The 224,927-nt window shown below is 69.3% G+C and carries 201 protein-coding genes, 1 pseudogene and 2 riboswitches (2 of these 204 running past the window's edge); of the genes and pseudogenes, 73 read left to right on the top strand and 129 right to left on the bottom strand.

The genetic code is table 11. From position 1 onward, the window contains the following. From AC07OX_RS25595 to AC07OX_RS25560, 8 genes are all read right to left on the bottom strand, one after another. On the bottom strand, window positions 1–132 hold the beginning of the coding sequence (locus tag AC07OX_RS25595) for a phospholipase D-like domain-containing protein (RefSeq protein ID WP_159277368.1). It extends 567 nt beyond the left edge of the window; the window shows 132 of its 699 coding nt (coding positions 1–132); the start codon lies at window positions 130–132; the stop codon falls past the left edge of the window. After that, the gene (locus AC07OX_RS25590; protein ID WP_495262163.1) at window positions 132–5,399 is read right to left on the bottom strand and encodes a DNA repair ATPase; all 5,268 of its coding nucleotides are present in this window, start codon (window positions 5,397–5,399) and stop codon (window positions 132–134) included. Before AC07OX_RS25590 ends, AC07OX_RS25595 begins: the two co-directional genes overlap by 1 nt. Window positions 5,400–5,411: 12 nt before the next feature. Next, complete coding sequence (locus tag AC07OX_RS25585) at window positions 5,412–5,957, bottom strand: TFIIB-type zinc ribbon-containing protein (RefSeq protein ID WP_062476404.1); 546 nt, start codon at window positions 5,955–5,957, stop codon at window positions 5,412–5,414. A gap of 14 nt (window positions 5,958–5,971) precedes the next feature. Continuing rightward, window positions 5,972–8,140: a flotillin family protein gene (locus AC07OX_RS25580; protein WP_062476401.1), complete on the bottom strand. Its 2,169-nt coding sequence runs from the start codon at window positions 8,138–8,140 to the stop codon at window positions 5,972–5,974. 121 nt (window positions 8,141–8,261) lie between these two features. Next, on the bottom strand, window positions 8,262–8,906 hold the full coding sequence (locus AC07OX_RS25575; protein ID WP_095744901.1) for an OB-fold-containig protein: 645 nt from the start codon (window positions 8,904–8,906) through the stop codon (window positions 8,262–8,264). A 42-nt stretch (window positions 8,907–8,948) separates the two neighbouring features. Beyond that, window positions 8,949–9,308, bottom strand: coding sequence for a hypothetical protein (locus AC07OX_RS25570; protein ID WP_495262164.1), 360 nt, complete (start codon window positions 9,306–9,308; stop codon window positions 8,949–8,951). A 2-nt stretch (window positions 9,309–9,310) separates the two neighbouring features. Continuing rightward, window positions 9,311–10,024, bottom strand: coding sequence for a PspA/IM30 family protein (locus AC07OX_RS25565; protein WP_495262165.1), 714 nt, complete (start codon window positions 10,022–10,024; stop codon window positions 9,311–9,313). Window positions 10,025–10,036: 12 nt separating this feature from the next. Continuing rightward, window positions 10,037–10,453: a YjfI family protein gene (locus AC07OX_RS25560; protein ID WP_062476391.1), complete on the bottom strand. Its 417-nt coding sequence runs from the start codon at window positions 10,451–10,453 to the stop codon at window positions 10,037–10,039. Between the two features lie 141 nt (window positions 10,454–10,594). Here AC07OX_RS25560 and AC07OX_RS25555 point away from each other — a divergent pair, with 141 nt between their 5' ends. Then, complete coding sequence (locus AC07OX_RS25555; protein ID WP_062476388.1) at window positions 10,595–11,512, top strand: LysR family transcriptional regulator; 918 nt, start codon at window positions 10,595–10,597, stop codon at window positions 11,510–11,512. A 15-nt stretch (window positions 11,513–11,527) separates the two neighbouring features. Here AC07OX_RS25555 and AC07OX_RS25550 read toward each other — a convergent pair whose 3' ends face one another. Both AC07OX_RS25550 and adh read right to left on the bottom strand, forming a co-directional pair. After that, on the bottom strand, window positions 11,528–11,905 hold the full coding sequence (locus AC07OX_RS25550) for a DUF779 domain-containing protein (protein WP_095947459.1): 378 nt from the start codon (window positions 11,903–11,905) through the stop codon (window positions 11,528–11,530). After that, a complete protein-coding gene (gene adh / locus AC07OX_RS25545; RefSeq protein WP_495262166.1) occupies window positions 11,905–13,425 on the bottom strand; it encodes an aldehyde dehydrogenase in 1,521 nt (506 codons plus the stop codon). The genes AC07OX_RS25550 and adh overlap by 1 nt, the downstream gene beginning before the upstream one ends. 234 nt (window positions 13,426–13,659) lie before the next feature. Here adh and AC07OX_RS25540 point away from each other — a divergent pair, with 234 nt between their 5' ends. Both AC07OX_RS25540 and AC07OX_RS25535 read left to right on the top strand, forming a co-directional pair. Next, a complete protein-coding gene (locus AC07OX_RS25540; RefSeq protein WP_495262167.1) occupies window positions 13,660–15,555 on the top strand; it encodes a sigma-54-dependent Fis family transcriptional regulator in 1,896 nt (631 codons plus the stop codon). Between the two features lie 56 nt (window positions 15,556–15,611). Then, a complete protein-coding gene (locus AC07OX_RS25535; RefSeq protein WP_354347734.1) occupies window positions 15,612–16,442 on the top strand; it encodes a class I SAM-dependent methyltransferase in 831 nt (276 codons plus the stop codon). A gap of 7 nt (window positions 16,443–16,449) precedes the next feature. On the opposite strand, the gene AC07OX_RS25530 is transcribed toward AC07OX_RS25535, so the two are convergent. Both AC07OX_RS25530 and AC07OX_RS25525 read right to left on the bottom strand, forming a co-directional pair. Further along, on the bottom strand, window positions 16,450–17,250 hold the full coding sequence (locus AC07OX_RS25530) for a DUF1266 domain-containing protein (protein WP_495262168.1): 801 nt from the start codon (window positions 17,248–17,250) through the stop codon (window positions 16,450–16,452). A gap of 40 nt (window positions 17,251–17,290) precedes the next feature. Continuing rightward, window positions 17,291–18,292 (bottom strand): hypothetical protein, encoded by a 1,002-nt coding sequence (locus AC07OX_RS25525; protein ID WP_495262169.1) that lies wholly within the window; start codon window positions 18,290–18,292, stop codon window positions 17,291–17,293. 330 nt (window positions 18,293–18,622) lie between these two features. Between AC07OX_RS25525 and AC07OX_RS25520 the strand changes: the two genes are divergently transcribed. The 3 genes from AC07OX_RS25520 to AC07OX_RS25510 all read left to right on the top strand — a co-directional run bounded on the left by AC07OX_RS25520 (window position 18,623) and on the right by AC07OX_RS25510 (window position 23,600). After that, on the top strand, window positions 18,623–19,009 hold the full coding sequence (locus tag AC07OX_RS25520) for a DUF4259 domain-containing protein (protein WP_495262170.1): 387 nt from the start codon (window positions 18,623–18,625) through the stop codon (window positions 19,007–19,009). A 220-nt stretch (window positions 19,010–19,229) separates the two neighbouring features. Beyond that, window positions 19,230–22,400, top strand: coding sequence for a hypothetical protein (locus AC07OX_RS25515; RefSeq protein WP_495262171.1), 3,171 nt, complete (start codon window positions 19,230–19,232; stop codon window positions 22,398–22,400). Between the two features lie 156 nt (window positions 22,401–22,556). Further along, entirely contained in the window at window positions 22,557–23,600 is a 1,044-nt protein-coding gene (locus tag AC07OX_RS25510) for an RNA methyltransferase (protein ID WP_495262172.1), read from the top strand. On the opposite strand, the gene AC07OX_RS25505 is transcribed toward AC07OX_RS25510, so the two are convergent. Continuing rightward, window positions 23,593–24,345, bottom strand: a complete 753-nt coding sequence (locus tag AC07OX_RS25505) for an alpha/beta fold hydrolase (protein WP_495262173.1) — start codon at window positions 24,343–24,345, stop codon at window positions 23,593–23,595. The genes AC07OX_RS25510 and AC07OX_RS25505 overlap by 8 nt on opposite strands. Before the next feature lie 239 nt (window positions 24,346–24,584). On the opposite strand from AC07OX_RS25505, the gene AC07OX_RS25500 reads away from it, so the two are divergent. Beyond that, a complete protein-coding gene (locus tag AC07OX_RS25500) occupies window positions 24,585–26,183 on the top strand; it encodes an OpgD/OpgG family glucan biosynthesis protein (RefSeq protein WP_062474459.1) in 1,599 nt (532 codons plus the stop codon). A gap of 397 nt (window positions 26,184–26,580) precedes the next feature. Here the strand turns inward: AC07OX_RS25500 and AC07OX_RS25495 are convergent, their stop codons facing one another. The 3 genes from AC07OX_RS25495 to AC07OX_RS25485 all read right to left on the bottom strand — a co-directional run bounded on the left by AC07OX_RS25495 (window position 26,581) and on the right by AC07OX_RS25485 (window position 28,023). Further along, window positions 26,581–26,820 (bottom strand): hypothetical protein, encoded by a 240-nt coding sequence (locus AC07OX_RS25495; RefSeq protein ID WP_495262174.1) that lies wholly within the window; start codon window positions 26,818–26,820, stop codon window positions 26,581–26,583. A gap of 9 nt (window positions 26,821–26,829) precedes the next feature. Further along, the gene (locus tag AC07OX_RS25490) at window positions 26,830–27,324 is read right to left on the bottom strand and encodes a pentapeptide repeat-containing protein (protein ID WP_495262175.1); all 495 of its coding nucleotides are present in this window, start codon (window positions 27,322–27,324) and stop codon (window positions 26,830–26,832) included. Between the two features lie 285 nt (window positions 27,325–27,609). Beyond that, on the bottom strand, window positions 27,610–28,023 hold the full coding sequence (locus AC07OX_RS25485; RefSeq protein WP_492735921.1) for an FKBP-type peptidyl-prolyl cis-trans isomerase: 414 nt from the start codon (window positions 28,021–28,023) through the stop codon (window positions 27,610–27,612). 136 nt (window positions 28,024–28,159) lie between these two features. On the opposite strand from AC07OX_RS25485, the gene eat reads away from it, so the two are divergent. From eat to AC07OX_RS25465, 4 genes are read left to right on the top strand one after another with little or no spacing between them, the layout of a single operon-like run. After that, a complete protein-coding gene (gene eat, locus AC07OX_RS25480; protein ID WP_307636965.1) occupies window positions 28,160–29,566 on the top strand; it encodes an ethanolamine permease in 1,407 nt (468 codons plus the stop codon). Between the two features lie 9 nt (window positions 29,567–29,575). Beyond that, window positions 29,576–30,970 carry an ethanolamine ammonia-lyase subunit EutB gene (locus AC07OX_RS25475; RefSeq protein WP_495262176.1) on the top strand — a complete coding sequence of 465 codons (1,395 nt, stop codon included), beginning with the start codon at window positions 29,576–29,578 and terminating at the stop codon, window positions 30,968–30,970. Beyond that, window positions 30,967–31,782: an ethanolamine ammonia-lyase subunit EutC gene (eutC, locus tag AC07OX_RS25470; protein WP_495262177.1), complete on the top strand. Its 816-nt coding sequence runs from the start codon at window positions 30,967–30,969 to the stop codon at window positions 31,780–31,782. Before AC07OX_RS25475 ends, eutC begins: the two co-directional genes overlap by 4 nt. Further along, a complete protein-coding gene (locus tag AC07OX_RS25465) occupies window positions 31,779–32,360 on the top strand; it encodes a peroxidase-related enzyme (RefSeq protein ID WP_062474448.1) in 582 nt (193 codons plus the stop codon). Before eutC ends, AC07OX_RS25465 begins: the two co-directional genes overlap by 4 nt. Before the next feature lie 22 nt (window positions 32,361–32,382). Here the strand turns inward: AC07OX_RS25465 and AC07OX_RS25460 are convergent, their stop codons facing one another. From AC07OX_RS25460 to AC07OX_RS25450, 3 genes are read right to left on the bottom strand one after another with little or no spacing between them, the layout of a single operon-like run. Then, window positions 32,383–34,146, bottom strand: a complete 1,764-nt coding sequence (locus AC07OX_RS25460; protein ID WP_495262178.1) for a phosphoethanolamine transferase — start codon at window positions 34,144–34,146, stop codon at window positions 32,383–32,385. A gap of 57 nt (window positions 34,147–34,203) precedes the next feature. Further along, entirely contained in the window at window positions 34,204–34,779 is a 576-nt protein-coding gene (locus tag AC07OX_RS25455) for a phosphatase PAP2 family protein (RefSeq protein WP_070059370.1), read from the bottom strand. Then, window positions 34,766–35,476 carry a phosphatase PAP2 family protein gene (locus AC07OX_RS25450; protein ID WP_495262179.1) on the bottom strand — a complete coding sequence of 237 codons (711 nt, stop codon included), beginning with the start codon at window positions 35,474–35,476 and terminating at the stop codon, window positions 34,766–34,768. Before AC07OX_RS25450 ends, AC07OX_RS25455 begins: the two co-directional genes overlap by 14 nt. Window positions 35,477–35,614: 138 nt before the next feature. Between AC07OX_RS25450 and AC07OX_RS25445 the strand changes: the two genes are divergently transcribed. Beyond that, entirely contained in the window at window positions 35,615–36,289 is a 675-nt protein-coding gene (locus tag AC07OX_RS25445) for a response regulator (protein ID WP_062474437.1), read from the top strand. Then, complete coding sequence (locus AC07OX_RS25440) at window positions 36,286–37,644, top strand: sensor histidine kinase (protein WP_495262180.1); 1,359 nt, start codon at window positions 36,286–36,288, stop codon at window positions 37,642–37,644. The genes AC07OX_RS25445 and AC07OX_RS25440 overlap by 4 nt, the downstream gene beginning before the upstream one ends. A gap of 30 nt (window positions 37,645–37,674) precedes the next feature. Here the strand turns inward: AC07OX_RS25440 and AC07OX_RS25435 are convergent, their stop codons facing one another. The 3 genes from AC07OX_RS25435 to AC07OX_RS25425 all read right to left on the bottom strand — a co-directional run bounded on the left by AC07OX_RS25435 (window position 37,675) and on the right by AC07OX_RS25425 (window position 39,787). Next, a complete protein-coding gene (locus AC07OX_RS25435) occupies window positions 37,675–38,097 on the bottom strand; it encodes an acyl-CoA thioesterase (protein ID WP_070059373.1) in 423 nt (140 codons plus the stop codon). Next, complete coding sequence (locus tag AC07OX_RS25430) at window positions 38,094–38,927, bottom strand: DMT family transporter (RefSeq protein WP_235926640.1); 834 nt, start codon at window positions 38,925–38,927, stop codon at window positions 38,094–38,096. Before AC07OX_RS25430 ends, AC07OX_RS25435 begins: the two co-directional genes overlap by 4 nt. 77 nt (window positions 38,928–39,004) lie before the next feature. After that, window positions 39,005–39,787, bottom strand: a complete 783-nt coding sequence (locus AC07OX_RS25425) for an SDR family oxidoreductase (protein ID WP_495262181.1) — start codon at window positions 39,785–39,787, stop codon at window positions 39,005–39,007. Window positions 39,788–39,927: 140 nt separating this feature from the next. Between AC07OX_RS25425 and AC07OX_RS25420 the strand changes: the two genes are divergently transcribed. Beyond that, window positions 39,928–41,631 (top strand): electron transfer flavoprotein-ubiquinone oxidoreductase, encoded by a 1,704-nt coding sequence (locus AC07OX_RS25420; protein WP_062474428.1) that lies wholly within the window; start codon window positions 39,928–39,930, stop codon window positions 41,629–41,631. 55 nt (window positions 41,632–41,686) lie between these two features. Here the strand turns inward: AC07OX_RS25420 and AC07OX_RS25415 are convergent, their stop codons facing one another. Next, window positions 41,687–42,748: a hypothetical protein gene (locus tag AC07OX_RS25415; protein WP_495262182.1), complete on the bottom strand. Its 1,062-nt coding sequence runs from the start codon at window positions 42,746–42,748 to the stop codon at window positions 41,687–41,689. Window positions 42,749–42,813: 65 nt separating this feature from the next. On the opposite strand from AC07OX_RS25415, the gene denD reads away from it, so the two are divergent. From denD to AC07OX_RS25395, 4 genes are all read left to right on the top strand, one after another. Continuing rightward, a complete protein-coding gene (denD, locus tag AC07OX_RS25410) occupies window positions 42,814–43,830 on the top strand; it encodes a D-erythronate dehydrogenase (RefSeq protein ID WP_070059377.1) in 1,017 nt (338 codons plus the stop codon). Window positions 43,831–43,885: 55 nt separating this feature from the next. Continuing rightward, entirely contained in the window at window positions 43,886–44,860 is a 975-nt protein-coding gene (locus tag AC07OX_RS25405; RefSeq protein WP_095744873.1) for a TRAP transporter substrate-binding protein, read from the top strand. 80 nt (window positions 44,861–44,940) lie between these two features. Then, entirely contained in the window at window positions 44,941–45,453 is a 513-nt protein-coding gene (locus AC07OX_RS25400) for a TRAP transporter small permease (protein WP_062474469.1), read from the top strand. A gap of 10 nt (window positions 45,454–45,463) precedes the next feature. Continuing rightward, window positions 45,464–46,756 carry a TRAP transporter large permease gene (locus AC07OX_RS25395; protein WP_062474420.1) on the top strand — a complete coding sequence of 431 codons (1,293 nt, stop codon included), beginning with the start codon at window positions 45,464–45,466 and terminating at the stop codon, window positions 46,754–46,756. A 36-nt stretch (window positions 46,757–46,792) separates the two neighbouring features. Here AC07OX_RS25395 and AC07OX_RS25390 read toward each other — a convergent pair whose 3' ends face one another. Further along, window positions 46,793–47,572, bottom strand: coding sequence for an AraC family transcriptional regulator (locus AC07OX_RS25390; RefSeq protein WP_495262183.1), 780 nt, complete (start codon window positions 47,570–47,572; stop codon window positions 46,793–46,795). 108 nt (window positions 47,573–47,680) lie between these two features. Here AC07OX_RS25390 and AC07OX_RS25385 point away from each other — a divergent pair, with 108 nt between their 5' ends. The 6 genes from AC07OX_RS25385 (at window position 47,681) to gcvP (ending at window position 55,119) form a co-directional block, all read left to right on the top strand. Next, window positions 47,681–48,871: an MFS transporter gene (locus tag AC07OX_RS25385; RefSeq protein WP_495262184.1), complete on the top strand. Its 1,191-nt coding sequence runs from the start codon at window positions 47,681–47,683 to the stop codon at window positions 48,869–48,871. Window positions 48,872–49,131: 260 nt separating this feature from the next. Continuing rightward, window positions 49,132–49,614: a L,D-transpeptidase Cds6 family protein gene (locus AC07OX_RS25380; protein WP_495262185.1), complete on the top strand. Its 483-nt coding sequence runs from the start codon at window positions 49,132–49,134 to the stop codon at window positions 49,612–49,614. A gap of 96 nt (window positions 49,615–49,710) precedes the next feature. Next, complete coding sequence (locus AC07OX_RS25375; protein WP_447743401.1) at window positions 49,711–50,247, top strand: hypothetical protein; 537 nt, start codon at window positions 49,711–49,713, stop codon at window positions 50,245–50,247. A gap of 31 nt (window positions 50,248–50,278) precedes the next feature. Continuing rightward, window positions 50,279–50,369, top strand: a riboswitch (glycine riboswitch). A 12-nt stretch (window positions 50,370–50,381) separates the two neighbouring features. Beyond that, window positions 50,382–50,486, top strand: a riboswitch (glycine riboswitch). Window positions 50,487–50,533: 47 nt separating this feature from the next. Beyond that, window positions 50,534–51,706, top strand: a complete 1,173-nt coding sequence (gcvT, locus tag AC07OX_RS25370; protein WP_070059552.1) for a glycine cleavage system aminomethyltransferase GcvT — start codon at window positions 50,534–50,536, stop codon at window positions 51,704–51,706. 71 nt (window positions 51,707–51,777) lie between these two features. After that, window positions 51,778–52,149, top strand: coding sequence for a glycine cleavage system protein GcvH (gene gcvH / locus AC07OX_RS25365; protein ID WP_062474411.1), 372 nt, complete (start codon window positions 51,778–51,780; stop codon window positions 52,147–52,149). A 60-nt stretch (window positions 52,150–52,209) separates the two neighbouring features. Beyond that, window positions 52,210–55,119, top strand: coding sequence for an aminomethyl-transferring glycine dehydrogenase (gene gcvP, locus AC07OX_RS25360; RefSeq protein ID WP_495262186.1), 2,910 nt, complete (start codon window positions 52,210–52,212; stop codon window positions 55,117–55,119). A gap of 31 nt (window positions 55,120–55,150) precedes the next feature. Here the strand turns inward: gcvP and AC07OX_RS25355 are convergent, their stop codons facing one another. The 3 genes from AC07OX_RS25355 to AC07OX_RS25345 form a co-directional block, all read right to left on the bottom strand. Next, window positions 55,151–55,399: a hypothetical protein gene (locus AC07OX_RS25355; RefSeq protein WP_062474407.1), complete on the bottom strand. Its 249-nt coding sequence runs from the start codon at window positions 55,397–55,399 to the stop codon at window positions 55,151–55,153. A 108-nt stretch (window positions 55,400–55,507) separates the two neighbouring features. Then, a complete protein-coding gene (locus AC07OX_RS25350) occupies window positions 55,508–56,419 on the bottom strand; it encodes a DUF3014 domain-containing protein (protein ID WP_495262187.1) in 912 nt (303 codons plus the stop codon). Window positions 56,420–56,561: 142 nt separating this feature from the next. After that, complete coding sequence (locus AC07OX_RS25345; protein WP_495262188.1) at window positions 56,562–57,680, bottom strand: DUF2855 family protein; 1,119 nt, start codon at window positions 57,678–57,680, stop codon at window positions 56,562–56,564. Between the two features lie 50 nt (window positions 57,681–57,730). On the opposite strand from AC07OX_RS25345, the gene AC07OX_RS25340 reads away from it, so the two are divergent. Next, complete coding sequence (locus tag AC07OX_RS25340) at window positions 57,731–58,351, top strand: TetR/AcrR family transcriptional regulator (RefSeq protein WP_495262189.1); 621 nt, start codon at window positions 57,731–57,733, stop codon at window positions 58,349–58,351. Here the strand turns inward: AC07OX_RS25340 and AC07OX_RS25335 are convergent. From AC07OX_RS25335 to AC07OX_RS25320, 4 genes are all read right to left on the bottom strand, one after another. Further along, entirely contained in the window at window positions 58,326–59,003 is a 678-nt protein-coding gene (locus AC07OX_RS25335; RefSeq protein ID WP_070059384.1) for an alpha/beta hydrolase, read from the bottom strand. The two genes, AC07OX_RS25340 and AC07OX_RS25335, sit on opposite strands and share 26 nt — an antisense overlap. 39 nt (window positions 59,004–59,042) lie before the next feature. Continuing rightward, window positions 59,043–60,083: an NAD(P)H-dependent flavin oxidoreductase gene (locus AC07OX_RS25330; RefSeq protein ID WP_495262190.1), complete on the bottom strand. Its 1,041-nt coding sequence runs from the start codon at window positions 60,081–60,083 to the stop codon at window positions 59,043–59,045. Window positions 60,084–60,205: 122 nt separating this feature from the next. Further along, on the bottom strand, window positions 60,206–61,507 hold the full coding sequence (locus AC07OX_RS25325) for a UDP-N-acetylglucosamine 1-carboxyvinyltransferase (RefSeq protein WP_307636945.1): 1,302 nt from the start codon (window positions 61,505–61,507) through the stop codon (window positions 60,206–60,208). Between the two features lie 155 nt (window positions 61,508–61,662). Continuing rightward, entirely contained in the window at window positions 61,663–62,580 is a 918-nt protein-coding gene (locus AC07OX_RS25320) for a protein NO VEIN domain-containing protein (RefSeq protein WP_489057223.1), read from the bottom strand. A 111-nt stretch (window positions 62,581–62,691) separates the two neighbouring features. Between AC07OX_RS25320 and AC07OX_RS25315 the strand changes: the two genes are divergently transcribed. After that, window positions 62,692–63,411 carry a hypothetical protein gene (locus AC07OX_RS25315; RefSeq protein ID WP_495262191.1) on the top strand — a complete coding sequence of 240 codons (720 nt, stop codon included), beginning with the start codon at window positions 62,692–62,694 and terminating at the stop codon, window positions 63,409–63,411. Between the two features lie 11 nt (window positions 63,412–63,422). On the opposite strand, the gene AC07OX_RS25310 is transcribed toward AC07OX_RS25315, so the two are convergent. Further along, window positions 63,423–63,740 (bottom strand): hemagglutinin, encoded by a 318-nt coding sequence (locus AC07OX_RS25310; RefSeq protein WP_495262192.1) that lies wholly within the window; start codon window positions 63,738–63,740, stop codon window positions 63,423–63,425. 109 nt (window positions 63,741–63,849) lie between these two features. Between AC07OX_RS25310 and AC07OX_RS25305 the strand changes: the two genes are divergently transcribed. After that, complete coding sequence (locus AC07OX_RS25305) at window positions 63,850–64,071, top strand: DUF7661 family protein (protein WP_139703893.1); 222 nt, start codon at window positions 63,850–63,852, stop codon at window positions 64,069–64,071. Window positions 64,072–64,082: 11 nt separating this feature from the next. Here AC07OX_RS25305 and AC07OX_RS25300 read toward each other — a convergent pair whose 3' ends face one another. Beyond that, on the bottom strand, window positions 64,083–64,352 hold the full coding sequence (locus AC07OX_RS25300; protein ID WP_495262193.1) for a hypothetical protein: 270 nt from the start codon (window positions 64,350–64,352) through the stop codon (window positions 64,083–64,085). Between the two features lie 107 nt (window positions 64,353–64,459). Between AC07OX_RS25300 and AC07OX_RS25295 the strand changes: the two genes are divergently transcribed. The 3 genes from AC07OX_RS25295 to AC07OX_RS25285 all read left to right on the top strand — a co-directional run bounded on the left by AC07OX_RS25295 (window position 64,460) and on the right by AC07OX_RS25285 (window position 68,596). Then, entirely contained in the window at window positions 64,460–66,559 is a 2,100-nt protein-coding gene (locus AC07OX_RS25295) for a S8 family serine peptidase (protein WP_495262194.1), read from the top strand. Window positions 66,560–66,648: 89 nt separating this feature from the next. Continuing rightward, window positions 66,649–66,900: a cell division protein FtsQ/DivIB gene (locus AC07OX_RS25290; RefSeq protein WP_307694038.1), complete on the top strand. Its 252-nt coding sequence runs from the start codon at window positions 66,649–66,651 to the stop codon at window positions 66,898–66,900. 91 nt (window positions 66,901–66,991) lie between these two features. Then, window positions 66,992–68,596 (top strand): phospholipase D-like domain-containing protein, encoded by a 1,605-nt coding sequence (locus AC07OX_RS25285; protein WP_495262195.1) that lies wholly within the window; start codon window positions 66,992–66,994, stop codon window positions 68,594–68,596. Here AC07OX_RS25285 and AC07OX_RS25280 read toward each other — a convergent pair. Beyond that, complete coding sequence (locus tag AC07OX_RS25280) at window positions 68,587–69,573, bottom strand: LysR family transcriptional regulator (protein ID WP_495262196.1); 987 nt, start codon at window positions 69,571–69,573, stop codon at window positions 68,587–68,589. The genes AC07OX_RS25285 and AC07OX_RS25280 overlap by 10 nt on opposite strands. A 128-nt stretch (window positions 69,574–69,701) precedes the next feature. Here AC07OX_RS25280 and AC07OX_RS25275 point away from each other — a divergent pair, with 128 nt between their 5' ends. Next, window positions 69,702–70,922 carry a M20 aminoacylase family protein gene (locus AC07OX_RS25275; RefSeq protein ID WP_495262197.1) on the top strand — a complete coding sequence of 407 codons (1,221 nt, stop codon included), beginning with the start codon at window positions 69,702–69,704 and terminating at the stop codon, window positions 70,920–70,922. A gap of 41 nt (window positions 70,923–70,963) precedes the next feature. Then, the gene (locus AC07OX_RS25270) at window positions 70,964–71,959 is read left to right on the top strand and encodes a Bug family tripartite tricarboxylate transporter substrate binding protein (protein ID WP_495262198.1); all 996 of its coding nucleotides are present in this window, start codon (window positions 70,964–70,966) and stop codon (window positions 71,957–71,959) included. Between the two features lie 15 nt (window positions 71,960–71,974). Here AC07OX_RS25270 and AC07OX_RS25265 read toward each other — a convergent pair whose 3' ends face one another. Beyond that, window positions 71,975–72,175 carry a hypothetical protein gene (locus AC07OX_RS25265; protein WP_062474379.1) on the bottom strand — a complete coding sequence of 67 codons (201 nt, stop codon included), beginning with the start codon at window positions 72,173–72,175 and terminating at the stop codon, window positions 71,975–71,977. Between the two features lie 155 nt (window positions 72,176–72,330). Here AC07OX_RS25265 and AC07OX_RS25260 point away from each other — a divergent pair, with 155 nt between their 5' ends. Further along, window positions 72,331–72,621, top strand: a complete 291-nt coding sequence (locus AC07OX_RS25260; RefSeq protein WP_062474377.1) for a hypothetical protein — start codon at window positions 72,331–72,333, stop codon at window positions 72,619–72,621. Window positions 72,622–72,735: 114 nt separating this feature from the next. Continuing rightward, window positions 72,736–73,623 (top strand): amidohydrolase family protein, encoded by an 888-nt coding sequence (locus AC07OX_RS25255; RefSeq protein WP_495262199.1) that lies wholly within the window; start codon window positions 72,736–72,738, stop codon window positions 73,621–73,623. 11 nt (window positions 73,624–73,634) lie between these two features. Here AC07OX_RS25255 and AC07OX_RS25250 read toward each other — a convergent pair whose 3' ends face one another. The 13 genes from AC07OX_RS25250 to AC07OX_RS25190 form a co-directional block, all read right to left on the bottom strand. After that, window positions 73,635–74,390, bottom strand: coding sequence for a tRNA-uridine aminocarboxypropyltransferase (locus AC07OX_RS25250; RefSeq protein WP_495262200.1), 756 nt, complete (start codon window positions 74,388–74,390; stop codon window positions 73,635–73,637). A 73-nt stretch (window positions 74,391–74,463) separates the two neighbouring features. Continuing rightward, window positions 74,464–75,867 carry an NHL repeat-containing protein gene (locus AC07OX_RS25245; protein ID WP_495263253.1) on the bottom strand — a complete coding sequence of 468 codons (1,404 nt, stop codon included), beginning with the start codon at window positions 75,865–75,867 and terminating at the stop codon, window positions 74,464–74,466. Window positions 75,868–76,075: 208 nt separating this feature from the next. Then, entirely contained in the window at window positions 76,076–77,299 is a 1,224-nt protein-coding gene (locus AC07OX_RS25240; RefSeq protein WP_495262202.1) for a DUF1501 domain-containing protein, read from the bottom strand. 14 nt (window positions 77,300–77,313) lie between these two features. After that, window positions 77,314–78,909: a DUF1800 domain-containing protein gene (locus AC07OX_RS25235; RefSeq protein WP_495262203.1), complete on the bottom strand. Its 1,596-nt coding sequence runs from the start codon at window positions 78,907–78,909 to the stop codon at window positions 77,314–77,316. Between the two features lie 115 nt (window positions 78,910–79,024). Next, window positions 79,025–79,699, bottom strand: a complete 675-nt coding sequence (locus tag AC07OX_RS25230) for a DsbA family oxidoreductase (RefSeq protein WP_495262204.1) — start codon at window positions 79,697–79,699, stop codon at window positions 79,025–79,027. 47 nt (window positions 79,700–79,746) lie between these two features. After that, window positions 79,747–81,168 carry an MFS transporter gene (locus tag AC07OX_RS25225; protein WP_095744853.1) on the bottom strand — a complete coding sequence of 474 codons (1,422 nt, stop codon included), beginning with the start codon at window positions 81,166–81,168 and terminating at the stop codon, window positions 79,747–79,749. A gap of 49 nt (window positions 81,169–81,217) precedes the next feature. After that, window positions 81,218–83,119, bottom strand: coding sequence for a bifunctional sugar phosphate isomerase/epimerase/4-hydroxyphenylpyruvate dioxygenase family protein (locus AC07OX_RS25220; RefSeq protein WP_495262205.1), 1,902 nt, complete (start codon window positions 83,117–83,119; stop codon window positions 81,218–81,220). Between the two features lie 142 nt (window positions 83,120–83,261). Further along, window positions 83,262–84,038, bottom strand: a complete 777-nt coding sequence (locus AC07OX_RS25215; RefSeq protein ID WP_495262206.1) for an alpha/beta fold hydrolase — start codon at window positions 84,036–84,038, stop codon at window positions 83,262–83,264. Beyond that, complete coding sequence (locus AC07OX_RS25210) at window positions 84,035–85,276, bottom strand: multidrug effflux MFS transporter (protein ID WP_495262207.1); 1,242 nt, start codon at window positions 85,274–85,276, stop codon at window positions 84,035–84,037. The genes AC07OX_RS25215 and AC07OX_RS25210 overlap by 4 nt, the downstream gene beginning before the upstream one ends. Continuing rightward, the gene (locus AC07OX_RS25205) at window positions 85,273–85,713 is read right to left on the bottom strand and encodes a carboxymuconolactone decarboxylase family protein (protein ID WP_159272283.1); all 441 of its coding nucleotides are present in this window, start codon (window positions 85,711–85,713) and stop codon (window positions 85,273–85,275) included. Before AC07OX_RS25205 ends, AC07OX_RS25210 begins: the two co-directional genes overlap by 4 nt. Further along, a complete protein-coding gene (pcaB, locus tag AC07OX_RS25200) occupies window positions 85,710–86,924 on the bottom strand; it encodes a 3-carboxy-cis,cis-muconate cycloisomerase (RefSeq protein WP_095744850.1) in 1,215 nt (404 codons plus the stop codon). The genes AC07OX_RS25205 and pcaB overlap by 4 nt, the downstream gene beginning before the upstream one ends. Before the next feature lie 16 nt (window positions 86,925–86,940). Next, on the bottom strand, window positions 86,941–87,774 hold the full coding sequence (locus AC07OX_RS25195) for a shikimate dehydrogenase family protein (RefSeq protein ID WP_495262208.1): 834 nt from the start codon (window positions 87,772–87,774) through the stop codon (window positions 86,941–86,943). A 33-nt stretch (window positions 87,775–87,807) separates the two neighbouring features. Continuing rightward, window positions 87,808–88,731, bottom strand: coding sequence for a shikimate dehydrogenase family protein (locus AC07OX_RS25190; RefSeq protein WP_489057245.1), 924 nt, complete (start codon window positions 88,729–88,731; stop codon window positions 87,808–87,810). A 199-nt stretch (window positions 88,732–88,930) separates the two neighbouring features. Between AC07OX_RS25190 and AC07OX_RS25185 the strand changes: the two genes are divergently transcribed. The 8 genes from AC07OX_RS25185 (at window position 88,931) to map (ending at window position 95,496) form a co-directional block, all read left to right on the top strand. Next, the gene (locus AC07OX_RS25185; protein ID WP_056573982.1) at window positions 88,931–89,725 is read left to right on the top strand and encodes an IclR family transcriptional regulator domain-containing protein; all 795 of its coding nucleotides are present in this window, start codon (window positions 88,931–88,933) and stop codon (window positions 89,723–89,725) included. 74 nt (window positions 89,726–89,799) lie between these two features. After that, window positions 89,800–90,807, top strand: coding sequence for a Bug family tripartite tricarboxylate transporter substrate binding protein (locus AC07OX_RS25180; RefSeq protein ID WP_492685306.1), 1,008 nt, complete (start codon window positions 89,800–89,802; stop codon window positions 90,805–90,807). 26 nt (window positions 90,808–90,833) lie between these two features. After that, the gene (locus AC07OX_RS25175; RefSeq protein WP_062482520.1) at window positions 90,834–91,499 is read left to right on the top strand and encodes a response regulator; all 666 of its coding nucleotides are present in this window, start codon (window positions 90,834–90,836) and stop codon (window positions 91,497–91,499) included. Further along, the gene (locus tag AC07OX_RS25170; protein WP_495262209.1) at window positions 91,500–92,915 is read left to right on the top strand and encodes a sensor histidine kinase; all 1,416 of its coding nucleotides are present in this window, start codon (window positions 91,500–91,502) and stop codon (window positions 92,913–92,915) included. It abuts the gene before it with no gap. A 22-nt stretch (window positions 92,916–92,937) separates the two neighbouring features. After that, window positions 92,938–93,957: a Bug family tripartite tricarboxylate transporter substrate binding protein gene (locus tag AC07OX_RS25165; protein ID WP_495262210.1), complete on the top strand. Its 1,020-nt coding sequence runs from the start codon at window positions 92,938–92,940 to the stop codon at window positions 93,955–93,957. A 16-nt stretch (window positions 93,958–93,973) separates the two neighbouring features. After that, window positions 93,974–94,378: a DUF6194 family protein gene (locus tag AC07OX_RS25160; RefSeq protein WP_495262211.1), complete on the top strand. Its 405-nt coding sequence runs from the start codon at window positions 93,974–93,976 to the stop codon at window positions 94,376–94,378. A 66-nt stretch (window positions 94,379–94,444) separates the two neighbouring features. Continuing rightward, window positions 94,445–94,702, top strand: coding sequence for a ParD-like family protein (locus tag AC07OX_RS25155; RefSeq protein WP_492695508.1), 258 nt, complete (start codon window positions 94,445–94,447; stop codon window positions 94,700–94,702). Between the two features lie 2 nt (window positions 94,703–94,704). Continuing rightward, window positions 94,705–95,496 (top strand): type I methionyl aminopeptidase, encoded by a 792-nt coding sequence (gene map, locus AC07OX_RS25150; protein WP_307694061.1) that lies wholly within the window; start codon window positions 94,705–94,707, stop codon window positions 95,494–95,496. Between the two features lie 31 nt (window positions 95,497–95,527). Here map and AC07OX_RS25145 read toward each other — a convergent pair whose 3' ends face one another. The 6 genes from AC07OX_RS25145 to AC07OX_RS25120 form a co-directional block, all read right to left on the bottom strand. Beyond that, window positions 95,528–96,502, bottom strand: coding sequence for a Csu type fimbrial protein (locus AC07OX_RS25145; RefSeq protein ID WP_495262212.1), 975 nt, complete (start codon window positions 96,500–96,502; stop codon window positions 95,528–95,530). After that, window positions 96,490–98,814: a fimbria/pilus outer membrane usher protein gene (locus AC07OX_RS25140; protein ID WP_495262213.1), complete on the bottom strand. Its 2,325-nt coding sequence runs from the start codon at window positions 98,812–98,814 to the stop codon at window positions 96,490–96,492. Before AC07OX_RS25140 ends, AC07OX_RS25145 begins: the two co-directional genes overlap by 13 nt. Window positions 98,815–98,839: 25 nt before the next feature. Continuing rightward, window positions 98,840–99,589, bottom strand: coding sequence for a fimbrial biogenesis chaperone (locus tag AC07OX_RS25135; RefSeq protein ID WP_495262214.1), 750 nt, complete (start codon window positions 99,587–99,589; stop codon window positions 98,840–98,842). 33 nt (window positions 99,590–99,622) lie between these two features. Beyond that, a complete protein-coding gene (locus AC07OX_RS25130; RefSeq protein WP_495262215.1) occupies window positions 99,623–100,147 on the bottom strand; it encodes a Csu type fimbrial protein in 525 nt (174 codons plus the stop codon). A gap of 401 nt (window positions 100,148–100,548) precedes the next feature. Further along, on the bottom strand, window positions 100,549–101,673 hold the full coding sequence (locus tag AC07OX_RS25125; protein WP_495262216.1) for a 3-deoxy-7-phosphoheptulonate synthase: 1,125 nt from the start codon (window positions 101,671–101,673) through the stop codon (window positions 100,549–100,551). A 147-nt stretch (window positions 101,674–101,820) separates the two neighbouring features. Then, window positions 101,821–102,585, bottom strand: a complete 765-nt coding sequence (locus AC07OX_RS25120) for a hypothetical protein (RefSeq protein ID WP_495262217.1) — start codon at window positions 102,583–102,585, stop codon at window positions 101,821–101,823. Between the two features lie 76 nt (window positions 102,586–102,661). Here AC07OX_RS25120 and AC07OX_RS25115 point away from each other — a divergent pair, with 76 nt between their 5' ends. Continuing rightward, entirely contained in the window at window positions 102,662–102,919 is a 258-nt protein-coding gene (locus AC07OX_RS25115) for a hypothetical protein (protein ID WP_095744831.1), read from the top strand. Window positions 102,920–102,993: 74 nt separating this feature from the next. After that, window positions 102,994–103,350: a hypothetical protein gene (locus AC07OX_RS25110; protein WP_495262218.1), complete on the top strand. Its 357-nt coding sequence runs from the start codon at window positions 102,994–102,996 to the stop codon at window positions 103,348–103,350. 13 nt (window positions 103,351–103,363) lie between these two features. On the opposite strand, the gene AC07OX_RS25105 is transcribed toward AC07OX_RS25110, so the two are convergent. Genes AC07OX_RS25105 through AC07OX_RS25090 form a run of 4 tightly spaced genes read right to left on the bottom strand, consistent with a single transcriptional unit; the run spans window position 103,364 to window position 107,379 of the window. Further along, on the bottom strand, window positions 103,364–104,587 hold the full coding sequence (locus tag AC07OX_RS25105) for an ROK family transcriptional regulator (RefSeq protein ID WP_495262219.1): 1,224 nt from the start codon (window positions 104,585–104,587) through the stop codon (window positions 103,364–103,366). Then, a complete protein-coding gene (locus AC07OX_RS25100) occupies window positions 104,580–105,377 on the bottom strand; it encodes an ATP-binding cassette domain-containing protein (RefSeq protein WP_095744828.1) in 798 nt (265 codons plus the stop codon). The genes AC07OX_RS25105 and AC07OX_RS25100 overlap by 8 nt, the downstream gene beginning before the upstream one ends. Continuing rightward, entirely contained in the window at window positions 105,377–106,336 is a 960-nt protein-coding gene (locus AC07OX_RS25095) for an ABC transporter permease (RefSeq protein WP_062475719.1), read from the bottom strand. The genes AC07OX_RS25100 and AC07OX_RS25095 overlap by 1 nt, the downstream gene beginning before the upstream one ends. 29 nt (window positions 106,337–106,365) lie before the next feature. Further along, window positions 106,366–107,379, bottom strand: coding sequence for a sugar ABC transporter substrate-binding protein (locus AC07OX_RS25090; RefSeq protein ID WP_070059427.1), 1,014 nt, complete (start codon window positions 107,377–107,379; stop codon window positions 106,366–106,368). A 466-nt stretch (window positions 107,380–107,845) separates the two neighbouring features. Here AC07OX_RS25090 and aspT (AC07OX_RS25085) point away from each other — a divergent pair, with 466 nt between their 5' ends. The 3 genes from aspT (AC07OX_RS25085) to AC07OX_RS25075 all read left to right on the top strand — a co-directional run bounded on the left by aspT (AC07OX_RS25085) (window position 107,846) and on the right by AC07OX_RS25075 (window position 113,010). Then, the gene (gene aspT / locus AC07OX_RS25085) at window positions 107,846–109,534 is read left to right on the top strand and encodes an aspartate-alanine antiporter (RefSeq protein ID WP_495262220.1); all 1,689 of its coding nucleotides are present in this window, start codon (window positions 107,846–107,848) and stop codon (window positions 109,532–109,534) included. Window positions 109,535–109,607: 73 nt separating this feature from the next. Further along, window positions 109,608–111,296: an aspartate-alanine antiporter gene (gene aspT, locus AC07OX_RS25080; protein WP_495262221.1), complete on the top strand. Its 1,689-nt coding sequence runs from the start codon at window positions 109,608–109,610 to the stop codon at window positions 111,294–111,296. 55 nt (window positions 111,297–111,351) lie between these two features. Then, window positions 111,352–113,010 carry a bifunctional aspartate transaminase/aspartate 4-decarboxylase gene (locus tag AC07OX_RS25075; protein WP_495262222.1) on the top strand — a complete coding sequence of 553 codons (1,659 nt, stop codon included), beginning with the start codon at window positions 111,352–111,354 and terminating at the stop codon, window positions 113,008–113,010. A gap of 25 nt (window positions 113,011–113,035) precedes the next feature. Here the strand turns inward: AC07OX_RS25075 and AC07OX_RS25070 are convergent, their stop codons facing one another. The 10 genes and pseudogenes from AC07OX_RS25070 to AC07OX_RS25025 all read right to left on the bottom strand — a co-directional run. Continuing rightward, window positions 113,036–115,195: a LamG-like jellyroll fold domain-containing protein gene (locus AC07OX_RS25070; RefSeq protein WP_495262223.1), complete on the bottom strand. Its 2,160-nt coding sequence runs from the start codon at window positions 115,193–115,195 to the stop codon at window positions 113,036–113,038. A gap of 105 nt (window positions 115,196–115,300) precedes the next feature. After that, entirely contained in the window at window positions 115,301–116,494 is a 1,194-nt protein-coding gene (locus AC07OX_RS25065) for an MFS transporter (RefSeq protein ID WP_495262224.1), read from the bottom strand. Then, entirely contained in the window at window positions 116,494–117,606 is a 1,113-nt protein-coding gene (gene aroC, locus AC07OX_RS25060; protein WP_495262225.1) for a chorismate synthase, read from the bottom strand. Before aroC ends, AC07OX_RS25065 begins: the two co-directional genes overlap by 1 nt. A gap of 33 nt (window positions 117,607–117,639) precedes the next feature. Beyond that, window positions 117,640–117,825 carry a hypothetical protein gene (locus AC07OX_RS25055; protein ID WP_062475744.1) on the bottom strand — a complete coding sequence of 62 codons (186 nt, stop codon included), beginning with the start codon at window positions 117,823–117,825 and terminating at the stop codon, window positions 117,640–117,642. A gap of 54 nt (window positions 117,826–117,879) precedes the next feature. Next, window positions 117,880–119,463, bottom strand: coding sequence for an MFS transporter (locus tag AC07OX_RS25050; RefSeq protein WP_495262226.1), 1,584 nt, complete (start codon window positions 119,461–119,463; stop codon window positions 117,880–117,882). Further along, window positions 119,460–119,828, bottom strand: a complete 369-nt coding sequence (locus AC07OX_RS25045) for a YciI family protein (protein ID WP_095744823.1) — start codon at window positions 119,826–119,828, stop codon at window positions 119,460–119,462. The genes AC07OX_RS25050 and AC07OX_RS25045 overlap by 4 nt, the downstream gene beginning before the upstream one ends. Next, a complete protein-coding gene (locus AC07OX_RS25040) occupies window positions 119,825–120,205 on the bottom strand; it encodes a YciI family protein (protein ID WP_159272311.1) in 381 nt (126 codons plus the stop codon). Before AC07OX_RS25040 ends, AC07OX_RS25045 begins: the two co-directional genes overlap by 4 nt. 72 nt (window positions 120,206–120,277) lie before the next feature. Beyond that, complete coding sequence (locus tag AC07OX_RS25035; RefSeq protein ID WP_495262227.1) at window positions 120,278–121,552, bottom strand: RNA polymerase sigma factor; 1,275 nt, start codon at window positions 121,550–121,552, stop codon at window positions 120,278–120,280. Then, window positions 121,549–122,031 carry an SRPBCC family protein gene (locus AC07OX_RS25030; protein ID WP_495262228.1) on the bottom strand — a complete coding sequence of 161 codons (483 nt, stop codon included), beginning with the start codon at window positions 122,029–122,031 and terminating at the stop codon, window positions 121,549–121,551. Before AC07OX_RS25030 ends, AC07OX_RS25035 begins: the two co-directional genes overlap by 4 nt. A gap of 149 nt (window positions 122,032–122,180) precedes the next feature. After that, window positions 122,181–122,360: pseudogene (locus tag AC07OX_RS25025) on the bottom strand (ArsR/SmtB family transcription factor); the annotation flags it as partial. A gap of 106 nt (window positions 122,361–122,466) precedes the next feature. Between AC07OX_RS25025 and AC07OX_RS25020 the strand changes: the two are divergent. Together AC07OX_RS25020 and AC07OX_RS25015 are read left to right on the top strand one after the other, a co-directional pair. Then, window positions 122,467–122,889: a cupin domain-containing protein gene (locus AC07OX_RS25020; RefSeq protein ID WP_495262229.1), complete on the top strand. Its 423-nt coding sequence runs from the start codon at window positions 122,467–122,469 to the stop codon at window positions 122,887–122,889. Window positions 122,890–122,969: 80 nt separating this feature from the next. Continuing rightward, the gene (locus AC07OX_RS25015; protein WP_495262230.1) at window positions 122,970–123,887 is read left to right on the top strand and encodes a DUF2167 domain-containing protein; all 918 of its coding nucleotides are present in this window, start codon (window positions 122,970–122,972) and stop codon (window positions 123,885–123,887) included. A 21-nt stretch (window positions 123,888–123,908) separates the two neighbouring features. Here AC07OX_RS25015 and AC07OX_RS25010 read toward each other — a convergent pair whose 3' ends face one another. The 6 genes from AC07OX_RS25010 to AC07OX_RS24985 are packed head-to-tail and all read right to left on the bottom strand — an operon-like array spanning window position 123,909 to window position 129,247. After that, window positions 123,909–124,697: an enoyl-CoA hydratase/isomerase family protein gene (locus AC07OX_RS25010; protein ID WP_495262231.1), complete on the bottom strand. Its 789-nt coding sequence runs from the start codon at window positions 124,695–124,697 to the stop codon at window positions 123,909–123,911. A 1-nt stretch (window position 124,698) separates the two neighbouring features. Next, entirely contained in the window at window positions 124,699–125,529 is an 831-nt protein-coding gene (locus tag AC07OX_RS25005; RefSeq protein ID WP_495262232.1) for an SDR family NAD(P)-dependent oxidoreductase, read from the bottom strand. 37 nt (window positions 125,530–125,566) lie between these two features. Next, window positions 125,567–125,983 carry a MaoC family dehydratase gene (locus AC07OX_RS25000; RefSeq protein ID WP_307636904.1) on the bottom strand — a complete coding sequence of 139 codons (417 nt, stop codon included), beginning with the start codon at window positions 125,981–125,983 and terminating at the stop codon, window positions 125,567–125,569. 14 nt (window positions 125,984–125,997) lie between these two features. Next, window positions 125,998–126,438, bottom strand: coding sequence for a MaoC family dehydratase N-terminal domain-containing protein (locus AC07OX_RS24995; RefSeq protein ID WP_495262233.1), 441 nt, complete (start codon window positions 126,436–126,438; stop codon window positions 125,998–126,000). Window positions 126,439–126,452: 14 nt separating this feature from the next. Next, on the bottom strand, window positions 126,453–127,637 hold the full coding sequence (locus AC07OX_RS24990) for a lipid-transfer protein (protein ID WP_495262234.1): 1,185 nt from the start codon (window positions 127,635–127,637) through the stop codon (window positions 126,453–126,455). A gap of 50 nt (window positions 127,638–127,687) precedes the next feature. Continuing rightward, entirely contained in the window at window positions 127,688–129,247 is a 1,560-nt protein-coding gene (locus AC07OX_RS24985; RefSeq protein ID WP_495262235.1) for a long-chain-fatty-acid--CoA ligase, read from the bottom strand. 139 nt (window positions 129,248–129,386) lie between these two features. On the opposite strand from AC07OX_RS24985, the gene AC07OX_RS24980 reads away from it, so the two are divergent. Continuing rightward, window positions 129,387–130,421 (top strand): AraC family transcriptional regulator, encoded by a 1,035-nt coding sequence (locus AC07OX_RS24980; RefSeq protein WP_489057282.1) that lies wholly within the window; start codon window positions 129,387–129,389, stop codon window positions 130,419–130,421. Window positions 130,422–130,431: 10 nt separating this feature from the next. Here AC07OX_RS24980 and AC07OX_RS24975 read toward each other — a convergent pair whose 3' ends face one another. Further along, window positions 130,432–136,812 (bottom strand): autotransporter-associated beta strand repeat-containing protein, encoded by a 6,381-nt coding sequence (locus AC07OX_RS24975; protein WP_495262236.1) that lies wholly within the window; start codon window positions 136,810–136,812, stop codon window positions 130,432–130,434. Between the two features lie 187 nt (window positions 136,813–136,999). On the opposite strand from AC07OX_RS24975, the gene AC07OX_RS24970 reads away from it, so the two are divergent. Then, window positions 137,000–137,590 carry a GbsR/MarR family transcriptional regulator gene (locus tag AC07OX_RS24970; protein ID WP_139703802.1) on the top strand — a complete coding sequence of 197 codons (591 nt, stop codon included), beginning with the start codon at window positions 137,000–137,002 and terminating at the stop codon, window positions 137,588–137,590. Between the two features lie 42 nt (window positions 137,591–137,632). Here AC07OX_RS24970 and cydX read toward each other — a convergent pair whose 3' ends face one another. The 12 genes from cydX to AC07OX_RS24910 form a co-directional block, all read right to left on the bottom strand. Continuing rightward, complete coding sequence (cydX, locus tag AC07OX_RS24965) at window positions 137,633–137,782, bottom strand: cytochrome bd-I oxidase subunit CydX (RefSeq protein WP_062475789.1); 150 nt, start codon at window positions 137,780–137,782, stop codon at window positions 137,633–137,635. Window positions 137,783–137,800: 18 nt separating this feature from the next. Further along, the gene (gene cydB, locus AC07OX_RS24960) at window positions 137,801–138,955 is read right to left on the bottom strand and encodes a cytochrome d ubiquinol oxidase subunit II (protein WP_159277448.1); all 1,155 of its coding nucleotides are present in this window, start codon (window positions 138,953–138,955) and stop codon (window positions 137,801–137,803) included. Continuing rightward, window positions 138,952–140,571, bottom strand: a complete 1,620-nt coding sequence (locus AC07OX_RS24955; protein WP_095947372.1) for a cytochrome ubiquinol oxidase subunit I — start codon at window positions 140,569–140,571, stop codon at window positions 138,952–138,954. The genes cydB and AC07OX_RS24955 overlap by 4 nt, the downstream gene beginning before the upstream one ends. Before the next feature lie 53 nt (window positions 140,572–140,624). Beyond that, window positions 140,625–142,337: a thiol reductant ABC exporter subunit CydC gene (gene cydC, locus AC07OX_RS24950; RefSeq protein WP_495262237.1), complete on the bottom strand. Its 1,713-nt coding sequence runs from the start codon at window positions 142,335–142,337 to the stop codon at window positions 140,625–140,627. Continuing rightward, a complete protein-coding gene (gene cydD / locus AC07OX_RS24945; protein ID WP_495262238.1) occupies window positions 142,334–144,031 on the bottom strand; it encodes a thiol reductant ABC exporter subunit CydD in 1,698 nt (565 codons plus the stop codon). The genes cydC and cydD overlap by 4 nt, the downstream gene beginning before the upstream one ends. Window positions 144,032–144,187: 156 nt before the next feature. Further along, entirely contained in the window at window positions 144,188–145,282 is a 1,095-nt protein-coding gene (locus AC07OX_RS24940; protein WP_095947369.1) for an acyltransferase family protein, read from the bottom strand. Between the two features lie 74 nt (window positions 145,283–145,356). Beyond that, entirely contained in the window at window positions 145,357–146,319 is a 963-nt protein-coding gene (locus AC07OX_RS24935; RefSeq protein ID WP_062482679.1) for an NAD(P)H-dependent flavin oxidoreductase, read from the bottom strand. 80 nt (window positions 146,320–146,399) lie between these two features. After that, the gene (locus AC07OX_RS24930; protein WP_070059450.1) at window positions 146,400–148,190 is read right to left on the bottom strand and encodes an acyl-CoA dehydrogenase; all 1,791 of its coding nucleotides are present in this window, start codon (window positions 148,188–148,190) and stop codon (window positions 146,400–146,402) included. Between the two features lie 86 nt (window positions 148,191–148,276). After that, a complete protein-coding gene (locus tag AC07OX_RS24925) occupies window positions 148,277–149,209 on the bottom strand; it encodes an electron transfer flavoprotein subunit alpha/FixB family protein (RefSeq protein WP_369647558.1) in 933 nt (310 codons plus the stop codon). A gap of 13 nt (window positions 149,210–149,222) precedes the next feature. Then, window positions 149,223–149,972 (bottom strand): electron transfer flavoprotein subunit beta/FixA family protein, encoded by a 750-nt coding sequence (locus AC07OX_RS24920; protein WP_495262239.1) that lies wholly within the window; start codon window positions 149,970–149,972, stop codon window positions 149,223–149,225. Window positions 149,973–150,109: 137 nt separating this feature from the next. Continuing rightward, complete coding sequence (locus tag AC07OX_RS24915; RefSeq protein ID WP_159272338.1) at window positions 150,110–151,399, bottom strand: mechanosensitive ion channel family protein; 1,290 nt, start codon at window positions 151,397–151,399, stop codon at window positions 150,110–150,112. A gap of 39 nt (window positions 151,400–151,438) precedes the next feature. Then, window positions 151,439–152,392, bottom strand: coding sequence for a histone deacetylase family protein (locus AC07OX_RS24910; protein WP_354346362.1), 954 nt, complete (start codon window positions 152,390–152,392; stop codon window positions 151,439–151,441). Between the two features lie 89 nt (window positions 152,393–152,481). Here AC07OX_RS24910 and AC07OX_RS24905 point away from each other — a divergent pair, with 89 nt between their 5' ends. The 5 genes from AC07OX_RS24905 to AC07OX_RS24885 all read left to right on the top strand — a co-directional run bounded on the left by AC07OX_RS24905 (window position 152,482) and on the right by AC07OX_RS24885 (window position 158,218). Then, complete coding sequence (locus AC07OX_RS24905; protein ID WP_062482262.1) at window positions 152,482–153,402, top strand: AAA family ATPase; 921 nt, start codon at window positions 152,482–152,484, stop codon at window positions 153,400–153,402. Next, window positions 153,399–154,379 carry a DUF58 domain-containing protein gene (locus AC07OX_RS24900; protein ID WP_159277455.1) on the top strand — a complete coding sequence of 327 codons (981 nt, stop codon included), beginning with the start codon at window positions 153,399–153,401 and terminating at the stop codon, window positions 154,377–154,379. Before AC07OX_RS24905 ends, AC07OX_RS24900 begins: the two co-directional genes overlap by 4 nt. Window positions 154,380–154,392: 13 nt before the next feature. After that, the gene (locus tag AC07OX_RS24895) at window positions 154,393–156,423 is read left to right on the top strand and encodes a transglutaminase TgpA family protein (protein WP_495262240.1); all 2,031 of its coding nucleotides are present in this window, start codon (window positions 154,393–154,395) and stop codon (window positions 156,421–156,423) included. A 65-nt stretch (window positions 156,424–156,488) separates the two neighbouring features. Continuing rightward, window positions 156,489–157,592, top strand: coding sequence for a lytic murein transglycosylase B (mltB, locus tag AC07OX_RS24890; RefSeq protein ID WP_159277457.1), 1,104 nt, complete (start codon window positions 156,489–156,491; stop codon window positions 157,590–157,592). Window positions 157,593–157,597: 5 nt separating this feature from the next. Further along, the gene (locus AC07OX_RS24885; protein WP_495262241.1) at window positions 157,598–158,218 is read left to right on the top strand and encodes an HD domain-containing protein; all 621 of its coding nucleotides are present in this window, start codon (window positions 157,598–157,600) and stop codon (window positions 158,216–158,218) included. Here the strand turns inward: AC07OX_RS24885 and AC07OX_RS24880 are convergent. The 16 genes from AC07OX_RS24880 to glpD all read right to left on the bottom strand — a co-directional run bounded on the left by AC07OX_RS24880 (window position 158,197) and on the right by glpD (window position 173,478). Beyond that, window positions 158,197–158,718 (bottom strand): hypothetical protein, encoded by a 522-nt coding sequence (locus AC07OX_RS24880; RefSeq protein ID WP_495262242.1) that lies wholly within the window; start codon window positions 158,716–158,718, stop codon window positions 158,197–158,199. The genes AC07OX_RS24885 and AC07OX_RS24880 overlap by 22 nt on opposite strands. Continuing rightward, on the bottom strand, window positions 158,715–159,797 hold the full coding sequence (locus AC07OX_RS24875) for a beta-ketoacyl synthase N-terminal-like domain-containing protein (protein ID WP_495262243.1): 1,083 nt from the start codon (window positions 159,795–159,797) through the stop codon (window positions 158,715–158,717). The genes AC07OX_RS24880 and AC07OX_RS24875 overlap by 4 nt, the downstream gene beginning before the upstream one ends. After that, complete coding sequence (locus AC07OX_RS24870) at window positions 159,794–160,072, bottom strand: acyl carrier protein (protein ID WP_062476711.1); 279 nt, start codon at window positions 160,070–160,072, stop codon at window positions 159,794–159,796. The genes AC07OX_RS24875 and AC07OX_RS24870 overlap by 4 nt, the downstream gene beginning before the upstream one ends. Continuing rightward, window positions 160,069–161,226: an ABC transporter permease gene (locus AC07OX_RS24865; RefSeq protein ID WP_095947359.1), complete on the bottom strand. Its 1,158-nt coding sequence runs from the start codon at window positions 161,224–161,226 to the stop codon at window positions 160,069–160,071. The genes AC07OX_RS24870 and AC07OX_RS24865 overlap by 4 nt, the downstream gene beginning before the upstream one ends. Before the next feature lie 12 nt (window positions 161,227–161,238). Then, window positions 161,239–162,147: an ABC transporter ATP-binding protein gene (locus AC07OX_RS24860; protein ID WP_495262244.1), complete on the bottom strand. Its 909-nt coding sequence runs from the start codon at window positions 162,145–162,147 to the stop codon at window positions 161,239–161,241. After that, window positions 162,147–163,127, bottom strand: a complete 981-nt coding sequence (darH, locus tag AC07OX_RS24855; protein ID WP_070059462.1) for a BtrH-related acyltransferase DarH — start codon at window positions 163,125–163,127, stop codon at window positions 162,147–162,149. Before darH ends, AC07OX_RS24860 begins: the two co-directional genes overlap by 1 nt. Beyond that, window positions 163,124–163,519 (bottom strand): DarG family dialkylresorcinol biosynthesis protein, encoded by a 396-nt coding sequence (locus AC07OX_RS24850; RefSeq protein ID WP_062476723.1) that lies wholly within the window; start codon window positions 163,517–163,519, stop codon window positions 163,124–163,126. The genes darH and AC07OX_RS24850 overlap by 4 nt, the downstream gene beginning before the upstream one ends. A 2-nt stretch (window positions 163,520–163,521) precedes the next feature. After that, on the bottom strand, window positions 163,522–164,658 hold the full coding sequence (locus AC07OX_RS24845) for a beta-ketoacyl-ACP synthase III (RefSeq protein ID WP_495262245.1): 1,137 nt from the start codon (window positions 164,656–164,658) through the stop codon (window positions 163,522–163,524). Then, window positions 164,648–165,652, bottom strand: a complete 1,005-nt coding sequence (locus tag AC07OX_RS24840; protein WP_495262246.1) for a dialkylresorcinol condensing enzyme — start codon at window positions 165,650–165,652, stop codon at window positions 164,648–164,650. The genes AC07OX_RS24845 and AC07OX_RS24840 overlap by 11 nt, the downstream gene beginning before the upstream one ends. A gap of 168 nt (window positions 165,653–165,820) precedes the next feature. Then, the gene (locus AC07OX_RS24835; RefSeq protein ID WP_070059465.1) at window positions 165,821–167,551 is read right to left on the bottom strand and encodes an ABC transporter substrate-binding protein; all 1,731 of its coding nucleotides are present in this window, start codon (window positions 167,549–167,551) and stop codon (window positions 165,821–165,823) included. Window positions 167,552–167,639: 88 nt separating this feature from the next. Beyond that, entirely contained in the window at window positions 167,640–167,948 is a 309-nt protein-coding gene (locus AC07OX_RS24830) for a DUF2160 domain-containing protein (RefSeq protein ID WP_062476731.1), read from the bottom strand. 12 nt (window positions 167,949–167,960) lie between these two features. Then, window positions 167,961–168,773, bottom strand: coding sequence for a carbohydrate ABC transporter permease (locus AC07OX_RS24825; RefSeq protein WP_062476734.1), 813 nt, complete (start codon window positions 168,771–168,773; stop codon window positions 167,961–167,963). Next, window positions 168,770–169,660: a carbohydrate ABC transporter permease gene (locus AC07OX_RS24820; protein WP_062476737.1), complete on the bottom strand. Its 891-nt coding sequence runs from the start codon at window positions 169,658–169,660 to the stop codon at window positions 168,770–168,772. The genes AC07OX_RS24825 and AC07OX_RS24820 overlap by 4 nt, the downstream gene beginning before the upstream one ends. Then, window positions 169,657–170,727, bottom strand: coding sequence for an ABC transporter ATP-binding protein (locus AC07OX_RS24815; protein ID WP_062476739.1), 1,071 nt, complete (start codon window positions 170,725–170,727; stop codon window positions 169,657–169,659). Before AC07OX_RS24815 ends, AC07OX_RS24820 begins: the two co-directional genes overlap by 4 nt. A 1-nt stretch (window position 170,728) precedes the next feature. Further along, window positions 170,729–171,802, bottom strand: coding sequence for an ABC transporter ATP-binding protein (locus AC07OX_RS24810; protein WP_495262247.1), 1,074 nt, complete (start codon window positions 171,800–171,802; stop codon window positions 170,729–170,731). Beyond that, window positions 171,802–173,478, bottom strand: coding sequence for a glycerol-3-phosphate dehydrogenase (gene glpD / locus AC07OX_RS24805; RefSeq protein WP_495262248.1), 1,677 nt, complete (start codon window positions 173,476–173,478; stop codon window positions 171,802–171,804). Before glpD ends, AC07OX_RS24810 begins: the two co-directional genes overlap by 1 nt. 122 nt (window positions 173,479–173,600) lie before the next feature. Between glpD and AC07OX_RS24800 the strand changes: the two genes are divergently transcribed. After that, on the top strand, window positions 173,601–174,371 hold the full coding sequence (locus AC07OX_RS24800; RefSeq protein ID WP_062476748.1) for a DeoR/GlpR family DNA-binding transcription regulator: 771 nt from the start codon (window positions 173,601–173,603) through the stop codon (window positions 174,369–174,371). Between the two features lie 19 nt (window positions 174,372–174,390). Further along, a complete protein-coding gene (gene glpK / locus AC07OX_RS24795) occupies window positions 174,391–175,887 on the top strand; it encodes a glycerol kinase GlpK (protein WP_159272363.1) in 1,497 nt (498 codons plus the stop codon). Between the two features lie 12 nt (window positions 175,888–175,899). On the opposite strand, the gene AC07OX_RS24790 is transcribed toward glpK, so the two are convergent. Next, a complete protein-coding gene (locus AC07OX_RS24790) occupies window positions 175,900–176,364 on the bottom strand; it encodes an SH3 domain-containing protein (protein WP_095947351.1) in 465 nt (154 codons plus the stop codon). Between the two features lie 200 nt (window positions 176,365–176,564). On the opposite strand from AC07OX_RS24790, the gene AC07OX_RS24785 reads away from it, so the two are divergent. After that, window positions 176,565–178,226: a sulfatase-like hydrolase/transferase gene (locus AC07OX_RS24785; protein WP_495262249.1), complete on the top strand. Its 1,662-nt coding sequence runs from the start codon at window positions 176,565–176,567 to the stop codon at window positions 178,224–178,226. A 7-nt stretch (window positions 178,227–178,233) separates the two neighbouring features. On the opposite strand, the gene AC07OX_RS24780 is transcribed toward AC07OX_RS24785, so the two are convergent. The 4 genes from AC07OX_RS24780 to AC07OX_RS24765 all read right to left on the bottom strand — a co-directional run bounded on the left by AC07OX_RS24780 (window position 178,234) and on the right by AC07OX_RS24765 (window position 183,980). Next, the gene (locus tag AC07OX_RS24780; protein ID WP_495262250.1) at window positions 178,234–178,824 is read right to left on the bottom strand and encodes an Lcl C-terminal domain-containing protein; all 591 of its coding nucleotides are present in this window, start codon (window positions 178,822–178,824) and stop codon (window positions 178,234–178,236) included. A 124-nt stretch (window positions 178,825–178,948) separates the two neighbouring features. Continuing rightward, a complete protein-coding gene (locus AC07OX_RS24775) occupies window positions 178,949–179,905 on the bottom strand; it encodes an alpha-E domain-containing protein (protein WP_062476763.1) in 957 nt (318 codons plus the stop codon). A gap of 11 nt (window positions 179,906–179,916) precedes the next feature. After that, window positions 179,917–181,413: a circularly permuted type 2 ATP-grasp protein gene (locus AC07OX_RS24770; RefSeq protein WP_307694106.1), complete on the bottom strand. Its 1,497-nt coding sequence runs from the start codon at window positions 181,411–181,413 to the stop codon at window positions 179,917–179,919. Window positions 181,414–181,511: 98 nt separating this feature from the next. Further along, a complete protein-coding gene (locus tag AC07OX_RS24765; RefSeq protein WP_495262251.1) occupies window positions 181,512–183,980 on the bottom strand; it encodes a DNA internalization-related competence protein ComEC/Rec2 in 2,469 nt (822 codons plus the stop codon). Window positions 183,981–184,101: 121 nt separating this feature from the next. Here AC07OX_RS24765 and AC07OX_RS24760 point away from each other — a divergent pair, with 121 nt between their 5' ends. From AC07OX_RS24760 to AC07OX_RS24740, 5 genes are all read left to right on the top strand, one after another. Then, a complete protein-coding gene (locus AC07OX_RS24760; protein ID WP_495262252.1) occupies window positions 184,102–187,596 on the top strand; it encodes a transglutaminase family protein in 3,495 nt (1,164 codons plus the stop codon). A 216-nt stretch (window positions 187,597–187,812) separates the two neighbouring features. After that, window positions 187,813–190,569 carry a circularly permuted type 2 ATP-grasp protein gene (locus AC07OX_RS24755; RefSeq protein ID WP_495262253.1) on the top strand — a complete coding sequence of 919 codons (2,757 nt, stop codon included), beginning with the start codon at window positions 187,813–187,815 and terminating at the stop codon, window positions 190,567–190,569. A 40-nt stretch (window positions 190,570–190,609) separates the two neighbouring features. Then, on the top strand, window positions 190,610–191,431 hold the full coding sequence (locus tag AC07OX_RS24750; RefSeq protein WP_062476778.1) for a basic amino acid ABC transporter substrate-binding protein: 822 nt from the start codon (window positions 190,610–190,612) through the stop codon (window positions 191,429–191,431). Between the two features lie 15 nt (window positions 191,432–191,446). Continuing rightward, on the top strand, window positions 191,447–192,439 hold the full coding sequence (locus AC07OX_RS24745; protein ID WP_495262254.1) for a transglutaminase family protein: 993 nt from the start codon (window positions 191,447–191,449) through the stop codon (window positions 192,437–192,439). Further along, the gene (locus tag AC07OX_RS24740; RefSeq protein ID WP_062476784.1) at window positions 192,436–192,894 is read left to right on the top strand and encodes a RidA family protein; all 459 of its coding nucleotides are present in this window, start codon (window positions 192,436–192,438) and stop codon (window positions 192,892–192,894) included. The genes AC07OX_RS24745 and AC07OX_RS24740 overlap by 4 nt, the downstream gene beginning before the upstream one ends. Window positions 192,895–192,916: 22 nt before the next feature. Here AC07OX_RS24740 and AC07OX_RS24735 read toward each other — a convergent pair whose 3' ends face one another. After that, on the bottom strand, window positions 192,917–194,110 hold the full coding sequence (locus AC07OX_RS24735; protein WP_495263255.1) for an ABC transporter substrate-binding protein: 1,194 nt from the start codon (window positions 194,108–194,110) through the stop codon (window positions 192,917–192,919). 125 nt (window positions 194,111–194,235) lie between these two features. Here AC07OX_RS24735 and AC07OX_RS24730 point away from each other — a divergent pair, with 125 nt between their 5' ends. Both AC07OX_RS24730 and AC07OX_RS24725 read left to right on the top strand, forming a co-directional pair. Then, a complete protein-coding gene (locus AC07OX_RS24730; RefSeq protein WP_495262256.1) occupies window positions 194,236–195,297 on the top strand; it encodes a sensor histidine kinase in 1,062 nt (353 codons plus the stop codon). Then, window positions 195,294–195,926 (top strand): response regulator, encoded by a 633-nt coding sequence (locus AC07OX_RS24725; protein ID WP_095744783.1) that lies wholly within the window; start codon window positions 195,294–195,296, stop codon window positions 195,924–195,926. The genes AC07OX_RS24730 and AC07OX_RS24725 overlap by 4 nt, the downstream gene beginning before the upstream one ends. An 18-nt stretch (window positions 195,927–195,944) precedes the next feature. On the opposite strand, the gene AC07OX_RS24720 is transcribed toward AC07OX_RS24725, so the two are convergent. The 6 genes from AC07OX_RS24720 to AC07OX_RS24695 form a co-directional block, all read right to left on the bottom strand. Then, a complete protein-coding gene (locus AC07OX_RS24720) occupies window positions 195,945–197,699 on the bottom strand; it encodes a carboxylesterase/lipase family protein (RefSeq protein WP_495262257.1) in 1,755 nt (584 codons plus the stop codon). Between the two features lie 166 nt (window positions 197,700–197,865). Continuing rightward, complete coding sequence (locus tag AC07OX_RS24715; protein WP_495262258.1) at window positions 197,866–198,870, bottom strand: hypothetical protein; 1,005 nt, start codon at window positions 198,868–198,870, stop codon at window positions 197,866–197,868. Then, window positions 198,867–199,619, bottom strand: coding sequence for a hypothetical protein (locus AC07OX_RS24710; RefSeq protein ID WP_495262259.1), 753 nt, complete (start codon window positions 199,617–199,619; stop codon window positions 198,867–198,869). Before AC07OX_RS24710 ends, AC07OX_RS24715 begins: the two co-directional genes overlap by 4 nt. A 269-nt stretch (window positions 199,620–199,888) precedes the next feature. Next, on the bottom strand, window positions 199,889–200,548 hold the full coding sequence (locus tag AC07OX_RS24705) for an aspartate/glutamate racemase family protein (RefSeq protein ID WP_495262260.1): 660 nt from the start codon (window positions 200,546–200,548) through the stop codon (window positions 199,889–199,891). A gap of 40 nt (window positions 200,549–200,588) precedes the next feature. Further along, window positions 200,589–202,043, bottom strand: a complete 1,455-nt coding sequence (locus tag AC07OX_RS24700; protein ID WP_493192791.1) for an MFS transporter — start codon at window positions 202,041–202,043, stop codon at window positions 200,589–200,591. A gap of 276 nt (window positions 202,044–202,319) precedes the next feature. Then, window positions 202,320–202,856 carry a peroxiredoxin-like family protein gene (locus AC07OX_RS24695; RefSeq protein ID WP_495262261.1) on the bottom strand — a complete coding sequence of 179 codons (537 nt, stop codon included), beginning with the start codon at window positions 202,854–202,856 and terminating at the stop codon, window positions 202,320–202,322. A 119-nt stretch (window positions 202,857–202,975) separates the two neighbouring features. Here AC07OX_RS24695 and AC07OX_RS24690 point away from each other — a divergent pair, with 119 nt between their 5' ends. Beyond that, window positions 202,976–203,629, top strand: coding sequence for a TetR/AcrR family transcriptional regulator (locus tag AC07OX_RS24690; protein ID WP_495262262.1), 654 nt, complete (start codon window positions 202,976–202,978; stop codon window positions 203,627–203,629). Between the two features lie 6 nt (window positions 203,630–203,635). Here the strand turns inward: AC07OX_RS24690 and AC07OX_RS24685 are convergent, their stop codons facing one another. Genes AC07OX_RS24685 through AC07OX_RS24665 form a run of 5 tightly spaced genes read right to left on the bottom strand, consistent with a single transcriptional unit; the run spans window position 203,636 to window position 209,818 of the window. Beyond that, complete coding sequence (locus AC07OX_RS24685; RefSeq protein WP_495262263.1) at window positions 203,636–204,667, bottom strand: acyl-CoA dehydrogenase family protein; 1,032 nt, start codon at window positions 204,665–204,667, stop codon at window positions 203,636–203,638. Between the two features lie 21 nt (window positions 204,668–204,688). Further along, the gene (locus AC07OX_RS24680; protein WP_495262264.1) at window positions 204,689–205,879 is read right to left on the bottom strand and encodes an acyl-CoA dehydrogenase family protein; all 1,191 of its coding nucleotides are present in this window, start codon (window positions 205,877–205,879) and stop codon (window positions 204,689–204,691) included. 40 nt (window positions 205,880–205,919) lie between these two features. Next, entirely contained in the window at window positions 205,920–206,888 is a 969-nt protein-coding gene (locus tag AC07OX_RS24675) for a tripartite tricarboxylate transporter substrate binding protein (RefSeq protein WP_495262265.1), read from the bottom strand. 38 nt (window positions 206,889–206,926) lie between these two features. Continuing rightward, the gene (locus AC07OX_RS24670; protein WP_495262266.1) at window positions 206,927–209,014 is read right to left on the bottom strand and encodes an acetate--CoA ligase family protein; all 2,088 of its coding nucleotides are present in this window, start codon (window positions 209,012–209,014) and stop codon (window positions 206,927–206,929) included. A gap of 6 nt (window positions 209,015–209,020) precedes the next feature. Next, the gene (locus tag AC07OX_RS24665) at window positions 209,021–209,818 is read right to left on the bottom strand and encodes an enoyl-CoA hydratase (protein WP_070059491.1); all 798 of its coding nucleotides are present in this window, start codon (window positions 209,816–209,818) and stop codon (window positions 209,021–209,023) included. Window positions 209,819–209,908: 90 nt separating this feature from the next. Between AC07OX_RS24665 and AC07OX_RS24660 the strand changes: the two genes are divergently transcribed. Then, window positions 209,909–210,670 (top strand): IclR family transcriptional regulator, encoded by a 762-nt coding sequence (locus tag AC07OX_RS24660; RefSeq protein ID WP_495262267.1) that lies wholly within the window; start codon window positions 209,909–209,911, stop codon window positions 210,668–210,670. 23 nt (window positions 210,671–210,693) lie between these two features. Here AC07OX_RS24660 and AC07OX_RS24655 read toward each other — a convergent pair whose 3' ends face one another. After that, on the bottom strand, window positions 210,694–211,530 hold the full coding sequence (locus tag AC07OX_RS24655) for a MurR/RpiR family transcriptional regulator (protein ID WP_062480494.1): 837 nt from the start codon (window positions 211,528–211,530) through the stop codon (window positions 210,694–210,696). 161 nt (window positions 211,531–211,691) lie between these two features. Between AC07OX_RS24655 and AC07OX_RS24650 the strand changes: the two genes are divergently transcribed. Continuing rightward, window positions 211,692–213,437 carry an ATP-binding response regulator gene (locus AC07OX_RS24650; protein WP_495262268.1) on the top strand — a complete coding sequence of 582 codons (1,746 nt, stop codon included), beginning with the start codon at window positions 211,692–211,694 and terminating at the stop codon, window positions 213,435–213,437. Here AC07OX_RS24650 and AC07OX_RS24645 read toward each other — a convergent pair. Then, window positions 213,434–214,501 carry an agmatine deiminase family protein gene (locus tag AC07OX_RS24645; protein ID WP_495262269.1) on the bottom strand — a complete coding sequence of 356 codons (1,068 nt, stop codon included), beginning with the start codon at window positions 214,499–214,501 and terminating at the stop codon, window positions 213,434–213,436. The two genes, AC07OX_RS24650 and AC07OX_RS24645, sit on opposite strands and share 4 nt — an antisense overlap. A 98-nt stretch (window positions 214,502–214,599) precedes the next feature. Here AC07OX_RS24645 and AC07OX_RS24640 point away from each other — a divergent pair, with 98 nt between their 5' ends. From AC07OX_RS24640 to AC07OX_RS24630, 3 genes are read left to right on the top strand one after another with little or no spacing between them, the layout of a single operon-like run. Continuing rightward, window positions 214,600–215,511: a LysR family transcriptional regulator gene (locus AC07OX_RS24640; RefSeq protein WP_495262270.1), complete on the top strand. Its 912-nt coding sequence runs from the start codon at window positions 214,600–214,602 to the stop codon at window positions 215,509–215,511. A 59-nt stretch (window positions 215,512–215,570) separates the two neighbouring features. Continuing rightward, the gene (locus AC07OX_RS24635) at window positions 215,571–216,734 is read left to right on the top strand and encodes an agmatine deiminase family protein (protein WP_495262271.1); all 1,164 of its coding nucleotides are present in this window, start codon (window positions 215,571–215,573) and stop codon (window positions 216,732–216,734) included. A gap of 34 nt (window positions 216,735–216,768) precedes the next feature. Then, window positions 216,769–217,869 (top strand): agmatine deiminase family protein, encoded by a 1,101-nt coding sequence (locus AC07OX_RS24630; protein WP_495262272.1) that lies wholly within the window; start codon window positions 216,769–216,771, stop codon window positions 217,867–217,869. Between the two features lie 16 nt (window positions 217,870–217,885). Here the strand turns inward: AC07OX_RS24630 and AC07OX_RS24625 are convergent, their stop codons facing one another. Both AC07OX_RS24625 and AC07OX_RS24620 read right to left on the bottom strand, forming a co-directional pair. Next, a complete protein-coding gene (locus AC07OX_RS24625) occupies window positions 217,886–218,533 on the bottom strand; it encodes a response regulator (protein ID WP_495262273.1) in 648 nt (215 codons plus the stop codon). 78 nt (window positions 218,534–218,611) lie between these two features. Beyond that, window positions 218,612–219,112, bottom strand: a complete 501-nt coding sequence (locus AC07OX_RS24620) for a hypothetical protein (protein ID WP_495262274.1) — start codon at window positions 219,110–219,112, stop codon at window positions 218,612–218,614. 229 nt (window positions 219,113–219,341) lie between these two features. Between AC07OX_RS24620 and AC07OX_RS24615 the strand changes: the two genes are divergently transcribed. Then, entirely contained in the window at window positions 219,342–221,003 is a 1,662-nt protein-coding gene (locus AC07OX_RS24615; protein WP_495262275.1) for a GMC family oxidoreductase, read from the top strand. Here the strand turns inward: AC07OX_RS24615 and AC07OX_RS24610 are convergent. The 5 genes in view from AC07OX_RS24610 to AC07OX_RS24590 are tightly spaced (at most 10 nt apart) and all read right to left on the bottom strand, a layout consistent with a single transcriptional unit that may run on beyond the window. After that, window positions 220,969–221,997 carry a LacI family DNA-binding transcriptional regulator gene (locus tag AC07OX_RS24610; protein WP_062474737.1) on the bottom strand — a complete coding sequence of 343 codons (1,029 nt, stop codon included), beginning with the start codon at window positions 221,995–221,997 and terminating at the stop codon, window positions 220,969–220,971. The two genes, AC07OX_RS24615 and AC07OX_RS24610, sit on opposite strands and share 35 nt — an antisense overlap. A gap of 1 nt (window position 221,998) precedes the next feature. Continuing rightward, the gene (locus AC07OX_RS24605) at window positions 221,999–222,979 is read right to left on the bottom strand and encodes a 2-hydroxyacid dehydrogenase (protein ID WP_495262276.1); all 981 of its coding nucleotides are present in this window, start codon (window positions 222,977–222,979) and stop codon (window positions 221,999–222,001) included. Beyond that, window positions 222,979–223,932, bottom strand: a complete 954-nt coding sequence (locus AC07OX_RS24600) for a sugar kinase (protein WP_095744765.1) — start codon at window positions 223,930–223,932, stop codon at window positions 222,979–222,981. Before AC07OX_RS24600 ends, AC07OX_RS24605 begins: the two co-directional genes overlap by 1 nt. 10 nt (window positions 223,933–223,942) lie before the next feature. Beyond that, window positions 223,943–224,686: a sugar phosphate isomerase/epimerase family protein gene (locus AC07OX_RS24595; protein WP_495262277.1), complete on the bottom strand. Its 744-nt coding sequence runs from the start codon at window positions 224,684–224,686 to the stop codon at window positions 223,943–223,945. Next, window positions 224,686–224,927, bottom strand: the 3' end of a protein-coding gene (locus tag AC07OX_RS24590; protein WP_056583293.1) for an amino acid ABC transporter ATP-binding protein. 514 nt of this gene lie beyond the right edge of the window; the window shows 242 of its 756 coding nt (coding positions 515–756); its start codon lies off the right edge, out of view — the gene reads right to left on this strand; it ends in the stop codon at window positions 224,686–224,688. The genes AC07OX_RS24595 and AC07OX_RS24590 overlap by 1 nt, the downstream gene beginning before the upstream one ends.

Genomic DNA, 224,927 nt, shown 5'->3' with positions numbered 1-224,927 from the left:
CTGGCGCAGGCCGTCTTCGGGCGGCGAGGCCTCGCGCAGGGTGTGGACCAGCACGCGGCGCTCGTCGTCGCTCAGGCGCGCGTCGGCCAGGGTGGCGTCGAGTTGGGCCAGCAGTTCGGGCAATGCGGACATCAGTGATCCTTGTCAGCTTTGGGCGGAGATGGTGGCTGTGGCACGCGCTTGGGTGCGGCCCGCGTGGCCTGCACCTCGGCGGCGAGGCGCTCCATGTCCTGCTTGATCGAACGGTCGAGTTCGAGCCGGCGCTCGGTGGCGGTCACCAGCGGCAGGATCAGCTCGCGGTAGGTCACGGCGATCTGCAGCATGGCGTCGGCCAGGCGCTGGCTCTCGTTCGGCCCCTCTGCGGCAGGCTTGGGCTCGGGCTTGAGCGCATCGACCGCGCGCGCCACGTCGAGCATGCTGCTCGCGATGCGCTGGCTGCCGTCCACGTCGGCGCCTCCGAGCTTTCGCTGGCGCACGAACTCGTCGCAGATGGCGGTCCAGCGGGTGCTTTCCTCCGGCGTCGGACTGCCGAGCAGTTGCGCGAGGCGCAGCAGGTTTTCCTCGGCGCCGGTGGTCAGCGTCTGGGCCTCGCCGCGGTAGTGGTCGCGCAGCAGCGCATCGAGCTCCTCATCGCGCATCAGCGGCGTGATCTTGCCAGCGAGCTTGGTCATGTTGCGGTAGCTGCCCTGCAGCTTGAACGGCGGCGCGGTGCGGTAGCTCTCCTGCTGCGCAGCCGAGGCGATGTAGGCCAGGTTGACCTTCAGCAGCAGGTCTCGCGCGCGGAACAGGCGCTGCAGCAGCGCCTTGATCTCTTCCAGCTCGACCGAACTGTAGGCGTGCGAGAGCGCGCTGCTCGGCACGTCGTGGCCCTGCGCCATCTTCACCAGCAGCTGCACGTCCTTCGGATCGCGCGAGGCCAGCGGCATCAGCGTGGGGTTGGAGGTCAGGCTGTTCTCGATGTACGAGAGCGCGAACGCCGCCTCGCGGCCCGACAGCACATCGCCCAGGTTGTAGATGTCGGCGCGGTTGGCCAGCATGTCCGGGATCTTGAACACGTCGCCCGACTCGGTGTAGGGGTTGCCCGCCATCACGATCGCGAAGCGCTTGCCGCGCATGTCGTAGCTGCGCGGCTCGCCGTTCCACACACCCTCGATGCGGCGCGTGCCGTCGGCCAGCGCGATGAACTTCTGCAGGAACTCGGGGCTGGTGTGCTGGATGTCGTCCAGGTACAGCATCACGTTGCTGCCCATGGCCAGGCCCAGGTTGAGCTTTTCCAGCTCCTGCCGTGCGGCGCTGTTGGGCGCGTTCGCCGGGTCGATGGCCGTCACGCCATGGCCCAGCGCCGGGCAGTTGATGCGCACGAAGATCAGGCCGAGGCGGTCGGCCACGTACTCCATGAGCGTGGTCTTGCCGTAGCCGGGCGGCGAGATCAGCAGCAGCAGGCCCATGCGGTCGGTGCGGCTGCCCTCGCCCGCCGAGCCGATCTGCTTGGCCAGGTTGTCGCCGATGATGGGCAGGTACAGCTCGTCGATCAGCTGGTTGCGCACGAAGGTCGACAGCGGCTTGGCCTGGAACTGGCTCAGTTTGAGCCGCGCCTTCTCGCGCTCGAGCAGCTCGTGGCGCAGGCTGTGCAGCGCCTCGTAGCCCGGCACCGCGTGCATCGTGTGGAACAGGAAGCGGCGCCAGAAGTCGTTGAGGTTCAGCGTGAGGCGCCCTTCGGCGACGCGCGGGTGCTCGCCACGCAGACCCTCGACGGTGCGGTCGAGCGCCGCGTTGACGCGGGTGCGCTGCAGCGGCATGGCCAGCACGCTGGCCGCGTCGTCGGTCCAGTCGACCGATTGCGGCGCCTGGTGCGTCGCGTAGGCGCGCACCCAGTCGCGCGCCAGGCGCCAGCGCTCGGCCGGCGGTGCAGCGTCGAGGTCGTGCTGCCATGCATCGCGCCGGCCGCCGCGCTCCAGCTCGCGCAGCAACGCCGCCGCGAGGTCCTCGCCCGCGCCGGACACGGCCCAGGTCTCGCCGCCATGCGGGCTGGCGAGCTCGCGCACGAGGTACGCTGCGGCCTGGTCGCACAGGGTGGTCACACGGCCGTCGTGCGCGTCACGTGTTTCGTCGTTTGCGGTGTCGGCCACAGGCAGCAGGTCGGGCACCACGTCGCGGGCGAAGTGGTTCAGTGCACGCGCGATGTCGGCTTCGAGCTGCTCCAACGCATCGCGCCGGCCGAACAGCGCCAGCATCTGCATCGCGGCCCGTGCGCGGCGCAGCATCGACTCGCGGTGTGCGATCAGGTGGCCGTGCTGCCAGTAGAGCAAGGCCAGCGCGCGTTCGGTCGGACCCCAGGCGAGCAGGCCTGCCTGGTCCTGCATGCCGACGAGCGCGCCCAGCAGGCGCATCGCGTCGTCGTCATGGATACCCTTCTGGTGGCCCTCCTGGTAGCGCGCCGCAGCGAAGCGGCGAACCATATCGAGCAGCTGCGGATGCAGCGGGTCTTCGGCCAGCAGCGTGAGCACTTCGGCCCACGTGCGCTCGGCCTTGCCGTCGAGCAGCGCCTCCAGCAGCCGGCCCGCGAGGTATTCGGCACGCGACAGCTCGGGGGTCTCGGACACCAGCGACTGGTTCCAGTAGCGCTGCAGCGGCAGCAGCCGGGGTTCGTCGACCGGGCTCTGGTAGTCGGTGCCCGTCACCTGGTAGGCCATGCCTTCGTCGCGGGCCACGAGCGTCAGGTCGACCGGCTGGCGGTGCACGGTGAAGGCGTGGCGGCCCAGGCGCAGCGTGTCGCCGCCCTCGCTCACCAGCTCGCGCTTGTCGCGGATGGAACGCAGCGCCTGGTCGCGCGCGGTCTTCAGGCGCGTGTCGAGCTCGTCGGCCGGCACCGCGGCGCCCAGCGTGCGCAGGTCGGCGATCAGCGTGTGCAGCTTGCCGATCATCGGGTCGGCCGCGAAGTAGCTGTGCACCTGCGTCAGATCGCCGAACTGCGCGATGCGGCGCGGAATGCCGTCGAGGATGCGCCCTGCGGCGTCGACCACGCCCTGCGCGCGGCGCTGGCGGGCGTCGACCAGGCTCTGGCGCCGCGCGGACAGCGCCTCGTACACGGTCTCGCGCTTTTCGGCGATGTCGGCCAGGAAGTCTTCCTGTTCGGCGAAGCGGCCTTCGATCTCTTCGAGCTGGGCCAAGAGGCGCGTGAGCGCGTCGTCGCACTTCTCGGGCGTGTCGGCGAACTCCAGCGCGTTCTCGACCGCCTGGCTGAAGAGCTTGAACTGCGCGCCGAACTCGGCACGCGCCTCGGTCGCGCCCAGCGACTTGCGCCGCGCGCGCGCATCGGCGCGCATGCGATTGATATCAGCGTAGATCAGCGAGATGCGGTCGAGGATCGACGTGCGGATCACCGCATCGCCGCCCGGCAGGCTGCCCAGCTGCTCGGTCAGCAGGTCGAGGCCGGCCGCCTGCTCGTCGAGTGTGGCGAGCATCTGCCCGAGCGCAGGCGACGTGGCCAGGTTGGGCAGTTCGAGCGCGAGCTTGTCCAGCGCCTGGCGCTGGCCGTGGAAGGCCGTGTCGGCCGCCAGGAACTGCATGGCGCGCTCGCCGATGCGCTGCTGCTCGACCTCGAGCGCGGCGTCCATCGCGGCGATGCGCGGCAGGTCGGCATAGCGCAGCTCCTTGAGCATCTGCAGCGCGCCGCGCCGCTCGCGCAGCCGGCCCAGCGCCTTCACGAAATCGTCGGGCGCACGCCAGAGGGTGCTGGCAATGTCGACCAGCAGCGCGTGCTGCTCGTCTTCCGCGCGGGCCAGCGCGCGCGCGGTTTCCCGGCGGATGGTGTCGACCTTTTCGAACTCGGCCAGCGTGCTGCGCGCCACCTCGGCGATGCTGCGCAGCTCGCCCATGAGGCCGGTGGCCTCGGGCGCGTCGAGCCAGAAGTAGGCGTCGCTCACGCGGGTGCACTGGCGGATCAGGTCTTCGTAGGCAGCGCGCGTGGGCGCCTGCTCGCGCACCGCGCGGGCGATGCCCATGAGGTCGCTCACGCCACGCACCAGCTCGGCATTGCCGATCTTGCCGAAGAAGCCGGTGGCGGGCGGCTGCGCGCTCACGTGCTCTTCGCTGGCGAAAGGCGTCTGCCACAGCTGCATCGGGTGCACGCGCGTGGGCTCAACGTCGTCGCCGTTGAACACCAGCATGCGGCCGTCGGCAAAGCGCGCGTAGCCGTTGGCGATGATCGGCGTGGCGAGCTTCTTGTCGATCAGGTTGTAGTTGAAGAGCGCATAGCGCCCGGGCTTCGGGTCGTAGAACACATAGGCCACGTCTTCGCCGTTGGGCGAGCGCAGCATGCGCTTGAAGCGCAGGTTTTCCACCACCTCGGCCGGCAGGTCGAAGCGCTTGTACTCGCCCGACTGCAGGTAGTAGCCGCCCGGAAAGATGATGCCGTGGTCTTCGGGCAGCTGCACGCAGGAGCCGCCGATGGCGTCGATGCGCTCGACCTGCTGCGTGCGGATGTTGAACACCAGGTAGCGCGTGACCTGCTCGCGGTAGGGCTTCACGCGCAGCAATATCAGCATGCCCAGCTTGGCCCAGGCGATCTCGGCGTCGGTGAGCGACTGGCTCTTGTCCTCCACCGGCTCGCTGTAGATGCCCAGCCCGGTCTCGGTGTTGTTCTCGATCTTGACCGTGAGGTCGCCGCCCAGCGTCTCGACGAACACGGTGTCGAGCACGTTCACGTGCGGATGCTTGCCGCCCACATGGTCTTCGCGCGTGGCGACGGTCCACTCGAAATCGTGGCTCGCGGGCAAGGCGATGTCGCGCTCGCCGCGGTTGTCGATGTAGTGGATGCCGCCATCGCGCTCGATGGCCCAGCGGAACACGCGCACGTCGTGCAGCTGCTGGCCGATCTGGAACGAGGCGAGCAGCTTGTCCTGCGTCACGCGCAACTGCAGCAGCGTGGCCTGCTTGTAGTAGGCGTAGAGCTCGCGGAAGTCAGAGGTGAAGCGCGCGTCTTCGAGGAAGCTGCCCGCCAGCGGCACGGGCTGCAGCTCGTCGTTCTCTGTGGCGGCTTCGCCCGGCGTCGCGAGCCGGTAGAGGCCGAACACATCGCCCACGGCCGTCTCCTTGCGCAGGCCGATGAAGACGTTGTAGCCAAACAGGAGCAGGTCGCCGATGCGCACGATGTCGCGCGCCACGGCGTTGTTCTCGGTGCGCGCGCGGGTGCGCAGGATCAAGGTCTGGTCGGAGCGGCCGAACTCGGCCAGGCGCTGCTCGTTGAGCGCCTGCGTCTTCTTCAGCAGGCCCTCGCCCTGGGTTTCGAGCCGCTTCTTCAGCAGGTCGTAGCTGCCGCTGCCGGAGACCAGCGCTTCGGTGGGGTCGATGGGGGCCTGGGCGCCGGGCGGCGCTGCGGTGTCGTCGGTGGGTTGCATGGATCGGCGCGGTCAGTCCGCGCGCAGCAGTGCGAGCAATTCGTCGCGGTGAGGCTGGGTGTCGAGCCAGGCGCGGATGCGGTCCAGCTCGTCGATGCAGTCGTCGCCGTAGCGGCGGCGCAGCGCGGCCAGGCGCGCCTCGCGCACCTCCTCGGTCTGCAGCCGGCGCTGCCAGCCGTCGGACAGCAGCTCGTCGAGCCGGCCGGCCAGGCCGCGGCTCACGAGGGCGCGCCATTCGCCCTGGTCGAACCAGAGGTTCTGGCAGGCCACGCAGCGGTCGATGCGGAAGTCGGGCCCGGCGCTCACGCGCAGGCGCTGCATCAGCCGCTCGCACTCGGGGCAGTGGCGCACGGCGGCGACGTCGAACACCTCGATCACCTCGTCGTCGACCTCATGCGGCACGCGCTTCGGGTCGGCGGCCTTCCAGCTGCGCCAGTCGTCCATGTCCATCACCATGCCGTGGCAGTCGCCGCACTGCACGCCGAGCAGGGCTTCGGCGAGTGCGACGGGCTGCATCGCGGCATGGGCGGCGCAACTGCACTTCAGGTTCGGGTTCATCGCGCGCCCCCGGCTCAGTTGCGGAAGGAGGAGATCAGGTTCTGCAGCGCCGACTTCTGGCTTTCGGTGCCGTCGTTGGCGATCTTGCTCATCAGCGAGGCGACGCTGAGATTTTGGATTTCGCCCGACGAATTGCCCAGCGCGCCGACGATGTCGCGCAGGTCCTTCACCACGTCGCGTTCGCCCGAGAGCTGCTCCTTGAAAGCGACCTGCACCGCCTGGCTCTTGGAGATGACACCGTCGATGCCCTTGCCCACGGAGAGCGAGCGCACGAAGCTGTCGAAGTAGTCGCCCGAGCCGCCCACGATGTCGATCTTGGCATTGGCGAGCGCGGTGCCCAGCACGTCGGCCTGTTCCTTGGCGATGGAGGTCTGCGCATCGATGCCCTTCATGGTTTCGATGTGCGACTTTTCCAGGCGCATGCGGAACTCTTCGTGGTCGCGGGTCTCGGGGCTCATGGACTTCATGGCCTCGAACTTCTCGTGCAGGCCCTTGGCCTCGGCGTTGAAGCGCGCTTCGATGACCTGCGCATCGGCCTGGCCCGACTTGAGCGTGGCCTCGGCGTCGGCCGTGCGCACGTTGACTTCGGCGAGGCCCAGCTTTTCCTTGCCCGAGGCCTCGGCCTCGAACTTGGCCCGCATGCCGGCGGCTTCGGCTTGCGAGCGGGCCTCGATGACCTGCGCATCGGCCTGGCCGGCCTTGAGGATCGCGTCGGCATCGGCCTGGCGCACATGCACATCGGCCAGGCCCAGCTTTTCCTTGCCCGAAGCCTCGGCTTCGAAGCTTGCCAGCTTGGCCTGGGCCGTGGCGATTTCGACCTTGGCGGCGGCCAGGCCCGGTGCGGCGGAAATGGCTTCCACGCCTTCGGCTTCGCGCTTCTTCGATTCGGCGTCGCGCTCGGCCACCTTGAGCTTGGCATCGGCCAGCGTGAGTTCTTCGGCGGCCTTGTGGCGGGCGCGCTTTTCTTGCGTTTCGGCGGCCTTCACGTCGAGCACCATCTTCTCTTCGGCCTGGCCCTCGGCCATGATCACGACCGACTTCTTGGTGCGCTCGGCCTCGGCGACCACGCGCAGTTCCTTGATGGCTTCTTCCTGCTCGGCCACGGTGCGCTCGACCACGATGCGCTCGCGAATCACATCGGCGATGGCCTTCTTCTGCACTTCGACGGCCTTGTCTTTTTCAATGCGCTGCAGGGTCACTTCCTTCTCGCGATCGACGATTTCGAGGTCGCGGGCACGCGTGACCTTTTCTTCCTCGATGGCCACCGCGCGCTTGCGGTTGTTCTCGGCCACTTCCTTCTCGCGCTGCACGTTCTCCTGCTGCACCGAGACGGATTGCTCGGCCATGAGGCGCGCGGTTTCGGACTTGGTGCGCTCTTCGGACTGGATCTTGGAGGTTTCGGCTTCTTCGCGAGCGCGCACGCTGGCAATTTCGCGCTGCTGGCGCGCGGTGGCGTCGGCCTGCTGGCGCTCGAGTTCGAGCAACGCTTCTTGCGTCTCGACGTTCTTCTTCTTGATCTGCATTTCCTCGTTGCGGCGCAGTTCGTTGGTGCGCACATGCTCGACCGCCGTCAGCTCGGTGATCTTCTTGATGCCCTGCGCATCGAGGATGTTGTTGGCATCGAGCTCCGACAGCGGCGTCTGCTCGAGGTAGTCGATGGCGGCGTCTTCGAGCACGTAGCCCGAGAGGTCGTTGCCGATCTGGCTGATGATCTCGTCGCGGAAGCCGTCACGCGCCTGGTACAGGTCGACGAAGTCCATCGACTTGCCCACCGTCTTGAGCGCTTCGGAGAACTTGGCCGAGAACAGCTCTTCGAGCGTCTCGTGGTTCGATGCCCGCGCACAGCCGATACCCTGCGCCACCTTCAGAACGTCGTCGGCGGTCTTGTTGACGCGCACGAAGAACTTCACCTTGATGTCCGCGCGGATGTTGTCGCGGCAGATGAGGCCTTCGTTGCCCGAGCGGTCGATCTCGATGGTCTTGACCGAGATGTCCATCAGCTCGGCCTTGTGGATGATCGGGTAGACCATGCGGCCGGTGAAGGTCACCTCGGGCTCGGCGCGCAGCGTGTTCACGATGAGTGCGTGGCCCTGTTCGATCTTGCGATAGAACTTGGCGAACATCGCGAACAGGCCGAGGATGACGACGGCCAGTATGACCACGGCGAAGATGATGGGCTCCATTTTTTCTCCAGATGCTTTAAGAGCGAGCGAACGAACTTGGGTGAGGGATGCGCGCAGTCAGACGGTGTGAACGAATCCGGCGTGGCCGATGAGCGGACATGGCGGGGTCGTTCACGCCTTCTCAGACGATGTCTTCGTGCGCCGCGATGAGGTAGCGCGCGGCCACCTCGTCGTATTCGAGGATGAGCGCGTGCGAGCCGCGCTTGAGGGCGTTGGGCGTGGGCGCCCAGACGCGGATGTTGAGGCTGGCGCCGCGGCGCGCCACTTCGGCGCGGCCGTCCTTCTCGTTCACCACGCCGGTGACGACGCGGCAGACCTGGCCCACCAGCGCCGCGTTGCTCACGGCCGTGTGGCTCACGAAGAGGCCCTTGAGCGGGCGGATGGCCACCGCCGTCACCGGGATGGCAAGGGCTGCACTGGCCACCAGCAGCACCGTGCCGGCCACCAGCTTGAGCACCATCGTCGGCACCAGCGGCAGCAGCCACTCGCCGCCCAGGCACGAGAGCGTCCAGGCCACGAGCACCAGCAGGCTCACGGCCACCGAGAACGGCACGCCGTTCAGGCCGAAGGCGACCACGTAGCTCGCGATCTGGCCCATGTCGCTGGTGTCGCCGTCGGCATGCGTCTGCAGGTCGACGTCGATCCCGCTGCTCTCGAAGTCGACCATGCCGACCACCGCGAGCACCCAATAGATCACCACGACACCGAGCAGCACCGTGTAGATCGCGGTGGGGTACCCCGTCACCGCTCCCATGAAATCGCCCATTGATCCTCCCGCGTGCGGGTTGGTTGTTGTTCTCTTTTCTTCTTACCTGCCGCCCGGCTTCTTCGTGCCGGCGTTCTTCTTGTTCGCCTTGCCTGCAAAGGCAATCAGTTCGCGCGTGGCCCTCTCCTTGATGGCCAGGCGGTCGTCGGGTGACAGACCATACCGCGCCGCCAGGAATTCGTAGTCGGCCGCGTTCAACGACACCGTGAGACGCGGCCGCTTCGGCTTCGAGGTGGTCGCCAGCCCCAGCACCTGCCGGATCTGGTCGGGCGTGGACACATGCTGCTCGAACGCCGCGGTGCGCACGGCCTCGAGCACGGCTTCTTCCACGTCGAAGGCCACCTGGACCGCGCGGATCGCCTCGTCCGAGCCTTGCCAGCGTACCGGCTTGACCCGCACCATCGTCACTCCGGAGCCGGTTCGGACGGCTTGGCCTGCCGGGCGCGGATGCGCTCCATCACCTTGCCAGTGCGGTCGGCATCGTTGCCGATGCCCGCCGCGGCCAGCTTCTTCTCGAGCGCGCTGTGGCCGAGCTCGTCTTCGAGCTGCTGGCCTGCCGCCATGCGATCAGACAGATCCTCGTGGCGCGAGCGGATGCGTTCCAGCGACTCGCGCGCACTGGCCAAACGCGAGCCGCCGCTGCCGATGTTCTCGGAGATCGACTGCGTGGCGCGGTAGACGCTCTCGGTGGTCTTGGCGATGCCGATCTCGCGCTCGTGCTCGCGGATGCGCGCCTCGGCCGACTTGATCAGGTCCTTGAGCCGCGACACCTGCAACGCATACGAGGCGTGGGCCTTGGCCTGCTCCTCGAGCTCCTGTTCAAGCGTGCCGACCTTGGCCGCCACGTCGAGCGCCAGGCCTTCCTGGGTCTTGTTGAGGGCTTCGAGCGCCAGGCCTTCGTAGCGCGCGACCTCGCCCTTCAGGCGTTCGATTTCGCGGGCCGACTGCATCTCCTTGGCCATGACGCCCGTGAGGTCGCCCTTGGCCTTTTCGATGCTGTGCTTGGCGTCGATGATTTCCTGCTCGTAGATGCGCGTGGCGTTGCTGTCGATCACGCTCTCGCCGATTTCGCGGGCGCTGCCGCGCAGCAAGGTGACCAGCTTCTTGATGACTGTCATGATGATCTCCGCTTAATTCAGGAATTCGGACAAGGCGTCGAGCGCATCGAGCGCGTTGTCGCTGAGCACGGCCACTTCGCGTGCGATGTCTTCCACGCTCGCGTTGCGCCCCAGCGCCCCCGTGAGCACGTAGCGCCCGCCCACACGCCCGAAGGACGACAGCGGCACGGACGGATTGAGGTCGAGCAGCGATTCGAGCAGCTCGGTGCGCCGCGCGGGCTTCACGTCTTCCTCGGTCCAGAGGTAGCAGATGCAGATGATCTGCATGTCGGAACTGGTGACGAAGATCGGCAGCTCATCGCGCCCCTCGATGCTCACCTGGACCACCGGCGTGCTGCCCGGAATCGGCTGCAGCTGAACAGACAGCCCACCCATCGCGGCACCGGCCAGCACGTCGAGGCCTTCGAGTTGATCCAGCAGTGATTGCATACCTCTCCTTTGGGTTGTCTACCGTGGGAAGCGCGCGATGCTTCGATGGATTCACTATAGGTGTAGCGACATAACATGTCAAAAATTCTTTTAACCCACGCGCATGACTTTCGGCACTGGCGCGCTCTCTAGAATCCGCCAATGGCCAGCACCATCAACCCCGCGCGTGTCGATTTCGTGACGCTGCGCCTGTTCTGCGCCGTGGCCCAGTCGGGCAGCATCACCAAGGGCGCGGAGGCGTGTCACCTCGCGCTCTCGGCGGCGAGCCGGCGCCTGTCCGACTTCGAAGCGGCCACAGGTTCCAAGCTGCTCGAACGCAGCGCCCAGGGCATCGCGCTCACACCCGCCGGGCACGTGGCGATGCAGCATGCGATGCGCCTCTTCCAGGGCTTCGAGCAGTTCAGCAACGAGCTGGGCGACTACGCCAGCGGCGTGCGCGGCCATGTGCGGCTGTGGGCCAACATGTCGGCGCTGACGGAGTTCCTGCCGACCACGCTGGCGGCGTTCCTCGGGCAGCATCCCGATATCCGCGTCGAGGTCGAGGAACAGCTCAGCGGCGACATCGTGCGCGCACTGGTCGACGGCCTCGCCGACGTCGGCGTGTTCGCCGAGAACACGCCCGCCTACGGCCTCGACGTCGCGCCCTTCCAGACCGACGAGCTCGTGGTGCTCTGCGCCAGGCCGCACCCGCTGGCACGCCTGCGTGCGAAACAGGTCGACTTCAAGACCTGCCTCGCGCACGAGTTCGTGGGGCTGAACCGCAGCAGCTCGCTGCTCGAGCTGACCTCGCGCGCCGCCGAGCAGGCCGGCATTCCGATGCGCCTGCGCGTGCAGGTGCGCAGCTTCGATGCGATGTGCCACATGATCGCGGCCAACCTCGGCATCGGCGTGGTGCCGCTGGCCGCCTGCAAGGCGCAGGTGGCCGCGCTCGACCTGAAGGTGGTGCACCTGAAGGACACGTGGGCCACGCGGCGCCTGCTGATGGCGACGAAGACGGGCGCGGCGCTGACGCCGGCGACGCAGTTGCTAGTGCGGCAGCTGCTCGCTTCGTCGAACTGACGACCGGCCCGGGCCCTACTCCGCCCCCTCGGCCTCGAGCACCGCCCACTCCGCCTCCGTGAACAGCCGCGAGCGCGTCAGAAAGCGCACGCCCAGCGGCCCTTCGAGCGAGAACATCCCGCCGCGCCCCGGCACCACGTCGATGATCAGCTGCGTGTGCTGCCAGTATTCGAACTGCGGCCCGCTGATGTAGAACGGCATGCCGCCGATGCGCCCCAGCAGCCGGTCGTAGTCACCCACGATGAACTCGCCCTGGGCGTAGCACATGGGCGCGCTGCCGTCGCAGCAGCCGCCCGACTGATGGAACATCAGCGGGCCGTGCCTGGCGGCGAGGTCGTCGATGAGCGCGAGCGCCGCGTCGGTCGCGGTGACGCGCAGGACCTCGCCGGTCATCAGAAGAAGCCCAGCTTGTTCTCGCTGTAGCTCACGAGCAGGTTCTTGGTCTGCTGGTAGTGGTCGAGCATCATCTTGTGGTTCTCGCGCCCGATGCCCGACTGCTTGTAGCCGCCGAAGGCCGCATGCGCCGGGTACTGGTGGTAGCAGTTGGTCCACACGCGCCCCGCCTGGATGCCGCGGCCCATGCGGAAGGCACGGTTCATGTCGCGGCTCCACACGCCGGCGCCCAGGCCGTAGAGCGTGTCGTTGGCAATCGCCAGCGCTTCTTCCTCGTCCTTGAAGGTGGTGACCGACACGACCGGGCCGAAGATTTCCTCCTGGAAGATGCGCATCTTGTTGTGGCCGCGGAAGACGGTCGGCTTCACGTAGTAGCCGTCGGCCAGATCGCCTTCGAGCTGCTGGCGCTCGCCGCCGATGAGCACCTGCGCGCCCTCCTGCCGGCCGATGTCCAGGTAAGACAGGATTTTTTCCAGCTGCTCGCTCGAGGCCTGCGCGCCGATCATGGTGGCCGCGTCGAGCGGGCTGCCCTGCTTGATGGCGGCCACGCGCTTCAGTGCGCGCTCCATGAAGCGGTCGTAGATCGACTCTTGAATGAGCGCGCGGCTCGGGCAGGTGCAGACCTCGCCCTGGTTCAGCGCGAACATCGTGAAGCCTTCGAGCGCCTTGTCGAAGAAGGCGTCGTCGCGCTCCATCACGTCGGCAAAGAAGATGTTGGGCGACTTGCCGCCCAGCTCCAGCGTCACAGGAATGAGGTTCTGGCTCGCGTACTGCGAGATCAGCCGGCCCGTGGTGGTCTCGCCGGTGAAAGCGATCTTGCCGATGCGGTTGCTCGACGCCAGTGGCTTGCCCGCCTCCACGCCGAAGCCGTTGACGATGTTCAGCACGCCCGGCGGCAGCAGGTCGCCGATGACCTCCATCAGCACCAGGATCGACACCGGCGTCTGCTCGGCGGGCTTGAGCACCACGCAGTTGCCGGCCGCCAGCGCGGGCGCGAGCTTCCACACGGCCATGAGGATCGGGAAGTTCCACGGAATGATCTGGCCGACCACGCCGATGGGTTCATGAAAGTGGTACGCGAAAGTTTCGTGGTCGATCTCGCTGATGCCGCCTTCCTGCGAGCGGATGCACGAGGCGAAGTAGCGGAAGTGGTCGATGGCCAGCGGCAGGTCGGCAGCCATGGTCTCTCGGATCGGCTTGCCGTTGTCCCAGGTCTCGGCGGCGGCCAGCATGGCCAGGTTTTCCTGCATGCGGTCGGCGATGCGGTTCAGGATGTTGGCGCGCTCAGTGGTCGATGTGCGACCCCAGGCGCCCTTGGCCTTGTGGGCGGCGTCGAGTGCGCGCTCGATGTCGGCGGCGCTGGAGCGCGGCACTTCGCAGAAGACCTTGCCGGTGACGGGCGTGATGTTGCCGAAATACTGGTTCTCCACCGGCGCGACCCATTCGCCGCCGATGTAGTTGCCGTAGCGCTTCTTGAAAGGCACCGCGGTACCGAATTTGCCCGGTTCGAGCATGTCCATGGGTTGTCTCCGTTGGGTAAGGTGTGAACGGGCGCCGCGACATGCGGCGGCCCGCACAGGCACCGCAAGCGGCATACCCGCGCGGATCGGGACAATCCCCAAGCCTCGCGCCACAGGGGCGCGGCCCGCGCAGAGGGTTTCCATTCGCAATCTGCGACAGATGGGCGCGACGGCGGCGACTACGATGTCGCACAAGGCGAATCGCCGGCAATCCCGCCCACGGAGTTCCGCAAGATGAGTGAAGCTTCCGCACCCTCGGTCAGCGTCGCGCAGGCCCGCGAGCTGTTCTTCGCCCAGGGCCGCGACCCGGCGCCATGGATCGCGCCGCACATCTCGCGCTCGTGGCAGCGCAGCCGGCCGGTCGATCCGCACTGCATCGACCCGACGCCCATGGCGCCTTCGCTGCTCAACGAGCGGCGCGAGCAGGCGATGCGCCTGCTCAGCTGCGCGCAACCCGAGCTCGACGGGCTCGCCGAGCACGCGGTGGGCAACGGCTGCATCGTCGCGCTGTCGGACGCGAGCGGCCTCATCCTCGAAGAAATCGGCAGCCCCGACTTTCTGCCCAAGGCCCAGCGCGTGGCGCTGCAGCCCGGCGTGGAATGGTCGGAGAGCCATCGCGGCACCAACGCCATCGGCACCGCGCTGGCCGAGCGCGTGGCGCTGATGGTGCTGGGCGGCGAGCATTACCTGGCACAGAACGGCCGGCTGGGCTGCGCGGCGGCGCCCATCTTCAGCGGGCGCGGCGAGTTGGCCGGCGCGCTCGACATCTCGGGCGAGACCGCGCGCGTGAACCACCATGCCCTCGGCCTGGTGCGCATGGCGGCGCAGCAGGTCGAACACCGCATGCTGCTGGCCGAGGCCTCGGGCCATGTGCTGCGCTTCCATGCGCGGCCGGCGCTGATCGGCACCGCACGCGAAGGGCTGATGGTGATCGAGGGCGGGCGCATCGTGGCCGCCAACCGCGTGGCGCTCGACCTCTTCGGGCGCACGTGGGAAGGCCTGCTCGACCTCGACGCCGAAGAATTCCTGGGCGCGCAGTGGCCGCGCATGGAGCACCGGCGCAGCCTGCTCACGCTGCCGGGCGGACGGCAGATCGCGACCGTCATGGAGCGCACGGGCACGGCGAACAGCGGCACGGGCCGCTCCGGTGGTGCGCGGCAGGTAATGGCCGCGAACACAGCGCCCGTCGACAACGACGACGTGGTGCGCCCATTGCTGGCGCGCGCCGTGCGCGTGCTCAACGAAGGCGTGCCGGTGCTCGTGAACGGCGAAACCGGCAGCGGCAAGGAGGTGTTCTCTCGCCGCCTGCACGCCGCCAGCCGCCGCAGCGCGGGCCCGTTCGTGGCCGTCGATTGCGCCTCGCTGCCCGAGACGCTCATCGAGGCCGAGCTGTTCGGCTACGAAGAAGGCGCCTTCACCGGCGCGCGCCGCAAGGGCATGCCGGGGCGCATCCGCGAGGCGCACGGCGGCGTGCTCTTTCTCGACGAGATCGCCGAGATCCCGCTCGCGCTGCAGACGCGCCTGCTGCGCGTGCTCGAAGGCCGCGTGGTCACGCCGCTGGGCGGTGGCCAGGGCGTGGCGGTCGATTTCGATTTGATTTGCGCCACGCACGCCGGCCTGCCCGCGCTGGTCGAGGCCGGGCGCTTTCGCGCCGACCTGATGTACCGCGTGGCCGGCTTCACCGTCGCTCTGCCCGCGCTGCACGAGCGTGCCGACCGGCGCGCGCTGATCGCGCGGCTGTTTCTCGAATCGGGCGGCGCCGCCAAGCACCTGTGCCTGGAGAACGACGCGCTCGAGCGCCTGGCCGCCTACCGCTGGCCCGGCAACGTGCGCGAGTTGCGCAGCGTGCTGCGTGCGCTCGTCGCGCTGGCCGACCCGGGCGATGCGGTGACGGCCGATGCGCTGCCCGCGCACCTGCACGACGCCGCGCCCCTTGCCGACTTCAGCGAAGCCACCCTGTCGCAACCCAACGCGCCCCTGCAGACCATCACGCGCCACGCCATCGACGAAGCCCTGCGCGCCTGCGACCACGACGTGGCACGCGCGGCCCGCCGGCTCGGCGTTCACCGCAGCACCGTGTACCGCCACCTCGCGCGTCAGCGCCCGCCCGCGGGCAACACCAAAGACTGACTTGCCCGCACGCGCGGGAGCGGCCAGACTTTGCGCATGGCCCTGCCCCCGCATTCATGACCACCGGCAAATCCGCGCGCAAGCTCTCGGCCGTGCCGTCCACCTTGCGGATTCCGCTGGCCGCGCGGGCTTCGGGCGATGCGCTGTTTCCGCAGATGGCCGTGCGCGACGCCTACGCCGCCGGCATCCTCGAGCAGATCCGCGACGACGACCACGCCCTGCCGGACGACCGCACGACCATCTACGGCATCCTCGCGCGCACGCGGCGCTTTCGCAGCCTGGCGCAGGACTTCCTCAAGCTGCACCCAGGCGCGCGCGTCGTGAACCTGGGCTGCGGCCTGAGCCACTACTTCCAATGGCTGGACGACGGCAAGTCGCGCATGACCGATGCCGACCTGCCCGAGGTGCTGGCCCTGCGCCGCGAACTGCTGCCTGAAACGCATCCGCGCCACGACCTGCGCGAACTCGACCTCTCGGCGCCCGGCTGGTGGGAGCAGCTCGGCCTGCCGCGCAAGCGCCAGGCGCAGCCGGTCTTCCTGTTCACCGAGGGCGTGCTGATGTACCTCACGCCCGAGCAGGTGAACGCCGTATTCACCACCTTCGGCGAACGCGCGCCTGCGGGTTCGGTGCTGGCCTTCGACGCGATGTGCTGGCTGGCCGTGGGCCGCGCGCGCCAGCATCCTTCGGTGCGCGCGACCGGCGCGGAGTTCCAGTGGGGCCTGCGCCGGTACGAAGACCTCACGCAGCCCCATCCGCGCCTGCACCTGGACGGCACCTACCGCGTGATGGAAGGCATCGGCTGGCCCTACACGCTGTTCGCGCCGATGGTGCTGTTCTTTCTCGGCGTGCCGATCTATGCGGTGTACGCGCTGAGGGCGAAGGACTAGAACCTCTTCAGGCGAACGGCACGCTGCGCCACGGGCTGCGCGTGTCGCTCAGCAGCAGGCGGTTGGTGCGCAGCAGATGCTCTTCACGCGCATCGGAGTACTGCCAGATCAGGCCCGCCGCGATGTACGCGGCGCTCACCTGCGACCAGTTGGCATAGGCCGCGCGCACCTGCGATGCCAGACCGCCCGCAAAGTCCGCGAACTCCGCGCGGTCGATGAAACCCAGCTGCACGGCCCAGCGCGACAGGTTGGCCAGGCGCACCGCGTCCCAGGCCACCAGGTTCGTCAGCTGGTCCGGCGCCACGCCGAAGTGCTTGCGCAGGGCCTGGACCCAGCTCTGGCTGCCGGTCATCAGCTGGCTCAGCTCGGCGCTCGAGTGCCCGGTCTGCGCGGACAGCGCCCGCATGTCCAGGTGCTCGCGCGCCTTGATCTGGAAGAACGCGGGAAACCACGCGTCCATGACCAGGCGCAGCACGCCCGGCGTGGACTGCACCGCCGCATCGATCGCGCCGATGGCCTTCCAGGCCGGCAGGTACTTCGCGCGCTGCCCTTCCTCGGTCAGCCAGCGCGCGGTCTGCTCGAAGCTCGCGCGATCACTCACGTTCCACACCTGCGCGATGCCTTCGCGCAGGGTGTCGTTGTCCTTGCCGGTGAGCACCGCGTTCACGCAGTCGCCGTTGAAGGCCGACAGCGGCGTGCTCAGCGTGACCAGCCATTGCTCCTGCGCGGAAAGCGCGGGCGCGGCGGCGTCGAACTTGAGCTTGTCGTTGTCGAGCATCGCGTGCGCGAGCGTGTCCTTGAACCCCATGAAAACTCCTCCGAATCTTGTTGAATGGCGCGCGGGCGGATCAGGCCTTCGATTGCAGGCGCACAACCTCCTGCTGCAGAAACGCGAGGAAGGGTGCGCGCAGCGATTCCTTCATGTGCGCCGGCAGCGCCATCGGCGGGGTCGAGCCCGTCAGCAGCTGGTCGCCCTTCTCTCCGATCTGCAGCGCACGCACCTCCACCCGCTCCAGCGCGATGCGCAGCGGCGACTCCATCAGGTCCTTGCCGTACAGCGCCTGCGCGGTGAGCGCCACGCCGTAGGGGCCGCCGAAGAGCGGAAAGTCGGCCAGCGCGAACTGCAGCGTCTCGCCCGCGGGAATCTGGAACTTGTCCGTCACCTTGCCCAGCTTCTTGGCGAGCTTCGGGTTGGTGGGATCAAGCAAGGTGTCGATTGCGCCGTGGTCGGCCACCAGTTCGGCCAGCGTCCAGACGCGCTGCTGCGCCTGTCGCTGGCTGCCGTTTTCCGCGTGGTACGCGAGCACCGCCGCGACCGTCGGCGCCAGCAACTCGCCGCAGCGTTTGAGCAGCACCGGCTCGGGCGCGTCGGCCACGCCGGACCAGTCTTTCCACGCCTTGAAGCGCGCGAGCAGCGTCGAGACGAACGAAGGTGCATCGTCCGCACGCGCGGGCAAGGCATGGCCTTGCGCCGGCGGCGGTGCGGCCGACAGCACGGTGAAGTCGTCCTGCACGTACACCGCCTGGTCGGTCAGCAGCAGCCCTTGCGAGGTGCGCTTGCCGCTGAGCCGGTTCATCGCGTGGTAGCCGAGGAAGAACAGCGGGATCTCGTCGCCCAGCCACGGCCTGGGCAGGTACATCTGCTCGACCGCCTGCGCGAACACCTGCGGCGCATCTTCGTGGTCGGGGTGGTCCGCCTGGTCGGGCAGGAAGGCAAAGGCCGACAGGTCGGCATGCAACGGTGCCTGCACCTGTTGCTGCACGCGCGCACGCAAGGCATCGCCGTGGCGCGCGCGTTCGGGCGGCAACGCGCCCAGGTGATCGGTGAACGACGAAAAAACGAATGACATGCTGAATCTCTCCCTGAAACCGTGGTTGTGAATGGGTAAGCGGCCCGGCATCTGCTTCCGTGGGCCATGCACGGCAGATCGGCCGTGACCGCGGCGTGTCCTGGAAGGACACCGCCGCAACGCCGGCCCAAGGGAAGTGTTCCCCGGCGGCTCACGGACTGGATGATCACGCGCCCCCATGTCAGGAGCGCGGCCATGCTACTGGGAAGCGTCGTCTGGCATTCTGACGAATTCTGCGAGGGCGCGCGATCACGAAATTCGCGCCGCTAGCATCAGCGCATCTTCAAACCGTGGCCACTCTGTGATGCGCCACACACGGGAGTCAAACGAATGGGTACATGGTCGACAGCAGGCTTCGGCAACGACGAGGCACTCGATTGGCTGGCTGAACTACAGGAAGCCGATGACGCGCTCGCCTTCATCCGCGAGACGCTGGATTCAGGCTCCACCGAAGGCACCGTCGCCGCGGCCGAAGTGCTGGCGCTGCTCGCCGGCCAGGGCAGCGCCGACGTGCACCCGGACGCCGTCGACTGGTGCGCCGGCAAGGCCGCGCCGCCGGCCGACCTGCGCCATGCCGCCGCCGACGCGCTGCAGGCCATCCTCGACGACCCCGATGCGGACGGGCACGACACCTGGGCCGAGCTGGGCGAGGACGACGAGGACTACCTTGCGTGGCTCGCCAACCTGAAGAGCCTGCAGGTCCGGCTGCGCGGTTGAACCGCGCTGAACGCGCCCGGCGTTCCGGCCAAAGCGTGCGCCGTGTTACGTAACGAGTGGCGACAGCTGCCCGTTTTGCACCACGGGCCTGACAGGGCCATTCGCACAAAATTCTTTTCGAATCAACGAGATACGGCGTTTTCGGCCCATCACTGACGGATGAAGTCGAAGGCGGCACGCATGTTGCCCTCTGTAGTCATTTATTTGACGAGGAGGCCGCATGACCACCACCGTATCGCCGATCGCTTCGATCCCCGCCGCCGCCGAAAGCGGCGCCCCCGTGGTGCTTGCACAGGCCAGCGTCACCCCCCTGGGCCCTGTCGCCTCGAGCGCCCCCATGGCCGCGCCCGCCGGGCCGACCAGCCTGGGCACCCTGTCCAACGCCACGCCCGGCACGGTCGTCATGCGCGACGGATTTCGCATGCCGGTGGACGGCAACCAGACCCTCATTGCAGGCGACCGCGTGATCGTGCCCGACGGCGGCCAGGCCAACGTGCTCTTCCCCGGCTCGGCCACCAACAAGGCGCCGCTGGCCGGTGTGTTCGCGGGTGGCACCGACGCCACCATCACCTCGACCAAGCTGTCCAGCGGCCTGGAGCAGGTGAACGTCGACGTGGCCGCCGGCAACCTCGATGTCACCTCGCCCGACAGCGACGCGGAAGCCGCGGCACTCGCCGTGAGCAAGAAGACCGCGGCCGGCAGCGGCATCGGCCTGGGCGAATTCGCACTCGGCGCACTGGGCGCCATCGGCCTGGGCGCCGCGCTGAGCGGCGGTGGCGGCGGCGACGGCGGCGGCTTTCCCCTGTTCGTCTCGGGCATCGGCGACAGCGACGCGGATGCCGATTCGGATGCCGATGCTGACGCCGACGCCGACTCGGATGCAGACGCCGATGCCGATGCCGATTCGGACGCCGACGCGGATTCGGATGCAGACGCCGACGCTGATGCGGACGCCGATTCGGATGCGGATGCCGATGCCGACGCAGACCACCTGCTCGATCCGGGCGACGGCCTCGCCGGGCACCTGCTGGGCGCCCTCGACAACGCGCTCGGCCTGGGCGGCGGTGCGACCAACGTGCGCAGCGCCTCCGGCTCGTCGGGCACGCTGGCCTCGCTGATGCCCGTGGCCGACGGCCTCACCGACCTGGTCGACGACCTGCTCTCGCCGGTCACCGGCGAGGAGTTCAAGGCCAACGATCCCAACGAGTTCGAACCGGTGGACAACGCGGTCGAAAACATTGCCGTTCACGTGGGCGGCGTGCTGACCCCCGTGGTCGACGGCCTGCTCGGCGAAGGCCTGACCGATGCCCTCGTCGGCTCGCTGATCGGCCAGGTCGACTACCTGACCGACGCACTGGGCAATGCGCTGGAGAACGTGCTGGGCAGCGAAGGCCTGCTCGGCGGCATCACCACCCCGCTGGGCCTGGACGGCCTCGTGGACGACCTGCTCGGCACGGACGGCGTCGTCGGCCAAGTGCTCGAGGGGCTGCTGGGTGACGGCAGCCTGCTGGGCAGCGTGCTCGGCGAAGACGGGTTGATCGGGCAGTTGCTGGGGGATGACGGGCTGCTCGGTGGCGTGCTGGGCGATGGCGGTTTGCTGGGTGGCGTCCTCGGCGGCGAAGGCGGCTTGTTGGGCGGTGTGCTGGGTGACGACGGCCTGTTGGGCGGTTTGCTCGGTGGCGACGGGGGCCTGCTCGGCGGTGTGCTGGGCGATGACGGCCTGCTGGGTGGTGTCCTCGGCGGCGAAGGCGGCTTGCTTGGCGGCGTGCTGGGTGACAACGGCCTGTTGGGCGGCTTGCTCGGTGGCGATGGGGGTCTGCTCGGCGGCGTGCTGGGCGACGACGGCTTGCTGGGCGGTGTCCTCGGTGGCGAAGGCGGCTTGCTCGGGGGCGTCCTGGGTGACGATGGCCTGCTGGGTGGCCTCCTCGGCGGCGAGGGCGGCCTGCTTGGCGGCGTGCTGGGCGACGACGGCCTGGTCAACGGCCTCCTCGGTGACGAAGGCATCCTTGGCGGCGTGCTCGGCGGCGACGGCGCCCTGTCCGGCCTGCTCGGCAGCGAAGGCCTCACCGGCGGACTGCTTGGTGGCGACGGACTCGTGGACAGCCTGCTCGGTCCCGACGGCGCGGTCGGCTCCCTGCTGAACGCGACCCCGCTGGCCGGCCTGCTCGGCGGCGAAGACGGCTTGCTCAGCGGCCTGCTGGGCGATGACGGACTCCTGGGTGGCGTCCTCGGTGACGACGGCCTGCTGGGCGGCGTGCTGGGCGACGACGGCATCCTCGGTGCCGAAGGCCCGGTCGGCGGCCTGTTGAATGGCGTCCTTGGTGGCGACGGCGGCGGCCTGCTCGGCGGTGTGCTGGGTGACGATGGTTTGCTGGGCGGTTTGCTCGGTGGTGACGGCGGCCTGCTCGGTGGTGTGCTGGGTGACGACGGCCTGCTGGGCGGCGTCCTCGGTGGCGACGGTGGCCTGCTCGGCGGCGTGCTCGGTGACGACGGCCTGCTGGGTGGTGTCCTCGGTGGTGAGGGAGGCCTGCTCGGCGGCTTGCTGGGTGACGAAGGCCTGCTGGGCAGCCTGCTCGGCGGCGGCGACGGCGGATTGCTTGGCGGCGTGCTGGGTGACGACGGCTTGCTGGGCGGTGTCCTTGGCGGTGACGGCGGTTTGCTCGGCGGCGTGCTCGGCGACGACGGTCTCCTGGGCGGCGTCCTCGGCGGTGACGGCGGTTTGCTCGGCGGCGTGTTGGGTGACGACGGCCTCCTGGGTGGCGTTCTCGGCGGCGACGGTGGTCTGCTTGGCGGCGTGCTCGGTGACGATGGTCTGCTGGGCGGTGTCCTCGGCGGCGACGGCGGTCTGCTCGGTGGCGTGTTGGGCGACGACGGCCTGCTGGGTGGCGTCCTCGGCGGCGATGAAGGTGGTCTGCTCGGCGGCGTGCTCGGTGACGACGGCCTGCTCGGCGGCGTGCTCGGTGACGACGGCCTGCTGGGCGGCGTCCTCGGTGGCGGCGAAGGCGGCGAAGGCGGCTTGCTCGGCGGCATCGTCGGCGAAGACGGCCTCGTGGGCAGCCTGCTCGGCGGCCTGCTGGGAGGCAAGAGCCCCGTCGCAGACATCCTGGAGCCGGTGTCGTCGGTGCTCGGCCATGCAAGCGATGCCGTGGCACCGGTCGTGGCCGAGGCCACGCAAGCCGCATCCGGCACCGCGGTGCCCGCGGCCGACATCCTGGCCGGCGCCAGCTCGGCAGTTGCCCCGGTGGTCGCCGAGGTGGTGAACACCGTCGAGCACGCGGTCACGCCGCTGGTGTGTGAGGTCGTGGCCCCGATCACCAGCCTGCTCGACCACAGCGGCACGGGCTCCGCGCTGGCGCCCGTGACGAACATCCTGCACGGCCTGCTGGGCTGACCGAAGGGAGGGAGAGGCCGGCAACGGCCCTCCCCTTTGTTCCAATTCGCGCACACGAAGGCGCAGCGCACCGTTTCTGGCGCGCTGCGCCTTCGCACGCCTGCCGTGCACAATCGGCGCTCCCGAGACCAGAGCCCCCCTTGCCCCACGCCGCGCATGCGAATCCACGAACTGAAACGACGACTCCGCGAGGCCGGGGCCGGTCCCAGCCACGAGCAGCGCATCCTGCGGCTGTGGTCGCACGCGCTGCCACGCAACAGCGGCAGACGCCTGCCGGCCACCTTCTTCCCGTCGTCGCTGATGGAGGCCCTGCCGGCCATCGAGGCCGAACTGGCGGGCCTGGCGCGGATCCATGCGGTTCACCCCGGCGCGGACGGCTCCGAGCGGCTGCTCGTTGCGCTGGCCGACGGCCAGACGGTCGAAAGCGTGCTGCTGCCACGCGATGGGCTGTGCGTCTCGTCGCAGGTCGGCTGCGCCGTCGGGTGCCAGTTCTGCATGACGGGCCGCGACGGCCTGCTGCGCCAGGTCGAGAGCGCCGAGATCATTGCGCAGGTCGCCCTCGCGCGCCTGCGCCGGCCGGTGCGCAAGGTGGTGTTCATGGGCATGGGCGAACCGGCGCACAACCTGGACAACGTGATCGAGGCCATCGAGTTGCTCGGCACGGTCGGCAACATCGGCCACAAGAACCTGGTGTTCTCCACCGTCGGCGATCCCCGCGTGTTCGAGCGGCTGCTGCAGGCGCGCGTGCGGCCCGCGCTGGCGCTCTCGCTGCACACGACCAATGCGGAGCTGCGCCGCAAGCTCCTGCCGCGCGCGCCGAACCTGACGCCCGAAGCCCTCATCGACGCAGGCGAGCGCTATGCCCGCGCGACCGGCTACCCCATCCAGTACCAGTGGACGCTGCTCGAAGGCGTGAACGACGGGCCCGAGGAAGTCGAGGGCATCGTGCGTCTGCTGTCGGGCAAGTACGGCGTGCTGAACATGATCCCGTTCAACACGGTGGACGGCGTGGCTTTCGGCCGCCCGTCGCGCGCGCGCTGCGAGCAGATGGCCCGCACGCTGCACGAACGCGGCATCCTCACGAAGCTGCGCTATTCGGCCGGCCAGGACGTCGACGGCGGCTGCGGCCAGCTGCGGGCACGCGCGGCCGAAGTGCGGGTGACGGTGCCGATCCGCCGCGCCGACGACCGGCTCAGCTGAGCGAGGCCATCCAGTCCCACACCGCGCCGGGCGCCTCGGCCATCACGTTGTGGCCGTGCGGGCCCAGGTCACGGGCGTCAGGGTCGAGGGAACGGGTCTGTTCGATCGTCACCAGCGCGTCGTGGCGGCCCTGGCCCAGGTGAATCGGACAGCGCGCCAGCCCGACCAGTTCGGACAGCGGCGGCTTGCCCACGGCATTGGCGCGCGGGTCCATGGCGAGGCGCCATCCCTCGTCCTCTTGCGTCACGCCGCGCGCCACGACGGGCGCCGCCGCGTCGGCGATCGCGGCCAGGCCGGAGACCTTCAGGTAGCGGTCCCGTGCCTCTTCTTCCGTTGCAAAACGCTTGGCCGGCTGCGTCGCCAGCGTCTCCATGCGGCGGACCTCTTCATCGCTCCATGCGACCTTGATGCCCGCCGCGAAGACCGCGTGCGGCACGACGCCAAACCATCCCGTCGCGAGAGCCAGGCCGATCACGCCGCCCAGCGAATGGCCGAGCACCACGAGGCGGCCTTCGGGCTGCAGATGCGGCAGCACCGCACGCGCCACGGTGGCGGCGTGCTGGCCGATGGCGTAGGAAGCCTGCCGGTCCGATGCGCCGTGCCCGGGCAGGTCGAGCGCAAGCCAGCGGCCGCGCCATCGCGCACCGGCCTGCGCGCACAGCGGCGCCCACACCGCGCCTGTCGCGCCCATGCCATGCAGCAGCACCAGCAGGTCCGCGCCTTCGCCGCCTTGTTCCGTGTACATGTCCGTTGTCTCCTGACACTTTCGATGGCGCGAGAATACCCGGCGACGCCCCGAAAAGGGCCCGATCGGCACCCGCTGCCGCAAGACAGCGCGGGGCCTTGTCCGGCCCCGTTTGCGCGGAATGGCTGACGCGCCGTACCCTGTGGTCCGGGGCATGCTTGCCGTTGTTTTTCCCCCGTCTCCCCGACGCTTCTCTTTTCCCTTCTCCTCCAAAGGCTTTCGCCGCCCCTCAAGAACCCATGCTTGATCGCCGATCCTTCCTCGCCGCCGGCAGTGCCGCCGCCGCACTCGCCGCCCTGGGACTGCCCGAAGAGGCGCTGGCCGCCAACGGCCTGCAACTGAGCCAGCCGGCGCCCTTCTCCTTCGATGCGCTCGTCGCGCAGGCCAAGCGCCTCGCAGCCCGCCCCTACACCGCCGCCGCGCCGCTGGCGCCGCAGGTGCTGGAGCGCATCGACTACGACGCGCACGGCAAGATCCGCTTCGACCCCGCCAATGCCCTCTTCCGCGACGGGCCCGGCGCGTTTCCCGTCACGTTCTTCCATCTCGGCCGCTTCTTCCAGACACCGGTGCGCATGCACGTGCTGGAGACCGCCGGCGGCGACAGCTTTGCGCGCGAGGTGCTCTACAGCCCGTCGTACTTCTCGATGCCCCCTGACAGCCCCGCGCGCGCACTGCCCGAAGGCGCCGGCTTCGCGGGCTTTCGCCTGCAGGAAAGCCGTCTGGGCGACCAGGGCAAGCTCGACTGGCAGAAGAACGACTGGGTCGCCTTTCTCGGCGCCTCGTACTTCCGCGCCATCGGCGAGCTCTACCAGTACGGCTTGTCAGCGCGCGGCATCGCGCTCGACGTCGCGGTGCCCGACAAGCCCGAGGAGTTCCCGAACTTCACGCGCTTCTATTTCGAGACGCCCGCCGCGGGCAACACCACCTCGATGACCGTCTACGCGCTGCTCGAGGGGCCGAGCGTCACCGGCGTGTTCAAGTTCGTCATGCAGCGCGGCAAGGCCGTCATCATGGACATCGACGCGCGCGTGTTTCTGCGCCGCGACGTGTCGCGCCTGGGCCTGGTGCCGCTCACGTCGATGTACTGGTACTCGGAAACCATCAAGCCCACCGCCATCGACTGGCGCCCCGAGGTGCACGACTCCGACGGCCTCGCGATCTGGAACGGCGCGGGCGAGCGCATCTGGCGCCCGCTCAACAACCCCACGCAGACCCGCGCCTCCGCGTTCGCCGACACCAAGCCGCGCGGCTTCGGCCTGCTGCAGCGCGACCGCAACTTCGACCACTACCAGGACGGCGTCAACTACGAGAAACGCCCCAGCCTGTGGATCGAACCGCTGGGCGACTGGGGCGAAGGCTCGGTGCAGCTCATCGAGATCCCGACCGACGACGAGATTCACGACAACACCGTCGCCTTCTGGGTGCCGAAGGCCGATGCAAAAGCCGGGGCAAGCTACAGCCTGCAATACCGGCTGCACTGGACCGACCAGGAGCCCTTTCCGTCACCGCTCGCACGCTGCGTCGCCACCCGCATCGGCCGCGGCGGCCAACCGGGCCAGCCGCGCCCGCAGGGTGTGCGCAAGTTCATGGTGGAGTTCATCGGACAGCCGCTCACCACGGTGCCCTTCGGCGTGAAGCCCGAACTGGTGCTCACCGCGCCGCGCGGCAAGTTCTCGTATGTCTTCGCCGAAGCCGTGCCCAACGGCGTGCCGGGCCACTGGCGCGCGCAGTTCGACTTCACGCCCGAGGGCACGGAGCCTGTCGACATGCGGCTGTATCTGAAGAACGGGGATCAGACGTTGACGGAGACCTGGCTGTATCAGTACCAGCCGGGGTGAGTGGGAGCCCCAGACGGCAAGGCAGGCTGCGGGGCATCCGCAGCCGTCAAATTTCGAGATCTGACAAGGGTCGATGCTGTGGGCAGTGACCTGCCTCAGCCTCGGAAGCGAAGCCAGAGTTCGTTGATTCGCAGTGCTACGGATGCCCAATGGCGAGATCAGACACGCTTACATCCTCGGGCGATCCGATGCCCCGTCCAGACACTTCCACCGGATGTCTGCAACGACTACGCCAGCCAACATGGTCGACGGATGAGGAAATCGGTCTCCCTTGAGCACCCTGGCGGTTCGATTCCAAGTGTTGAATGCGTCGGCCAGCGCATGGCTGTCGTCCACCCGCGCAACCCAAAGACCCGAATACGGACACGGTGAGCCTCCGTCAAACCACTTGTCGGCGCTATCGATAGCTGATTGGCTCTCGACGGAAGACAGATGGGCCTTCTTGGGCCGTGCCGAAAAAAATGAGGCCACCGATGCATCCAACAATCAGGCCGACGAGCGCGCCGACAGCCATATAGAAAATACCGAGAACGGCACCAATCGCGTCGCCCGCGCTGTGCGCACAATCTCCGCATATGGTGAGACCAACACATCCGCCAATGAACGCGCCGATGATCGAAAAAGGAAGCCACAACATATTGCAGCCTCAGTTGATTCGCGCGTTGGTCAGTTGCATGTCTTCGAACTGACTGCCCGTGAAGTCGACCTGCTCGCCCTGCAGGTTGGTCGCACTCACCTGCGTGCCTCGGCATTCGAGCAACTTCAAGCGCGACCACTGGCTCGCATCGAAATTGAGTGCGGTCCAGTTGCAACGGGTGAAGGTGCAATCGCGGAGCGTGCTGGCCTTGAGCTGCGACGCGCTGAAAGTGCAATCGACGAAGGTGCATCCACTGATCGCGATCCGCTGCATGTCGCACTGACCGAAGGAACAGCCGCTGAACTGGCACATGCTCCAGACAGCGTCTTGAAAAGTGGTCGATGTGAAGCTGCTGCCGCTGAAAGCGCTCGACGAGAAAGTGACCAGATTCAGGTCGAGGCCAGCGTAGGCATTGCCGTCGCTCTGACCGGAAAGACCCGCCGGCGCACCGCCTGCGCCCTTTCGCCATTTGTCGTGGTCCTCGATGATTTGTTTAGCGCTCATGGTGCACCTCGAAAAATCCGACTGCACATGAGGGCACCACGCGGCCCAGAAACATCAGAGTGGCGGTGCCATTGCTATGAAGCGTGCGCGTTGGCGCAGCACGGAATGCGGACATGTGTTCCTCCCAGAAGCCGCTCCTGTGGATCAGGAGTCAGGCGGCGGATTGTGGGAGGCCCATGTGCGCAAAAACAGGGGGAAAGAATCGGGCAACTATTGCGTGGCGAGCAGCGTGATGGACTGCACGCACCGCCCATTGCCCAAGCCGGTCCTGACCGGCCTCGGCCGTTATCGCTTCGTGACCGACACCAGCTCGACTTCGAAATTCAGCGTCGCATTCGGCGGAATCAGGCCGTTGCCCGCACCGCGCGCACCGTAAGCAATCGACGCCGGGCAGGTCAGCTTCGCCTTGCCGCCCGGCTTCATCTTCTGCACGCCTTCGGTCCAGCACGGGATCACGCCGTTGAGCGGGAACTCGGTGGGTTCGCCGCGCTTGTACGAGCTGTCGAACTCCTTGCCGCTGTCAGGGAAGGTGCCGCGGTAGTGCACCTTGACCACGTCGGTGGCGGCGGGCGATGCGCCGGTGCCTTCCTTGAGCGACTGGTAGATCAGGCCGCTGGGCGTGGTCACGGCGGCGGATTGCGCAAAGGCTGCGGGGATAGCAAAGACGGACACGAGCGCGGCACAGACAAATGACTTCACGAAACACCTCGGTGGTTGAAAAGCTGCCGATTATGGACAGCCCCCGTGAAGCCGCCTGTACGCCGATGTATCCGATGGAACGGCCCTTGCTTTGGGAGGGGTGCACTGTCACCATCCGCCCAGAGAGGAAGCCCCCATGCGCTCCAACGACGCTCCGCCGGCCCCCGTCGCCGGCACCGGTCATCTCAAGAAAGTCCTCGGTCCCGTCCAGTTGTGGGGCATCGCGGTCGGCCTCGTCATCTCGGGTGAGTACTTTGGTTGGAGCTACGGCTGGAACACGGCGGGCACCCTCGGCTTCCTGGTCGCCACGGTGCTGGTGGCGACGATGTACACGACCTTCATCTTCAGCTTCACCGAGCTCTCGACCGCCATCCCGCACGCGGGCGGCCCCTTCGCCTATGCGCGGCGGGCCTTCGGGCCGCGCGGCGGTTTCGTGGCGGGCTTCGCGACGCTGATCGAGTTCGTCTTCGCGCCGCCGGCCATCGCGCTGGCGATCGGCGCGTACCTCAACGTGCAGTTCCCGGGCATCAACCCGAAGTGGTTCGCGGTCGGGGCCTACGTGGTCTTCATCGGACTCAACTGGATCGGCATCGGCATCGCGGCGGCGTTCGAGTTGTTCGTCACGGTGCTCGCGATCTTCGAGTTGCTGGTGTTCATGGGCGTGGTCGCACCAGGCTGGTCGATGGCGAACTTCGTGGCCCACGGATGGGCCGGCGGCAACGTGCTGAACGGCGCGGCGGTGTCGGGCATCTTCGCGTCGATTCCGTTCGCGATCTGGTTCTTCCTGGCCATCGAGGGCGCGGCCATGGCGGCCGAAGAGGCGCGCGATCCGCACCGCACGATTCCGCTGGCCTACACCACCGGCATCGTCACGCTGGTGCTGCTGGCCTTCGGCGTGATGATCTTCGCGGGCGGCGTGGGCGACTGGCGCCAGCTCGCGAACATCAACGACCCGCTGCCGCAGGCCATGAAAGCGGTGGTGGGCGCCAACAGCGGCTGGCTGCACATGCTGGTGTGGATCGGCCTGTTCGGCCTGGTCGCCTCGTTCCACGGCATCCTCATGGGCTATTCGCGCCAGATCTTCGCGCTCGCGCGCGCCGGCTACCTGCCCGCCTACTTCGCCGGCCTGAGCCCGCGCTTCGACACGCCGCACCGCGCGCTGCTGGCCGGCGGCGTGGTCGGCATCGCCGCCATCTTCAGCGACGAATGGGTGCAGTTCGGCGGGCAGACGCTCACGGCCAACATCGTCACCATGGCCGTGCTCGGCGCGATCGTGATGTACCTGATCTCGATGGCCGCCCTGTTCAAGTTGCGGCGCACCGAGCCCGACCTGCTGCGCACCTACCGCGCGCCCTTCTACCCCGTGTTCCCCGCCGTCGCGCTCGGGCTCGGGCTGGTGTGCCTGGGCGCGATGGTCTGGTTCAACCCGATGCTCACGGTGCTGTTCCTCGTTCTGATGGCGGCCGCCTACGGCTACTTCCTGCTCACCTCGGCGCAGCGCGACGCCGCCGCGCCGGACGCGATGCTGTCTTCCACGCCCTGACAAACAGACATGCGCTACCGCACCACCATTGCCGGCCAGGGCTTCGCCTTCGACGATCTGCGACAGGTGCTCGCCTGCGCCAGCCCCGCGCGCTCGGGCGACTACCTGGCGGGCCTCGGTGCAGCCACCGCGCAGCAGCGCATGGCGGCGCGCCACGTGCTGGCCGACACGCCGCTCAAACAGTTCCTCACCGAGGCGCTGATTCCCTACGAGCAGGACAACATCACACGGCTCATCATCGACACGCACGACGCGCAGGCCTTCGCGCCGGTCGCGCACCTCACGGTCGGCGACTTCCGCAACTGGCTGCTGTCGGAGCAAGCCACCACAGAGGCACTCGCCGCGCTGGCACCGGGGCTCACGCCCGAGATGGTGGCGGCCGTGTCCAAGCTCATGCGCAACCAGGACCTGGTCGCGGTCGCGAAGAAGTGCCACGTGGTCACGCGCTTTCGCGACACCATCGGCCTGCCCGGCCACCTATCCGTGCGCCTGCAACCCAACCACCCCACCGACGACCTGCGCGGGGTGGCCGCCTCCACGCTCGACGGCCTGCTCTACGGCGCGGGCGACGCAGTGATCGGCATCAACCCCGTGTCCGACAGCCTGCCGGTGCTCGGGCGCCTGCTGCACATGCTCGACGAGGTGATCCAGCGCTTCGAGATCCCCACGCAAAGCTGCGTGCTCACGCACGTGACCAACACGCTGAAGCTCGCCGAGGCCGGCGCGCCGGTCGACCTCGTGTTCCAGTCGATCGCGGGCACCGAAAAAGCGAACCTCTCGTTCGGCGTGACGCCCGCGCTGCTCGACGAAGCCCAAGCTGCGGCTCAGTCGCTTGCGCGGGGTACCGTCGGCAACAACCTCATGTACTTCGAGACCGGCCAGGGCAGCGCGCTCTCGGCCAACGCCCATTTCGGCGTCGACCAGCAGACCTGCGAGGTGCGCGCCTATGCGCTGGCGCGGCGCTACCAGCCGCTGCTCATCAACACCGTGGTCGGCTTCATCGGCCCCGAGTACCTGTACGACGGCAAGCAGATCATCCGCGCCGGCCTCGAAGACCACTTCAGCGGCAAGCTGATGGGCCTGCCGATCGGCTGCGACATCTGCTACACCAACCACGCCGAAGCCGACCAGGACGACATGGACACGCTGCTCGTGCTGCTGGGCACGGCGGGCATCAACTTCATCATGGGCATCCCGGGCGCCGACGACGTGATGCTCAACTACCAGAGCACCTCGTTCCACGACGCGCTGTTCCTGCGCGAAACGCTGGGCCTGAAGCGCGCGCCCGAGTTCGAGGCCTGGCTGCAGCGCATGCAGATCACCGACACCACCGGGCGGCTCGCACCGCCCTCCGCCAACCGGCTGCTGAGCGACATGGGCGGGCTGTCCGCGCTGGCGCCATGAGCGATTCGCCCGTCACCCCGAACCCCTGGGCGCAATGGCGCGCCGCCACGCCCGCGCGGCTCGCGCTGGGCCGCGCCGGTGCGGGCATGCCCACCGACGAAACACTGCGCTTCGGCTGGGCCCACGCGATGGCACGCGACGCGATCCATGCGGCGCTCGATGTCGACGCGCTCGATGCCGCATTGCGCGCCGACCGGTGGCCAGTGAGCCGCGTGCGCAGCCGCGCCCCCGACCGCACCACCTACCTGCGCCGCCCCGACCTCGGCCGCCAGCTCGACGCGGAAGATGCCGCGCACCTGCGCGACGATCGGCCTGCAGGCGGCTGCGACATCTGCCTCGTGATCGGCGACGGCCTCTCCTCCCTCGCCGTCGCCCGCCACGCCGTGTCGCTGCTTGCGGCGCTGCGCCCGCAGCTGCCGCCCGGCACGCGCCTGTCGCCCGTCTTCATCGCCACGCAAGCACGCGTGGCGCTGGCCGACGAACTGGGCGAAGCGGTGGGCGCGGCGCTGTCGGTCATGCTCATCGGCGAACGCCCGGGCCTGAGCTCCCCCGACAGCCTCGGCATCTACCTGACCCATTCGCCACGCCGCGGCCGGCACGATGCCGAACGCAACTGCATCTCGAACGTGCGACCCGAGGGGCTGTCGTACGCGCAGGCCGCCTTCAAGCTCGCGTGGCTGGTGCGCGAGTCGCTGCGCCGGGGGTTGAGCGGTGTGGGGCTCAAGGATGAGAGCGACCTGGCGGTGCTGGCTGCAGGCCCGGACGCCGTTGCCTATGATCCCGGGACCGATCCCCAGGAGACAAGCAGATGAACGCCCCCCGCTACCCCCTCGCCGAACTGAAAGACCTGCCCGACGACATCCGCACCGCGATTCTTGCCGTGCAGGAAAAGGCCGGCTTCGTGCCCAACGTGTTCCTCGGCCTTGCGCGCCGCCCCGCCGAGTGGCGGGCCTTCTTCGCGTACCACGACGCGCTGATGCTCAAGGAGGAAGGCTCGCTCACCAAGGGCGACCGCGAGATGATCGTCACCGCCACCAGCGCGGTCAACCAATGCCTGTACTGCGTGGTGGCGCACGGCGCACTGCTGCGCATCTACGAGAAGAAGCCGCTGGTGGCCGACCAGGTGGCGGTGAACTACCGCAAGGCCGACATCACGCAGCGCCAGCGCGCGATGCTCGACTTTGCGATGAAGGTCTGCGAACGCTCGCACGAGATCGACGACCGCGACTTCGGGCCGCTGCACGCGCACGGCTTCGACGACGAGGACATCTGGGACATCGCGGCCATCACCGCCTTCTTCGGCCTGAGCAACCGCCTGGCCAGCTTCAGCGGCATGCAGCCGAACCCGGAGTTCTTCCTGATGGGCCGGCTGCCGCGCGAAAAGAAGTAAGAAGCCGAAGCTGCGGGCGGGCTCAGCTCTTGCCGCGGCAGGAGGCCAGCGCATCGAGCGCGGGCTTGTAGGTGGGCGTGGTCACGTCCATGAGGCCCAGCACCGTGTGATAGAGGTTGTCGTGCGTGAGCGGCGCGTCCAGGCCCGCCTCCATGCACGAACGCGAGAGCTTGCGGCGCTCGCTCATGCCGTCGCCGAACCAGGTGACCATGGGCACGTGCTTTTGCGCATCGGGCGCGAAGCTGTAGGGCACGCCGTGCAGGAACAGGCCGTACTCGCCCAGCGACTCGCCGTGGTCGCTCATGTACAGCAGCGCCGTGTCGTACTGCTTGGATTGGGTCTGGAGCCAGTCGATGGTCTGGCCGAGGAAGTGGTCGGTCTGGGCGATCGAGTTGTCGTAGACGTTCATCAGTTCGGCATGCGCGCATTCGGCCAGCGCGTTGGTCTTGCACTCTGGCGTGAAGCGCTTCAGTTCGGGCGCCGAGCGCTTGTAGTAGGCCGGGCCGTGACTTCCCATCTGGTGCATCACGAGCACGACACCCTTGGCACGCCGCTCGGCGGGCAGCGCGGCGATGCGTTCATCGAGCCCCTTGAGCATCACGTTGTCGAGGCACTCCTCGCCGTCGCACAGGGCCTTCTTGGTGGCGGCGTCGAGCCCGTCGAAGGCCGAGGCGTTCGGGATGCGCGCGCACACGCCCTTGCAGCCGGCCTGGTTGTCGAGCCAGAACACGGCCAGGCCCGAGGCCTGCAGCACGTCCATGAGGTTCTCGTACTCGTCCTTGCGCGACTCGTAGCCGCTCTTGCCCAGGGGCGAAAACATGCAAGGCACCGAGGCCAGCGTGTTGGTGCCGCACGAGCGCACCTCGCGGTAGCTCAGCACGTTGCGCTTGGCGAGCTCGGGCGTGGTGTCGCGGGCGTAGCCGTTCAAGCCGAAGTGGTCGGACCGCGCGGTCTCGCCCACCACCACCACGAACAGCGGCGGCCGTTTCTGCGCCGCATAGCTCGCGCCCAGCGCCGTGCCTGCAGTGATCGGGATCAGCTTGCTGCTGCGCTTGAACATCGGCTTGAGCACCACGGCGCCGGCCGAGTACAGGCTGGCGATCGGGTTCATCATGTAGCGCAGGTGCACGTTGTTGCGCATCAGCGGCGCGAGCTGCCGGTTCATGGCCACGGCGGTGACCACCGCCACGACGGCGGCCAGCACCAGCAGCAGCGCGTTGCGCCAGACGTGCGACAGCAGCCCCATCGGCACGATGCGCACGCGCCAGATCGCCCAGGCCGCGGGCAGCACGACCACGAGCACGTTGAAGGCCATGCGCCCGCTCAGCAGGTCGCGCGCTTCGTTGGGGTCGGTCTGGAACGCGTTCGCGATCATGCTCGGGTCCATCACCACGCGGTACTGGAGCATGTAGTGCTGCGCCACCGCGGCGATCACGACCACGAGCAGCCACAACGGCTTCATCCAGCGCGACCAGGCCGTGAGCGACAGCATCGCCACGGTGCCGCAGAAGGTGAGCATGCCCAGCGCGGCGATGGTCGGCATGTAGGTGCTGGGCGCGCCGCCCAGGCGGGCCAGGTCGTTCAGCAGCGGCCAGTTGGCGGTGAGGCCGAGGTACAGGCTGAGCCAGACGATCACCTGCCGCGTCGAGCGGGGCTGCGAGATCCAGCGGTCGATGCGTTGCCAGAAAGGGCCGGCGGCGCCCGCATCCGACAGCGGCGCGGGGCGGGATTCAGATCGGCTGGGAGCACGCGCCAGCAGCGCGGAGTCGAAACGCGAAACAGACATGCCGCCAATGTAGGCAGCGTGCCTGAAGAGAGCCTGAACAGTTCATTCAGAGCGCATTCAGGCTCGGCCGATGCGCGCACGGCGCAGCAGCCGCAGGCGCGGGCTGCGCGACACCGCGCGGCCGGCGGGGCGGCTGATGCCGCGCTCCACCACGATCGAGACCAGCGCCGCCAGGATCGCGGCGGCCGTCACGTCGGTCGGAAAATGCAGGCCCAGGTACAGCCGGCTCCAGGCCACCACCACCGCCGCCACCAGCGCCAGCCGCATGGGCGTGCGCCATGGCAGGCACCACAGCGAGAAGGCGGCGGCGAAGGTGCCGGCCGCATGCAGGCTGGGGAAGCCCGGGCGCGCACCCTGCGGCACCCACTGGATGCCCAGGCCGTAGAACGCGGGCCGCGGGAACGGCAGCACCGAGCGGAACACGTTCACCACCAGCCACACGACGAGCACGCTGACCAGTGCGGTGAAGAAGGCGTGGCGCCAGCGGCGGTCGAAGGCCGCGGCGGCCGCGATGGACAGCGCCAGCAGGGTCGGCAGCACGTCGGACGCGAACATCGCGAAGCGCAGGCTCCACGCCGGCGCGGAGGCCGAGGCGTTGATCCAGCTGAACAGGGCGAAATCAAGGGCTTGCATGCAGGGGCGCGGTGCGCTCGATGGGAGGAGACGTGCGGCGGCGCGTCGCCACCAGCTCGATGAGGAAGCCGACCGTCCAGCAGACCCAGGCGGTCCACAGCGTGTGGCTCATGTAGTGCGCGCCGCGCATCTGCTGCGCCACGCCGAGCACGAGGCCGGCGACCAGCGCCACGCACAGCCACACGACGGCCCCGCGCGGTGCCACGCGCCGCAGCACGAAATACCCGCCGAGGTAGGCAAAGGCGGCCGACGCATGGCCGGCCGGGAAGCAGCCGCCCGGCCCGCCGTCGTCCTGGCCCCAGGCCCAGTGCGACACGTAGCGCGCCACGCCGCCGAACTCCTTCAGGTCCCAGGGGCAGCTGGTGTCGCTCAGGTGTTTGATCAGGCTCACGGCCAGCACCGAGGCCAGCACCGTCAGCGCCAGCTGCACGCGGGCGCCCGTGTCCAGGCGCCGCAGCACGCCCACGGGCCAGCGAATGGCGGCGAACAGGCCGATCACCAGCAGCCAGCTGAGGTTTCTCGCGCCCTCGTGCATCACGTGGACCAGGAAGGGGTTCTCGCGCCAGGGAAAACCCATCGGCGTGCCGGCCAGGCGGGCCAGCGGCAGGTCGCCGCCAAGGGCGTCCCAGATCATCAGCAGGGCCAGGGCAAGCAAGGTCAGGGCTCCGAGACGGAGATGCGGGGTACGACGGGTCATGAAGAAAAACAGGCCTCGGAACAGACTGGCGCGAGCCTACGCACGCGGGATGAACCCAGTCTGAAGCGACCTGAACGATTCCTGACGCGATCGCCAGAGGGGCGGCGCTAGACTTCGAGTTTTTGTAAGGGCCACCGCGTGCGAATCTTGCTGGTCGAAGATGACAGTTCGTTGGCAGACGCGGTCTGCAGCTACCTCGTCGCCAAGGCGTTCGTCGTCGACGTGGCCCCCAGCCTGGCCGAGGCGCGCGGCGCCCTGCTCTCGGTGCAGTACGCGGCGGTGCTGCTCGACCTGCACCTGGGCGACGGCGACGGCCTCTCTTTGCTGCCGCAGGTGCGCGCGCTGCGCGAGCCGCCCATCGTCATCGTGCTCACGGCGCGCGACCAGGTCACCGACCGCATCCGCGGGCTCGACGCGGGCGCCGACGACTACCTCATCAAGCCCTACGACCCGGCCGAGCTGCTCGCGCGGCTGCGCGCCGTGGAACGCCGGCGCAGCGCCAACACCTCGCCGGTGCTGCAGCTGGGCACGCTGGAGATCGACCTGGCCCACGACCGCGTGCGCAAGGACGGCGTGCCCGTCGTGCTCACGCAGAAGGAATGGGCCCTGCTGCGCGTGATGGCCACGCGGCCCGAGCGCATCCACACGCGCGACAACCTGGCCGACGCGCTGTACGGCTTCGGCGACGAGGCCGACAGCAACACGCTCGAGGTGTTCATCAGCCGGCTGCGGCGCAAGCTCGGGCGCAGCCACATCCAGACGCTGCGCGGCCTGGGCTACCGGCTGTCGTTCTCGGCGGACGACGAGGAATGACCAGCGCCCTGCTGCGCGACCGCCGCGATTCGCTGGCCGGGCGCCTCACGCGCACGCTGATCCTGTGGGTCGGCGGCGTGTGGCTGCTGTGCGTGCTCGCCGTGGTCTGGTACGTGGACCGCGAGATCAACCACAACTTCGACAACGAGCTGGTGGAGGTGTCGCACCGCATGTTCGACATGGCGGTGCAGGAACTCGAGAAGCTGCGCCTGCGCCATGAAAGCGGCAAGCAGGACACGCCGCTGATCGCGCCCAAGCAGCTGTTCTCCGAAGACGCCGTGATGTACCAGGTGGTCGATGTGCACGAGCATGTGCTGCTGCGCTCGGCCGAAGCCCCCGACGATGCCTTCGACGTGCCGCTGGCCGCCGGCTTCGCCAACAACCAGACCTGGCGCATCTACACCGTGCGCCACCCCACGCTGGGCCTGTACTTCCAGGTGGCCGACCCGCTGGACGAACGCCGCCGCGCGCTGAACCGCACGCTGTTCGGCCTGATCATTCCGCTCGGCGCGGTGCTGCCGCTGCTGGCGCTGGTGCTGCGCCGCGTGGCGCGCACCGAGCTGCGCGTGCTGCAGCAGCTGGCCGCCGAGATCGAGAAGCGCAACGGCGCGGATCTGCGCCCGATCACCCTGCCCGGCCTGCCGCAGGAGCTGCGCGCGGTGGGCGACCATGTCAACCGGCTGCTGCAGCGGCTGTCGCAGTCACTCGACGTGGAGCGCGCGCTGGCCGCCAATGCCGCGCACGAGCTGCGCACGCCGCTGGCCGCCGCACGCCTGCGGTTGCAGACCGCGCTCGACCACGACCTGAAGCGCACCGACGTCGAAGGCGCGCTGCAGGCGCTGCAGATGCTGAGCCACCGCGCCGAAAAACTGCTGCAGCTGTCGCGCGCCGAATCGGGCGCCTCGCTCGCGCGGGCGCGGGTCGACCTGGTGCAGCTGGCGGGCACGGTGGCGCAGGAGTTCTGGCAAGACCCGCAGATCAACGAGCGCCTGAAGCTCAAGGTGCCCGACAGCGCGGCGCCCGTGGCCTTCGGCGACGTCGACGCGCTGGCGATCGCGCTGCGCAACCTGGTGGAGAACGCGCTGCGCTACAGCGGCGACGGCCGCGTGACGATCGAGGTCGCGGCGCCCTGCGTGCTGGTGGTGCGCGATGCCGGCCCGGGTGTCAGCCCCGAACAGCTGCAGTCGCTGCACCAGCGCCATGTGCGCCACGGCTCGGACCGCGCCGGCTACGGCCTGGGCATGTCGATCGTGGGCACCATCGTCGAGAAGCACAACGCGACGCTGGAGCTGGCCTCGCCGCCGTCCGGCATGGCGCGCGGCTTCGAGGCGCGCATCGTGCTGCGGCCGGCCTGAGCCTTTTTTCGTAGACGCGTCAGCGCGCCTTCAGTCGCTGACGATCTCGCGCAGCCAGTCGGGCAGCGCCAGCGCCTTCTGCTTCGGAAAATCGACCCAGATGGTGGTGGCGCCGCCGGCCGCGCAGAGCACGTCGGGCGCGTCCTCGCGGACCATGGTGGCCCAGCTCTCGAAGGTGGTGCGCCCCGGGTCGCTCACGTACATCTTGATCCGCACGTTGCCCGGGTACTCGATCTGGCGGTAGAAGTTGCAGAAGGCGTTGACGATCACCATGCCTTCGCCGCCCGGCGTGGGCTCCACGCCGAGCGAGCGGATCCAGTCGATGCGCGCCGTCTCGAGGTAGCGAAAGTAGGTGCCGTTGTTCAGGTGACCCATGGCGTCCATGTCGCCCCAGCGGATGGGGATCGACATCTCGTACACGAGCTTCTTCTTTTCGGGGATTTCGATTCTCATCGGTGGGCCTTGATGGATGCGAGGATGCCCAGGACGAACAGCGCCGCCGCCACCCATTCGGTGGCCTGCGGCCAGCGGCCGTCCCAGAGGAAGGAATAGAGCAAGGCGAACAGCGTCTCGCTCACGATGAGCTGGCCGCACAGGCTGGCCGAGAGGCGCTGGCTTGCGACGTTCCAGAGAATGGTCGCGAGCCACGACGAGCCGAAACCGCTCGCCAGCGCGATCCAGATGAACAGCATGCCGTCGGGCTGCGACTGCAGCGTGGCGACATCGCTGCCCGCCACCGCCCACAGCAGCAAGGCCCCGAGGCCGGTGGCGATGCCCAGCCAGTTGGCCCAATCGGCCGCGTGCACCTCGCGGTGCCGTTGCAGCCAGGCGGCGTTGAGCAGGCCGTAGACCGTCCAGCTCACCATCGAACACAGCGCCAGCGCGATGCCCCAGCCGAAGCGCGCGCCGCCACCACCACCCGCGCCGTGCTGCGCCGACCACGCGCCCCAGATCATCAGCGCGATGCCCGCGCCCGTGAGCAGCAGGCCGGGCAGCAAGGCCCGCATGTGCAGGCCCGCGGGCCGGCCCAGCAGCATCATCCAGACGGGAATGGTGCCGATGATGAGGCTGGGCACCTCGGTGCCCGCCGCCGCGATGCCGAAGGCCAGCAGCAGGTAGTAGCCGCTGAAGCCCAGCACGCTGAGGCCGAGCGCCGCCAGCGCCTGCCGGCCCGTGGGCCAGCGCACGGCCGCGGGCCGTGCGAACACCGCCAGCGCCGACACCGCGCCGAACACCGCGAAGCGCGCCGCCGTGATGTCGACCATGCCGAAGTGGCCGACCATGCGCGGCGCCACGAACACCAGGCCCCAGAGCGCGCCCGCGCCCAGGCCGGCGGCAATGCCGATCCAGGCTCGGGAATTCAGAGGACGAACCCGTCGTCAGCCGCGATGACGGCGCCGTTCACGAAATGGCTCTCGCCACTGGCCAGCAGCACGATCAGGCCGTCGAGGTCTTCGGGCTTGCCCACGCGCTTGCGCGGCAGCATGCTGACCAGCTTGGCACCACCTTCGGTGCTCCAGTGCTCCTCGTTGAGCTCGGTCGTGATGTAGCCCGGGCACAGCGCGTTCACGTTGATGCCGAAGCGGCCCCATTCGAGCGCCATGGCCTTGGTCATCTGCACCACGGTGGCCTTGCTCATGCAGTAGGTGCCGATCTGCGGCATGACCTTCAGCGCCGCTGACGACGCGATGTTGATGATGCGTCCGCCGATGTAGGTGCCCGGCGCCTTGCCCTGGGCGCGCGCCAGCATGCGCTTGCCGACCTCCTGCGCGACGAAGAAGGAGCCCTTCACGTTGGTGTCGAAGATGTAGTCGTAGTCCTCGGGCGTGACGTCCTGCAGGCGCTGCGTCGCGCTCACGCCCGAGTTGTTGACCAGGATGTCGATGGGCCCCACCTCGGTCTCGGCGCGCGCCACGGCGGCCTTGATGCTGCCGATGTCGGTCACGTCGAGCTCGACCACGTGGGCGTCATGGCCCTCGCCTTCGATGCGCGCGCGCAGCTCCTTGAGCTTCTCGACGCGGCGGCTGGCCAGCACCACGGCGGCGCCGGCACGGGCCAATGTTTTCGCGAACTGGGCGCCCAGTCCGCTGGAGGCGCCGGTGACGAAAGCCACGCGGCCGGAGAGATCGATGCTGTAAGCCATGAGCTGAATCCTGTGGAGTCGCGCAGGTGACGCAAGGCGCCTCGCCTGCGGGCGACAAGGCCCCCGCCGGACGCCGCATAAAATGCCCGGCGAACCGGGACGCCCCCGCGCCTCTAAAAATCATTATCGACCCAACCCACATGACGCACGACGAAATCCTCGCCCAGTTCGGCCCTCGCGAAGCCATGGAATACGACGTGGTCGTGGTCGGCGGCGGCCCCGCCGGCCTCTCGACCGCGATCCGCCTCAAGCAGCTCGCCGCCCAGCAGGAGAAGGAAATCTCCGTCGTGGTGCTCGAGAAGGGTTCCGAGCCCGGCGCGCACATCCTGTCGGGCGCCATCATGGACCCGCGCGCGCTCAACGAGCTGCTGCCCGACTGGGAGGAACTCGGCGCCCCGCTGAACCAGCCCGTGACCGACGACGCCATGGTGTTCCTGAGCGAAAAGTCGGGCCTGCGCACGCCCAACGCCTTCCTGCCGGCCTGCTTCCAGAACCACGGCAACTACATCATCAGCCTGGGCGCCTTCACCAAGTGGCTGGCGCAGCAGGCCGAGAACCTGGGCGTGGAAATCTTCCCGGGCTTCCCGGCCGCCGAAGTGCTCTACAACGAGAACGGCTCGGTGCGCGGCGTGGCCACCGGCAACATGGGCGTCGGCAAGGACGGCGAACCCACCGAGAACTTCCAGCTCGGCATGGAACTTCTGGGCAAGTACACGGTGTTCGCCGAAGGCGCGCGCGGCCACCTGGGCCGCCAGCTCATCGCCAAGTTCAAGCTCGACGAAGGCCGCGACCCGCAGACCTACGGCCTGGGCGTCAAGGAAGTCTGGGAAATCGATCCCAAGCGCCACCAGCCCGGCTTCGTGCTGCACACGGCCGGCTGGCCGATGGATAACAACACCTACGGCGGCGCCTTCCTCTATCACATGGAGGACAACAAGGTCACGATGGGCTTCATCACGGGCCTGGACTACAGCAACCCGTACCTGAGCCCGTTCGAGGAAATGCAGCGCTGGAAGCTGCACCCCAACATCCGCTGGTACCTCGAGGGCGACGAAGCCAAGGGCATCAAGCCCGCCAAGCGCATCGGCTACGGCGCGCGCGCCATCACGGCCGGCGGCCTGATGTCGCTGCCCAAGACGGTGTTCCCAGGCGGCGCGCTGGTCGGCTGCGAGGCCGGCTACCTGAACGTGAGCCGCATCAAGGGCAGCCACGCCGCCATCAAGACCGGCATGCTGTGCGCCGAGGCCGCGTTCGACGCGGTCATGGCCGGCCGCCAGCACGACGAGCTCACGGCCTACCCCGCCGCGTTCGAGAAGAGCTGGCTCTACACCGAGCTGAACAAGGCGCGCAACTTCAAGGCCTGGTTCAAGAAAGGCCTGGGCATCGCCACGGTCATGAACGGCGTCGAGCAATGGCTGCTCAAGGGCCACATCCCATGGACCCTGCGCCGCAACAAGCCCGACCACCAGTACCTGAAGCCGGCCGCCGAGTGCAAGCCCATCGTCTATCCGAAGCCGGACGGCAAGCTCACCTTCGACCGCCTCTCCAGCGTGTTCATCAGCAACACGAACCATGAAGAGCAGCAACCCGCCCACCTGACGCTGAAGGATGCGTCGGTGCCGGTCAACGTCAACCTCGCCAAGTTCGCCGGCCCCGAAAGCCGCTACTGCCCGGCCGGCGTGTACGAGTTCGTGCCCGACGAAGCCAGCGCCGGCAAGGAACGCCTGCAGATCAACGCGCAGAACTGCGTGCACTGCAAGACCTGCGACATCAAGGACCCGACGCAGAACATCGTCTGGGTCACGCCCGAAGGCGGTGGCGGCCCGAACTACGTGGGCATGTAAGCCCCGCCGCGTCGATGCATGAAAGCCCTCTTCGGAGGGCTTTCTTCATGGTGCTTCAGGCGAGGTACGCGTCGACCTCGTCGGGCGTGAGGAAGTGCACCAGCGACACCTGCGGGTGCTGCTCGGCGTGCAGCACGTGGGTGAACCCGTTCCAGCTGCGCCCGGGCTTGTCGTCCGTCTCCAGCGCGACGAGCACCAGCCGCCCCTGCCGGCGCGCGTTCTCGCGCAGCGTGCCCTCCCCCCAGGACCACGCCATGCGGTCCACCAGCTCGCCCTTGGCGAAGGCCGTCGCCTGCAGCCAGAGGAAGGCGGCAGCATCGCTGTCCGCGTCGCGGCGTGTGCGCGGCGGCTGCCGGATGCCCAGCGTCTGGGCGTGCGTTTCCATCAGGTCCTGCAGCAGCGAGAAGGCGTGGAAGTTGTTGTTGATGCCCTGGGCGCGAACGACCATGCCCGCGCGCGACGCCGGCAGCAGGACCACTAGCTCGTCCTCGTACGACAGCTGGGCCGCGGCGCGCAGGAAGTGCAAGGCCTCGAAGGGCAGCGAGTCGTTGGCGTACATCGCCTCGATGTGCGCGAGCAGGCCTGCGTCCGCCATCAGCGACTGGTGATTGCGCACATCGCGCACCACCATGGTCATGAGCGGCAGCACCAGCAGGTCGACCGCGCGCTGCAGCGCATCGATCTCGAAACGCGCCTGCGGCGACAGCGCCGCGAGCGCCGCTTCGGCGGCCTGCCAGGCGGCGAGTTCTGCCTCGTCCTGCGGTTCTTCGTCGTCCTCATCGGGTTCGTACGGCTGCGCCGCGCAGAAAGGCGCCAGCGACGCCAGCAGGCGCCCCGCCAGCTGCCGCACGGCGTCGAACATGAGCTGCGGATCGGCGCCGTTCTCGACCAGCGCGCCGCAGAACACCGCCAGCAACGCGGCCCGGTGCGGATGCAGCTCGCCGAGCCGCGCGACGGCGGCCCGCAGCACCTCGTCCTTCGCCGAGCCTTCCACCACCTCGAAGTAGAGCGCACGGACCTCCGGCCGCTTGAAGAAGGAAGCCTGGGTGTCGAGGTCGGCGTCCTGCAGCACAGGCAGTCGCAGGGTGGCGAGGAGATCGGGAGGCAACATGGGCATGCGCAAATTGTGCGATACCACCGACGCTATCCTCGCGACACAAGGACACAAGGAGACAGGACCTCATGCACATCGTCATCACCGGCGGCGCCGGCTTTCTCGGCGCGCGCCTGGCGCGCACCCTCCTGGCCCTGGGCCAGCTGTCGCTCGCCGGCGCCCCCGCCCGCGACATCGCACGCATCACGCTGGTCGACCGCGCGCCGCCGCCGCCCGACCTCGCGGCCAACCCGCGCATCGCGGCCGCCACCGGCGACCTGAACGCCCAGCTGGCCGACGACGGCGCCACCTTCTGGCGCGAGGCCGACGCGGTGTTCCACCTGGCGGCCGCCGTCAGCGGCGAATGCGAGGCCGACTTCGACCTGGGCATGCGCAGCAACTTCGCCGCCACGCACGGCCTGCTCGAGAAGCTGCGCGCGCTCGGCACGCGGCCGGTGCTGGTGTTCTCCAGCTCGCTCGCCGTGTTCGGCGATTCGCCCGAACAGCCGCTGCCCGCGCTCATCGACGACCACACGCTGCCCACGCCGCAGACCAGCTACGGCATCCAGAAATTCATCGGCGAGCAATTGGTGGCCGACTACACGCGCAAGGGCTTCGTGCAGGGGCGCAGCGTGCGCCTCATGACGGTGAGCGTGCGCCCCGGCCTGCCCAACGGCGCGGCCTCGGGCTTCTTCAGCGGCATGATCCGCGAGCCGCTCGCCGGCCTGCGCGCGGCCTGCCCGGTGCCCGACGAGACGCCCGTGGCCATCGCCTCGCCGGCCCGGACCATCGAAGGCATCGTGCGCGCCGCCGAAGCCAGCGACGCCGACTGGGGCCCGCGCACCGCGCTCAACCTGCCTTCGCTGGCCACCACGGTGGGCGAAATGGCCGCCGCGCTCGAACGCGTGGCCGGCCGCGCCGCCACCGACCTGCTCGACCGCACGCCCGACGCCGCCATCCGCCGCATCGTGAAAACCTGGCCCGGACGCTTCGACACGCCGCGCGCGCGGGCCCTCGGGCTCACGGCCGACGAGAGCTTCGACGCGGTGATCCGCGCCTACGTCCGTGAAAGTCCCGACGCGGTCAAACTGGTTATTGGTGCATAGTCATTTCCTGACCTGCGCCTGACGCGCTTTCGACCCCCAACTCCCCGGAGACACCATGAAATTCGGCCACATCGCCGCCGCCTGCCTTTCGCTCGCCCTGGGCACCGCCGCCCTCGCGCAGCAACCCACCGTTCTCAAGATCGGCTATGCGACGTCCAAGGAATCGCATTACGGCGTGGGCTCCACCGTGTTCTGCGAAGAGGTCGAGAAGAACACCCAGAACCGCTTCAAGTGCCAGCACTTCGCCAACTCGGCGCTGGGCGGCGAGCGCGAGCAGATCGAAGCGATCCAGCTCGGTACGCAAGACCTGCTGAACACCTCGACCGGCCCCGTGGGCAACTTCGTGCCCGAGGTCAAGATCGTCGACATCCCCTTCCTGTTCCGCGACTACGACCACGCCCGCAAGGTCATGGACGGCCCCATCGGCCAGGACATCCTGACCAAATTCCCGAGCAAGGGCATCATCGCGCTGGCCTGGACGGAAAACGGCTTTCGCCACATGACGAACAGCAAGCGCGACATCGTCAAGCCCACCGACGCGGCCGGCCTGAAGATGCGCACCATGGAAAACAAGGTGCACATGGACGGCTACCGCACCTTCGGCATCCTGCCCACGCCGATGGCCTTCCCGGAACTGTTCGGCGCGCTGCAGCAAGGCACGGTCGACGGCCAGGAAAACCCGATTCCCGTGATCCTGTCCTCGAAGTTCTCGCAGGTGCAAAAGCACCTGTCGCTCACCGGCCACGTCTACTCGCCGGCGCTGCTGCTGCTGTCGCCCAAGGTGTGGAACAAGCTCTCGGACGCCGACAAGAAGGTGTTCACCGAAGCGGCGAAGAAGGCCTCGATCGCACAGCGCAAGAAGGTCAACGACGACGAGAACAACGGCATCGCCCAGCTTGAGAAAGACGGCATGAAGGTCACGCGCACCGTCGACGGCGCGGCCTTCCGTGAAGCCCTGAAGCCGGCCTACGTGGGCTACGCCAAGGAATTCGGCGCCGACAACATCAAGAAGATCACGGACGTCAAGTAAGACCGCTCCGCCCCGACCGCGCCCGGCCCGCCTCAGTGTGCCGGGCGCTTCGCATTTCCGACACCACAGAGAACCACAACGTGCAAGCCTTCGAGCGCTACTTTCTCGCCGCCAACCGGTGGGCGCTGATCCTCCTGCTGGCGGCCATGTCCGTCATCATCTTCACCAACGTCGTGCTGCGCTACACCACGAACCAGTCGATCGAATGGGCCGAAGAGGTGTCGCGCCACATGATGATCTGGCTCACCTTCCTGGGCGCCGGGCCCGTGCTGCGCTACGGCGGCCACATCGCCGTCGAGAACCTGCAGGACGCCCTGCCCCGGCCGGCGGCCGTGGCGGTGCGCATCGTGGTGGCCGGGCTGCTGTTCGCCTTCTTCGGCTTCATGGTCTGGTACGGCTGGCTCTACATGGAACGCACGATGTTCCAGCTCACCGCCGTGACGCAGATTCCGTTCGCCTACATCTACAGCGCGATGCTGATCGGCGGCGTGCTGCTGATCGTGCACTGGCTGCTGGTGGTGCGCGGCTACGTGCTGAACCGCGAGTTCGCGTCCGACGCGCATTTCGACGCCAACGCGTCGGCCTCGCTGTAAGGAGAAGACCATGGATGCCAGCATTGTCCTGATCGTCTCCGCCTGCGTGTTCCTGGCCATCGGCGTGCCCGTGGCCTTCGCGCTCGGCCTGGCCACGGCCGCCACCCTGATCCTCGCGGAAAGCTACCCGCTGATGGTGCTGTTGAAGGAAACCTTCACCGGCATCGACAGCTTTCCGCTGATGGCCGTGCCCTTCTTCATCCTGGCCGCCGAGCTCATGAGCGGCGGCTCGCTCACCGAGGTGCTGCTGCGCTTCGCGGGCCAGTTCGTCGGCCACCGGCGCGGCGGGCTGGGCTACACCAACGTGGTGTCGCTGACCTTCTTCTCGGGCATCTCGGGCTCGGCGCTGGCCGACGCGGCCGGCCCCGGCTCGATGCTCATCAAGATGATGGACAAGGCCGGCTACGACCGCTCGTACGCGGCGGCGCTGACGGCCTCCACGGCCATCGTGGGGCCGATCATTCCGCCCTCGATCATCATGATCATCTACGCGCTGCAGGACGAGACCGTGTCGGTCGGCCAGCTGTTCGTGGCCGGCATCGTGCCGGGCATCCTGATCGCGGTGGCGATGTGCGTCGTGAACTTCTACGTGTCGAAGAAGCGCAACTACAAGGGCGACGGCCAGACGCCGCCGCTGCGCGAGATCCTCATCACGACCTGGAAGGCGATTCCCGCCATCCTGCTGCCGGTGGTGATCCTGGGCGGCATGCGCGCCGGCTGGTTCACGCCCACCGAAGCCTCGGTGGTGGCGGTGTTCTACGCGCTGGTGTGCGGCAAGTTCATCTACCGCACGCTCGAGTGGAAGATGCTGCCCGACATCCTGTCGCGCTCGGCCCTGCTGTCGGCGTCGGTGCTGATCATCATCGGGCTGTCGGCCTCGTTCGCCTGGGTGCTGACCATCGAGGGCATTCCGCAGCAGATGGCCGAATGGCTCATCAGCATGAACCTCTCGCCGTGGATGTTCCTGATCATCGTCAACGTGTTCCTGCTCCTGTTCGGCATCTTCATCGAGCCGCTGCCGGGCGTGATGGTGCTGGCGCCGATCCTTGCGCCGGTGGCGATCAAGCTGGGCGTCGACCCGGTGCACTTCGCGATGATCGTGATCTTCAACCTCACGCTGGGCATGATCACGCCGCCGGTGGGCGGGCTGCTGTTCGTGACCTGCAACGTGTCGAAGGTGCCGATGTCGGCGCTGGTGAAGGAACTGGTGCCCTTCCTGTGGGCGCACGGCGCGGTGCTGATGCTGCTGACCTTCGTGCCGATGCTCAGCACCTGGCTGCCGCGCGCGCTCGGATTCAAGTAGCGGCGCAGGCCGCTCCCGCCCACGCCTTCACCCGCCTCAGGCCGGCGGGTGCAGGTACTGGCTCGGCGGCACGCCGAGCGTGCGGCGGAACATCGCGGTGAAGGCGCTCGGGCTCTCGTAGCCATGCGCCAGCGCCACCTCCAGGATCGACGCGCCCGCGGCCAGCCGCGGCAGGCTCAGCAGCAGCCGCGCCTGGCGGCACCATGCACCGAAGGTCATGCCGGTCTCGCGTTCGAACAACCGCGCCAGCGTGCGCGCGTTCATGTGCAGCCGCGCGGCCCAGCCGTCGAGCGTGGCGGGCTGCGCGGGGTCGCGGATCAGCGCCTCGCACAGCGAGGCCAAGCGTGCGTGGCGCGGCATCGGCACATGCAGCGACAGCGCGGGCGCGGCCTCGATCTCGTCGAGGATCAGCTCCATCACGCGCTCGTCGCGCCCGCCCGGCGGGTAGGCCAGCGGCAGCGACACGGCCGCCACGATCAGCTCGCGCAGCAACGCACCCACATGGATCACGCGGCACTCGGCGCCCAGGTCGGCGCGCGTGCCGGGCTCGACGAAGACGGTGCGCATCTTCACCTCGCCCGCCATGCGGATCTGGTGCGTCATGCCCGGCGGCACCCAGACGCCGCGCCCCGGCGGCACCACCCAGCTGCCGGCCGCCGCGCCGACCATCATCACGCCCGAGATCGCGTGGATGAGCTGGCCGCGCCGGTGCGCATGCGGTGGAATGAAGGCGTCGCCCGCCGGATCGGTGGCCAGCACGGCCACCGCGCGCGGGGTCGATTCGCCCTCGTCGGGGCGCAGATTCAGTTTGTCCATTTCACGACGATGTTTGCACATTCGTAGCAAGAACATCTTTCCGTGTCTTCCTACGATCGCTTTTCCTCCCTTTTTCTCAAACCGGACATCGAAGAAAGAAGCCATCGCATGAACACGCGCCGACTCGGGCTGCTCACCGGCACCCATGCCGTCAACGACCTCTACCAGGGCCTCGTGCCCGCGCTGCTGCCCTTCATGGTGCTGGAGCGCGGCTACAGCTACACGGCCGTGAGCGGCCTGATGCTGGCGGCCACCGGGCTGTCGAGCGTGGTGCAGCCGCTGTTCGGCCTGTACGCCGACCGCCACCCGCGCGCCTGGCTGGTGCCCGTGGGCTTCCTGGTGGCGGCGCTGGGCGTGGTGCTGGCGGGCCTGAGCCAGAGCTACCTGCTGACCTGGATCGCGGTCGCGCTGTGCGGGCTGGGCATCGCGGCCTACCACCCGCCCGCCACCGTGGCCGCGCGCGCGGCCGGCGGCGCCTCGCAGAAGGCGATGAGCGTGTTCTCGGTGGGCGGCACCATCGGCGCCTCGTTCGCGCCTGTGCTGGCGGCCACGGTGGTCGGCGGCGGCAGCCTGTCGCGCAGCTATCTGCTGGGCATTCCCGCGGTGGCGATGGGCGTGGTGTGGGTCGCGGCGAATGCACGGCGCGGCGCGGCCGCCCACCAAGCGGCCACGGCGGCGCGCGCCGCGCAGGCCCGCGCCCAGGTGCTGAAACCGCACAACGACTGGCGCGCCTTCAGCCTGCTGGTCGCGACCATCGTGGGCTGGTCGATCCCCTACGTCACGGTGCTGTCGATGCTCTCGCTGCGCATCACGCGCGACCTGCACGGCACCACCTTCCAGGGCGCCGCGGCACTCACCGCCTTCACCGCCGCAGGGGCCGTGGGCACGCTGGCCGGCGGCTGGCTCGGCGACCGCATCGGGCGCATGGGCACGATCCGCTGCGGCTACCTGCTCGCGCTGCCGGCCATGGCGGGCCTCGTGCTCGCCTCCACGCCCGGCGCGGCGCTGGCCTGCACCGCGTGGCTCGGCATGAGCATGTTCCTGCCCTTCGCCGCGCAGGTGACGCTCGCGCAGGACTACCTGCCGCGCAACCCGGCCACCGCCAGCGGCATCACGCTCGGCCTCGCGCTCTCGGTCGGCGGGCTGGTGTCGCCGCTGTTCGGCCTGCTGTCGGATGCGCGCGGGCTCGGCGTGACGCTCACGGTGGTGTTGTGCGTGCTGTGCGTCGCGACCGTGCTGGCCTTGCGGCTGCGCAACCGGACGGTGCAGGTGATGGCGGGCGAGGCCGCCGCGGCCTGAGTTGAGTTCCGTTCCCGCGCAACGGCAGCGCCCACCGTGCACAGGGCACTGGGTGCTTCCCGCAGCGAAATCAAGGAGGAGCCGAAGGCGGGGGACATTCGCGGAGGGAAGTACCCGGTGTCCTGTGCACGCGCCCTGAACCACGGACCACCGAAATCCGTGGGCGATTCAACGCCGCACGCGCTCTCTTTCACTGCCAGAATCGACGCAAGCTTCGACGTCGAGCCTGACAGACAAGAAGAAGGAAAGAGAAGGACGCCATGCACCGAATCGTCGCCCAGGGCAGCAGCCTTGTCGCTGCCGGCTTGCTGGCCACCGCCGGTATCGCGGCCACGCCGGCCGCCCCGCCCGTTGCAGCCGTTGCGCCAGCAGCCGCCCCCGCCAACCCCACCAATCCCGTCACCCACCTGGCCGAAGTGGAAAGCGCCGTGCGCGCCTGGGCCGCCGCCTGGTCCGCGCGCGACGTGGAGCGCTACCTCGCCGCCTACGCGAGCGACTTCACCCCCGCGCGCGGCCAGACCCGCGAGCGCTGGGAGGCCGACCGGCGCGCCCGCATCACGGGCAAGTCGCGCATCAGCGTGGGCATCGAGGGGCTGGTGATCAGCGTCCAGGGCACGTCAGCCAGCGCGCAGTTCCGGCAGGTCTACAGCGCCGACGCGCTCACCGAGACCGACCGCAAGACGCTCGAGCTGCAGCGCGTGGGCCCGCGCTGGCTGATCCGCAAGGAGAGCGCGGGCAACTGACGCGCGCCGCCTTGTCCCTGTAAGGCAAATGGTTCACGAAGATGTCACCACTTGCAACGATGCTGCAGCCTTCGACCTCCGAAAGCAGTGGCCGCCATGTTCCCCACCAAGACCGAGAAGGCACGCGACGAACTCCAGACCGGGCAGCGCACGCTCAGCCAGCGTGAGCGCGCCCTGCTGCTCATGGCCGACGGCCGGCGCTCGCTGACCGACTTCAGCCCGCTGTTCCCCAGCCGCGTCGAGGCCGAGCAGGCGATCCAGGGGCTGATGCAGCGCGGCTACCTGCAGGTCGCGCGCCCGGTCGCGCCGCCTCCCGCACCGGCCCCCACGCCCGTCCCCGCCGCCGAGCCGATCCAGGTCGCCACCTCGGCCGACAGCTTCGACGGCAAGCGCTCGCTGGCCACCACGCGCATGTTCCTGTTCGACATCTGCGAACGCATGTTCGTGCGCCGCGACCCGCGCTTCGCCAACCAGATGCGCGACGCCCTGCGCGAGGCGCGCGACCGCGAGGCCATGCTGACCATCGCCGCGCTGATGCTCTCCGAGATCGAGAAAGCCGCCGGCCCCGAGCGCGCCGACTCGCTGCGCGAGCGCATCGACAAGCTGCTGCCGCCGGCGGAAACCGTGCACTGAGCCGCCAGCCCCGGCCCCGCGATCCACTACACTCGCCGGGTCAGGAGAGAGCCCCGCGCGACGGGGCCGCCGAAGGCGCAGGGGTTCCCCGAACGCTCAGGCAAAAGGACTGACAAGACGCCGGCAACCACCGGCGTTTCCTTGCTGGAGAGAGGCCGTGGCATTGCACACGGCCCACCGAAGGAGCAAACCCCGATCGTGGGGCGAATCTCTCAGGTAAAGCGGACAGCAGGGGTGGCCCGTGGCGTTGCAGCCATGGATTTCGACTGCCCCTTTGGAGTGCCCCGTGGCCGCTTCCTCCGCTTCTGACGCCCAACTTCTCAAGACCCCGCTGTACGACCTGCACGTGGAGCTCGGCGCCCGCATGGTGCCCTTCGCCGGCTATTCCATGCCCGTGCAGTACCCCGCCGGCCTCATGGCCGAGCACAAGCACACGCGCGATGCGGCCGGCCTGTTCGACATCTCGCACATGGGCCAGCTGCGCCTGGTCGGCCCCGATGCCGCCGCCGCGTTCGAAACCCTGATGCCCGTCGACGTGGTCGATCTGCCCGCCGGCAAGCAGCGCTACGGCCTGCTGCTGAACGACGAGGGCGGCATCCTCGACGACCTGATGTTCTTCAACGAAGGCAATGGCTCGCTCTTCGTGATCGTGAACGGCGCCTGCAAGGTGGCCGACATCGCCCACATCCAGGCCAGGATCGGCGCGCGCTGCCAGGTGCAGCCCCTGCCCGACCACGCCCTGCTCGCACTGCAAGGCCCGCAGGCCGCGGCCACGCTGGCGCGCCTGTCGCCCGGCATCGAGCGCTTCGTGTTCATGACCGGCGGCGCGGTGCAGATCGGCGGCATCGCGGCCTTCGTCACCCGCAGCGGCTACACCGGCGAAGACGGCTTCGAGATCTCGGTGGCCGCCAAGGATGCCGACGCCCTCGCCCGCCTGCTGCTCGCGCAGCCCGAGGTGAAGCCCGTCGGCCTGGGCGCGCGCAACTCGCTGCGGCTCGAAGCCGGCCTGTGCCTGTACGGCAACGACATCGACACCACCACCACCCCGGTCGAAGCCTCGCTCAACTGGGCGATCCAGAAGGTGCGCCGCGCCGGCGGTGCGCGCGAAGGCGGTTTTCCGGGCGCGGCCAAGGTGCTGGCCCAGCTGGCCGCCGTCGCCTCGGGCGCGGCCGGCCACACCGACCACAAGACGCTCACGCGCAAGCGCGTCGGCCTCGTGGCACTCGAACGCATTCCGGTGCGCGACGGCACGCTGCTGCAGTCGCTCGAAGGGCACGACATCGGCGCCGTCACCAGCGGCCTGCTCGGCCCCACCGCCGACCGCTGCGTGGCCATGGGCTACGTGGCCGCCGCCTTCGCCGAGCCCGGCACGCGCGTGCAGGCCATCGTGCGCGGCAAGCCGGTGCCGATGGAAGTCTCGACCATGCCCTTCGTGCCGACGCGCTACTACCGCGGCTGACCGACACTGAACCCCGCAGACCCGGCTAGGCTCTGCATCCCGATTCCATTTTTTCCACGAGGAGTTTTTTCATGAGCATCAAATACACCAAGGACCACGAATGGGTGGCGGCCGAAGGCGGCGCCGCCACCGTCGGCATCACCGTGCATGCGCAGGACGCGCTGGGCGACGTGGTGTTCGTCGACCTGCCTGAAGTGGGCAAGACCTTCGCGCAGGGCGAGGTCGCCGGTGTGGTCGAGTCGGTGAAGGCCGCCGCCGATGTGTTCATGCCCGTGTCGGGCGAGATCACCGAAGTGAACGAAGCGCTGCGCGCCGACCCGTCGCTGGCCAACAGCGACCCGCTGGCCGCCGGCTGGTTCTTCAAGGTCAAGCTGAGCGAGCCCGCGCAGCTCGACGCCCTGCTCGACGCCGCCAGCTACGACAAGTTCGCCGCCGAATCCTGATCCGCTGAACCGCAGCCGTTTCCTCGCACCTTCGTTCATTCTCCCCGAGCCTTCACCGCCATGCCGATTCCCGCCCTTCCCTCTTTGCAAGCCCTAGAGAACGCCGAAGAATTCCTCGCCCGCCACATCGGCATCGATGCAGCGGACGAGGCGCGCATGCTGCCGGTGATCGGCTCGGAAACGCGCGCGGAGCTCATCGACGGCATCGTGCCGGCGGCCATCCGCCGCGCCCGGCCGATGCGCCTGCCCGCGCCCGTCACCGAGGCCGACGCGCTGGCCGAGCTGAAGGCGCTGGCGTCGAAGAACAAGGTGTTCAAGAGCTTCATCGGCCAGGGCTACTACGGCACGCACACGCCGGGCGTGATCCTGCGCAACATCCTGGAGAACCCCGCCTGGTACACCGCCTACACGCCCTACCAGGCCGAGATCTCGCAGGGCCGCATGGAAGCCCTGCTCAACTTCCAGACGATGGTGTGCGACCTCACGGGCATGGCCATCGCCAATGCCTCGATGCTCGACGAGGCCACGGCCGCCGCCGAGGCCATGACGCTCGCCAAGCGCAGCGTGAAGAGCAAGAGCAACGTGTTCCTGGTCTCTGGCGACTGCCACCCGCAGACCATCGAAGTCATCAAGACGCGCGCCGCGCCGCTGGGCATCGAGGTCAAGGTGAGCACCGTGTCGGAAACGCTGCCGCACCTGATGGTGAGCGGCGAGTTCTTCGGCGTGCTCGCGCAGTACCCGGCCACCACCGGCCACGTGCACGACCTGCGCCCGCTCGCGGGCCACGCGCACCAGTGCGACGCCGCCTTCATCGTCGCGGCCGACCTGCTGGCGCTGACACTGCTGGTCGCCCCCGGCGAGTTCGATGCCGACATCGTCTGCGGCACCACGCAGCGCTTCGGCATGCCGCTGTGCAACGGCGGCCCGCACGCCGCCTACCTGGCCTGCCGCGATTCGTTCAAGCGCTCGCTGCCCGGCCGCCTCGTCGGCGTGAGCGTCGACACGCACGGCCAGCCCGCCTACCGCCTCGCGCTGCAGACGCGCGAGCAACACATCCGCCGCGAGAAGGCCACCTCGAACATCTGCACCGCGCAGGTGCTGCCGGCCGTGGTCGCCAGCATGTACGCCGTGTACCACGGCCCCGACGGCCTCACGCGCATCGCACAGCGCGTGGCCGTGCTGACCGCCATCCTCGCCAAGGGCCTGTCGCAGATGGGCCGCGAGCCGGTGAACACCACCGCCTTCGATTCGCTGACGATCCGCACCGGCGACGACACGGCCGCGATCATCGAACGCGCGCAGGCCGGCGGCGTCAACCTGCGCCAGCGCCTGCAGCAGCACCTGGGCATCTCGCTGGACGAAACCACCACGCGCGCCGACATCGAAACCCTGTGGGCCCTGTTCGTGCCCGCCGGCACCGCGATGCCGCGCTTCGACGAGCTGGCCGCCAGCACCACGCCGCTGATTCCCGAGGACCTGCGCCGCACCAGCGCCTTCCTCACGCACCCGGTGTTCAACACCCACAAGAGCGAAACGGCGATGCTGCGCTACATCCGCAGCCTCTCGGACAAGGACCTCGCGCTCGACCGCAGCATGATCCCGCTGGGCAGCTGCACCATGAAGCTCAACGCGACCAGCGAGATGATCCCCATCACCTGGCCCGAGTTCGCCAACATCCACCCCTTCGCGCCCGCCGACCAGCTGCAGGGCTACGCCCAGCTCGACGCGCAGCTGCGCGCCTGGCTGTGCGAAGCGACCGGCTACGCGGGCATCAGCCTGCAGCCCAACGCGGGCTCGCAAGGCGAGTACGCGGGCCTGCTGGCCATCAAGTCCTTCCATGAAGCCAAGGGCCAGGGCCACCGCAACATCTGCCTGATTCCCTCGTCCGCGCACGGCACCAACCCGGCCAGCGCCCAGATGGTGGGCCTGCAGGTGGTGGTGACGGCCTGCGACGCGCAGGGCAACGTCGACATGGACGACCTGAAGCGCGCCTGCGAAAAACACAGCGCCCACCTGGCCGCCGTGATGATCACCTACCCCAGCACGCACGGCGTGTTCGAAACCCGCGTGAAGGAACTGTGCGAGCTCGTGCATGAGCACGGCGGCCGCGTGTACGTCGACGGCGCCAACATGAACGCGCTGGTCGGCGTGGCCGCGCCGGGCGAGTTCGGCGGCGACGTGAGCCACCTGAACCTGCACAAGACCTTCTGCATCCCGCACGGCGGCGGCGGCCCGGGCGTCGGCCCGGTCTGCGTGGTCGAAGACCTCGTGCCCTACCTGCCGGGCCATGCCACGGCCGGCGTGCCCTCGAACGGCGTGGGCGCCGTCTCGGCCGCGCCGCTCGGCAATGCGGCCGTGCTGCCGATCAGCTGGATGTACTGCCGCATGATGGGCGCCAAGGGCCTGCAGGCCGCGACCGAAACGGCCATCCTCAGCGCCAACTACATCAGCGCCCGCCTGAAGGACCACTACCCCACGCTGTACGCGAGCCCCAACGGCCACGTCGCGCACGAGTGCATCCTGGACCTGCGCCCGCTCAAGGACACCAGCGGCGTCACCGCGGAAGACGTGGCCAAGCGCCTCATCGACTACGGTTTCCACGCGCCCACGCTGAGCTTCCCCGTGCCCGGCACGCTGATGGTGGAGCCCACCGAAAGCGAACCGCTGGCCGAGCTCGACCGTTTCGTCGACGCGATGATCGCCATCCGCGGCGAGATCCGCCGCGTGGAAGAAGGCGTCTGGTCGAAGGACGACAACCCGCTCAAGCACGCGCCGCACACCGCAGCCAGCCTGCTCGGCACGGAGTGGAGCCACCCCTACTCGCGCGAACTCGGCGCGTTCCCGCTGGCCGAACTCAAGCAGGCCAAGTACTGGCCGCCGATCGGGCGCGTCGACAACGTCTACGGCGACCGCAACCTGTTCTGCAGCTGCGTGCCGGTGAGCGAGTACCAAGAAACCGAAGAGGCCTGACGAAGGCGCGGCGGCGCAGGCCGCCCGCCGTTCAGCCTTCGCGGCGGTACATCGCCCACTTCACGGTGAGCAGGTCCGCGGCGATCTTCGCTGCGTTCACGCCCGCGTAGGTTTCGGACGGATCGAACGCGAAGGCCGCCTGGTAGCGCTTGATGTGCGCGTAGTCCCGATCGAAGGTCATCGGGCCCATGAGTTCGGTCGGGTCGGTGCCGGCGGGAAGCGCCAGGAATTTCCCGGGGTCGGTGGTGCTCTGGTAAAGATCGACGCTCATCAGGTTCATGGCTTGCCCTCGAAGTCGTAAGCGCAAATCATCTCGACCCTTCGCGCCGCATGCAATCGGCCCGCGCCTACAGGGCGTGCAGGCGGGGCGCTGTCAGTGCATCGCGCCTCAGGGCTGCTTCTTCTTCGCGATCTCGCCGGTGGCGATCTGCGCGCGCAGCCCGCGCAGGCTGGCCTTCATCTTGCGCTCGTTCTCGGGCCCCATGCGCACCAGGATCTTCTGGCCGGCCGAGAGCGATTCGAGCTTCGGGTCGGCGTATTCGTAGCGCACCCAGGGCCGCTGCGAGGGGATGTCGCCCTTCACCTCGACCAGCTTCACCTGCACCGGGCCGATGGGCTCGGGCGCCTGCAGCAGGTGGTCGATCACGGCGATGAAGCGGTCATTGAAATAGCGGCCCGGATAGCCCAGCTCTTCGTACGCCTGCTGGAACAGCGGGTACAGCCGCGCATACACCGCCGCTGCCTTGGCCGGATCGACCGACCCGGCCAGCATCACGATGCCGTTGTAGCGCGCGGCGTTGTTCGCCGCGACGGTCTGCACGCCGCCCTGCTGCGGCCCCTCGGTGATGAAGCGCTGCGGCGCGGGCTGCACGGGCCACTTGCTGGCGGGCGCCTGCTCGCGCGGCAGGTTGTCGACCGTGGCGACGAAGCGCCGCACCACGCCGTCGGACTGCAGGTAGGCCGCGACGGCCTTGCCGCCCAGCAGCTCGGTGAGCGCCTTCATCACGCGCGCATCGGAACTGGCCAGCGCGGGCAACGCGGCATCGGGCGGGGCCAGCGCCTCGACCGGGTTCTGCGGGCCCTTCGGCTCTTCGGCCTTGGGCGGCTCGGGGGGCGCGTCGGTCGGGGCGACGGCCACGGGCGCGGTCGGCAGCGGCGCCAGTTGCTGCTGCTGGTACCAGCGCCAGCCGAAATAAGCCGCCACCAGCACGACCAGCGCCAGGCCGACGATGGTGCCCATCGGCGCTTCCTTGCGGGGTCGGAATTCAGGGGTGTCGCGGGGGGAGTCGGCATCGGACATGGGCGGTTTCCTTTTGCGGGATGGCAGTGGGGAGACGAAAGGCAATGGTGCACCAGGATGGCCTGCACGGCCCGCACGATCGCCACGTTCTCGTAACCCCCTGTGACGCCCCACCCGCGCCGAAGTTCAGTCGCTCAGCCCGTCACGCGCCGCCGATGCGCACCACATGCGCCTCGCGCGGATCGACGCGGCCCGCGTGCAGGTCGGCGATCACGGCCTGCGCATGCGCGAAGCCACGGCCCTGCGCCAGCGTCATCCAGCGGTTGCCCGGGCGGCTCAGCTCGGCGATGAAGCGGCCCTGCGCGTCGTTGAAGCGGCGATTGACCTCCTGCGGCCCCCAGTCGGCATTGCGCTTGCGGATCTGCACGGGCGCGAAGTAGAGCTTGGGCGTGGGGCCGGGCAGCGCGCTGGTGTCGCCCAGGAATTCGGTCTTCTGCGCCGAGCCCGCATAGCAGTCGTAAACCAGCGACTCGCCGAAATGGTGGTGCACCGTGGCGCGCAGGTCGTCGTGGCCCGCGAAGTCGACGTACAGCGTGGGCACGTCGGCCGCCAGCGACGCGATCTCGCCGTAGGCCACCGTGCGGTCGTAACAGCCCAGCGCCTCGACGAAGGCGCGGTTGCCTTCCGACGTGGCCGCGATCAGCTGCAGGCCCTCGCGGCGGCCGAGGCAGAAGGCCGTGCCGAACGCGGTCTTGCTCGACGCGCTCGACACCACCACCTGTCTCGCGCCGAAGAAGGCGTTGTCTTCGAGGAAGTCGGCCAGCATGAACGAGGTGATGAACAGCGGACGCACCAGCATCTGGTAGTCCTCCAGCGCGGCGACGTAGCCCGCGTCGTGGCTGCAGCGCATGTACTGGTTGTAGGCCGACACCAGTTCGCTGCGGTGCGCCGCGCCGTCGTAGAAGCCGCGCGGCGTCACGCGCACCGGCTGCATGCGCAGGTGGCTCGCAATGGGAAAGTAGCCGTAGAAGCGCTCGCCCACCGCCACGCCTTCGACATTCGACGCCACCACGTCGGCAAAGCCCCAGGCCGGCATGTGGCCCCAGTCGGCGTCGCCGGTGGGAAAGAACTGCCAGTACTTCATCACCGCATCGCCGAAGGCCGCGTAGGTGATGTTGTTGGTGGTGAGCGAGAAGCGCTCGATCTGCATCAGCACCTCGCCCGGCTGCAGAGTGCCGGCGTCTTCCGAGGTGACGATGCGGGTGGTTCCGAGTGCGTTCTTGCGCGTTTCGAGGCGGGTTAAAGTGAATGCGTTGTTCATTCGCAAACTGTAGGACGGCCCGCTTCGCCGCGGGTTCGGAAACCCGGTCCATGCCCGCCGCACCCCGCTCCAAGCCCCTGAAACGCCCCACGCAGGCGCGCAGCAAGTTCACCGTGCAGGCCATCTACGACGCCTTTGTTCGGATTTGGCGCGCGCAGGGCTGGGAGGGCGTGACCACGCGCGCCGTGGCGCTCGAAACCGGCATCGCCGTCGGCACCTTCTACGACTACTTTCCCGACAAGGACGCCCTGCTCTCGGGCTATGTGCGCCACTGCGTCGAGGCGCTGCTGGCGCGGCTCGACGAAGACGTGATCGCGCCTTCAGACATCGACTGGCGCGAACGCACGCAGCGCCTCGTGCGCCTCACCTGCGACACGCGCATCGACGGCTTGCCCGCCTTCGACCACGAGATGCTGATGCTCGAACACCGCGTGGCGGAGCCCAAGCACCACCGGCGCGTGTACGACGAGCTGCTCGCGCGCTGGACGCAGGCCTTCGCCGCCTGCCACGACCTGCAGCCGCCACCCTCGCCCGCCACCGTGCAGGCGCTGCTGACCGCGGCCTGGGGCGGGCGCCGCTACCGGCTGCTGGTGCAGCCCGACAACGCGGCGGGGGATGCCTGGATCGACGAGATGGAAGCGATGGTCAGGGCGCGGCTGTTGGCGCGCTGAGCGCCTGCAGCCACGCCAGCGTGCCCTGCAGCTCGGCCGGGCGGATCTCGTGCGCGCCCGGAAAGTCCGAGCCCGACAGCGCCAGCGGCAGCCCGCGCGCCAGCTCGCGCGTGGCCTGTGCGGCGCTCGGCGGAATCACGTTGTCGGCGCTGCCGTGGCTCACCCACAGCGCCTTGCCCGCGAAGGCTTCGGGGGGCGCGATGTGCGGCACCACCTCGGGCAGCAGCCGGCTGTGCCACACCAGCGCAGCGCGCAGCTTCTCGGGCTGCGTGAGCAGCAGCGACAGCGACATGATCCCGCCCTGGCTGAAGCCGCCGACCACCACGCGCTCGGGCGGAATGCCCAGCTGCTGCGACGCCGACGTGACCATCTCGCCGATGAGGAAGCGGCTTTCGCGCTCCTGTTCTTCGTCGATGCGGCGCCCGCCGTCGGCCAGCACCTGGAACTCGAACCACGCGTAGGAACCGGGCGACAGCACGTACGGCGCGCGCAGGCTCAGCACGTGGAACTGCGGCGGCATCATGCGCGCCAGGCCGAACAGGTCCTGCTCGTTGCTGCCCACGCCGTGCATGAGCACGAGCAGCCAGGGTTCAGGGCCGCCCGAGGGTGCGGGATGGTGCAGGAACTGCAGGGGCAGATGGAGCGATGTCATGGGTCGGAAGGGCTCGAAAAAAATGACGGACGGCGCGGCTCAGCGAAAGCCCTTGGCCAGCGCCCGCGTGACCTCGGCCGAGGACACCTCGCGGCAGCCGGTGGCGTTCTGCCCCGACCACAGCGGAGAAAAATCGCCGCTGCCCTGCGCTTCGGCCTTGGCGCGCAGCGGCGCGATGCCCGAGGTGGCGAGCGGAAATTCCGGCGCCGGGCCGATGGGGCCCAGCTCGCGCATCACGCGGTTGACGATGCCGCGCGCCGGTCGGCCGGTGAACAGGTTGGTGAGCGCCGTGTGGCGCGCGGCCTCGCTCTTCAGCGCCGCGCGGTGCAGCGCGCTGGTCATGGCCTCGGGCGTCAGCAGGTAGGCCGTGCCGACCTGCACGCCGGCCGCGCCCAGCGCCATGGCCGCGGCCACGCCGTCGGCATCTGCGATGCCGCCGGCTGCGATCACCGGCACTTTCAATGCGCGCACCAGCTGCGGCAGCAACGCGAAGGTGCCAAGCTGTTTCGTGAGGTCGTGCGACAGGAAATGGCCGCGGTGCCCGCCGGCCTCCAGCCCCTGCGCGATGACCGCGTCGACGCCCTTCGCCTCGAGCCACAGCGCCTCGTCGACGGTGGTGGCCGAAACCAGCACCTTCGCGCCCCAGCCGCGCACCTTGGCCAGCAGCGGCTCGGGCGGCAGCCCGAAATGGAAGCTCACCACCGGCGGCTTGAACTCGGCCAGCAGGTCGGCCACCTCGGCGCTGAAGGGGTTGCGCCCGGGGCCGGTCGGGATGCCCGCGGGATCGATGCCGAACTCGGCGTAGTACGGCCCCAGCGCGGCGCGCCAGGCGGCCTCGCGTGCCTCGTCCGGCGTGGGCGGGGTGTGGGCGAAGAAATTGACGTTGAAGGGCTTGTCGGTGCCCGCGCGGATCGCCGCGAGTTCGCTGCGCATCGCGTCGGGGCCGAGCATCGCGCAGGGCAGCGACCCCAGGCCGCCTTCGTTGCACACCGCGATCGCCATCGCGCTGGCCTGCGCGCCGGCCATCGGCGCCTGGATCAAGGGAAGTTCGGTGCCGAGGATCTGTTGCAACGTCGTCATTCGGGGTGCGCTCCTGTGTCCGTGTGTCGAATGCACGGCATTGTCCGGCCAAGCCGTTGAGCGCGGCGCCCGCGGGGTCATCGGGACAGGTCAGCAGCAGCAGCGCGCTGCCTGCCGCAGGCTCACTCCTCGCTGGTCCACTCCACCTGCACGCCCAGGCTGCGCAGGTTTTCCACGAAGCGCGGATGCGCGCGCCGGATCGGCGTGGCGTTGCGGATCTCGGACTTGCCTTCGATGCTCGCGGCCACCATGAACAGCGCGATCGCCACGCGGATGATGTAGGGGCTCTCGACCACCGCCGGCGTGAGTGCGTGGCCGCCGAAGGTGATGAGCCGGTGCGGGTCGGACGAGAACACGTGCGCGCCGAACTTCGACAGCTCGCCGGTCCAGCCCAGCGCGCCGTCGTACACCTTGTTCCAGAACATCGCGTTGCCCTGCGCGCGCACGCCCAGCGCAATGAAGATCGGCAGCAGGTCGACCGGGAAGTACGGCCATGGCGCGGCCTCCACCTTGGTGAGCACGTTGCTGGTGAACGGCGTCTGCACCTTCAGCGGGCCGCTGCGGATGGCGCGCGACCAGCCGTCGGCATGCTCGATCTGCACGCCGAACTTGGCAAAGGTGCGGTCGATGAGCGGAAAGTTGCCCGGCGCGCTGTTGCGCACCACGACGTCGCCGCCGGTGATCGCGCCCAGCGCCAGGAAGGTGGTGATCTCGTGGAAGTCTTCGTCGAAGCGGAACTCGCCGCCGCCCAGCGTGCCGCCGCCATGCACCGTGAGCCGCGAGGTGCCCATGCCCTCGATGCGCACGCCGATCATGGCCATGAAGCGGCAGAACTCCTGCACGTGCGGCTCCGAGGCCGCGTTGGTGAGCGTCGAGGTGCCGTCCGCGGCGGCCGCGCACAGCACGAAGTTCTCGGTGGTCGTCACCGAGGCGTAGTCGAGCCAGTGGTCGGTGGGCGTGAGCCGGCCGGGCGCATACACCAGCAGCGAGCCCTCGGTGCGCTCCACCTGGCCGCCGAAGCGCTGGAACACCTCGACGTGCGGATCGATCTCGCGCACGCCCAGCGTGCAGCCCTTGACGTTGTCTTCCAGCCGCGCCACGCCGAAGCGCGCCAGCAGCGGCGGCACCAGCATGATCGACGAGCGCATTTCCTCGGGCAGGCGGTGGAGCGCCGCATCGAAGGTGGTGGCGCGGTGGTGCAGCTCGAGCGTGCCGCTCTCGTGGTCCATGCGGACCTCGCTGCCCAGCGTGCGGAAGATGTCGAGGATCTTGCGCACGTCGGTGATGTCGGGCACCCCGTGCAGCCGCAGCGGCTCGCCGGTGAGCAAGGTGGCGCACAGCACCGGCAGCACCGCGTTCTTGTTGGCGGAGGGAATGATGCGGCCGCGAAGGGGCGTACCGCCGTGCACGATGAGGTTGGACATGAAGGGGGCGAACAGAGGGGGCGAAGGCACGAACTGTTCGCGCCGGACGGCGGAACTTTACCGTTGGAAACGACGGGTTTCCGGGGGCTCAGTTGTAAGAATTTGGAAACGCCCGCGGCGCGCCGGTGCGGCCGCGGCGTTGCCCGGGAGGCCCGTCAGGCCTTGCGCTGGAAGCCCGGTGCCTGGTCCACTTCGGTCGGCTTGTAGATCTTGTGCGCCGCCGTCGCGCTGCCCGCGTCGGCCACCACCAGCAGGCGCCACAGCGGCTCGCGCACGGCGCACAGGCTTTCCTCGGGCGTGAGCGCGAAGGTCGGCAGCGCCGGGGCGGTGCCCTTCACGACCACCTTGAGCAGCATCGCGCCCTTGGCGTTCGACACCTCGATGTCGTAGCCCAGCGCCTTGCTGGTCACGTCTTCCGCGTTGTAGCCGTAGCCCTTGAAGTGGCCCATGACATAGGCCATGGCGGCGGCCTGCACGGCGTCGGTCGTGGTCGGACCGGCCGGGGCCGCGTCGGCGTCGTCATCCGCCGCGACGCCGCCACGGGCCTTCGCGGCCGTGATGTCGGCCTCGGTCGGCACCCAGCCGCGCGCACCGCGCACCAGCACCGCGAGCTGCTGCTCGGGTTCCCAGCTCGCAACGTGCCATTCGGCGTCGTCGCGCACGCGGGTCGATACCTTGGCGCTCTTGTTGCTTTCGAGCTCGGCAATGGCCACGCGGTTGGTCTGCAGCACGGCGCGGAAGCCCTGGCCGGCGTCGAAGGTGCGCTTGAGCAGGGCCAGGCGGTCCTTGGCACGCTGCGCCTGCTGGGCGCTGCGCACGCCGCCACCGGGGCGGCGCTGGGCGTCGAGCGATTCCAGGTAGAACCAGCGGCCACCGGCCGCCACGCTCACGTACTCGCCCCAGATGGTGGCGATGACGTTGTCGCCGGTGGCGAGCCAGGCGTGCTCGAACGGCTTGTCGCGTGCGTCGAACACCCCCATCTTGGCGACGATTTCGACCGGCGTGAGGCGCGGTCCGGAGAGCCGCATCTCATCGATGGCGGCGAGCACGGAGGGGTCGACTTCCTTGTCCATTCAGCGGAATTCTGGCGAGTTGGGAGGGGGTGGGAGTATGCCGCATCGGCCGTCGCTCCCCGGTGCCCGGCGCCGCGCCGCGTGTACCCTCCGTGCCTTGAAAGCCCCCGCATGCACGACCTGCTGACCTCCTATTTCTGGCACGGCGACACGCTGCGCAGCCGCAGCGTGAGCGGCATCGTGCACGCTGCCCTGCTCGACGTGCCCGAGCCCCCGGCCCGCCTCGTGGCCGACTGGCAACGGGAGATCGCCACCCACGTGCCGCTCGAACCCGGCGATGTCGAACCGATGCCGCTGGCGCGTGCGCGCACGCGCTGGCCCGACTATGCGCAGTGCGTGCAGGCGATGTCCGGCTGGCTCGGCACGCTAGGCCTGCCCGCGTCGCTGCTGCCCGCCAGCGACGTCGCCCTGATGGCCTGCCGCGGCGCCCGCTACCACCACGACGGTGCGCAGTACGGCGGCGCGGCCTTCTGCAACCTGTTCCTCAGCGAAGACAAGGGCCTGGACGTGCATTTCCCCGTCACCGGCCACCGCATCGCGCTCACGCGGGGCACGGCCCTGCTGTTCGACACGGGCCAGCCCCACGCCGTGGTGCCGCGCGGCAGCGACCACGGCTTCGATGCGGCCGACTTCCCGTCTTCGCTCGATCGCACGCAGCTGTTCCTGACCTGGGAGCTGTCGATCGAAGACGCGCAGGTGGCGCGCCTGCTGGGCGTCGACTTCGATGTCGATCCGCTCACCGGGTCGCAGCTCGATGAAGAACAGGTGCGGGTGAACGGCGAACAGGCCGAGGTCTGCGCGAACTCCGGGCGCTGGCGCAGCGGCACGTAGCGAACGAACGATCAATCGCCCTGGCGGTAGTGAGTCCCCGGCCGCGCCGCCGAATCGATGATGTCCCGCCACGACTTGCCCGCGCTTCGCAGTTGCTCGATCGACGGGCCCAGCGTGTTGCCGTAGCGGCTGTGCGACCTGGCTTCGAGGGCCTGCAGCTCGTGCGAGGGCGTCAGCGCGCGGTAGTGCAGCTTCAGATCGTCCCGCTGCGCGAAGATCCAGTGCGCCACCTGTTCTTCACTCACACCGTCGGCCAGCATCCGAGCAGCGGCAGGCCCCAGCTCGGCCACGGCCGCTTCGTAGGTCTTGCGTACGTTGAGGTCTGCCATGCGGACTCTGGAGTGGATGTGACGGGCGATTCAGCCCATTGTGCATACGACGAGGGCGCTACAGTGGCTGTCCCCTCATCTCTTTTCGTGCATGCCCGGAGCCCAAACGATGCGCCACCTCTTCAACGTGTTCGGCCGCACCCTGCGCGTCGAAATGACCGATGCCCGCTGGCGCAGCCACTGGGTCGGCGCCGACGGAAAACTGGGCCTCGCCCAGCTCGCGATTCCGCCGGACGTGGCGCCGGCCGACCTGGCGCAGTACCTCTACGACATCTACCACGAGAACGCGACGCCGACGAACGGCGATGTCTTCGAGATCGGGACGAAGTGAGCCCGGCGTTGCTATCGCTGCGCGGCCTTCGATGACGTGCGCAACATCAGCCAGGCCACGCTGCCGAACGCCAGCACGAACACCAACAGCGGCAACACCTCCCTGGCCCTGAAGCCCTGGCTCGCGAGGTTGCCAAGCAGGGTCCACGGCACCAGCGGAAACGCAAGCAGCACCACCACCGCAGGCACATGCGCGTGCAGCGGAAACAGAACCAGCGCAAGGCCGGTCGACAGCAGGCTCGCCACCAGGTACGCGAACAGAAGCTTGAACATCACTTTCATGCGGCGATTCTGACCGCCTCCTTGCCCAAGCCGGGGTGACAGATGACACGGCAATCTGCTACACCTCGCGGTACCCACCCGTCCCCCTGCGCAAGGAGATCCGACCGATGGCCCCAGCCAAGAAGCGCGTCGCCGCGAAGAAGCTCTCGCCCGCTGATACGAAAGTCCCCAGGATGCCGCACGGGGTGCTGACGCCGGCGCTGTCGTCCGGCAGCGTGCGGCTCCACGTAACCGGCCAGATCAAGCTCCTCAACAGCTGGGTCGACCTTCCGCCGGAGATGGCCGCCGCGATGGTGGCGCAGTCGGCACAACAGGCCGATGCGCCCGCCGCGGGCCACCTGCCGGGCGAGGCCTCCCCCGCCCTCACCGCCGCGCTCGCCGGCACGGCCGACGCGCTGTGCACGCGGCTCTCGCCGGTGTCGACCTTCGGGCTCGCGCAACTCCAGCGCCTGCCGATGGACGTCGAGACCTCGATGGACCCGCGCCTGCAGCTGGCGGTGATGAACCGCCGCGCGGGCAAGCAGAGCATGCCCATCTCGTCCGCCGACGGCGACTCGGTGCCGGTGGTGGCACGCGTCACCAGCCATGCCGAGTGGGCGGACATTCCCGACGTCGATGCGGGCTCCGACATCGGCACCGCCGACGACGGCACGGTGCTCGTCACGGGCCGCATTCCGCTGGGCAAGGCCGAGGCCATCCGCCAGCATCCGGCCGTGCTCAGCATGAAGGCCTCGCAGCCCGTGCTGCCGGCGCTGAACAACACCATCGCGTCGATGGGCGTGCAGGCCGACAACCCCGCGCTCGCCGGCACGGCCGGTGGCGCCGGCGTGGTGATCGGCGTGGTCGATTCGGGCGGCGACTTCGCGCACCAGAACTTCCTGAAAGCCAACGGCAAGACGCGCCTGCTGGCCCTGTGGCAGCAAGGCGCGCCGGCCAAGGCCAACAGCCCCTACGGCTACGGCCGGCTCTTCGAGGCGGCGGACATCGACAAGGCGCTGAAGAAGTCCGACCCGTACAAGGCGCTGGGCTACGACCCCGGCGCGGGCATGCCGGGCAGCCCGGGCTCGCACGGCACGCACGTGATGGACATCGCCGGCGGCAACGGCCGGGGCTCGCTGCAACCCGGCGTGGCGCCCAAGGCCGACCTGATCTTCGTCGAGATGTCGGCCCGCGACATCGCATGGACCGGCCACAACGCCGTGTTCAGCTCCTTCGGCGATTCGGTGCAGATGCTCGAAGCAGTGAAGTTCATCTTCGACCGCGCCGGCGACAGGCCCTGCGTCGTCAACCTGAGCCTGGGCACCAACGGCGGCCCGCACGACGGCACCTCGCTGGTCGAGCAGGGCTTCGACGCGCTCGTGTCGCAAAAGCCCAACCGCGCGATCGTGCTGGCGGCCGGCAATTCGCAGGAAGACAACACGCACACGGCGGGCACCGTACCCGGCAACGGGCACCTCGATGTGTCGTGGACCCTGGTCAACGGCAAGGGCGGCGAGTTCGAGCTCTGGTACGGCGGCAGCCAGCGCCTGCGCGCCGAGCTGCTGGGCCCCGACGGCGAGGTGCTCGCGAGCGTGGCGCCGGGCGAAAACTTTCCGCTCGGTGCAGGCAACGGCGAGATCGCCGCATTCCTCAGCAGCCGCATCACCGACCCGAACAACAAGGACAACGTGATCGGCATCTGGCTGGCGCCCAACTGGCCCGACGGCGAATTCAAGGTGCGGCTGCACGCCCTGGCCGCCGACGACGTGCCGTTCCACGCCTGGCTCGAGCGCCTGGACAGCGGCCAGTCGTACTTCGGCCAGCCGGTGAAGTCGCACCTGCTGGGCTCGCTGTCGACAGGAAAACTGTCGATCGTGGTCGGCGCCTACGACGCGCGCAAGACGGGCGAGCCCGCTGCCAGCTTCTCGAGCGCGGGCCCGACGCGCGACGGCCGGCCCAAGCCCGAGGTCAGCGCCCCCGGCGTGCAGGTGAAGGCCGCGCAGTCGCGCACGAAGGACGGCATGGTGAAGAAGTCGGGCACCAGCATGGCGGCACCGGCGGTGACGGGGCTGGTCGCGCTGATGCTGGCCAAGGCCCACAAAACGGGCAAGAAGCTGACCATCGCCGACATCCGCGCCAGGCTGAAGGCGGGCGTCAAGCCCGGCGGCGGGCCGGCCGGCTGGGACCCGCAGCGCGGCGACGGCCGCGCCAGCAGCGGCGCGATCTGACGATCCAGCCATGACCCCCACGCCCGGTGCGGTTGTGCCGAACCCGAGCGGGGGGTGTAATCTGTGTTCTGGCCCCCATCTGCCCTCTCATGCCCATCGATTTGCGCTCGCTCAAGAAGCTCGACTTTTCGGCCGCCCCCGCGCCGGTGTCGGGCGAGCGCGTCGTCGTGCTGGTCAAGCTGTGCGAGGGCGCCGAGCGCCCGGACTACATCGCCGCGCGCGCCGACATTTCGCCGGGCCTGTTCTCGGCCGAGATTCCGATCGACAAGCTCCAGCAGCTCGAAGCCGACCCGGCCGTCGAGTCGGTCGAGCTGTCGCGCCGGCTGCCCAACATCTCCTGACACGCGACCCACCCGGGTCGCTGCCTTCGCGCATGCCATGCCGGCAGGCGCCCGCACACGCGTGCCCCACCACCCAGCCCAAGGAGCTTCCATGAAAGTGCTCGACGATGCCGCGCGCGCGGCGGTCCGGTCGGTGATCGCCACCCACCAGGTGCAGCTGGCCGCCCTGCCCGGCTACGTGGCGGCGGAGCCGGGCTTTCCGCTGGTCGACGGCCGCTTCCTGCGCGAGCCCGCCGTGATCGTGCTGGTCGACCGCAAGCGGCCCTTGTCGGAGGTGCCCGTGGCCGAGCGCGCGCCCCGGCAGCTCGGGCCGTACCGCGTCTGCGTGATGCAGGCCGACCCCGCGCGGCAGCTGGCCGCCAGCACGGACTTCGAGGACACGGTGAACGCGCTCGCCGAAGCCGCCGTCAACCTCGTCTACAAGCCGCCGGCAGGCCAGCCCATCGACAAGGTCTACAACGTGAAGCAGCCCTTCCTGTGCCACGTCGGCCCCGATGCGGGGTGGCCGGTGCTGCGGCCCTTTCTCGAGGGCACCACGCGCTCGCTGTCGGTGGCGATGTACGACTTCAACGCCGACCACGTCGCCCAGGTCTTCATCGACCTCGTGCGCGACGGCGGCATCGCGGCGGCGCTGAGCTGGGACGACGGCATGACGCAAGAAGAGCAGGTCATCCGCAAGAAGCTGCGCAAGCTGCAGCAGGAGGCCGACTTCACCGGCTGGCTCGTGCAGTGCGGCAAGGGCCGCCGCTTCGCCAGCGCGTACCACGAGAAAGTGGCGGTGCGCGACCACAAGGCCTTCTGGCTCTCGAGCGGCAACTGGAGCAAGCGCAGCCAGCCCGACATCGACCCCGTGGCCACGCCCGCGCAGGCCAAGGGCATGTTCAGCAAGGGCAACCGCGAATGGCACGTGATCTGCAGCGACGCCGCGCTCTCGAAGGTGTTCGAGAAGTACATCCTGCACGACCTCAAGGCCTCCGAGAAGGAAGAAGCCGACGGCGCGGCCGACGCGGCGCTGGACGTGGCGCCCAAGCTCACGTTGCCCGACGTGTTCGTGCCGCTGGACCACCTGCTGGAGCAGGCCGTGGCCTTCGCGGGGCCGGTCGTGCCGGTCGAACCCGCGCGACTGCCGGCGGTGAAGACCACGGTGAAAGTCCAGCCCGTGCTCACGCCGGACAACTACCTGCCGCACATCAACGCGCTCATCGACAGCGCACAGACCTCGCTGTACCTGCAGTTCGCCTACATCACCTGGAGCGATGCCGACAAGGACGCCGACTTTCGCGCGCTGCTGCGCAAGCTTGCAGAGCGCAGCACCGAGCCGGACCTCGACCTGCGCATCATCCTGGGCAGCACCAGCGCGGCCGACAACATCCGCAAGCTGGTCGAGGCGGGCTGCAACCAGGACGTGTTCCGCGTCCAGGGCAGCATCCACAACAAGGGCATCATCGTGGACGGCCAGGCGGTGCTGGTGAGCAGCACCAACTGGTCGGGCGACGGCGTGCTGCGCAACCGCGACGCCGGGCTGATCATCCACAACGACGAAGTGGCGCAGTACTACCAGCAGGTCTTTCTCGACGACTGGGATTCGCGCGCCAAAAGCCGCGTGGACGACGATCCGCCGGTGACGCTGGCCTCAGCCGGCACGCCCACGCCACCGGGCATGGTGCGCATGTCGTGGAGCGACTATCACGGGTGAGGCAACGGGCCGTCCGGTGCCGCCTCGATGAAATCCACCGAGTGCAGCACCCGCCGCAGCTCCGGATCGTCCGAGGCCTGCCACGCCGGCAGCTGCGCCAGGAAGTGCGCGATGAAGCGCGCCGCCGCATGCGACGGCGCCTCCTGCGCGCGGCGCACGATGCCCACGACGTTGCTGTGGAAGCGCTCGCGCAGCTGCAAGGTCACCAGCGCATGGCGCAGGCTCTCGGTTTCCACCAGCGGCCAGGGACAGAAGGTGAGCATGTCGGTCTTGCGCACGAGGCCCAGCATCATCGACGGCGAATGGGCCAGCTGGATGCGCTGCACGGGCGCGGCCAGGCCGTGCTGGCGGAACAGGTTGTCGAGAAAGCTCGCGCCCTCGCCCGGCGTGAAGTTGAGCACCCAGTCGTCCTGCAGCAGCTCGGCCATCGACTGCGCGCCAGCCCGCGGATGGCCGCGGCGCGCCACCACCGTCATGTCGTAGCGGAACAGCGGCTGCGACTGCAGCCCCTGCATCGCCTCGTCGGGGCCGATGCGGCCGATCAGCAGGTCGAGGCTGCCTTCGCGCAGCCGCGGGTAGCTGAGCGCCGACAGGCCGTCGAACATCTCGAGCTGCACGTGCGGCAGCTCTTCGCGGAACAGCGACACCACGCGCGGCAGCAGGGTCTGCGTGATCCAGGGCGTGATGGCCACGGTCAGGCGCTGCTGCGCGCCGGTGTCGCGGTGGCGTGAGAGCGTGTCTTCGGCCTGGCGCAGCTGGGCCAGCACGCGCTGCGCATGCTCCAGCAGTTCCAGGCCGGCCGGCGTGAAGGCGATGCCGCCGCCGTGGCGCGTGAACAGCGCCACCTGCGCATGCGCCTCGAGTTCGCGCAGGCCCTGCGTGACCGTGGCCTGGGTGACGCCCAGCGCCCGCGCGGCGGCGCGGATGCTGCCTTCGGAGGCGACGGCGGCGAGATAGCGGAGCTGGTGCAGCTTCATGGCGGCCGATTATCCGCAGCCATCGGTGGCGACAGGCGCCGCCCACCTCCGCATGGCGGCGCCTGTCTGCCCCGGCGGGCAGCGAATTCCTAGACTCGCCGCAAGACAGCAAGGAGACAGATTCCCCCATGACGACCTACACCGTCGACAACGCCGCCGCCCTCGAGAGCGTGCTGCCCGCCGTGCGCGAGGTCGCGCCCGAGATGGTCGGCCTGCGCCACCGCATCCACGCCCACCCCGAGCTGGCCTACGAAGAGCACGTCACCAGCGAACTGGTGGCCACCCGCCTGGCCGACTGGGGCTACGAGGTGCACCGCGGCCTGGCCGGCACCGGCGTGGTCGCCACGCTGCAATGCGGCACGGGCACGCGGCGCCTGGGCCTGCGCGCCGACATGGACGCACTGCCGATCCAGGAAGCCACCGGCCTGCCCTATGCCAGTCAGGTGCCCGGCAAGATGCACGCCTGCGGTCACGACGGCCACACCAGCATCCTGCTGGCCGCCGCGCGCGTCATCGCGCAGGAGCGCAACTTCGACGGCACGCTGCACCTGATCTTCCAGCCGGCCGAGGAAGGCCTGGGCGGCGGGCGCCGCATGGTGGAAGAAGGCCTGTTCGAGCGCTTTCCCTGCGACGCCATCTTCGCGCTGCACAACATGCCCGGCTTTCCGGCGGGCAAGTTCGGCTTCAAGGAAGGCTCGTTCATGGCCTCGTCCGATTCGGTCACGATCACGGTGACGGGGCGCGGCGGACACGGCTCGGCGCCACACCTGTCGGCCGACCCGGTGGTGGCGGCGGCGCACATCGTCGTGGCGCTGCAGACCATCGTGTCGCGCAACGTCGACCCGCGCGAGATGGCGGTGGTGTCGGTGGGCGCGATCCACGGCGGCGACGCGCCCAACGTGATTGCCGACAGCGTGCAGATGCGCCTCACGGTGCGCGCCTACCGCCCCGAGATCCGCGCCATGCTGCGCGAGCGCATCACCGAGCTGGCGCAGGCACAGGCGGCCACGCTCGGCGTGAAGGCCGAGGTGGACTACCACTGGCGCTACCCCGCGCTGGTGAACGACGAGGAGTCCACGCGCTTCGCACGGCAGGTCGCGCGCGACTGGCTGGGCGACGACGGCCTGCTGCCGCCGCTGGCGCCGCTCACGGGCAGCGAGGACTTCTCCTTCATGCTGGAGCGCTGCCCCGGCAGCTACCTGATCGTGGGCAACGGCGAAGGCGAGCACCACCGCACCGGCGGCTGCATGGTCCACAACCCCGGCTACGACTTCAACGACGCGATCCTGCCGATCGCGGCCAGCTACTGGGTGCAGCTGGTACGCCGCTTCCTCGCCGCGCAGGCCTGAGCGGGCCTTCTCCTTTCCCACTCTTTCGTACTGGAACCGCGATGACCCGTCTTGCTTCTTCTTCCGTTTCGCGCCGCGTGGTCTTGAGCGCGCTCAGCGCCGCCGCCTTCTGTGCCGCAGCCCCCACGTTCGCGCAGGGTACCTACCCCGCCAAGCCCATCAAGCTGCTGGTCGGCTACGCGCCGGGCGGCTCGGTCGACATGGCCGCGCGCGTGGCGGCGGACATCCTGTCGGCCAAGCTCGGCGCGACGGTGGTGGTCGAGAACGTGACCGGCGCCGCGGGCGTGGTCGCGGCGCAGCGCGCGGTGAGCAGCCCGGCCGACGGCTACACGCTGCTGGCCGGCTCCAGCAACGAGATGGCGGCCACGGTGCTGGTGAACCCCGCACAGCGCTACGACCCGGTGAAAGACCTGGCCCCGGTCAGCTTGCTCGCCTTCGCGCCCGTGCTGCTGGTGGCGAGTCCGAAGGTGGGCGTGAAGAACCTCGACGAATTCATCGCGCTGGCCAAGCGCAACCCCGGCAAGTACAGCTACGGCAGCTCGGGCGTGGGCTCGACGCTGCACTTCGTGGGCGAGCAGATCAAGCAGCGCGCGGGCCTGTTCCTCACGCACATTCCCTACCGCGGCACCGCGCCGCTCACGAGCGACCTGGTCGGCGGCACGCTCGACTTCGCGATCGTGTCGCCCACCGCCGCGGCGCCGTTCCTGCAGGGCGGGCGGATCGTGCCGCTGGGTGTCTCGTCGGCCAAGCGCTTTCCCGGCCTGCCGCAGGTGCCGGCGCTCGGCGAGCATCCGCAGCTCAAAGGCTATGAGCTGAGCGGCTGGTTCGCGCTCGCGGGCCCGAAGGACCTGCCCGCGCCCATCGTGCAGAGCCTGCGCGCGGCGCTGCAGGCCGGCCTGGCCGACCCGGCGATCCGCCGACGGCTGGAAGAAGGCGGCTCCATTCCCGCCACGGGCAAGGAAGACCTCGGGCAGATCATGCGCGAGGACACGGCCAAGTACGCGACGCTGGTGAAGTTCGCGAACATGCGCGACTGAGGCCTGCCGGCCGTTTCAGCGCGGGGCGTCGCCGCCCTGCCGCTCCTCCACCCACCACTTCGCCTGCGCGGCATTCATCGCGCGCGCGTTGACAATCATTTCCTCGATCTGCGCACGCGTGGCCGGTGAATCGACCATCCACGCGGTCTGCACGGCATGCGCGGGCCCGCCTTCGGCGAGCCGGTACTCCAGACAAAAACGAACCTCATTGCTCATCGGTGATCGAACCCTCTCTCTGCCACCGATTCTGTCTGACTCAAGTGAAACAGAACGCTTCTTCGATGCGTCGCAGCCACAGGAAGCGATGGCGTTTTGAGGCCATTCGTTCACAATGATTGCACCGTTGTTGCAGCGGAAAGGAGTGTGAAACCATGTTCGACTTCTTGTTTCGGCCCACCCACACGGCCTATTTGAAACGTGCCTCGGCACTGCTCGAAGAGGCGCAGATGGCACGCATCGAACACCAGGCTGCCGCAGAGCATCACAGCGCCCTCGCCCGCATGTACGCGGAACGTGCCCGGCGGCTCGAGAACGAGCTGTACCGGCAACCGCGCGCCGCGGAGCACGGCACCGAGGCAGTGGCGGTCGCGGTGGAAGACCGCCCGCAGCTGTACTCGCTGGATGGCAGCCGCAAGGCGACGACGCACCCGGCCGGCAGCTGACGCCGGCCCGCGCGATCGCCTCGAGGTCGCGCCCGGCGACAAGGGCGCGGCTGTGCCGATGCGGTGATCCGGGGTGATGTAATCCGGCTCCCCGGCCCCCACCGCGAGAACCCCATGCGCTTCATTGCCCGCTTCGCCGCCTGCGCGGCCCTGGCCCTGTCCCAAGCCCACGGGCAAACCGCCGCGCCTTACGACGGCCCGCTGTTCGACACCCACCTGCACTACAACCAGGAAGCCTGGGACGGCACCGCCGGCCCCTTCCCGCCCACCGAGGCGCTCGCGCGCATGCAGCGCAACCAGGTGAAGGCCATCATCGCGAACTCGCGGCCCAATGCCGGCACGCAGACCCTGGCCGCCGCACGCGAGACCCGCGCCGCCGGCGTCACCGTGGTGCCCTTCGTGCGCCTGTACCGCAACCGCGACGACTACAACAACTGGTTCCGCGACGAAAGCATCCACGAGATGGTGCTGGCCGAACTGGCGCGCGGCACCGCCAGCGGCCCCTACCGCGGGCTCGGCGAATTCCACCTGTACGAAAGCGCCAACGCCAACGGCCCCGTGGCGAAGAAATTGATCGCGCTGGCCGAGGAGAAAAAACTCGCCGTACTCGCGCACGTGGACGACGTGGCCGTCGACCTGCTGATGGCCAACGCACCGTCGAAGGGCCGCGCGCTGCGCCTCATCTGGGCCCACACCGGCATCGGCGGCACGCCGGTCGAGCGCGTGCAGGCGATGCTGGAGCGCTACCCGCTGCTGATGGGCGAACTCTCGTACCGCCCGGGCCTGACCTGCGAAGGCGGTCGCCTGTGCCCCGAATGGCGCGCGCTGATCCTCAAGCACCCCGATCGCTTCATGGTCGGCTCCGACACCTGGGTCAACCAGCGCTGGAGCGCCTACGACGAGATCATGCGCGGCTACCGCACCTGGCTGGGCGACCTGCCGCCCGCCGTGGCGCAGCGCATCGCCTGGGGCAACGCGGCGGCGCTGTTCGACCTGCGCTGAGACGGACCATCTCAGGCGGCCTGATCGCGCCGCGCGGCCACCTCGCGCAGCCGCTGGTGCGCGGCGCCGTCCCACGCGACCGGCTGCTGGTTTTTCGCGCACAGGTAGTGGTGCGTGAACACGCCCAGGTAGGCGTCCAGCGTCTGCTGCGCGGCCTGCTCGCCGGCCAGGTCCATGCACATCGCCGCCACCTCGCTGGTGCAGAAGTGGTCGCCGCGGCCAGAGTTGCGCAGCTTGTACTGCGTGATCTGCTCGGGCTGCAGGCTCAGCACCGGCAGCCGGTCGAGGTAAGGGCTGCGGCGAAACATCTTGCGCGCCTCGGCCCAGGTCGCATCGAACAGGATGAAGAGCGGACGCTTCGCGACACCGCCACCGGCCGCATCAGGCGACGAAGGAACGCCCAGCACCACGCGCTCGGGCGCCGCGTACTGCCCCGGGAACACCACGTAGGGCTGCCATTGCGGGTCGTCCAGCAGCGCCAGCAGCGCGGGATCGGTCTCGGTGCGGGCCCAGCCGAAGGCGAAGGTGTCGGCCACCACATCGGCCACCAGCCACCCCGTGTTGGTGGGCTTGAGCGGCTCGATGTCGGCCATGAGCAGGCACACCCCCGCGCGCGTGGCCACCGGAGGGCGCACGGCGCACATGCAGTGGCTGGGCACCAGGCGGCAGCCCGCACAGCGCTCGCGCTTGAAACCGCCACGGGCAAGAAAGGGCTTGGCGCTGCGCGCCAGGCGCGCGGCGCGAAGGAGGGAGACGGCGTGAGGCATGCCCCGATTCTCGGTGGCGTGGCCGTCGCGTGGCGGCCCCTGCCCTCACCGACACTGACGCGATGCCTCGGGATCAGGGCGTGCGAACCGGCGTGACCTTGCGGATCAGGTTGTTGAAGGTGTCGGCCACGTACAGATTGCCAGCAGCATCCACCGTCACCCCATAAGGCTGCTTGAACGTGGCTGCCGTGCCGATGCCGTTCTGCGCGCCCAGCACACCAGGCTGGCCGGCGATCGTGGAGACCACGCCCGCCGGCGTGATCTTGCGCAGCAGGCTGTTGCCCGTGTCGGCCACGTAGATGATGCCGTCGCTGTCCACCGTCAGGCCGCTCGGCTGGTGGAAAGATGCCGAGTTGCCGGCCCCGTCGGCCGCCCCGGCCTGGCCCGAACCCGCCAGCGTCGTGACCGCGCCACCGGGCGTGATCTTGCGGATGCGGTTGTTGCCGCCATCGGCAACGTAGACGGTCCCGCCCGCGTCGACCGCGATGCCGTAGGCCATATTGAAAGACGCCGCGCTCCCGGTGCCGTCGGCGAAACCCAGCGCACCCGAACCGGCCAGCGTGGTGACGTCGCCAGCAGGCGTGATCTTGCGAATGACGGCGCCGAAGAGTTCGGTCACGTAGAGGTTGCCGGCGGCATCTGTAGCGACCGACGCAGGTGCATTGAACGTGGCGGAAGTGCCATGACCATCGAGCGAACTGCTGTTGCCGTTCCCGGCGAACGTGGTCACGTCAGCTGCCGGCGTGATCTTGCGGATGCGGTTGCCGTTGAATTCCGTTGCATAGGCATTGCCCGCAGCATCCAGCACAAGACCGGCCAGCCCCGCGAACGATGCGGCCGTGCCGTTGCCATCCCCCGAGCCACCACCGGCACCGCCGCCCGCAAAGATCGAGACATCGCCGGCAGGCGAGATCTTTCGCACGAGATTGGTTCCTACGTCGGACACGAGCAGGCCGCCGCTCTTGCCGACGACCACGCTGTACGGGAGGTAGAACGATGCGGCGGTCCCGTTGCCATCGACCGAGCCGGTGGTACCCGATCCGGCGAACGTGGACACTTGCGCCTGCACCGCCGAGCACGCGACCGCCACGTCGCCGACGTCGGCCGCCGCCTTGCCGCTGCCCTTGCTGACGGTGCAGAACTGCCACAGCGGCTGGGTGCGTACGCTGACCTCGTAGGCCGCACCTTCGACGAGCGCGGTGGTAAAGGTGAACTTGCCATCGGCCGTGAGCTTCAGGTCGTCGCCCGCATTGTTCTGGAGCACCAGGCTGCCGGTGAGGCCAGTGACGGTGCCGCCGACCGTGTGGGTCACGACCACGGGAGGCGCCGGCTCGGGCTGCGGCTGTGCCGGCGCGACGATCGGCAGGAAACCCGCGCCACCGCCGCTTCCCCCACCACCGCCGCAGGCCGCCAGCAGGACGATCACACCGGCCATGGCGCTGCAGCGCCCGTAAGAACTCACTCGCTTGGAAAGCATCCGACGCCTTTTTGGAGAAACCCGCTCTCCGGCTGGAGCGCCCAATTGTTTCTGAATGTCTATTTTTGTAATTAACCTGCGCCAAAGCCATCCCCGAAATTGGGTAAACGCAGCGGCGCATGCCTGTGCGGCCTCAAGGCGAAGGGGCGGACACAAGGTCCAAAAGGAGATCGTGAAAGAGACGGTGCGGCCCGCCCCCGTGGGGCCATCAGACCAGCCGCAGGTCCTTCACCGCCGCACCGCCGAACACCCGCGCCACCTGCGCCGGCGACAGCCCGTACATCCGCTGGAACAACCCGCCCAGCACCGCCCGGTATTCGTTGAGCACCGCGTGGTCGCGGTTCTGGAACAGCGTGGCCTGCGTCAGCGGCTGCTGCTCGCCCACGACGCGCCCGCCCGCCTGCGCGGCCAGGCCGCCGCCGAGCACCCAGTACACGGTGCCGTGCCCGTGGTCGGTGCCACGGTTGCCGTTCTCGCGGAAGGTGCGGCCGAACTCGCTGACGACGACCACCACGGTCTGGCGCCAGGCAGGCTCGCCCATCTCCTGCGCGAAGCCCGCCACGCCGCGGCCCAGTTCTTCGAAACGGTTGGCCAGGTAGCCCTTGGCCGCGCCCTGCCCCACGTGGGTGTCCCAGCCGCCGACGTCGACAAAGCCGATGTCGTAGCGCTCGCGCATCAACAGCGCCATGCGCCGCGCGACCTGCTCGAAGCCCTTGGGGCTCATGGCGTTGCGGCTCGCGGCGTCCATCTCGGCCTGCATGGCGCGCACCACCTCGTCGCGCACCTGGAAGCCCTCGGCCACGGGCTGCGCGAGCGCGGTGTTGCGGTACATGGACGCAATGATCTGGCTCTGCCGCGCATCGAGGGCCTGCCGCGCCACGCCCGCGAGCGCCATGTTGGCGGCCTTGGCGTCGTCGCCGCGCAGCACGATGGGCAGCTGGTCGGTGAAGGCGATGGGCGACACGTCGGCCAGCGGCCCGGCGCCGAGCACGCCGGCCAGCCGGTTGAGAAAGCCCGAGCGGTAGTCGCGCCGTGCGTTGTCGGGCGCCACGCCGAGCTCGATGGCGTCCTGCGTCTCGAAGTGGCTGCGCGTGAGGTCGTCGGTGCCGGCGAAGGCGATGAAGGCCGCCTGCTTGCGCTGGTACAGCGGCAGCACGCTCTGCGCGAGCGCGGGGTGCAGGCCCCAGTCGCCGCCCTCGAGCGGCAACGCGCCGTCGGGCGTGCCGGGCCGGGGGATGGCGATGTTGGGCCGCGAGGCGTAATAGAAGTCGCTGTTCGCGGTGGGCACCAGCAGGCTGGTGCTGTCGTAGGCGCCGCGCAGGAACACGACGAGCAGCTTGGTGCCCTCGGCAGCGGGCGCGGCGACCACGCGCGCGGCGGCGCCGGCCAGCGGCGTGGCGGCGATGAGTTGCAGCAGGTGTCGGCGTTGCATGGCGATCCCTCTTTTCAACGCCGCATCAGCTCGGGCGATGCGAGCAGGAAGGTGTTCCACTCCGGCGGGTTCTTCGCCTGTGCGAGCGCCTGCTGCGTGTCGGCGCTCAGGCCGGGTTGCAGCGCATGCACGGCGCGTGACTCGGCCAGCGGCGGAAACGGCGGCTTCTCGAGCGGCGCCTTGTCGTCGGTGCGGAACAGCACGGCGCCGCCCGTGCCGATGGCGCGCGCGATTTCGAAGCGGGTGTTCATCTGCCCCGCACTGGCCCAGGCGGCTTCGTTGAGCGGGTAGCCGTCGGGCGTCTCGTGGGCGTACAGGGTCTCGCCCATGCGGTTGATCCAGCCGATCATCGGCGTGGTGTTGAGCACCACGCGCTCGTCGTAGGCCAGCCGCACGCCCGCCAGCACGTAGTGCACGGGGTCACGGAACTTGCGGCCCAGCGAGGCCGCGAACTCGCGCGATTCGAACAGCGTCTGCAAGGTGGCGGCGATGTCGCCGTCGCTGCGCGTGAAGGTGGCGGCCATGCGCTCGACCAGCGCGGGCGGCGGCTCGTCGGCCACGAAGTACACGGCGAGCTTGCGCGAGATGAAGCGCGCGGTGGCCGGCGCGCGCGCCAGGCGGTCGAGCGCCTCGTCGGTCTCGGCCAGGCCGCGCGCCTGGATGGGCTGGCCCAGGAAGGTCTTCGGGCCGTAGTCGTGCCGGTTCGGGTGGAACTCGAACAGGCCCTGGCGCACGTAGTCGGCGCGCACGGCCGGGCGCACCGCGGGCGGCGCCGCGTCGGGCGGCTGCACGCTGACGCCCACGCCGGTCAGCACGCGCGCCAGCTCCTGCACGTCGGCCTGCGTGTAGCCGCCGCCCACGCCCAGCGTGTGCAGCTCCATGAGCTCGCGCGCGTAGTTCTCGTTGATGCGGTTGGCGGCGTTCTGTGCGTTGTCGAGGTAGCGCAGCATGGCCGGGTGCCGCGCGGTGGCGCCCAGCAGGTCGCGGAACTTGCCGAGCGCGTGCGGGCGGATGGCGTTCTCTTCGTAGTCGCCGACCATCGCACGCACCAGGTCCTTGCGGATGCTGACGCTGAAGTGGTTCATCCAGAACCAGGTCATCTGCTCCTGCAGCTGGTTGGGCGCGTACAGCGCGCGCAGCAGGAAGCGCTGCTGCGCCTCGCGCGCGAGGGTGTTGAGTTCCTGCTGGTAGGCCGTGCGTGCGGCCTTCTTCGCTTCTTCGTCGGGCAAGGCGTCGGCGGCCTTGCGCCGGGCATCGAGCGCGAAGACGAGCTGGTCGAGCGGCGTGCGCGAGATGGCCATGGCGTCGATCTGTGCCTGCGCCGCCGCGGGCAGCGGACGCGGCGCGGGACGCAGCTGGCGGCCCATCCAGCGCGGCAGGCCGTCGCGCGCCAGCTCGGCCTGGCTGCCGGCGTTGGCGCCCCAGCTCACGCGGTCCAGCCAGCGCAATTGCGCAGCGGGCGTGTCGGCGGCATGGCCCAGCGCCGTGAGCGGCGGGCCCTCGGGACGCAGCAGGCCGGTGGAGCAGGCGGTGAGCGCCAGCACGGCGACCAGCGTCACGGCGATCGCGCGCGAACGGTGCAGCTTCGGAAACGGCATGCGGTCGATCATGCGCCCTTCAACCGCTTCGCGATGTAGGCGGTTGACCGACCTCGGCCCGCGCTCAGGTAAAGCTGAAGGTCAGCTTCGTTTCAGGACGAAACGGCAGGGCTGCTGCCTCGTGCCTTCAGGCCGTGGCGGTACGGCTGGGCTCCGCACCCGCAATTTGCCGCAGCGCACGCTCGAACACCTCGACCGGCTGGCCGCCGGAGATCAGGTGCTGGTCGTTGATGATGATCGCGGGCACCGAATGGATGCCGGCGTCGGTGTACAGGCGCTCGCGCTCGCGGGTTTCCTGCGCGAACTCGTCGCCGGCCAGGATCTCGCGGGCCCGCGCCGCGTCGAGCCCCGCCTCGGTCGCCGCGCGCACCAGCACCTCGATGTCCGAAGGGTTCTGGCTGTCGGTGAAGTAGGCCTTCAGCAGCAGCTTCTTCAGCGCCACCTGCTTGGACGGGTCTTCCAGTTCGGCCCAGTGCAGCAGGCGGTGGGCATTGAAGGTGTTGTACACGCGGGGCCGGCCCCCGGCGCTGAACTCGAAGCCGACGGCCGCGCCGCGCTGGCGGATCGCCTCGCGGGCCTGGGCCTGCTGCTCGCGCGAGGAGCCGTACTTCTGGTTCAGGTGCTCGAAGGTGTCCTGGCCTTCGGGCGGCATCTGCGGGTTCAGCTCGAAGGGCTGGAAATGCAGCTCGGCCGTGACCTCCGGCGCCACCCGTTTCAGGGCGGCCTCGAGCGAGCCGAGGCCCACGGCGCACCAGGGGCAGGACACATCGGAAACGAAATCGATCTTGAGATGGGCGGTCATGGCGCCATTCTTCATGGCGCCACAACCCCTTTGTGCGCGCGGGGTCTTCAGGCCATGGCCTTGCGGCGCTCGCGCTCCGTGCGGGCGCTGGCCAGCGTTTCTTCGCGCAGCCGGTCGTACTCGGCCTTGTCGACCGGCACCGCGTTCGGGTTGCCCAGGTCGTGCATGTGGACGCGATAGGTCTCGCGGGCGCTCATGGCGGCCAGCGCGGCCAGCACGGTCACGGCGAAGGTGATGGCACCCACGGTGAACCAGATGTTCGTCGAGCCCGGAGGCGCCACGGCGGCGAACAGCGCGGGCAGCAGCGCGGTGAAGGTGGTGCCGATGTTCTGCGAGATGGCCATGGCCGACACGCGGTTGCGGGTGCGGAACAGCTCCGGGTAGAAGCTCGGGAAGGTCGCGTTGTAGCCCTGGTACACGATGCCCCACATCAAGAGCGACATGCAGATGGCCAGCGGCACGTTCTTGATGCTGATGGCGTACAGGTACACGAACGACAGCAGGCCCGAGGCGAGTGCGCCCACGATGATCGGCGGCTTGCGGCCGATGCGGTCCGACAGGTTGCCCACGAACGGGATCACCAGCACGGCCAGGATGTTGCCCAGCACGGGAATCCACAGGTACACGTCTTTCTGGAAGCCGATGCCGTAGGCGGCCTGCACTGCGTAGGCCGCGCCGAACACGGTGGCGACCACGGGAATCACGTTCATCAGCGCCATGCAGATCACGCGCAGCATGTCGCCCCAGCTGTCGGTCAGCGCCTGGACGATCGGCGCCTTGGCCACTTCGCCCTTCTGGTCGACTTCGGCGAAGGCCGGCGTCTCGTCGACCTCGCGGCGGATGATGTAGCCGGCCACGATCACGATGAAGCTCAGCAGGAACGGAATGCGCCAGCCCCACGAGTTGAAGGACTCTTCAGGCATGTAGTGCGCCAGCGGCAGGAACACGGCGGCCGCCAGGATCTGGCCTGCCTGCACGCCCTGCAAGGTGAAGCTCGCGAAGAAGCCGCGGCGCCCGAACGGCGCGTGCTCCAAAATCATCGAGCTCGCGCCCGAAATTTCACCAGCCACCGCGAAGCCCTGCACCAGGCGCAGGAACACCAGCAGCGCCGGGGCCAGCAGGCCGACCTGATCGTAGGTCGGCAGCAGGCCCACGGCCACGGTCGAGAAGCCCATCAGGAACATGCACAGCACCAGCACCTGCTTGCGCCCGTGCGTGTCGCCCCAGTGGCCGAGCACGAAGGCGCCGATGGGGCGCGCGACATAGCCCACGCCGTAGGTCGCGAGCGACGCGATGATGGCCGTGGTCGGGTCGCCCTTGGGAAAGAAGATCTGCGGAAAGATCAGCGCCGCGGCGGTGGCGTAGATGAAGAAGTCGTAGTACTCCAGCGCCGAGCCGATCCAGCCGCTGGCGGCGGCTTTCCTCGACTGGTGCTTGCCTTGCGGCTCTTTGGCGGATGGGTGGGCCATGGGTTGTCTCCAGTGGTGTGACGAAGGTGTCGGATGCGAGGGGAAAAAATCAGTCTTGTTGTTGGGGCTGCTGCGCCTGCGACGCCATGCGCGCGGGTGCGTTGAGCGCGCCGTAGGCGTCGTAGCCGCCCACGCGCTGCGCGACCTCGAAGAAGAGGCCGCCGTCGAAACTCTCGGTGTAGATGTGCAGGTAGTCGCCGGCCGCCGAGCGGTCGAACAGCACGCCGGCTTCGCGCATGCGCGCCAGCAGTTCGGGCGCCACGTCGATGCGCGTGGCCAGGTCGTCGTAGTAGTTGTCCGAGATCGGCACGAAGCGCGTGCCGTTGGCGCGCAGCCGGGCCACGGTGTCGAAGATGTCGTCGCAATCGAGCGCGATGTGGTGCACCGCGCCGCCGCCGGTCACGCTCAGGGTGCGCGCGGTGCGCGTGCGCTGGCTCAGCGACACGTTCAGCACCAGGCGCAGGCTGCGGTCGGCATTGGCCACGCCGCGGCTGCGGATCAGCCCGAAGGGGTCGGCCAGCTCCAGGCTCTCGCCGGGCTCCAGGCCGAGCACGGCGCGCGTGAACAGCACCCAGGTGTCGAGCTGGTCGAGCGCCAGGCCCAGCGCGACGTGGTCGATGCGCGTGAGGCCGGCATCGTGCGCGTCGGGCCCCGCGTCTTCGAGGATGAAGTCGGTCTCGTACAGCCCGTTGGCGCCCAGCGCCTCGGGCACGAAATGGATCAGGTTGCCGCCCGGCGCCACGATGGCCGGCACGCGCAGCTCGTTCGGCCCCACCGGGCTGTCGTGGCGCTGCGAACGCATGGCGCTGGCGCGGCCCACGGCCGCGAGCGGGTCGGCGCAGCGCACGCCCAGCGCGCAGACCGAGGTGCCGTGCGCCTCGAAACGGCGGCGCGCAAACGAGTCCGGCTGCGCGTTGACGATGAAGTGGATGCCGCCCTGGCGGTACAGCGTGACGGCCTTGGAGCGATGGCGCCCCACGCGGCGAAAGCCCAGCTGCCCCAGCAGCGCGCCGAGCGTGACGGCCGAGGCCTCGTCGGCCGCGAACTCGATGAAGGACAGGCCCGAGAGCGCCGGCGCGGGCGGCGGGTTGAACAGCTCCACGCGCTGCGGCTGCACGGGTGCATTCCCGTTGGCGAGCCGCTCGCGCGTTTCGCTTTCGAGGTACAGCAGCGAGCGCATCGCATCGACGGCGGTGCGGCGGTTCGGCGTCTCGCGGAAGATGTCGTTGAAGATTTCCAGCGACAGCGGCCCGGTATAGCCCGCGCGCAGCACCTGTTCGAAGAAGCCGACCACGTCGAAATCGCCCTGCCCCGGGAACGAACGGTGGTGGCGCGCCCACTGCAGCACGTCCATCGACAACAGCGGCGCATCGGCCATCTGCACGAAGAAGATCTTCTCGCCCGGAATCGCGGCGATGCCCGCCGGATCGTCCTTCAGCGACAGCGTGTGGAAGCTGTCGAGGATCAGCCCGAGGTGCGGGTGGTCGGCGCGCTGCACGATGTCCCAAGCCTGGGCGTAGCGCGAGGTGTTGCGGCCCCAGGCCAGCGCCTCGAAGCCCACGCGCAGGTTGCGGCGCGCGGCGCGTTCGGCCAACTCGTGCAGCTGGGCGGCGGCGCACGCCGGGTCGTTCACCGACAGCGGCGAGGTGTTGGAGCAGCACAGCACCAGCGGCGCGCCCATGGCTTCCATGAGGTCGAACTTGCGTTCGGCGCGCTCCAGGCTGCGGTGGAACTGCGCTTCGGGCATGCCTTCGAAGTCGCGGAAGGGCTGGTACAGGTCGATAGCCAGGCCCAGGTCGGACGCGATGCGGCGCAGCTCAGCGGCGGTGCCGCGGAAGTTGACGAAATCGGCTTCGAACAGCTCGATGCCGTCGAAGCCCGCGGCCGCAATGGCTTCGAGCTTCTGGCGGAGGGTGCCGCTGAGCGAGACGGTGGCAATGGCGCGGTGCATGGGGATGGACTGTAGAAAGAGCCCGGGCGCGCCACAACGCAAATCAGCCCCCTCTGATCGATGATCGCACGCTACCGATCATCATTCGCACGAAATAGGGGTTACACCTAGCCCGCGCGGGGGCGCAGGCCGGGGCGTTTTTTCAGAGGCTGCGCCAGTAATCGATCAGCATCTGCGCGAACTCGACCGGGCGCTCCACCGCGCTCAGGTGCGCGGCATCGATGGTCGCCAGCCGCGCGCCCGGGATCTGCGCCACCATGGCCTCGGACATGGCCATCGGCGTGGCCTCGTCCTGCAGCCCGCCGATCACCAACGTGGGCGTGGCGATGCGGCGGTTGCTGTCGCGAAAGTCGATGGCGGCCACGGCGTTGCAGCTCTCGATGTAGCCCTGCGCGTCGGTGCGCACCAGCGTGTCGTGCAAGGTGCGCGCGGCCACCGCGCCCTCGGGCGTGGCGGCGTAGGCCGGCGTGAGCCAGCGCGCGACGGCGCCCGGCGCGATGGTGGCCACGCCCTTGGCGGCCACGGTTTCCGCGCGCAGGCGCCACGGGGCCTGGTCGGGGTAGTGCGCGGCCGAATTGGCGATCACCACGGTCTTGAGCTGCGCGGCGTGCCGCACCGCCAGCGCCTGCGCGGTCATGCCGCCCATCGACAGGCCCACGAAGTGCACGGGCTCGCCGCCCGTCTCGCGCGCGATCAGCTCGGACGCGTCCTGCGCCAGCGTTTCCACGCGCAGCACGCCGGGCACCACCTCGGAACCGCCGTGGTTGCGGTGGTCGTAGCGGATCACCGTGTGGGCGCGCGCGAGCTGCGCGGCCACGCCGTCCCACATGTGCAGGTCGCAGCCGAGCGCATGGCTGAGCACGACGAAGGGGCCGTCGCCTTCGCGCACGACGTTCAGGCGGGGGGTGGAAGTGGTCATGGTGTGGAGTCCTTCTGGGAAGCGGATGACGAAGCAGGTTGCGCAAGGCGCGGCAGCCACAGGAACGCGATGGCCAGCAGCACGGTGCCGGCCATCAGCATCGGCACGACCATCGGCCAGGCGCCGTACGAAAAACTCGTGTCGACGAACAGCGCGGCGACCTGCCCCACGCAGAACGCGACCATCATCATGCCGAAACCGGACCACGACACGGCCCGCCCCGCCAGGTGCGGCAGGTCGCCCACGGCACCGGCCTGCCCGCAGGGCTGGTGGATGCCGTGGCCGAGGCAGTACACGGCGTGGCCCACCAGCAGCGGCACGGCACTGTGCGGCATCAACCAGCAGCCCAGCGCCTGGATCACGGCGCCGGTGATGCTCAGCACCGCGCCCAGGCGCACCGTGCGCATCGGCCCGAAGCGGCGCAGCAGGCTGCGGCACATCGTGGTGCTGAAGATGTAGACCAGCGAGCCGCCGGCCGGAATCCAGCCGTACCACGCGGGCGACCAGCCGAGGTAGCCGATGTAGACCATCGGCGAGAGCAGCAGGAAGCAGAACAGCCCGCCATAAGTGGCCGCGGCCACCGAGGCCCAGGCGCGGAAGGCGCGGCTGGCGAACACGGCGCGCGTGCTGCCGCGCGGCGCGGACGATTCGCCTCCGGCCAGCGGCTTGCGCGTTTCGCCGAACGAGCGCCAGCACAGCGCGAACAGCGCCAGCGAATAGACCGCCATCGCGACCATCACCCAGCGCCAACCTGCGCCCTGCACCAGCCAGGCACCCAACAGCGGCGCCACCAACCCGACCATGCCCAGGCCCGTGAGGCCCCGCGCCATGACGTGCGGGCCCTCGTGCGCCGGATACAGGTCGCGCACCGCGGCGCGTGAGCACACGAGAATCGCCGCCATCGAAAAACCCTGCAGCGTGCGCCAGCCCGCGAGCACCGCCACGCTGCCCGCAAAGGCACCGCCAAAAGCCGCGACCACATAACAGGCCAGCCCCGCCAGCAGCACCGGCCGTCGGCCGAAGCGGTCGGCCAGCGGGCCGCACAGCAGCTGCGCAAAGCCGAAGGCCAGCACGAACAGCGTGAGGCTGGTGCTGGCCGAGCCCAGCTCCTTCGCGATGGCGGGGAGCGCCGGCAGATAGCTGTCGGTGGCCACCGGTTGCGCGGCCAGCAGCAGCGGCAGCAGCAAGGTGAAACTGACGTCGAACCGGCCCTTCTTCGGGGCGACCGGCGCGTTCACTGCGCCGCGGACGGAGCAGCGGGTGCTGCGGGCAGCAGGCCCTTCTCGCGCAGGATGTTCGTCGCGATGCCGAAGGCGTGGTTGGCCACCGGCACGCCGCAGTAGATCGCGGCCATCATGATCACTTCCTTGATCTCGTCGGGCGTGAGGCGCGACTCGGGCGGACCGTCGAGCGCGGCACGCACGTGCATGGCGAACTCTTCGTAGGCATGGATGCCCAGCATCATCGACAGCACCATGAAGCGGCGCGTCTTGTCGCCCAGCGCGGGGCGACCCCAGATGTCGTTCCACGCGTGGCGCGTGATGAGCTCCTGGAACTCGGCGTTGAAGCCGTTGCGGTTGGCGAGCGACTTGTCGACCCAGGCGTCGCCGAGCACTCGGCGGCGGTTGACGAGGCCGTCTTCGTACGGATTGCTCGGGGTGTCGGGGGCGGTCATGGCGAGAGCTCCTTGTCGGATGAGAGTTGGGCTTGCAGGGCTTTCACCTGCGCCAGTGCGGTCTGGCCGGCGTTCACGGCCAGCGCAGGGTCGAACCATTCGTCCGCTGCGTCGCGCGGCAGTTCGGCACGCAGCCGGTCGATGTTGGCGCGCATGCGCGCGGCATCGACCTGCAGGCCGGGCAAGGCGCCGGCCATGGCGCGCACGCTGCCGTGCGCCGACATCAACAGCTGCGGCCATTCGGCCAGCTCGGCCTGCCAGGCGCCGAGCGCGCGTTCGTGCTGCTGCGGCATGGCGCCGAGCAAGGCGGCCACGCGCTGCGGCGCGCGGTGCGCGGCGGCGATGGCGACCATCGAGGCCACGGGGTTGCGCTTGTGCGGCATCGCCGACGAGCCGCCGCGCCCGGGTTCGCTGGGCTCGGCGACCTCGGCCACTTCGTACTGGCCGAGCAGCGAGATGTCGACCGCGACCTTGCCCAGGCTGCCCGTGAGCAGGCCGAGTTCGCAGCCGAGCGCGACCCATTCGTCGCGCTGCGTGTGCCATGTGGCGCCGGGGTCGCCCAGGCCGAGTTCCTTGGCCATGCGCTGGCGCACCGCGGCGCCCTGCCCCTTCATCTGCGCCAGCGTGCCGACGGCGCCGCCGAGCTGCAGCTGCAGCGCGTGCTTCGCGGCGGCGCGCAGGCGGGTGCGGCTGCGCACCAGCGGCGCGGCCCAGCCGGCACACTTGAAACCGAAGCTGGTGACCGAGGCCGGCTGCATCAGCGTGCGCGCGAGCATCGGCGTGTCGGCGTGCTGCACCGCCAGGCGCAGGAGTGCGTCGGCCGCCTTGGCCAGGTCGGCCTCGACCAGCGCGACGGCTTCGCGCGTGACCAGCGCCATCGCGCTGTCGATCACGTCCTGGCTGGTGCTGCCGAAGTGCACGAAGGGCACGGCCTCGGCATTGAACAGGCCCACGGCCTCGCGCAGTGCCTTCACCAGCGGGATGGCGACGCTGCCGGCGCGCCCGCTCTCGCGCACGATCTTGGCCACGTCGAACAGCTCGACCTTGCAGCTGCCGACGATCGAATGCGCGGCGCTCTCGGGAATCAGCCCCTCGGCCGCCTGTGCGCGCGCGAGCGCGGCCTCGAAGCGCAGCATGGCGTCGACGAAGGCGCGGTCGCTGAAGGCGCCCAGCGTTTCGGAGGTGGAAAGGAAGCCTTCAAAAATGCTCATGCGTGTTCCGGTGTTTTCAGTATTTCAATTGCGCGACGGCGCGCAGCTCTTCGGGCGAGGCGGTGCCGAAGCCGAAGAACTCGAGGTAGGCCGGGATCATCTCGAACAGCATGTCGGTGCCCACCTGCACCTGGCAGCCCTTGGCCTTGGCGGCCTGCAGCAGCGGCGTGTATTCGGTCTTCATGACGACCTCGCCGACGAAGGTCTCGGGGGCGATGCGGTCCACGTCGAAGGGCAGCGGGTCGCTGTCCTTCATGCCCAGCGGCGTGGCGTTGACGACGATGTCGAAGCCCGCCGGGTCCTTCGAGCCGGTGGTGACCTTCATCTGCGGATAGTGTTCGCGCAGCCGCGCGGCCAGCGCCTGCGCGGAGACATCGCTCATGTCGAACAGCATCAGCTCGGCCGCGCCGGCCGCGGCGATCGACGCTGCGATGGCCGACCCGACGCCGCCCGTGCCCGACACCAGCACCCGCGTGCCCTTGAACAGCCGCCCCTTGCGCTCCACGCCGCGCACGAAGCCCGCGCCGTCGAACTGGTCGCCCAGCAGGCTGCCGTCGGGCCGCTTGAGCACGGCGTTGCAGGCGCCCGCGACGCGCGCGGTGGGCGTGACCTCGTCGACCAGCGACATCGTCGTGACCTTGTGCGGCATCGTGACCAACGCGCCGCGCAGGTTCGAGAACTTGAAGATCTGCGCGAGCGACACCGCATAGTCCTCGGGCTTCACGCCCATGGGCACGACGACCGCGTCGATGCCTTGCTTGTCGAACCAGGGGTTGTAGATCATCGGCGCCTTGAAGGCCTCGGTGGGGTAGCCGATGTGGGCGATGAGCGTGGTCTTGCCGGAGATCATGGGCGTCGTTTCGTTCAGGAAGAAGGTGCGGGCTCAGGCCACGCTCGGAGACTGGTAGCGCAGCGGGTTCGCGATCTCGGCGTGCATCGCCGGCGGATAGATGAGCTCGCGCAAAAAGTCGGCGTCGGCCTGCATCGCATCGGCCGCGTCGATGTGGCCGAAGTAGCGGAAGTAGTGCGGCATCTGCTGCACGAGCATCTCGAAGCCGGCCTGCGCATTCAGGCCGCGCGCCCGCGCCGCACGCACCAGCGGCGTGGGCTGGTTGCGCAGCAGGATGTCGAACAGCGCCGCATGCGGTTCCATGCGCGCCACGTCCAGCGGCAGCGCGTCGTCCTCGGCCAGGCCCAGCGGCGTGGCGTTGATCACGAGGTCGTAGCCCTCGGGCGCGTTGCTGTCGACCGCGACCACGGTCGCATCGAAGAAAGCGTCGAGCTTGGCGGCCACGCCCGCGGCCTTGCCGGAGGCGGTGTCGAAGAAAGCGATGTGCTCGGCGCCATTCACCGTGCCGCCCTCGGCCAGCGCCACGCCGATGGCCGCGGCGCTCACGCCCGCGCCGAGGATCAGCACGCGCTTGCCGCGGAACGGCACGTTGCAGCGATCGAGCGCGCCGATCAGGCCTTCGCCGTCGAACAGGTCGCCCTCGAGCTGGTCGCCCTCGGTGCGGCGCACCACGTTGACCGAACCGGCCACGCGGCCGAACAGGCCGCAGCCGTCGAGCAGGTCGACCACGCGCGGCTTGTGCGGCGGCGCGATCACCATGCCGCGCACGTTGCGCGCCAGGAAGGCCGACTTCATGAACACCGCGAAGTCGCGCACCGGCACCTGCATGGGCACCAGCACCGCGTCGATGCCGTAGCGCGCGAAGGCCGCGTTGAACATGCGCGGCAGCCGCACGTTGCGGACCGGGTCGCCGGGGATGAGGTAGGCCTGGGTGCTGCCGGTGATGAAGGGGCTCATGGGCGTGCTTCCGTTCGTCAATCGCTCGTTTCGGGGCGGAACAGCGGGCTTTATAGTCCCTTCGCGCGCGGTCTGCTGGCATACCAGGCATCAAACGTTCGATGATCGATCTTTCAAGTTCGTCAATCGATCAAATTGAGGGTTTTTACTTAGCCATTCGGGCCTCGCCACCGCGCCGGACGCGGGCACACTTCCGCCCATGAACAGCACCAGCCCCGACGACTCGACGCCGCCCGCCGGCCTGGACAAGCGCGACTGGATCGCCGGGCTGGAGCGCGGCGTGAGCATCATCGAGGCCTTCGACGACGCCAACCCGCGCCTCACGGCCAGCCAGGCCGGCCAGCGCACGAACATGACGCGCACCGCCGCGCGGCGCTACCTGCTCACCCTGCAGCACATGGGCTACGTGGCCAGCGACGGCAAGCTCTTCTGGCTCACGCCGCGCGTGCTGCGGCTGGGGCAGTCGTACCTCGAATCGGCCCGGCTGCCGCGCGTGGTGCAGCCTTTTCTGCAACGCGTGGCGGCCGGCACCAACGAGATCGCCTACCTCAGCGTGATGGACGGCGACGAGGTGGTCTACATCGCGCGCAACGGCCCCAACCGCAGCATGAGCACCGGCTACGTGCTCGGTGCGCGCGTGCCGGCGCAGGTGACGGCTTCGGGCATGCTGATGCTGGCGCTGCGCAGCGACGCCGAGCTGAACGACTGGCTGGCCACGCGCCAGCTCACGGTGTTCACCTCGCACACCATCGCGAGCATGGAGCGCATGAAGCTCGAGCTGGCGCGCATCCGCGCCCAGGGCTGGGCGCTGTCGGAACAGCAGCTCGACCTGAACTCGCGCGGCATCGCCGTGCCGCTGCGCGACCGCCACGGCACGCTGGTGGGCGCGCTCAACATCACGATGCCGATGGGGCACGAGAGTTCGGAAGACGCGGTAGCCCGCGTGCTGCCGGTGCTGCGCGAGACGGCGCAGGCGATGCGCAACCTGATCTGAGGCACTGACAGCATTCCGACAGCATCCGCCCGGCAGGATGCGGGCTTCCATCCAAAAAACACTGGAGACAAGCCATGTCCGACCGCTTCCCCACCGACGTTCCCCTGAGCCGCCGCCACTGGCTGCAAGCCGGCGGCGCCCTCACCCTCGGCGGCCTGCTGCCTTCGATGGCCTGCGCGCAGGACGCTTGGCCCAGCAAGTCGATCCGCTTCGTCGTGCCCTTCGCGCCGGGCGGCAGCTCGGAGATCGTGGCGCGTTCCACCGCCGCCGAACTGTCGCGCACGCTGGGGCAGAGCGTGTTCGTCGACAACAAGCCCGGCGCGGCCGGCAACATCGCCATGAGCGAAGTCGCGCGCGCCACCGACCAGCACACGCTGATCCTCGGCCACATCGGCACGCTGGCCGTGAACCCCTACATCTTCGCCAAGCTGCCCTACGACGCGAACAAGGACTTCAAGCCCGTGAGCCTGCTGGCCAAGGTGCCCAGCCTGTACGTGGTGCACCCCGACGTGCCGGCGAAGAACCTCAAGGAGTTCATCGCCTACGCCAAGAGCAAGCCCGGCAAGCTGAGCTACGGCTCGGCCGGCAACGGCAGCGCCGGCCACCTGGCCTTCGAGTACCTGAAGATGACGGCCGAGGTCTTCATGCTGCACGTGCCCTACCGCGGCACCGGCCCGATGGTGACCGACCTGCTCTCGGGCCGGCTCGACGCCTCGGCCATCGGTGCGGCGGCGATCATTCCGTTCATCAAGGCCGGCAAGGTGCGCTGCATCGCGACCGGCTCGGCCAAGCGCCTGGCGCAACTGCCCGACGTGCCGACCGTGGCCGAGCAAGGTTTCCCCGGCTTCGAGATGACGCAGTGGTACGGCATGCTCGCGCCGGCCAGCATCACGCCCGCGCAGATGGCCAAGCTCTCGGCCGAGACCATGAAGGCCGTGAAGTCGCCCGACTCGATGCAGCGCCTCACGGCCGATGCGGCCGAGGCCGTGGGCGGCACGCCGGAGCAGTTCGCGCAGTTCATCACCGCAGAACAGAACCGCTGGCAAAAGGTCATCGCCCGGGCAAACATCAAGCCTGATTGACCGGTACAGGCCCTAGCATCGGCGCCATGCGCATCCTGCTGGCCGAAGACGAACACACCCTGGGCACCTGGCTCTGCAAGGCGCTGGAGCATGCGGGCATCCAGGTCGAATGGGTGGACGACGGCCGGCTGGCCGACCGGGCGCTGCAGCAGCGCGACCACGACGCGCTGGTGCTCGACCTGGGCCTGCCCGGCATGGACGGCCACACGGTGCTGCAGCGGCTGCGCGAACGCGACCAGCGGCTGCCGGCGCTGATCCTCACGGCGCGCGATTCGCTGGACGAGCGCGTCGCCTCCCTCAACGCGGGCGCCGACGACTTCCTCGCCAAGCCCTTCGCGCTGGCCGAGCTGGAAGCGCGGCTGCACGCGCTGGTGCGCCGTGCGCGCGGCGTGGAGCATCCGCGCCTGGCCTGCGGGCCGCTGGTGTACGACGGCGCGCGCCGGCAGTTCACGCTGGGCGGCGAAGCGCTCGCCCTGTCGCCGCGCGAACAGGCGGTGCTGCGCGCGCTGGTGCAGCGCAGCGGCGAGCCGCTGTCGAAGCAGCAGATCCTCGACCGCGTGTTCTCCGACGACGACGAGGTGCACCTCGAAGCCATCGAGGTGCTGGTGTACCGGCTGCGCAAGCGGCTCGACGGCAGCGGCGTGCGCATCGTCACGCTGCGCGGCCTGGGCTACGTGCTGGAAGCGGACTGAGTGAGCGCGCTGCGCCGCTTCACCGACCGCCTGCGCCGCACCAGCCTGTGGCAGCGGCTCGCGCTGCTGCTGTTCCCCGCCTTGCTGCTGGTGACGGGCATCGAGCTGTGGATGACGCGGCACGACGCACTGGCCGCCGCCAATGCGGCCTACGACCGTTCGCTGCTCGGCGCGCTCAAGTCGATCGACGCGAACATCTCCACGGCCTCGGGCGGGCTGTCGGTCGAGCTGCCGTACACGATGTTCGAGTTCTTCGAGCTCACGGCCAGCGGGCAGGTGTTCTTTCGCGTCGCGACCTCCGACGGGCTGGTGGAGCTGGGCAGCGCCGACCTGCCCGCGCCGCCCGTCGAGCCGGCGATGGGCGTGCCGGCCTTCTACGACGCCACCTACTTCGGCGAGGCCGTGCGGCTCGCGGCCTACCGGCGCGACCTGGACCGCGCACCGGCCGGCAGCACCGGGCGCAGCGTGCTGATCCAGGTCGGCGAGAGCACGCGCTCGCGCCAGGATTTCACAAGCCGCTTCGTGCGCAGCGCCGCGCTGCGCGACGGGCTGATCCTCGCGATGCTGTTGTGCGGCACCGCGCTGGCACTGGCGGCGGCGCTGCGCCCGCTGTCGCGGCTGGCGCGCGAGGTGCAGGCACGCACGCCCGACGACCTCACGCGCATCGCTGAGACCGACCTGCCCGCCGAGGTGCGCCCGCTGGTGGCCGCCGTGAACCAGCAGATGGCGCGCACGCAGGAACTGGTCGCACAACAACGGCAGTTTCTGGACGACGCCTCGCACCAGCTGCGCACGCACCTGACCACGCTGCAGATGCAGGCCGACTACGCGCGCCGCGAGGACGACCCGGCGCAGGTGCGCGCCGCGCTCGACGCGCTGGGCGCCGAGATCGGCCGCGCCACGCGCAGTGCGCAGCAGCTGCTGGCGCTAGGCCGCAGTGACACCGTGGCCGTGGCACCGGCCGACTTCGACACCGCCGAGCTGCTGCGCGAAGTGGCGGTCGACCTGCTGCCGCTGGCACGCGCCAAGCGCATCGACCTGGGCATCCATGCGCCCTCGCCCGAGCTGCACGCGGTGGGCGACCGCGGCCTGCTGCGCGAGGCGCTGAGCAACCTCGTGGCCAACGCCATCGCCTACACGCCGGCGGCCGGCACCATCACGCTGTTTGCTGCCGGCGACGCCGCGGGCTGGAGCCTCAACGTGGAGGACGACGGCCCCGGCCTGAGCGAGGACGAGCGCGCCACGCTGGGCCAGCGCTTCCGTCGCGGCGCGCGCGCGGACCAGGGCGGCTTCGGGCTCGGCCTGGCGATCGTGCGTTCCATCGCGCAGCGGCACCGTGGCGACTTGCGGCTGGAGGCACGCGGCGCGGGGCCGGGCCTGCATGCCATCATCTGGTGGCCCCGGCCTGCGGGGTGAACCGCCGCCCTCCTTCCCTTCAATGCCACGCCCCTTCGCTCTCACCCGTCGCCATGCGCTGCGCGCGCTGTCCGCGTGGCTCGCGCCTGTCGCGCTGCAGGCGACGGCGGCCGCGGGCGATGTGTCCGAGGGCCCGGCGGAATGCGTGATTCCCGCCAAGGCCGGCGGCGGCTTCGCGCTGACCTGCGCGTTGGCGCGCGATGCGCTGCAGGCCGTGCGCCCCGCGCGCACGCCGCTCGCGCAGCGCTACCTGCCGGGCGGCATCGGCGCGGTGGCCTTCGACCGCATCGCGAGCGGACAGCTCGGCGGGCCGGGCACGCTGGTCGCGTTCTCCAGCGGCTCGCTGCTCAACCTCGCGCAGGGCCGCTTCGGACCGCACCCGCCGTCGGCCGTGCGCTGGATCGCCACGCTGGGCACCGACTACGGCGTGGTCGCCGTGCACCGCGATTCGCCCTACCGCCGTTTGCAGGACCTGATCGCCGCGCTGCGCCAGGACCCGTCGCGCGTGGTCTTCGGCGCGGGCGGCACGGTCGGCAGCCAGGACTGGGTGAAGGCCGCGCTGCTGGTGCGCGCAGCCGGCGGCGCACCGAAGGCGATGCGCTTCGTCTCCTTCGAAGGCGGCGGCGATGCGCTGGGCGCGCTGCAGGGCAAGCACGTCGACGCGTTCCCGGGCGACGCCGCCGAGGCGCTGCAGGCCATCGCCGGCGGCGCGCCGCTGCGCCTGCTCGCGGTGCTGTCCGAAGCGCGGCTGGGCGGTGCGCTCACGGGCGTGCCCACCGCGCGCGAGCAAGGCGCGGACATCGTCTGGCCGACCGTGCGCGGCGTCTACCTGAGCGCCAACGTGCCCGACGCCGCCGTGCGCGCCTGGACCGCCGCCTTCGCCGAGGCCACGGCCGCGCCGGGCTATGCGGCGCTGCGCGAACGGCACGGCCTTTATCCTTTCGCGCTCACCGGCGCCGCGCTCGACGACTACGTGCAGGCGCGCATCAAGGCCTACCAGGCACTGGCCGACGAGCTCGGCCTGCGACGCTGGAAGCCCTGACCACACCCGCAAATCCATGACCGAAGACGACATCACCCAACACCTCATCGACATGCTCGGCGGCGGCCATTTCGAAGTGGCCGACGACAACACCTTCTTCTTCCACGGCGCGGACAACAAGTTCCCCTTTGCCACGATCGTGACGAAGGACAACGAGTTCGACAGCGCCTCGAAGCTGAACCGGCCCGGCGTGTTCCGCCTGAACGTCGGCGTGGGCAAAGAAAGCTTTCGCGCGCTGTTCGGCGAGCAGCCACCAGTCGACATCGACTACACCGCGCTCGACCGGCTCATGCCGCACCCGGTGTACGCAAAGATGTACTGGGTGAGCGTGATCAACCCGAGCGCCGCGACCTTCGAGACCGTGAAGCCGCTCTTGACGGAAGCGCGCAACCTGCTGATCGCGCGGGACAAGAGCGCGTAGTCCACCCAAAACACCGGGCCATATGAAACGCATACAATCCATATACGTTTCATACAGAGGTGGTCCATGGGCATCGTCAAGATTTCAGACCTGATGCACGAGAACCTGCGCGTGGCGGGCAACGCCCTCAGCCGGTCGATCAATGCGCAGGCAGAGCACTGGATGCGGGTCGGCATGCTGACCGAGATGCATCCCGACCTCGACTACCGGGAGGTCTGCCAGCTGCTGATCCAGGCCGAGCTTTCGGGCGGGCTGGACATTGCCGCGACAGTCACTGCGGCGCCACCGGGCAAGCCCCGCGCCCCCGCGAACGGCAAGCACTGACGATGGCACACGACGTTCCACTCAAGTCCGCCGAAGAGCTGGTGATGGCGCGGCGCGCCGCACAGCTGGCCGCCGAGGTCCTGGCCATGATCGAGCCCCACGTCGTGCCCGGCGTGAGCACCGAAGCGCTCGACCGCCTCTGCCACGCACACATCGTGAAGGTGCAAGGCGCCATTCCCGCCAACGTGGGCTACCTGGGCTATCCGAAGACCATCCTCACCTCGGTGAACCAGGTGGTGTGCCACGGCATCCCCTCGGCCGACAAGATCTTGAAGGCGGGCGACATCGTCAACATCGACGTCGCCGTCAACAAGGACGGCTGGTTCGGCGACACCAGCCGCATGTTCTTCGTCGGTGCGCCCAGCGTGCTGGCGCGCCGGCTGGTGGAGACGACCTACGAAGCCCTGTGCGCCGGCATCCGCCAGGTGAAGCCCGGCGCGACGCTGGGCGACGTGGGCCACGCGATCCAGTCGGTCGCGCAGCGCGAGCACTTCAGCGTGGTGCGCGAATACTGCGGACACGGCATCGGCCGCATCTACCACGACGAACCGCAGGTGCTGCACTTCGGGCGGCGCGGGGCGGGCCTCGTGCTCGAGCCGGGTATGGTCTTCACCATCGAGCCGATGCTCAACGCGGGCCGCGCCGAAACGAAGCAACTGGCCGACGGCTGGACCGTCGTGACCAAGGACCGCTCGCTGTCCGCGCAGTGGGAGCACATGGTGGCGGTCACGGCAGACGGGTACGAGGTGCTGACGGCCTGGCCGGGCGGCACGGGCGCGTACGCGCCGATCTGATGCGCAGCCCCGGCCCTGGGGTGATGACGACTCAGTAAGTCACGGTGACCGTGATCGTGTCGCTGTAGCTGCCCGGCGCCACATTGGTCTGCGCCGGCACCCGCCCGTAGACCGGGATGGCGCTGCCGGGGTTGCCGCTGCCGTCGACCGTGTCCGTGCCTGCGGCATTGCCCCAGCGCAGCGAGCGCGCGGCATCGCGGTACAACTCATAGCGGATGTAGTCGCCGGTGCCGCCCGCCATGCGCCGCTGCGTCCCCGTCACGTTCACGCCATTGCTCAGCCCCACCTTCCAGGCGGTGCTGGGCGGGCAGGCCATGGTGATGGCGGCCGCGCCGTCGACCGCGGACGCCAGCGAGCTGGCACTGCCGAAGTCCAGGTCGGTGGCCGTCACGCTGACGGCACAGGCGCTTGAGTAGGTGGCCGTGACCTGCGTGTAGAAATTCGTCACCCCGGTGTACTTGGCCGAGCTCGCGTTGCAACTGCCGGGGGCGTTGCCGCTCTTCATGCCCCAGACGACCTGGGAGTTGTAGATGTTGGCCTGGTAGCTGCCCGCAGCCAGCGACTGCCCCGACGGCACGCGGCCGTACAGCGGGATGTTCAGCGCGACGTTGCCGCCGCTCGCCGGCAGCACGAACACGCCCGCCGCACTGCTGTAGGTGCCGCCGCCCGGCGGTGGGCCGACGATGCTGCTGCGGCCCGCATCGGAATAGATGTTGTAGGCCATCTGCGAGCCGTTCCAGTTGGTCATGTAGCGCGGCGCGTAGCCGGCGATCTCGTTGCCCTGGTAGACGTACATGCAGTAGTTCATGTACATCGTCTGGCCGGTGTCGTTCTGGCAGGCGAAGCCGACCGTGGCGGTGGTGTCCGTCGCCGCCGACGCCGTGACGGTGCCGAAGGCGAAGCTGGGCTGGCTGGCGACCCAGCAGCTCGGGTCGGCATGCGCCGCGCCCATGCCCAGCAGGCACGAGAGTGCCAGCGCCAGTTTCACGAATCTCAACGTCCACATGTCAACCGCTCTTTCTGCAAACCACCGCCCTCGGGACGCCGCCAGTCGAACTGCGCCCGGCACACCGCGCCGTCGGGCGTGCGCACGGCCAGCGTGTTGCGCACGTCGAGCGTGTCCAGGTACACCCAGCCGTCGTAGCCCACCACTGCACCGCTACCGCCGTGGCCGTTCACCTGCACACGGCTTCCCAGCGGCAAGGGCTGGCCCTGTGCGTCCATCAATGCCACGTGGGCGGCCCGCACGGGCGTGATGCCGAAATGCGCCCGTGCGCCCGACCGGCCGGCCGGGGTGATGAGACTCTCGGCGCGCTCGATGCGCACGTCGGCGGGCAGGTCCATCGGGTCGATCGCCAGCTTGTTGTTCTGGTAGGCGTTCACCGGCACGACCAGCAGCAGCCCGCGCGAGTTGGTCTGCCCCACCGGTCGATTCTCGAGCTTCACGGGCACGCCGGCCACGCCGTCGGTGTCCACCACCGCAAAGGCGTCGTCGATGCGCCGCGCGGCCAGCACCCCGCCGCCCATCAACACCAGCGCACCGCTGGCGCCCGCATAGGCGTAGCGGCTGGCACGGCCACCGCCCATCTCGCTCACGCCGGCCTGCACGCGGCCGTAGGGACCCAGGTAGTTGATTTCGGCCTGCCCGCCGGTCGTACCGCCGCCCGTGCGCGCGGTGGCGCGCCAGCCCCAGCCGCCGTCGCCGAGGGGGGAGTGCTGCGCGCTGACGGTGCCCACCGTGCCCTGGTCGCCGCTGCGCTGCACGCCGGCGCTCACGCTGGTCTGCGCGTCCCACGACCAGCTCAGGCCGACGAAGATGCCGCGGTCGCTGCGCTTGTCCAGGTTTTGGTTCATGCCCACCGAGACCGAGGTCGTGCGCCCGATCGAACGGAACCAGTTCACGCTGGCGTAGCGCGACGCGTTCTGCCCCACCGGGCGCAGGTAGAGGTAGCTGACGCTGACGTTGCCCAGGCCGCCCATGTCGTAGCCCACGCTCGCGCTGGCGCTGCCCTTGGCCGGGGCCGCGCCGTAGGCCGTGGCCACGTCGCGGTAGTCGCCCTGGGTGCGCGTGCCGTTCAGGCCCACCGACAGGCGCTCCTGCCGCCACAGGTAGCCCAGGCTGGTCTGCGTGCCGCTGCGGCTGCCGCCCGGGGCGTCGGCGTCGTGCCGGCTGCCCGCCAGCGCCGCCGACAGCGTGCCCGCCGCGCCCAGTTGCCACACACCCCCGGCGCCGGCCAGCGCCAGGCCGCGCGTCACTTCGCCATGCGCTTCCACCGTGAAGCTGTCGCTGAGGCCCCGGCGCCAGGTGCCGGTCAGCACCGGCTGCTTGCCGTAGTCGAAGGAGCGCAGGCCGTAGTTGCGGCGCACCACGCCCAGGTCCACCGTCCAGTCGCTCAGGCCGGGCGCCAGCAGGCGGCTGCTGTCGAAGAGCGAAAAGCTCAGCGTGGCGGCGCGCCCCAGCGCGTCGGTCACCACCACCTGCGCCGTGCCCGTGCTGTTGATGCGCGGCAGCGCGTTGAGCTGGAAGGGCCCCGCCGGCACCTGGCCGCTGTACTGGCGGATGCCGTCGATGAACAGTTCCACGTCCGAAGGCATCGTGGCCGAACCGATGAAGCTGGGCAGCGGCGCGGTCTGCCGGTAAGGCTGCAGGCCGAAGTCGCGCGACAGCTGGATGCCGCCGATGCGCGTGGCGCGCGACCAGGGCACGGCGCCGGTGAGCGTGTCGCCCACGCGCAGGGTGAGCATCCTGTCGGGGAAGGCCATGCTCCAGGTGCTGTCCATGCGCACGGACTGGTCCTTCCAGCCCTGGGTGTCGTGCGTGCGCTGCATCAGCCAGGTGGTGCTGAGCACGCTGGCGCCGTGGAAGGCGCGCAGCTCGCCGAAGGCGCTCAGGCTGGCACTGCCACCCCTGCCCTGGGTGCCGTAGAGGTCGTAGTTCAGCAGCAGGCCGGTGGACGTGCTCAGGGGCTGCGCGGTGACTGCCGCCTGCCCCACGGTGGCCGTGGGCAGCTGCAGCATCGCCAGCGGCGCGGTCAGGCTCAGTTGCTGGCGCGCGGCGTCGTAGTCGGCCACGAGCCCGGGCAGGTCGCGCAGGGGCAGCCATTCGCCGCCGTGGTCAGGCAGGGAAAAACTCAGCTCACGCAGCACCGCGCGGGAGGCCGACAAGGCCCCGGCCTGCAGGCGAAACGGGTGCAGCCCGCGCGCCATGCCGTTGAGGCTGACCTCCAGGTACAGCGTCATGGCCCCCGGCACGGACTGCGCGGCGGGCGCTGCGTGGGCGGGGAGCGTGGTCAGGGCCAGCGCAAACGGAGCCAGCAAGGCCCTCGCAGCGAACCCGGCCCGCTCAGCGCGCCAGCGGCGCGAGGTTGGCGTCCGTCGTTCTGCCATCGATCATGACCTGCCAGCGACCTGCGCCGGCCAGGGCGGCGGGCGACGTCTTCAGCGGCCAGCGCATGGTGGCGCCGGGCAGCACGTAGCCCAGCAAGCCGGTGTAGGCGGCGACGGCGCGGCCGTCCGCGCCGGTGAACACGAGGTCTGCCAGCTGGGCATGCACCCCGCCGCTGTTGCTGACTTCCAGCACGGCCTTGCCGTCTTCGCGCCGCAGGCTCCAGCGCAACTGCGCGGGGGCCGGCTCCGCGCCCGCCGGGGACACGAAGATGGGCAGCGAGTGCCGCATCACGAAGTTCAGGTTGCTCTTCTTGCCATCCGCCGCCGCGCCCGCCGCCTGGGGCACGGGCAGCTCATCCACCAGCACGCGGTAGGCCTCTTCCGCCGGGCCCGCGGGCGGCGGGCCGTTGCGGATCACGCGCACCAGTTGCCGCCCGTCGGTGGGCAGCTGCAGCATGGGCGGGCTGATGACCAGCCCGTCCGCCGGCTCCATGCGGTCCTGTCCGTCCACCTGCGTCCAGCGGAAGACGCGGATCTGCGCGTCCAGCGGCGCCGTTCCCGTGTTGCTCAGCCAGAGCCCGTCGCCCTGCCGTGTCGGCGCCAGCGTCAGGGTGACGGGCGAGACCTGCAGGCCGGCCGCCTGGACCGCACCGCCGCCAAGCAGGCATGCGCCCCACAGTCCGAGGATGGCAAGTGCACGTCTCACGATTCAGCTCTGGCTCGGGGATTCAGCTCTGGCTCAGTACGTGACCGTCACCGTGACGGTGTCGGCGTAGCTGTCCGGCGTGAAGTTGGCGTTGGTGTTCTTGGCGTAGACCGTGTGCGTGATCGCCGCACCGGTGCCCGTGCCGCCGACCACATTGGCGCCGGTGCCGGTGGTGTTGCCCCACACGGTGCTGTTGCCCGCGTTGGAGTACAGCGCGTAGGGCACCTTGTCGGTGTTGGTGGCCGAGTTGGCGACGGACGACATGGCACCCGTGCCGTCGGTGGTGCCGCCGTTGGTGGACGAAGGCAGCAGGCCGACGGTGTAGGGCGTGGTCTTGGAGCAGGTGACCGAGATGGTGTTGTTGCCCGTCTGGTTGGTGGCGGTGGGCTGCACGGTGGTGCCCAGGCTGATGTCGGAGGCGCCGCCGGCAGTCACCGAGCAGCTGCGGACGATGGTCATCTTGACCTGGAAGCTGGCACCGGCGGTGTCAGCCAGGGCCGAACCGGATGCGAAAACGAGGGTGGCGGTGGCCGCCGCGGCGACTGCGAGCTTGAGCATGAAAGCACTCCAAATGTAATCAATAAGACCTGACAGGTCGGTATTTTGTAATCATTTTGCATACGTTTTGACTACAAAGTGGCGCAAGGATGCCCCACAACCGGCCCGTTTGCCCTCGGATTCACGGCGCCTCGGCTCAAATTTCGTGATCTAGTTCTCGTAACAATTGGAAAACTGTTTGCATTGTTTACATTTCCACCACAGTCAAGACGCCCCGTGGCTCGGCGAAATGGAGGCCTTGGTGCGGTCGATAGCGGGTGGGGAAGTGGTCGCAACAAGCGCAGGGCTTGGTGGCGCCCGAGGCTGGGCAGCCTCAGGAAGTCGATGCGGGCCGGCTCAAAGCGTTGCCCGGACCCGCCCGGGCGCAGGCGGCAGGGAGTCGCCCTGCCCCCTCGTCAGCCTCAGGCCCTGGCCAACCGGCGCCGCGCCTTCACCGCCGACGCCAGCCCCTCGAGCACCGGCACCGTCTGCGCAAAGCCGATGCAGGCATCGGTGATCGACACGCCGTGCTTCAGCGGCACACCGGGCTTCAGGTCCTGCCGGCCTTCCTCGAGGTGGCTCTCGATCATGATCCCGGTGATGCGCCGCTCGCCGGCCGCGATCTGCGTGGCCACGTCCTCGGCCACCACGATCTGGCGCTGGTGCTGCTTGCTGCTGTTGCCGTGCGAGACGTCGATCATCACCTGGGGGCGCAGGCCGTTGGCCAGCAGCGCCTCGCAGCTCGAAGCGACATCCGCCGCCGAATAGTTGGGCGCCTTGCCGCCGCGCAGGATCACGTGGCAGTCGTCGTTGCCGCGCGTCTCGAAGATCGCCGCCATGCCCATCTTGGTCATGCCCATGAAGGCATGCGGCGCACGCGCCGCGAGGATGGCGTCGGCCGCCACCTTCACGCTGCCGTCGGTGCCGTTCTTGAAACCGACCGGGCAGCTCAGGCCCGAGGCCAGCTGGCGGTGGCTCTGGCTCTCGGTGGTGCGCGCGCCGATGGCGCCCCAGGCGATCAGGTCGGCGATGAACTGCGGGCTCAAGAGGTCGAGGAACTCGGTGCCGGTCGGCAGGCCCAGCGTGGTCAGCTCCAGCAGCAGGCGCCGCGCGCGCTCCAGGCCTTCGTTGATGGCGAAGCTGCCGTCCAGGTGCGGGTCGTTGATGTAGCCCTTCCAGCCGACGGTGGTGCGCGGCTTCTCGAAGTAGGCGCGCATCACGATGAGCAGGTCGTCCTGCAGCGAATCGGCCACCTTCTTCAGGCGCTGCGCGTATTCGATGGCCTGGTCGTGGTCGTGGATGGAGCACGGGCCGACCACGACGACCAGCCGGTCGTCGCGGCCGTGCAGCACGTCGGCGATGGCCGCGCGGCTGCCTTCGACCAGCGCGAGCGTGTTGTCGCGCACGGGCACGCGCTCCTGCAGCAGCGCGGGGGTCATGAGGGGACGCACGGCACCGATGCGCACGTCGTCGATGCGGGTGGTGTCGAGGGTGCTGTCGCGGGAGCCGACTTCGGCGTCGTGGCGGGGGTCGTCGAGGCGGGACATGGTGGTGGGATGCTGTGATGTCGAGGGGGTTGCTTCGATTGTCCCCCAGCGCGCCCTCCTCCCCCGGCTCAGGCCGCCTTCAGAAACTCATCGGGGTCCGACGCGGCCTGCATCCGCAGCTGGCCTCACGGGACCCAAGCCAGGCAATCACGCCGACGAACGCGACAGCGTCGCCAACTTCTTCCTCGCACTCTGCAGGAGGCCGACCTTCTCGACGGGCAGCGGCGCCTTCGTATCTCCGAGCTTGATGATCTCGAGCGCCGCGGGTTTCGGCATGAGCGCATCGCGCGGCGTGAGGCCGTTGAACTTCGCGTTCGAGATGACGTGCACCTTCAGGTGACGGTGGATGTTCCTCGAGAGCTTCCGGCAGGCGGCCGCCAGGGTGGCTTCGTCGGGCATCGACTGGCCGTGCACGACGAGCAGCTCCAGGGTGCCGTCTTCGTCCTCCGCGAGCACGAAGGCGCGCACGACCGAGGCCTTGAACTTGCCGCGCAACATCGCGCGAACCGGCTCCGCCGCGGCGAACGACTTGAGCGCGATGTTGCGCAGTTCGTCGTGGAAGATGAACGCGCGGTCGATCGAGAAGGTCTCGGCCTCCTCGGCCTTCGGCTTTTGCTTCTTCAGGATGCCGCTGCTGACGAGATGCGCCAAGGTGCGTTCCACATCGGCCGTGTCGAGCTTCGAGCGATGGGCCAGCTCGCTGGAAGACAAGGGTTGGTGGGGCGCGGCGTAGGCGACCATCAAGAGCTTTTGCACCTCGGGGGCGAAAAGAAAATCTGCTGCACTCATTTCGCGGTTCTCAACTTCTCTACGTCTGTGGGGGTCTCTACAAGCGGGTTGCATTATCGAGAGCGCCCCGCTTCCCGTGCGATGCGCCTTTCTCCACGGCGTTTTCGCGGCGGATTCCGTCACCGCGCATGGCGCCGGCCTACAGCGGAGCCCGGCGCCCACCGGTAAGAACGGCTGAACACGACAAGGAGCTTCAGCCATGGACCTGAAACAGACGATCGACAAGATCAAGCAGGTGGATGCGGCGCGCGCCGACTACCCTGGCGAGCACCTCGTCGTGCTCGGCGCCGGCGTGCTGCTGTTGCTGGCCGCGGGCCGCAGCCGATCGTTCCTGATGCGGATCGTCGCGGGCGCCGCCGGCGGCGCGCTGATCGGCCGGGCGGCGAGCGGCACCGGCGGCATCGCGAAGCTGGCCGGCGTGTTGCAGAACGGAGGCCTGGCATGGCCGCGGCGTTGACCTCGCGGGCCCGACCGCCCGCAGGCGACCCCCGGCGGTACTGGGCCCCGTGCCTGGGCGTGGCGCTGGTGGCGATGTCGCTCTTCTACGTGACCTTGAAAGACCTGGTGCACGAGAGCGCGGCGCGTGCTGCGCTCTTGACCACGGCAGTCGCGCCCGCCGAGCCCGACAGGTCGACCGCCCGCGAAACGTTGCCGGATGCGGCGCCCAGCGCATCCTCAGCACCCGTCAGCCCGACAAACGCGAACTTTGAGCCCCCGGTGATCGGCCCCGAAACGCCGGCCGCCAAGTCCGTGCCTGCCGTCGTCGAGGTGAACAAGTGCGTCATGCCCGAGGGCGATGCGGCCTACTCCGACGGGCCGTGCCCCGCAGGCGCTCGCGCGACCACGCTGCGACTGCCGCGCGACCTGCACGCCTCAGCAAACCTCTGAGCTTTTGAGCGGCTCACCCCGCCTTCAGAAACACATCGTGGTCCGGCGCAAAGTTGGCGTGCAGCGGCAACATCGCGCCGCCGAGCGCGCAGGCCTGCGCCCCCGCCCTGCCCCCATGCAGCTGCGGCGCCCACAGGCCTTCCCAGTTGCACTGCGCGAGCGCCGTGCGGGTCTGCACCAGCAACGCGTCGAGCAGCGCGCGCGACATCGAGCCGTCCATCACCACGTCGGCCAGGTCGAGCACCGCCGTGCTGCTGACGATGGCATGCGCCAGCGCCCGCGACGCGCTGCCGAGCCAGGCCTGCGTGGCCGCGGCGAACGGCGCTTCGAGCGCGCGGTCGTCGTAGGCGGCCGTGGCGTCGAGGCCTTCGGCGCGCAGGCGCTGCTCGAGCTCCCACAGCGACGCCTCGGCCACCACCTGGGTCGACAGGCCTTCGGAGGGCTTCTCGGTGCGCATCGGGATCGACGCGAGCGCGCCCGCGTTGCCGTGCGCGCCGGTGTGCAGGTGCGAGTTGATGACCAGCCCGCCGCCCACGAAGGTGTCGACGAAGATGTAGAGAAAGCTCTTGAGGTCGTGCCCGCGCCCCGTCACCAGCTCGGCCACGCAGGCCGCCACGGTGTCGCGCGCGAAGCCCACGGGCACGTCGGTGCGCGCGCGCACCTCGGCCAGCAGGTCCATCTGGTTCCATTCGTCCGACTGCGCCTTCGACAGCCCCAGCGTGCGGTGCCAGCCGCCGAGCTGGAACGGCGCCGCCAGCCCCGCGCCCACGTTGCGCGCGGCCAGCGGCCCGAGCCCGTCGCGCAGGCGGTGGATGTGCTCGGCGATCACGGGCAGCAGCGCCCCGGCGTCCGGAAATTCGTAGCGGATCGCGTGGTGCTCGCGCACGCGTGCCGCAAAGTCGATCAGCAGCCACTCGGCACCGCGCCGCCCGAGCTTGACGCCGATGGCAAAGGCGCCGTCGGGGTTGAGCGCCAGCGGCACCGAGGGCTGGCCGATGCGCCCGCGCACGCGGCTTTGCTTGACGATGAGGCCGTCGTCCTCGAGCCGCGCGGTGATGAGGCCGATGGTCTGCGCGCTCAGGCCCGTGAGCCGCGCCAGGTCGGCCTTGGGCAGGCTGGTATGCACGCGCAATGCCTGCAACACCACGCGCTCGTTGAACTGGCGCATGCCCACCTGGTTGGAGCCGCGCGGACGCAGCAGGGCCGACGGGCGCTCGAGGGCATCGATATCAAGCATGCGCCTCCGCGGGCAACTGGTCGGCGGTCATGGCGCCGGTCATCACGGCCACGGTGTCGCTCATGCTGATCTTCTTCGGATTGAGCACGGCCGCGCGCCTGCCCAGGCGCGCCACGTGGATGCGGTCGGCCACCTCGAACACGTGCGGCATGTTGTGGCTGATGAGCACCACGGGCAGGCCGCGCTCGCGCACGCGGCGGATCAGTTCGAGCACCATGTTGCCTTCCTTCACGCCGAGCGCGGCGGTGGGCTCGTCCATGATGACCACGTGCCGCGCGAAGGCCGCGCTGCGCGCCACGGCCACGCACTGGCGCTGGCCGCCCGAGAGCGTTTCGACGGCCTGCGTCATCGACTGGATGCCGACCTTCAGGTCGGCCATGCGCGCCGTGCTTTCGAGCAGCATCTTCTTCTTGTCGAGCATGCGCAGCACATTGCCCAGGAAGCCGGGGCGGCGCAGTTCGCGGCCGAGAAAGAGGTTCTCGTAGATGGTCATCGCGGGCGCGACGGCGAGGTCCTGGTAGACCGTCTCGATGCCGGCGCGGCGCGCGTCCAGCGGGTTGCGGAAATGCACCGGCGCGCCGTCGAGCAGGATCTGGCCTTCGTCGGGCACGATCGCGCCCGACAGCGCCTTGATGAGCGACGACTTGCCCGCGCCGTTGTCTCCGATCACCGCGAGGATCTCGCCTTCGCGCAGCTCGAAGTCGACGCCGTCGAGCGCCGTGACCTGGCCGTAGCGCTTCACCAGGCCCTTGGCCTGCATCACGATCTTGGGATTGGCCACGGTGTTCATCAGCGGGCTCCCTTGCGCGAGAGTTGATCGGCCGCCACCGCCAGGATCACGAGCACGCCCGTCACCAGCACCTGGTAGATCGACGACACGCCCATCAGCGTGAGCCCGTTGCGGAACACGCCCACGATGAGCACACCGATGAGCGAGCCCAGCACGATGCCGCGCCCGCCGAAGAGGCTGGTGCCGCCGAGCACCACGGCCGTGATGGCGTCCAGGTTCTCGGTCTGGCCCGCGTTCGGGTCGCCCACGCCGGTGCGCGCCACCGACAGCAGCGAGGCGATGCCGTAGAACACGCCCGCCGCCACGTACACCGCGAGCAGCACGCGCTGCGTGGGAATGCCCACCAGCCGCGTGGCCTCGGCGTTGTTGCCGATCGCGTAGACATGCCGGCCGGCCGCCGTCTCGCGCAGCACGAACCACGCGAGCGCATAGAGCGCCAGCATGAGCACCGAACCCCACGCCACCTCGGCGCTGCCGATGGTGAAGGTGGTGCCCAGGCCCGTGAGGCCGGCGGGCAGGTCGGTGATGGTCTGCGAGGACGAATACAGCTGCGTGATCGCGAACGCGATGTTCAGCGTGCCCAGCGTCACGATGAAGGGCGGCAGCTTGATGCGCGTGACCAAGAGGCCGTTGAGCAGGCCGAACAGCGTCGTCACGCCGATGCCGCACAGGATGGCCACCGGCACCGGCATGCCGAGCTCGGTGGCGAACTTCGTCATGATGATCCCGCCCAGCGCCATCACCATGCCGCACGACAGGTCGATGCCAGCCGTGAGGATGATCAGCGTCTGGCCGATGGCGATCACGCCCACCACCATCACCTGCTGCAGGATCAGCGACAGGTTGCCGCCCGTGAGAAAACGCTCGGACTGCGTCGCGAAGAAGATGCAGGCGCCGAGCAGGGCCAGCCACGGCCCGAGGGCGCCCCACGGGATGTGGTGCGTCGGAGATTTCGCCATCGGTGTGCCTCCCTATAGACCGGGGCCGTTTACTTCTTGCCCCAGCACAGCTCGGTGCCGGTCTTGGTGTCCTTGCTGTCGACGCCGGCCACGCTCTTGCCGGCGATGAGCGTCACGCCGGTGTCGACGTAGCCCGAGGCCTTCTTGCCGGTCTTGGCGAATTCGACGCCTGCGGCCACGCCCATGGCGGCCATCTTCAGCGGGTACTGCTGCGAGGTCGCGGCGATGATGCCGGCGGCCGTGTCCTTGATGCCCTGGCAGCCGCCGTCGACCGAGACGATCATCACGCCCTTCTCCTTGCCCGCGCGCTTGAGCGCGTTGTAGGCACCGGCCGCGGCGGGCTCGTTGATGGTGTAGACCAGGTTCACGTCGGGCGCCTTCTGCAGGCAGTTCTCCATCACGGTCTGCGCCTTGGCCTGGTCGCCGAAGCTGTCGGCCATGCAGACGATCTCGGGCGACTTGGACAGCTCGTTCGACTTGGCGTCGTTGGCCGGCAGGCCGAAGCCCTTCATGAAGCCGTTGTGGCGCTGCGCGCCCACGGGGTGGCCCGGCAGCAGGTCGAGCGCGACGATCTTGGGCGTCTTGCCGGCCATCGCGGCCTTGGCGTATTCGCCGATGAGCACGCCAGCCGTGTAGTTGTTGGTGGCGAAGAGCGCGTCGGTGGCGTCCGGCGGATCGGCCGGGCTGTCGAGTGCGATCACCATGATGCCCTTGTCGCGCGCCTTCTTGATCGCCGGCACGATGGCCTTGGCGTCGCTGGGCGTGATGAGGATGGTCTTGGCGCCGGCGGCGATCATGTTTTCCATCGCCGTGATCTGGCCCGCGTTGTCGCCGTCGGCCTTTCCAGCCCCCGACAGCAGCTTGGCGCCGAGCTTCTTGGCCTCCTCCTGCGCGCCCTCTTTCATCTTCACGAAGAAGGGGTTGGTCTCGGTCTTGGTGACCAGGCCGATGACGGGCGGGTCGGCGGCCAGGGCCGTGGACGTGGCCGATGCGGCCAGGGCCAGGACGGCCAGGGCGGGAACGAAGCGCGGGCTGATGAACATGAGGTTGTCTCCTTCAGGGGGCGGGCGCACAGCGCCTGCCGTGCTTGCTATGGAACCGGATGACGATCCGCCAACGAGCGGAAAGGCATTCGGACGAGGGGGACTATCGAGCAGTCGACCGACTAAATCAAGCAACTTGAGTTATCGGAAACCCGAGGCCGGACAGGTTCGTGCGGTCAGAGCTGACTGCGACGGAGGATTCCGTGCAGCGCGTAATTTGTAATTCAAACGGCCTCGTTTTTATTGCCGCTCGCTCAATTCTTTTCTGATTTTGACAATTGTCATGGATGTTGATTTATCGTCATCGAAGATGCAAAGAATCGGCAATTCGCAAAACGAAAAATAAAGTTTTCGCTGGAGCCCCACCACTCGCCAGCCGTTGATGCCAATGGATGCAGTGCTCCTTTTTTCGTTGCGATCCGCCGACCCGCTCGAATGAACAAATAACCCGGAGGGATCGCGGCACATGTTCGGCCACCTTGTGGAAATACTCAGAAACAGTCCGGAGATCGCATTGTTTCTGGTGCTGTGCATTGGCTACGCGGTGGGCCAGATCCGTTTCGGGCCGATCCAGCTGGGCGGCATCTGCGGCACGCTGATTGCCGCGCTGGTGGTCGGCCAACTGGGCATCCGGCTCGACGACAGCGTGAAGAACGTGTTCTTCATGCTCTTCATCTTTGCGCTCGGCTACGCGGGCGGTCCGCAGTTCTTCGCCAACCTCGACGCCAAGGGCCTGCGGCTGGGCCTGCTGTGCCTGGTCGAGGTGGTGGTGGTGCTCGCGCTGGTGCTCGGCGCCACCGTGCTGCTGTCGCTCGACCGCGGCACGGCCGCCGGGCTGATGGCGGGCGCGGCCACCGAATCGGCGGTGGTGGGCACGGCGACCGACGCGATCTCGAAGCTGTCGCTCCCCACCGCCGAGATCGCGCAGCTGCAGGCCAACGTGGTCACGGCCTACTCCATCACCTACGTGTTCGGGCTGATCGCCATCGTGGTGGTCACGAGCCAGGTGTTTCCGCTGTTGCTGCGCGTGAACCTTCGCGCCGAAGCCGACAAGCTCTGGAAGACCATGGGCGGCGGCGCCGACGACCCGGACGCCGCCAGCGCCACGCCCGAGATGGTCGGGCGCGTGTTCCGCGTCACCGTGGGCCGCGGCCGCTCGGTCGGCGAGCTGACGTCGATCCTCGGGCGGCAGGCCAGCATCGAGCGCGTGGTGCGCGACGGCCAGAGCCTCGCGGTCGAGCCCGACTTGCACCTGCGCGTGGGCGACCAGGTGCTGGCCATCGGCCGGCGCAGCGCGCTCGTCAACGTGGGCGAGCTGCTGGGTCGCGAGTTCGCCGACACCACCGCCTTCGACACCGTGGTCGAGACCACCGAGGTCGTCGCCAACCGTCGCGAATGGTTCGGCCGCGGGCTGCGCATGCTGGAAAACGAGTTGCCGTCCGCCGTGCAGGTGATCGGCGTGGCGCGCGACGGCCACGCCATGCCGCTCGTGAACGACCTCACGCTGCAGCGCGGCGACGTGCTCCAGCTCTACGGCCCCGCGCCCGAGGTGGCGAGCGCCATCGCGCAGGTCGGCGACCGCGTGATCGCCTCCACGCGCAGCAACATCAGCTTCGCCGCCGCGGGCATCTTGCTGGGCGTGTTCATCGGCAGCTTCAGCGCGAAGCTCGGCGGCATTCCGTTTTCGCTCGGCACCGGCGGCGGCGCGCTGCTCACGGGGCTGGCCTTCGGCTGGTACCAGTCCAAGCACCCGCACCGCCTGAGCGTGCCGGCCGACGCGCTGGCGCTCATGAAGGACCTGGGCCTGGCCACTTTCATCGCCTGCGTGGGCCTGGCCTCGGGGCCGCAGGCGCTGGCGCTGGTCCAGAAGTTCGGCGTTGCGCTGCCGCTGGTGGGCATCGCCGTCGCGGTGGTGCCGGCCAGCATCTCGCTGTTCGTCGGCCACCGCCTGCTCAAGCTCGAGGCGCCCGTGTTGCTCGGGGCCATCGCCGGCCAGCAGTGCAGCACGCCCGCGCTCAGCGCCGTGCAGAACGCCGCGGGCAACGCCACGCCGCTGCTGGGCTACACGATCACCTACGCCATCTCGAACGTCGTGCTGCCGCTGATGGGCCCGCTGATCGTGGCCCTGGCCGGCCTGGTGCAGCACGCGAAATAAGACAACGACCCGAGACGCTCCACGCCCTTCTCTTCTCTCTTCTTCTCATTGATGCCTTGAAAGGACTTCCTCTATGGAATGGCTGCATGAACTCTTCAAGAAGTCGCCCGAAATGGCGCTCTTCCTCTCGCTGGCCGTCGGCTACTGGATCGGCAAGATCAAGTTCGGCAAGTTCCAGCTCGGCGGCGTCGCCGGCTCGCTGCTGGTGGCGGTGATCGTGAGCCAGGTCGGCGTACAGATCGACGGCGGCGTGAAGGCCGTGCTGTTCGCGCTGTTCATCTACGCCGTCGGCTTCGAGAGCGGGCCGCAGTTCTTCAGCTCGCTGGGCAAGCAATCGATCAAGGAGATCATCCTGGCCGCCGTGATGGCGGCCACGGGCCTGGCGACCGTGGTGGTCATGGCCAAGCTGTTCGGGCTCGACAAGGGCCTGGCGGCGGGCGTGGCGGCCGGCGGCCTCACGCAGAGCGCCATCATCGGCACCGCGGGCGACGCCATCGGCAAGCTCGGCCTCGCTGCTGCTGAAACGGCGCGACTGCAGGGCAACGTGGCCATCGGCTACGCCGTGACCTACGTGTTCGGCTCGTTCGGCGCGATCATCGTGTGCGTCAACATCCTGCCCAAGCTCATGGGCCGCAGCATCCGCGACGACGCGATCGCGGCCGAGACCGCGATGCAGGCCGGCGTGAAGGTGCTCGGCCCCGACCAGGAAGAAGCCGCGCCCTCGCTGGTCGGACGCATCTACCAGCTCACGAGCGATCCGCAGCGCACGGTGGCCGACATCGAGAACGCCAACCCGGCCACCACCATCACCATCGAGCGCGTGAAACGCGACGGCAAGTTCATCGAGGTCAGCCCCACGCTCGTGCTGCGCCAGGGCGACTACGTGCTCACCGTGGGCCGGCGCGATGCCGTGGTGGCGAGCGCGCCGCTGCTGGGCAAGGAGGTCGACGCGGTCGACGGCATGGAGCTGACGCTGAACAAGCGCGAGATCGTGCTCACCAACAAGGACTTCGGCGGCAAGACCGTCGACCAGATCCGCCAGGCCACCGCCGGCGGCGTGCGCCACGGCATCTTCGTCGTGCAGCTCAGCCGCATGGGCCAGGTGCTGCCGATGAAGCCCGACACCGTCGTGCAGGTGGGCGACCTGGTGTCGATCTTCGGCGCCGAGCAGGATGTGAAGCGCGTCGCGTCCCTCGTCGGCGACGTGATCGTGCCCAGTGCCAAGACCGACTTCGTGTACCTGGGCGCGGGCCTGGTGGTGGGCCTGCTGGTCGGCCTGCTGAGCGTGAAGATCGGCGCCATTCCGCTGACGCTCGGCGCCGGCGGCGGCGCCCTGCTGTCGGGCCTGCTGTTCGGCTGGTACCGCGCGAAGAAGCAGACCTTCGGCGCGCTGCCGCCCAGTGCGGTGCAGCTGCTGAAAGACCTGGGCCTGGCGGGCTTCGTGGTCGTGGTCGGCCTGACGTCGGGCCTGCAGGCCGTGCAGACCATCAAGGAGCTGGGCCTGACCATCTTCGGCGTCGGCGTGGTCGTCACGCTCGTGCCGATGATTCTCACCATGCTGTTCGGGCGCTACGTGCTGCGCTACGACAACACGGCCGTCTTCGCGGGCGCGCTGAGCGGCTCGCGCAGCGCCAACCCGGCCTTCGGCGAAGTGCTTGGCAAGGCCGAGAACGCCATTCCCACCGTGCCCTTCGCCATCACCTACGCGCTGGCCAACGTGTTCCTCACGCTGCTGGGGCCGCTGATCGTGGCGCTGGTCTGAGCACCGCGCTTGTCCTCTTCTTTCTTCTTTCTTTTTATCAACCAAGGAGTACTCCATGGATTTCGGCGACGTGAAAAAGCTGGGCGGCCTGAGCCCGTTCGAACTGAAGGATGCGCTGATCCAGGTCGCACGACAGAGTGACCGGCTCATGCTCAACGCCGGCCGCGGCAACCCGAACTTCCTGGCCACCACCCCGCGCCACGGCTTCTTCCAGTTCGGCCTGTTCGCCATGACCGAGGCCGAGCGCTCGTACATCTACATGGCGGACGTGGGCGGCTTTCCGCAGCGCGAGGGCATCGAGGCGCGCTTCGAGCTCTTCGCCAAGTCGCACGAGGGCGAGCCCGGCGTGCGCTTCATCGAGGCCGCCGTGTCCTACGTGCGCGACCAGCTGGGCCTGTCGGCCGGCGACTTCATCTACGAGATGTGCGAGGCCATCCTGGGCTGCAACTACCCGGTGCCCGACCGCATGCTGCGCCTGACCGAGATCGTCGTGGGCCAGTACATCCACAAGGAAATGATCGGCACCCACCCCTTCGTGGGCAAGTTCGACATGTACGCGGTGGAAGGCGGCACCGCCGCCATGACCTACCTGTTCAACAGCCTGCGCGAGAACCACCTGCTGTCGCCCGGCGACACCATCGCGCTGGGCATGCCGATCTTCACGCCCTACATCGAGATCCCGCACCTGAACGACTACCAGCTCATCGAGGCGCTGATCGACGCGCCGCCCGAGAACAACTGGCAGTTCACCAAGAAGGAGCTGCAGAAGCTGCTCGACCCGAAGGTCAAGGCCTTCTTCCTGTGCAACCCGAGCAACCCGCCGTCGGTGAAGATCAGCGACGAGGTGCTGGGCTACATCGCCGACATCGTGAAGCAGCGGCCCGATCTCATCATCCTCACGGACGACGTGTACGGCACCTTCGCCGACAACTTCCTGTCGCTGTTCGCGATCTGCCCGCAGAACACCATCCTGGTGTATTCGTTCTCGAAGTACTTCGGCGCCACCGGCTGGCGCATGGGCGTGGTCGCCACGCACGAGGACAACATCCTCGACCGCAAGATCGCCGCCCTGCCCGAGGCCAAGCGCAAGGAACTCGACGCACGCTACAGCTCCATCACCACCGAGCCGCGCAAGCTGAAGTTCATCGACCGCCTCGTGGCCGACAGCCGCACCGTGGCACTGAACCACACGGCCGGCCTGTCGACCCCGGTGCAGGCGCAGATGGTGATGTTCTCGCTGTTCTGCCTCATGGACGAGGGCGAGACCTACAAGAAGTCGATGAAGCACATCGTCTCGCGCCGCAAGGAGGCGCTGTACCGCGAGCTCGGCCTGCCGCTGCAGCCCGACCCGAACTCGGTGAGCTACTACCACCTGCTCGACCTGCAGGACATCGCCACGCAGATGCACGGCGAGCGCTTCGGCAAGTGGATTCTCACCAAGCTGCAGCCGAACGAAGCGCTGTTCCGCATCGCCGCCGAAACCAGCATCGTGCTGCTGCCCGGTCGCGGCTTCGGCGGCAAGCACCCCTCGGGGCGCGTGTCGCTGGCCAACCTCAACGAGTACGACTACGCGAACATCGGGCGCTCGCTGCGCACGATGGCTTCGGAGTACTTTGCGATGTTCGAGAAAGAGGTGGGGGGCGGCAAGGTGGGCACGGCGAAGACCGCCGTGGTCAAGCCCGTGAAGACGGGCAAGGCCGGGAAGAAGAAGTAACCGCCTCCCCGGCCCTGCAGGGCGCTCAGCCCGCCCTGCGCGCCGTCAGCCACTGCGACGGCGCCAGGGCCGCCGCCACCACGCGCACTTCGCCGATGTGGCCGAAGAAACCGTCGGAGCGCGCACCATCCCACGAGCCGCCGCCCACCACCCAGGGGGCGGCGGCCTTCAGCGTGGCCAGGCCCGGCACGGCCGCCGAGTTGCGCAGCACCGGGGCGCCCTCGACGTACATCGTGGTGTCGTGCGACACCGGGTCGTTGACGATGGCGATGTGCACCCAGCGGTCGGCGAGCACCTCGCCCGACCAGTTGGCCTTGGCCGAGCGCGTGCCCGTGGTGTTCGGCACCACCTCCCACTGCACCTCGCGCAGGCTCGAGATGGCAAAGAGCATCGGCGGCGATTCGCCGTCATCACCGGTGTAGCCCGCGAGGTCGCCGCGGCGTCCGTCGCGCGTCATGATGTTCATCCACGCGTGCAGCTTGCTGGTCCAGCTCTTGTCGATCTTGACGAAGGCTTCGACCGTGTAGCCGTTGTCCAGCGTCTGCGCATTGATCGGCGCCGAGGCCTCGGTGAGGAAGTAGCTCATCCGCGCCTTGTTGGTGTTCAGGAAGCGCACCGAGCCGGGCGCGGCCGAGAGGCGGTGGCGGTCGTCGGTCCACACGACGTCGCCGTCGGCCGCGCCCACCACGCCGTTCTGGTTCAGGGCATCGCGGCGCAGCGGGTTCACGCCCGTCACGTCCGCGATTACGGTGCCCGGCAGCACCGGCTGGTTCACCGTGCCGCCGATGAAGCGCCAGTGGGCCAACGTGTTCGCGACCTTGGGGTAATCCTCCGCATCGGCGGCGGGCCGCTGCACGGTGGCCTCGGGGTCCTTGTAGTTGGCCAGGATCAGCGCCTTCGCCTGCTCGACCAGCGACTGCTCGACCGTGGCCTCGCCGGCGGCAAAGCCCTTGTTGAAGCCGGCGAAGCGCTGCGCGAAATCCATCTCGATGGTGAAGGCCTCGTTGGGTGTGGTGAGCACGGCCTGGTCGAAGGCGTTCAGCGTGGCGGCGGGCTTTTGCGGCACCCAGGGCGAGAACGACAGCACCTTGATCTGCTTGTTCGTCAGGTCGAACTCGTACAGGCGCATCAGGCCGTTGCCGCCCTGGTAGGCCATCTGGTAGTCGACCACCATCTCCTCGACCTTGTGGCCGAAGTCGTTGGTCTTCGTGAGGTGCGCGGCGCCGTGGTGGTGGCCGTTGAGCGTCATGAAGATCTGGTCGTTGTCGCGGATCAGCTTCTCCCACAGCATCTTGCCGTAGTCGGTTTCCAGCGGGCTGGTGCCGTCGGGCGCGATGTTGAGCAGCTGGTGGTTGACCAAAATCACGGGCAGCGTCGGGTTCTTCGCGATCACCTGCCGCGCCCACGCAATGCCCGCATCGGACACGCGCCACGACAGCGACAGCACCATGAACTTCTGGCCCTGTGCCTCGAACACGTGGTACTCATGAAAGCCACTGGTGTCGCGCGCGCCGAAGGTGGCCTGCTTCTTCGCGCGCTCGGTGCCGAACCACTGCAGGTAGGGCTCGGCGGCCAGGTTGCGTGCGGCGTCGGTGCCGTTGACGGGGTCGACGCCGTAGTCGACGTCGTTCAGCACGTCGTGGTTGCCGGCCAGCACGCTGTAGGGCAGCTTCGCGTCCTCGAGCACCTTCATGGCGGCATCGGCCACCTTCCACTGGTCGGGCTTGCCGACCTGGTCGACCACGTCGCCGAGGTGGATGGTGAAGGGAATGTGCAACGCCTTGGCGTTGGCGGCGATCCACTTCGTCTGCGCCGCGAAGGGCGCGCTGCCGAAGCGCTTGTCGTACTGGTCGCTCTCGGCGGCGGTGGCGTAGCGCGCGTAGAACTGGGTGTCGGGCATCACGGCCAGCGCGAAGCTCGAACGCTTGCTCACGACGGGTTCTGGCGCGGGCGGGTTGGGCGCCGGTGCGGGGGCGGGCAGCGGGCCGAAGCCGGCGCTGCCGCCACCACCACCGCCGCAGGCGGCGATGAGGGCGCTGCTGCCGCCGACGGTGAGCAGGGAGGCGCCGAGCTTGAGCATCTGCCGGCGTTGCGGGACGCGTTCGGTGTCGGAAGCGGAGGGGGAAGAAGAAGGCGGGGAAAGCGGAAGCGCGCGTGCGCCGCGCGGATCGACGGAATCGGACATGACAAGAGAAAACGTTGGGAAGCACCCAGCGTAGGTCGCGGCCATGACTCGGTCATGTACGGCCCATGACACTTCGCCCCCGAAGCGCCCTCCCCTGAACCCGGCTCAGGCCTGGGCCGCGCGCCCCGACGGCTCGAGCACCACCATCCGCCACGCACACAGCGTCCCCGCCACCGCCAGCACCGCCGCCAGCGCGAACATCGTGCGATACCCCAGCTCCTGCGCCACCGCCCCGCCGAGCAGCACGCCCAGCACGCCGCCGAAGCCGTAGCCGATCACCGTGAACAGCGCCTGCCCGCGTCCGCGCAGGTGGCCGGGGAAGCGGCGCGACACCACGGCGATGCAGGCCGTGTGGTGCGCCGCGAAGCTCAGCGCATGCAGCCACTGCGCGATGACCAGTGCCGCGATGAAGCCGCCGAGCCCGGCCGTGAGGCCGAGCCGCGCCACGCCGGCGATGCCGCACACCAGCATCCAGCGCGGCATCGGCAACAGGCCGATGAGCCGGCCCTGCAGGAAGAACCAGACGATCTCGGCCACCACCGACAGCGCCCACAAGAGGCCGATGGTGCTTTTGCCGTAGCCGATCGAATCGAGGTACAGCGAGAAGAACGCGTACACCGAGAAGTGCGACATCACCTGGAAGAACAGCGAGGCAAAGAACCAGCGCACGGCGGGGATGCGCAGCACGGGGCCGATGGGTTCCTTCACGGCGTCGTGCGCGGCCGGCGGCTCGCGCAGGTCGGGCAGCTTCATGGTCGCGAGTAGCACCACGGCCAGCGTGCCGGCGGCCCAGTACGGGAAGTGCTTCATGCCGAAGCGCTCGAACCACTCGCCCGCGACGAACACGGTGACCAGGAAGCCGGCCGAGCCGCACAGGCGGATGCGCCCGTAGCGCCCCCAATCGCCCGCGACGATCTGCGCCATGGCCGCTTCGGTGAGCGACATCATCGAGCTGGTGTGCGTGAACATCACGAGCAGCACCAGCGCGAGCCACCAGGCGCCGCCATGCCACCACAGGCCGAAGGAGCTGGCCAGCGCCACCGCGGCGCTGAAGCGCAGCAGCTTCACGCGCTGGCCGGTGTGGTCGCTGAGCGCGCCCCAGGCATAGGGCGCGAAGACGCGCGTGATCGATTGCACCGAAGCCAGCAGGCTGATCGTGAAGATCGGCAGGCCCAGGTCCTTGAGCCACAGCGGCAGGTAAGGGTTGAAGAAACCGATGTGCGCGAAGTAGCTGGCCGACAGGCCAGCGAATGCCAACAGGTGGCCGCGTCCAGCGGCCACAGGTGGCGGCGTCGACACTACAGGAAGGACGACTGCGGCGACGCAGCTTCGCTCTTGTCGGCGGGCGGGTTCACGTCGCCGCACTGCGCGCGGTTGCGCAGCACATGCTCCATCACCACCAGCGCGAGCATGGCTTCGGCAATGGGCGTGGCGCGGATGCCCACGCAGGGGTCGTGGCGGCCCTTGGTGATGACTTCGACGGGGTTGTTGTTCACGTCGATGGACTGGCGCGGGCTGATGATCGAGCTGGTGGGCTTGATCGCGATGCTCACCTCGAGGTCTTGCCCCGAGCTGATGCCGCCCAAAATACCGCCGGCGTTGTTGCTGAGAAAACCGGTCGGCGTGATCGAGTCGCCGTGCGTGGTGCCGCGCTGCGTGATGCTGTCGAAGCCGGCGCCAATTTCCACGGCCTTCACCGCGTTGATGCCCATCATGGCGTAGGCGATCTCGGCGTCGAGCTTGTCAAAGAGCGGCTCGCCCAGGCCCACGGGCACGTTGGTGGCGGTGACGCGGATGCGCGCGCCGCACGAGTCGCCGGCCTTGCGCAGGCGGTCCATGTAGTCCTCCAGCGCGCTCACGTCGGCGATGGGGGCGAAGAACGGGTTGTTGGGGACGTGGTCCCAGCTCTCGAAGGGAATGGCGATTTCGCCGATCTGCGTCATGCAGCCGCGGAACACCATCCCGTATTTTTCGGCCAGCCACTTCTTGGCGACGGCGCCGGCCGCGACCATGGGCGCCGTGAGCCGTGCCGAGGAGCGCCCGCCGCCGCGCGGATCGCGGATGCCGTATTTCTTCCAGTAGGTGAAGTCGGCGTGGCCGGGGCGGAACTGCTGGGCGATCTGCCCATAGTCCTTGCTGCGCTGGTCGGTGTTCTGGATCAGCAGCGCGATGGGCGTGCCGGTGGTCTTGCCCTCGTACACGCCGGACAGGATCTGCACCGCGTCGGGCTCGTTGCGCTGGGTGACGTGGCGGCTGGTGCCGGGGCGCCGGCGGTCGAGGTCGCCCTGGATGTCGGCCTCGCTCAGGGCCATGCCTGGGGGGCAGCCGTCGATCACGCAGCCGATGGCCGGGCCGTGCGACTCGCCGAAATTGGTGACCGCGAAGAGAGTTCCGAAGGTGTTGCCGCTCATGCCGGGGATTATCCCCACAAAGCAGCAGCCGACTCAGTCGGTGGTGTTTTCCATGCGCTTGGCGAGCGCGCCGAGCTGCAGCTCGATGCTGAACAGCCGCTCGTTCAGCACCGCCGTCTGCAGCCGGATCGCCTCGACGATGGCCTTGGTCTGCGGGTCGGAGGTGCTGTCGGACAGTTCCGCCAGGTCATGCAGCTTCTTGCGCAGTTCGTTGCTCATGGGGCCTCCGTTCGGTCGTGGGGTGCGTCGTGGAAGCCCCAGTATGGAGGCTCGTCAACGCTCCGGCAATGCGGCGCCGCCCGGGGGTACGGCGACCTCTTCCGCATGCGACGCGCCCACGCCGCGCAGCCGCACCGCCACCAGCACGCCGACGAACAGCAGCACCACGGCGCACAGGCCGGCCACCAGCCGCAGGGCGCGCAGCAGCGCGTCGCGCCCTGCGTCGAGCAGTGCGGCGCCCGTGGTACCGGGCAGTTCCCCGGCCAGCGCGACCGCTCCGCCCAGCGTGCTGCGGGCGGCTTCGACCGCCGCGCCACCGGCCAGGCCGGCGGGGACGGCGTCGGCCATGGTCGCGCGGTAGATCGCCGCACCGACGCTGCCGAGGATGGCGATGCCCAGCGCCCCGCCGAACTCGGAGCTGGTCTCCGAGATGGCCGAGGCCACGCCCGCGCGCTCCGGCGGCGCGCTGCCCACGACCAGGTCGGTGGCCAGGGTGAACACCGGCGCCAGGCCGAGCGAAGAGATGACCGCGCTCGTCACCATCCAGGCCAGACCACCCTGCGCCGGCAGCAGCACCAGCATGCCGAAGCCCAGCGCCGCCACGCCCAGCCCGCCGCCCATCACGTAGGCCGGGCACAGGCGCCGCGTGAGCGCGGGCACGATCATCGAGCCGACGATGAAGGCACCGGCGCCCGGCATGCTCCACAGGCCCGCCGCCAGCGGCGGCAGGCCGAGCACCAGCTGCAGGTACTGGGCGTTGTACAGAAAGAGCCCGAACATCACGAAGCAGGCCAGCATGTAGGCCCCCAGCGAGACGCTGAAGGCCGGCAGCCGGAACAGGCGCAGGTCGATCATCGGGTTGGCCAGCCGCCCCTGCCGGCGCGCGAACAGCCAGCCCAGCAGCGCACCGGCCGTGATGGCCAGCAGCGACACCGCGTCGGGCCCGTGCTCGGCCACCTGCTTGATGCCGTAGATGGCCGCCAGCACCGCGCCCAGCGAGAGCGCCACGCTGGCCAGGTCGAGCGCGCCCGCGTCGGGGTCGCGGTACTCGGGCAGCAGCCACGGCCCGAGCGCCAGCAGCAGCACCATCACCGGCACGCCGATGAGGAACACCGAGCCCCACGGAAAGAACTGCAGCAGCACGCCGCCCAGCACCGGGCCGATGACGGCGCCGGCCGAGTAGCTCGAGATCCACACGCCGATGGCCACGGTGCGCTGCGCCGGGTCGAGGAACATGTTGCGGATGAGCGAGAGCGTGGACGGCGCCAGCGTCGCCCCCGCCACGCCCAGCAGCGCGCGCGTGGCGATCAGCATGTTGGCGCTGGTCGAGAAGGCCGCGAGCACCGAGGCCACGCCGAACGCCACCGCGCCGATCAGCAGCAGCCGGCGCCGCCCGATGCGGTCGCCCAGCGTGCCCATGGTGACCAGCAGGCCGGCCACGAAGAAGCCGTAGATGTCGACGATCCACAGCAGCTGCGAGGCGGTGGGCTTGAGGTCTTCGCTGATCGACGGGATCGCCAGGTTCAGCACCGTGAGGTCCATCGAATAGAGCATGCACGGCAGTGCGATGACCGCCAGCCCGGTCCATTCGCGCGCCGTGGCGCGGGCGGGTGCCGCCCGGTCGAGTGCGCCGCTCATGGGCCGGCTCCGCTGTCGCTTGCCGACCAGGCCTTGCGCACCTCGATGCTGCTCAAGCGCGCCGAGGGAATGCCGGCCGCGAGCTGCAGCGCTTCTTCTTCGCTGTCGGCCTCGACCAGGTAGAAGCCGCCCAGCTGCTCGCTGGTTTCGGCGAACGGCCCGTCGGTGACCGAGAGCTTGTCGTTGCGCATGCGCACCGTGACCGCCGTGCCGGCCGGCTGCAGCGCCTCGGCCACGACGAGCTTGCCGAGCGCCTGCAGGTGGGCGTCGTAGTCGATGTGTTCGTTGATGTAGTGGTCCATGTCCTGCGCCGAGAAGTGGCTCGTCTGCGCGTCGGTTCCGTAGATCAGGCAAAGGTATCTCATGCGGCATTCCCCTCGGGGTTTTCGATCATTTCCATGACCTCGATGGGACGCACTTCGATGGCACCGTAGCGCGCCATCGGAATGCGGCCCGCCAGCTGGATCGCGGCGTTCAGGTCGCGCGCCTCGACCAGGATGAAGCCGCACAGCTGCTCGCGCGCTTCGGCGTACGGGCCGTCGACGTGCGAGCGCTGGCCCTGGCGCACCTGCACGACCTTGGCGGCGCGCACCGGGCTCAGCGCCTCGGCGGCGATGAAGTGGCCGGCGGCTTCGAGCACGCGGTCGTAGGCCATCGAGTCGGCATTGAGCGCGCGGCGCTCGTCGGGCGGCAGCGCGCGAAGCACCGCTTCGTCGCAGTGAACGAGGCAGAGGTATTTCATGCGGAATCTTCTTGCAGATTTGAGTGAGGACATCACTGGTCGAACGGCGACGGCCGGAATCGACAAGGGCTGTCAAAAATTTTTCGTGTCCGGCAGCGAGGCCAGCTGCCGCTCCAGGAACTGCCGCTCGGGCTGCTGGCGGACCAGCGACAGTGCCTGCAGATAAGCCTCACGCGCGTCATCGGTACGGCCCAGGCGCCGGCACAGTTCGGCACGCGCGCCATGCGCCAGGTGGTACTTCGCTAGCTCGCCGCGCGCGAGCAGCGCGTCGATCAGCGCCAGCCCGGCCGCTGGCCCGTCGCGCATCGCCACGGCCGCCGCGCGGTTGAGCTCGGCCACGGGCGAGGGGTCGAGCCGCAGCAGCACGTCGTACAGGCCGACGATCTGCGGCCAGTCGGTGTCGGCGGCCTCGGCCGCTTCGGCATGCACCGCGGCAATGGCGGCCTGCAAGGCGTACGGGCCGAAGCGGCGCGACAGCAGCGCACGCTCGACCAGCGCCGCGCCCTCCCCGATCTGCCCGCGGTGCCACAGGCTGCGGTCCTGCGCGTCGAGCAGCACGAGCTCGCCCTGCGCCGAGGTGCGCGCAGCGCGGCGCGCGTCGTGCAGCAGCATCAGCGCGAGCAGGCCCAGCGCCTCGGGGTCGGGCAGCAGTTCAGCCACCAAGCGCCCGAGCCGGATCGCCTCGGCCGAGAGGTCGGCGCGCGTCACGCTCTGGCCCGACGAAGCCGCATAGCCTTCGTTGAACACGAGGTACACCACGCGCAACACGGCGTCGAGCCGTTCGGGTAGCTCGGCCAGACCCGGCACCTGGTACGGAATGCCCGCGTCGCGGATGCGCGCCTTGGCCCGCACGATGCGCTGCGCGATGGTGGGCGCGGGCACGAGGAAGGCGCGCGCAATCTCCTCGGTCGCCAGCCCGCAGACCTCGCGCAGCGTGAGCGCCACCTGGGCGTCGGGCGCGAGCGCGGGATGGCAGCAGGTGAAGACCAGGCGCAGGCGGTCGTCCTCGAGCGCGTCGGCATCGGGGTCGGCCTCGTGCCAGGCGGGCGAGGGATCGGCCAGCGTGTCGGTGTGGGCGGCGGCGTCGTCCCACGCGGTGAAGCGCGCCTGCCGGCGGATGCCGTCGATCGATTTGAAGCGCCCCGCCGACACCAGCCAGGCGCGCGGGTTGGCCGGCACGCCTTCGCGCGGCCATTGTTCGAGCGCGGCGCGAAAGGCGTCGTGCAGGGCTTCTTCGGCCCAATCGAAATCGCCCAGCAGGCGCACCAGCGTGGCGAAGATGCGGCGCGACTCGCTGCGGTAGATCGCGTCCAGCGTGTCGGCGATGGCCTCCGGTTGTGCCGTCACCCGGTGTCGCCGGCGAGCAACCAACTCTCGAGCTTGACGAGCGAGCCGGTCCAGCCATGGTTGTGGCCGTCGCGCGCCGCTTCGTCGAAGAACTGCTGGTGCATGAGCACGAGCTCGCAGCCGCCCGCGTCGGGTTCGAGCTGCACCGTGACGCGCGACTCGCGCTCGGGCGTGCCGCGCCAGGCCCAGCTGAAGACCAGCCTGCGCTCGGGCACGACCTCGAGGTAGGTGCCGCTCACGTCGTGCGTCTCGCCGTCGGCCGCCAACATGGTCACGCGAAAGCGCCCGCCCACGCGCAGGTCGACCTCGGCCAGCGGCACGTCGACGATTTCCTCGGGGCCGAACCAGTGCTTCAGCGCTTGCGGGTCGGTCCACGCGCGCCAGACTTTGGCGGGGCTGACGCGGAAGTGCCGGCGGAGCGTGAGCGAGGGGCGATCGGTGCCGGGGCCGGCGGTGGTGCCGGGGGAAGGTTTCGCCATTCGGTGTCCTCCTGGTGGTAGAGAAAGCGCGCCAGGGCATCGAGGCGGCCGGTCCAGAACTTCTCGTAGCGCGAGAGCCACACGGCGGCCTCCTGCATCGGGCCCGGCGACAGCTCGCAGCGCACGACGCGGCCCGCCTTCGTGCGCGAGATGAGGCCGGCGCCTTCGAGCACGCGCAGGTGCTTCATGAAGCCGGTCAGCGACATGCCGTGCGGTTCGGCGAGCTCGGTCACGCTGAGGCCGCCCTCACCCAGCGCTTCGAGCACGCTGCGGCGGGTCGGGTCGGACAGGGCCGCAAACACGGCGTCCAGGGCATCTGAGTGAACCATGCGGTTGAGTATCTTGAGGGCCCTGCGGGCCGTCAAGCCATGGACCTCGCTCAGGAACGGTTTATGCATGCTGCGCCGCAGCATCATCCCCCGCGAAGGAGCGCCCATGCTGGACCGAACCGCCACCCAGTTCTCCCACGTCAAGCCCGGTGACACCGAGTACGTCTCGGGCGGGTTGCGAGACTTCTTCCTGTACCGCGACCTCGGCATCGCGGCCGCCACCCACGGCAAGGTGATCGCGCACCTGGTCAAGGCCAACATGGCACCGGAAGCGGGCACCGGCTGGCACCGCCACGAGGCGGACTTCCAGATCGTCATCATGCTCAAGGGCTGGGCCCGCTTCATGTACGAGGACAAGGAGACGCGCGTCGAGGCCGGCGACGTGGTGCACCAGCGCCCCGGCATCCGCCACTTTCTCTTCGACTATTCGCCCGACATGGAGTACCTGGAAATCGTCTCGCCGGCCGACTTCAAGAGCATCGACGTCAAGCCGGTGTGCGAAATTCCGCCGCCCACGCCCTGGCCCTGAAACCCACGGCCGGCGCGGCTTTGCGCGCCGATAAACTCCTCGCGTCTCACCAGAAACGACAACAACCGAGGAGAGAGAACTTGCGTATTCATACTGCCCGCCTGACGGCCGGCTTGCTGTTCGCGTGCGCCCTGACGGCCACCCACATCAGCAACGCCGCATCCCCCACCACGGCCCCCACCGCCTCGACGGCGAGCTCGCTCGAAGCCGAGCAGGAAGCCGCCTTCAAGGCCGCCAAGGCCGTGCAGAAAGCCGGCCCCGCCGACATCACGCTGCGCGACCAGGCCCACCTGAAGTTGCCCGCCGGCTACGTCTGGGTGCCCACACCCGCCGCCGCGCAGCTCATGCGCAGCATGGGCAACCGCACCGACGACACCTTCATCGGCGCGATCTTTCCCGCCGACGACGGCGACTGGATGGCGGTCGTGAAGTTCGTGAAAGAGGGCTACATCAAGGACGACGACGCCAAGGACTGGAACGCCGACGAGCTGCTCACCAGCCTGAAGGAAGGCACCGAGGCCGCGAACGAGGAACGTGCCAAGCGCGGCATCCCGGGCATCGAGGTCACGGGCTGGGCGCAGAAGCCGCAGTACGACGCCGCGACGCACCGGCTGGTGTGGTCGGCCCTGTCGAAGAAGAAGGGCAGCGACGGCGGCAACCCCGGCGTCAACTACAACACCTACGCGCTGGGCCGCGAGGGCTACCTGAGCCTGAACCTCATCACCAACGCGAACGACCTCGAGAAGTACAAGCCCGACGCCACCCAGCTGCTCGGCGCGCTGCAGTACGACGACGGCAAGAAGTACGCGGACTTCAATTCGTCCACCGACAAGGTCGCCGCCTACGGCCTGGCCGCGCTGGTGGCCGGTGCGGCCGCGAAGAAGCTGGGCCTGTTCGCGGTCGCCCTCGCCTTCCTGGCCAAGTTCGCGAAGGTCGCCGTGGTGGCGGGCGGCGCGGCGCTGTGGGGCCTCACGAAGCTCTTCAAGAAGAAGAGCTGAGCCTGCAACAGCCCGCCGCGCTCAGCGGCCCGAGAAGCGCGGTGCGCGCTTCTCGGTGAAGGCCTTCACGCCTTCGCGCCCGTCCGCGCTGCCCGCGCGCTGGCGCAGCAGGCGGTGCTCCATCTCGAAGTGTTCCTCGATCGGGCGCGCGGTGGCACCACCGCACAGCGCCTTGATGCCCGCGAACGATGCGGTGGCACCGTTCGCCAGTCGCGTCACCAGCGCTTCGGCGGCCGCCGCCAGTTCGGCGTCCGGGTACAGCGCATCGACAGCGCCCGCCGCCATGCAGCGCGCGCTGTCGATCGCGTCGCTCAGCATCAACCATTGCTGCGCGCGCACCGGCCCGATGCGCCGCGACAGGAAATACGAGCTCCCCGCGTCTGGCGACAGCCCGATGGCCGCGTAGCCTGTGCGCAACTTCATCGACTCGGTGGCGAGCACGAAGTCGCCGCACAGCGCCAGCCCCACGCCGGCGCCGCCGACCGTGCCGTTCACCGCCACCACCAGCGGCGCCGGGTTCTGGGCCAGCCGCAGCAGCGCGGGATGCAGCCGGTCGAGGATGGCGTCGACCAGCTCGGGCAGCTTGTCGCCGGCCGCCACGAAGCTGTCGATGTCGCCGCCCGCGCAGAACACGCGGCCCTCGCCGGTCAGCAGGATGGCGCGCGGCGCCGCTTCGAGCACCTCGTCGATGGCCCGCACCAGCGCATGGCTGCTTGCGAGCGACACCGAGTTGGCGCGTTCGGGTCGCTTCAGCACGATGCGGCCGATGCCGTCCTGCACGCCCCAGGCAATGCCCTCTTCGAACTGCATCTCAGATCCCCGTGAGCCCGCCGGTGCACATGAGCGTCTGGCCGCTCACGTAGTCCGACTCGGGCGCGCACAGCAGGTACACCGCGCCGGCCGCCTCTTCGGGCGTGCCGCCACGGCCGAGCGGAATCGACTGTTCCATCATCGCCAGCAGGCCGGGGTTGACGCCGACCTTGATCTCGCGCCCCTCGATGTTCGCTGTGGTGGCCTCGGCCGTGCTGGCCGTGAGCCGCGTCTGGATGAAGCCGAAGGCCACGCAGTTCACCGTGACGTTCATGCGGCCCCACTCCTTGGCCAGCGTCTGCGTCATGCCGACGATGCCGGCCTTGGCGGTCGAATAGTTGGCCTGTCCCGCATTGCCGAAGAGCCCGGCCACCGACGAGATGTTGACCACCTTGCGCACCACGCGCCGGCCCGCTTCGCCCTCGGTTTTCGCCAGCGCTCGGATCACGGGCTGCGCGGCGCGCAGGATGCGAAACGGCGCCGTCAGGTGCACGTCGATCATGGCGTACCACTGCTCGTCGGTCATCTTCTGCACCACGCTGTCCCAGGTGTAGCCAGCGTTGTTGACGATGATGTCCAGGCCCTTGAACTCGTTCACCGCCGTGCCCACGAAGCGCTCGGCGAAGTCCGGCGCCGACACGCTGCCGACGCAGACCACGGCCTGCCCGCCCGCGGCGCGGATGGCCTGCACGGTCTCCTCGGCCGGTGCGGCGTCGAGGTCATTGACGACGACGCGCGCGCCTTCGCTGGCGAGCTTCAGGGCGATCGCGCGGCCGATGCCGCGGCCCGAGCCGGTGATGAGGGCGACCTTGCCTTCGAGTTTGGGTGTCATGTCTCTTCTCTCTTCTTTCATTCGTTCGTTCAAGGGGTCAGCGCAGCGCCACGAGCGCCTCGCCCGCGATGCGCGTCTGGCCGTGCTGGTTGGCGCTCAGCACTTCCACGCGCACGCAGCGCTCGCCGTTGTGCTCCAGCTTCTCGACCACGCGGCCGGTGCAGCGCACGGCATGGCCCAGGTGCGTGATGCCCTGGAAGCGCACGTCGAAGCGGCGCAGCTGCGCCTGCGGCACCCACTGCGTGAGCAGCCGGCCGAGCCAGGCCATGCCCAGCATGCCCTGCGCGAACACGTCGGGCATGCCGGCCTTGCGCGCGAAGTCGGTGTCGATGTGGATCGGGTTGTGGTCGCCGGAAGCGCCCGCGAAGAGCGCGAGCGTGGTGCGGTTCACCGGCGGGAGTTGCAGCGCGGGAAGTTCGTCGCCGACCTGGACGGTGTCGTAGCGGAGGGTCATCGCAGGTTCTTTCTTCAGTGGCGGCAGACGATCACCGTGCGCAGTTCGGCCACGAGTTCGTCGCGCTGGTTGGTGGCGCGCGAGGTCTTCACGACGAACTCGAGCGCGCCGTTCTTCTTGTCGTAGATGTCGCTGATGGTCGAGCGCACCGTCACCGTGTCGCCCACGCAGGCGGGGCGGTGGTAGCTGAAGCTCTGCTCGCCGTGCAGCAGCTTGGACAGCGGAATCTGCAGGTCAGTCAGCAACTGGTCCGAAGCGCCCGAGTCCAGCTCGGCGGCGAACAGGAAGGTCGGCGGTGCGGGCAGGTCGGAGTAGCCCGCATCGCGCGCGGCGGCGGCATCGGTGTAGACCGGATCAGTCTCGCCGATGGCCTTGGCGAAGAACTGCAGCCGGCTGCGCTCGATGGGCAGCACCGAGGCGGGCAGCTCGTGGCCGATCCATTTCTTGTCGATCATGGGTGGCCCTGCCCTCAGACGCGTTCGTACAGCGTGACCACGCAGGCGCCGCCCAGCCCGAGGTTGTGCTGCAGCGCCATCCGCGCGCCTTCGACCTGGCGCTTCTCGGCCGTGCCGCGCAGCTGCTGGACCAGCTCCGTGCATTGCGCGAGCCCTGTCGCGCCGAGCGGGTGGCCTTTCGACAGCAGGCCGCCCGAGGGGTTGGTGACGACCTTGCCGCCGTAGGTGTTGTCGCCATCGACCACGAACTTCTCCGCGCCGCCGACCGGGCACAAGCCGAGCGCTTCGTAGCTGATGAGTTCGTTGTGCGCAAAACAGTCGTGCAGCTCGACCACGTCGATGTCCTGCGGACCGACACCGGCTGCGTCGTAGACCTTCTGCGCGGCTTCCTGCGCCATGCTGAAGCCCACCACCTCGCGCATGTCGCGCGCCTCGAAGGTGATGGCGCGGTCGGTGGTCATGACCTGCGCCTTGATGCGCACGCTGCGGTCCAGGCCATGGCGCTCGGCGAAGCGCGGCGAACAGACGATGGCCGCAGCCGCGCCGCAGGTCGGCGGGCAGGCCATGAGCCGCGTCATCACGCCGGGCCACATCACGGGCGCGGCCATCACCTCGTCTTCGGTGACGACGGTGCGGAACAGCGCCACCGGGTTGTTCGACGCATGGCGGCTGGCCTTGGCGCGGATCTTCGCGAAGGTCGACATCTGCGTGCCGTACTGCTGCATGTGCGCCAGGCCGGCACCGCCGAAATAGCGCAGCGCCAGCGGCACCTGCTCGTTGCCGACCAGCTCGTCGGTGATCGACTCGAAGTGGTCGAACGGGCTCGGGCGGTCGTTGAACACCGCACCCAATGCGCCGGGGCTCATGTGCTCGAAGCCCAGCGCCAGCACGCAGTCGGCCGCGCCGCTGGCCACGGCCTGGCGCGCGAGGAACAGCGCGGTCGAGCCGGTGGAGCAGTTGTTGTTGACGTTGACGACCGGGATGCCGGTCATGCCGACTTCGTACAGCGCGCGCTGGCCGGCGGTCGAATCGCCGTACACGTAGCCGACGTAGGCCTGCTGCACCAGCTCGTAGCCGATGCCGGCGTCTTTCAAGGCGGCGTTGGTGGCGTGTGCGGCCATCTGCGGGTAGGGCTGGTTCGCGCCCGGCTTGGTGAAGGGGATCATGCCGACACCGACGACGTGGACATCCTGGCTCATGAGGGGCTCCTGAAGTGAATGAATGAGTGAAATGGGAAGAGAAACAGGGCTCAGGCTACGCTTCGTTGGCGCCCTTGCCAAAACGGTTCGCGCAACCGGGTCTTGAGCACCTTGCCCGCACCCGACAGCGGCAGCGCCTCGACCACCGCCACGCTGCGCGGGCACTTGTAGGGTGCAATCAGCGCCTTGCAATGCGCAATGAGCGCCTCGTCCGCCAGCTGCTGGCCCGGCTTGAGCACGAGCACCGCATGCACGGTCTCGCCCCACGCCTCGCTGGGGATGCCGATGACGGCGCAGGCCGCGACGGCCGGGTGCTGGTTGATGGCGTTCTCGACCTCGGCCGAATAGATGTTCTCGCCGCCGCTGATGATCATGTCCTTCAGGCGGTCGACCACGAAGATGTAGCCGTCGTCGTCCATGTAGGCGCCGTCGCCCGTGTGCATCCAGCCGCCGCGCACGGCCGCGGCCGTCTGCGCGGGCTGGTTCCAGTAGCCCTGCATCACGTTGGGGCCGCGCACCGCGACTTCGCCCACCGTGCCGCGCGGCACCTCGAGGCCCTCGGCGTCGACGATGCGCACCTCGGTGCAGTAGCTGGCGCGGCCGGCCGAGCGCAGCTTGCCCCGCTGCCGGCCCTCGGGCGTGTGGTTGCGCGCGGGGTTGATGGTGGCCAGCGGCGACAGCTCGGTCATGCCGTAGGCCTGCACGAAGTCCACGCCCGGAAAGGCGTCCATCGCGCGGTTCAGCACCGCCTCCGAGATCGGCGAGGCGCCGTAGGCGATGCACTTCAGGCTGCTGAGGTCGCGCGGCTCGCGCATCGCCGGATGGTCGACCAGCATCTGGATCATGGTGGGCACCAGCAGCGCGTGCGTGACCCGGTCTTGCGCGATGGCGTTCAGCACCGCCTCGGGGCTGAAGGCCGGGATGATCGCGTGCGTGTTGCCCTCCAGCCAGTGCGGCGCGGCCAGGCCCATGTCGGCCAGGTGGAACATCGGCGCGGCGTGCAGGTAGCAGCCCTCGGGCGCGGCCAGGCCTTCGGCATGCAGAGCCAGCCCCGAGCTGCCCATGTTGGTGTGGCTCAGCATCACGCCCTTGGGAAAGCCCGTGGTGCCGCCGGTGTAGAAGATGCCGGCCAGGTCGTCGTCGCAGCGGCCCGCGTCGGGCACGGGCGCGGCGGCTTCCAGCAGCGCCTCGTAGCCGAGCATGCCGGGCGGCGTCGGGCCGTCGCCGCAATAGATCACCTCGCGCAGGCTGGTCGCCTGCCCGCGCATCTGCTCGACCACCGGGCGGAAGGTGTCGTCCACCAGCAGCAGCGTGGAGCCCGAGTCGTCCAGCGAGTACAGGATTTCGGCCGCCGACCAGCGGATGTTGCAGGGGTTGAGCACGCCGCCGCCCCAGGGCACGGCCATCTGGTATTCGAGGTAGCGCGCCGAGTTGAGCGCCAGCATGGCGACGCGGTCGCCCGGCTGCATGCCGAGCCCCTGCAGGGCGCCCGCCAGGCGCGCGACCCGCTCGGCGTAGGCGCGAAAGCTCAGGGTGCGGCCGGCGGCGCGCACGGCGATCCGGTCGGGGTGCTGCTGCACGCTGCGGTGCAGCGACTGGGTCTGGTACATGGCGGTTGTCTCCGTTCCGTTCTTGTGTAGGCGCATGGTAGAAACCGCGCCGTGCCGCGGCGATTGCGCTTCGCATCGCCCGCATGGCAGAAAACCTCAATCGACACCCGCGCCGCCGTCGGGTCTGATCCGCTCACGCATGCTGCAACCGCCCGTCACCATCCCGATCGTGTTCGTCCAGGGCATGCTCTCGGGCGTGCGCGCGCGTGGCGACAACGCGCCCATCTGCATCGACACCGCGCTGCAGGACGCCGGCATCGCCCCCGCCCTGCTCGACGCGCCGGGCGCGCGCGTCACGGCCGAGCAGTACGTGGCGCTGTTCGCGCTGCTGATGGAGCGGCTGGACGACGAGGCCCTGTGCTTCCTGTCGCGCCGCCTGCGCCGGGGCAGCTTCGCGCTCATGACGCGCGCCACGCTGGGCGCGCCCACGCTCGAGGTGGCGCTGCGGCGCGTGGCCCGCGCCTTCAGCCTGTTGCAGGACGACCTCGAGATGGTGCTGCTGCGCGAAGGCCCGCTCGCGGGCTTCGGCCTGCGGGTGCAGCAGCTGCCGCGCACGCCGCTGAACTTTTTGCACGAGCTGATGCTGCGCGTGTACTGGCGGCTCTTCGCCTGGCTGCACGGCGGGCGGCTGACGGCGCGCCGCTTCGACTTCGGCTTTGCACAGCCGCCCTACGCAGCCGGCTACACCAAGGTGTTTCCCGCCCCGCTGCAGTTCGGCCAGCCGCTGTCGGCCGTGTGGTTCGACGCCAGCGCGCTGGCCACGCCGATCCACCGCGACGCGCGGGCCATGCGCGACTTCCTGGCCGCCGCGCCGGCCCACGTGATCCTGCCGCCGCTGGGCGAGCTGGCCGTGAGCGCGCGCGTGCGCACCGTGCTGCAGCAGCACCGCCCGGCCTGGGTCGACCTGGCCACGGCCGCGCGCAGCCTGCACATGTCGGTGAGCACGCTGCAGCGCCACCTGGCCACCGAGGGCACCTCGTTCCAGTCGCTCAAGGACCAGCTGCGGCGCGACGTGGCCATCGTGCGCCTGAACACCAGCACCGTGCCGCTGGCGGCGCTGGCCGAGGAGCTGGGCTTTTCGGACAGCGCGGCGTTCCAGCGCGCCTTCAAGACCTGGACCGGCGGGGCGCCGGGGTCGTACCGGCGGCGGCCCGGGCCAGACCCTGAAGCCTGAAGCTACCCGCCTACCACTTGACCCGCACGCCGAGCGATCCGTTGATCGCGCTCTTCACCTTGGCATCGCCGCCCGACGACCACAGCTTGCCGACTTCGCCATACAGGCTGGTCGCCTGGCTCAGGGCCAGCGTGAAGCCACCCGCGAGTTCGGTGCTGGTGCCGCCGGTTGGTGCCGCGATGTCGGTCGTGGTCGCGCCGTTCACGAAGCGTGCGATGTCGGTGCCGCTCGAGGTCTTGTAGACGTTCAAGCGCCCGTACGGCTGCAGCACGCCCAGGCCGGTGTCGATCTGGCCCTTGACCCGCACGCCTGCGCGGGCGATCCAGCCGCTGTCGGCTTGGGGCTGCGCGATGGCACCGGCGATGGCCGAGTTGCCCAGGTCCATGTGGTGGTGGATCAGCTGCAGCTGCGGCTCGACGCGCCAGCCACTGCCTCCGATCGCAAAGGACTGACCCACTTCGATCGAGCCCAGCAGGCTGTTCCCCTTGCCGCCCACGCCCGCGCCAAGCATCGGCTCGACCGTGTAGCGGTGACGGCCCGACTGCACCACGGCATCGGCGTAGAAGCCGCTGTCGGCGGTGTAGGTGCCGTACACGCCGACGTACTGGCTGCGCAGGTCGTTGCGGCCCACCGCGAGATGGCGGATGCCGCTGGCAAAGCCGCTCACGCGGGCATCGCCGTCGAGCTGGCCCACGTACAGGCCGGCGCGCCAGTTCGGCGTGGCGAGCAGGTCGGTGCCGGCTTGGAAGCCGGTGAGGCGGCCCTTGCTGGTGGGCGAGACGGTGCCGCCCTGCTGGATGTCGATGTCGGCGGAGAGCACGCGGGCCCAGGCGCGGCGGTCCGATCCGCTCGGTGCGCCCTTCACATCGTCGTCGCCCACGCGCTTGCGCACATCGCCCAACATCGCGAGGTTGCCCTGGCGCAGCTGGCCCGGCAGCGCGGCGTACAGCGCGGCTTCCGGACGGTAGGTGACGACGGGCACGCCCACCGGTTGGCCCGGCGCCACCGCGTCGGTGGTGGAGCGCAGGTACCAGCTCTCGCCTGCGCCCTTCGCATCGGCGGCATGCAGGCGGTACTCGTAGGCGCCTGCGTCGACATGGCCGCCGGCCAGCGAGAAGGCGTCCTTCGTGGTCTGTGCGGTGGTGGTCGCGCCGTTCTGTGCAGTGATGACCTCGATGCCGTTGCCGCTAGTGAGTGCGCCCAGGCCGCCGAGGTTGCCGATCTGCACCTGGGTCTTGCCGCTGGCGATGGCGGTGGGGCCATCGAGCACGAGGCGGTCCGAGGGACCGGTGCCGTTGAGCGTCGTGCTCAGCTTCAGCACGCCGTTCGTGCCGACGTAGGCGCCTTTGACCGTGAGCGTGGTGCCTGCGGTCACGCCGGCCAGCGACACAGTGCCGCTGTTGGCCAATGACGCGACGGTCTGGTTGAAGCCCGCCAGGTCGAGCGTGGCACCTGTGGCCACGCTGTGTGCCGAAGCCGCGCTCAGCGTGTTCACCGCGCCGGCCTTCAACGTGCCCTGCGCCACGTTCGTCGCACCGGTGTAGGTGTTGGCGCCCGACAGCGTCAGCGTGCCCGTGCCCTGCTTGGTGATGAAGCCACCGCCGCTGATCGCACCGCTCAGCGTGCCGCTGAATGCGCCGGTGTCGATGACCGGGTCGTTGTTGCCCGTCAGCTTGATGATGTTGGCGATCGTCAGCCCGTTCGCGCTGAAGCCCAGCGTGGTGTCGTCGTCCATCGAGAGCGTGCCGGTGCCCAGCGCCTGGTTGTGGCCCACGTTCAGGCGGCCCTGGCGCAGCGCCGTGCCGCCGGTGTGGGTGTTCTCGCCCGACAACGTGAGCGCGCCCGTGCCGACCTTGACGAGCGAGCCGCCGACGCCGGAGATCACGCCCGAGATTTCCGTGTCGGTGTTGAGAGCGCCCGTTGTCAGCGCCTTGGCGCCAAGCAGCACGCGGCCCGCCCCTTCCAATGCGCCGATGCTCGTACCAGCAGCCGCGAGTCGGGCGATGCGAACCGTGCCACCCGCCTTGTTCACCACACGCGCCTGAGCGGCCGTCGCGTCGTGCTGAATGTCCAACGTGCCGCGGTCCTCGTTGACGATCGTCGCCTGCCCGGCCGAGCCCTTGTCCCAGAGGTTGGTCCAGCCGCCGGCGAAGTTGGTGATGTGGGCCTTGCCTGCGGTGGCGTCGAACGAGACCGTGACCTGGCCACCCCGGTTCTCGATGGTGGCGTTGCCGGCGGTCGCGTTGCCGCGGAATTCGATCGAGCCACCGGCCTGCGCAGTCAAGGTCGCGTGGCCGGCCGAGGCGTTGTCCTGGAACTGGACGTAGCCGCCGTTGCCCGGCTGGGCGGCGCCCGCCGTGATCTGCAGGCTTTCCGCGTCCGCGCTGCCGCTGAAGACCAGGCCGGCGCCACTGCTCACGCCCACGGGGCCAGTGCCCACCGCGCCTGTCGCGCCCACGTTCAACGTGCCGCCATCGACCTGCGTGCCGCCCTTGTAGCTGTTGGCCGCCGTGAGCAGCAGCTCGCCGCCGCCGATCTTGCGCACGCTGCCCGCGCCGCTCATCGTGCCCGCGAAGCTGCCGCTGGCCACCTGGTCGAAGGCCACCCGGGCGTCGTTGACGATGGCGCCGCGCAGGCTGGTGGTGTCGCCCTGCAGCATGCCCGCGCGCACGAGCGTCCCGCCCGTGTAGGTGTTGGCGCCCTGGAGGACCAGCGTGCCCAGGTCGTCCTTCGTGAGGCCGCCCGCGCCGCTCAGCACCGACGCGATGGTGGCCTGCATCTGCGCCCCCGAGGCCGTGCCGTCGCCGACCTTGATGACGGTGTTGGCATTGCCCAGCGTCAGTGCGTCGCCGTTGACGACATAGCCGCTGGTGGAGAACTGCGCGCCGTCGATGCTGATCACGCCGCCGGTGTTGTCCACCCGGACCGTGCCGGCCGCGCCGCCGAACAGCGCGAACTGGTTCTGCTTCCAGCCGGTGTTGGTCTTGCCGTTGGCGCCGGTCCAGCTGTCGGACGGATCGTTGAGGGTGGAGTTGCCGAGGCGCCAAGTGCCGGAGCCGCCGCTGATCGTGCCGTCGTTGTAGGTGGAAGCGTCGCCGCCCGCGCCGTCCCAGAAGCCGAGCGACACGCCCTTGCTGTTGATCAGGTTGATCTCGCCAAGCACGGACGACTGCACGTGCAGGTCGCCGGCCGCCGTGCCTGCGGGCGCTGTGCCGATGTTCAAGCCGTTGTCGATCAGCGAGCCGGAGTAGCTGATCAGGCGGTACAGGCCGGGCCCGAAGGTGCCGCCGGCCGATTGCGCCACGTTGAGCGTGCCGTCGAGCACCAGGCCGCCGTTGACCTTGACGAGGTCGTTGAGCGGGCCACCCGGCACGCCCGCCTGGCCCAGCTCGTAGCTCAGGAAGGCGCCCGGGTCGAAGCGCAGCATGCCGGTGGTCAGCGTGCCGAGGTTGCTGCCCGGTGCGAGCGTCGCGCCGTTGGCGATGGTGACCTGGCCCGCGATGCTGCCGCCGCCGCTGAGCGTGGCGCCGTTCTTGACCTGCACCGTGCTCGTGCCCGTGGCGCTGCCGGTGCTGTTGTTCACGCGCAGCGTGCCGGCGTTGACTTCGGTTGCGCCGGTGTAGGTGCTGGCGCCCGTCAGTTCCAGCACACCCGTGCCGTTCTTGGACAGGGTGCCGGAGCCGCTGATGACGCCTGCGTAGCTCAGCTCGCCCGCGCGGTCGAAGACCAGGTCGCCGTCGTTGCTGATGTTCCCCGTGATGCTGCCGGTGGTGCCACCCGCGCCGATCTGCAGGATGTTGCCGACCACGACGGTGGTGGTGCCCGTGAAGGTGTTGTCGCCGGTCAGGGTCAGCTTGCGCGCGCCTTTCTGCAGAAGGCTGCCGGAGCCGCTGATGTTGCCGGCGAAGGTGGTGTCGGCGCTGCGGTTGAACACCAGCGCGGCATTGTTGGCAATGCTGCCGAGGATGCTGCCGCTGTCGCGGATCTCCAGGGTGCCGCTGTCGATGGTCGTGCCGCCGGTATGCGAGGCATTGCCGGTGTAGACCAGCGTGCCCGCGCCGGTCTTCGTCACGTTGCCGCTGCCGGTGATGTTGCCCGCGAAGGCCGCATCGTTCGATCGGTTGAAGACCAGTACCGCGTTGTTGCTGACGTTGCCGGTGATGCTGCCGACGGTGCCGCCGCTGCCGATCTGCAAGGTGCCGGCGCTGACCGTCGTGCCGCCGGCGTAGGCATTCGAGCCCGAGAGCGTCAAGGTGCCCGAGCCCTCCTTGACCAGCGAGCCCGTGCCGTCGATGCTGCCTGCGAAGGTGGTGCTGGCGTTGGCCGACCCGACGGTCAGGGTCGCGCTGCCCAGCTGAACGGTGCCTGCGGTGCCCGACAGGCTCGAGGCACGCAGGTTGAAGCTGCCCAGGTCGAGCACGCCGCCAAGCAGGGTGTACGCCGTGTTCTGCGACAGGGCCGATGCGGCGCCGAAGCGCAGCGTGCCCGCTTGGATGGTCGTACCGCCGCTGTAGGTGTTGGCGCCGGTCAGGGTCAGGGTGCCCGCCGTCGTCTTCGCGAGTTGGCCCTCGCCAATGATTGCACCCGAGAACGTGCCGGACTCTACCGTCGTGGTCTGGGTCGGGCCGTTTCCGGTTCGGGTGTTCAGCGTTCCGGCGCCCTGCAGGTTGCGCAGGGTGGCGCTGGCGCCGTTCAGGTCGAGCGTGGCGCCTGTGTCCACCGTGGTGGAAGCCACGTTGGACAAGAGGAAATTGAGGAAACCGGCGTCTACCGCCTGCAGCGTGCCGCCGGCCACGACGATCGCGGCATCCGAAAAGAGGCTGCCTCCGCCGCCGCCGCTCAGACGGATGGTGCCGTTTTCGGCGGCGCTGCCAAAGACGACAGTCGCCCCGGCGCCCAGGTTCAGGGCACCGCCGATACCGAACGCCTGGCCACTGGCGGCAGCCACTGTGCTTCGCTGACCGCCGGCGAAGTCCAGGCGGTTGGTCAGGTGGAGGCTCGAGGTGGCGGTCAGCTTGCCGCCGTCGAGCGTGACCGTACCGGCGCCGAGCGCGCCGGCCGTGCCGATCTGCAGCGTGGTGCCTGTCTTGATCGTGGTTCCGCCGAGGTACGCGTTGGGACCGCCCAGCGCCAGCGTGCCGCCGCCGTCGACCGTGAGGCTGCCGGGGCCGGAGATGACGCCGTTCATCGCCAACTGCGCGGGCGTCGCGCCACTGCCGTCGACGGTGATCGCGAGGTTGCCCGTGGGCAGGAACGCGCCTGTCAGCGTCCACTGGCTGCCGCTGTGGGCATGGACGCTCGAGAAGCCCGACATCGCATCGTCTTCGCTGCCGCTGCCCTGGAGATTCAGGGTGTTGCCGCTACCGAGGGCAACCACTTGGCCGTTCAGCACCGACCCCGTCTGCAGCGTGAGTGAAGCGTTGCCGCCGCTGAAGCTGATGGCGTTCGCGCGGGTGACGCCATCGCCAGAGAGCCCGCCCGAGATGGTGCCGCTGCTGACGATGCGCGAGGCACCGCTGGCGACGATGCCTTCTCCACCCGTGCCCGCAGCGCCTGCTGCAGCGTCCGTGCTGCTGCCCCCTGTGCCGCCGTTGCCACCGGTGATGCTGCCGGCGTTGACAAGTGAAAGCCCGGCTCCTGAGAGCGAGAGGCCCACCCCACCTCGGCCACCACTGCCGCCATTACCGACAGCCCCCCCGGCGAGGGCAACACCGTCGCCCGCTCCTCCATTGCCGCCATTGCCGCCAGACACGCTGCCGCCCTGGGCATTCGTGATCGTCGCCACGGCCGTGTCGACAACAAGCCCGAGCCCCCCGTCGCCGCCACTGCCGCCCCCTCCCGCCCCGCCAACGTTATAGCCACGGAACCCGGCGCTGCCATTGCCGCCATTCCCGCCTCGAACGGCCACTGCGTTGACAACATCGGTGGATGCCACGGCCCCATGGCCACCCGCGCCGCCACCGCCGCCGCCATAGCTCGCGTTCCCGCCGGCTCTTGTTTCGCCGGCATTGCCGCCATTGCCGCCGGTCGGCGACTGCAAGGTACCGGACGCGCCGCCGCCCCCTCCGCTGCCCGCGGTTGGTTGAGAGTTGGGCACACCGTCGGCTCCGTTGGCGCCCGGCGACGCACCGGCCGCCCCGCCTGCGACATGGTCCGTAGAAACACCGGCCTGTCCCACATCGCCGCCCGCGCCACCGCTGTCAAAGTCGCCCGCCCCACCAGCGCCCCCGGCAGCCAGTGCGGCAGCGCCGGCCACGGTCAGACCCGCGGCCAGGACAGCCGCACGCACCTTCGAGCCCGCGCCCGACTTGCCCGAGGCACGCGCGGTTTCAGGTGCGGCCACCCAGGCCCCCAGCGACGAGTTCCAGAGGCTGCGATGTGCTTTGTTCATGGGGAGAAAAACCTTGAAATGAGAGGCCGGATGCACCAGAAATGGGCAAACCGTCAGGAAACGTTTATTTTTGTAAATAAATTGTTTCCAACCTATCACCAGAACTAGTTATTCATGCGCGCCGCCATCCTTGCTGGGTTTTCGGAAACTTCCGTACGTCCAGCAATCCGGCGCGACAATCCGCCGCATGGCTTCCGCACCCGACCTCCCTCCCCTCAACCGCCAGTTCGTCGCCCACTTCGGCGAGATGGGCAGCAAGTGGGGCATCAACCGCACCGTCGGCCAGATCTACGCGCTGATCTTCCTGTCGGAGCGCGCGCTCAATGCCGACGAGATCGCCGAGATGCTGGAGTTCTCGCGCTCCAACGTGAGCATGGGTTTGAAGGAGCTGCAGGCCTGGCGCCTCGTGCACCTGCGCCACCACGCGGGCGACCGACGCGAGTATTTCGAGGCGCCGAAGGACGTGTGGGAAATCTTCCGCGTGCTGGCCGAGGAACGCCGGCGCCGCGAGATCGAGCCCACGCTCTCGATGCTGCGCAACGCGCTGCTCGAATCGCCCACCAGCGACGCCGAGCGCCACGCGCAGGCCCGCATGCGCGAGATGCACGACCTGATCGACCGGCTGATGAAGTGGTTCGACGACGTGCAGCGCCTGGCGCCCGAGACCGCCATGCAGCTCATGGGCATGGGCGCGACGGTGACGAAGGTGCTGACGCTCAAGGACCGCCTCACGGGCGGTGCGTCGAAGAAGAGCAAGGGCCCCGCGGGCGAAACCTGAGTCGCGCCGCGAGGCAGAGGGAACGGACGGGGCGCTACGCCCTCACAGCCGTTCCTGCCCCTGCGGGGTTTCCGGCGTGCCGAGCTTTTCCTTGCGGATGGCCTCGTCGTCCATCAGCTCGTACCACATGGCGTTGAGCACGGCGAAGGCGGCGGCCAGCGGCAGGCCGAGGATCCAGGCGAAGTACCACATGTCTTTTTCCTTCCCGTTTCAGTAGGCGTGTCCGCTCTCGTCGCGGATGGCTTGTTCGTCGACCTTGCCCCACAGCACGTGGTAGACCCAGGTGGTGTAGGCCACGATGATCGGGATGAAGATCGCGGTGACCACCAGCATGATGAACAGCGTCAGGTGGCTCGACGACGAATCCCACACCGTGAGGCTGGCGCGCGGGTCGATCGACGAGGGCAGGATGAACGGGAACATCGACGCGCCCACGCTCAGGATGATGCCGGCGATGCCCAGCGCCGCGGCCAGCAGCGCGAACCCCGGCCGGCGCAGCACCAGCCCGAGCAATGCACCCAGCGTGCCGACGAAGCCTGCTGCCGGCGCGGCGATGGTCCAGGGGTGCGCGGCGTAGTTGCCCATCCAGGCACCGGCATGCAGCTCGACGGTCTTGAGCATCGGGTTCGACGGGCCCACCGCGTCGACCACGCTGCTGATGCGAAAGCCGCCGATGCCCATGGCCAGCCACACGCCGGCCAGCGCGTAGAACACGAGCGTGAGCACGGCCGCGACCATGCCGTAGCTGCGCGCACGCTCGGCCACCGGGCCGGCGGTCTTGAGCAGCAGCCAGGCCGCGCCGTGCATCACCAGCATCGCCACCGACACCAGCCCGCAGAGGATGGCGAAGGGGTTCAGCAGGCCGAAGAAGCTGCCGTCGTAGAAGATGTGCATGTCGGCGCCGAAGCGGAACGGCACGCCCTGCAGCACGTTGCCCACGGCCACGCCGCAGATCAGCGCGGGCACGAAGCCGCTGAAGAACAGCACGCCGTCCCAGCGCGCGCGCCACTGCGGCGACTCGCGCTTGCTGCGGAACTTGAAGGCCACCGGCCGCAAGATCAGCGCCGACAGGATCACGAACATCGCCAGGTAGAAGCCCGAGAACGACACGGCGTACAGCTGCGGCCAGGCCGCAAAGACGGCGCCGCCGCCCAGGATGAGCCACACCTGGTTGCCCTCCCACACCGGGCCCACGCTGTTGATGACCACGCGCCGCTCGATGTCGTTGCGCGCGGCAAAGGGCAGCAGCATGCCGGCCCCCAGGTCGAAGCCGTCGGTCACCGCGAAGCCGACCAGCAGCACGCCGATCAGCAGCCACCAGATGAAGCGCAGGGTGTCGTAGTCGAGGAGTGTGTGGAGGATCATGCGGCGCTCCCGGTCGAGGCAGAAGAGGAAGACGTGGCGGCACGCGCCGGTGGAATGTGCGAGCGTGCATCGCCTTCGGTGGGCGCATGCTCGACCTCGGGCCCCTTGCGGATGGCCTTGAGCATCAGCTTCATCTCGATGATGAGCAGCGTGGTGTAGATCGCGATGAAGCCCGCGAGCGTGATCAGCAAGGTCGTCACGCCCAGGTTCGACACGGCCACCGCGGTCGGCAGCACGCCTTCGATCACCCAGGGCTGGCGGCCGAACTCCGCCACCAGCCAGCCGGATTCAATGGCGATCCACGGCAGCGGAATCGCCCACACCGCGACCTTCAGCAGCCAGCGGTGGCGGTCGAGCGCGCGGCGCGCCGACAGCACGAAGAAGGTGCCCGTCAGCAGGATCAGCAGCATGCCGATGCCCACCATCACGCGGAACAGCCAGAACAGCGGCGCCACCTGCGGCACGGTGTCCCACGCGGCCTTGGCGATCTGCTCGTCGGTGGCCTGGCGCGGGTCGTCCACGTAGCGCTTGAGCAGCAGCGCGTAGCCCATGTTGATGCCGTTGTCCTCGAAGTCGCCGCGCACGCCCTGCGTCACCTTGTCGGCACCGCCGGCCTCGCGGATCTTCTGCAGCGCGTCGTAGGCCTTCAGGCCTTCGCGGATGCGGGCCTCGGCGCGCTTCACGAGTTCGTCGATGCCGGGCATCACGGTGTTGAGCGAGCGCGTGCCGATCAGGCCCATCACCGCCGGGATGTGGATCGCGTAGTGCGTCTCGCGCGCCTTCTGGTCGGGGAAGCCGATCACGGTGAAGGCGGCGGGCGCGGGCTGCGTCTCCCACATGCCTTCGATGGCGGCCAGCTTCATCTTCTGGTGTTCGCCCGAGAGGTAGCCGCTCTCGTCGCCGAGCACCGCCACCGACAGCGCGGCGGCCAGGCCGAAGGACGCGGCCACGGTCATCGAGCGCTTGGCCAGTTCGATGTGGCGGCCCTTGAGCAGGTACCACGCCGACACGCCGAGCACGAACACCGCGGCGCACACATAGCCGGCCGACACGGTGTGCACGAACTTGGCCTGCGCCACCGGGTTGGTCAGCACGGCGGCGAAGTCGGTCACTTCCATGCGCATGGTCGCGGGGTTGAAGGCCGCGCCCACGGGGTTTTGCATCCAGCCGTTGGCGATGAGGATCCACAGCGCCGAGAAGTTGGAGCCGATGGCCACGGCCCAGGTGGCCGTGAGGTGGCCCACCTTCGAGAGCTTGTCCCAGCCGAAGAAGAACAGGCCCACGAAGGTCGCTTCCATGAAGAAGGCCATGAGCCCTTCGATGGCCAGCGGCGCACCGAAGATGTCGCCGACGTAGTGGCTGTAGTAGCTCCAGTTCATGCCGAACTGGAACTCCATCACGATGCCGGTGGCCACGCCCATCGCGAAGTTGATGCCGAACAGCACGCCCCAGAACTTGGTCATGTCGCGCCAGATGACGCGCCCGGTCATCACGTAGACCGTCTCCATGATGGCCAGGATGATCGACAGTCCGAGCGTGAGCGGCACGAACAGGAAGTGGTACAGCGCCGTCACGGCGAACTGCAGGCGCGAGAGCGCGACGATGTCAAGGTCCATGGGGGCTTCCTTTATGTGTTCTCTGTTCGTTCGTTGCTCGGTCGGTCAACTCATCAATCGGGGCGCAGGCCGCGCAGCGCGGCCTCGAAGGCCTCCGTGCCACGGCGCAGGTCGGCGACGATGCGGCCCTGCGCCATGCACACGAGGCGGTCGGCCAGCGCGGCTTCGCGGCGCAGGTGCGTGGCGATCAGCAGCGTGCGCGCGCCGGCCTGCTGCGACAGGCGCTGCAGCACGTCGTGCGCGGTGGCGGCGTCGAGCGCCTCGGTCGGTTCGTCGAGCAGCCACAGCGGCACCGGGCGCAGCAGCAGCCGCGCGAGCGCGAGCCGGCGTGACTGCCCGCCCGACAGGCCGAGGCCGCCTTCGCCCAGGCGCGTGTCGAGGCCGGTGGCCAGCGCGCGCACATCGGCATCGAGGCCGGCGGCGTGCAGCACGGACCAGAGGCGCTCGTCGCTCGCTTGCGGATCGGCCAGGCGCAGGTTGTCGCGCAGGCTGTCCTGGAAGAGTTCGGTGCGCTGGGTCAGCAGGCAGGCCGGTTGTGCCTGCACGTGACCGGCGCGGGGCGTGAGGTCGCCGGCGATCACGGAAAGCAGCGTGGACTTGCCTGCGCCGCTGGCGCCGACCAGCGCGACGCGCTCGCCCGCGTTCAGATGCAGCGACACACCGCCAAGCACTTCGGCCAGGCTACCGGGGTGCATGACGGTGAGCTGGTCGACCTGCACGGCCGCCGTCTGCGCGGTGCGAGCGGGGCGCGCGCCCTCTTCCACCGACGGGTCCAGTCGCGGTGCCAACCGACGCACCGCCAGCCAGGTGCGTCCCGCGTCGAGCGCGCCACGCCGCAGCGCGGCGAACGGTTCGGTGGCGGTCAGCGCGATCAGCAACGCGAGCGCCGCGCCGGGGGCGCCGATGACGCCTTCGCTCACCAGCGCGCCCACGGCCAGCAGCACGCCGACCAGCGTCAGCGTGCCCGCGCTGCCGTAGGCGAAACCAGCCGCGGCTTCGAGCTTGTTCAGTGCGAGATCGGCCTGCGCGAGGTGCGCATCGGCATTCATCAGCGCGGCGCGCTGGGCGTCGAGCCGGCCGGCCATCGCGAGGTCAGCCTGGCCTGCGACCAGGTCGACGGCGCGTGCGCGCAGCGCCTCCACGGCATGGGCGCGCTGCCGCGCCGGCTGCCGCGCACGCCGCGCGATGAGGAACGCCAGCCCCCAGCCGATGGCACAGAGCCAGAGCGCGATCGCCACGCCCATCCCCACATGCATGAAGCCGAGCACGATGCCCGCCAGCAGCGCCGCGCCCAACGCCGCGGCGGCGGGCACGAACAGGCGCAGGTAGAGCGACTCGAGTGCGTCGATGTCGGACGTGAGGCGGAACAGCAAACGCGCCGGCCGCATCAGCAGGTCGCGCGCGGCCTCGGGGCGGGCCCAGCCGCGGAACAGCCGCACGCGCAGTTCGGCGAGCACGGCGAAGGTGGCGTCGTGCGTGACCAGCCGCTCGCCGTAGCGCGACCCCGTGCGCCCGAGCGCCAGCAGCCGGATGCCGGCCGAGGGCATGAAGACATCGAAGGTGAAGGCCGTGGCCGCATGCAGGCCCGCGAGCGCGGTCGCGGTGATGAACCAGCCCGACAGGCCCAGCAGCGCCATGCCCGCGAGCACGGTGACAGCAGCCAGCAGACAGCCCAGCAGCAAGGCACGCGGCTGCGTCGCGAGGAAGGGGCGCAGCACGAGGCGCAGGTCGCGCCAGCGAGGGGACCGGGTCGCGTGGTGGCTCATGCGGCCTTCTCCACCGGCGGCTCGGGGCCGAGGCTCACCGTGCGGTCCATGCGCGCGGCCAGCACCGGGTCGTGGGTCGAGACGATCAGCGTCCGGCCGCGGGCGAGCGCCACCAGTGCGTCGGCCACGCGCGCGGCGGTGGCGGTGTCCAGATGGGCCGTGGGCTCGTCGGCCAGGATCAGGTCGGCATGCGGATGCACCGCGACGCGCGCCAGCGCCAGCCGCACGGCCTCGCCGCCCGACAGGCCGCTGCCGCCCTCGCCCAGCGCGGTGCCGGGATGGGCCTGCGCCACGTCGTCGAGCGCCGCGAAACGCATCGCCTCGGCGACCTCGGGCGCGCCGATGTCGGCGCGGCCCAGTGCCACGTTGGCTTCGACCGAACCGGCGAAGACGTGGGGCTTCTGCCCCATCCACGCCGTGCGCTGGCGCAATGCGGCGGCCGTGTGTTCGGTGAGCGGCACGCCGCCGATGGCGATCTCGCCGCGCGTGGCCGGCATCAGCCCGGCCAGCAGCGAGAGCAGCGCGGTCTTGCCCGATCCGCTGGGGCCGGCCAGCGCGATGTGCTCGCCGGCGCCGATGCGCAGCTCGTACCCGTCGAAGAGCGGCGTCGACTCGCCGGGCCAGGAGAAATGCAGCCCGTGGACTGTCACCGCAGGCGCAGCCCCTGCCCCGGCGGCGCCGGTCGCTGCGCGCGTGACCGCGACGCCCGCGCCGGTCAGCGGCAGCGCGCCGCCTTGCAGGTCGTCGAGCGCCTTCAGCGCCGCCTCGCCCGCCGCGCGGTCGTGCCACACCGCCGACAGCTCGCGCAGCGGCTCGAAGAAGGCCGGCGCCAGCAACAGCACGAACAGGCCTTCGCCCAGGCTGAGCTGCTGGCCCCAGGCGCCGAAGCCGAGCGAGCCCAGCAGATGGAAACCGATGTAGACCGCGACCAGCGCCACGCCCAGCGCGGAGAACAGCTCCAGCACGGCCGACGACAGGAACGCGATGCGCAGCACCGCCATCGTGCGCTGGCGCAGCGACTGGGCGGAGGCGCCGAGCCGGTCGGCCGTGGCATCGACCGCGTCGAGCGCGCGCAGCGTGGCCAGGCCGCGCAGGCGGTCGAGCAGGAAGGCGTTCATGCCGCCCATCTCGACCATCTGCGCCTCGCTGGCCGCCTTGGCGCGCCAGCCGACGATGGCCATGAAGATCGGGATCAGCGGCGCCGCCACCAGCAGCACCAGCGCCGCGGCCCACGAGAACCAGGCCACGGCCGCGAGCAGGAAGAGCGGCACCACCGTCGCACGCCAGCGCGCGGGCTGGTAGCGCACGAGGTACGGCACCAGCGCCTCGGCCTGTTCGGCGAGCACGCTGGCCGCAAGGCCGGAGGGCGCGCGTTCGCGGTCGAGCGGCGAACCGGCCGCCAATGCGGACGCGGTCTGCGCACGCAAGGCCGTCAACTGCGCCCTCGCGCGCCCGAAGGTGCGGCGCACGCCCCAGGCTTCGCCGCCCGCGCGCAGCAGGCCGAGCAAGAGGATGCCCGCCGCCGGCCACAGCACGGCCGCCATGCCTTCACCGCTGGCCAAGCCCTGCACCGCCATCGCCAGCAGCGCCGCCTGCGGCAGCCACGCGAGCGCCGCGACGCCTTGCACCACGCTGCCGATGTCGGGCGACGTGAAAGCCTTCAACGGCGATCGTGGCGGCGATGGTTCTGTCATTCCTTGAGTTTGTGTATTTTCAGTATTTACTGAAAGATTCACAATCATACACAACAGGGGCAGTTCGCGCAGACTGCCCGCTCTGAAGCCCGAAGGCAACAGATTTGCAAAGGAATGGGAAGAAAAAGGGCCGCACCGCAGCGGGTGCGGCGCGCTTCAGTACGACACGATGAGGCCGCTGACGAGCAATGCGGCAAAAAGTGTGCAGACGCTGCGCAGCGAGGCCGGCCGGGCTTCGACCCCGCGGTACAGCAGCACCGCGGCGCCCACCGAGAGGCCGAAGGTCGCGACCATGCCCAGCAGGTCGACCCACGGCCCGTGCGGCCCCAGGCCCGCCACCAGCGCGTTCACGGCGAGCAGCACCGGGAAATGGATCAGGAACAGCGAATACGAAATGCGCCCCAGCTGCTGCAGCGGCACGGCCGCCGCGGGCCAGTGGGCGGGCGACAGCCACTGCCGGCGCTGCGCCACCGCGATCAACAGCGCGGTCACCAGCGCGATGGCGATGCGGCTGCGCCAGTCGATGGCAAGCGCGCCCGCCCCCACCAGCGCCAGCAGCGCGACGGCGCTGCACCAGGTGCTGGTGCGCGTGGCGCGGCCGACCCAGAAAGCCAGCATGCCGAGCCCGTAGGCGCCGAAGAAATAGAACGCCGTTTCGTCCAGCCGCGCCTGCCGGTTGAACAGTGCGAGCGACGCCACGGCCACGATGAACACCAGCGCCACCGGCGCCCAGCGCGCGGCCGAAGTGGGTTGTCGCAGCACGGCGGGCAGCCCGACCAGTGCGAGCGCCAGTGCGAACAGCTGGAAGTCGATGGCCACATACCAGACACCGGTCGACAGCGACTCGTAGTTCAGCAGGTCCTGCAGCAGCAGCCCGTGCGCCAGCAGCTGACCGAGGCTCGGCTCTGCCGGCACCACCTCTTCACCCAGCCATGGCCGCGCCACCTCGGCCACCAGCACGCACACCGTAAGCGCCGCCAGATACGGCATGACCAGCCGGCCGTAGCGCTGAAAGATCCGCGAGAACGGCCGGTCCACGCGCAGCACGCCGTCGGGCGCCAGGCTCGCCGTGGCGAGAAAGCCGGCGATCACGAGAAAGACCTGCACCGCGAGCCGGCCGTCGTTCGCCAGCCAGCCGAAGAAATCGGGCGCCAGCACCTGCGCGCCGGCCGGCATCGGGCCGTAGCGCGCGAGGTGGTGCCCGACGATCAGCGCACAGGCCAGGCCCTTGACCACGTCCAGCAGCGGCATGCGCCCCTGCCGCGCAGGCACGGCCCCGCCGCCACCGCTCGCAGCGGAGGTCGATGCCGGTGCGTGCGAACCGTTCAAAGTGCCAATCGCTGTCGTGCTTCCTGGTATTCGCGCTTGAGCTTCTCGATGAAGGCGCCCGCGCTCGCCACTTCGGTGATCGCGCCGATGCCTTGGCCCGAGCCCCAGATGTCTTTCCAGGCCTTGGCCTTGCTGCCTTCACCGCCGCCGAAGTTCATGGTCGTCACGTCGCCTTCGGGCAGGTTGGCCGGGTCCATGCCGGCCTTGACGATGCTCGGGGCCAGGTAGTTGCCGTGCACCCCGGTGAACAGGCTCGAGTAGACGATGTCGTCCGAGTTGCCGTCCACGATGGCCTGCTTGTACTCCTCGCTCGCGCGCGCCTCTTCGGTCGCGATGAAGGCGGTGCCGATGTAGGCGAAGTCGGCGCCCATGGCCTGCGCCGCGAGCACCGCGCCGCCGGAGGCGATGGAGCCCGACAGCGCGATCGGGCCGTCGAACCACTGGCGGATTTCCTGCACCAGCGCGAACGGGCTCTTCACGCCTGCGTGGCCGCCGGCACCGGCTGCCACGGCGATGATGCCGTCGGCGCCCTTCTCGATCGCCTTCTGCGCGAACTTGTTGTTGATGATGTCGTGCAAGGTCACGCCGCCGTAGCTGTGCACCGCGTCGTTCACGTCGGTGCGCGCCCCCAGCGAGGTGATCACGATCGGCACCTTGTACTTCACGACCATCTCCATGTCGTGCTCCAGGCGGTCGTTGCTCTTGTGCACGATCTGGTTGATGGCGAAGGGCGCGGCCGGCTTGTCCGGGTTGGCCTTGTTGTAGGCCGCCAGCTCCTCGGTGATCTCGATCAGCCACTCTTCGAGCTGGGCGGCCGGGCGGGCGTTGAGCGCCGGCATCGAGCCGACCACGCCGGCCTTGCATTGCGCGATCACGAGCTTGGGGTTGCTGATGATGAACAGTGGCGAGCCGATGATCGGCAGCGGGAGGTTCGCGAGAACAGAAGGCAGCTTGGACATGTCGTCTCCGGGAAGGGGTTCGGTTTTATAAGAGCAAGGGGCCGCTGCCGCCCGTCAGATCGGCGACAGCGGCGTGTGCGTCAGAACGCTTCGAGCGCCAGCGCCGTGACGCTCTCGGCGCCTTCGACGATGCTGTCGCGGATGCCCGGCACCTTGTTCAGGATGTGCTCGGCGTAGAAGCGCGCGGTGGCAATCTTGGCCTGCATGAAGGCGACGTCGACGTTGTGCGAGGCCTGGTCCTGCGCCACGATGAGCGAACGCGCCAGTTGCCAGCCGGCCACGAGGTTGCCCGCGAGCATCAGGTACGGCACGCTGCCCGAGAACACGGCGTTGGGCGAGGCCTTGGTCTGGCCGGCGACGAAGTCGACCACGTCGATGAAGGCCAGGCGCGCGGCGGTCAGGCGCTTGAGGACGGCTGCGGCCGCGGCGCTGTCGCTCTTGGCGAGCTCGGCCTCGGTCTTCTCGATCTGCGCGGCAATCGCCTTGGCCGTCTGGCCGCCGTCGCGTGCGGTCTTGCGGCCCACGAGGTCGTTCGCCTGGATCGCGGTGGTGCCTTCGTAGATCGTGAGGATCTTCGCGTCGCGGTAGTACTGCGCCGCGCCGGTCTCCTCGATGAAGCCCATGCCGCCGTGCACCTGCACGCCCAGCGAGGTCACCTCGAGGCTCATCTCGGTGCTGTAGCCCTTCACCAGCGGCACCATGAATTCGTAGAAGGCCTGGTTCTGCTTGCGCGCGTCGGCATCGGGATGGTGGTGCGCGGCGTCGTAGGCGGCAGCAGCCACCGAGGCCATCGCGCGGCAGCCTTCGGTGTAGGCACGCATCGTCATCAGCATGCGCTTGACGTCCGGATGGTGAATGATGGGCGCGCTGGCGTTGATCGAACCATCGACCGGGCGGCTCTGCACGCGGTCCTTGGCGTAGGCCACGGCGTGCTGGTAGGCACGCTCGGCGATCGCGATGCCCTGCATGCCCACGGCGTAGCGGGCCGAGTTCATCATGATGAACATGTACTCGAGGCCACGGTTCTCCTGGCCCACGAGGTAACCGACGGCGCCGCCGTGGTCGCCGTACTGCAGCACGGCGGTCGGCGAGGCCTTGATGCCCATCTTGTGCTCGATGCTCACGCAGTGCACGTCGTTGCGCGCGCCCAGCGAACCGTCTGCGTTGACCATGAACTTCGGCACCACGAACAGGCTGATGCCCTTCACGCCTTCGGGCGCACCGCTCACGCGGGCCAGCACGAGGTGCACGATGTTCTCGGCCATGTCGTGCTCACCGTAGGTGATGAAGATCTTGGTGCCGAACACCTTGTAGGTGCCATCGGGCTGCGGCTCGGCGCGGCTGCGCACCATGGCCAGGTCGCTGCCGGCCTGCGGTTCGGTGAGGTTCATCGTGCCGGTCCACTGGCCGCTCACGAGCTTCTCGAGGTACACGGCCTTGAGCTCGTCGGAGCCGGCGGTGAGCAACGCCTCGATGGCGCCGTCGCTCAGCAGCGGGCACAGCGCGAAGCTCATGTTGGCCGAGTTGAGCATTTCGCCGCAGGCCGCGCCGATGGTCTTGGGCAGGCCCTGGCCGCCGAAGTCCGCCGGATGCTGCAGGCCCTGCCAGCCGCCCGACACGTACTGTGCGAAGGCGTCCTTGAAGCCCTTGCTGGTGGTGACTTCGCCGTCCTTGAAGGACGACGGGTTGCGGTCGCCTTCGACGTTCAGCGGCGCCACCACGTCCTGGTTGAAGCGCGCGCACTCTTCGAGCACGGCCTGTGCGGTTTCGAGGCCGGCGTCTTCGAAGCCGGGCAGCTTGGCGATCTCGCCGATGTTGGCCAGGTGTTCGATGTCGAACAGCATGTCCTTGAGGGGGGCGGTGTAGCTCATGTCTTCTCTCCAGGGGCCGCGGTGGGAGCGGCAGATGTAAAAAAGGCATCGCGAACGATGCCTTCTGGCTCAATGCGTTGAAGCGATCAGAGCGCCTTCACGAGTTCCGGCACGGCCGTGAACAGGTCGGCCACGAGGCCGTAGTCGGCCACCGAGAAGATCGGGGCTTCTTCGTCCTTGTTGATCGCGACGATGACCTTCGAGTCCTTCATGCCGGCCAAGTGCTGGATCGCGCCCGAGATGCCCGCAGCGATGTACAGCTGCGGCGCGACGATCTTGCCGGTCTGGCCCACTTGCCAGTCGTTCGGGGCGTAGCCTGCGTCCACTGCAGCGCGGCTGGCGCCCAGGCCTGCGTTCAGCTTGTCGGCCAGCGGCGTCATCACTTCATTGAACTTCTCGGCGCTGCCCAGCGCGCGGCCACCGGAGACGATGATCTTGGCGGCGGTCAGTTCGGGGCGGTCGCTCTTGGTGACTTCGCGGCCCACGAAGGCGCTCTTGCCGCTGTCGGCCACGCCTTCAGCCGTTTCGATGGCTGCGCTGCCACCGGTGGCTGCTGCGGCGTCGAAGCCGGTCGTGCGCACGGTGATCACCTTGGTGGCGTCGGTGCTCTGCACGGTGGCGATGGCGTTGCCGGCGTAGATCGGGCGCTCGAAGGTGTCGGGGCTGTCGACCTTGGTGATGTCGCTGATCTGCGCCACGTCCAGCTTGGCAGCCACGCGCGGTGCGACGTTCTTGCCGTTGGCGGTCGAGGGGAACAGGATGTGGCTGTAGTTGCCGGCGATCGCCAGCACTTGGGCGGCGACGTTCTCGGCGAGGTTCTCAGCCAGGCTAGCGCTGTCGGCAGCGATCACCTTGGACACGCCGGCGATCTGCGCGGCGGCCTTGGCGGCTTCAGCGGCGTTGGCACCGGCCACGAGGATGTGGACGTCGCCACCGCAAGCCAGCGCGGCGGTCACGGTGTTGAGGGTGGCCGGCTTGATGCTGGCGTGGTCGTGTTCGGCAATGACGAGTGCGGTCATGTTCGTTTCTTCCTCAGATCACTTTGGCTTCGTTCTTGAGCTTGTCCACCAGGGTGGCAACGTCAGGCACCTTGATGCCGGCGCCACGCTTCGGCGGCTCGCTGACCTTGAGGGTCTTCAGGCGGGGCTTGACGTCCACACCCAGGTCTTCCGGCTTGAAGGTGTCCAGCTGCTTCTTCTTGGCCTTCATGATGTTGGGCAGCGTCACGTAGCGCGGCTCGTTCAGGCGCAGGTCGGTCGTGATGACCGCGGGCAGCGTGAGCGTCAGGGTTTCCATGCCGCCGTCGACTTCACGGGCGACGGTGACCTTGTCGGCTGCGAGGTCGACCTTCGAGGCGAAGGTGGCTTGGGGCAGGTCGGCCAGCGCAGCCAGCATCTGGCCGGTCTGGTTGGCGTCGTCATCGATGGCTTGCTTGCCCAGGATGATCAGCTGGGGCTGTTCCTTGTCGACCAGTGCCTTGAGCAGCTTGGCCACGGCCAGCGGCTGCAGCTCTTCGCTCGTCTCGACCAGGATGCCGCGGTCGGCGCCGATGGCCATCGCGGTGCGCAGGGTTTCCTGGCACTTCGCATCACCGCAGGAGACAGCGATGACTTCAGTCACGATGCCCTTTTCCTTCAGCCGAACCGCTTCTTCGACAGCGATCTCGTCGAAGGGGTTCATGCTCATCTTGACGTTGGCAATGTCCACCCCGGTGCTGTCGCTCTTGACGCGCACCTTCACGTTGTAATCGACGACCCGTTTGACAGGCACAAGAACCTTCATTGACTTGACTCCATTGGATTGCAAAAAGGGGGGCTTCGAGAGCAGCCGGCCATTTTAGGACGCCGGCCTTGGCTGCCTCTCCATTCTTCTTGTCGGCCTCGAGGGCCATAAAAAAGAACGATCGTGCTTTTCCGTGATTATAAAACAGCGGGAGGCGCTGCGGCCACTCCCGCCGGCAAAGATTCCACTCGCAGCACCCGCTGCGGATAGGGAATGTCAATGCGGGCGGCGCGCAGCCCTTCGAGGATGGCGATGTTGATGGCCGAGCGCACGTTGTCCTTGCCCTTGTCAGGGTCGGCGACCCAGAAGTTCAGGCTGAACTCCAGGCCGTCGGGCGCGAAGGTGACGAGGTAGGCGATGGGCGCCGGGTCGGTCATGACGCGCGGCTGGGCCTTGGCGGCGTCGCACAGGATGCCCTGCACCTGCGCCACGTCGCTCTCGTAGCCGACCACGATGTTGGTCGTGATGTTGAATTTGCGGTCGGCCAGCGACAGGTTTTCGACACGGCCGGTGATCAGCGATTCGTTCGGCACGATGGCCTCGCGCCCGTTGCCCGCGCGAATGAGCGTGTAGCGCGTCTTGATGTCGGTGATGCGGCCTTCGAAGGTGTCGACCTTCACGTTGTCGCCGATGCGGATCGAGCGCTCCAGCAGGATCACGAAGCCGCTCACGTAGTTGGCCGCCAGCTTCTGCAGGCCGAAGCCCAGGCCCACGCCGAGCGCGCCGCCCAGCACCGACAGCGCCGTGAGGTCGACCCCCACCGCCGACAGAGCGAACAGCAGGCCGATCAGCAGCAGGAAGGCGCGCACCGCGTTCGACGCCACCTTGCGCATCGACAGGTCGCTCACGGCCTCGCGCAGGATGCGTTTTTCGATGGTGCTGGAGATCCACAGCGCGATCATCAGCACCAGCCCCGCCGACAACGCGCCCTGGATGATGGTCTGCAGGCTCACGCGGGTCTTGCCGAAGGCCAGCGTGATGTCGTCCAGTTCGGCCAGCACCGGCGGCAGCAGCCCGACGATCCACAGCACGGCGGCGATCCAGGCCAGCCAGGAGATGGTGCGCTCGATCAGCCGCACCAGGCTGGAGGTCGGGAACACGGCCCGCAGCACCCGCGCGAACAGCCGGATGACCGCCAGCGACAGGAACACCGGCACGGCGATGCGCAGCACCAGCACCACGGGCAGCACATCGAGCGCCACGCGGCGCGCAATGCCGGTGAGCACCAACGCGAGCAGCGGGAACAGCAGGCCGTCGAAGGTGCGCTCGCCGAACCAGATCGAATCCTTGGGCTGGTCGCGCCCGAACCATTTGCACACCGCCCATGCCACGGCCACGCACGTCACGAGCACGGTGAGTTCGATGCCCAGGCCGTGCGCGTCGACCTGTCGAAGGCGCTGGAGGAAGTCGTCGAAATTGAAATTCATCGGTGAAAGAAACAGGACGCCCCGCGGGCGCCAACCGGGTTACAGGTCCGCCAGCACGCGGATGTGCGCTTCCACGCTGCGCGCCAGGGCGTCGAGGTGATAGCCGCCCTCGAGCAGCGAGACGATGCGCCCGCGCGCATGGCGCTTGGCGACATCGCGCACGCGGCCGGTGATCCAGGCGAAGTCGTTTTCGTTGAGGCCGAGCTGGCCCAGCTCGTCCTCGCGGTGGGCGTCGAAACCGGCGCTGATGAAGACCATCTGCGGCTTGAAGGCCTCGAGCCGGGGCATCCAGATTGCCTCGACCAGCTCGCGCACGTCCATGCCCTTGGTGTAGGCCGGGATCGGCAGGTTGAGCATGTTCGAGGCCGGGTGCTCGGTGCCGCTGTACGGATAGAACGGGTGCTGGAAGAACCCGACCATCAGCACGCGCGGATCGTTCGACAGGATGTTCTCGGTGCCGTTGCCGTGGTGCACGTCGAAATCGACGACGGCCACGCGGTCCAGCCCATGCACCTCGAGCGCATGCCGCGCGGCAATGGCCACGTTGTTGAAGAAGCAGAAGCCCATGGCCTGCTCGCGGCAGGCATGGTGGCCCGGCGGGCGCACGGGGCAGAAAGCGTTCTCGATCTCGCCGGCCATCACGGCGTCGGTGGCCGCCACGGCAGCGCCCGCGGCGCGGCGCGCGGCCAGCAGGGTGAAGCGGGTGAGCACGGTGTCGGGGTCGACCTGCGCATGGTCGGGGCCGCCGGCGGGCGCGTCGGCCACGAGGCGCTGCTGCAGCTCCTCGAGGTGTTCGACATGCGCGTGGCTGTGGGCCCGGGTGATCTGTTCCAGCGTCGCCAGGGGCACCTCGCCCCGCGCCAGCGCGTCGCCGACGCCGGTCAACAGCAGCCGGTCTTCGATGGCATCCAGCCGCTCGGGGCATTCGGGATGCCCGTTGCCCATGTCGTGCTTCCAGAAGTCGCGATGCGTGAAGTAGCCTGTCTTGCCCATCTCTCGCCGTGTCTCGTGTCGTCGCGTCTAGACCTCACGCAGCATGGGGCCGCAAGGTCTTACGGTATCGTTTGCATATGGATACAAATATGGACGTTGCTGCGAAGCTAGCCACTTTGCTGAGTCAGCTTAACACGGTGATTGTTGGCAAAGAGGCCCAGGTGCGCGACTGCGTGGCCTGTCTGCTGGCGGGGGGGCACCTGCTGATCGAGGACGTGCCGGGGGTCGGCAAGACCACCCTGGCCCATGCGCTCTCGCACACTTTCGGCCTGCAGTTCTCGCGCGTGCAGTTCACGGCCGACCTGATGCCGGGCGACCTGTCGGGCGTGGCGATCTACGACCGGGGCCAGCAGGCCTTCGTGTTCCACCCCGGGCCGATCTTCGCGCAGGTGCTGCTGGCCGACGAGATCAACCGCGCCAGCCCCAAGACCCAGAGCGCACTGCTCGAGGCGATGGAAGAAAAGCAGGTCACGGTCGAGGGCGAGACCCGCCCCCTGCCCTCGCCCTTCTTCGTGATCGCCACGCAGAACCCCCAGGACCAGCTCGGCACCTTCGCGCTGCCCGAGTCGCAGCTCGACCGCTTCCTGATGCGCATCTCGCTGGGCTACCCCGACCGCGCGGCCGAGCGCCAGCTGCTGGCCGGCGCCGACCGCCGCGAGATGCTCGCCGGCCTGCCCGCGATGCTGACCGCCGGCGAGCTCACCGCCCTGCAGCAGCGCGTGCAGCAGGTGCATGCGGCCGAGCCGCTGCTGAACTACCTGCAGGACCTGATCGCCGCGACCCGCTCTGGCCGCTGGTTTTTGCAGGGCCTGTCGCCGCGCGCGGGCATCGCCGTGCTGCGCGCCGCCAAGGCGCAGGCGCTGCTGGCCAACCGGAACTACGTGGCGCCCGACGACGTGCAGGCCGTGCTGCCGCAGACCATCGCGCACCGCCTCACGCCCGTGGGCGATGCTGGTCGCGGCGCCGTCGAACAGGTGCGCGCCATGATCGCCGAGGTGCCGCTGCCGTGAACCCTGTCGGCGTCCTGCGCTCGCGCATCGACGGCTGGTTCCTCTCGCGCCGGGCCCCGTCGGACACGCTCGAACTCACCCAGCGCAACGTCTACATCGTGCCCACGCGCGCCGGCTGGACGCTGGCGGCCACGCTGCTGGTGCTGCTGGTGGCGTCGATCAACTACCAGCTCAACCTGGGCTACCTGCTGACCTTCCTGCTGGCCGGCAGCGTCGCCGTGGGCATGCATGTGTGCCACGCCACGCTGCGCGGGCTGGCGCTGCGCATGGTGCCGCCCGAGGCGCAGTTCGCCGGCGCCGCGGCGGTGCTGCGCGTGGTGCTGCACAACGAACGGCGCAGCGTGCGCTACGGCATCGGCATGGCGGTGCGCGGCAGCGGCCAGTGGGCCTGGACCGACGTGCCCGCCGAAGGCACGGCCACGGTGGAGATCGCCTTCCAGCCCGAGCGGCGCGGCCTGCACCCGGTGCCGCCGCTGACTGCCGAGACGCGCTTTCCGCTCGGCACCTTCCGCGTCTGGACGGTCTGGCGCCCGGCCGCGCAGCTGCTCGTGTACCCGACGCCCGAAGCCCATCCGCCACCGCTGCCGCCAGGCGAGCCGCTCTCGGGGCCCGCCGCCGCATCCGCCGCGATGCGGGCGCAGAACGCCGGCGAATACGACGGCGTGCGCGCCTACCGGCGCGGCGATCCGCTCAAGCTCGTGGTCTGGAAGAAGGCGGCCCGCGCGCAGGCCAACGGCTCCGAAGACCTGGTGAGCCGCGACACGCAGCACACGCAGCGCGAAGAGCTCTGGCTCGACGCGCATGCCGCCGCGCTGCCCGACATCGAGGCCCGCCTGTCGCGCCTGTGCGCCTGGGTGCTGATGGCCGACCGGCTGGGCGTGGACTATGGCGTGCGCGTCGCCGGCCGCACGGTGAAACCGTCGCAGGGCGAAGCGCACCGGCGCGCCTGCCTCGAGGCGCTGGCGCTGTGCGCATGAACGGGGTCGCCGCATGAACCGGGTCGTACGCGAACTCACCGCACTGCCGAGGGACGCACGGGACACGCTGTTCCTGCTGTGCGTCATCGGCCTCATCCTGCTGCCGCAGGTGAACGAGCTGCCCTGGTGGTGCTCGGCCATCACCGCCATGGTGCTGCTGTGGCGCGCCTCGCTGGCGGTGCAGGCGCGCCCGCTGCCCAGCAAGTGGTGGCGCCTCGCGCTGCTGGCGCTGGCGCTGGCCGGCACCTACGCCACCCACCGCACGCTGCTGGGCCGCGACGCGGGCGTCACGCTGGTCGTGTGCCTGCTGGCGCTCAAGACGCTGGAGCTGCGCGCGCGGCGCGACGCCTTCGTTGTCTTCTTCCTGGGCTTCTTCGCGATGCTCACGAACTTCTTCTATTCGCAGTCGCTGCTCACCGCCTTCACCATGCTGCTGGCGCTGCTGGGCCTGCTGACGGCGCTGGTCAACGCCCACATGCCGGTGGGCCGGCCGCCGCTGATGCAGGCCGCGCGCATGGCCGGCTGGATGGCACTGGCGGGCGCGCCGGTGATGCTCGCGCTGTTCCTGCTGTTCCCGCGCTTCGCGCCGCTGTGGGGCACGCCCGGCGACGCCATGGCCGGGCGCACCGGCCTGTCGAACACGATGCGGGTCGGCACCATCGCCGAGCTGGCGCTCGACGGGAGCATCGCGGCGCGCATCAAGTTCGACGACAACCGCGCGCCGCCGCAGAGCCAGCTGTACTTCCGCGGCCCCGTGCTGGCGCAGTTCGACGGCCGCGAATGGACGGCGCTGCCGACCTGGGTGCGCAGCGGGCAGGCGATGCCGAACCTGCGCACGCGCGGCGAGCCGGTGCGCTACGAGGTCACGCTCGAGGCCAGCCAGCGCCCGTGGCTGCTCACGCTCGACGCCGCGCCGCGCGCGCCCGAGGTGCCCGGCTACGAGGTCACCGGCACACCCGACCTGCAGTGGTTCGTGAACCGGCCGATCATGGACCTCGTGCGCTACCGCGCCGAGAGCCACCCGCAGTTCCAGAGCGGCCCATTGACGCGCACCGGCGGCCGGCTCCAGCCCTACCTGGTGCTGCCGCCCGGCAGCAACCCACGCACCGCCGCGCTCGCCGCCCAGATGCGCGCCGACCCCGCGCTGGCCGGCGCCGATGCCAACGCCTTCGTGCAGGCCGCCTTGCAACGCCTGCGCACCGGCGGCTACACCTACACGTTGGAGCCCGGCGTGTATGGCAACGAGACCGCCGACGAGTTCTGGTTCGACCGCAAGGAAGGTTTCTGCGAACACATCGCCTCGGCCTTCGTGGTGCTCATGCGCCACCTGCAGATTCCGGCACGCATCGTCACGGGCTACCAGGGCGGCGAGCTCAACAACGTCGACAACTACTGGGTGGTGCGCCAGAGCGACGCCCACGCCTGGGCCGAGGTGTGGCAAGAGGGCGCGGGCTGGGTGCGCGTCGACCCGACCGGCTCGGTCGCGCCGGGGCGCATCGGGCAGTTCCAGCGCCTCACGCCGCAGCCCGGCCTGTTCGCAGGCGCCATCGGCGTCATGAGCCCGACGCTGGTGCAGAACCTGCGCGCCGCCTGGGAGGCCGTGAACAACGGCTGGAACCAGTGGGTGCTCAACTACACGCAGAGCCGCCAGCTCGACCTGCTCAAGACCCTCGGCTTCAACGCCCCGAGCCTGGAAGACCTGGGCTACGTGCTGCTGTACCTGCTGGTGGCCGCGAGCCTGGCCGGCGCCGGCTGGACGCTGTGGGAGCGCAGCCGGCACGACCCGTGGCTGCGCCTGCTGGGCCGCGCCCGCGCGCGCCTGGCCAAGGCCGGCCTGTCGTTGCCCGAGACGGCGCCGCCGCGCCAGATGGCCCAGGCCGCCGACGCCCGCTTCGGGCCCGCCGCGCAAGCCGTGCGCGACTGGCTGCTGAAGCTCGAAGCCCAGCGCTACGCGCCCGCCGCGTCCGGCCCATCGGCCTCGCTCGCCGCGCTGCGCGCCGAGTTCCGCCGGCTGCCCTGGCCGCCCACGCCGCCGCGCGCCTGACGCGCGGCTGCAACCACATGTGTCCCCCGAAAGTGCGCATGCGCACGGGCGGCACAATCGTGCCCATGTCACACGCCTTCCCCACGCCCTTGCGCGCCGCAATGGCCGCCACCGCCCTCCTCGCCGCCTGCGTCGCCTGGCCCACGGGCGCCCTGGCCCAGAAGCCCCAGGCCAATGGCCGCCCCGCCGTCACGCCGGTGCGCGGCAGCACCCCCTACGCCACGCGCGACGACGCCATGGCGTTCGCCGACGACGTCGCCCAGCGCCGCAACCTCGACCGCGACTGGGTGCGCGCCACCATCGGTGCTGCGCGCTTCCTGCCCAACGTGCCGCGCCTGATGCTGCCCGGCCCGGTCGGCACGGTGAAGAACTGGCAGACCTATCGCAGCCGCTTCATCGACCCGGTGCGCATCGCGGCCGGCGTGCGCTTCTGGCGCGCCAATGCCGAGACACTCGCGCGCGCCGAGGCCACCTACGGCGTGCCGCCGGAAATCATCGTCGGCATCGTCGGCGTCGAGACCATCTACGGCCGCAACATGGGCAACTTCCGCGTGATCGATGCACTGGCCACGCTGTCCTTCGACTTCCCGCAGGGCCACCCGCGCGCGGCCGAGCGCATCGCCTTCTTCCGCGGCGAGCTCGAGAGCTTCCTGAGCACCGAAAGCCGCACCGCCGACGACCCGCTCACGCCCGTGGGCAGCTACGCCGGCGCCATGGGCATGCCGCAGTTCATGCCCAGCAGCATCGCCAAGTACGCGGTCGACTTCGACGGCGACGGCCGCATCGACCTCGTGAACAACCCGGTCGACGTGATCGGCTCGGTGGCGAGCTACTTCAAGGGCTTCGGCTGGACGCCGGGCATGCCGTCGATCTATCCGGTGCATTTCGAGGAAGCGCGCTTGAAGAAGGCGCTGCTGCTGGCGCCCGACATCCTGCCGACCTTCAGCGCCGACAGCTTCGTGGCCGCGGGCGCCGTGCCCGAGGGCGAAGGCCTGAAGCACAAGGGCCTGCTGGCGCTCATCGAGCTGCAGAACGGCCTCGACGCGCCGCCCACCTATGTCGCGGGCACGCGCAATTTCTACGTGATCACGCGCTACAACTGGAGCAGCTACTACGCGATGTCGGTGCTTGACCTCGGCCAGGAGGTCAAGGCCGCGATGGAGCAGTAACCGCGATGACACCGCAGGCGCTGCACGCGAACTGGAACGCCGCCTGGCAGGCGCTGGGCGTGGCCGCGCCCGACGACGCGCTGCGGCTCGAACTGCAACGCCGCTACGGCGAACCGCAGCGCCACTACCACACGATGCAGCACCTCGGCGAATGTCTCGCGTGGTTCGACCGGGAACAGGCGCTCGCCGAACGCCCCGGCGAGGTGGCGCTGGCGCTGTGGTTCCACGACGCGATCTACGACGTGCATGCGCACGACAACGAGGCCCGCAGCGCCGACTGGGCGCGGCAGGCGCTGCAGGCGGCCGGCGCGAGCGATGCGTCGGCCGAACGCGTCCACGCGCTCGTCATGGCCACGCGCCACGACGCCGTGCCCGAGGGCCGCGACGCCGAACTGTTGATCGACATCGACCTGTCGATCCTCGGCGCCGAGCGCGCGCGCTTCGACGAGTACGAGCGCCAGGTGCATGCGGAATACGGTTTCGTTCCCGAGGAGATTCGCCTGCCGCGCCGGCGCGCGATCCTCCAGCGCTTTCTCGACCGTCCGGCGATCTACGCCACGCCGCGCCTGCATGCACTGCTCGAAGCGCGGGCGCGCGAGAACCTTCAGCGCTCGATCGCGGGCTGAACCGTCGGCACCAGCCGCCACCATTCGGAGCGCGGCGGCACGTCGCCGAACGTCTCCTCCACCACACCGAACAGCAGCCCGTCGCGCCCCGCACCGAGCTGCGACAGCGCCAGCGGCCGCGCGAGGTCGCGGCACAGCATGAAGCTCGCATCGCCCTGCCAGTCGAGGCAGCGGCCGACCTCGGCCAGCATCAGCGCGGGCTGGCCCTGCATGAAGGTGAAGGGCATCGGCAAGCCCGCGTCGAGCTGCGCCAGCCCCGCGCGCGTGGCCTCCCACGCGCCGCGCCGGCTGGTCACGCGCAGGCGCGCGCCCGCCGGCAGCGCGGCTTCGCCGGCCGCGTCGAGGCAGCGCAGCGCGCCGTACATCGCCAGCTCGGTCCACAGGCCGACGCGGCGCGGCCGGCGGCCCAGGCGGGTCGCCAGCGCGTCGCGCCAGTCGTCGGGCGGCGGATGCGCCACGACATGCGCGACGGTGCGCCAGGGGGTTGCGACGTGGCTCATGCGGCGTTGCAATCCTTGAGCACCAGCGACGCATGCCCGCCGCCGAAGCCCACCACGTTGAGCAGGATGTGACGCAGCCGCGCCGGCGGCCCGTCGCTGAGCGCGATGCCGAGCGTCTCGTCGAGCGCATAGCCGACCGACGGCCAGGCGTCGCCTTCGATGCAGCCGATCAACAACGCCAGCTCCGCCGCCCCGGCCGCGCCCAGCGTGTGGCCGATCGCCGACTTGAGCGACACCAGCGGCGGCAGCGACGCGAACACCTGCCGCAGCGCCTCGACCTCGATCGCGTCGTTGACCGGGCTGCCGGCGGCCTGCACCTTGATGAGGTCGATGTCCGCGGGCTGCAGGCCGCTGCGCGCCAGCGTGTCGCGGCACATCGCGCGCACCGCGCTCGCCTCGGTGCCAGAGGGGTTGCGGCCGTCGACCACGTTGGCGCCGCCCAGCAGTGCCCAGCGCGCGGGTTGCGATCCGAGCCGCAACGCCGCCACCGCTTCGCCGAGCACCAGCCCCTGGCGCCCCGCGCCGAAAGGCCGCGCGCTGTCGGGCGCCAGCAGCTGCATCGCGCCGAAGCCGGCCACGGTGAAGCGGTTGTCGAGTTCGGCGCCGATCACCAGCGCCTCGCGCGCCTCGCCCGCGCGCACCATGTCGGCCGCCGCCAGCATCGCATTGAGCGCGGAGGTACAGGCGGTCGAGACGGTGAAGACCGGGCCTTGCCAGTCGAGCGCGGCGGCGGCGATGTCGGCGAAATCCTGCAGGTCGCCGCTCAGCCGCGCATCGTGCTGCGCATGCTCCATGGCCCCGATGTCGAGCGACGACGACGCCACGAACAGCGGCCCCTGCCGGTCCAGCCCGTCGCCGGTCTGCGCGACCACGCGACGCACCGTGTGCTGCACGCGCTGCGCCCAGTCGCCGGGCGGCACCGCCAGCGTGTAGACCGGCCACTGCAGGCCCTCGGCCACCGTCACCGGCGTGGGCGGCACGCCGCCGCGCCGCAGCGCCGCCAGCGCCGACGGCACATCGTCACCGAGCACGCAGGCCAGGCCCATGCCGGCCAGGTACACGGGGGCCACCAGGCTCATGCCTTGCCCGCTTGCGCCAAGTGTTCCGCCAGGTGCGCGATCGAGGTCATGGCGCGGCGCGTGTCCTTGCTGTCGGGCATGCGCAGGCCGAAGTGCTGCTGGATCGCCATCGACACCTGCAGCGCATCGAGCGAGTCGAGGTCCAGGCGCGCCTCGGGGCCGAACAGCGGCTCGTCGTCGCCGAGGCCGCCGGGCGGCGCGTCTTTTTCGACGGCCTCGAGCACGAGGGCCTTGAGGCGGGCGATGAATTCAGGAGAAGAAACGGTGCTCGTCACGGTGCGCGCCTGCGAAACAGAAAGACAGCCACGAAGAACATGAGGGCCGCGAACGCCACCAGCCGACCGACCTGCGGCAGCACCTCGGCCACGCCGCCGCCGCGCAGCAGCACGGTGAGCAGCGCTTCGAGCCCCCAGTTCATGGGAGAAATTTCGACCATGCGCTGCATGAAGCCCGGCATGACGAACTTGGGCACCATGATGCCGCCCGCCGCCGCCATCAGCACATTCACCATCGGCCCGAGCGTGGCGGCCTGCGCATGGCTCTTCACCAGGCAGGCCACCGCCAGCGACAGGCTCACCGCCGCCAGGCTCACGGCCGCGAGCGACAGCAGCAGGCCGCCCCAGTGGATGCCCGCGAGCGAGAGCGCATCGCCGCCGATCAGCGGCATGAACCAGATGCCCGCCGCCAGCATCAGCAGCGCCTGCAGCGCGTTCACACCGAGGTAGGGCAAGGCCTTGGAAGCCAGCAGCATCGAACGCGACACGCCCAGGCTCTGCAGCCGGCCGAGCGCGCCCGAGCCGCGCTCCTGCACGAACAGGCTGGACAGCGAGGCCACCACGAAGAACATGCCGAACACCAGCCAGGCCGGCACGTTCTGCTGCACCGACGTGGGCCGCGGGCCGGCGGTGGCGAAGCGCTCGGCCTGCACCATCGCCTGGATGGACGCGTCGGGCGCGGGGCTGGCCGTGCCGGGTACCGCCAGCGCGAGCCGCGCCTTGAGTTCGCCCGAGGCACCGATGAGTTCGGCGCGCAGCGCGTTGAACAGGTTGGCGTCGATGCCGGGTTCGGCCAGCAGGCGGATGTGGGCGCGCGTGGAGAGCGCGGCCGATTCCAGTTCGTCCGACAGGCCCGGCTCCAGCACGATCACGTACTTGAGCGTGCCACTGCGCAGGCGCGCCTGCCAGTCGGCGCCCAGCGGCTGCGGCGCGCCGTGGCTGCGCTGCCAGATCTGCAGCAGCCATTTGGCGGGCGTGCCGCTGTCGCGTGCATCGACCGCGTAGCTCAGCTCGGCCAGCGGCGGGCGGTAGATGTCCTTCAGCGTGAGCGACATCAGCACGATGAAGACCATCGGCATCACGAACAGCACGGCCAGCCCGTGCATGTCGCGCACGAGGGCCAGCAATTCCTTCTTGATGAGCGCTAGGAGCATGGCGTTCGATGATCAGTCGCGCAGCGAACGGTGCGTGAGCGCCATGAAGAGCTGCTCGAGGTCGTGCCGGCCGAACTCGGCCTGGCGCACCTCGATGCCTTCGGCTTCGAGCGCGGCCAGCACGGGGCCGGGGCCGGTGCCTGCGTTCAGGTGGATGCGCCAGTGCGCCGCGCCCTGCTCCACCGTGCCGAAGCGCGAGAGCCTCTGCGCGTCGAGCCCGTCGGCGGCCAGGGTCAGCAGCATCGCGCTTTGCGACAGCAGCGCGTCGAGCGGGCCTTCGCGCAGCACGCGGCCCTGGTCGAGGATGGCCACGCGGTCGGCGATGGCCTCGATCTCTTCCATGTAGTGCGAGGCGTAGATCACTGCCGCGCCAGCCTGCGCCAGGCTCTTGATCGCATCGAGGATGAAGGCGCGCGACTGCGGATCGACACCCACCGTCGGCTCGTCGAACAGCATCAGTTCGGGTTCGGGCAGCAAGGCGATCGCGAGGTTGAGCCGGCGCTTGAGGCCGCCCGAGAGCCGCTCGGCACGCACGCCCGCGAACTGCTCGAGCTGCGCGAACTGCGTGCAGGTGTCGATGCGCGCCTTCTTGCGCGCACCCGAAAGTTTGCCGGCCGCGGCGAAGCAGGCCAGGTTCTCGGCCACGGAGAGCATCGGGTAGAAGGCCTGGTCCTGCGGCGCCACGGCGATGCGCGTGGGCGCCTGGGCGCGCACCTGCTGCAGCGGCTGGCCGTCGATGCGGATGTCGCCCGACTGCACCGCGAGCGCGCCCGACAGGTGCGAGATCAGCGTGGTCTTGCCGGCGCCGTTGGGCCCCAGCAGCCCCAGCACGCAACCGCGCGGCACGGCGAGCGACACGTCGGCCAGCGCGGCCTTGTCAGCGTGCGGGTAGCGGTAGCCGAGCTGGTGCAGCTCCAACATCAGGCAACAGCGGCCTTGAGGTCGCGGAAGAAGGTTTCCTCTTGCTGCGCCTGCTCGCGCAGCTTGCCGGCGAGCGCCACCGGATCGACCGGCTCGCGGCCCTTGACCATGCGCGCCGCCTTGAGCGCGAACGCGCGCCAGCCGTCGCCGATGGCGATCAGGCGTTCGGACATCTGCGTGAGCTGCGGCTTGTCGAGCAACTGCGCCGCCTCCTGCAGGAAGCCCGCGTAGATGAAGCGAAAGCCCGCCCCGCCCGTGCCGATCTCTTCCTGCATGCGCACCAGATGGCCGATGAAGTCGACGCTGCGCGGATCGCTCGGTGACAGCTTCTGCATGCGCTTGGCCAGCGTGCGCATGCCGCGCACGCCCACGATGGGCACGGGCGCGAGCATGTTGCGCACGGTCTTGCGGATGGCCTTGGTGACCGAGGCGGCATCGACCGCCTTGCGCTCGATGGCCTGCGGGTAGTACATGAGGCCCTTGGGCGCCAGCACGCCCTTGGCGAAGCGGGCGCGCGACAGGTCTTCGCTCGCGCAGCGCACGGGTTCCTCGAACACCGGGTCGCTGATCAGGTAGTCGTCGCCGTCCTTGCCGTAGACCAGCAGGTTGTGCGCGTTGAAGTGAAAGCGCATGTTCGGCGGAAAGTACGGCAGCCAGTAGACCGAGGTCTGCAGGCCCACGAGCTGGCCGTCGGCCAGCAGCGCGTCCAGCCGCTGCTGCCCCGCTTGCGGGCTGCGGAAGGTCTCGAAGCGAAAGCGCGCGGCCATCGGCGCCAGCAGGCCCTTGATGATGGCCTTGGGCGGCATGCGGTACGAGATGAGCGGCAGGCCCGACAGCTTGATGAACGGCAGGTAGGCGAACGACAGCGCCGACGACAACCCCAGCGCCATCGCCTCGCTCATCGGCGCGCCGTGGTGGCGCATGAGGCTGGAGATGACGCCGCTTTCGCAGTGCGCCGCCTGTTGGTGTTGGAAGTTCACGGCAGGCCTTGCAGGGTGGAAACGGGCAGCCCCAGCGCCTGGCCGTAGCGGGCGAGCTGGGCCGGCGACAGCGCGGCGAAATGGCGCGGCTGCAGGTGGCGGCGCACGCGCCACTGCCAGAAGCCGCTGGTCTGCGAGAGCAGCGCCACGTCCATGCGACGCTCGTACATCCAGTACTCGAGCGGCGAGGCCAGCCCGGCCTTCACGCGCGCCTTGGCCTCCTGCGCCTGTTCGACCAGCACGTCGACCGCGTGGCTGGTGACGATCTCTTCCGCCTCCCAGCCCTTCGAGGTGGTGGTGACGACGCGGCCCTGCGCGTCGCGGGCGTACATCAGCTTGGAATGGCCCGCGAGGGTCGCGTTGCCCTCCTGTGGCACGGCATCGAGGTCCATGGCTACACAGCCTCCAGGTAGATGAAGCCGCTGGAGAAGCGACCGCTTTCCGGTACGAACATCAGCAACTTCTGGCCCCGCTTGATGCGGCCCGAGCGGAACAGCTCGTCGAGCATGATGTACGGCGAGGCCGAGCCCGTGTTGCCCTTGGTCGCGAGGTTGCTGAACCAGCGCTCGCGCGGAATCGGCAGGCCCAGCGACGCCAGGCTCGCGGCCACGGGCTCGACGAAATAGTGCGACGACAGGTGCGGCAGGAACCAGTCGATGTCGTCGGTCTTGAGCCCGCGCCGCTCGATGATGGCGGCCAACGGCTCGGCCAGCGTGGCGCGCACGATGTTGTCGTTGAGCAGGCGCACGTCCTGCTTGACGGCGAAAGTCGAGTCGCGCTGCCAGTCGGCCGGCGAGGTGCGGGCCCAACCGTCGAGGCCGCCCTGCTCGTTCTTGTCGGCACCGGCATACATGCACACCGGCAGCTCGTGCGCCGCCGACGACAGCTCGATCCATTCGACACGCAGCGACAGCGGCCCGCGCGGCTCGCGCTCCAGCAGCACCGCGCCGGCGCCGTCGGACAGCATCCAGCGCAGGAAGTCTTTTTCGAAGGCGATCTCGGGGCGTGCTTCGAGCGCTTCGAGCTTGTGCTCGAGCTCGGCCTCGAAGTTGATGCCGCGCATCACGGCCGAGGCCAGCTCGGAGCCCGTGGCGACCGCGCGCCGCGCGTCGCCCGCGCGCACCGACAGCCACGCATGCTTGAGCGCCGCCGCGCCGGCCAGGCAGATGCCGGCGCAGGCCACCACCTCGAGCCGGGGCCAGCCCAGTTCGCCATGCACCATCACCGCGTGATTGGGCATGAGCTGGTCGGGCAGCGAGGTGCCGGTGGCCAGGCAGTCGACCGGGCCGATGTCGTCGCCCAGCGCGCGGATGGCCGCGGCGGTGAGCTGTGCGTTGGTCATGGCCAGCTGGCCGGTGGCGCGGTCGATGGCGTAATGGCGCGACTGGATGCCGTTGCTGCGCAGGATGAGGCGTCGCGCACGCGACACCTTGCCGCCGATGCGGCCCAACACTTCTTCGATGTCTTCGTTGCTGACCGGAGAAAAAGGCAGGAAGGCAGCGGTGCGGGTCAGGAAAACATCAGTCGTCATAGAGAGGGAGCCGGTCCGTGGCAGAGCCCGACGGGCGCTCGAATTGAGCCGTCATTTTAGTCAGCCACCCTCGGAACAACGGCCGCAGCAAGGCCTGCAGCGTCAGGCTCACCGGCACGACGGTGACGATCAGTGCCAGCAGAAACAGCACGTACAGCAAGAGCAGCGGCTTGCGCACCGCCGCGCCCGGCCCGCCGGCCGCCATGATCAGCTTGCCCCAGAGGTAGAAGCTGCGCGTGCCGGCCTTCTCGCTGATGAGCAGCCGCGCCTGGGCGCGCACCGCGCCCAGCCCGGCCAGCAAGGGCGCATCGCCCTGCTCGCGGCCTTCATGCAGCGCGTCGCGCAGGGCCCGGCCGAAACGGCCGCAGCCGTGGATCTGTTCCTCGCTCAGGCCCGCGTCGGGCATGCCCCAGAAGCCGCGCTTGCGACCCCAGATGAGCCAGGCCGGCGTGGTGAAGAAGGTGGCGAGCGTCGGGCCCGGGTCGGTGAGCACCACGTTGTCGATCAGGCGCGCGCCGGTGGCGGCGAGCAGGCCCTTGAGCTTTTCGTGGGCCAGCAGCCACATGTTGCGACAGGCGATGACCGTGACCACGGGTTTTCCCTTGAGCAGCCGTGCCGCCACGGGGTGCTGCAGGAAGGCCACGACCGGCTGCGCAGGCGCCAGGAACCAGACCTGGTACGGCAGGATGACGAGGTCGAAGTCTTCGTCGCCCGTGAGCGTCAGCGGCGCCAGCGGGCCTGGCTTCAGGTGGGCCGACTCGGGGAACGCGTCGAAGAAGGTCAGGAACGGCCAGGGAAAGGGAAAGCGCTGCAGCGGCCGCAACGTCTCCACGCGCAGTTCAACGCCCGGGTCGGCGCGCAGCGGCGCGGCGATCTGCCCGGCCACGCGGTCGAGTTGCCCGGTCTGCGAGTACTGGATCAGCAGGACGCGTTTGACACGCGCGCTCGGGGTGGCAGGAGGGCTGGCGGTGGGGCTGGAAGAACTTGGATTCACTGGCGGGCCGTGGCGGGGGCCGTCGAATGTAAGCGAACCTTTTCAAAGGTGCATCTGCCATAGGTCATGGCGTCGCGTGAATCCGACGAACCAGGGCGCCAGAAAGCGAAAAAGGGCCGCACCTCGCGGCGCGGCCCTTGTTTGCAATTGCTGCTGGCGAAGCGCCGGTCAGCGCACCTTGCCGGCCTTCCAGGCGCTCAGCAGCTTGTTGTAGTCGATGGTCTCGCCCTTGGGCTTCTCGTTGGCCAGCTTCTTCCACGGGGCGTGCTGGTCGCTGAGCCACTTGTTCGGGTCGCCCTTGGCGTTGAGCTTGGGCGCGCAGTGGGCCATGCCGGCGCGTTGCAGGCGGCCCATCACGTTGTCCATCTCGTCGGCCAGGTTGTCCATGGCTTTCTGCGGGGTCTTCTCGCCCGTGACGGCCTCGGCCACGTTCTTCCACCACAGCTGCGCCAGCTTGGGGTAGTCGGGCACGTTGGTGCCGGTGGGCGTCCATGCCACGCGGGCCGGGCTGCGGTAGAACTCGACCAGGCCGCCCAGCTTGGGCGCCATGTCGGTCATGGCCTTGCTCTGGATGTCCGATTCGCGGATCGGGGTCAGGCCCACGATGGTCTTCTTGAGCGAGACGCTCTTGGAGGTCACGAACTGGGCGTAGAGCCAGGCGGCGGCGGTCTTGTTGGCGTCATGGCCGTTGAAGAAGGACCACGAACCCACGTCCTGGTAGCCGTTCTGCATGCCCTGCTTCCAGTACGGGCCGTTCGGGCCGGGCGCCATGCGCCACTTGGGCGTGCCGTCCTCGTTCACCACGGGCAGGCCCTTCTTGGTCATGTCGGCCGTGAAGGCCGTGTACCAGAAGATCTGCTGGGCGATCTGGCCCTGCGCGGGCACCGGACCGGCTTCGCCGAAGGTCATGCCCATGGCTTCCTTGGGCGCGTACTTCTTCATCCAGTCGATGTACTTGGTGAGCGCGTACACGGCGGCCGGCGAGTTGGTCGCACCGCCGCGCGACACGGCCGCGCCCACGGGCGTGCACTTGTCGTCGGCCACGCGGATGCCCCACTCGTCGATCGGCATGCCGTTGGGGGTGCCGATGTCGGCGGTGCCGGCCATCGAGAGCCACGCATCGGTGAAGCGCCAGCCCAGCGACGGGTCCTTCTTGCCGTAGTCCATGTGGCCGTAGATCGGCTTGCCGTCGATGGTCTTCACGTCGACGCTGAAGAACTCGGCGATGTCCTCGTAGGCGCTCCAGTTCAGCGGCACGCCCAGGTCGTAGCCGTACTTGGCCTTGAACTTGTCCTTCAGGTCCTTGCGATCGAACAGGTCGGCGCGGAACCAGTACAGGTTGGCGAACTGCTGGTCGGGCAGCTGGTAGAGCTTGCCGTCGGGCGCGGTGGTGAACTTGGTGCCGATGAAGTCCTTGAGGTCGAGCCCGGGGTTGGTGTACTCCTTGCCCGCACCGGCCATGTAGTCGGTGAGGTTCATCATCTTGCCGTAGCGGTAGTGCGTGCCGATGAGGTCGGAGTCGGAAATCCAGCCGTCGTAGATCGACTTGCCCGACTGCATCGAGGTCTGCAGCTTCTCGACCACGTCGCCTTCCTGGATCAGGTCGTGCTTGACCTTGATGCCGGTGATTTCCTCGAAGGCCTTGGCCAGCGTCTTCGATTCGTATTCATGCGTGGTGATGGTCTCCGACACCACCGAGATTTCCTTGACGCCCTTGGCCTGCAGCTTCTTGGCCGCGTCGATGAACCACTTCATCTCGGCCGCCTGCTGGTCCTTGCTCAGGGTCGACGGCTGGAACTCGCTGTCGATCCATTTCTTGGCTTCGGGCTCTGCGGCCCATGCGCCGTGCGCGGCGACCATCGCCGCCGCCATTGCCAATGCCGTGTAGCGCATCTTCATGAATGTGTCTCCTCGGTTGTGCTTCCCCGGTTTTTTCATCGCGGCTCCGGGGAGGCGGAGAGCCGGACGCGTTGACGAAATCGGTGGGCTAGCCTTTGCGCATCACGAGCGCGAGCACGAACATCGACAGCACGAAGCCGATCCAGATCGAGGGCTCGGCCTCCAGGCTCAGCCACTCCTGCACCTTGCCGGCCAGGCCGACGAAGATCAGGTTGACGTAGGCCGCGGACAGCAGGCCGATGAACAGCCGGTCGCCGCGCGTGGTGGCAATGGGCAGCCAGCCACGGCGCATCGTGGTGGGCGACTTGAATTCCCACACGGTCATGCCGACCAGCATGAGCGCGATGCAGCTGAAGAAAACGGCCACCGGGGTGGTCCAGACCATCCAGTCGAACATCTCTCGACCTCCTTAGACGCGGCCCATCGCAAAGCCTTTTGCGATGTAGTGGCGGACAAACCAGATCACGATCGCGCCGGGCACGATGGTGAGCACGCCGGCCGCGGCCAGCGTCGCCCAGTCCATGCCCGAGGCGCTCACCGTGCGCGTCATCGTCGCCACGATGGGCTTGGCGTTCACGCTCGTGAGCGTGCGCGCCAGCAGCAGTTCGACCCAGCTGAACATGAAGCAGAAGAACGCCGCCACGCCCACGCCGGCCTTGATGAGCGGCAGGAAGATGGTGAGGAAGAAGCGCGGGAACGAGTAGCCGTCGATGTACGCCGTCTCGTCGATCTCGCGCGGAATGCCGCTCATGAAGCCTTCAAGAATCCACACCGCCAGCGGCACGTTGAACAGCAGGTGCGCCAGCGCCACGCCCAGGTGCGTGTCCATGAGGCCGACGGTGCTGTACAGCTGGAAGAACGGCAGCAGGAACACCGCGGGCGGCGTCATGCGGTTCGTCAGCAGCCAGAAGAACACGTGCTTGTCGCCCAGGAACGAATAGCGCGAGAACGCATACGCCGCCGGCAGCGCCACGGTGAGCGAGATCACCGTGTTGATCGCGACGTAGATCAGGCTGTTGATGTAGCCCGAGTACCACGACTCGTCGGTGAAGATGCGCGCGTAGTTGGCCCAGGTGAGCTGCTGCGGGAAGAACGAGAAGCTCGAAAGGATCTCCTCGTTCGTCTTGAAGCTCATGTTGACCATCCAGTAGATGGGCAACAGCGCGAACAGGATGTACAGCAGCAAAAAGATGCTGCGCTTGTGGAATCGCTTTTCGTTCATTGTTCTTTCTCCACTTCTTGCGTGCCCACGCGCTGCATCCAGTTGTAGAGCACGAAGCAGAACAACAAAATGATCAGGAAATAGATCAGCGAGAACGCCGCCGCCGGCCCGAGGTCGAACTGCCCCACGGCCTTCTGCGTGAGGTACTGGCTCAGGAAGGTGGTCGCGTTGCCCGGCCCACCGCCCGTCAGCACGAAGGGCTCGGTGTAGATCATGAAGCTGTCCATGAAGCGCAGCAGCACCGCGATCATCAGCACGCCGCGCATCTTGGGCAGCTGGATGTAGCGGAACACCGCGAACTTGCTGGCGCCGTCGATGCGCGCGGCCTGGTAGTAGGCGTCGGGAATGGAGCGCAGGCCGGCATAGCAGAGCAAGGCCACCAGCGGCGTCCAGTGCCACACGTCCATCACCAACACCGTGAGCCACGCGTCGGTCGCGCTGCCCGTGTAGTTGTATTCGATGCCCATGACCTGCAGCGCGTGGCCCAGGAGGCCGATGTCGGCGCGGCCGTAGATCTGCCAGATGGTGCCCACCACGTTCCACGGAATGAGCAGCGACAGCGCCACCACCACCAGCACCGCCGACGACTTCCAGCCCGTGGCCGGCATCGACAGCGCGAGCGCGATGCCCAGCGGAATCTCCACCAGCAGCACCGACAGCGAGAAGCCCAGCTGGCGCCACAGCGCCTGGTGCAGCTCGTCGTCGCGCATCACGGCGGCGAACCATTCGGTGCCGACGAACACGCGCCGGTCGGGCGAGATGATGTCCTGCACCGAGTAGTTGACCACCGTCATCAGCGGCACGATGGCCGAGAAGGCCACGCAGATCAGCACCGGCAGCACCAGCCACCATGCCTTCTGGTTGATCGGCTTGTTCGTCGGGTTCATGCGACCAGTTCCTCGTCCTTGTAGTAGCAGGTGTGGGTGTCGAGCACCCGCAGCCACACCGTGTCGCCCACCGAGGGCGGCTGTTCGTCCGAATGCATGCGCACCTTGACCACGCCGCCGTCGACTTCGGCGCTGAGCATCGCGTGCGTGCCGACGTCCTGCACCTGCTTCACCACTGCCGGCACGGCGCCGGCGGCACCGGCGTTCGACAGGCGCAGGTACTCGGGCCGGATGCCGATCTTGAGCGCGCCGGGCGGCAGCTCGCGCGTGGGCACCAGCGGCGTGCCCGCCACTTCGAGCGCACCGTTGGCGCTGTGGGCCGACAGGAAGTTCATGCCCGGCGAGCCGATGAAATGGCCGACGAAGGTGTGGGCCGGCCGCTCGAACAGCGCTTCGGCACTGCCCACCTGCACGGCCTTGCCGCGCGTCATGACCACCACCTCTTCGGCGAAGGTGAGCGCCTCGACCTGGTCGTGCGTCACGTAGATCAGCGTGAGCTTGAGCTCGCGGTGGATCTGCTTGAGCTTGCGGCGCAGCTGCCACTTCAGGTGCGGATCGATCACGGTGAGCGGTTCGTCGAACAGCACCGCCGACACGTCGCTGCGCACCAGGCCGCGGCCCAGCGAGATCTTCTGCTTGGCGTCCGCCGCCAGGCCCGCGGCGCGCTGGTTGAGCTGGCCGCTCATGTCGAGCATTTCGGCGATCTCGCCGACGCGCTTCTTGATCTGGTCTTCGGGCACCTTGCGGTTGCGCAGCGGGAACGCGAGGTTCTCGGCCACGGTCATGGTGTCGTAGATCACCGGAAACTGGAACACCTGCGCGATGTTGCGTTCCTGCGGCGTGGCGCGCGTCATGTCGCGGCCGTCGAAGCTCACGCTGCCCTGCGAAGGCACGAGCAGGCCCGAGATGATGTTGAGCATGGTCGTCTTGCCGCAGCCCGAGGGGCCGAGCAAGGCGTACGCGCCGCCGTCGCGGAAGCTCATCTTGAGCGGGAGCAGCGCATAGTCGCTGTCCTGCGTGGGGTTGGCGCGGTAGGCGTGGGCCAGGTCGAGATCGATGCGTGCCATCTCAAGCTCCTTTGCGCCAGGCCGGCGCCAGTGCCAGCTTTTCACTGGCATCGAACACATAGGCTTGCGACGCGCTGAAGTACAGCGTGATCGAAGCGCCCAGCTCGAAGCGGTGCACACCGGTGAGCTGCGCCACCAGTTCGCCCACCGCGGTATCGACGTGCACGAAGGTGTCGGAGCCCGAAATCTCGGCCAGCTCCACCTTGCCGGGCAAGGCGATGTCGCCCTCCCCTGCGTTCACGTTCAAGGCGCTCGCGCGCAGGCCGACCGTGACCGCGCCCGACACGCTTTCAGGCAAGGCCAGCGTCAGCGCGGGCCCGCCCGCGAGTTGCACGCGGCCGGCCGCGGCCGTGCCCGCCAGCAGGTTCATCGGCGGATCGCTGAAGGCGCGCGCCACGCGCAGCGACTGCGGCGCGTGGAACACCTCGGCGGTCGGGCCGTACTGCAGCAGCTCGCCGGCGTCCATCACGGCCGTGTAGCCGCCCAGCAGCAGCGCTTCGCCGGGCTCGGTGGTGGCGTAGATGACGGTCGAGTCGCCGGTGGCGAAGAGCTGCGTGAGTTCTTCGCGCAGGCCTTCGCGCAGCTTGTAGTCGAGGTTGACCAGCGGCTCGTCGAGCAGCATGAGCGGTGCGTTCTTGGCGAGCGCGCGCGCCAGCGCCACGCGCTGCTGCTGGCCGCCCGACAGCTCCTGCGGATAGCGGTCGAGGAACATGCCGATGTGCAGCTTGTCGGCCAGCGCCTTCACCCGCGCGTCGATGTTCGACTCGCCGCGCAGCTTCAGCGGCGAGGCGATGTTGTCGGCCACCTTGAGCGAGGGGTAGTTGATGAACTGCTGGTAGACCATCGCGACATTGCGCTCGCGCACCGGCGTGCCGGTGACGTCCTTGCCGTCGACCAGCACACGCCCGGTGCTGGGCGTGTCGAGCCCGGCCATGAGGCGCATCAGGCTGGTCTTGCCGGCCTGCGTGGCGCCGAGCAGCACGGTCACCGCGCCGCTTTTGGGCGCGATGCTCTGCTCGTAGAGCCAGGTTTGCGCGCCGACCTTCTTGGTGACGCGCTCCAGAGTCAGCTGCATCAGCTCACCTCCACTTCCACGGTGTCGTTGTTGTTCTTTGCGTTGGCCTGCAGCCAGATCGCCACCTGCTCGCGCTCGGCGGGCGTGTAGTGCAGGCCGAGCTTGGTGCGGCGCCAAAGCACGTCGTCCGAGCTCACGGCCCATTCGCGCGCCTGCAAAAAGCGCAGCTCGCGCTCGTACAGGCCGGGAGCCACCTCGGCGCCCATGTCGGCCAGCGACTGCGCCTCGCCGACCAGTTCGGCCACGCGCGCGCCGTAGCCGCGCGCCAGCCGCAGCGCGACCTGGGCGTCGAGCCAGGGGTACTTGGCCTGCACGGCCGCCACGAAGCGGGCGAAGTCGTCGTCGGGGCGCTTGGGCGCGCCGATCCAGGCCGACAGGTCGCCGCCGGCCAGGAAGGCGCCGTCGGTCCAGGCCGGGCGCTGGGCATTCGACTGGCCGAGCATTTTGCCGACCTCGTCGGCCGCGTCCTCGGCCAGCTTGCGGAAGGTGGTGATCTTGCCGCCCCACACCGACAGCAGCGGCGCGGCGGTGGTGTTCGACTCGAGCAGGTAGTCGCGCGTGACGGCCGAGGGGTCGCCCGAGGCGTCGTCCAGCAGCGGGCGCACGCCCGAGTAGGTCCAGACCACGTCGGCCGGCACGATGGCCTTGTCGAAGTAGCGGCTGGCCTGGGTGCACAGGTAGTCGATTTCTTCCTGCGCGATGCGCGCGGCGCCGGGGTCGTCGCCGCTGATCTCGATGTCGGTGGTGCCGATCAGCGTGAACGCGCCCTGGTAGGGAATGGCGAAGATGATCCGCTTGTCGGGGTTCTGGAAGATGTAGGCGTGGTCGTGGTCGAACAGGCGCGGCACGATGATGTGGCTGCCCTTCACGAGCCGCAGGCTCTTGGTGGCCAGCGCCTCGCCGCGCGCCGACTGGGCCACGCCGCGCAGGAAGGATTCGGCCCAGGGGCCGGCCGCGTTCACCACGGCGCGCGCGCGCACGGTGCGGTGCGCGCCGTCGGGGCCTTCGAGCGTGGCGACCCAGCCGTCGGCGCCGCGTTGCGCATGGATGCAGCGCGTGCGCGTGAGCACTTCGGCGCCCTTCGAGCGCGCATCGATGGCGTTGAGCACCACCAGCCGCGCGTCGTCGACCCAGCCGTCGGAGTACACGAAGCCGCGCTTGTACTGCGCCTTGAGCGGCGCGCCGGCCGGGTGCTGGCGCAGGTCGATGCCGCGCGACGGCGGCAGCACTTCGCGCCTGGCGAGGTGGTCGTACATGAACAGGCCGATGCGGATCATCCAGGCCGGGCGCATCGAGGGATCGTGCGGCATCACGAAGCGCAGCGGCCACATGATGTGCGGCGCGCTCTTGAGCAGCACCTCGCGCTCCTGCAGCGCCTTGCGCACCAGCGAGAACTCGTAGTACTCGAGGTAGCGCAGCCCGCCGTGGATCAGCTTGGTGGAAGACGACGAGGTGTGCGAGGCCAGGTCGTCCTTCTCGCACAGGACCACGCGCCAGCCCCGGCCGGCGAGGTCGCGCGCAATGCCGCAGCCGTTGATGCCACCGCCGACGATCAGCACATCGCAATCGGTGGCGGGTTCGGCCGCTGGAGAGGAGAAATCGGTCACAGGCTGGAGGTCCGTAGGTTCGTGACTTTTGTCAGCAAAGGCCGAGATTGTATTTTCGCGTTTTTTCATTTGGATTCCTTTTGGCGCGATTTTCCTCCGAGTTTTCCCTTACTCGGCTTCGTTTTCTTTCGTTTTAAAGTGACGCGGCCTGTACCCTCGACCCCAGTCTTTCCGCTTTCCACGACGCCTCTGTGAACTCCAACCCGCGCCAGATCAACCTCCTCGACACCGTGCGCGCGCGCGGTTCGGTCACCGTCGAACAGCTCGCCGACATGCTGGGCGTCACGCTGCAGACCGTGCGGCGCGACGTGCAGCGGCTGGCCGATGCGGGTTTGCTCACGCGTTTCCACGGCGGCGTGCGCGTGCCCAGCTCGACCACCGAGAACATCGGCTACCAGCAACGCGAAACGCTCAACGCCGACGGCAAAGCGCGCATCGCGCGCCGCGTGGCCGAGCTGGTGCCCAACGACTGCTCGCTGATCCTGAACATCGGCACCACCACCGAGGCCATCGCCAAGGCGCTGATGCGCCACACGGGCCTGCGCGTGATCACCAACAACCTGAACGTGGCGACCATCCTGAGCGGCAACACGGCCTGCGAGGTGATCGTGGCCGGCGGCTCGGTGCGCCCACGCGACCGCGCCGTGGTGGGCGAGGCCACCATCGACTTCATCCGCCAGTTCAAGGTCGACATCGCGCTCATCGGCGTGTCGAGCATCGAGGCCGACGGCTCGCTGCGCGACTTCGACCTGCGCGAGGTGAAGGTCGCGCAGACCATCATTGCCCAGGCGCGCGAGGTGTGGCTGGCGGCCGACGCGAGCAAGTTCAACCGGCCGGCCATGATCCAGCTGGGCACGCTCTCGCAGATCGACCGCCTGTTCACCGACGCCGCGCCGCCGCCGCCCTTCCCCGACCTGCTGCATGCCGCGCAGGTGCGCCTCGAGATCGCGCGCGACAACTGAACCCCATCAGACTCATCGAATGACCACCTACCTGCTTGCCCTGGACCAGGGCACCTCCAGCTCGCGCAGCATCGTGTTCGACCGCGAAGGCCGCATCGTCGCCATCGCGCAAAAGGAACTCACGCAGATCTACCCGCAGCCCGGCTGGGTCGAGCACGACCCGATGGAAATCTGGCGCAGCCAGCTGGCCACCGCGCGCGAGGTGCTGGCCAAGGCGAAGCTGCAGCCCGCCGACATCCACGCCATCGGCATCACCAACCAGCGCGAGACCACCGTGCTGTGGAACCGCACCACCGGCCAGCCCGTGCACCACGCCATCGTCTGGCAGGACCGACGCGCCGAGCCCCTGTGCGCGCAGCTGCGCGAGCAGGGCCTGAGCGACACCATCCGCGAGAAGACCGGGCTCGTCATCGACGCGTATTTCTCGGGCACCAAGCTGCGCTGGCTGCTCGACAACGTGCCCGGCGCGCGCGCCCAGGCCGAACGCGGCGAACTGGCCTTCGGCACGGTCGACAGCTGGCTCATGTGGCAGCTCACCGGCGGCAAGGTGCACGTGACCGACGTGAGCAACGCCTCGCGCACCATGCTCTTCAACGTGCACACGAACGACTGGGACGCCGACCTGCTGAAGGCGCTGGACATCCCCGCCGCGCTGATGCCGAAGGTGCAGCCGTCCAGTTCGCACTTTGCCGACACCGACGCCGCGCTGCTGGGCCACGCGCTGCCCATCGGCGGCGTGGCCGGCGACCAGCAGAGCGCCCTCTTCGGCCAGGCCTGCTTCGAGGCCGGCATGGCCAAGAACACCTACGGCACCGGCTGCTTTTTGCTGATGCACACGGGCGGCGCGTTCCAGCCCTCGCACAACGGCCTGCTCGTGACCAGCGCCGCGCAGGTCGACGCGACCCCGCAGTACGCGATGGAAGGCAGCGTGTTCGTCGGCGGCGCCGTGGTGCAGTGGCTGCGTGACGGCCTCAAGGCCATCAAGGGCAGCGCCGAAGTGCAATCGCTCGCCGAGAGCGTGCCCGACGCCGGCGGCGTGATGATGGTGCCGGCCTTCACCGGCCTGGGCGCGCCCTACTGGGACGCGGACGCGCGCGGCACGATCACCGGGCTCACGCGCGGCACCACGGTCGCGCACATCGCGCGCGCCGCACTGGAAAGCATCGCCTACCAAAGTGCCGCGCTGCTGCAGGCCATGAGCCGCGACGCGGTGGCCGCGGGCGGCAAGCCCGTGGCCGAGCTGCGCGTGGACGGCGGCGCGAGCGTGAACGACCTGCTGATGCAGTTCCAGGCCGACCTGCTGGGCATTCCCGTGGTACGGCCCGAGGTGGTCGAGACCACCGCGCTGGGCGCGGCCTACCTGGCGGGGCTGTCGACCGGCGTCTACACCGACGCGCGCCAGCTCTCGAAGCTGTGGAAGGTGGAGCGCCGCTTCATGCCGACCATGGGCCGTGCGCAGGCCGAGGAATCGATGGCGCGCTGGGAGCGCGCCGTGCGCCAGGCCACCGCGACCTGAGCGCCCTCGGTTTCACCAGCCCCAGAGGGAGCGCTTCAGCACCCAGCCGGTGGCGCCGCCTTCGTGGCGCACCTTCACCCAGTCGCCGCGGCGCTCGAGGGTGCGCAGCACGTCGCCGTACACGGCCTTCTTCACGACCGGGCTGCGCGCGCCGGGTGCGCGGCGCAACTGCGCAGTCTTCGCCTTCACGACGTGGTGCGGCGTCTTGCTCGTCATCGAACGGAAGACCCAGGCCTTGTCGTTCTCGAAGTCGGTGACCCGCAGCCAGTCGCCCTTGCGGCCGATCACGCGCAGCGGATAGCCCCGGCTCACCGTCCAGTGCGCCTCGGCGCGCTGGCTGGGGGCGGTGCGCATGTTCAGGGTCTTGACCGCGACACTGACCATCTGCGGCTGCGCGGCAAAGGCGGACGGCAGCAGCATCCACGAGAAGAAGAATGCGAGCAGGAGCGCGGGCAGTCGGCGGCTGAATCGAGCCATGGGGCGAGGGTTCCTTTCGAGAAGACACGGGAGGTCCGGCAAATGCCGGTCGAAGCCCCCTCTGGGACGCTGAGCGCCGATAAGTTCCGCGGGGATATCCCTGAGCCGCGCCCCAAAGACCCCGCGAGGGTCGGGACACTGGACGCGTGGGCGCAGGGTGCGGGGCAGAATTCGGCCGCCCTCGACTCCCCGCGCCGCGCTTGACACATCCCGCCATCGACGCCCCGCGTCCTCCCTCCAGCGCCCTGCTGGCCTGCGGCGTGGTCGGCGCCACGCTGCTGGCACTGATCGCCCTGGGCCACGACGGCCGCCGCATCGCCCAGCTCGCGGTGCTCGCCGCGCCGCCCGTGCTCTGGCTGCTGTGGCCGCTGCACAGCGCACGCCTGCGGCGCTGGCGCACGGCGCTCGTGTGGCTCTGGGTCATGGGCTTCGGCCTGGACGCCGTGATCCGCGCCTACCTGCTCGACACCTACCAGGCCGCGCCCGACAGCGCCATGGTGCTGGGCGCGGCGGCCAACACCAACGCACGCGAAAGCGCCGAGTACCTGCGCATGCACTGGCGCTCCGCCGTCGTCTGGTCGGCCGCACTCGTGACGGCGGGCCTGCTGGCGGGCCTGTTCGCGCGGCGCGGTGCCACGGCGCCGCGTGCGCGGCGGCCGTTCTGGGCGCGCTCGCTGCTGCTCCTCATCCTGCTCGTCGCCTGCGTGGCCTACGTGAGCAAACCCTGGCGCCGGCTGCACCCGGTCGTCTTCTGGACCCAGTGGTCGCAGTCGCTGCACGACCAGCGCGCCGCCTGGGCCGACCAGGAAAAGACCCGCGATGCGCAGATGGCCCAGGCCCGGCAGATCGCCCCGGTGATCACGCGCGAGGGACCGTCCACCGTCGTGCTCGTCATCACCGACAGCATCAACCGCGACAACATGGGCCTGTACGGCTACGGCCGCCCGACCACGCCGCGCCTGCAGGCGCACAAGGCGCAGGAAGGCGACCGCATGGCCGTGCTGCGCAACGCGTGGTCGGTGGACGCGAGCACCCTGCCCGCGCTGCGCAACATGTTCCATTTCGGCCAGCCCGCGAATGGAAACGACGGAAACAACGGGAATGGCGACAGCCCGCCCCACCTGCTGGCCCTGGCGCGCGCCGCCGGCTACAAGGTCTGGTGGATCAGCAACCACGACGACCTGGCCATCGAGCAGCAGCACGCGCGCTACGCCGACGTCGTCGACATGGTGAACCGCACGCCGGGCCGCGCCAGCGCCTCGCTCGACGGCGAGATCCTCGACTGCGTGCAGGAGGCCTTTGCCGACACCAGCACCGAGCGCAAGCTCATCGTGGTCCACCTGATGGGTGCGCACCCGCACTACAGCCTGCGCTTTCCCGAGAACGCCAATCCCTTCGACGACAGCGTCGACGCGGTCGAGAACGGCCTCGTGAAGGACGGCCGCTCGGCCTGGGTGCGCCACTTCCGCCAGGAGTACGACGCCGCCCTGCTGTACCACGACTTCGTGGTGTCGGAGCTGCTGCAGCAGACCCGCAGCACCGGCAAGCCGGACGACTACCGCGCCTGGATGTACCTGTCGGACCACGGCCAGGAAGTCGGCCACGGCAGCGACCGTGCAGGCCACAGCCCCGCGACCGCCTCGGGCTACCGCATCCCGGCCGTCGTCTGGCGCAACCGCGAACCGCTGCCCACCGGCGCCGCCACGCAGCAGCCCTTTCGCGCGGACTGGGCCGGCTGGAGCCTGATGGATCTGCTGGGCATCCGCTGGAGCGGGCAGAAGGCCGAGCGCAATGTGCTGGGCGACAGCTACCGGTGGCAGGCGCCGGAGATTCCGGTGGTGGTGGAGTCGTTCTCGAAGTAGCGGGAGGTCAGCGATCGGCCACCGGCCGCACGGCGTGGGTGGCCTCGGCCGCCTCGTTCTGGCCGATCCATGCATTGCTGAAATCCACGGCATAGAAGTGCTGCGCGGCCTCGCTGCCCGAGCCCGACCAGAACTTGCGCAGCGGTGTGTCGGGAAAGCGTGCGCTGTCGATGGTGGGAACGGAGGTTTCGCGGGCGCACCACCGGGGCACGGTGACGGGCTCCCGTTCGGGGCTCAGTTCGAGCGTGAAGGTCTCGTCGACCAGGCCATGGTCGCAACGCCGCAGCGCCGCCAGCTCCACGATGGTCGGCAGCCGCCATTGCGAGATGCCTTCATGGCCCTTGGCGTTGAGCGCCTGCACGCGCTCCTGCGCGTCCATCAAGCTCAGGGCTTCGGCCTCGCCGACGCAACGACCGCCCTGCCAGGTCTGCCCCAGCGCGCAGCGCAGCCAGCGCAATCCCGTGGCGGCATCGAGCACGACGGCCGTCGATGCCTGCGCGGAGGCTTGTTCTTTCGGTGAGGCGGCCTGGTCGCAGCCGGCGAGCAACGCGACAGCCGCCAAGGCGGCGGCCTTCCACTTGCCATCACGGGCAAGCATTGATTTCTTCATGAGAACTCCCTGCGGTCAGCAACTTGGATCGAGATCGAACTCGAATGCTACCGCCGGGGGTGCGAGGTCCCGGGGCCGGCCTGGGCCCGCAGGACGTCGATTCAATGCACCGTCAGTGCGCCGGCACCAGGAAGTCCTGACTGATCCGCCCGCCCAGCTCGTTCACCCGGTCGAGGAACTGCGTGAGGTAGGCGTGCAGGCCCGTCGCCAGGATCTCGTCGACGCGCGCGTACTGCAGGTCGGCCAGCAGCTTGCCGGCGCGGCGTTGCGTTTCGGCGCTCTGCTCGTTCTGCACCTTCGCGAGGTTGTTGACCACCTCGACCAGGCTGGCGTGCAGCGAGCGCGGCATGTCGGCGCGAAGAATGAGCAGCTCGGCCACGCGCTCGGGCTTGATCACGTCGCGGTACACCTTGCGGTAGACCTCGAAGGCCGAGACGCTGCGCAGGATCGCGCTCCAGTGGTAGAAGTCGTACTCCTGGTCTTCCTCGGTGGCGGCGCCGAAGAATTCGCTGTTGAGCGCGTGGAACTTCACGTCGACCAGGCGCGCCGTGTTGTCGGCACGCTCCAAAAAGGTGCCCAGGCGCGAGAAGTAGAACGCCTCATCCTGGAGCATGGTGCCCAGCGTGACGCCGCGCGACAGGTGCGAGCGGAACTTGACCCACTCGAAGAACTGCCCCGGGTCGCGCTCGAAGTCGCCGGCGCGCAGCATGCGGTTCACTTCGAGCCAGGTGGTGTTCTGCGTTTCCCAGGCCTCGGTGGTGAGCGCGCCGCGCACGGCACGCGCATTCTCGCGGGCGGCCTTCAGGCAGGAGACGATCGACGACGGATTGCTCTCGTCCTTGACCATGAACTCCATGACTTCGTTGGGCGTGATCTGGTCGTACTTCTTGCTGTACCAGGGCAGCAATTCGCTGATCGAGAGCACGCCCTGCCAGCCGTACTTGGCGACCTCGGCCGACTGCGGCAGCAGCGAGGTCTGGTAGTTGACGTCGAGCATGCGCGCCGTGTTCTCGGCGCGCTCGGTGTAGCGCGACATCCAGTAGAGGTGGTCTGCGGTGCGGGACAGCATCGTGGGTGCTCCTACTGCGATTGGCTTTGCGACTGCGTGGCCGCCTTCGGCTTGGCCGTGCGGTCCGCTTCGAGAATCCAGGTGTCCTTGGTGCCGCCGCCCTGCGACGAGTTGACCACCAGCGACCCTTCTTTCAGTGCCACGCGCGTGAGGCCGCCGGGCACCATCTGCACCTCGCTGCCCGAGAGCACGAAGGGACGCAGGTCGATGTGGCGCGGCGCGATGCCGGCGTCGACGAAGGTCGGCGAGGTCGACAGGCTCAGCGTGGGCTGGGCGATGTAGCCGTCGGGCTTGGCGATGACAGCCTTCTTGAAGTCCTCGATCTCGGCCTGCGTGGCGGCCGGGCCGATGAGCATGCCGTAGCCGCCGGCGCCGTGCACCTCCTTGACGACCAGGTCCTTCATGTTGTCGAGCGTGTACTGCAGCTCGTCCTTGTTGCGGCACATGTAGGTCGGCACGTTCTTCAGGATCGGCTTCTCGCCGAGGTAGAACTCGATCATCTTCGGCACGTACGGGTAGATCGACTTGTCGTCGGCCACGCCGGTGCCCACGGCGTTGCAGATCACGACGTTGCCCTGGCGGTAGGCGCGCATGAGGCCCGCGCAGCCGAGGGTGGAGGTCGGGCGGAACACCTCGGGGTCGAGGAAGTCGTCGTCGACGCGGCGGTAGATCACGTCGACCCGCACCGGGCCGCGCGTGGTGCGCATGTAGACGAAGTCGTCCTTGACGAACAGGTCTTGTCCCTCGACCAGCTCCACGCCCATCTGCTGGGCCAGGAAGGCGTGCTCGAAGTAGGCGCTGTTGTACATGCCGGGCGTGAGCACCACCACCGTGGGCTCGGCCGTGGCCGGCGGCGCGCTGGCGCGCAGGGTTTCGAGCAGCAGGTCGGGGTAGTGGGCGACCGGCGCGATGCGGTTCTGGTTGAACAGCTCCGGGAACAGCCGCATCATCATCTTGCGGTTCTCGAGCATGTAGCTCACGCCGCTGGGCACGCGCAGGTTGTCTTCGAGCACGTAGTACTCGCCATTGCCCTGGGCATCAGGGGCGCGCACGATGTCGATGCCCGAGATGTTCGAGTAGACGTTGTGCGGCACGTTCACGCCCATCATCTCGGGACGGAACTGGGCGTTGTTCAGGATCTGCTCGGCCGGGATGATGCCGGCCTTGATGATTTCCTGGTCGTGGTACACGTCGTACAGGAAGCGGTTGAGCGCCGTGACACGCTGCACCAGACCCTTTTCCATGCTCTCCCACTCGTGGGAGGGAATGATCCGGGGCAGCAGGTCGAACGGGATCAGCCGCTCGGTGCCGGAGCCGTCCTCGTCCTTGGCGCCGTACACCGCGAAGGTGATGCCGACCCGGCGGAAAATCATTTCCGCCTCTTCACGCCGCGATCGCATCACCTCACCGGGTTGCTTCGCAAGCCATTGGTCGTAGCGCTTGTAGTGCTGTCGGATTGCAGCGCCCGCATAGGGGAGCTGCTCATACATCTCGTCGAATTTGTGCATGGAACGACCAATCTCCTTGAGCCATAGCTTAGCAAGTTCGAGGCCAGTAGAAGCCCTAGGTTTGGGCCCGATGCGAGGGCATTTCGCGTTTCGGACCGTCATGGCATGCGGTGGCGCCAGTAGCGCAGGTCGTGCGCGCGTTCACACTTCACCTCGGCCGGCGCCGGGCTCGCCCATTGGGCGGCGCCGCAGCGGGGACTGTCGATCACCCGCACGCCGCGTTCGACATAGCGCGCCACCACCTCGGGCGCGGGGTGGCCGAAGCGGCTGCGGTAGCCGGCCTGCACGAGCGCAATGCGCGGGCGCACGGCATCCAGGAAAAGCTCGCTCGACGAGGTCTTGCTGCCATGGTGCGGCACCAGCAGCACGTCGGCCGACAGCCCGGGCGTGCGCGACACCAGCGCGGCCTCCTGCAGACGCTCGATGTCGCCGGCCAGCAGCGCCGTGGCGCGGCCGTTGCCGATGCGCAGCACGCACGACACGGCGTTGGGCCGCGTGAAGCCGAGATAGTCGCTGTCATAGGGAAACAGCACCTCGAAGTCGACGCCGTCCCAGGTCCAGCGCTGCCCGGCCTCGCAGCGGCGCGCGGGGCGCAGCGCCTGCAGCGGATGCCCGGCCTCGATGGAACTCAGCAGCGCCGCCTGCGGCTGCATGGCGAGCACCGCGGGCGCGCCGCCGGTGTGATCGATGTCGCGGTGGCTCAGCAACAGCAGGTCGAGCCGTTCGCCGCGTGCGCGCAACAGCGGCACGAGCACGCGGTGGCCCGCGTCGCTGTCGAGCCCGTAGCGCGGGCCGGCGTCGTACAGCAGGCTGTGCGTGGCGGTGCGCACGAGCACCGCGTTGCCCTGCCCGATGTCGGCGGCGAGCAGGTCGAATTCGCCCACCGCAGGCCGCACTGGCTGCCACAAAAGCACTGGCAGCAACAGCGGCAGGCCGAGCGCGCGCACCGACCACGGCAGGCGCATCGCCAGCAGCACGCCGCCCGCCACGCCGCTTGCGGCCAGCCATGGCGGCGGCGCGGCCATCGACAGCGTGGCGAACGGCAGGCCAGCGAGCGCCTGCAGCAACAGCGCGAACAGCTTCACCGCCCCAGCGGCCACGTCCCACAGCGGCGGCACCGCCACGCCGAGCATCGCCAGCGGCGTGATCACCAGCGTCACCCACGGGATCGCGAGCGCATTGGCCACCAGCCCGACCGCCGACACCTGCTGGAACAGCAGCAGGCTCAGCGGCGTGAGCGCCAGCGTGATCGTCCATTGCTCACGAAAGAAGCGCCCCAGGCGCGTGAGCGCGCCCACCCTGCCCTCGCCCGGCACGGCCGTGGCGGAGGCGAACAGCACCGCCACGGCGACGAAGCTGAGCCAGAAGCCCGCCTGCAGCAGCGCCCACGGGTCGGCGGCCACCACGACCGCCGCCGTCAGCAGCCAGACATGCGGCCACGGCCAACGCCGACCGGTCAGGCGCAGCAGCGCCACGGCCGCGAGCATCCAGACCGTGCGCTGCGAGGGCACGCCCCAGCCACTGAAGAGCGCGTAGAGCGCGGCCAGCAGCACGCCGCCAGCGAGCGCGGCCTGTTGCGCGGGCAGCCGCAGCATGAGCCGGCTGCTGCGCCGCCAGAGCGCGCCGACCACATGCGCCGCGAACCACGCGAACAAGGTGATGTGCAGGCCCGAGATCGACATCAGGTGCGCCACGCCGGTGGCGCAGAACACGTCCCAGTCGGCGCGGTCGATGGCGCCCTGGTCGCCGGTGACGAGCGCGGCGATCACGCCGGCCTGACGCCGGTCGTCCACGCGCGCGAAAACCGCATCGCGCACGGCTTCGCGCGCCCGCTCGATCGGGTACCGCCACGTCGTGCCCAGCAGGCGCGGCGCGGGGTCGCGCGCCCCGGCCCGCACGTGGCCCTGCGCGTGCACGCCCTGCTCCCACGCCCACAGTTCGCTGTCGAAGCCATGCGGGTTGAGGTTGCCGTGCGGCGCGCGCAGGCGCACGGTCAGTTGCCAGCGCTGGCCGGCGTGCACCTCGCCCACGGTGCGTGCGACGGACGCGCGACGTTCGGCGGGCTGCTCCCACATCCCGCCGTAGTCGCCGTACCAGGCGAGTGCGATGCGCGGCGGCACCGTCGGCCGGGCCTCATCGCGCGAGGCCTCGGCCCACTGCGCCGTCTCCACATCGAAACGGAAGCGCGTTCCGATCTCGCCGGGCTGCGGCATCTGCGAGACCACGCCCGTGAGCCGCAGGTCGCGCCCTTCAAGTGACGGGTTCAGCGCCCCCTGCGCATAGGCCGTGGCGCGCCATCCGGCGAGCCCCGCGCCAGCCATCGCGCCGCAGGCCAGCGACAGCATCAGCACGAGCAGCCGAGGCCCACGCCACCGCCACAACAGCCATCCGCCGCCGAGCCCCACGAGCAGCAACGCGACGTAGACACCTGCCGCCCACAGCAGCGGCTGGCGCAGTTGCACCGCCGCGCCGAGCAGCGTGCCGCCCAGCGCAACGAAGGCCCCCGACCCACCCGCGACAGCCTCGGACGCACGCCGCGACTGCCCTCCCCACACCCCGGAATCCATGATGCAAACCCTCCCCCAACCCACGCTCGATGGCGCGTTAATTGCTTGGCAACTGGGCTAGTATGCGTCTCACCAGAGACATCTTTTCGATGCAACCTCGCTGCACTGCACGCCCCTACGCATGTCCATCCACGCCGCACTCCACCACGTCACCCACTACACATACGACCGCCTGGTGCAGTTGGGCCCGCAAGTCGTGCGACTGCGCCCCGCGCCCCATTGCCGCAGCAATGTGATCTCGTACTCGCTGCGGGTCGAACCGGCCGAGCACTTCGTCAACTGGATGCAGGACCCGTTCGCCAACTACCAGGCGCGGCTCGTGTTCCCCGAGAAGACGCGCGAGTTCAAGGTCACGGTCGACCTCGTGGTCGAGATGGCGGTCTACAACCCCTTCGACTTCTTCCTCGAGCCGCAGGCCGAGAACTTCCCGTTCAAGTACACGGCCTCGCAGGCCGAGGAGCTGGCGCCCTACCTCGTCACCGAGAAGCCCACGCCGCTGCTGCAGGCCTACCTCGACAAAATCGAGCGCAAGGAGCAGCGCACCATCGACTTCCTGGTCGGCATCAACCAACAGGTGCAGAAGGACGTCAGCTACCTCATCCGCATGGAGCCCGGCGTGCAGACGCCGGAAGAAACGCTGAGCAACGGCAGCGGCTCGTGCCGCGACTCGGGCTGGCTGCTGGTGCAGTTGCTGCGCCACTGCGGCCTGGCCGCGCGCTTCGTGTCGGGCTACCTGATCCAGCTCACGCCCGACGTGAAGGCGCTCGACGGCCCCAGCGGCACCACGGTCGACTTCACCGACCTGCACGCCTGGTGCGAGGTGTTCCTGCCGGGCGCCGGATGGATCGGCCTGGACGCCACCTCGGGCCTGCTGGCCGGCGAAGGCCACATCCCGCTGGCCTGCACGCCCACGCCGTCGAGCGCCGCGCCCATCGAAGGCGGCGTCGACGAGTCCGAGGTCGAGTTCAGCCACGAGATGAAGGTCACGCGCATCTACGAATCGCCGCGCGTCACCAAGCCCTACACCGAAGAACAATGGGCCGAGGTGCTCGCGCTCGGCGACGCGGTCGATGCGCGCCTCGTGGCCGGCGACGTGCGCCTGACGATGGGCGGCGAGCCCACCTACGTGGCCACCAGCGACCGCGACGCGCCCGAATGGAACACCGACGCGCTCGGCCCCACCAAGCGCGGCTACGCCACCGAGCTCGTGCACAAGCTGCGCGCCGAGTACGGCCAGGGCGGCTTCCTGCATTTCGGCCAGGGCAAGTGGTACCCGGGCGAGCAGCTGCCGCGCTGGGCGCTGTCGATCTTCTGGCGCGCCGACGGCCAGACGCTGTGGCACGACCCCGAGCTGTTCGCCGACGAGCGCTTTCCCACGCACTACACGAGCGAGGACGCGCGCCGCTTCACCACCGTGCTGGCGCACAAGCTGGGTCTCACCGAGCGCTACATCCAGGCCGGCTACGAGGACACCTACTACTACCTGTGGCGCGAACGCCGCCTGCCGGTGAATGTCGACCCCTTCGACTCCAAGCTCGACGACGAACTCGAACGCGTGCGCCTGCGCCGCGTGTTCACGCAGAAGCTCGACGCGGTGATCGGCTACATGCTGCCCATCGAGCCCGGCAACGCCAACAGCGACGCGCCCGCGCTCGCCGGCCCCGGCTGGAAGACCGGCCCCTGGTTCCTGCGCGACGACCGCCTGTTCCTGATCCCGGGCGATTCGCCCATGGGCTACCGCCTGCCGCTCGACTCGCAGCCGTGGGCCAGCAAGGGCGACTACCCCTACCTCATCGAGCGCGACCCGACCGCGCCGCGCGCCGCGTTGCCCAGCGCATCCGACTACCGCGCGCGCTATGCCGCTCCGGTCGCTGGCGCCGACCTGGGCGAGGTGCCCTACACCTTCGGCACGCCGCCCGTGGTGGCCGCGTCGCTGCGCATGCAAAGCCCCGGCGATGCGGCGAAGGGCGATGCGGCAGCCGCCGCTGATGCCGCCACGCCCGCCACGCGCCAGCCGCTGCGCGGCGAATCGGCCCACTGGGTCACGCGCACCGCGCTGTGCGTCGAGGTGCGCGACCCGCGCCGCGCCAACGGCCCGGCGGCCGAGAAGAAAGGCAGCGCCTCGGGCGTGCTCTACGTCTTCATGCCGCCGCTGGCGCGCCTGGAGGACTACCTCGACCTCGTCGCCGCCGTCGAAGCCACCGCGCAGCAGCTCGGCGTGCGCATCGTGATGGAAGGCTATCCGCCGCCACGCGATCCGCGCCTGAAGATGCTGGCCGTGACGCCCGACCCGGGCGTGATCGAGGTCAACATCCACCCGGCCCACAACTGGAAGGAACTCGTCGACCACACCGAGTTCCTCTACAACGCCGCGTTCGAGACGCGCCTGTCGGCCGAGAAGTTCATGACCGACGGCCGCCACACCGGCACCGGCGGCGGCAACCACTTCGTGATGGGCGGTGCCACGCCCGCCGACAGCCCCTTCCTGCGCCAGCCCGAGCTGCTGGCCAGCCTGCTGCTGTACTGGCACAACCACCCCTCGCTGAGCTACCTGTTCTCGGGCATGTTCATCGGCCCGACCAGCCAGGCGCCGCGCGTGGACGAGGCGCGCAACGACCAGGTCTACGAACTCGAAATTGCCCTGAAGGAGATCGCCAAGAACCGCGAGATCTACGGCCAGAACATGCCCGCGTGGCTGGTCGACCGCACGCTGCGCAACATCCTGATCGACGTGTCGGGCAACACGCACCGCAGCGAGTTCTGCATCGACAAGCTCTACTCGCCCGACTCCAGCACCGGCCGCCTGGGCCTGCTGGAACTGCGCGCGTTTGAAATGCCGCCGCATGCGCGCATGAGCATCGCGCAGCAGCTGCTGATCCGCGCGCTGGTCGCCCGCTTCTGGGACGCGCCCTACCAGGCGCCCGTCACCCGCTGGGGCACCGAGCTGCACGACCGCTTCCTGCTGCCGACCTTCGTCAAGATGGACTTCGACGACGTCATCAGCGAGATGCGCCAGGCCGGCTTTGCCTTCGATGCCGACTGGTTCGCGCCGCACTTCGAGTTCCGCTTCCCGCTCGTGGGCCAGATGCAGTCGATGGGCGTGGAGCTGTCGCTGCGCAACGCGCTCGAACCCTGGCACGTGATGGGCGAAGAAGGCTCGGCCGGCGGCACGGTGCGCTATGTCGACTCATCGCTGGAGCGCATCGAGGTGCGCGTGACCGGCCTGAACGAAAGCCGCCACGTCGTCACCGTCAACGGCAAGGTGCTGCCGCTGCAGCCCACGGGCGTCACCGGCGAGTTCGTCGCGGGCGTGCGCTACAAGGCGTGGAACCCGCCCTCGGCGCTGCATCCGAGCATCCCGGCCCACGCACCGCTGACCTTCGACCTCGTCGACACCTGGATGAAGCGCTCGCTGGGCGGCTGCCAGTACTTCGTCGCCCACCCGGGCGGGCGCAACTACGACACCTTCCCCGTCAACGCCTACGAGGCCGAAAGCCGTCGCCACTCGCGCTTCACGCGCACCGGCCACACCCCGGGCTTGCTGCGCACGCCGCCGGCCACCATCGAGCTGCCGGGCAGCCGGGAGTTTCCGTTCACGCTGGACCTGCGGCGCTGAGGCTCGAGGTGGGCTCTGTTCGTGCGGGGCGCTTATTGCTTGCCGCACGCCTTCGGGGTCCAGTGGCCGTTGTTTGAGGTCACAATCCGTGACCTCAAAAGCCGCCCACTCTTCGGCCGGGCGCTGCGCATGAAATCGGCCAGGAAGCGTTCGGCATTTTGCCGGATCGCTTCGCTTGGCGGGCCCCGGTGACGGTGATGTGACAATCTCCCCCCTGTGGAACCCCTGAACGAATCCCTGTTCGACGCCCAGGCCCCGGAGCATCCGGCGGCGCTGGCGTCTTCGCTCGCGCCGGCGGCCCTGCCTGGGCATTTCGACGAATTGCGGGGACAGGCGACGCCCACGGCGCCTTCGCGGCCGGGGTCGGGCGCGGCCCCGGCGCCTGCCGCGGCCCCGCTGCTGTACGACGCCGCCGAGGAGCGACCGGCTCCGACGCAATCGCAATCCCAGTCACAGTCCCCCTCGTCCTCCCAGTCGCAGTCGCAAGGACAGGAGTCCTCCCCGTCCAGCGACCAGCCCCCGCTCACCCCCGCCTGGAACGCCTTCTTCGAACAGCTCGGCCCCGGCGGCATCAACGACCTGCCGCGGCGCGCGGTCAGCCTGGAGCGGCAGATCCGCGACAACGGCGTCACCTACAACGTGTACGCCGACGCCAACGGCCCGCAACGGCCGTGGTCGCTCGACCTGTTCCCGCTGATCGTCTCGCCCGAGAGCTGGGCCCAGATCGAGGCCGGCGTGCAGCAGCGCGTGCGCGTGCTCGACCGCGTGATGGCCGACGCCTACGGACCGCAACAGCTGCTGGCCGAAGGCCTGCTGCCGCCGGCGCTGGTGCGCGGCCACCCCGGCTACCTGCGCGCGCTGCACGGCGTGAAGCCGGCGGGCGACACCTGGCTGCACATCGCCGCCTTCGACCTCGCACGCGGCCCCGACGGCAACTGGTGGGTGGTCTCGCAGCGCACGCAGGCGCCTTCGGGCCTGGGCTACCTGCTGGAGAACCGGCTCGCGATCACGCGGCAGTTTCCGCAGGCCTTCGAGGCGCTGCAGGTGCAGCGGCTGGCCGCCACCTACAGCGCCATGATGGAAGGCCTGCAGCGCATGTGCCCGTCGGGCTCGCCGCCGCACATCGCACTGCTCACGCCGGGCCCGTACAACGAAACCTACTTCGAGCACGCCTACCTGGCGCGCTACCTCGGCCTGACGCTGGTCGAAGGCAGCGACCTCACCGTGCGCGACCAGCGCCTGTACCTCAAGACGCTGCAGGGCCTGCGCCCGGTGCACGGCCTCATCAAGCGGCTCGACGACCAGTTTCTCGACCCGCTGGAGCTGCGCCCCGACTCCACGCTCGGCGTGCCCGGCCTGCTGCAGGCGATCCGCGCGGGCAACCTGCTGGTGGCCAACATGCCGGGCTCGGCCTTCCTCGAGTCGCCGGCGCTGCTGGGCTTCCTGCCCGGGCTGGCGCTGCGGCTCATCGGTGAAAAACTCAAGCTGCCGGCGCTGCCGACCTGGTGGTGCGGCGAACGCGCCGCGCTCGAGGCGGTGCTGCCGCAGCTCGGCGAAAGCGCCATCAAGCCGACCTACCCCGGCTTCCAGGGACGCTCCAGCTTCGACGCCGTGTTCGGCAGCCAGCTCGGCCGCCGCGAAATCGACGAATGGGCGGGCCGCATCGTGCGCGAGGGCGACGTCCACACGGTGCAGGGCTACCTGCCGCTGTCGCAGATGCCGACCTGGGCCAGCGACCTCGGCCCCGGCCACATCGCACCACGCGCGCTGATGCTGCGCGTGTTCGCGGTGAGCGACGGCCCGCAGTCGTGGCGCGTGCTGCCCGGCGGCCTGGCGCGCCTGGCGGGCCCCGACGCACAGATCGCCTCGATGCAGCGCGGCGGCAGCAGTGCCGACGTCTGGGTGCAGACGCACGGCGAGGTCGACCGCACCACGCTGCTGCAACCGCACGCCACGCCGGCCTCGCTCGCGCGGCACCGCGCGCCGGTCACCAGTCGCGCGGCCGAGAACATGTTCTGGCTCGGCCGCTACACCGAGCGCGCCGAGAACGCGGTGCGGCTGGCGCGCCTCACGCTCAACCTGCTGGGCAGCGAAGACCAGTCCTCGCGCCCGCTGCTCGAATGGCTGCACCGCATGGCGGTACGAAATGCGCTCGTGCCGGCCGAAGCGCCGAGCGCGCCGCAGTCACGCCGCGTGTTCGAACGCGCACTCATCGCCGAGCTGGGCGACGTCGACCACGGTGGCAGCGTCGGCTACAGCCTGCGCAGCATCCGGCAGGCCGCGGCGGCCGTGCGCGAGCGGCTCTCGCAGGACAACTGGAACCAGATCGTGCGCGCCGAAAGCGACTTTTTGCGGCGCGCGGCCGAGCAGGCCGGCGAAGGCAGCTTTGCCGCCAGCGCCGCCCTGCGCGCGCTCGAATCCGCCAGCACCGCGCTGGCCGCCATGACCGGCGCGCAGACCGACCGCATGACGCGCGATGACGCCTGGCGGCTGCTGTCGATCGGCCGCCACATCGAACGGCTGGGCTTCTTGTCGAGCGCACTCGAGGCCGGCTTCGCCAACGGCGCCGTGCACGAGGTGAGCGGCTTCGAGGCGATGGTGGCGCTGTTCGACAGCACCATCACCTTCCATGCGCGCTACCAGCAGCGCCGCGACGTCGCCACGCTGGTCGACCTGCTGGTGCTCGACGCCGAGAACCCGCGTTCGCTGGCCTGGGTTACGCAGACGCTGCGCGGGCGCATCGCGCGGCTCGCGGGCAGCGCGCCGGGCAAGCTCACGGCCTTGTCGTACGAGCTGCCCGACCCGGCCACCTGGACGCTCGAACACCTGTGCGCGGCCGGCCCCGGCGCCGACTACCCCGCGCTGGTCGAACTGCTCGCCACCTGCGAGACGGCGGCGTACCACGTGTCGGACGCCATCGGCACGCGCTACTTCACGCTCACATCCGAATCGCTGCGCTCCGTCGGCGCCTGATTCCATACCTACACAACGATATTTCGAAGGAGGCATTTCCATGTCCGGCATCGCCCTCAACCGCCGTCTCACACTGACCGCCGCCAGCCTCCTGGTCGGCCTCGCGCTCGCCGGCTGCGGCAAGCAGGAACCCGCCGCGCCCGCGGCCGCTTCGGCACCGCCGCCCGCCGCCGCGCCGCGCGTGCTGGTCGTGGGCACCGACGCGGCCTACACGCCCTTCGAATCGCAGAACGAAAAGGGCGAGGTCGTGGGCTTCGACATCGACGTGGTGAAGGCCGTCGCGCAGAAGGCGGGCATCGAGGTGAAGTTCGTCAACACGCCGTGGGAAGGCATCTTCAACACGCTCGAGCTGGGCGACCGCGACCTGCTGGTGTCGGCCATCACCATCACGCCCGAGCGCCGCCAGACGATGGACTTCTCGCAGCCCTACTTCGAGGCCCGCCAGCTCATCGCCGTGAAGAGCGATTCGACGGTCGCGAAGTTCGACGACATCAAGAAGCTCAAGGTCGGCGTGCAGAACGGCACCACCGGCGACGAGGTGGTGGGCAAGCTGCTGGGCAAGTCGAGCACCGACATCAAGCGCTTCGAGTCGACGCCGCTGGCGCTCAAGGAACTCGAAGCCGGCGGCGTGCAGGCCGTGGTGGCCGACAACGGCGTGGTGGCGCACTACCTGGCCAACAACCCGGGCGGCGGCTTCAAGACCGTGAGCGATGCCGGCTTCTCGACCGAGCAGTACGGCATCGCCGTGAAGAAGGGCAACGCCGAACTGCTGGCGAAGATCGACAAGGGCCTGGCCGACATCAAGGCCGATGGCACCTACGCCAAGATCTACGCCTCGCACTTCGGCGCCGAGTCCAAGTAAACAGCGAGCCGCGCGATGCTGCTGCACGTCACCCACGAAACGCGCTACGCGTACGCGCCGGCGGTCGAGACGGCGCAGCACCTGGCGCACCTGCGCCCGCTGGCCACCGCCTCGCAGGAGCTCGTGAGCCACCAGCTCACGATCGACCCCGCGCCCGCGCAGCGCAACGAGGTGCCCGACCTGTACGGCAACACGCGCGCCTTCTTCGCGCTCGAGTCCACGCACGACCACCTCATCGTCACGGCCGAAAGCGTCGTGAAAACCTCAGAGCCCGTGCTCTCTCCCGCCGTGGCGCGCGAGCTGCCCTGGGAGGCCGTGCGCGAGCGCTTCCGCTTTCGCAAGGACGCGCCCTTCGACCCCGCTTCGGAGTTCGTGTTTCCCTCGCCGTACGTGCCGCGTCACGACGACTTCGTCGCCTACGCGCGCGCCAGCTTCGTGCCCGAGCGTCCCACCTTCGACGTGGCGATGGACCTCACCGAGCGCATGTACCGCGACTTCGCCTACGACGCCGACAGCACCGAGATCAACACCCCCGCCGTCGAGGCCCTGGCGCAGCGCAAGGGCGTGTGCCAGGACTTCGCCCACATCCTCGTCGCGTGCTTTCGCGCCATGGGCCTGCCGGCGCGCTACGTGAGCGGCTACCTGCTCACGCAACCGCCGCCAGGCCAGCCGCGCCTGGTGGGCGCCGACGCCTCGCATGCGTGGGTGTCGGTGTATTTGCCCGGCGAGGGCGAAGGCCCCGAGAGCGTGGGTGGCTGGGCCGACTTCGACCCCACCAACGGCCGCCAGCCCGGCGAGGACTACGTCACGCTCGCCATCGGGCGCGACTACTCCGACGTCTCGCCGATGCGCGGCGTGCTGCATGGCGGCGCGCGCCACACGCTGCATGTCGGCGTGACCGTGCAACCCGTGGGGGAAGTGGTGCAGCTGCCGGCGTCGGCGGCGCAAACACAGACACAATCACCCCCGTCATCGTCATCATCATCCCCAGATCAGGAGTCTCCATGAGCGTTTACGACAAGCTTTCCAGCCTCGGCATTTCCCTGCCCCCGGTGTCCGCACCCGCCGCCGCCTACGTGCCCTTCGTGCAGACCGGCAACCTCGTGTTCCTGTCGGGCCACATCGCCAAGAAGGACGGCAAGGTCTGGGTCGGCCAGCTCGGCGCCAACATCGGCACCGACGAAGGCAAGCAGGCCGCACGCGCCATCGCCATCGACCTGCTCGGCACGCTGCACGCGGCCGTGGGCGACCTCAACAAGGTCAAGCGCATCGTCAAGGTGATGAGCCTCGTGAACTCGGTCGGCACCTTCACCGAACAGCACCTGGTGACCAACGGCGCCAGCGAGTTCTTCGCCGAAGTGTTCGGCCCCGAAAAGGGCGCGCATGCACGCAGCGCCTTCGGCGTGGCGCAGATCCCGATGGGCGCTTGCGTCGAGATCGAGCTGATCGCCGAGATCGGCTGATCTTCTTCAGGGCGGCTCAGCCTCAATGAATGAGCCGCCCGCCATTTCCGATCATTGAAAGCGTCACGGGGTGCGGACGCACACCCGGATCGTCGCCACTCGACACCGGAATCCCCTCGATCTCACGCCGCAGCATCAGCTTCATGGCGTCCTGCATCGAACGGCGTGGTGACGCGGCCAGCGCCGTGCGCGCTGCCTCCACCGTCACCATCGCCACCACGTACCCTTCCAGCGAAAAGTAGCTGAACTCGTCGCGGCCCATGTGGCTGCGCATGTCCTGCTGGTAGCGCTGCACCAGCGGCGAGGTCGCCAGCCGCGGGTTGGGCATGACCTGCGAGATCACCGTGCCGCGCGCCGCCGGCCCCACGCTCTTGGCGAGCACCTCGCCGTTGACGATCGAGAGCATGTACGGCGTCGGCCGTGCCACGCCGCTCTCCGCCGCCAGCCCCGACAGCAGCTTCACCCCGCATGGCGTCACGCACAGCGCGAAGAGCGCATCGGGCTTCGCCGCGCGCACGCTGGCGGCCAGCGCGGCGCCGTCCATCTGCGCCAGCGCCACGCCCTGCTGCCCCACGAGTTCGATGCCGGCGCCGCGCAGCGCGATCTCGAGCGCGGCAAACGCATCGCGCCCCAGCCCGTCGTCCTGCCAGACCGCGAACGCGCGCCGCTGCCGCACCGACACCGCCTGCGCGACCAGCTGGCGCACCTCGTCGGCGTAGCTTGCGCGCAGGTGGTAGATGAGCGCGCGCTGCGCGCCGTGCAGCGCCGAGGCGCCGGTCATCGCGCCGATCAGCGGCGTGCCCGCCTCGCGCATCGTCGGATAGGCCGCGTCGATGTGCGAGGTGCCGGCCGACAGGCCCAGCGCGTCGACCTTGTCCTGCACCACCAGCTGGCGGATGTTCTGCGTGTGGCGCTCCACCGAGTAGCCGTCGTCCAGCGCGCGCCACACCAGCTTGTGGCGCCCGAGCAGGCCCTCGCGCTGCACGCGGGCCAGGTAGGCGTCGATGCCGTCCTTCACGTTGCGCCCGGCCTCGCCGAGCGGCCCGCTCAGCGGCAGCGACTGCCCCACCACGATCTCGTCGGCGCGGCCTGGCAGGCCGAGAAAGAGAAGACCCAGAAGCGCAAGCCAGCGGTAGACCATCGTGGTGTTGTCCTTGCCGGCGTCGCCGGCCGTGGGGCAGCCTGAAGCAGGCGGGCCCCGATCTTGGCGGCGCACGGCACGCGGCGGCCATCGGACATTTCCGGCCGGCGCTACGGGGAACCCTGCTGCTCGCAAACCCTCGGGCGCGGCCGTGCGGCGCGGCCCGCGACCTATCATGCAGCGCGCCACCGCCCGCCCCCATGACAGCACCCGCCCGCGAGAGCCTGCAGGACATGCCCTTCGACACCATCGTCGAACAGGCGGTGGCGGGCATCTACGTGATCCAGGACGACCGCTTCGTCTACTGCAACGCGACCTGGGCCGCCATCGTGGGCTACACCGCAGAGGAAATGACCGGCATGTCGCTGGCCGAGATCGTGCCACCCGACTTCGTGGAAGTCGTGCGCTCGCGCATCCGCATCCGGCTGGCGGGCAATCCGCCGAGCATGCACTTCATCACGCGCGGCCTGCACCGCGACGGGCGCGTGCGCTTCGTCGAAGTCCACGGTTCGCGCATCGAGCACCGGGGCCGCCCGGCCGTGATGGGCGTGGGCGTGGACGTGACCGACCGCGTGCGCAACGAGGAAGAACGCCAGCGCTCGCGCGAGCAGCTGCAGGCCCTGGCGGCCTACACCGCCAACAAGCTCGAGGAGCAGCGGCTGGCACTGTCGCGCGACGTGCACGACGTGCTCGGCGGCATGCTGACCTCGATCAAGATGGACGCCACGCGCATCCAGCGGCGCGCCGACAACCCCGAGGTGCAGGCGCTCACGCAGGGCCTGATCGCGCTCACGCAGCAGACCATCGACACGGTCAAGCAGATCTCGGAGGCGCTGCGCCCCAGCGCGCTCGACCACCTGGACCTGTCGGTGGCGCTGGCCCACGAGCTGCAGGCCTTCACGCGCCGCTCGGGCGTGCTGCATTCGCTGGACACCGACGCGCCCGCGCTGCGGCTCGCGCCCAAGCAGGCCACCGCCGTCTACCGCATCTTCCAGGAGGGGCTGACGAACGTCCTGCGCCACGCGAAGGCGCAGCGCGTGGACGTGCGGCTGCGCGTGGACGGCGAGCGCCTGCGGCTCGCGCTGCACGACGACGGCTGCGGCTTCGACCCCGACGCCCCCGAAGGCAGCGCGCTGGGCCTTCTGAGCATGCGCGAACGCGCGCGCGAGATCGGCGGCGAGCTGCACATCCACGCGGCGCCCGGCGCGGGCACGCGGCTGGCGCTGAGCGTGCCGCTGCAGCCGGAGAGCGGCCCGGCATGATCGACATCCTGATGGTCGACGACCACACGATCTTCCGCTCGGGCCTGCAGCGGCTGCTGCTCGACGAGAGCGACCTGCGCACCACGGCCGAGGCCGGCAACGGCGCCGAGGCGCTCGAGTTGGTGCGCCAGCGCCGCTTCGACGTGGTGCTGCTGGACATCAACATGGAAGGCCGCAACGGCCTGGAGGTGCTGGCCTCGATCCGCGCGCTGCAGCCCGCGCTGCCGGTGCTCATGCTGTCGATGTACGCCGAGGAACAGTACGCGCTGGTCGCCATCCAGGCCGGCGCGCGCGGCTACATCGCGAAAGACGCGGAGCCCGCCGAGCTGGTGCGCGCGATCCGCTGCGTCGCGGCCGGCGGCCAGTACCTCAGCGCGCGCGCCGCCTCGCAGGTCAGCGGCCAGCTCGAAGGCCGCGACGACCGCCCCGCGCACCAGCGGCTCACGGTGCGCGAGCACCAGATCATGCTGATGATGCTCAAGGGCCTGTCGCTCACCGCCATCGGCGACGAGATGCTCATCAGCGTGAAGACCGTGAGCACGCACCGCAGCAACATCCTGGACAAGCTGGGCGTGGCCAGCACGGCGGAGCTGGTGCTCTATGCCGTGCGCCACGGGATCATCCAGTAGATCGATCGCTTCGGAAACTCAGCGTGTGCCGTTGCGCAGCGGGTCGACGGACTCGGGCAGCGCGTTGAAGTCGATCTGCTGAAACAGGAACTCGCGCTGCTGCGGCGACAGCAGCGAATAGCGCGGCCAGAAGAACAGGTAGTCGTCGGCCGACATGCGCGGCTGGTTGTCGAAGACCATGCGCTTGCTGCACAGCAGGCACACGAAGTTGGTCCAGTTGTTCCAGGTCGTCTGGCCGTCGAACATGCGGCTCGGTGCGCCGTAGCGGGCAAAGCTCGCCGCGTGGCCGATGAACTTGTCCGACAGCGCCTTGCGGCTGCTGGCGTTCGCGGAGCTCCAGGCAAAGCGCATGAAGTTCGGCTCGTCGGTCACGAAGTTGCCGAACAACGCCGCCACGTCGATGCCGTGGAATGCGCCGAAGGTGTCCTTCCAGGGCTGCGGCGTGTCGTCCCAGTTGTAGTTGTAGCGGTAGATGTCGCCGTTCTGCAGGCGCAGCACGCGGATCACGTTGTCGATCACGTTGTCCAGCGCGTAGCTGATCACTTCATGCGTCTGCGTGTAGATCGGCCGGAACTCGGGCTTGATCAGCTGGTTGAAGGTGACGCTGCCGGGCGCCGCGTAGTTGGTCAGGTTCCACAGCTCCTGCTGCGAAGGCTGGCCCATGCCGAACAGGAAGGCGAAGTACGAGCCCTCGTCGTGCGTGGAGCCGATCATCAGCGGCATCTTGTTGTAGTTGCCCGCCAGCAGGCCGGGCAACCCGCTCGCGCGGATCACGGTGCCGTCGGTGAAGTGGCCCGGCACCACGGGGCTGGGCGTGAACTTCATGATCTGCGCCGCGCTCGCACCGCGCAGCAGGGCGGCGATGTCGGCGGCGCTCATGGTCACGCGCTGCGCCGCGGCCTGCAGCGTGGTCGAGGCGCGGCCGGTGTCGACCAGCAGGTTGTCGATGAGCGAGTCGGCCGCCAGCGTGCCCACCACCGGCGGGTACGCATTGGGCACGCCCGACATGCACAGTGCGCGGTGGAACTTGCCGTCGGCCAGTGGCGACTGCAGCAGGCCCCAGGTGTTGATGCAGCCGGCCGACTGGCCCGCCACCGTCACCTGCCCCGGGTTGCCGCCGAAGGCGCGCGCGTTGGTCTTCACCCAGTCGAGCGCGCGCACGAGGTCCAGCGTGGTGAAGTTGCCCGAGTCGTCCAGCGCGTTGCCGGTCTTCATGGCCGGGTGGTTCAGCCAGCCCAGCATGCCCATGCGGTACTGCACGGTGACCACCACCATGTTGGCCTTCTGCGCCAGGTAGGCGCCGTCGTAGGCCGGCTCGCGCGCCGAGCCCTTGGTGTTGCTGCCGCCGTGGATCCAGAAGAACACCGGCAGGTTCTCGGCGCTGGAGTTCGGCCGCCACACGTTCAGGTACAGGCAGTCTTCGGTGCCCACGGGCTGGCCGAAGGTGGCCGGGTCAGGCTCGCCGAAGGGGTTGCCGACCTGCGCGCACATGCCGGCCAGCGTGGTCGCGGCGCGCGCGCCGCTCCACGGCTGCGGCGGCTGCGGGGCGCGCCAGCGCAGGTTGCCGACGGGCGGCTGCGCGAAGGGAATGCCCAGGAAGGCGTGCGTGTTGTTGGCCGCGACCTTGCCGTAGATCTGGCCGGCGTCCAGCGTGCGCGTGAGGCTCTGGTTGTAGGCGGCCAGCGCGGGCGCCGCGAGCATCGCGAGCGCCCACAGGACCGTGGTGCGAAGCAGCAGGCGAACGAGGCCTGCGAGAGAACGGGAGCGGTGCATGGTGGTTGTCTCCTCGAGGTGGATGCGGCGGGCTCTGACGGCCTCGGTCATGCATCGATTCTCGTGAGCACCCTGCCCCGCCCGCCTCGGTGTCATCGCAGGGGGGCGGCAAGAATCCTCCGATTGACATCCGGCCCGCAAAGGGCCATGCAACGCTTGGCGGCTGCTACTTGCGCTTCCAGCTCGCCACGGTGATGTACACGCCGGTTTCCTTCGCGTCGCGCAGGCGCACGCTGTAGCGGCCCGCACCGTCCGTGCCGTTGAAGACGACCTCGCGGCCCTCCTCGTCCAGCGTCGCGCCCTTGGCGAGTTCGCGGTAGGCGTCGACCAGCTTGGCGATCGGCTCGTAGCTGCGCAGCGTGACCTCGGCGTCGGGCAGCCGCGCCTCGGGGCGCTGGGCGCTCTGGTAGGCCGTGCGCATCGGCAGGCCGGCCAGCCCCTTGGGCAGCACGATCTTGCCGGCGCTGGCGGTGCTGTTCACCTCGGCCGTCTGCACCAGCAGCGGATGCAGCGACGCCGGGAAGCCCGGCGGCAGCTGCTCGGCGCGCCAGCCCGGCACGCCCGGCTGGCCGGTGATGTATTCGACGCTGGCGATCTTCTGCGCGGCGGCCACGTCCGCCGGATCGTCGCTGTCGGCCATGGCCGCGAGGAACGACGGCAGCTGTTTGCTCCAGGCCACGAGCGGCGCGGCGTCGGCCTGGCTGGCACCGGCACGCTGGAAGACCGACAGCACGGTCTGCGGCAAGGGGTTGCACACCTTGGGGTCGTCGCGCTTGGCGGCCGCGCGGCAGTGGCCGTTGACCAGCCCCACCGCCTGCACGCGGCCGTCGGCGTCGATCAGCATCGCCGCGCGCTCTTCGCCGTGGCCGCCGCCGCTGACCGACGCGATCACCTGGCGGCCGTCGGGCCACACGGTGCGCGTGACGTCGAACTTCGAGCGCATGCCTTCGAGCAGCTGCTGCGCGATCAGCGTGTCGGGTTCGGTGTAGCTGCCGCGCGCGTAGCCGACCAGGCCGATCACGGCGCTGCGGATGCGCGTCTGCTCGCTCAAGCGCAGCGTGGGCGGCGGCAGTTCGGTCGTGACGGGGCCGGCCGCGTCTTGTGCATGGGCTGCGAACGCGCAGGCGAGCACCAGCGACGCGAACGCCGCCGGAATCAATGTCTTCTTCATTCGGAAATTTCCACTTCGATGTTCGTGATCGCGGGCATGTCGCGCGGGACCGTCGTGCTGACGGAGAAGCTCAGGCCGTTGCGGCTGCCGGCGATGAAGCCGTCGCTGGACTCGATGTCCTTCAGCGGCGGCGACAGCTGCTTGTAGAACGCCAGCACCTGCTGTGGCGTGTCGACGGTCTGCAGGCGCAGCACGCGCTTGGCCTTGGCGTCGCTCAGCGCGTCCTGCGCGGTGCCGTAGATCAGCGCCTTGGGGTACAGCGGCACTTGCGCGGAGAAGGCCTTGTTGGGTCGCACGATGGGACGCGCCGTGGTGCGCGCGGCGTCCATCGTGACGTACTCGGTCGTCGCGATCTTCTCGCCCACGCCTTCGCCGCCCTGCATGCGGTCGGGAACCTGCTGGCTCCATGCGACCAGCGGTTGCGCCTTGGTGCGGTCGACGCCGGGGCGCAAAAAGACCGAGAGCACCGCGTGCTGGTCGTCGAGGCAGCCGGCGGACGACGAGTCCTTGCCGCAGCTGCGATGCACCAGTGCGGCAGCCAGCACGTCACCGCTGCGGTCGTCGACCAGCACGGCCGCGCGCTCGCCGCCGTCGTAGGGCCGACGGTACGACGAAAGCAGTCGTTGGCCGTCAGGCAGCGCCTGCTGCTTGCGGTCGGGGCGCGAGGCCAGGCCCGAGATCAGCTGCTCGGCCAGCAGGCCTTCGGGCCAGTAGTACGAGCCCGACGCCATGCCCGCGAAGCGCGTCACGGCAAGGTCGAGTGCGGGGGCCTGGGATGTTTCCGGGGCGCGCTCGTGATGCGGCACGAGGACCAGCTGGGGTGTCGCGGTTTGTGCGACGGCGCCGAGGGAAGAGAGAAGAAGAAAAGCGAGGAAAGCGGAACGCGGTCGAAGGTGAGGCATGCAAGAAAGAAAACGAACGATGCGGCTTGCCCGATGTTTGCGGACAAGTGTGTCGTTTCATTCTAGAAGGCGTTCATTGCCAAAACGCCTCGCCTCTCATCGCCGCGACGAACGTCTCACGGTGTGACCGCGAGCTTCGAACACAGCAGCCGCATCGCCGCACCGATCGGCGCGATCACCGGCACCTCGAAGCGCGGCGCGAGCGCGAGCGCGGCCTGCCCGAGCGGACCGCCGCCGATGATCACGGCCTGCGCGCCGTCGTCGTCGATGCAGCGCTGCACGGCCTGCGCCAGCGCTTCTTCGAGCGCCTGCGCATCGGCTGCGAGCGCGCGCGGATCACCCTGCGTGAGGCGGATGCCGCTGAACTGCGCGCCCAACCCGAGCGCGGCCGCGCGCGCTTCGATGGGTGCCACGAGGTCGGGCGTGACGGTGGCGATGCCGAAGCGGCGGCCGCCCTCGCCCGCCGCGAGCATCGAGGCTTCGGCGATGCCGACCACGGGCACGCCGGCCTCGCGCCGCAACAGCGCCACGCCGGGGTCGCCGAAGGCGCTGACGATCACGCCGTCCCAGCCCTCGCCCGCCGCCGCGCGCCACACCTTCAGCACCTCGTGCGCGGCCGCGTTCAGCTCGTCTTCGTTGACGATCATCGGCGGGCCCTGCACCGCCGTGCGGCCGGTCACGCGGCAACCGGCGGGCGCTTCGGCGGACGCGATGCCGACCATCATGTCGGTGGTGGCGACGGAGGCGTTGGGGTTGATGAGCAGGATGTCGGGCATGCGGAAAAGCGCTTTCTTTGGAGATCGTTCGGTGCGTGGCTCAGTTCGAGCGGGCCAGCGTCGCGCCCGGTGCGCGGTCTTCGGCCTCGGCCTCGCCGGGCAGCGGCAGCGCATCGGGCGACTGGCCGTAGGTCTCGGGCACGCACTGCACGCTGGCGACGAACACCGCGTACATCGCGGCGGCCAGGCCGAACACGCCGACCAGCCCGAAGCTGTCGAAGAGGCGGCCCGCCACCAGCGGCATCAGCGCGCCGGCCGCCGTGCCCGTGGCCAGGATGAAGGCCGTGCCGAAGGCGCGCACGCGCGTCGGGTACAGCTCGGGCGCAAAGATCCAGATGGTGGTGTTCAGCAGCAGCACGAAGAACTGGAACACCGCGCCCGCGATGAGGATCACGACGATGCTCTTGGCCACGAAGCCGATGGTCAGTGCCGCGAGGCAGGCGCACACGGCGCCGGCCGTCAGCACGCGCTTGCGTGGAAAGTGAAAGCCCAGCAGCGAGGCCGCGATGGCGCCCAGCAGGCTGCCGCCCTGCATCACCATCGTGAACAGCAGGCTCTTGGACATGCTGTAGCCCAGCGTCACGAGGATGGTCGGCATCAGCGTGAGCACCGAGATCTGCGCGCCGTAGGTCATCCAGATCGTGATGCACAGCGGCACCGTGCGCCGCGCCAGCGCGCCGCGGAAGATCTCGGTCACGCGCACCTTCGGCCGGGCGGCCTGCGCGAGCGTGCCGTCGTCGGTGATGTATTGCTGAGGCGCCGCCGGCTTGCCCGACAGCTTCCCCGAGGCGAGGCGCGACAGCACCGCGTTGGTTTCCTTCACGCGGCCCTGCGACAGCAGGAAGCGCGGCGTCTCGGGGATGTAGCGGCGGTAGAAGGCGCCCAGCAGCGCCGGCACCATGAGGCAGGCGAACAGCCAGCGCCAGGCGTTGTCGCCCGGGAACATCCAGAACACCAGCAGGCCGAAGCCCGGCGCCAGGAAGTTGCCGAGCCCGCCCGCGCCCACGTTGACCATCCCCACCGCCGTGCCGCGGAACTTGGTGGAGCAGAACTCGGCCAGCATGGTGACCGCGATGGCGATCTCGCCGCCCAGCCCGAAGCCCACCACCGCGCGGCCCAGCGCCATCACCGTGAAGTTGGGTGCCATCGCGCAGATGCCCGCGCCGAGCGTGAACAAGAGCAGGTCGATCGACAGCATCACGCGCCGGCCGTAGCGGTCGGCGATGAAGCCCGAAATGATCCGCCCGATGGCCGCGCAGGCGAAGGTGACGGTGTTCAGGAAGCCGATGTCGGAGGCGCTCAGCCCCCACTGCTCGCGCAGCATCGGGCCGACGATGCCGACCGCGTTCTGCTCGAAGGCATCGAACAGGCAGCCGATGAGGATCAGGAAGATGATCGTGTGGTGCGAGCGCGTGACGCCGATGGTGTCGAGCGCGCGATCGAGCTCCGCGACTCGGGGCGAGTCGGGCCCGGAGGAGAGTGCAGGTCCAGCCATGGAAAAACCCCTTGAGAAGGAATGAAGTGCTTGCTTGCGCGGTGCAGCCCGGTGTCGCGGATCGCATCGTAGGCGGCATCGCGCCTGAATGGCATATGGATTTCACCTACTTCAAATAGTTGAAATTCAAATTTCATTCAGTTGCGGGCGTTCGCAAGCTTCATGCCGGGTGGTTTTCAGGCCTGGAAGACGGGTTCTCCGGGGTTGGGCTGGCAAGTGGCGCCCGAGCGCACCTGCAGCGTGCGCTCGCGCACCGCGGGCGTGCGCCGCTGCTGTCTAGGAACTCGCGGCGCCGGCCAGCGCCAGCAGCTCGTCGACCTCCCAGTGGTCGTCCGCGTGCCCGCCGTACTTGACGGCGACGACGGTGCCCCGCGCGTCGATGAGCACGTCGGCCGGCAAGCCCGTGATGCCGTTCTCCGCCCGCTTGTAGAAGCGGCCCGTCGCGAGCACCCAGCGCAGGCCGCTCCAGAAGACGCGCGGATGCAGGAACGCCAGCCGCGAGGTTTCCACGCCGAAGCGCCGGTAGTGCGCCTTGGTGGGGTCGGCCACGCAGTCGAACGGCAGCTGCGCCTGGTACTTGCGCATCTCCTGCGCGGACGAGTGAAAGAGCACGACCTCGCGGATGCCCGCCGCCGCCAGCTCGCCCTGCCTTCGGGCAAAGGTCAGCAGATGGAAGTTGCAGACCGGGCAGCCCGCGAAGCGGCGAAACTGCAGGTGAACCCAGCGCGAACCGGCGTCCGGCAGCTGCAAGGGCTTTCCGTGGATCGTTTCCAGGGCCGTGGCGGGCACCACATCGCCGGGCGAGAACTTCATCGATGATCCTTCAGGAAGGGTTGCGAAGACGCCGGGCCGGGTGGCTGGAAAGCGCCTTTCTATTTTTAAGTACACTGTACGTTTATTACTTTACAACCCCTTCAAGAACGGAGTCAAGCGTGGGACGTCCCGCCAAATTCACCCGTGAACAGCTCCAGCAGGCCGCGCTGGCGCTGGTCGATGCGGACGGCCTCTCCGGCCTGACCATGCGCGCGCTCGCGAGCCGGCTGGAGACCGGCGCCATGACGCTCTACAACTACGTCTCGCAGCGCGAGGAACTGGAGATGCTGGTGGTCGAGGCGGTGCTGGGCAAGGTGCGCTGGGAGACCGACGACCGCCTGCCCTGGCATGAAGCGCTGGAGGACATCGCGGTCACGCTGTGGCGCGTGATCCGCGACCATCCCCATGTGATTCCCCTGATCCTCACGAAGCGTAGCCGCTCGCCCGCGGTGTTCGAAGTGACCGAAGCCCTGCTGCGCACGCTGGCCCACAGCGGCCGCAGCGGCGCCCGCCTGCTCGTGGGTTTTCGCGCCGTGTCCGCACTCATCATGGGCGCCGCGCAGGCGGAGCTGGCCGGGCCGCTCACGCTGCAGGCCGACGAATCGCCCGACGACACCATCGCGCGCTTCCAGGCGCTGCCGCCGGACCGGTTTCCGCACCTGATCGAGATCGCGACCGCCGCCACGGCCAGCGATGCGGAGACCGAGTTCCGGGCGAGCCTGTCGCTGCTGATCGATGGCCTGCGCGCGGACGCTGCCGCGCCGCAGGCCTGACGCCGCTCAGGCCAGGGCCAACGCCTCGACCTGGTCCAGCGCGCGCGAGGCACCGCCCAGGCGCGTCGCCAAATGCTGCGCGCGCTTCAGGTACAGGTGCGCGTCATGCTCCCAGGTGAAGCCCATGCCGCCATGCACCTGGATGGCCGTGCGCGTGGCCTGCTGCGCGCCTTCGATGCCCGTGAACTCGGCGGCGGCGCAGGCAAAACGCCAGTCCGGCAGGCCGCCGTCGAGCGCGGCAGCGGCGTAGCGCACAGCCAGGCGCGCGTTGTCCACGCCCATCCACGCGTTGGCGAGCTGGTGCTTGATGGCCTGGTAGCTGCCGATGGGTTTGCCGAACTGCACGCGCTCGCGGGCGTAGGCGCTGGCGAGGTCGAGTGCGGCCTGCGCGACGCCGACGAGTTCCGCCGACAGCGCGACGCGATGCGCGGCGCGCACGCGGGCACGCGCTTCGGGCGCGATGGGCAGCGTCTCCCACGCGAGTGACGACGCGGGAGCCGCCGGCGCTTGTCGCAACGTGGGATCGAGCGCATCGGATGCCGCGCCCTCGGGCATCGGTCGCAGCGCCACGCGCAGCGGCACGGCGTCGTCATGCCAGCCCTGCACCACCACGAGATCAGACGCCTGCCCCGCGTGGTCGATCCAGCCATCACCGTCCGCGATGCAATGGAAGGCGCGCTCGCCCGCCACCGCCGCACGCACCCAGTCGTGCAACGCCTCGGGCGGTGCCTCACCACACGCCTGCAGCCACAGCGGCAACAGCACGGCGCTGCCAGCCAGCGGCAGGTTCAGCAGCTGCTGGCCCGCAGCCTCGGCCACGATGCAGGCCTCGCTCATGCCGAGCCCCAAGCCGTCGTGCGCCTCGGGCACCAGCAACGCCATCCAACCCATGCCGGCCATGTCGGCCCACAGCGACTGCTGCGTGGCATCGGTCCAGGGCAAGGCGCGCCGGGCGCGCGCGAGCGGATGGTGGTCGGCGAAGAAGCGGTGGGCCGACGCGTGCAGCATCTGCTGCTCGTCGTTCAATGCGAAATCCATGGCGGGTCGTGTCGTCGTCAATCAGTTCTTGGGCAGGCCCAGCATCTGCTCGGCCAGGATGTTGCGCTGCACTTCGGAGGTGCCCGCCAGGATGGTTTCGGCGCGCGTCCACAGGTAGTCGCGCACCCAGGACGCGGCCTGCGGGTCGGCGCCCGTGGGCTCGGCGCCGGCCAGCGCGCGCTCGCCCAGCACTTCCATGGCGGTGGCGAGCAGCTTCTGGTGCGACTCGCTCCAGTGCAGCTTGGTCGACGAGCCCTCGGGCCCCGGCGGGCCGCCGCGCATCGCGTGCGTGAGCGCGCGGTACGACTTGAGCTTGAGCACATGGCTGTCGACCGCCAGCCGCGCGAGGTCGCGCCGCAGATGCGGGCAGTCGAGCGCGGGGCGTCCGCCCCTTTGCACGCTGGCCGCCAGCCGCGTGAGCGTGCCCAGCTCCTGCGTGAAGCGCACCTGGCGCGGAATGAAGTAGGTGCCGCGCTCGAAGCTCGCGGCCGCCATCGCCAGGCGCCAGCCGCCGTTCTCCTCGCCCACCAGCGCGTCGAGCGGCACCTTCACGTCCTCGAAGAAGACCTCGTTGAAGTCCGACTCGCCGGTGATCTGGCGGATGGGCTCCACGCGCACGCCGGGGCTCTTCATGTCGACCAGCAGGAAGCTGATGCCCTTGTGGCGCGCAGCAGCGGCGTCGGTGCGCGCGAGCACGAAGCAGTGGTCAGCAATGTGTGCGAACGAGGTCCACACCTTGTGGCCGTTGAGCACGTAGTGGTCGCCGCGCCGCTCGGCGCGCGTGGACAGCGCCGCAAGGTCGGAGCCCGCGCCAGGCTCGGAATAGCCCTGGCACCAGATCTCGCGGTTGCTCAGGATGCCCGGCAGGTAGCGTGCCTTCTGCGCCTCGCTCGCGAAGTGGATCAGCGTGGGCGCCAGGATGCCGTGGCCGATGATGTTCACGCCCAGCGGCGCACCGATGCGGGCCTGCTCCTCGTGGAAGATGGCCTGCCGCGTGAGCGGCCAGGCCTTGCCGCCGTGGGCCTTGGGCCAGCCCAGGCCCGACCAGCCGGCCTGGCACACGTGGTCTTCCCAGGCGCGGCGCCATGTCAGCTCGTTGGCGTCGGGCACGCCGCCGGGCCAGGCCGCGACGAAGCGCGGATAGTGCGTCTCGAACCAGTCGCGCAACGTGAGGCGGAAGGCTTCGTCTTCCGCCGAGTAACCCACTTGCATGCTTGTCTGCTTTCTCGTTCTTGCTGATGGATCGCGCAGGTCAGTCGGCCTTTGCGCCCGAGTCTTTGATGACCTTGGCCCATTTCACGATGTCCTTGCGCAGGAAGGCGGCGAACTCCTCGGGCTTGTTGCCGATGATGTCCAGGCCCAGGCTGCGGAACTTGTCCTTCACCTCGGGTTCCTTGAGCACCTCTTGCAGCTCGTCGTGCAGCTTGTTCACGACCGCTGCAGGCGTCTTCGCCGGTGCGACCACGCCCAGCCACGGCATGGCTTCGTAGCCGGGCAGGCCCGACTCGGCGACGGTGGGCGTGTCGGGCAGCGACTGCGAGCGCTGCGCCGTGGTCACGGCCAAGAGGCGCACCTTGCCGTCCTTGATGAAGGGGCCCGAGGACGCGTACGCGTCGAACATCACCTGCAGCTGGCCGCCGATCATGTCGGTGAGCGCGGGCGCGCTGCCCTTGTAGGGGATGTGCTGCATCTTCACGCCGGCCACGCTGTTGAAGAGCTCGGCCTCCAGGTGCGTGGACGTGCCCGCGCCCACCGAGCCGTAGTTCGCCTTGTTGGGGTTGGCCTTGAGCCAGCTCACCAGCTCGCCCACGTTCTTCGCCGGAATGCTCGGATGCACCACCAGCACGTGCACCACCGAAGCCACCTGCGAGACCGGTGCGAAGTCTTTCACCGGGTCGTAGTTGACCTTGCTGTACAGGCTGGGCGCGATGCCCAGCGACGAGGCCGCGAGCAGCAGCGTGTGGCCGTCGGGCGCGGCCTTGGCCACGTACTCCGAGGCGATCATGGTGCCGGCGCCGGGCTTGTTCTCCACCAGCACGGGCTGGCCCAGGCGCTTGTGCAGCCGCTCGGCCAGCAGGCGCGACATGATGTCGGCCGCGCCGCCGGGCGAGAACGGCACGACGAGCGTGACGGGCTTGGTCGGGTAGGTCTGCGCCACGGCGGTACCGCCCGCGAGCGCGGCGGCGGCCAGGGCCACGCAGGCCAGTGCTTTCTTGAACATGGGATGTCTCCTGTCTCTGTCGATGGTTGTGGTTGTGTCTACGAAGCCAGGACCAGCGCGTCGAGCGCGCGCACGCCCTGGCCCTGTTCCTTCACGAGCAGCGGGTTGACCTCGACCTCGTCTGCCTGTTCCTGCAGCGCCAGCACGGCGCGTGAAAATCCGGCGATGGCGCGGCACGCGGCCTCGACGTCGCCCAGCGGCCGGCCGCGGTAGCCCGTGAGCAGCGGAAAGGCCTTGAGCTCGCCCAGCATGTCGCGCGCCATGGCTTCGTCGACCGGCAGCACGCGGTGGCTCACGTCCTTGTACAGCTCGGTGAGCACGCCGCCCAGGCCCACGGTCAGCGTCATGCCGAACACCGGGTCGCGCGTGGCGCCGAGGATGAGCTCGGCCTGCCCTGCTTCCATCTTCTGCAGCAGCGCGCCGTCGATCTGCGCCGTGGGCGCGTAGGCGTGCGCCGAAGCCATCACTTCGTCGAAGGCCTTGCGCACCTCCTGCGCATTGCCCAGGCGCAGGCGCACGCCGCCGGCTTCGGTCTTGTGCGCGATGTCGGCGCTGAGCACCTTCAGCACGACTGGAAAGCCCAGCCGCGCGGCCACGGCCGCGGCTTCGTCGGCCGTGCGCGCCACGGCCTCGTCGACCGGTTGCACGCCGAACTCCGCGAGGTAGCGCTTGGTGGTGTGCTCGTCGGCCCGGCCTGCCAGCGCGGCGCGCGCGGGCGCGGGCTGGCTGCGCACCTGCAGCCAGGGGTTGTGCTTGCGCCGCTCCTGCCACAGCAGGAAGGGCGACAGCGCCGACACGGCCACGCCGATGTCCTCGAACACTGGCACGCCGCCCGCGCGCAATTGCTCGCGCGTCTTCGCGGCGCCGGTGTCGATCGCGACGATCAGGCGCGGGTGCTTCTCGGCCACGACGCACAGGTCGTCGGCCATGCGGTCGAGCATGTAGCCCGGCGCGTAGACCACGATGGCGTCGATGGCGTCGGACACGGCCAGCGCTTCCATCGCCGTGCGCACGAAGCCGGGGTCGTTCACCACGTTGCCTGTCACGTCGACCGGGTTGGAGACCATGCCGTAGTCGGGAATGCCGGCGCGCAGCTGGTCCTGCAGCGGCTGCGGCAGCGTGGGCACGTCGAGCCCCTGGCCGATGAACTTGTCGGCCAGGATCGCGCCCAGCGCGCCCGAGATGGTGATGATCGCCACGCGCTTGCCGGCGCTTCGGTGCCGGTAGCCTGCCAGGTGCGCGAGCTGCGCCATCTGCGCGAAGTCGTGGCTCTGGATGATGTTGAGCTGGCGAAACGCCGCCTGGTAGATCTGCTGGTCGCCGGCCAGCGCCGAGGTGTGCGAGCGCACGGCCTCGGAGCCCTTCTCGGTCTCGCCGGCCTTGTAGAGGATGAGCAGCTTGTCGCGCCGCACGAACTCGGCCGCGGCCTCCATGAAGCGCGGGCCGTCGCGCAGCTCCTCGATGTAGCCGATGCCCACTTCGGTCGCGTCGTCCTGCGCCAGGTACTCGAGGTACTGCGCGAAGTCCACGCAGGCTTCGTTGCCGGTGTTGATGAAGTGGCTGAAGTCCACGCCCAGACGGCGCGCAATGGCGTACACCGCGGCGCAGACGTTGCCGCTTTGCGTGAGCAGGCTCACGCGGCCGGGGCCCTGCTGCATCGGCGCGGTGTTGAACACCGAGGCGAAGTTGGTGTGGGCCTGCGTGTTGAGGTTGGCGAAGCCCATCGCGTTCGGGCCCGCGACCACCATGTCGGTGGTGGCCACGAAGGCCTCCAGCTCGGCCTGCAATACAGCGCCTGCCGCACCGGCTTCGGCAAAGCCCGCGGCATAGACGATGACGGCGCGCACGCCGCGCGCCTGGCAGCGCCTGAGCATCGGCGTGACCTCGGCCGCGGCCAGTGCCAGCACCACCAGGTCGGGCGCGGCAGGCAGCGCTTCGAGATCGGGCCAGCAGCGCAGGCCGAAGACTTCTTCGTACTTCGGGTTGATCGGGTAGATCGCGCCCCGGTAGCCGAATGTCGTGAGGTGCGCGAGCGGCATGCCGCCGATGCGCGCGGCATTGCCGCTGGCGCCGACCACGGCAATGGAGGCCGGGTTCAGCAGGGGTTCGAGACGGTGCAAAGTCATCTTCGTTCAGGCGGAGGCGGGGTTCTTCTGGATGGCCGAGGCCAGGCCGCGGTCGCGGGCCGTGAGAAAGCCCTCGCTCAGGTGCGAGAGCTGGTGCGTGTCGAAGTGCGCGGCCAGCGCGGTGCGCAGGCCCTGCGCGTCGAGCGTGCGGTTGATCGAGCGCTTGATCAGCCGCAGCCCGAACGGCGGCGCCTTGGCGATCTGCTGCGCCAGCGCCAGCGCGGCGTCGGCCAGTTCGGCATCGGGCACGACACGGTTCACCATGCCGATCGCATGCGCCTCCTGCGCCGACAGCTTGCCGCCGGTGTAGAGCATTTCCTTGGCCTTGCGCGCGCCCATCACCCACGGATGGATCAGCACCTCGGTGGCCGCCGCGCCCAGCGTGTGGCCCACGGGGTCGCTGAAGAAGGCCGACTCGCCCGCGACCACCAGGTCGCACATGTTGGCGATCATGAAGCCGCCCGCCACGCAGGCGCCCTGCACCTGCGCGATGGTGGGCTTGGGAAAGTCCCAGATGCGCATCGAGTAGTCGAAGTAGCGCAGCTCTTCGTAGGCCCAGCGCTCTTCCACGGTGAAGTTCGCGCGCTCGGCCTGCGCCTGCTTGAGGTCGTGGCCGGCCGAGAAGTGCGCGCCCTTGCCGCCGAGCACCACGGCGTTCACCGTGTCGTCGCGCGCGGCGTCGTCGAAGGCGGCCATGAGCTCGTCCAGCATCTGCTGGCTCTGGGCGTTGCGCTGGGCGTCGCGGGCCAGCAGGATGCGGCGCACGGCGCCGTGGTGTTCGATTTCGAGGGTGTCGTAAGCCATCGTGTGTCTCCGGGTCTGTGTCTGGGGCGGGGGCAGTTTAGACTTCGAAATTCCTGCATCCCAAACACTAATTCCAATTTTTCCCACTATATGGACGAACCCAGAGAGACCGCCGGTGCCCAGAGCCTGCGGCGCGCCCTGCAGTTGCTGCGCCTGCTGGCCGAGCACCACGAGGAAGGCATCAAGCTCACCGAAGTGATCGCCGCCTCGGGGCTGGAGCGCTCGACCGTGCACCGCCTGCTCTCATGCCTGGCCGAGGAACAGTTCGCCGAGCGCGACCCCGACGGCAAGGCATACCGCCTGGGCATCGACGCCATGCAGATGGGCTTTGCCTCGATGCGGCGCGTGCCGCTGGTGGACTCGTGCCGAGCCCTCATGCAAAAGCTCGCGCGCATGTCGGGCGACACCGTGTTCCTCGTGATCCGCCAGGGCGACTACTGCGTGTGCCTGCACCGCGAGGAAGGGCACTTTCCGGTGAAGGTGTTCACCACCGACGTCGGCGGTCGCCGCCTGCTCGGCCTGGGCGCGGGCGGGCTGGCGCTGATGGCCGCGCTGTCCGACGCCGAGATCGACCGCATCCTCGAGCGCCACACCGCCGAGTACGCGCAGGCCGGCTTCACCCGCGAGCGCATGAAGCAGGCCGTGAAGCGCACGCGCGCGGCGGGCCATGCGGACATCGTGGACACGCTCACTGAAGGGGTGTCGGGCGTGGGGCGCACCTTCGCGGCGTCGGCCACCACGTTGGCGGCGATCAGCTTCGGTGCGATCACGCCGCGGCTGCCGCCGGCGCGCAAGAAGGAGATGGCGCTGTTGTTGAAGGCGCAGTTGCCGCGCAGCGAAGCGGCGAAGTAACCGGCGCGGGGCCGAGCGCCCCCTCAGAGCTCGCCGTTTTCCTCGTGCCCCAGCTCGATCGCCGCCAGCCGCTTGCGCCCGGCCGAGCCCGCGGCCTCGATCACCATCGTGGCGATCAGGTCGCACACGCCCATCACGGCCGCGTGGTTGTCGAGCAGCCCCGGGCCGCGGCAGTCGCATTGCAGCGACCACGTGGCACCCGCGAAATCGGGCGAGGCGCGGTCGCTGATGTAGACGATCTTCGCGCCGACGCGCTGCGCGCCCGCGAGCAGGGTGTCGAGCTGGCGCGTCTGGCGGCGCGTGCCGAACACGATCACGCAGTCGCGCTCGCCCAGCCCCGCCAGGTGCTCGGCCAGCGTCTCGCCGGGGCCCGGAATGGCGGTGACGCGCGGCACCACCTGGATGATCTGCCAGCGCAGGTACAGCGCAAACGCGTGGCTGCTGCGCGTGCCGAAGATCAGCACCTGCCCTGCGCCGATGATCGCCTTCACGATCTCGGCCATCTGCTTGTCGCTCAGGCGCTCGAAGGTGCTCGCCAGGTTGGCCTGCGACTGCTGGAAGTGCGTGGCCACGAGGTGCCCGCGCTTGGAAGCTTCGGTGGCGTTCTGGAACAGCGGCGAGCCGGTCTGCTTTTCTTCGCGCACCTGGCGCCGCGCCTCTTCGTAGTTCTCGTAGCCGATGCGCCGGATGAAGCGGCTCACCGTGGAGGGCGACACGCCCGCCAGCTCCGCCAGTTCGTTGCCCGCATAGCTGGCCAGCTCGCCGGGAAACTCCAGGACGAAATCGGCAAGCTGGCGTTCGGTCGCGGACAACTGGTCGAGCTGGCTGCGAACGCGGCGGACGAAGGAATCGGCGGACATGGATGGGCGGTGGGAAGCGGCGCACGATGATGCCATGCCGCCTGCGCGGCCTCGGGCAAGGCGCAGGCATTGGACTAAAGTCCCATGACGCCCCCCACGCCACGCGTTACCTTGGGATCGCCACCTTCGGCGATCCCACCTCCCCCTCCGTCCACACACCGATGAGCGCCACCCCACCCACGACGCCCGCCGACCCCGTCTTTGCCGCGCGCATGGCCGCCTTGCGACGCAACTTTCCGTTCTCGCTGCTCGGCGTGATGCTCACGGCGGGGCTGGTGGTCGCGGCGCTGTGGGGCGCGGTGCCGCACGAGCAGTTGCTGGCCTGGGTAGCCGCCAACGCGGTGCTGACGGCGGCGCGCGCCTGGCAGGTGGCGCGCTACCAGCAGGCCGAGCACGACCCGGACGCGCTGCGGCGCTGGCGGCGCGGCGCGATGGTCGGCGCGGTGCTCGGCGGCTTGCTGTGGGGGCTGCCGCTGGCGGGGTGGATGCTGCAGGTGTCGCTGCCGCAGCAGATGTTCATCGTGGTGGCGATGCTCACCATGGGCACGGGCGCGATCTATGCCTACTGCATCGACCTGGGGCTGCTCTACGGCTTTCAGGTGACGTACTTCGCACCCGCGATCCTCGCGATGGGCACGCTCGACGACGTGCTGCTGCGCGTGATGTCGGCGGCCGGCGTGCTCTACCTGTTCGTCACGCTGGCCTTCGCGCAGCGCATGTACCGCACGCAGGTCGACTCGCTCGAGCTGCGTTTCGAAAACCTCTACCTGCTGCGGCAGCTGCGCCTGGAAAAAGACGCGGCCGAGCGCAGCGACCTCGCCAAGTCGCGCTTCCTTGCCGCCGCCAGCCACGACCTGCGCCAGCCGGTGCATGCGCTGAGCCTGTTCGTGGGCGTGCTGCGCGGGCAGGCGCTGCCGGCGGCGAGCCGGCACGTGGTCGACAGCATCGGCCGCGCCGCCGCGGCGATGGGGCTGCTGTTCGAAGGCCTGCTCAATGTCTCGCGGCTCGACGCGGGCGTGGTGCGCGTGAAGGCACGGCCGTTTGCGCTGGCGGGCCTGCTCGACCAGATCCAGCTGGAGTTCGCGCCGCAGGCGGCGGGCAAGGCGCTGTCGCTGCGCTTGCGCGCGGGCGATGCCGTGGTGCACTCCGACCCCGCGCTGCTCGACCGCGTGCTGCGCAACCTGGTGGAGAACGCGATCCGCTACACGGCGCGCGGCGGCGTGCTCATCGGCTGCCGCCGCGCGGGCGCCGACGCGCTGCGCATCGAGGTGTGGGACACCGGCCCCGGCATTCCGCCCACCGAGCAGGAGCAGGTGTTCTGGGAGTTCCACCAGCTCGGCAACCCCGAGCGCGACCGCACCAAGGGGCTGGGCCTGGGCCTGGCCATCGTGCGCCGCACGGCCGCGCTGCTGGGCCATCCGCTGGCGCTGCGCTCGCGCGTCGGCCGGGGCACGGTGTTCTCGGTGACGGTGCCGCTGGCGCGCCAGGCGCTGCCCGCGCCCGAGGCGCCGCCCGCGCCGCTGCCGGCCGACACCGGCCGCCTCGTGCTCGTGGCCGAGGACGACGGCGAAAGCCGCCTGGGCCTGCAGCTGCTGCTCGAAAGCTGGGGCCTGCGCGTGATCGCGGCCGAAGGCGGCGACGAGCTGCTGGCGCTCGCCGCGCGCCAGCCCGGCAAGCCGGCGCTCATCGTCAGCGACTACCGCCTGCGCGCGGGCGAGACCGGCATCGACGTGGTCGACCGCCTGCACGAGGAATACAACGACGACGCGATTCCCGCGCTGATCGTGAGCGGCGACACCGATCCGCGCCGCCTGAGCGACGTGGCGGCGCGCGGCTGGCAGATGCTGCACAAGCCCGTGGACCCGGCGCAGCTGCAGGCGACGGTGTCGCAGCTGATCGCGCCCTAGAAGCCGCGCACGGCCAGGCGATTCCCCTGCATCGGCTGCTGCTGCGTCGAGCAGTGCACGGCGCCGCCGCCCAGCGAGATCGCGTCAATGGGCAGCAGCTCGACGCGGCGGTCGGGGAACGCACGCGCGAACACCTCGCGCGCCTGCGCATCGCGCGGCACGCCGAAGGCGGTCGAGATCACCGCGCCGTTGACGAGGATGTAGTTCGAATAGAGGTCGCAGAAGCGCGCGCTGCCGTAGCTGTGCACGTCGCGCGGCACGGGCAGGTCCAGGATCTCGAAGCGACGGCCGCAGGCGTCCGTCGCCAGTTCGAGCGCGCGGCGGTTCTCCTGCATCGCGCGAAAGTAGTCGCCCTGGTCGGGGTCGGCCGCATTGAAAAGAATGCGGGCCGGCGCAATGAACGACGCGATGCCGTCGATGTGGCCGTCGGTCTCCACCTCGGCCGCATGGCCCGGCAGCCAGACGATCTTGTGCACGCCCAGCATGCGCCGCAGCTCGGCTTCGATCTCCGTCTTGCGCAGGCCCGGGTTGCGGTTCGGGTGCAGCAGGCAGCTCTCGGTGGTGAGCAGCGTGCCCTGCCCGTCCACGTAGAAGGCGCCGCCTTCGAGCACCATGTCCGAACGCACCAGCGGCACGCCGGCCAGCGCGGCGATGTCCGCGGCGGCGCGCTGGCAGCCGTCGTGCGGGTGGTACTTCTCGCCCCATGCGTTGAAGCGGAAGCCCACCGCGGTCTGGCTCACGTGGTGCTCGTCGACGAGGAAGATCGGACCGCAGTCGCGCAGCCAGTTGTCTTCGGCCGCGATGGGCACCACGCGCACCTGCGGGCCGCAGACCGTGCGGGCCGCGTCGGCCAGCGGTGCGTGCGCGGCCACGATGCAGCGCTGGTAGCGCGCGATGGTGCGCGCCAGCAGGCCGAACGCGCGGCAGACCGCGTCGTAGTGCGCGCCCCACAAGGTTTCGCGGTGGTCGAGCACCGGCCAGCCCAGCCAGGTGGCGGCCATCGGCTCCCATTCGGCGGGCATGCGCAGGCCGGCGCGGCGGGCGTCGAAATCGTTGGAAATCAAAGGGTCCTTCAGAAGAAATTGCAGGGACGCCCACTCTGACTTGAATTCCTTCGATGAAAAAGCGACATTTCTTGGCTAAATTCATCGACCCCATTCATATGTCCAACACCCGGCTGCCCTCTTTCAAGTTCCTCATCGGCTTCGAGGCGGCGGCCCGCCTGGGCAACTACTCGCGCGCGGCGGAAGAGCTGTTCGTCTCGCAGTCCGCCGTGAGCCACCAGATCTCGCAGCTGGAGCAGCAGGTCGGCCAGCCGCTGTTCCGGCGCAAGGGGCGCGGCGTGGAACTGACGGTGGCGGGCAGCCTGCTGCTGGACAGCGTGGGCAAGTCGCTCGAGCACATCCGCAATGGGCTGGCCCGCATAGAGACCTACATGGACGACCGCCTCGTCACGCTGGTGTGTCCCGCACCCGTGGCCAGCGGCTGGCTGCAGCCGCGTGTCGACCGGCTGCTGCAGGCGCACCCCGACCTGTGCCCGATCATCTCGGTCGACGAGAGCGCGCGCTTCATCGACGAGCTCGACGTGGACATTGCCATCACTCGCGCGCCGCTGCGGCAAGAGGGCGTGTTCGAGGTGCCGCTGCTCACCGACGAACTCGTGGCCGTCGGCCCGCCTGCACAGAACGAAGATGCCAATCTCGGCTTGCTGTGCCTCGAAGAAGACCTCACGAGCGACCGCATCGGCCCCTTCATCCGCGCGCATTTCGGCGGCCTGCGCAAGGCCGCGATCTACGACGACCCGCGCCTGGTGCTCGACGCGGCCTTGCGCGGCCGGGGCATCGCGCTGGTGTCGCGCCTGCTGGCCGACGACGCCCTGCGCACGGGGCAATTGCGGCGGCTGGCGGACAGCCCGAGCCTGCCGCTGGGCACTCTCTGGATCGCGTGCGCCGAGGGCCCCTCACGCCTGCCGCTGGTGCGGGAGGTGTTCGACAGCCTGCGGCTGTTTGCGCAGGAAGACGCTGGTGATATGAGCCAGATCGATCAATCCCTTCAAAAGACATCAATTGTGTAGATAGATAGGCGTCGACAGAATCCGGGGCTTCTTAGAACTTAGTAATAACCCTGATTCCAATGACAACGCGACGCACTCTCCTGGGCCTGGGCGGCCTGGGCCTTTTCGGTGGACTCGTGACCGCTTGCGGCGGTGGCGGCGGTAGTGGGGGCAGCGGCATGCTGCCGCCCTTCCCCGTGCCCATGCCGACCCCTTCGCCTGCACCGGTCCCGGCGCCCGCGTCCGGCTGGCGCATGCCCGACGAAGGCGACGCCCACCGCGCCGTGTGGATGGCCTTCGCGGCGCGCGAATCCATCTGGACGGCCGAGATGCGCCAGCCGGTGTTCCAGGCGCTGGCGCGCATCGCCAATGCCATCAGCGTCTACGAACCGGTCAAGATGCTGGTGAACCCCGCGGATGCTTCCACGGCCCGCCAACTGTGCGGCTCCAACGTGCACCTGATCGAACACGCCATCGACGACCTCTGGATGCGCGACACCGGCTGCGTCTTCGTGCGCAACGCCCGTGGCGAACGCGCCGCCGTGAACTTCAACTTCAACGGCTGGGGCAACCAGCAGGCCCATGCGCGCGACGCCACGGTGGCCGCGCGCATGGCCGACCTCACGGGCGTGCCGCTGCTGCGCAGCAGCCTCGTGATGGAAGGCGGCGGCATCGAGGTCGACGGCCAGGGCACGGCGATCATCACCGAGAGCTGCGTGCTCAACAACAACCGCAACCCGGGCGTCAGCAAGGCCGACGCGGAGGCCGAACTCAAGCGCCTGCTGGGGCTGGACAAGATCATCTGGCTGCCGGGCATCGCGGGCCGCGACATCACCGACGGCCACACCGACTTCTATGCGCGCTTTCTCAAGCCCGGCGTGGTCGTGGCGGCGCTGGACACCGACCCGAAATCGTACGACCACGCCGTGACACACCGCCACCTGGAACTGCTGACCGGCGCCACCGACGCGCGCGGGCGCCCGCTGCAGATCGTCACGCTGAAGACGCCCAGCCAGGTGCGCCCCACCTTTGCGCGCAAGGAGTTCGCGGCCGGCTACGTCAACTTCTTCCTCACCGACAAGGCGGTGTTCATGCCCGAGTTCGGCGACGCCGTGGCCGACAGCGCGGCCCGCGCGGCGCTGGCCGCGCACCTGCCCAGCCACCAGATCGTGCAGCTGGACATCGACGCCATCGCCGCGGGCGGCGGCGGCATCCACTGCACGACGCAACAGGAACCGGCGTGATGCCGCGCCCCCTCCCCTGACTCCGGAGACCGACATGCACCTTCCCCTGACCCGCCGCCGCCTGCTGCACGGCATGGGCCTGGCGCCCCTGGCCTCGTTGGGCCTGGTCGCCACGGCCACCGCCGCGGCGCCCGACACCTGGCACATGCCCGACGAGGGCGACGCGCACCGCGCCACCTGGATGTCCTTCGGCCCCAGCGAACGGGTCTGGGGGCGGCGCCTGCTGAAGCCGGCGCGCGAGCACCTGGCGCAGATCGCCCGCACCATCGCCGCCTTCGAGCCCGTGCACCTGCTGGTGCGCGAGCAGGAGCACGACCTGGCGGCGCGCCTGTGCGGCAACCGCGTGACGCTCGAGGTGCAGCCGGTGGACGACCTCTGGATGCGCGACACCGGCCCCGTGTTCGTGCGCAACGGCGCGGGCGAATGGGCCGGCATCGATTTCAACTTCAACGGCTGGGGCAACAAGCAATCGCATGCGCGCGACGCCGAAGTGGCCGAGTACGTGACCGACGCCGCCGAGGTGCAGCGCCTGCGCACGCGGCTCGTGCTCGAAGGCGGCGGCATCGAGGTCGACGGCGCGGGCACGGCCATCATCACCGAGAGCTGCGTGCTCAACCCCAACCGCAACCCCGGCCTGCGCAAGGAAGCCTGCGAGGCCGAGTTGAAGCGCCTGCTGGGCCTGCGCAAGATCATCTGGCTGCCCGGCATCGCGGGCCGCGACATCACCGACGGCCACACCGATTTCTATGCGCGCTTTGCCGCGCCGGGCGTGGTGGTCGCGGGCCTGGACGACGACCCCGATTCCTACGACCACGCCGTGACCCGGCGCCACCTGGAGATCCTGCGCCAGGCCACCGATGCACGCGGCCAGCGCCTGCGCGTGGAAGTGCTGCGCGGCCCGGAGACGGTGCGCAGCACCTACGAGTCGGACGAGTTCGCGGCGGGCTACATCAACTTCTACGTCTGCAACGGCGCCGTGATTGCGCCGCAATTCGGCGATGCGCGCGCCGACGGCAACGCCCGCGCGCTGCTGCGCGAGCTGTTCCCCAAGCGTGAGGTGGTGCAGCTCGACATCGACGCCATCGCCGCGGGTGGCGGCGGCATCCACTGCACGACGCAGCAGCAGCCGCGCTGACAGCGTTGCGGCGCTGCTAGCGCGGGCGCCCGAGCATCCCCGCGCGCCGCGCCGCAATCACGGCCTGCGTGCGGCTGGTCACGCCGAGAGCGCCGAAGATCGCCGAGATGTGCGCCTTGATCGTCTTCTCGCTGGTGGCCAGGCGCAGCGCGATCTCGGCGTTGCGCAGCCCCTCGCACAGCAGCTGCAGCACCTCGGCCTGCCGCGCCGTGAGCGTGCTCAGCACGTCGGTGGGCGTCGACAGCACGGGCAGCGACGCGCCGCCCGCCGGCGACGCCTGCACCACGTTCTGCTCGCCCGCCATGACGCGGCGCAGCGCGTCCATGAGCTGCTGGCTGTCGGCCGACTTGTGCACGAAGCCCTGCGCGCCGGCGTCGAGTGCGGTGTCGATGTCCTGCGGGTCTTCCGACGCCGACAGCACCAGGATGCGCAGGCCGCCGCGCCGCCGGTGCAGCTCGGCCAGCAGCGCCGCGCCGCCGAGGTCGGGCAGGTAGTAGTCAGTCATCACCGCGTCGAGCCGGGGCAAGGTGGCGAGCGCCTTGAGCGCTTCGGCGCCGTTGCGGGCCGTGGCGACGGTCATCGAAGGCTCGGCTTCGCGCAGCGCGAGGAACAGGCCTTCGCGAAACATCGCGTGGTCGTCGATCAACAGGATGGTGGCGGGCATCCTTCGATTCTGGCGGCAACCGGCGTCGAACCCCACGGTTCCCCGTGGGTGCCGGAGGAAACCCGCCGGGTATCGTCCTCAGCGGTCCGCGGGCGGACGGCGCGCCGCCGCCGTGCGCGAGCCCGGCCGGGGCGACATGCGCGATGCAGCACGACGGTGACGCAGCACGCGCGACCCTCGGCGCCCTTGCAGTGCCGACGGCAGTGCCTGCCGGTGGGCCTCGAAGCGCGCTTCCTTCTGCTTGAGGTAGTGCATGAGCACGTGCGAGACCATGTTCAGCCCGATGGTGCCGAACGCCGCCGGAAAGATGTACAGCGCGATCGACAGCTCCGATGAGAAGACCAGGTCGTCCGCCAGCGAGGGCGTGGCCTGTGCCAGCCGCGCCAGTGCGCGCAGCAGGAAGATGTCCGCGCCCGCGAGCGCGATCAGCAGCAGGCCGAAGGCCAGCACGGTGATCTTGGAGAACTCGCGCCGCACGAACAGCGTGACGAAGATCGCGGCGGGCAGCACCAGCGAGCACAGCACCAGCCCCCAGAAGCGGACCTCGGTGAATATCGTCGCGTCTGAAAGCAGGTGCATGGGCAGAGCGTGGAAGGGCGGGCGCGGGTCGGCCGCTCCGAAGGCGCATTGGGCCACGGGCCGCGCGTTGCAATTTGTCCGTCGGGTGAAGCGGCGGTAAAGCCCCCGGGGCGCGCCGACGGCAGGGGAAACCCGTGGGGCCCGACCCCGGGGACGCTGGCCACAATGCCGGTGCACGCATCGGCGCTTCGGCGCCCCCAACATCCAACGACAAGAAGGACCAGATGCCATGGCGGAATTCGACTACGTGATCGTGGGCGGCGGCTCGGGCGGCGCCACGCTGGCCTCGCGCCTGAGCGAGGACCCGTCGGTGACGGTCTGCCTCATCGAGGCCGGCGGCGACGGCCGCGGCATCCTCGTGCGGGCGCCGGCCGCCGTGGTGGCGATGCTGCCGGGCCGTCCGCGCATCAACAACTACGCCTACCAGACCGTGCCGCAGCCCGGCCTGAACGGGCGGCGCGGCTACCAGCCGCGCGGGCGCTGCCTGGGCGGCTCCAGCGCGATCAACGCCATGCTCTACGTGCGCGGCCACCGCGAGGACTACGACGACTGGGCACGTTCAGGTTGCGCCGGCTGGAGTTTCGACGAGGTGCTGCCGCACTTCCTGCGCGCCGAAGGCAACCAGCGCGGCGCCAGCGCGCTGCACGGCGCCGACGGACCGCTGCAGGTGTCGGAACAGCAAAGCCCGCGCGCCATCAGCGAGGCCTTCGTGCGCGCCGCCGCCGAGTGCGGCATTGCGCGCAACGACGACTTCAACGGCCCCGAGCAGGAAGGCGCGGGGCTCTACCAGGTGACGCAGTTCCACGGCGGCGCGAAGAACGGCGAGCGTTGCTCGGCCGCCGCGGCCTACCTGCACCCGGTGATGGACCAGCGCCCCAACCTCTCGGTGATGACCGGCACGCAGGCCCTGCGCGTGGTGCTCGAAGACCGGCGCGCGGTGGGCGTCGAGGTGCGGCGCGGCGGCAACGTCGAAACCATTCGCGCGCGCCGCGAGGTCGCGCTGTGCGGCGGCGCCTTCAACTCGCCGCAGCTGCTGATGCTCTCGGGCATCGGCGACCCCGACGAGCTCGCGCGCCACGGCATCGAAGTGCGGCACGCGCTGCGCGGCGTGGGGCAGAACCTGCAGGACCACTGCGACTTCATCGTCGCCTACAAGTCCAAGCAGACCGACATGTTCGGCATCGGCCCGGTCGGCGGGCTGCACCTGCTGAAGGCCATCAACCAGTGGCGCCGCGACGGCACGGGCCTGGTCGCCACGCCCTTTGCAGAAGGCGGCGCCTTCATCAAGTCGTCGCCCGAGCTGCGCCGGCCCGACCTGCAACTGCACTTCGTGATCGCGATCACCGACGACCATGCGCGCAAGCTGCACGCGGGCTTCGGCTTCTCGTGCCATGTGTGCGTGCTGCGCCCCAAGGGCCGGGGCGACGTGCGGCTGAACGACGCCAGCCCCGACTCCGCGCCGCGCATCGACCCGCGCTTCCTGGCCGACCCGGAGGACATGGCGCTGCTGCTGCAGGGCGTGAAGAAGACGCGCGAGATCATGCGCGCGCCCGCGCTCGAAAAATACCGCCACCGCGAGGTCTACACCGCCGACGCCCACACCGACGCGCAGCTCGAAGAGCACATCCGCGCGCGCGCCGACACCATCTACCACCCGGTCGGCACCTGCAAGATGGGCGTGGACTCGATGGCGGTGGTCGACCCGCAGCTGCGCGTGCACGGCATCGCGGGCCTGCGCGTGGTCGATGCCTCGGTGATGCCGACGCTGATCGGCGGCAACACCAACGCGCCGACGATCATGATCGCGGAGCGCGCGGCCGGCTGGATGCGCGGGCCCGCCTCCTTTGCGGCATCCGCTACGGCAGTGCCGTCGATGAGCCTCGCACCATGAGTTCGCCCGGCAGCAGCAGCTGACGCGGCGCCGCGTCGAGCCCGCGCAGGCGCTCGATGAGGCAGGTGGCCGCCGCGCGGCCGATCTCGTCGGTCGGCTGCGCCACGGTGCTCAGGCCCGGCCCGATGAGCGAGGCCCATTCGGGATCGTCGAAGCCCACGAAGCCCAGGTCGGCGCCGAAGCGCCAGTCGAGCCGCGCCATGGCCTGCGCCACGCGCAGCGTGACCACGGCATTGCCCGCGACCACCGCGGCGCGGCGGCCCCGTTTGGCGCGCTGGCGCAGCGCGCGCAAGGCCTCGTCGAGCGCGTCGTTCTCGCCCTCGACCGATTCGAAGACCTCGCCCGCCACGCGGGGCTCGTGCGCGGCCACGCAGGCGCCGAAGGCGGCCGTGCGCTCGCGCCGCGAGCTCACGCCCTTCTGCGGCTCGGTGACGTACAGCAGCTCGCGATAACCGCCCTCGACCAGGTGGCCGCAGGTGTCGCGCATGGCGGCGTGGTTGTCGAGCGAGACGAAGTCGGTGTGCATGCCCGTGTGCCGGCGGTCGACCAGCACGGCGGGCTTGCCGTGCAGCGTGACCGCATCGACCACGTTGCTGCCGCGCCCCAGCGTGTTGAGGATGAAGCCGTCGACCTGGTAGCCCGCGAGCGCATTGATGGCCTCGCGCTCGCGTTCGCTCTCGTTGCCCAGGTTGAACAGCATCACGAGGTAGCCGGCGTCCTGGCAGGCCTTCTCGGCGCCGCGCAGCACGGCCACCGAGTACGGGTTGGTGATGTCGGCCACGATCAGGCCGATGAGCCGCGAGCGGCCGTGGCTCAGCGCCTGCGCCATCGGGCTGGGCGAGTACGCCAGCTTGGCGATGGCGGCCTCGACGCGCGCGGCGATGTCGGGACTCAGCAGGCGCTCGCGGTGGTTCAAAAAGCGCGAGACGGTGGCCTTCGAGACGCCCGCGGCTTCGGCGACGTCGGCGATGGTGGCGCGGCCTGTGGGCTTCATGTCAGGCGGCGGCCGTGTCGTAGGGTGCCGTGGGCTTCTGGCCGGCCAGCACCTGCAGCAGGTTGGTCGTGGCCAGCGCGGCCATCGCGTGGCGCGTCTCGTGCGTGGCCGAGCCGATGTGCGGCAGCGGCGTCACGCGCGGGTGCGTGCGCAGCGGCGAGTCGGCCGGCAGTGGCTCCTTCGCGAACACGTCGAGGCCGGCGGCGCGCAAGGTGCCGTGGTCGAGCGCGTCGAGCAGCGCGGCTTCGTTCACGGTGGCACCACGGCCGCCGTTGATGAACGACGCGCCCGGCTTCATGCGCGCGAAGAAGGCGGCGTCGATCATGCCGCGCGTGGCGTCGGTCAGCGGCAGCATCGCCAGCACGATGTCGGCGCGCGCGAGCAGCTCGTCCAGCGGCGTGTGCGTGGCGCGGCCCTGCAGCTCGGGCGCCTGCGCGGCCAGGTCGACCGGGCGACGCGCGTGATAGAGCACCGGCATGCCGAAGCCCAGTGCGGCGCGGCGCGCCACGGCCTGGCCGATGCGGCCAAAGCCAAGGATGCCCAGCGTCTTGCCGTGCACGTCGGTGCCGAAGAATTCCTCGCCGATGTTCTTGGTCCAGCGGCCTTCGCGCACCATCGTCGACAGCTCGACCACGCGGCGCTGCGTGGCCATGAGGATCGCGAACACCGTGTCGGCCACCGTCTCGGTGAGCACATCGGGCGTGTGGCACAGCACGATGCCGCGGCGGTGCAGCTCGGCCAGCGGGTAGTTGTCGACGCCGACCGACACGCTCGAAATCACTTCGAGCTGCGGCGCCGCATCCAGCAGCGCAGCGTCGACGTTGTAGCTCGAACCGATCAGCCCGTTCGCAGTGGCAAGCGCAGCGGCAAAGGCCTCGGGCGCCTTGCGCGGATCGGCCACGGTGACGTGGTGCACCGCCTGCAGCCGCGCCAGCTGGTCTTCGGGCAGGGCCCGGAACACCAGCACATTCTTCTTGGTCATCAGAGTCCCGCTTCTTCGAGTTGCGCCCGCGTCGGCAGGCCTTCGGTGTCGCCGAGCACCTGCACGGCGCGTGCGCCGATCCAGGCGCCGCGGCGCACCGCGTCGGGCACGCTGCGGCCTTCGAGCAGCGCGCTCACCACGCCGGCCGCAAAGCCGTCGCCCGCGCCCACGGTGTCGATCACTTCCTTCACCGGGAAGCCGTCGACATGGCCGGTGCCGGCCACGTCGCTGTCGTAGTAGGCGCCGGCCGCGCCGAGCTTGACGACGACCAGCTTCGCGCCGCGTTCGCGGTAGAACTTCGCCACGTCTTCGGGCTTGTCGTGGCCGGTGAGCAGCAGGCCCTCTTCGATGCCAGGCAGCACCCAGTCGGCACGCGAAGCGAGTTCGTTCACCCAGTGGCGCATGGTCTCGGTGGACGACCACAGCGTGGGCCGCAGGTTGGTGTCGAACGAGATGGTGCGGCCAGCCGCACGCATCACGTCCATCGACTTGAGCGCGGCCTGCAGGCTGGTCTCGGAGATGGCGGCGAACACGCCGGTGGCATGCAGGTGGCGCGCCGAGCGCAGCCAGGCTTCGTCGACGTCGGCCGGGCCCATGTGGCTGGCGGCCGAGCCCTTGCGGTGGTATTCGATCGGCGGGTCGCTGCCGTCGGTGACGCGGCCCTTGAACTGGAAGCCGGTGCGCTGCGTCGCGTCGGTGATCACGTGCGAGCAGTCGATGCCCTCGGCGCGCATCGCGGCCAGCAGCGCGCGGCCCATGGAGTCGGTGCCCAGGCGGCTGGCCCAGCCGACCTTCAGGCCCAGGCGCGACAGGCCGATGGCCACGTTGGTCTCGGCACCGGCGGTGCGCTTGTGGAACGACTGGGCGTCTTCCAGCGGGCCGGGCCGGTCGGCCACAAGCAGCAGCATGGCTTCGCCGAACAGCGCGACGTCGAAGGCGGTGGGTTCCGTCATGTGTGTATCCCTACGCCCGTGCGGCGCGGATGAAGTCGATCTGCGAGCGGGTGACGGCCAGCAGGTCGTCGCCCACCAGAGGGTATTCGATGGCGTGCGGCACGTCGGCCGGCAGTGCGCGCAGCACCGCGCGCCACGGCGCGACCGAGTCGCCCATCGGCACCGCCACCCACTTGTGCGGCAGGCGCTGCGCGCCCTTGCAATGCACGTAGCGCACGCGGTGGCCGAGCGCCTGCGCGGCCTGCAGCGGGCACTCGCCGAGCCAGTGCCAGTTGCCCATGTCGAAGGTCATTCCGAGCGGCACGCCGGCGCGGTCGGCCACGTCGAAGAAGGCCTGCAGCGCAGCCAGCGTGCCGGCGCGCACGGTCTGGTCGTTTTCGATGAGCAGCTCGACGCGGGTTTCGGCCAGCGCCACCTTCAGGCCCCAGAGCGAGCCGTGCGACGAGGCCTGGAAGTCGCCGATGGCCATCTTGAGCCGCTTCGCGCCCACGCGCGTGGCGGCGGCGATGCCGCGTTGCAGCGCGGCGCTGTCGAGCCAGCCGCCTTCGGCCCACAGGCCCTCGGGGCTGGAGTAGACCAATGCGAGGCCATGCAACGCAGGCAGTTCGGCCTCGGCGTCGCGCAGCATCTCGCCGCGCACTTCCACCGAGTCGGCACCGGCCGCGCGCGAGAGTTGCGAGCACCAGAGCTGGCCGTGCCGCCCCACCTCGGCCGCACCGAAGGACGACAGAGAAATCAGGACTTCGAAGGCCATCAGTGGGCTTGGTGCGAGCTGAGGATTTGCCCCAGGAACTGGCGCGTGCGCTCGTCCTTGGGGTTGCCGAAGAACTCCTGCGGCGGTGCCTGCTCGACGATCTTGCCGTCGGCCATGAAGATCACGCGGTCGGCCACGCTGCGGGCAAAGCCCATCTCGTGCGTCACGCACAGCATGGTCATGCCGTCTTCGGCCAGGCCGATCATGGTGTCGAGCACTTCCTTGACCATCTCGGGGTCGA

The sequence above is a fragment of the Variovorax sp. GW821-FHT09D07 genome (assembly GCF_059416345.1).
This window is presented reverse-complemented; position numbering and strand designations above follow the sequence as displayed.

Coding starts and splice junctions, on each gene's coding strand:
- AC07OX_RS25590 (WP_495262163.1), bottom strand. CDS start 5,399: ATGCAACCCACCGACGACACCGCAGCGCCGCCCGGCGCCCAGGCCCCC.
- AC07OX_RS25585 (WP_062476404.1), bottom strand. CDS start 5,957: ATGAACCCGAACCTGAAGTGCAGTTGCGCCGCCCATGCCGCGATGCAG.
- AC07OX_RS25580 (WP_062476401.1), bottom strand. CDS start 8,140: ATGGAGCCCATCATCTTCGCCGTGGTCATACTGGCCGTCGTCATCCTC.
- AC07OX_RS25575 (WP_095744901.1), bottom strand. CDS start 8,906: ATGGGCGATTTCATGGGAGCGGTGACGGGGTACCCCACCGCGATCTAC.
- AC07OX_RS25570 (WP_495262164.1), bottom strand. CDS start 9,308: ATGGTGCGGGTCAAGCCGGTACGCTGGCAAGGCTCGGACGAGGCGATC.
- AC07OX_RS25565 (WP_495262165.1), bottom strand. CDS start 10,024: ATGACAGTCATCAAGAAGCTGGTCACCTTGCTGCGCGGCAGCGCCCGC.
- AC07OX_RS25560 (WP_062476391.1), bottom strand. CDS start 10,453: ATGCAATCACTGCTGGATCAACTCGAAGGCCTCGACGTGCTGGCCGGT.
- AC07OX_RS25555 (WP_062476388.1), top strand. CDS start 10,595: ATGGCCAGCACCATCAACCCCGCGCGTGTCGATTTCGTGACGCTGCGC.
- AC07OX_RS25550 (WP_095947459.1), bottom strand. CDS start 11,905: ATGACCGGCGAGGTCCTGCGCGTCACCGCGACCGACGCGGCGCTCGCG.
- adh (WP_495262166.1), bottom strand. CDS start 13,425: ATGGACATGCTCGAACCGGGCAAATTCGGTACCGCGGTGCCTTTCAAG.
- AC07OX_RS25540 (WP_495262167.1), top strand. CDS start 13,660: ATGAGTGAAGCTTCCGCACCCTCGGTCAGCGTCGCGCAGGCCCGCGAG.
- AC07OX_RS25535 (WP_354347734.1), top strand. CDS start 15,612: ATGACCACCGGCAAATCCGCGCGCAAGCTCTCGGCCGTGCCGTCCACC.
- AC07OX_RS25530 (WP_495262168.1), bottom strand. CDS start 17,250: ATGGGGTTCAAGGACACGCTCGCGCACGCGATGCTCGACAACGACAAG.
- AC07OX_RS25525 (WP_495262169.1), bottom strand. CDS start 18,292: ATGTCATTCGTTTTTTCGTCGTTCACCGATCACCTGGGCGCGTTGCCG.
- AC07OX_RS25520 (WP_495262170.1), top strand. CDS start 18,623: ATGGGTACATGGTCGACAGCAGGCTTCGGCAACGACGAGGCACTCGAT.
- AC07OX_RS25515 (WP_495262171.1), top strand. CDS start 19,230: ATGACCACCACCGTATCGCCGATCGCTTCGATCCCCGCCGCCGCCGAA.
- AC07OX_RS25510 (WP_495262172.1), top strand. CDS start 22,557: ATGCGAATCCACGAACTGAAACGACGACTCCGCGAGGCCGGGGCCGGT.
- AC07OX_RS25505 (WP_495262173.1), bottom strand. CDS start 24,345: ATGTACACGGAACAAGGCGGCGAAGGCGCGGACCTGCTGGTGCTGCTG.
- AC07OX_RS25500 (WP_062474459.1), top strand. CDS start 24,585: ATGCTTGATCGCCGATCCTTCCTCGCCGCCGGCAGTGCCGCCGCCGCA.
- AC07OX_RS25495 (WP_495262174.1), bottom strand. CDS start 26,820: ATGTTGTGGCTTCCTTTTTCGATCATCGGCGCGTTCATTGGCGGATGT.
- AC07OX_RS25490 (WP_495262175.1), bottom strand. CDS start 27,324: ATGAGCGCTAAACAAATCATCGAGGACCACGACAAATGGCGAAAGGGC.
- eat (WP_307636965.1), top strand. CDS start 28,160: ATGCGCTCCAACGACGCTCCGCCGGCCCCCGTCGCCGGCACCGGTCAT.
- AC07OX_RS25475 (WP_495262176.1), top strand. CDS start 29,576: ATGCGCTACCGCACCACCATTGCCGGCCAGGGCTTCGCCTTCGACGAT.
- eutC (WP_495262177.1), top strand. CDS start 30,967: ATGAGCGATTCGCCCGTCACCCCGAACCCCTGGGCGCAATGGCGCGCC.
- AC07OX_RS25465 (WP_062474448.1), top strand. CDS start 31,779: ATGAACGCCCCCCGCTACCCCCTCGCCGAACTGAAAGACCTGCCCGAC.
- AC07OX_RS25460 (WP_495262178.1), bottom strand. CDS start 34,146: ATGTCTGTTTCGCGTTTCGACTCCGCGCTGCTGGCGCGTGCTCCCAGC.
- AC07OX_RS25455 (WP_070059370.1), bottom strand. CDS start 34,779: ATGCAAGCCCTTGATTTCGCCCTGTTCAGCTGGATCAACGCCTCGGCC.
- AC07OX_RS25450 (WP_495262179.1), bottom strand. CDS start 35,476: ATGACCCGTCGTACCCCGCATCTCCGTCTCGGAGCCCTGACCTTGCTT.
- AC07OX_RS25440 (WP_495262180.1), top strand. CDS start 36,286: ATGACCAGCGCCCTGCTGCGCGACCGCCGCGATTCGCTGGCCGGGCGC.
- AC07OX_RS25435 (WP_070059373.1), bottom strand. CDS start 38,097: ATGAGAATCGAAATCCCCGAAAAGAAGAAGCTCGTGTACGAGATGTCG.
- AC07OX_RS25430 (WP_235926640.1), bottom strand. CDS start 38,927: ATGGTCGGCCACTTCGGCATGGTCGACATCACGGCGGCGCGCTTCGCG.
- AC07OX_RS25425 (WP_495262181.1), bottom strand. CDS start 39,787: ATGGCTTACAGCATCGATCTCTCCGGCCGCGTGGCTTTCGTCACCGGC.
- AC07OX_RS25420 (WP_062474428.1), top strand. CDS start 39,928: ATGACGCACGACGAAATCCTCGCCCAGTTCGGCCCTCGCGAAGCCATG.
- AC07OX_RS25415 (WP_495262182.1), bottom strand. CDS start 42,748: ATGCCCATGTTGCCTCCCGATCTCCTCGCCACCCTGCGACTGCCTGTG.
- denD (WP_070059377.1), top strand. CDS start 42,814: ATGCACATCGTCATCACCGGCGGCGCCGGCTTTCTCGGCGCGCGCCTG.
- AC07OX_RS25405 (WP_095744873.1), top strand. CDS start 43,886: ATGAAATTCGGCCACATCGCCGCCGCCTGCCTTTCGCTCGCCCTGGGC.
- AC07OX_RS25395 (WP_062474420.1), top strand. CDS start 45,464: ATGGATGCCAGCATTGTCCTGATCGTCTCCGCCTGCGTGTTCCTGGCC.
- AC07OX_RS25390 (WP_495262183.1), bottom strand. CDS start 47,572: ATGGACAAACTGAATCTGCGCCCCGACGAGGGCGAATCGACCCCGCGC.
- AC07OX_RS25385 (WP_495262184.1), top strand. CDS start 47,681: ATGAACACGCGCCGACTCGGGCTGCTCACCGGCACCCATGCCGTCAAC.
- AC07OX_RS25380 (WP_495262185.1), top strand. CDS start 49,132: ATGCACCGAATCGTCGCCCAGGGCAGCAGCCTTGTCGCTGCCGGCTTG.
- AC07OX_RS25375 (WP_447743401.1), top strand. CDS start 49,711: ATGTTCCCCACCAAGACCGAGAAGGCACGCGACGAACTCCAGACCGGG.
- gcvH (WP_062474411.1), top strand. CDS start 51,778: ATGAGCATCAAATACACCAAGGACCACGAATGGGTGGCGGCCGAAGGC.
- gcvP (WP_495262186.1), top strand. CDS start 52,210: ATGCCGATTCCCGCCCTTCCCTCTTTGCAAGCCCTAGAGAACGCCGAA.
- AC07OX_RS25355 (WP_062474407.1), bottom strand. CDS start 55,399: ATGAACCTGATGAGCGTCGATCTTTACCAGAGCACCACCGACCCCGGG.
- AC07OX_RS25350 (WP_495262187.1), bottom strand. CDS start 56,419: ATGTCCGATGCCGACTCCCCCCGCGACACCCCTGAATTCCGACCCCGC.
- AC07OX_RS25345 (WP_495262188.1), bottom strand. CDS start 57,680: ATGAACAACGCATTCACTTTAACCCGCCTCGAAACGCGCAAGAACGCA.
- AC07OX_RS25340 (WP_495262189.1), top strand. CDS start 57,731: ATGCCCGCCGCACCCCGCTCCAAGCCCCTGAAACGCCCCACGCAGGCG.
- AC07OX_RS25335 (WP_070059384.1), bottom strand. CDS start 59,003: ATGACATCGCTCCATCTGCCCCTGCAGTTCCTGCACCATCCCGCACCC.
- AC07OX_RS25330 (WP_495262190.1), bottom strand. CDS start 60,083: ATGACGACGTTGCAACAGATCCTCGGCACCGAACTTCCCTTGATCCAG.
- AC07OX_RS25325 (WP_307636945.1), bottom strand. CDS start 61,507: ATGTCCAACCTCATCGTGCACGGCGGTACGCCCCTTCGCGGCCGCATC.
- AC07OX_RS25320 (WP_489057223.1), bottom strand. CDS start 62,580: ATGGACAAGGAAGTCGACCCCTCCGTGCTCGCCGCCATCGATGAGATG.
- AC07OX_RS25315 (WP_495262191.1), top strand. CDS start 62,692: ATGCACGACCTGCTGACCTCCTATTTCTGGCACGGCGACACGCTGCGC.
- AC07OX_RS25310 (WP_495262192.1), bottom strand. CDS start 63,740: ATGGCAGACCTCAACGTACGCAAGACCTACGAAGCGGCCGTGGCCGAG.
- AC07OX_RS25305 (WP_139703893.1), top strand. CDS start 63,850: ATGCGCCACCTCTTCAACGTGTTCGGCCGCACCCTGCGCGTCGAAATG.
- AC07OX_RS25300 (WP_495262193.1), bottom strand. CDS start 64,352: ATGAAAGTGATGTTCAAGCTTCTGTTCGCGTACCTGGTGGCGAGCCTG.
- AC07OX_RS25295 (WP_495262194.1), top strand. CDS start 64,460: ATGGCCCCAGCCAAGAAGCGCGTCGCCGCGAAGAAGCTCTCGCCCGCT.
- AC07OX_RS25290 (WP_307694038.1), top strand. CDS start 66,649: ATGCCCATCGATTTGCGCTCGCTCAAGAAGCTCGACTTTTCGGCCGCC.
- AC07OX_RS25285 (WP_495262195.1), top strand. CDS start 66,992: ATGAAAGTGCTCGACGATGCCGCGCGCGCGGCGGTCCGGTCGGTGATC.
- AC07OX_RS25280 (WP_495262196.1), bottom strand. CDS start 69,573: ATGAAGCTGCACCAGCTCCGCTATCTCGCCGCCGTCGCCTCCGAAGGC.
- AC07OX_RS25275 (WP_495262197.1), top strand. CDS start 69,702: ATGACGACCTACACCGTCGACAACGCCGCCGCCCTCGAGAGCGTGCTG.
- AC07OX_RS25270 (WP_495262198.1), top strand. CDS start 70,964: ATGACCCGTCTTGCTTCTTCTTCCGTTTCGCGCCGCGTGGTCTTGAGC.
- AC07OX_RS25265 (WP_062474379.1), bottom strand. CDS start 72,175: ATGAGCAATGAGGTTCGTTTTTGTCTGGAGTACCGGCTCGCCGAAGGC.
- AC07OX_RS25260 (WP_062474377.1), top strand. CDS start 72,331: ATGTTCGACTTCTTGTTTCGGCCCACCCACACGGCCTATTTGAAACGT.
- AC07OX_RS25255 (WP_495262199.1), top strand. CDS start 72,736: ATGCGCTTCATTGCCCGCTTCGCCGCCTGCGCGGCCCTGGCCCTGTCC.
- AC07OX_RS25250 (WP_495262200.1), bottom strand. CDS start 74,390: ATGCCTCACGCCGTCTCCCTCCTTCGCGCCGCGCGCCTGGCGCGCAGC.
- AC07OX_RS25245 (WP_495263253.1), bottom strand. CDS start 75,867: ATGCTTTCCAAGCGAGTGAGTTCTTACGGGCGCTGCAGCGCCATGGCC.
- AC07OX_RS25240 (WP_495262202.1), bottom strand. CDS start 77,299: ATGCAACGCCGACACCTGCTGCAACTCATCGCCGCCACGCCGCTGGCC.
- AC07OX_RS25235 (WP_495262203.1), bottom strand. CDS start 78,909: ATGATCGACCGCATGCCGTTTCCGAAGCTGCACCGTTCGCGCGCGATC.
- AC07OX_RS25230 (WP_495262204.1), bottom strand. CDS start 79,699: ATGACCGCCCATCTCAAGATCGATTTCGTTTCCGATGTGTCCTGCCCC.
- AC07OX_RS25225 (WP_095744853.1), bottom strand. CDS start 81,168: ATGGCCCACCCATCCGCCAAAGAGCCGCAAGGCAAGCACCAGTCGAGG.
- AC07OX_RS25220 (WP_495262205.1), bottom strand. CDS start 83,119: ATGCACCGCGCCATTGCCACCGTCTCGCTCAGCGGCACCCTCCGCCAG.
- AC07OX_RS25215 (WP_495262206.1), bottom strand. CDS start 84,038: ATGACCACTTCCACCCCCCGCCTGAACGTCGTGCGCGAAGGCGACGGC.
- AC07OX_RS25205 (WP_159272283.1), bottom strand. CDS start 85,713: ATGACCGCCCCCGACACCCCGAGCAATCCGTACGAAGACGGCCTCGTC.
- pcaB (WP_095744850.1), bottom strand. CDS start 86,924: ATGAGCATTTTTGAAGGCTTCCTTTCCACCTCCGAAACGCTGGGCGCC.
- AC07OX_RS25195 (WP_495262208.1), bottom strand. CDS start 87,774: ATGATCTCCGGCAAGACCACGCTCATCGCCCACATCGGCTACCCCACC.
- AC07OX_RS25190 (WP_489057245.1), bottom strand. CDS start 88,731: ATGAGCCCCTTCATCACCGGCAGCACCCAGGCCTACCTCATCCCCGGC.
- AC07OX_RS25185 (WP_056573982.1), top strand. CDS start 88,931: ATGAACAGCACCAGCCCCGACGACTCGACGCCGCCCGCCGGCCTGGAC.
- AC07OX_RS25180 (WP_492685306.1), top strand. CDS start 89,800: ATGTCCGACCGCTTCCCCACCGACGTTCCCCTGAGCCGCCGCCACTGG.
- AC07OX_RS25175 (WP_062482520.1), top strand. CDS start 90,834: ATGCGCATCCTGCTGGCCGAAGACGAACACACCCTGGGCACCTGGCTC.
- AC07OX_RS25165 (WP_495262210.1), top strand. CDS start 92,938: ATGCCACGCCCCTTCGCTCTCACCCGTCGCCATGCGCTGCGCGCGCTG.
- AC07OX_RS25160 (WP_495262211.1), top strand. CDS start 93,974: ATGACCGAAGACGACATCACCCAACACCTCATCGACATGCTCGGCGGC.
- AC07OX_RS25155 (WP_492695508.1), top strand. CDS start 94,445: ATGGGCATCGTCAAGATTTCAGACCTGATGCACGAGAACCTGCGCGTG.
- map (WP_307694061.1), top strand. CDS start 94,705: ATGGCACACGACGTTCCACTCAAGTCCGCCGAAGAGCTGGTGATGGCG.
- AC07OX_RS25145 (WP_495262212.1), bottom strand. CDS start 96,502: ATGTGGACGTTGAGATTCGTGAAACTGGCGCTGGCACTCTCGTGCCTG.
- AC07OX_RS25130 (WP_495262215.1), bottom strand. CDS start 100,147: ATGCTCAAGCTCGCAGTCGCCGCGGCGGCCACCGCCACCCTCGTTTTC.
- AC07OX_RS25125 (WP_495262216.1), bottom strand. CDS start 101,673: ATGTCCCGCCTCGACGACCCCCGCCACGACGCCGAAGTCGGCTCCCGC.
- AC07OX_RS25115 (WP_095744831.1), top strand. CDS start 102,662: ATGGACCTGAAACAGACGATCGACAAGATCAAGCAGGTGGATGCGGCG.
- AC07OX_RS25110 (WP_495262218.1), top strand. CDS start 102,994: ATGTCGCTCTTCTACGTGACCTTGAAAGACCTGGTGCACGAGAGCGCG.
- AC07OX_RS25105 (WP_495262219.1), bottom strand. CDS start 104,587: ATGCTTGATATCGATGCCCTCGAGCGCCCGTCGGCCCTGCTGCGTCCG.
- AC07OX_RS25100 (WP_095744828.1), bottom strand. CDS start 105,377: ATGAACACCGTGGCCAATCCCAAGATCGTGATGCAGGCCAAGGGCCTG.
- AC07OX_RS25095 (WP_062475719.1), bottom strand. CDS start 106,336: ATGGCGAAATCTCCGACGCACCACATCCCGTGGGGCGCCCTCGGGCCG.
- AC07OX_RS25090 (WP_070059427.1), bottom strand. CDS start 107,379: ATGTTCATCAGCCCGCGCTTCGTTCCCGCCCTGGCCGTCCTGGCCCTG.
- aspT (WP_495262220.1), top strand. CDS start 107,846: ATGTTCGGCCACCTTGTGGAAATACTCAGAAACAGTCCGGAGATCGCA.
- aspT (WP_495262221.1), top strand. CDS start 109,608: ATGGAATGGCTGCATGAACTCTTCAAGAAGTCGCCCGAAATGGCGCTC.
- AC07OX_RS25075 (WP_495262222.1), top strand. CDS start 111,352: ATGGATTTCGGCGACGTGAAAAAGCTGGGCGGCCTGAGCCCGTTCGAA.
- AC07OX_RS25070 (WP_495262223.1), bottom strand. CDS start 115,195: ATGTCCGATTCCGTCGATCCGCGCGGCGCACGCGCGCTTCCGCTTTCC.
- aroC (WP_495262225.1), bottom strand. CDS start 117,606: ATGAGCGGCAACACCTTCGGAACTCTCTTCGCGGTCACCAATTTCGGC.
- AC07OX_RS25055 (WP_062475744.1), bottom strand. CDS start 117,825: ATGAGCAACGAACTGCGCAAGAAGCTGCATGACCTGGCGGAACTGTCC.
- AC07OX_RS25050 (WP_495262226.1), bottom strand. CDS start 119,463: ATGAGCGGCGCACTCGACCGGGCGGCACCCGCCCGCGCCACGGCGCGC.
- AC07OX_RS25045 (WP_095744823.1), bottom strand. CDS start 119,828: ATGAGATACCTTTGCCTGATCTACGGAACCGACGCGCAGACGAGCCAC.
- AC07OX_RS25040 (WP_159272311.1), bottom strand. CDS start 120,205: ATGAAATACCTCTGCCTCGTTCACTGCGACGAAGCGGTGCTTCGCGCG.
- AC07OX_RS25030 (WP_495262228.1), bottom strand. CDS start 122,031: ATGGCGAAACCTTCCCCCGGCACCACCGCCGGCCCCGGCACCGATCGC.
- AC07OX_RS25020 (WP_495262229.1), top strand. CDS start 122,467: ATGCTGGACCGAACCGCCACCCAGTTCTCCCACGTCAAGCCCGGTGAC.
- AC07OX_RS25010 (WP_495262231.1), bottom strand. CDS start 124,697: ATGCAGTTCGAAGAGGGCATTGCCTGGGGCGTGCAGGACGGCATCGGC.
- AC07OX_RS25005 (WP_495262232.1), bottom strand. CDS start 125,529: ATGACACCCAAACTCGAAGGCAAGGTCGCCCTCATCACCGGCTCGGGC.
- AC07OX_RS25000 (WP_307636904.1), bottom strand. CDS start 125,983: ATGACCCTCCGCTACGACACCGTCCAGGTCGGCGACGAACTTCCCGCG.
- AC07OX_RS24995 (WP_495262233.1), bottom strand. CDS start 126,438: ATGATCGACAAGAAATGGATCGGCCACGAGCTGCCCGCCTCGGTGCTG.
- AC07OX_RS24990 (WP_495262234.1), bottom strand. CDS start 127,637: ATGAGCCAGGATGTCCACGTCGTCGGTGTCGGCATGATCCCCTTCACC.
- AC07OX_RS24985 (WP_495262235.1), bottom strand. CDS start 129,247: ATGTACCAGACCCAGTCGCTGCACCGCAGCGTGCAGCAGCACCCCGAC.
- AC07OX_RS24980 (WP_489057282.1), top strand. CDS start 129,387: ATGCTGCAACCGCCCGTCACCATCCCGATCGTGTTCGTCCAGGGCATG.
- AC07OX_RS24975 (WP_495262236.1), bottom strand. CDS start 136,812: ATGAACAAAGCACATCGCAGCCTCTGGAACTCGTCGCTGGGGGCCTGG.
- AC07OX_RS24970 (WP_139703802.1), top strand. CDS start 137,000: ATGGCTTCCGCACCCGACCTCCCTCCCCTCAACCGCCAGTTCGTCGCC.
- cydX (WP_062475789.1), bottom strand. CDS start 137,782: ATGTGGTACTTCGCCTGGATCCTCGGCCTGCCGCTGGCCGCCGCCTTC.
- cydB (WP_159277448.1), bottom strand. CDS start 138,955: ATGATCCTCCACACACTCCTCGACTACGACACCCTGCGCTTCATCTGG.
- AC07OX_RS24955 (WP_095947372.1), bottom strand. CDS start 140,571: ATGGACCTTGACATCGTCGCGCTCTCGCGCCTGCAGTTCGCCGTGACG.
- cydC (WP_495262237.1), bottom strand. CDS start 142,337: ATGAGCCACCACGCGACCCGGTCCCCTCGCTGGCGCGACCTGCGCCTC.
- cydD (WP_495262238.1), bottom strand. CDS start 144,031: ATGACAGAACCATCGCCGCCACGATCGCCGTTGAAGGCTTTCACGTCG.
- AC07OX_RS24940 (WP_095947369.1), bottom strand. CDS start 145,282: ATGCCGCTGCTGGACGTGGTCAAGGGCCTGGCCTGTGCGCTGATCGTC.
- AC07OX_RS24935 (WP_062482679.1), bottom strand. CDS start 146,319: ATGTCCAAGCTGCCTTCTGTTCTCGCGAACCTCCCGCTGCCGATCATC.
- AC07OX_RS24930 (WP_070059450.1), bottom strand. CDS start 148,190: ATGAGCTACACCGCCCCCCTCAAGGACATGCTGTTCGACATCGAACAC.
- AC07OX_RS24925 (WP_369647558.1), bottom strand. CDS start 149,209: ATGACCGCACTCGTCATTGCCGAACACGACCACGCCAGCATCAAGCCG.
- AC07OX_RS24920 (WP_495262239.1), bottom strand. CDS start 149,972: ATGAAGGTTCTTGTGCCTGTCAAACGGGTCGTCGATTACAACGTGAAG.
- AC07OX_RS24915 (WP_159272338.1), bottom strand. CDS start 151,399: ATGAATTTCAATTTCGACGACTTCCTCCAGCGCCTTCGACAGGTCGAC.
- AC07OX_RS24910 (WP_354346362.1), bottom strand. CDS start 152,392: ATGGGCAAGACAGGCTACTTCACGCATCGCGACTTCTGGAAGCACGAC.
- AC07OX_RS24905 (WP_062482262.1), top strand. CDS start 152,482: ATGGACGTTGCTGCGAAGCTAGCCACTTTGCTGAGTCAGCTTAACACG.
- AC07OX_RS24895 (WP_495262240.1), top strand. CDS start 154,393: ATGAACCGGGTCGTACGCGAACTCACCGCACTGCCGAGGGACGCACGG.
- mltB (WP_159277457.1), top strand. CDS start 156,489: ATGTCACACGCCTTCCCCACGCCCTTGCGCGCCGCAATGGCCGCCACC.
- AC07OX_RS24885 (WP_495262241.1), top strand. CDS start 157,598: ATGACACCGCAGGCGCTGCACGCGAACTGGAACGCCGCCTGGCAGGCG.
- AC07OX_RS24880 (WP_495262242.1), bottom strand. CDS start 158,718: ATGAGCCACGTCGCAACCCCCTGGCGCACCGTCGCGCATGTCGTGGCG.
- AC07OX_RS24875 (WP_495262243.1), bottom strand. CDS start 159,797: ATGAGCCTGGTGGCCCCCGTGTACCTGGCCGGCATGGGCCTGGCCTGC.
- AC07OX_RS24865 (WP_095947359.1), bottom strand. CDS start 161,226: ATGCTCCTAGCGCTCATCAAGAAGGAATTGCTGGCCCTCGTGCGCGAC.
- AC07OX_RS24860 (WP_495262244.1), bottom strand. CDS start 162,147: ATGTTGGAGCTGCACCAGCTCGGCTACCGCTACCCGCACGCTGACAAG.
- AC07OX_RS24850 (WP_062476723.1), bottom strand. CDS start 163,519: ATGGACCTCGATGCCGTGCCACAGGAGGGCAACGCGACCCTCGCGGGC.
- AC07OX_RS24845 (WP_495262245.1), bottom strand. CDS start 164,658: ATGACGACTGATGTTTTCCTGACCCGCACCGCTGCCTTCCTGCCTTTT.
- AC07OX_RS24835 (WP_070059465.1), bottom strand. CDS start 167,551: ATGAAGATGCGCTACACGGCATTGGCAATGGCGGCGGCGATGGTCGCC.
- AC07OX_RS24830 (WP_062476731.1), bottom strand. CDS start 167,948: ATGTTCGACTGGATGGTCTGGACCACCCCGGTGGCCGTTTTCTTCAGC.
- AC07OX_RS24825 (WP_062476734.1), bottom strand. CDS start 168,773: ATGAACGAAAAGCGATTCCACAAGCGCAGCATCTTTTTGCTGCTGTAC.
- AC07OX_RS24820 (WP_062476737.1), bottom strand. CDS start 169,660: ATGAACCCGACGAACAAGCCGATCAACCAGAAGGCATGGTGGCTGGTG.
- AC07OX_RS24815 (WP_062476739.1), bottom strand. CDS start 170,727: ATGGCACGCATCGATCTCGACCTGGCCCACGCCTACCGCGCCAACCCC.
- AC07OX_RS24810 (WP_495262247.1), bottom strand. CDS start 171,802: ATGCAGCTGACTCTGGAGCGCGTCACCAAGAAGGTCGGCGCGCAAACC.
- glpD (WP_495262248.1), bottom strand. CDS start 173,478: ATGAAAAAACGCGAAAATACAATCTCGGCCTTTGCTGACAAAAGTCAC.
- glpK (WP_159272363.1), top strand. CDS start 174,391: ATGACCACCTACCTGCTTGCCCTGGACCAGGGCACCTCCAGCTCGCGC.
- AC07OX_RS24790 (WP_095947351.1), bottom strand. CDS start 176,364: ATGGCTCGATTCAGCCGCCGACTGCCCGCGCTCCTGCTCGCATTCTTC.
- AC07OX_RS24780 (WP_495262250.1), bottom strand. CDS start 178,824: ATGCTTGCCCGTGATGGCAAGTGGAAGGCCGCCGCCTTGGCGGCTGTC.
- AC07OX_RS24775 (WP_062476763.1), bottom strand. CDS start 179,905: ATGCTGTCCCGCACCGCAGACCACCTCTACTGGATGTCGCGCTACACC.
- AC07OX_RS24770 (WP_307694106.1), bottom strand. CDS start 181,413: ATGCACAAATTCGACGAGATGTATGAGCAGCTCCCCTATGCGGGCGCT.
- AC07OX_RS24765 (WP_495262251.1), bottom strand. CDS start 183,980: ATGGATTCCGGGGTGTGGGGAGGGCAGTCGCGGCGTGCGTCCGAGGCT.
- AC07OX_RS24760 (WP_495262252.1), top strand. CDS start 184,102: ATGTCCATCCACGCCGCACTCCACCACGTCACCCACTACACATACGAC.
- AC07OX_RS24750 (WP_062476778.1), top strand. CDS start 190,610: ATGTCCGGCATCGCCCTCAACCGCCGTCTCACACTGACCGCCGCCAGC.
- AC07OX_RS24745 (WP_495262254.1), top strand. CDS start 191,447: ATGCTGCTGCACGTCACCCACGAAACGCGCTACGCGTACGCGCCGGCG.
- AC07OX_RS24740 (WP_062476784.1), top strand. CDS start 192,436: ATGAGCGTTTACGACAAGCTTTCCAGCCTCGGCATTTCCCTGCCCCCG.
- AC07OX_RS24730 (WP_495262256.1), top strand. CDS start 194,236: ATGACAGCACCCGCCCGCGAGAGCCTGCAGGACATGCCCTTCGACACC.
- AC07OX_RS24725 (WP_095744783.1), top strand. CDS start 195,294: ATGATCGACATCCTGATGGTCGACGACCACACGATCTTCCGCTCGGGC.
- AC07OX_RS24720 (WP_495262257.1), bottom strand. CDS start 197,699: ATGCACCGCTCCCGTTCTCTCGCAGGCCTCGTTCGCCTGCTGCTTCGC.
- AC07OX_RS24715 (WP_495262258.1), bottom strand. CDS start 198,870: ATGAAGAAGACATTGATTCCGGCGGCGTTCGCGTCGCTGGTGCTCGCC.
- AC07OX_RS24705 (WP_495262260.1), bottom strand. CDS start 200,548: ATGCCCGACATCCTGCTCATCAACCCCAACGCCTCCGTCGCCACCACC.
- AC07OX_RS24700 (WP_493192791.1), bottom strand. CDS start 202,043: ATGGCTGGACCTGCACTCTCCTCCGGGCCCGACTCGCCCCGAGTCGCG.
- AC07OX_RS24695 (WP_495262261.1), bottom strand. CDS start 202,856: ATGAAGTTCTCGCCCGGCGATGTGGTGCCCGCCACGGCCCTGGAAACG.
- AC07OX_RS24685 (WP_495262263.1), bottom strand. CDS start 204,667: ATGGATTTCGCATTGAACGACGAGCAGCAGATGCTGCACGCGTCGGCC.
- AC07OX_RS24680 (WP_495262264.1), bottom strand. CDS start 205,879: ATGCAAGTGGGTTACTCGGCGGAAGACGAAGCCTTCCGCCTCACGTTG.
- AC07OX_RS24675 (WP_495262265.1), bottom strand. CDS start 206,888: ATGTTCAAGAAAGCACTGGCCTGCGTGGCCCTGGCCGCCGCCGCGCTC.
- AC07OX_RS24670 (WP_495262266.1), bottom strand. CDS start 209,014: ATGACTTTGCACCGTCTCGAACCCCTGCTGAACCCGGCCTCCATTGCC.
- AC07OX_RS24665 (WP_070059491.1), bottom strand. CDS start 209,818: ATGGCTTACGACACCCTCGAAATCGAACACCACGGCGCCGTGCGCCGC.
- AC07OX_RS24660 (WP_495262267.1), top strand. CDS start 209,909: ATGGACGAACCCAGAGAGACCGCCGGTGCCCAGAGCCTGCGGCGCGCC.
- AC07OX_RS24655 (WP_062480494.1), bottom strand. CDS start 211,530: ATGTCCGCCGATTCCTTCGTCCGCCGCGTTCGCAGCCAGCTCGACCAG.
- AC07OX_RS24650 (WP_495262268.1), top strand. CDS start 211,692: ATGAGCGCCACCCCACCCACGACGCCCGCCGACCCCGTCTTTGCCGCG.
- AC07OX_RS24640 (WP_495262270.1), top strand. CDS start 214,600: ATGTCCAACACCCGGCTGCCCTCTTTCAAGTTCCTCATCGGCTTCGAG.
- AC07OX_RS24635 (WP_495262271.1), top strand. CDS start 215,571: ATGACAACGCGACGCACTCTCCTGGGCCTGGGCGGCCTGGGCCTTTTC.
- AC07OX_RS24630 (WP_495262272.1), top strand. CDS start 216,769: ATGCACCTTCCCCTGACCCGCCGCCGCCTGCTGCACGGCATGGGCCTG.
- AC07OX_RS24625 (WP_495262273.1), bottom strand. CDS start 218,533: ATGCCCGCCACCATCCTGTTGATCGACGACCACGCGATGTTTCGCGAA.
- AC07OX_RS24620 (WP_495262274.1), bottom strand. CDS start 219,112: ATGCACCTGCTTTCAGACGCGACGATATTCACCGAGGTCCGCTTCTGG.
- AC07OX_RS24615 (WP_495262275.1), top strand. CDS start 219,342: ATGGCGGAATTCGACTACGTGATCGTGGGCGGCGGCTCGGGCGGCGCC.
- AC07OX_RS24610 (WP_062474737.1), bottom strand. CDS start 221,997: ATGAAGCCCACAGGCCGCGCCACCATCGCCGACGTCGCCGAAGCCGCG.
- AC07OX_RS24605 (WP_495262276.1), bottom strand. CDS start 222,979: ATGACCAAGAAGAATGTGCTGGTGTTCCGGGCCCTGCCCGAAGACCAG.
- AC07OX_RS24600 (WP_095744765.1), bottom strand. CDS start 223,932: ATGACGGAACCCACCGCCTTCGACGTCGCGCTGTTCGGCGAAGCCATG.
- AC07OX_RS24595 (WP_495262277.1), bottom strand. CDS start 224,686: ATGGCCTTCGAAGTCCTGATTTCTCTGTCGTCCTTCGGTGCGGCCGAG.